This window comes from Hyphomicrobium zavarzinii ATCC 27496 (genome assembly GCF_000383415.1).
In the GTDB taxonomy this organism is placed as follows: Bacteria; Pseudomonadota; Alphaproteobacteria; order Rhizobiales; family Hyphomicrobiaceae; genus Hyphomicrobium_C; species Hyphomicrobium_C zavarzinii.
Window position 1 is genome coordinate 627,689 of the sequence record NZ_KB911255.1, and the last position, 230,686, is coordinate 858,374.

At 62.3% G+C, this 230,686-nt stretch carries 203 protein-coding genes, 1 tRNA gene and 2 pseudogenes (2 of these 206 cut by a window edge); 120 read left to right on the top strand and 86 right to left on the bottom strand.

Going from position 1 to position 230,686, the window contains the following annotated elements; genetic code table 11:
* From cpaB to secA, 5 genes are all read right to left on the bottom strand, one after another.
* A protein-coding gene (gene cpaB, locus F812_RS0102880) for a Flp pilus assembly protein CpaB (RefSeq protein WP_020084452.1) crosses the window boundary here: on the bottom strand, window positions 1-656 show its 5' portion. The gene continues 148 nt to the left of window position 1, outside the view; 656 of the gene's 804 nt are visible here — the first part of the coding sequence; it begins with the start codon at window positions 654-656; its stop codon lies beyond the left edge, outside the window.
* Between the two features lie 109 nt (window positions 657-765).
* Window positions 766-1,266: an A24 family peptidase gene (locus F812_RS0102885; RefSeq protein WP_020084453.1), complete on the bottom strand. Its 501-nt coding sequence runs from the start codon at window positions 1,264-1,266 to the stop codon at window positions 766-768.
* A gap of 33 nt (window positions 1,267-1,299) precedes the next feature.
* Window positions 1,300-1,473, bottom strand: a complete 174-nt coding sequence (locus F812_RS25885; RefSeq protein WP_020084454.1) for a Flp family type IVb pilin — start codon at window positions 1,471-1,473, stop codon at window positions 1,300-1,302.
* 195 nt (window positions 1,474-1,668) lie between these two features.
* On the bottom strand, window positions 1,669-1,839 hold the full coding sequence (locus F812_RS0102895) for a Flp family type IVb pilin (RefSeq protein WP_020084455.1): 171 nt from the start codon (window positions 1,837-1,839) through the stop codon (window positions 1,669-1,671).
* 525 nt (window positions 1,840-2,364) lie between these two features.
* Window positions 2,365-5,319 (bottom strand): preprotein translocase subunit SecA, encoded by a 2,955-nt coding sequence (secA, locus tag F812_RS0102900; RefSeq protein ID WP_020084456.1) that lies wholly within the window; start codon window positions 5,317-5,319, stop codon window positions 2,365-2,367.
* 407 nt (window positions 5,320-5,726) lie between these two features.
* Between secA and F812_RS0102905 the strand changes: the two genes are divergently transcribed.
* The 4 genes from F812_RS0102905 to F812_RS0102920 all read left to right on the top strand — a co-directional run bounded on the left by F812_RS0102905 (window position 5,727) and on the right by F812_RS0102920 (window position 9,220).
* Window positions 5,727-6,698: a peptidylprolyl isomerase gene (locus F812_RS0102905; RefSeq protein ID WP_198011121.1), complete on the top strand. Its 972-nt coding sequence runs from the start codon at window positions 5,727-5,729 to the stop codon at window positions 6,696-6,698.
* A 75-nt stretch (window positions 6,699-6,773) separates the two neighbouring features.
* Window positions 6,774-7,106, top strand: coding sequence for a DMT family transporter (locus tag F812_RS0102910; RefSeq protein ID WP_020084458.1), 333 nt, complete (start codon window positions 6,774-6,776; stop codon window positions 7,104-7,106).
* A 149-nt stretch (window positions 7,107-7,255) separates the two neighbouring features.
* On the top strand, window positions 7,256-8,503 hold the full coding sequence (argJ, locus tag F812_RS0102915; RefSeq protein WP_020084459.1) for a bifunctional glutamate N-acetyltransferase/amino-acid acetyltransferase ArgJ: 1,248 nt from the start codon (window positions 7,256-7,258) through the stop codon (window positions 8,501-8,503).
* 51 nt (window positions 8,504-8,554) lie between these two features.
* Window positions 8,555-9,220, top strand: coding sequence for a thiopurine S-methyltransferase (locus tag F812_RS0102920; protein WP_020084460.1), 666 nt, complete (start codon window positions 8,555-8,557; stop codon window positions 9,218-9,220).
* A 9-nt stretch (window positions 9,221-9,229) separates the two neighbouring features.
* On the opposite strand, the gene F812_RS0102925 is transcribed toward F812_RS0102920, so the two are convergent.
* The 4 genes from F812_RS0102925 to bioB all read right to left on the bottom strand — a co-directional run bounded on the left by F812_RS0102925 (window position 9,230) and on the right by bioB (window position 13,566).
* Window positions 9,230-10,498, bottom strand: coding sequence for an adenosylmethionine--8-amino-7-oxononanoate transaminase (locus F812_RS0102925; protein ID WP_020084461.1), 1,269 nt, complete (start codon window positions 10,496-10,498; stop codon window positions 9,230-9,232).
* Window positions 10,498-11,124 carry a dethiobiotin synthase gene (gene bioD / locus F812_RS0102930; protein WP_026867801.1) on the bottom strand — a complete coding sequence of 209 codons (627 nt, stop codon included), beginning with the start codon at window positions 11,122-11,124 and terminating at the stop codon, window positions 10,498-10,500. Before bioD ends, F812_RS0102925 begins: the two co-directional genes overlap by 1 nt.
* Before the next feature lie 238 nt (window positions 11,125-11,362).
* Window positions 11,363-12,496, bottom strand: coding sequence for an 8-amino-7-oxononanoate synthase (locus F812_RS0102935; protein ID WP_020084463.1), 1,134 nt, complete (start codon window positions 12,494-12,496; stop codon window positions 11,363-11,365).
* The gene (bioB, locus tag F812_RS0102940) at window positions 12,469-13,566 is read right to left on the bottom strand and encodes a biotin synthase BioB (protein WP_020084464.1); all 1,098 of its coding nucleotides are present in this window, start codon (window positions 13,564-13,566) and stop codon (window positions 12,469-12,471) included. Before bioB ends, F812_RS0102935 begins: the two co-directional genes overlap by 28 nt.
* Window positions 13,567-14,035: 469 nt before the next feature.
* Here bioB and F812_RS0102945 point away from each other — a divergent pair, with 469 nt between their 5' ends.
* Window positions 14,036-14,326, top strand: a complete 291-nt coding sequence (locus tag F812_RS0102945) for a hypothetical protein (protein ID WP_020084465.1) — start codon at window positions 14,036-14,038, stop codon at window positions 14,324-14,326.
* Between the two features lie 106 nt (window positions 14,327-14,432).
* Here F812_RS0102945 and F812_RS0102950 read toward each other — a convergent pair whose 3' ends face one another.
* On the bottom strand, window positions 14,433-16,433 hold the full coding sequence (locus F812_RS0102950) for a PhoX family protein (protein WP_020084466.1): 2,001 nt from the start codon (window positions 16,431-16,433) through the stop codon (window positions 14,433-14,435).
* Between the two features lie 280 nt (window positions 16,434-16,713).
* Between F812_RS0102950 and F812_RS0102955 the strand changes: the two genes are divergently transcribed.
* Entirely contained in the window at window positions 16,714-17,220 is a 507-nt protein-coding gene (locus tag F812_RS0102955; protein ID WP_020084467.1) for a phasin family protein, read from the top strand.
* Window positions 17,221-17,317: 97 nt separating this feature from the next.
* On the opposite strand, the gene F812_RS0102960 is transcribed toward F812_RS0102955, so the two are convergent.
* The gene (locus tag F812_RS0102960; RefSeq protein ID WP_245257611.1) at window positions 17,318-17,941 is read right to left on the bottom strand and encodes an invasion associated locus B family protein; all 624 of its coding nucleotides are present in this window, start codon (window positions 17,939-17,941) and stop codon (window positions 17,318-17,320) included.
* Between the two features lie 474 nt (window positions 17,942-18,415).
* Here F812_RS0102960 and coxB point away from each other — a divergent pair, with 474 nt between their 5' ends.
* The 12 genes from coxB (at window position 18,416) to F812_RS22330 (ending at window position 32,836) form a co-directional block, all read left to right on the top strand.
* Window positions 18,416-19,330 carry a cytochrome c oxidase subunit II gene (gene coxB / locus F812_RS0102965; RefSeq protein WP_020084469.1) on the top strand — a complete coding sequence of 305 codons (915 nt, stop codon included), beginning with the start codon at window positions 18,416-18,418 and terminating at the stop codon, window positions 19,328-19,330.
* 85 nt (window positions 19,331-19,415) lie between these two features.
* The gene (gene ctaD / locus F812_RS0102970; protein ID WP_020084470.1) at window positions 19,416-21,035 is read left to right on the top strand and encodes a cytochrome c oxidase subunit I; all 1,620 of its coding nucleotides are present in this window, start codon (window positions 19,416-19,418) and stop codon (window positions 21,033-21,035) included.
* 156 nt (window positions 21,036-21,191) lie between these two features.
* Window positions 21,192-22,124 (top strand): heme o synthase, encoded by a 933-nt coding sequence (cyoE, locus tag F812_RS0102975; RefSeq protein ID WP_020084471.1) that lies wholly within the window; start codon window positions 21,192-21,194, stop codon window positions 22,122-22,124.
* Window positions 22,125-22,129: 5 nt separating this feature from the next.
* Window positions 22,130-22,297 carry a hypothetical protein gene (locus F812_RS26315; RefSeq protein ID WP_020084472.1) on the top strand — a complete coding sequence of 56 codons (168 nt, stop codon included), beginning with the start codon at window positions 22,130-22,132 and terminating at the stop codon, window positions 22,295-22,297.
* 36 nt (window positions 22,298-22,333) lie between these two features.
* Window positions 22,334-22,972 carry a cytochrome c oxidase assembly protein gene (locus F812_RS22320; protein ID WP_020084473.1) on the top strand — a complete coding sequence of 213 codons (639 nt, stop codon included), beginning with the start codon at window positions 22,334-22,336 and terminating at the stop codon, window positions 22,970-22,972.
* A gap of 258 nt (window positions 22,973-23,230) precedes the next feature.
* Window positions 23,231-24,190, top strand: a complete 960-nt coding sequence (locus F812_RS0102990; RefSeq protein WP_020084474.1) for a cytochrome c oxidase subunit 3 — start codon at window positions 23,231-23,233, stop codon at window positions 24,188-24,190.
* A gap of 162 nt (window positions 24,191-24,352) precedes the next feature.
* Window positions 24,353-24,745, top strand: coding sequence for a DUF983 domain-containing protein (locus F812_RS0102995; RefSeq protein ID WP_020084475.1), 393 nt, complete (start codon window positions 24,353-24,355; stop codon window positions 24,743-24,745).
* A gap of 1 nt (window position 24,746) precedes the next feature.
* Complete coding sequence (locus F812_RS0103000; RefSeq protein ID WP_020084476.1) at window positions 24,747-25,502, top strand: SURF1 family protein; 756 nt, start codon at window positions 24,747-24,749, stop codon at window positions 25,500-25,502.
* 164 nt (window positions 25,503-25,666) lie between these two features.
* Entirely contained in the window at window positions 25,667-27,076 is a 1,410-nt protein-coding gene (gene thrC, locus F812_RS22325; protein WP_040497885.1) for a threonine synthase, read from the top strand.
* A complete protein-coding gene (locus F812_RS0103010; RefSeq protein ID WP_020084478.1) occupies window positions 27,073-28,368 on the top strand; it encodes a M16 family metallopeptidase in 1,296 nt (431 codons plus the stop codon). Before thrC ends, F812_RS0103010 begins: the two co-directional genes overlap by 4 nt.
* On the top strand, window positions 28,368-28,967 hold the full coding sequence (locus F812_RS0103015; protein WP_020084479.1) for a GNAT family N-acetyltransferase: 600 nt from the start codon (window positions 28,368-28,370) through the stop codon (window positions 28,965-28,967). Before F812_RS0103010 ends, F812_RS0103015 begins: the two co-directional genes overlap by 1 nt.
* A complete protein-coding gene (locus F812_RS22330) occupies window positions 28,964-32,836 on the top strand; it encodes an EAL domain-containing protein (protein WP_020084480.1) in 3,873 nt (1,290 codons plus the stop codon). The genes F812_RS0103015 and F812_RS22330 overlap by 4 nt, the downstream gene beginning before the upstream one ends.
* Before the next feature lie 82 nt (window positions 32,837-32,918).
* On the opposite strand, the gene F812_RS0103025 is transcribed toward F812_RS22330, so the two are convergent.
* Complete coding sequence (locus F812_RS0103025) at window positions 32,919-33,533, bottom strand: YqgE/AlgH family protein (protein WP_020084481.1); 615 nt, start codon at window positions 33,531-33,533, stop codon at window positions 32,919-32,921.
* Between the two features lie 303 nt (window positions 33,534-33,836).
* Between F812_RS0103025 and F812_RS26765 the strand changes: the two genes are divergently transcribed.
* From F812_RS26765 to F812_RS26920, 3 genes are all read left to right on the top strand, one after another.
* The gene (locus F812_RS26765) at window positions 33,837-34,565 is read left to right on the top strand and encodes a protein-disulfide reductase DsbD domain-containing protein (RefSeq protein WP_020084482.1); all 729 of its coding nucleotides are present in this window, start codon (window positions 33,837-33,839) and stop codon (window positions 34,563-34,565) included.
* Between the two features lie 67 nt (window positions 34,566-34,632).
* Complete coding sequence (locus F812_RS0103035; protein ID WP_020084483.1) at window positions 34,633-35,121, top strand: peroxiredoxin; 489 nt, start codon at window positions 34,633-34,635, stop codon at window positions 35,119-35,121.
* A gap of 163 nt (window positions 35,122-35,284) precedes the next feature.
* Window positions 35,285-35,812, top strand: a complete 528-nt coding sequence (locus F812_RS26920; RefSeq protein ID WP_245257612.1) for a C40 family peptidase — start codon at window positions 35,285-35,287, stop codon at window positions 35,810-35,812.
* Window positions 35,813-35,913: 101 nt separating this feature from the next.
* On the opposite strand, the gene F812_RS0103045 is transcribed toward F812_RS26920, so the two are convergent.
* The 4 genes from F812_RS0103045 to ispH all read right to left on the bottom strand — a co-directional run bounded on the left by F812_RS0103045 (window position 35,914) and on the right by ispH (window position 40,805).
* Window positions 35,914-38,058 carry a methyl-accepting chemotaxis protein gene (locus tag F812_RS0103045; protein WP_020084485.1) on the bottom strand — a complete coding sequence of 715 codons (2,145 nt, stop codon included), beginning with the start codon at window positions 38,056-38,058 and terminating at the stop codon, window positions 35,914-35,916.
* Between the two features lie 277 nt (window positions 38,059-38,335).
* Window positions 38,336-38,788, bottom strand: coding sequence for a ribonuclease HI (rnhA, locus tag F812_RS0103050; protein WP_020084486.1), 453 nt, complete (start codon window positions 38,786-38,788; stop codon window positions 38,336-38,338).
* A complete protein-coding gene (locus F812_RS0103055) occupies window positions 38,785-39,756 on the bottom strand; it encodes a homoserine kinase (protein WP_020084487.1) in 972 nt (323 codons plus the stop codon). The genes rnhA and F812_RS0103055 overlap by 4 nt, the downstream gene beginning before the upstream one ends.
* A 59-nt stretch (window positions 39,757-39,815) precedes the next feature.
* Window positions 39,816-40,805, bottom strand: coding sequence for a 4-hydroxy-3-methylbut-2-enyl diphosphate reductase (ispH, locus tag F812_RS0103060; protein WP_020084488.1), 990 nt, complete (start codon window positions 40,803-40,805; stop codon window positions 39,816-39,818).
* A gap of 185 nt (window positions 40,806-40,990) precedes the next feature.
* Between ispH and F812_RS0103065 the strand changes: the two genes are divergently transcribed.
* A complete protein-coding gene (locus tag F812_RS0103065) occupies window positions 40,991-41,632 on the top strand; it encodes a hypothetical protein (RefSeq protein WP_156827194.1) in 642 nt (213 codons plus the stop codon).
* A gap of 9 nt (window positions 41,633-41,641) precedes the next feature.
* Here the strand turns inward: F812_RS0103065 and F812_RS0103070 are convergent, their stop codons facing one another.
* On the bottom strand, window positions 41,642-42,034 hold the full coding sequence (locus F812_RS0103070) for a hypothetical protein (protein ID WP_020084490.1): 393 nt from the start codon (window positions 42,032-42,034) through the stop codon (window positions 41,642-41,644).
* A gap of 34 nt (window positions 42,035-42,068) precedes the next feature.
* Here F812_RS0103070 and F812_RS0103075 point away from each other — a divergent pair, with 34 nt between their 5' ends.
* Together F812_RS0103075 and F812_RS0103080 are read left to right on the top strand one after the other, a co-directional pair.
* Window positions 42,069-42,641 carry a LysE family translocator gene (locus F812_RS0103075; RefSeq protein WP_020084491.1) on the top strand — a complete coding sequence of 191 codons (573 nt, stop codon included), beginning with the start codon at window positions 42,069-42,071 and terminating at the stop codon, window positions 42,639-42,641.
* Window positions 42,642-42,722: 81 nt separating this feature from the next.
* The gene (locus tag F812_RS0103080; RefSeq protein ID WP_020084492.1) at window positions 42,723-42,968 is read left to right on the top strand and encodes a hypothetical protein; all 246 of its coding nucleotides are present in this window, start codon (window positions 42,723-42,725) and stop codon (window positions 42,966-42,968) included.
* Window positions 42,969-43,075: 107 nt separating this feature from the next.
* Here the strand turns inward: F812_RS0103080 and atpF are convergent, their stop codons facing one another.
* The 9 genes from atpF to F812_RS22340 form a co-directional block, all read right to left on the bottom strand.
* Entirely contained in the window at window positions 43,076-43,567 is a 492-nt protein-coding gene (gene atpF / locus F812_RS0103085; protein ID WP_020084493.1) for a F0F1 ATP synthase subunit B, read from the bottom strand.
* Between the two features lie 7 nt (window positions 43,568-43,574).
* Complete coding sequence (locus F812_RS0103090) at window positions 43,575-44,147, bottom strand: F0F1 ATP synthase subunit B (protein WP_020084494.1); 573 nt, start codon at window positions 44,145-44,147, stop codon at window positions 43,575-43,577.
* A gap of 84 nt (window positions 44,148-44,231) precedes the next feature.
* Window positions 44,232-44,456, bottom strand: a complete 225-nt coding sequence (locus F812_RS0103095; protein WP_026867805.1) for a F0F1 ATP synthase subunit C — start codon at window positions 44,454-44,456, stop codon at window positions 44,232-44,234.
* Between the two features lie 98 nt (window positions 44,457-44,554).
* Window positions 44,555-45,271, bottom strand: a complete 717-nt coding sequence (locus F812_RS0103100) for a F0F1 ATP synthase subunit A (RefSeq protein ID WP_020084496.1) — start codon at window positions 45,269-45,271, stop codon at window positions 44,555-44,557.
* Window positions 45,272-45,333: 62 nt separating this feature from the next.
* Window positions 45,334-45,753: an AtpZ/AtpI family protein gene (locus F812_RS0103105; RefSeq protein ID WP_020084497.1), complete on the bottom strand. Its 420-nt coding sequence runs from the start codon at window positions 45,751-45,753 to the stop codon at window positions 45,334-45,336.
* Between the two features lie 229 nt (window positions 45,754-45,982).
* Complete coding sequence (smc, locus tag F812_RS0103110; RefSeq protein WP_020084498.1) at window positions 45,983-49,441, bottom strand: chromosome segregation protein SMC; 3,459 nt, start codon at window positions 49,439-49,441, stop codon at window positions 45,983-45,985.
* Between the two features lie 73 nt (window positions 49,442-49,514).
* Window positions 49,515-50,369, bottom strand: coding sequence for a DsbA family protein (locus tag F812_RS0103115; RefSeq protein ID WP_020084499.1), 855 nt, complete (start codon window positions 50,367-50,369; stop codon window positions 49,515-49,517).
* 56 nt (window positions 50,370-50,425) lie between these two features.
* Window positions 50,426-51,103: a DsbA family protein gene (locus F812_RS0103120; protein ID WP_020084500.1), complete on the bottom strand. Its 678-nt coding sequence runs from the start codon at window positions 51,101-51,103 to the stop codon at window positions 50,426-50,428.
* A 178-nt stretch (window positions 51,104-51,281) separates the two neighbouring features.
* Complete coding sequence (locus F812_RS22340) at window positions 51,282-51,779, bottom strand: DUF721 domain-containing protein (RefSeq protein ID WP_198011122.1); 498 nt, start codon at window positions 51,777-51,779, stop codon at window positions 51,282-51,284.
* A gap of 218 nt (window positions 51,780-51,997) precedes the next feature.
* Between F812_RS22340 and mutY the strand changes: the two genes are divergently transcribed.
* Window positions 51,998-53,104 carry an A/G-specific adenine glycosylase gene (gene mutY, locus F812_RS0103130; RefSeq protein ID WP_245257613.1) on the top strand — a complete coding sequence of 369 codons (1,107 nt, stop codon included), beginning with the start codon at window positions 51,998-52,000 and terminating at the stop codon, window positions 53,102-53,104.
* Between the two features lie 221 nt (window positions 53,105-53,325).
* Here mutY and F812_RS0103140 read toward each other — a convergent pair whose 3' ends face one another.
* The 5 genes from F812_RS0103140 to F812_RS0103160 form a co-directional block, all read right to left on the bottom strand.
* The gene (locus tag F812_RS0103140; RefSeq protein WP_425337456.1) at window positions 53,326-54,540 is read right to left on the bottom strand and encodes a site-specific DNA-methyltransferase; all 1,215 of its coding nucleotides are present in this window, start codon (window positions 54,538-54,540) and stop codon (window positions 53,326-53,328) included.
* Between the two features lie 247 nt (window positions 54,541-54,787).
* The gene (locus F812_RS0103145) at window positions 54,788-56,470 is read right to left on the bottom strand and encodes a methyl-accepting chemotaxis protein (protein WP_020084505.1); all 1,683 of its coding nucleotides are present in this window, start codon (window positions 56,468-56,470) and stop codon (window positions 54,788-54,790) included.
* A 227-nt stretch (window positions 56,471-56,697) separates the two neighbouring features.
* Window positions 56,698-58,440: a YbaL family putative K(+) efflux transporter gene (gene ybaL, locus F812_RS0103150; RefSeq protein ID WP_020084506.1), complete on the bottom strand. Its 1,743-nt coding sequence runs from the start codon at window positions 58,438-58,440 to the stop codon at window positions 56,698-56,700.
* A gap of 321 nt (window positions 58,441-58,761) precedes the next feature.
* Window positions 58,762-59,430, bottom strand: coding sequence for a ribonuclease HII (locus F812_RS0103155; protein WP_020084507.1), 669 nt, complete (start codon window positions 59,428-59,430; stop codon window positions 58,762-58,764).
* Window positions 59,431-59,540: 110 nt separating this feature from the next.
* A complete protein-coding gene (locus tag F812_RS0103160) occupies window positions 59,541-60,650 on the bottom strand; it encodes a PA0069 family radical SAM protein (RefSeq protein ID WP_020084508.1) in 1,110 nt (369 codons plus the stop codon).
* Window positions 60,651-60,833: 183 nt separating this feature from the next.
* On the opposite strand from F812_RS0103160, the gene F812_RS22345 reads away from it, so the two are divergent.
* On the top strand, window positions 60,834-61,565 hold the full coding sequence (locus F812_RS22345) for a TIGR04283 family arsenosugar biosynthesis glycosyltransferase (protein ID WP_020084509.1): 732 nt from the start codon (window positions 60,834-60,836) through the stop codon (window positions 61,563-61,565).
* Window positions 61,566-61,578: 13 nt separating this feature from the next.
* On the opposite strand, the gene moaB is transcribed toward F812_RS22345, so the two are convergent.
* Together moaB and F812_RS0103175 are read right to left on the bottom strand one after the other, a co-directional pair.
* Window positions 61,579-62,124 (bottom strand): molybdenum cofactor biosynthesis protein B, encoded by a 546-nt coding sequence (gene moaB / locus F812_RS0103170; protein ID WP_020084510.1) that lies wholly within the window; start codon window positions 62,122-62,124, stop codon window positions 61,579-61,581.
* A 10-nt stretch (window positions 62,125-62,134) separates the two neighbouring features.
* On the bottom strand, window positions 62,135-63,094 hold the full coding sequence (locus F812_RS0103175; RefSeq protein ID WP_020084511.1) for a uracil-DNA glycosylase: 960 nt from the start codon (window positions 63,092-63,094) through the stop codon (window positions 62,135-62,137).
* 134 nt (window positions 63,095-63,228) lie between these two features.
* Between F812_RS0103175 and F812_RS0103180 the strand changes: the two genes are divergently transcribed.
* The 3 genes from F812_RS0103180 to F812_RS0103190 all read left to right on the top strand — a co-directional run bounded on the left by F812_RS0103180 (window position 63,229) and on the right by F812_RS0103190 (window position 68,116).
* On the top strand, window positions 63,229-64,908 hold the full coding sequence (locus F812_RS0103180) for an electron transfer flavoprotein-ubiquinone oxidoreductase (RefSeq protein ID WP_026867808.1): 1,680 nt from the start codon (window positions 63,229-63,231) through the stop codon (window positions 64,906-64,908).
* Window positions 64,909-65,044: 136 nt separating this feature from the next.
* A complete protein-coding gene (locus F812_RS26925; RefSeq protein ID WP_020084513.1) occupies window positions 65,045-67,180 on the top strand; it encodes a tetratricopeptide repeat protein in 2,136 nt (711 codons plus the stop codon).
* Window positions 67,181-67,243: 63 nt separating this feature from the next.
* Window positions 67,244-68,116, top strand: a complete 873-nt coding sequence (locus F812_RS0103190; RefSeq protein WP_020084514.1) for a 4-(cytidine 5'-diphospho)-2-C-methyl-D-erythritol kinase — start codon at window positions 67,244-67,246, stop codon at window positions 68,114-68,116.
* Between the two features lie 12 nt (window positions 68,117-68,128).
* On the opposite strand, the gene F812_RS0103195 is transcribed toward F812_RS0103190, so the two are convergent.
* On the bottom strand, window positions 68,129-69,145 hold the full coding sequence (locus F812_RS0103195) for a polyprenyl synthetase family protein (RefSeq protein WP_026867809.1): 1,017 nt from the start codon (window positions 69,143-69,145) through the stop codon (window positions 68,129-68,131).
* Between the two features lie 195 nt (window positions 69,146-69,340).
* Here F812_RS0103195 and F812_RS22355 point away from each other — a divergent pair, with 195 nt between their 5' ends.
* The 7 genes from F812_RS22355 to F812_RS0103230 all read left to right on the top strand — a co-directional run bounded on the left by F812_RS22355 (window position 69,341) and on the right by F812_RS0103230 (window position 75,540).
* Window positions 69,341-70,135: a tRNA1(Val) (adenine(37)-N6)-methyltransferase gene (locus F812_RS22355; protein ID WP_020084516.1), complete on the top strand. Its 795-nt coding sequence runs from the start codon at window positions 69,341-69,343 to the stop codon at window positions 70,133-70,135.
* 48 nt (window positions 70,136-70,183) lie between these two features.
* Window positions 70,184-71,026, top strand: a complete 843-nt coding sequence (locus F812_RS0103205) for a S49 family peptidase (RefSeq protein ID WP_020084517.1) — start codon at window positions 70,184-70,186, stop codon at window positions 71,024-71,026.
* Between the two features lie 49 nt (window positions 71,027-71,075).
* Window positions 71,076-71,297 carry a hypothetical protein gene (locus F812_RS0103210; protein WP_020084518.1) on the top strand — a complete coding sequence of 74 codons (222 nt, stop codon included), beginning with the start codon at window positions 71,076-71,078 and terminating at the stop codon, window positions 71,295-71,297.
* 214 nt (window positions 71,298-71,511) lie between these two features.
* Window positions 71,512-72,465, top strand: a complete 954-nt coding sequence (locus F812_RS0103215; RefSeq protein WP_020084519.1) for a glycine--tRNA ligase subunit alpha — start codon at window positions 71,512-71,514, stop codon at window positions 72,463-72,465.
* Window positions 72,462-72,935 (top strand): hypothetical protein, encoded by a 474-nt coding sequence (locus F812_RS0103220; protein WP_026867810.1) that lies wholly within the window; start codon window positions 72,462-72,464, stop codon window positions 72,933-72,935. The genes F812_RS0103215 and F812_RS0103220 overlap by 4 nt, the downstream gene beginning before the upstream one ends.
* Before the next feature lie 185 nt (window positions 72,936-73,120).
* On the top strand, window positions 73,121-75,229 hold the full coding sequence (glyS, locus tag F812_RS0103225) for a glycine--tRNA ligase subunit beta (protein WP_020084520.1): 2,109 nt from the start codon (window positions 73,121-73,123) through the stop codon (window positions 75,227-75,229).
* Between the two features lie 113 nt (window positions 75,230-75,342).
* Window positions 75,343-75,540 carry a hypothetical protein gene (locus F812_RS0103230; RefSeq protein WP_026867811.1) on the top strand — a complete coding sequence of 66 codons (198 nt, stop codon included), beginning with the start codon at window positions 75,343-75,345 and terminating at the stop codon, window positions 75,538-75,540.
* Between the two features lie 113 nt (window positions 75,541-75,653).
* Here the strand turns inward: F812_RS0103230 and F812_RS22360 are convergent, their stop codons facing one another.
* From F812_RS22360 to F812_RS22365, 4 genes are all read right to left on the bottom strand, one after another.
* Entirely contained in the window at window positions 75,654-76,040 is a 387-nt protein-coding gene (locus tag F812_RS22360; protein WP_156827195.1) for a DUF7282 domain-containing protein, read from the bottom strand.
* Between the two features lie 120 nt (window positions 76,041-76,160).
* Complete coding sequence (locus tag F812_RS0103240; RefSeq protein WP_020084523.1) at window positions 76,161-78,065, bottom strand: ABC-F family ATP-binding cassette domain-containing protein; 1,905 nt, start codon at window positions 78,063-78,065, stop codon at window positions 76,161-76,163.
* Between the two features lie 98 nt (window positions 78,066-78,163).
* Window positions 78,164-78,514, bottom strand: a complete 351-nt coding sequence (locus F812_RS0103245; protein ID WP_020084524.1) for a DUF3147 family protein — start codon at window positions 78,512-78,514, stop codon at window positions 78,164-78,166.
* Between the two features lie 10 nt (window positions 78,515-78,524).
* On the bottom strand, window positions 78,525-80,033 hold the full coding sequence (locus F812_RS22365) for a DUF4339 domain-containing protein (RefSeq protein ID WP_040497754.1): 1,509 nt from the start codon (window positions 80,031-80,033) through the stop codon (window positions 78,525-78,527).
* Between the two features lie 384 nt (window positions 80,034-80,417).
* On the opposite strand from F812_RS22365, the gene ndk reads away from it, so the two are divergent.
* Window positions 80,418-80,840 (top strand): nucleoside-diphosphate kinase, encoded by a 423-nt coding sequence (gene ndk, locus F812_RS0103260; protein WP_020084526.1) that lies wholly within the window; start codon window positions 80,418-80,420, stop codon window positions 80,838-80,840.
* A 212-nt stretch (window positions 80,841-81,052) separates the two neighbouring features.
* On the opposite strand, the gene F812_RS0103265 is transcribed toward ndk, so the two are convergent.
* The 3 genes from F812_RS0103265 to purM all read right to left on the bottom strand — a co-directional run bounded on the left by F812_RS0103265 (window position 81,053) and on the right by purM (window position 84,576).
* Window positions 81,053-82,417 (bottom strand): cytochrome P450, encoded by a 1,365-nt coding sequence (locus F812_RS0103265; protein ID WP_020084527.1) that lies wholly within the window; start codon window positions 82,415-82,417, stop codon window positions 81,053-81,055.
* Window positions 82,418-82,775: 358 nt separating this feature from the next.
* Window positions 82,776-83,441: a phosphoribosylglycinamide formyltransferase gene (gene purN, locus F812_RS0103270; protein WP_020084528.1), complete on the bottom strand. Its 666-nt coding sequence runs from the start codon at window positions 83,439-83,441 to the stop codon at window positions 82,776-82,778.
* Between the two features lie 4 nt (window positions 83,442-83,445).
* Entirely contained in the window at window positions 83,446-84,576 is a 1,131-nt protein-coding gene (gene purM, locus F812_RS0103275) for a phosphoribosylformylglycinamidine cyclo-ligase (RefSeq protein ID WP_020084529.1), read from the bottom strand.
* A 342-nt stretch (window positions 84,577-84,918) separates the two neighbouring features.
* On the opposite strand from purM, the gene F812_RS22370 reads away from it, so the two are divergent.
* The 7 genes from F812_RS22370 to F812_RS0103310 all read left to right on the top strand — a co-directional run bounded on the left by F812_RS22370 (window position 84,919) and on the right by F812_RS0103310 (window position 93,872).
* A complete protein-coding gene (locus tag F812_RS22370; protein ID WP_156827196.1) occupies window positions 84,919-86,034 on the top strand; it encodes a DUF2066 domain-containing protein in 1,116 nt (371 codons plus the stop codon).
* 290 nt (window positions 86,035-86,324) lie between these two features.
* Entirely contained in the window at window positions 86,325-86,855 is a 531-nt protein-coding gene (locus tag F812_RS0103285) for a CDP-alcohol phosphatidyltransferase family protein (protein ID WP_020084531.1), read from the top strand.
* A 53-nt stretch (window positions 86,856-86,908) separates the two neighbouring features.
* The gene (locus F812_RS0103290; RefSeq protein WP_020084532.1) at window positions 86,909-87,994 is read left to right on the top strand and encodes an AI-2E family transporter; all 1,086 of its coding nucleotides are present in this window, start codon (window positions 86,909-86,911) and stop codon (window positions 87,992-87,994) included.
* Window positions 87,991-88,713: a P-loop NTPase family protein gene (locus F812_RS0103295; protein WP_020084533.1), complete on the top strand. Its 723-nt coding sequence runs from the start codon at window positions 87,991-87,993 to the stop codon at window positions 88,711-88,713. The genes F812_RS0103290 and F812_RS0103295 overlap by 4 nt, the downstream gene beginning before the upstream one ends.
* Window positions 88,714-88,918: 205 nt before the next feature.
* Window positions 88,919-91,108, top strand: coding sequence for an RNA degradosome polyphosphate kinase (locus F812_RS0103300; RefSeq protein WP_020084534.1), 2,190 nt, complete (start codon window positions 88,919-88,921; stop codon window positions 91,106-91,108).
* A gap of 124 nt (window positions 91,109-91,232) precedes the next feature.
* A complete protein-coding gene (locus tag F812_RS0103305) occupies window positions 91,233-92,768 on the top strand; it encodes a Ppx/GppA phosphatase family protein (RefSeq protein ID WP_245257614.1) in 1,536 nt (511 codons plus the stop codon).
* 213 nt (window positions 92,769-92,981) lie between these two features.
* Window positions 92,982-93,872, top strand: coding sequence for a DnaJ C-terminal domain-containing protein (locus tag F812_RS0103310; protein WP_020084536.1), 891 nt, complete (start codon window positions 92,982-92,984; stop codon window positions 93,870-93,872).
* 33 nt (window positions 93,873-93,905) lie between these two features.
* Here F812_RS0103310 and rnd read toward each other — a convergent pair whose 3' ends face one another.
* Window positions 93,906-95,066 carry a ribonuclease D gene (gene rnd, locus F812_RS0103315; protein ID WP_020084537.1) on the bottom strand — a complete coding sequence of 387 codons (1,161 nt, stop codon included), beginning with the start codon at window positions 95,064-95,066 and terminating at the stop codon, window positions 93,906-93,908.
* Between the two features lie 488 nt (window positions 95,067-95,554).
* Here rnd and F812_RS0103320 point away from each other — a divergent pair, with 488 nt between their 5' ends.
* Window positions 95,555-96,088 (top strand): hypothetical protein, encoded by a 534-nt coding sequence (locus F812_RS0103320; RefSeq protein ID WP_156827197.1) that lies wholly within the window; start codon window positions 95,555-95,557, stop codon window positions 96,086-96,088.
* Window positions 96,089-96,466: 378 nt separating this feature from the next.
* A complete protein-coding gene (gene aspS / locus F812_RS0103325) occupies window positions 96,467-98,263 on the top strand; it encodes an aspartate--tRNA ligase (RefSeq protein ID WP_026867812.1) in 1,797 nt (598 codons plus the stop codon).
* 236 nt (window positions 98,264-98,499) lie between these two features.
* Here the strand turns inward: aspS and F812_RS0103330 are convergent, their stop codons facing one another.
* A complete protein-coding gene (locus tag F812_RS0103330) occupies window positions 98,500-99,141 on the bottom strand; it encodes a TetR/AcrR family transcriptional regulator (protein ID WP_020084540.1) in 642 nt (213 codons plus the stop codon).
* 105 nt (window positions 99,142-99,246) lie between these two features.
* On the opposite strand from F812_RS0103330, the gene F812_RS0103335 reads away from it, so the two are divergent.
* The gene (locus tag F812_RS0103335; protein WP_020084541.1) at window positions 99,247-99,699 is read left to right on the top strand and encodes a YaiI/YqxD family protein; all 453 of its coding nucleotides are present in this window, start codon (window positions 99,247-99,249) and stop codon (window positions 99,697-99,699) included.
* 119 nt (window positions 99,700-99,818) lie between these two features.
* On the opposite strand, the gene F812_RS0103340 is transcribed toward F812_RS0103335, so the two are convergent.
* Window positions 99,819-101,603, bottom strand: coding sequence for a hypothetical protein (locus tag F812_RS0103340; protein WP_020084542.1), 1,785 nt, complete (start codon window positions 101,601-101,603; stop codon window positions 99,819-99,821).
* Window positions 101,604-101,897: 294 nt separating this feature from the next.
* On the opposite strand from F812_RS0103340, the gene F812_RS0103345 reads away from it, so the two are divergent.
* Window positions 101,898-102,326, top strand: a complete 429-nt coding sequence (locus tag F812_RS0103345; protein ID WP_245257615.1) for a TIGR02301 family protein — start codon at window positions 101,898-101,900, stop codon at window positions 102,324-102,326.
* 205 nt (window positions 102,327-102,531) lie between these two features.
* A complete protein-coding gene (locus tag F812_RS0103350) occupies window positions 102,532-102,780 on the top strand; it encodes a hypothetical protein (RefSeq protein WP_020084544.1) in 249 nt (82 codons plus the stop codon).
* Between the two features lie 82 nt (window positions 102,781-102,862).
* Here F812_RS0103350 and F812_RS0103355 read toward each other — a convergent pair whose 3' ends face one another.
* A complete protein-coding gene (locus F812_RS0103355; RefSeq protein WP_020084545.1) occupies window positions 102,863-103,522 on the bottom strand; it encodes a LysE family translocator in 660 nt (219 codons plus the stop codon).
* A gap of 97 nt (window positions 103,523-103,619) precedes the next feature.
* On the opposite strand from F812_RS0103355, the gene F812_RS25200 reads away from it, so the two are divergent.
* The 11 genes from F812_RS25200 to F812_RS0103410 all read left to right on the top strand — a co-directional run bounded on the left by F812_RS25200 (window position 103,620) and on the right by F812_RS0103410 (window position 114,992).
* Complete coding sequence (locus tag F812_RS25200; RefSeq protein ID WP_020084546.1) at window positions 103,620-104,342, top strand: hypothetical protein; 723 nt, start codon at window positions 103,620-103,622, stop codon at window positions 104,340-104,342.
* Between the two features lie 216 nt (window positions 104,343-104,558).
* On the top strand, window positions 104,559-105,386 hold the full coding sequence (locus F812_RS25890) for a L,D-transpeptidase (RefSeq protein ID WP_020084547.1): 828 nt from the start codon (window positions 104,559-104,561) through the stop codon (window positions 105,384-105,386).
* 263 nt (window positions 105,387-105,649) lie between these two features.
* Window positions 105,650-107,191, top strand: coding sequence for an amidohydrolase family protein (locus F812_RS25205; RefSeq protein ID WP_020084548.1), 1,542 nt, complete (start codon window positions 105,650-105,652; stop codon window positions 107,189-107,191).
* 33 nt (window positions 107,192-107,224) lie between these two features.
* Window positions 107,225-108,124 (top strand): CAF17-like 4Fe-4S cluster assembly/insertion protein YgfZ, encoded by a 900-nt coding sequence (gene ygfZ, locus F812_RS0103375; protein ID WP_020084549.1) that lies wholly within the window; start codon window positions 107,225-107,227, stop codon window positions 108,122-108,124.
* A complete protein-coding gene (locus F812_RS0103380) occupies window positions 108,111-108,728 on the top strand; it encodes a DNA-3-methyladenine glycosylase I (protein WP_040497755.1) in 618 nt (205 codons plus the stop codon). Before ygfZ ends, F812_RS0103380 begins: the two co-directional genes overlap by 14 nt.
* Before the next feature lie 6 nt (window positions 108,729-108,734).
* Window positions 108,735-109,364 (top strand): HD domain-containing protein, encoded by a 630-nt coding sequence (locus F812_RS0103385; protein ID WP_020084551.1) that lies wholly within the window; start codon window positions 108,735-108,737, stop codon window positions 109,362-109,364.
* Window positions 109,365-109,488: 124 nt separating this feature from the next.
* Window positions 109,489-110,550: an NUDIX hydrolase gene (locus tag F812_RS0103390; protein ID WP_020084552.1), complete on the top strand. Its 1,062-nt coding sequence runs from the start codon at window positions 109,489-109,491 to the stop codon at window positions 110,548-110,550.
* Window positions 110,551-110,818: 268 nt separating this feature from the next.
* Window positions 110,819-111,910 carry a quinolinate synthase NadA gene (nadA, locus tag F812_RS0103395; RefSeq protein ID WP_020084553.1) on the top strand — a complete coding sequence of 364 codons (1,092 nt, stop codon included), beginning with the start codon at window positions 110,819-110,821 and terminating at the stop codon, window positions 111,908-111,910.
* Window positions 111,911-112,059: 149 nt separating this feature from the next.
* A complete protein-coding gene (locus F812_RS0103400; protein ID WP_020084554.1) occupies window positions 112,060-113,733 on the top strand; it encodes an L-aspartate oxidase in 1,674 nt (557 codons plus the stop codon).
* Complete coding sequence (gene nadC / locus F812_RS0103405; protein ID WP_245257616.1) at window positions 113,730-114,599, top strand: carboxylating nicotinate-nucleotide diphosphorylase; 870 nt, start codon at window positions 113,730-113,732, stop codon at window positions 114,597-114,599. The genes F812_RS0103400 and nadC overlap by 4 nt, the downstream gene beginning before the upstream one ends.
* Window positions 114,600-114,761: 162 nt before the next feature.
* Window positions 114,762-114,992: a hypothetical protein gene (locus tag F812_RS0103410; protein ID WP_020084556.1), complete on the top strand. Its 231-nt coding sequence runs from the start codon at window positions 114,762-114,764 to the stop codon at window positions 114,990-114,992.
* 39 nt (window positions 114,993-115,031) lie between these two features.
* On the opposite strand, the gene F812_RS0103415 is transcribed toward F812_RS0103410, so the two are convergent.
* Together F812_RS0103415 and ppdK are read right to left on the bottom strand one after the other, a co-directional pair.
* Entirely contained in the window at window positions 115,032-115,430 is a 399-nt protein-coding gene (locus tag F812_RS0103415) for a VOC family protein (RefSeq protein WP_020084557.1), read from the bottom strand.
* A 65-nt stretch (window positions 115,431-115,495) separates the two neighbouring features.
* A complete protein-coding gene (gene ppdK, locus F812_RS22390; protein ID WP_020084558.1) occupies window positions 115,496-118,153 on the bottom strand; it encodes a pyruvate, phosphate dikinase in 2,658 nt (885 codons plus the stop codon).
* 376 nt (window positions 118,154-118,529) lie between these two features.
* On the opposite strand from ppdK, the gene F812_RS0103425 reads away from it, so the two are divergent.
* The 5 genes from F812_RS0103425 to F812_RS0103445 all read left to right on the top strand — a co-directional run bounded on the left by F812_RS0103425 (window position 118,530) and on the right by F812_RS0103445 (window position 122,906).
* The gene (locus tag F812_RS0103425) at window positions 118,530-119,933 is read left to right on the top strand and encodes a M20/M25/M40 family metallo-hydrolase (protein WP_020084559.1); all 1,404 of its coding nucleotides are present in this window, start codon (window positions 118,530-118,532) and stop codon (window positions 119,931-119,933) included.
* A gap of 55 nt (window positions 119,934-119,988) precedes the next feature.
* Entirely contained in the window at window positions 119,989-120,753 is a 765-nt protein-coding gene (locus tag F812_RS22395; RefSeq protein WP_198011123.1) for a ribonuclease T2 family protein, read from the top strand.
* Window positions 120,754-121,032: 279 nt separating this feature from the next.
* Window positions 121,033-121,581: a hypothetical protein gene (locus tag F812_RS0103435; protein ID WP_020084561.1), complete on the top strand. Its 549-nt coding sequence runs from the start codon at window positions 121,033-121,035 to the stop codon at window positions 121,579-121,581.
* Window positions 121,582-121,860: 279 nt separating this feature from the next.
* On the top strand, window positions 121,861-122,247 hold the full coding sequence (locus F812_RS0103440; protein WP_020084562.1) for a hypothetical protein: 387 nt from the start codon (window positions 121,861-121,863) through the stop codon (window positions 122,245-122,247).
* Window positions 122,248-122,411: 164 nt separating this feature from the next.
* Window positions 122,412-122,906, top strand: coding sequence for a hypothetical protein (locus F812_RS0103445; RefSeq protein ID WP_020084563.1), 495 nt, complete (start codon window positions 122,412-122,414; stop codon window positions 122,904-122,906).
* Window positions 122,907-122,933: 27 nt separating this feature from the next.
* Here the strand turns inward: F812_RS0103445 and F812_RS0103450 are convergent, their stop codons facing one another.
* The 4 genes from F812_RS0103450 to F812_RS0103465 form a co-directional block, all read right to left on the bottom strand.
* Window positions 122,934-123,692, bottom strand: a complete 759-nt coding sequence (locus F812_RS0103450) for a hypothetical protein (RefSeq protein ID WP_020084564.1) — start codon at window positions 123,690-123,692, stop codon at window positions 122,934-122,936.
* Between the two features lie 545 nt (window positions 123,693-124,237).
* Window positions 124,238-125,059, bottom strand: coding sequence for a TorF family putative porin (locus F812_RS0103455; protein ID WP_020084565.1), 822 nt, complete (start codon window positions 125,057-125,059; stop codon window positions 124,238-124,240).
* A gap of 240 nt (window positions 125,060-125,299) precedes the next feature.
* The gene (locus F812_RS0103460; RefSeq protein WP_020084566.1) at window positions 125,300-126,097 is read right to left on the bottom strand and encodes a TorF family putative porin; all 798 of its coding nucleotides are present in this window, start codon (window positions 126,095-126,097) and stop codon (window positions 125,300-125,302) included.
* A gap of 488 nt (window positions 126,098-126,585) precedes the next feature.
* Window positions 126,586-127,338 carry a TorF family putative porin gene (locus F812_RS0103465; protein ID WP_020084567.1) on the bottom strand — a complete coding sequence of 251 codons (753 nt, stop codon included), beginning with the start codon at window positions 127,336-127,338 and terminating at the stop codon, window positions 126,586-126,588.
* 421 nt (window positions 127,339-127,759) lie between these two features.
* Here F812_RS0103465 and F812_RS0103470 point away from each other — a divergent pair, with 421 nt between their 5' ends.
* The 3 genes from F812_RS0103470 to F812_RS25210 all read left to right on the top strand — a co-directional run bounded on the left by F812_RS0103470 (window position 127,760) and on the right by F812_RS25210 (window position 131,837).
* A complete protein-coding gene (locus F812_RS0103470) occupies window positions 127,760-128,515 on the top strand; it encodes an SDR family oxidoreductase (protein ID WP_026867817.1) in 756 nt (251 codons plus the stop codon).
* Window positions 128,516-128,907: 392 nt separating this feature from the next.
* The gene (locus tag F812_RS0103475; RefSeq protein ID WP_245257617.1) at window positions 128,908-130,119 is read left to right on the top strand and encodes a glucosaminidase domain-containing protein; all 1,212 of its coding nucleotides are present in this window, start codon (window positions 128,908-128,910) and stop codon (window positions 130,117-130,119) included.
* A gap of 47 nt (window positions 130,120-130,166) precedes the next feature.
* Window positions 130,167-131,837 (top strand): glucosaminidase domain-containing protein, encoded by a 1,671-nt coding sequence (locus F812_RS25210; protein ID WP_083929040.1) that lies wholly within the window; start codon window positions 130,167-130,169, stop codon window positions 131,835-131,837.
* Window positions 131,838-131,879: 42 nt separating this feature from the next.
* Here F812_RS25210 and F812_RS0103485 read toward each other — a convergent pair whose 3' ends face one another.
* On the bottom strand, window positions 131,880-132,842 hold the full coding sequence (locus F812_RS0103485; protein WP_020084571.1) for a hypothetical protein: 963 nt from the start codon (window positions 132,840-132,842) through the stop codon (window positions 131,880-131,882).
* Window positions 132,843-133,025: 183 nt separating this feature from the next.
* On the opposite strand from F812_RS0103485, the gene uvrC reads away from it, so the two are divergent.
* The 6 genes from uvrC to F812_RS0103515 all read left to right on the top strand — a co-directional run bounded on the left by uvrC (window position 133,026) and on the right by F812_RS0103515 (window position 139,691).
* The gene (gene uvrC, locus F812_RS0103490) at window positions 133,026-135,047 is read left to right on the top strand and encodes an excinuclease ABC subunit UvrC (RefSeq protein WP_020084572.1); all 2,022 of its coding nucleotides are present in this window, start codon (window positions 133,026-133,028) and stop codon (window positions 135,045-135,047) included.
* Window positions 135,048-135,390: 343 nt separating this feature from the next.
* A complete protein-coding gene (locus F812_RS0103495) occupies window positions 135,391-136,389 on the top strand; it encodes an NAD(P)-dependent methylenetetrahydromethanopterin dehydrogenase (protein WP_020084573.1) in 999 nt (332 codons plus the stop codon).
* 327 nt (window positions 136,390-136,716) lie between these two features.
* Entirely contained in the window at window positions 136,717-137,307 is a 591-nt protein-coding gene (gene pgsA, locus F812_RS0103500; protein WP_020084574.1) for a CDP-diacylglycerol--glycerol-3-phosphate 3-phosphatidyltransferase, read from the top strand.
* A gap of 4 nt (window positions 137,308-137,311) precedes the next feature.
* Window positions 137,312-137,617 carry a molybdopterin converting factor subunit 1 gene (moaD, locus tag F812_RS0103505; RefSeq protein WP_020084575.1) on the top strand — a complete coding sequence of 102 codons (306 nt, stop codon included), beginning with the start codon at window positions 137,312-137,314 and terminating at the stop codon, window positions 137,615-137,617.
* Between the two features lie 12 nt (window positions 137,618-137,629).
* Window positions 137,630-138,103 carry a molybdenum cofactor biosynthesis protein MoaE gene (locus F812_RS0103510; RefSeq protein WP_020084576.1) on the top strand — a complete coding sequence of 158 codons (474 nt, stop codon included), beginning with the start codon at window positions 137,630-137,632 and terminating at the stop codon, window positions 138,101-138,103.
* A 214-nt stretch (window positions 138,104-138,317) separates the two neighbouring features.
* Complete coding sequence (locus F812_RS0103515; protein ID WP_020084577.1) at window positions 138,318-139,691, top strand: N-acetylmuramoyl-L-alanine amidase; 1,374 nt, start codon at window positions 138,318-138,320, stop codon at window positions 139,689-139,691.
* 694 nt (window positions 139,692-140,385) lie between these two features.
* On the opposite strand, the gene F812_RS0103520 is transcribed toward F812_RS0103515, so the two are convergent.
* Window positions 140,386-141,033, bottom strand: coding sequence for a hypothetical protein (locus F812_RS0103520; protein ID WP_026867820.1), 648 nt, complete (start codon window positions 141,031-141,033; stop codon window positions 140,386-140,388).
* Window positions 141,034-141,227: 194 nt separating this feature from the next.
* On the opposite strand from F812_RS0103520, the gene F812_RS0103525 reads away from it, so the two are divergent.
* Both F812_RS0103525 and F812_RS22405 read left to right on the top strand, forming a co-directional pair.
* A tRNA-Ser gene (locus F812_RS0103525) sits at window positions 141,228-141,320 on the top strand.
* 147 nt (window positions 141,321-141,467) lie between these two features.
* Window positions 141,468-142,958 (top strand): tyrosine-type recombinase/integrase, encoded by a 1,491-nt coding sequence (locus F812_RS22405; RefSeq protein ID WP_083929043.1) that lies wholly within the window; start codon window positions 141,468-141,470, stop codon window positions 142,956-142,958.
* Between the two features lie 373 nt (window positions 142,959-143,331).
* Here F812_RS22405 and F812_RS0103535 read toward each other — a convergent pair whose 3' ends face one another.
* The 5 genes from F812_RS0103535 to F812_RS0103560 form a co-directional block, all read right to left on the bottom strand.
* A complete protein-coding gene (locus F812_RS0103535; RefSeq protein WP_020084579.1) occupies window positions 143,332-143,772 on the bottom strand; it encodes an A1S_2505 family phage non-structural protein in 441 nt (146 codons plus the stop codon).
* Window positions 143,773-143,810: 38 nt separating this feature from the next.
* Window positions 143,811-144,128 carry a hypothetical protein gene (locus F812_RS0103540; protein ID WP_020084580.1) on the bottom strand — a complete coding sequence of 106 codons (318 nt, stop codon included), beginning with the start codon at window positions 144,126-144,128 and terminating at the stop codon, window positions 143,811-143,813.
* Between the two features lie 776 nt (window positions 144,129-144,904).
* On the bottom strand, window positions 144,905-146,134 hold the full coding sequence (locus F812_RS22410) for a replication initiator protein A (RefSeq protein WP_020084581.1): 1,230 nt from the start codon (window positions 146,132-146,134) through the stop codon (window positions 144,905-144,907).
* A complete protein-coding gene (locus F812_RS0103555; RefSeq protein ID WP_156827198.1) occupies window positions 146,121-146,540 on the bottom strand; it encodes a hypothetical protein in 420 nt (139 codons plus the stop codon). The genes F812_RS22410 and F812_RS0103555 overlap by 14 nt, the downstream gene beginning before the upstream one ends.
* On the bottom strand, window positions 146,537-147,253 hold the full coding sequence (locus F812_RS0103560) for a ParA family protein (protein WP_020084583.1): 717 nt from the start codon (window positions 147,251-147,253) through the stop codon (window positions 146,537-146,539). Before F812_RS0103560 ends, F812_RS0103555 begins: the two co-directional genes overlap by 4 nt.
* 766 nt (window positions 147,254-148,019) lie before the next feature.
* Here F812_RS0103560 and F812_RS22415 point away from each other — a divergent pair.
* Window positions 148,020-148,523, top strand: coding sequence for a DNA cytosine methyltransferase (locus tag F812_RS22415; RefSeq protein WP_020084584.1), 504 nt, complete (start codon window positions 148,020-148,022; stop codon window positions 148,521-148,523).
* Window positions 148,524-148,578: 55 nt separating this feature from the next.
* Here the strand turns inward: F812_RS22415 and F812_RS0103570 are convergent, their stop codons facing one another.
* Together F812_RS0103570 and F812_RS0103575 are read right to left on the bottom strand one after the other, a co-directional pair.
* Entirely contained in the window at window positions 148,579-148,923 is a 345-nt protein-coding gene (locus tag F812_RS0103570) for a hypothetical protein (RefSeq protein ID WP_020084585.1), read from the bottom strand.
* A 7-nt stretch (window positions 148,924-148,930) separates the two neighbouring features.
* Window positions 148,931-150,106, bottom strand: coding sequence for a DNA cytosine methyltransferase (locus F812_RS0103575; protein ID WP_020084586.1), 1,176 nt, complete (start codon window positions 150,104-150,106; stop codon window positions 148,931-148,933).
* Window positions 150,107-150,460: 354 nt separating this feature from the next.
* Between F812_RS0103575 and F812_RS0103580 the strand changes: the two genes are divergently transcribed.
* The 6 genes from F812_RS0103580 to F812_RS0103605 all read left to right on the top strand — a co-directional run bounded on the left by F812_RS0103580 (window position 150,461) and on the right by F812_RS0103605 (window position 153,950).
* Window positions 150,461-150,976, top strand: a complete 516-nt coding sequence (locus F812_RS0103580; RefSeq protein ID WP_020084587.1) for a hypothetical protein — start codon at window positions 150,461-150,463, stop codon at window positions 150,974-150,976.
* A gap of 334 nt (window positions 150,977-151,310) precedes the next feature.
* Window positions 151,311-152,465 (top strand): hypothetical protein, encoded by a 1,155-nt coding sequence (locus tag F812_RS0103585; protein WP_020665353.1) that lies wholly within the window; start codon window positions 151,311-151,313, stop codon window positions 152,463-152,465.
* 69 nt (window positions 152,466-152,534) lie between these two features.
* The gene (locus F812_RS0103590; RefSeq protein ID WP_156827199.1) at window positions 152,535-152,912 is read left to right on the top strand and encodes a hypothetical protein; all 378 of its coding nucleotides are present in this window, start codon (window positions 152,535-152,537) and stop codon (window positions 152,910-152,912) included.
* Window positions 152,909-153,289, top strand: coding sequence for a hypothetical protein (locus F812_RS0103595; protein ID WP_020084591.1), 381 nt, complete (start codon window positions 152,909-152,911; stop codon window positions 153,287-153,289). Before F812_RS0103590 ends, F812_RS0103595 begins: the two co-directional genes overlap by 4 nt.
* An 11-nt stretch (window positions 153,290-153,300) precedes the next feature.
* Window positions 153,301-153,678, top strand: a complete 378-nt coding sequence (locus F812_RS0103600) for a hypothetical protein (protein WP_020084592.1) — start codon at window positions 153,301-153,303, stop codon at window positions 153,676-153,678.
* Complete coding sequence (locus F812_RS0103605) at window positions 153,675-153,950, top strand: hypothetical protein (RefSeq protein WP_020084593.1); 276 nt, start codon at window positions 153,675-153,677, stop codon at window positions 153,948-153,950. Before F812_RS0103600 ends, F812_RS0103605 begins: the two co-directional genes overlap by 4 nt.
* A 41-nt stretch (window positions 153,951-153,991) precedes the next feature.
* Here F812_RS0103605 and F812_RS0103610 read toward each other — a convergent pair whose 3' ends face one another.
* The 5 genes from F812_RS0103610 to F812_RS0103630 form a co-directional block, all read right to left on the bottom strand.
* Window positions 153,992-154,594: a hypothetical protein gene (locus F812_RS0103610; protein ID WP_020084594.1), complete on the bottom strand. Its 603-nt coding sequence runs from the start codon at window positions 154,592-154,594 to the stop codon at window positions 153,992-153,994.
* A gap of 120 nt (window positions 154,595-154,714) precedes the next feature.
* Window positions 154,715-155,005, bottom strand: coding sequence for a hypothetical protein (locus F812_RS26320; protein WP_156827200.1), 291 nt, complete (start codon window positions 155,003-155,005; stop codon window positions 154,715-154,717).
* A gap of 1,022 nt (window positions 155,006-156,027) precedes the next feature.
* Window positions 156,028-156,450 carry a hypothetical protein gene (locus tag F812_RS0103620; protein WP_020084596.1) on the bottom strand — a complete coding sequence of 141 codons (423 nt, stop codon included), beginning with the start codon at window positions 156,448-156,450 and terminating at the stop codon, window positions 156,028-156,030.
* Window positions 156,447-156,860 (bottom strand): hypothetical protein, encoded by a 414-nt coding sequence (locus F812_RS26325; RefSeq protein ID WP_156827201.1) that lies wholly within the window; start codon window positions 156,858-156,860, stop codon window positions 156,447-156,449. The genes F812_RS0103620 and F812_RS26325 overlap by 4 nt, the downstream gene beginning before the upstream one ends.
* A 70-nt stretch (window positions 156,861-156,930) precedes the next feature.
* On the bottom strand, window positions 156,931-157,866 hold the full coding sequence (locus tag F812_RS0103630; RefSeq protein WP_020084598.1) for a DUF2493 domain-containing protein: 936 nt from the start codon (window positions 157,864-157,866) through the stop codon (window positions 156,931-156,933).
* A gap of 507 nt (window positions 157,867-158,373) precedes the next feature.
* Between F812_RS0103630 and F812_RS0103635 the strand changes: the two genes are divergently transcribed.
* The 3 genes from F812_RS0103635 (at window position 158,374) to F812_RS0103645 (ending at window position 159,647) form a co-directional block, all read left to right on the top strand.
* A complete protein-coding gene (locus F812_RS0103635; RefSeq protein ID WP_020084599.1) occupies window positions 158,374-158,835 on the top strand; it encodes a PadR family transcriptional regulator in 462 nt (153 codons plus the stop codon).
* Between the two features lie 55 nt (window positions 158,836-158,890).
* Entirely contained in the window at window positions 158,891-159,196 is a 306-nt protein-coding gene (locus F812_RS0103640; RefSeq protein WP_156827203.1) for a hypothetical protein, read from the top strand.
* Window positions 159,197-159,398: 202 nt separating this feature from the next.
* On the top strand, window positions 159,399-159,647 hold the full coding sequence (locus tag F812_RS0103645; protein WP_020084601.1) for a hypothetical protein: 249 nt from the start codon (window positions 159,399-159,401) through the stop codon (window positions 159,645-159,647).
* Between the two features lie 46 nt (window positions 159,648-159,693).
* Here the strand turns inward: F812_RS0103645 and F812_RS0103650 are convergent, their stop codons facing one another.
* From F812_RS0103650 to F812_RS25895, 4 genes are all read right to left on the bottom strand, one after another.
* Window positions 159,694-161,730 carry a ParB/RepB/Spo0J family partition protein gene (locus F812_RS0103650; protein WP_020084602.1) on the bottom strand — a complete coding sequence of 679 codons (2,037 nt, stop codon included), beginning with the start codon at window positions 161,728-161,730 and terminating at the stop codon, window positions 159,694-159,696.
* A 94-nt stretch (window positions 161,731-161,824) separates the two neighbouring features.
* Window positions 161,825-162,046 (bottom strand): hypothetical protein, encoded by a 222-nt coding sequence (locus F812_RS0103655; protein WP_020084603.1) that lies wholly within the window; start codon window positions 162,044-162,046, stop codon window positions 161,825-161,827.
* A 93-nt stretch (window positions 162,047-162,139) separates the two neighbouring features.
* Window positions 162,140-163,243 (bottom strand): hypothetical protein, encoded by a 1,104-nt coding sequence (locus F812_RS0103660; protein ID WP_020084604.1) that lies wholly within the window; start codon window positions 163,241-163,243, stop codon window positions 162,140-162,142.
* A gap of 59 nt (window positions 163,244-163,302) precedes the next feature.
* The gene (locus tag F812_RS25895; protein WP_083929046.1) at window positions 163,303-163,653 is read right to left on the bottom strand and encodes an ATP-dependent DNA ligase; all 351 of its coding nucleotides are present in this window, start codon (window positions 163,651-163,653) and stop codon (window positions 163,303-163,305) included.
* 82 nt (window positions 163,654-163,735) lie between these two features.
* Here F812_RS25895 and F812_RS26930 point away from each other — a divergent pair.
* Window positions 163,736-164,302: pseudogene (locus F812_RS26930) on the top strand (transposase); the annotation flags it as partial.
* A gap of 120 nt (window positions 164,303-164,422) precedes the next feature.
* Here F812_RS26930 and F812_RS26330 read toward each other — a convergent pair.
* Window positions 164,423-164,896 carry a hypothetical protein gene (locus F812_RS26330; protein WP_156827204.1) on the bottom strand — a complete coding sequence of 158 codons (474 nt, stop codon included), beginning with the start codon at window positions 164,894-164,896 and terminating at the stop codon, window positions 164,423-164,425.
* 358 nt (window positions 164,897-165,254) lie between these two features.
* On the opposite strand from F812_RS26330, the gene wecB (F812_RS0103685) reads away from it, so the two are divergent.
* A complete protein-coding gene (gene wecB, locus F812_RS0103685) occupies window positions 165,255-166,316 on the top strand; it encodes a non-hydrolyzing UDP-N-acetylglucosamine 2-epimerase (protein ID WP_020084609.1) in 1,062 nt (353 codons plus the stop codon).
* Between the two features lie 82 nt (window positions 166,317-166,398).
* On the opposite strand, the gene F812_RS0103690 is transcribed toward wecB (F812_RS0103685), so the two are convergent.
* From F812_RS0103690 to F812_RS0103700, 3 genes are all read right to left on the bottom strand, one after another.
* Entirely contained in the window at window positions 166,399-167,622 is a 1,224-nt protein-coding gene (locus F812_RS0103690) for a glycosyltransferase (RefSeq protein ID WP_083929048.1), read from the bottom strand.
* Between the two features lie 233 nt (window positions 167,623-167,855).
* Window positions 167,856-168,935: a transglutaminase-like domain-containing protein gene (locus tag F812_RS0103695; protein ID WP_020084611.1), complete on the bottom strand. Its 1,080-nt coding sequence runs from the start codon at window positions 168,933-168,935 to the stop codon at window positions 167,856-167,858.
* Window positions 168,928-172,113, bottom strand: a complete 3,186-nt coding sequence (locus F812_RS0103700; RefSeq protein ID WP_020084612.1) for a D-glucuronyl C5-epimerase family protein — start codon at window positions 172,111-172,113, stop codon at window positions 168,928-168,930. The genes F812_RS0103695 and F812_RS0103700 overlap by 8 nt, the downstream gene beginning before the upstream one ends.
* Window positions 172,114-172,243: 130 nt before the next feature.
* On the opposite strand from F812_RS0103700, the gene F812_RS0103705 reads away from it, so the two are divergent.
* Entirely contained in the window at window positions 172,244-174,427 is a 2,184-nt protein-coding gene (locus F812_RS0103705) for an NHL repeat-containing protein (protein WP_020084613.1), read from the top strand.
* A 9-nt stretch (window positions 174,428-174,436) separates the two neighbouring features.
* Here F812_RS0103705 and F812_RS25905 read toward each other — a convergent pair whose 3' ends face one another.
* From F812_RS25905 to asnB, 4 genes are all read right to left on the bottom strand, one after another.
* A complete protein-coding gene (locus F812_RS25905) occupies window positions 174,437-177,979 on the bottom strand; it encodes a methyltransferase domain-containing protein (protein WP_083929049.1) in 3,543 nt (1,180 codons plus the stop codon).
* On the bottom strand, window positions 177,963-179,729 hold the full coding sequence (locus F812_RS25215) for an ABC transporter ATP-binding protein (RefSeq protein WP_020084617.1): 1,767 nt from the start codon (window positions 179,727-179,729) through the stop codon (window positions 177,963-177,965). Before F812_RS25215 ends, F812_RS25905 begins: the two co-directional genes overlap by 17 nt.
* Window positions 179,722-180,507, bottom strand: coding sequence for an ABC transporter permease (locus F812_RS0103730; RefSeq protein ID WP_020084618.1), 786 nt, complete (start codon window positions 180,505-180,507; stop codon window positions 179,722-179,724). Before F812_RS0103730 ends, F812_RS25215 begins: the two co-directional genes overlap by 8 nt.
* A 143-nt stretch (window positions 180,508-180,650) precedes the next feature.
* A complete protein-coding gene (gene asnB, locus F812_RS22430; protein ID WP_198011125.1) occupies window positions 180,651-182,639 on the bottom strand; it encodes an asparagine synthase (glutamine-hydrolyzing) in 1,989 nt (662 codons plus the stop codon).
* A gap of 1,337 nt (window positions 182,640-183,976) precedes the next feature.
* Between asnB and F812_RS0103740 the strand changes: the two genes are divergently transcribed.
* The 3 genes from F812_RS0103740 (at window position 183,977) to F812_RS0103755 (ending at window position 187,922) form a co-directional block, all read left to right on the top strand.
* On the top strand, window positions 183,977-184,255 hold the full coding sequence (locus F812_RS0103740) for a hypothetical protein (RefSeq protein ID WP_020084620.1): 279 nt from the start codon (window positions 183,977-183,979) through the stop codon (window positions 184,253-184,255).
* Window positions 184,256-184,614: 359 nt separating this feature from the next.
* A complete protein-coding gene (locus tag F812_RS26335) occupies window positions 184,615-184,803 on the top strand; it encodes a hypothetical protein (RefSeq protein WP_066242610.1) in 189 nt (62 codons plus the stop codon).
* Window positions 184,788-187,922 carry a beta strand repeat-containing protein gene (locus F812_RS0103755; RefSeq protein ID WP_156827206.1) on the top strand — a complete coding sequence of 1,045 codons (3,135 nt, stop codon included), beginning with the start codon at window positions 184,788-184,790 and terminating at the stop codon, window positions 187,920-187,922. The genes F812_RS26335 and F812_RS0103755 overlap by 16 nt, the downstream gene beginning before the upstream one ends.
* 76 nt (window positions 187,923-187,998) lie before the next feature.
* Here F812_RS0103755 and F812_RS22435 read toward each other — a convergent pair whose 3' ends face one another.
* On the bottom strand, window positions 187,999-188,475 hold the full coding sequence (locus F812_RS22435) for a hypothetical protein (RefSeq protein WP_020084624.1): 477 nt from the start codon (window positions 188,473-188,475) through the stop codon (window positions 187,999-188,001).
* A 490-nt stretch (window positions 188,476-188,965) separates the two neighbouring features.
* Between F812_RS22435 and F812_RS22440 the strand changes: the two genes are divergently transcribed.
* The 4 genes from F812_RS22440 (at window position 188,966) to F812_RS0103780 (ending at window position 192,332) form a co-directional block, all read left to right on the top strand.
* Window positions 188,966-189,697 carry a LuxR family transcriptional regulator gene (locus tag F812_RS22440; RefSeq protein ID WP_198011126.1) on the top strand — a complete coding sequence of 244 codons (732 nt, stop codon included), beginning with the start codon at window positions 188,966-188,968 and terminating at the stop codon, window positions 189,695-189,697.
* 108 nt (window positions 189,698-189,805) lie between these two features.
* Window positions 189,806-190,438 (top strand): acyl-homoserine-lactone synthase, encoded by a 633-nt coding sequence (locus tag F812_RS0103770; RefSeq protein ID WP_020084626.1) that lies wholly within the window; start codon window positions 189,806-189,808, stop codon window positions 190,436-190,438.
* Between the two features lie 6 nt (window positions 190,439-190,444).
* The gene (locus F812_RS0103775; RefSeq protein ID WP_020084627.1) at window positions 190,445-192,082 is read left to right on the top strand and encodes an AMP-binding protein; all 1,638 of its coding nucleotides are present in this window, start codon (window positions 190,445-190,447) and stop codon (window positions 192,080-192,082) included.
* Window positions 192,072-192,332, top strand: coding sequence for a hypothetical protein (locus F812_RS0103780; RefSeq protein WP_020084628.1), 261 nt, complete (start codon window positions 192,072-192,074; stop codon window positions 192,330-192,332). Before F812_RS0103775 ends, F812_RS0103780 begins: the two co-directional genes overlap by 11 nt.
* Here F812_RS0103780 and F812_RS0103785 read toward each other — a convergent pair.
* Window positions 192,326-192,760 (bottom strand): helix-turn-helix domain-containing protein, encoded by a 435-nt coding sequence (locus tag F812_RS0103785; RefSeq protein ID WP_020084629.1) that lies wholly within the window; start codon window positions 192,758-192,760, stop codon window positions 192,326-192,328. The two genes, F812_RS0103780 and F812_RS0103785, sit on opposite strands and share 7 nt — an antisense overlap.
* A 1,183-nt stretch (window positions 192,761-193,943) precedes the next feature.
* Here F812_RS0103785 and F812_RS0103805 point away from each other — a divergent pair.
* Both F812_RS0103805 and F812_RS0103810 read left to right on the top strand, forming a co-directional pair.
* A complete protein-coding gene (locus tag F812_RS0103805) occupies window positions 193,944-198,386 on the top strand; it encodes a beta strand repeat-containing protein (RefSeq protein WP_156827207.1) in 4,443 nt (1,480 codons plus the stop codon).
* A 76-nt stretch (window positions 198,387-198,462) separates the two neighbouring features.
* Window positions 198,463-198,774 carry an H-NS histone family protein gene (locus tag F812_RS0103810; protein ID WP_040497910.1) on the top strand — a complete coding sequence of 104 codons (312 nt, stop codon included), beginning with the start codon at window positions 198,463-198,465 and terminating at the stop codon, window positions 198,772-198,774.
* 219 nt (window positions 198,775-198,993) lie between these two features.
* Here F812_RS0103810 and F812_RS0103815 read toward each other — a convergent pair whose 3' ends face one another.
* Window positions 198,994-199,557, bottom strand: a complete 564-nt coding sequence (locus F812_RS0103815; RefSeq protein ID WP_020084634.1) for a hypothetical protein — start codon at window positions 199,555-199,557, stop codon at window positions 198,994-198,996.
* A gap of 532 nt (window positions 199,558-200,089) precedes the next feature.
* On the opposite strand from F812_RS0103815, the gene F812_RS0103820 reads away from it, so the two are divergent.
* Window positions 200,090-201,016 (top strand): hypothetical protein, encoded by a 927-nt coding sequence (locus F812_RS0103820; RefSeq protein ID WP_156827208.1) that lies wholly within the window; start codon window positions 200,090-200,092, stop codon window positions 201,014-201,016.
* A gap of 66 nt (window positions 201,017-201,082) precedes the next feature.
* Here the strand turns inward: F812_RS0103820 and F812_RS27095 are convergent, their stop codons facing one another.
* Window positions 201,083-201,205 carry a hypothetical protein gene (locus F812_RS27095; protein WP_020084636.1) on the bottom strand — a complete coding sequence of 41 codons (123 nt, stop codon included), beginning with the start codon at window positions 201,203-201,205 and terminating at the stop codon, window positions 201,083-201,085.
* Window positions 201,206-201,381: 176 nt separating this feature from the next.
* Here F812_RS27095 and F812_RS0103830 point away from each other — a divergent pair, with 176 nt between their 5' ends.
* The 20 genes and pseudogenes from F812_RS0103830 to F812_RS25915 all read left to right on the top strand — a co-directional run bounded on the left by F812_RS0103830 (window position 201,382) and on the right by F812_RS25915 (window position 224,987).
* The gene (locus F812_RS0103830) at window positions 201,382-202,839 is read left to right on the top strand and encodes an O-antigen ligase family protein (RefSeq protein WP_020084637.1); all 1,458 of its coding nucleotides are present in this window, start codon (window positions 201,382-201,384) and stop codon (window positions 202,837-202,839) included.
* Entirely contained in the window at window positions 202,836-203,597 is a 762-nt protein-coding gene (locus F812_RS0103835; RefSeq protein WP_020084638.1) for a metallophosphoesterase family protein, read from the top strand. The genes F812_RS0103830 and F812_RS0103835 overlap by 4 nt, the downstream gene beginning before the upstream one ends.
* 180 nt (window positions 203,598-203,777) lie before the next feature.
* Window positions 203,778-204,389 (top strand): polysaccharide biosynthesis/export family protein, encoded by a 612-nt coding sequence (locus tag F812_RS0103840; protein WP_020084639.1) that lies wholly within the window; start codon window positions 203,778-203,780, stop codon window positions 204,387-204,389.
* Between the two features lie 259 nt (window positions 204,390-204,648).
* Window positions 204,649-205,914 carry an outer membrane beta-barrel protein gene (locus F812_RS0103845; RefSeq protein ID WP_083929051.1) on the top strand — a complete coding sequence of 422 codons (1,266 nt, stop codon included), beginning with the start codon at window positions 204,649-204,651 and terminating at the stop codon, window positions 205,912-205,914.
* Window positions 205,915-206,069: 155 nt separating this feature from the next.
* Window positions 206,070-208,313, top strand: coding sequence for a GumC family protein (locus tag F812_RS0103850; protein ID WP_020084641.1), 2,244 nt, complete (start codon window positions 206,070-206,072; stop codon window positions 208,311-208,313).
* A 20-nt stretch (window positions 208,314-208,333) separates the two neighbouring features.
* Window positions 208,334-209,062: a hypothetical protein gene (locus F812_RS0103855; protein ID WP_156827209.1), complete on the top strand. Its 729-nt coding sequence runs from the start codon at window positions 208,334-208,336 to the stop codon at window positions 209,060-209,062.
* Between the two features lie 139 nt (window positions 209,063-209,201).
* Window positions 209,202-210,740: a sugar transferase gene (locus F812_RS25220; RefSeq protein WP_020084643.1), complete on the top strand. Its 1,539-nt coding sequence runs from the start codon at window positions 209,202-209,204 to the stop codon at window positions 210,738-210,740.
* A gap of 365 nt (window positions 210,741-211,105) precedes the next feature.
* A complete protein-coding gene (locus tag F812_RS22450) occupies window positions 211,106-212,053 on the top strand; it encodes an FkbM family methyltransferase (protein WP_156827211.1) in 948 nt (315 codons plus the stop codon).
* On the top strand, window positions 212,050-213,168 hold the full coding sequence (gene wecB / locus F812_RS0103870; RefSeq protein ID WP_026867828.1) for a non-hydrolyzing UDP-N-acetylglucosamine 2-epimerase: 1,119 nt from the start codon (window positions 212,050-212,052) through the stop codon (window positions 213,166-213,168). Before F812_RS22450 ends, wecB (F812_RS0103870) begins: the two co-directional genes overlap by 4 nt.
* A gap of 48 nt (window positions 213,169-213,216) precedes the next feature.
* Window positions 213,217-214,440, top strand: a complete 1,224-nt coding sequence (locus F812_RS25910; protein WP_083929053.1) for a glycosyltransferase — start codon at window positions 213,217-213,219, stop codon at window positions 214,438-214,440.
* Between the two features lie 11 nt (window positions 214,441-214,451).
* Window positions 214,452-215,981: a lipopolysaccharide biosynthesis protein gene (locus F812_RS0103880; protein WP_020084647.1), complete on the top strand. Its 1,530-nt coding sequence runs from the start codon at window positions 214,452-214,454 to the stop codon at window positions 215,979-215,981.
* Window positions 215,978-217,165, top strand: coding sequence for a glycosyltransferase (locus F812_RS0103885; RefSeq protein WP_020084648.1), 1,188 nt, complete (start codon window positions 215,978-215,980; stop codon window positions 217,163-217,165). Before F812_RS0103880 ends, F812_RS0103885 begins: the two co-directional genes overlap by 4 nt.
* Window positions 217,162-218,352, top strand: a complete 1,191-nt coding sequence (locus F812_RS25225; RefSeq protein WP_020084649.1) for a glycosyltransferase — start codon at window positions 217,162-217,164, stop codon at window positions 218,350-218,352. Before F812_RS0103885 ends, F812_RS25225 begins: the two co-directional genes overlap by 4 nt.
* Complete coding sequence (locus tag F812_RS0103895; protein WP_020084650.1) at window positions 218,349-219,518, top strand: polysaccharide pyruvyl transferase family protein; 1,170 nt, start codon at window positions 218,349-218,351, stop codon at window positions 219,516-219,518. The genes F812_RS25225 and F812_RS0103895 overlap by 4 nt, the downstream gene beginning before the upstream one ends.
* A 32-nt stretch (window positions 219,519-219,550) precedes the next feature.
* Window positions 219,551-220,813, top strand: coding sequence for a glycosyltransferase (locus tag F812_RS0103900; RefSeq protein ID WP_020084651.1), 1,263 nt, complete (start codon window positions 219,551-219,553; stop codon window positions 220,811-220,813).
* A 17-nt stretch (window positions 220,814-220,830) separates the two neighbouring features.
* A pseudogene (locus tag F812_RS27255) lies at window positions 220,831-220,968 on the top strand (hypothetical protein); the annotation flags it as partial.
* Between the two features lie 182 nt (window positions 220,969-221,150).
* Window positions 221,151-221,885: an SGNH hydrolase domain-containing protein gene (locus F812_RS22465; RefSeq protein ID WP_280647552.1), complete on the top strand. Its 735-nt coding sequence runs from the start codon at window positions 221,151-221,153 to the stop codon at window positions 221,883-221,885.
* A complete protein-coding gene (locus F812_RS0103915; RefSeq protein WP_156827214.1) occupies window positions 221,878-223,023 on the top strand; it encodes a glycosyltransferase family 4 protein in 1,146 nt (381 codons plus the stop codon). The genes F812_RS22465 and F812_RS0103915 overlap by 8 nt, the downstream gene beginning before the upstream one ends.
* Window positions 223,024-223,051: 28 nt before the next feature.
* Window positions 223,052-224,407: an O-antigen ligase family protein gene (locus tag F812_RS0103920; RefSeq protein ID WP_020084655.1), complete on the top strand. Its 1,356-nt coding sequence runs from the start codon at window positions 223,052-223,054 to the stop codon at window positions 224,405-224,407.
* A complete protein-coding gene (locus F812_RS25915; protein WP_083929054.1) occupies window positions 224,394-224,987 on the top strand; it encodes an LbetaH domain-containing protein in 594 nt (197 codons plus the stop codon). Before F812_RS0103920 ends, F812_RS25915 begins: the two co-directional genes overlap by 14 nt.
* Before the next feature lie 223 nt (window positions 224,988-225,210).
* Here the strand turns inward: F812_RS25915 and F812_RS27100 are convergent, their stop codons facing one another.
* Window positions 225,211-225,504 (bottom strand): tyrosine-type recombinase/integrase, encoded by a 294-nt coding sequence (locus tag F812_RS27100; RefSeq protein ID WP_083929055.1) that lies wholly within the window; start codon window positions 225,502-225,504, stop codon window positions 225,211-225,213.
* Between the two features lie 473 nt (window positions 225,505-225,977).
* Here F812_RS27100 and F812_RS22470 point away from each other — a divergent pair, with 473 nt between their 5' ends.
* Window positions 225,978-227,306, top strand: coding sequence for a glycosyltransferase family 4 protein (locus F812_RS22470; RefSeq protein ID WP_245257628.1), 1,329 nt, complete (start codon window positions 225,978-225,980; stop codon window positions 227,304-227,306).
* Here F812_RS22470 and nusG read toward each other — a convergent pair.
* From nusG to fcl, 4 genes are all read right to left on the bottom strand, one after another.
* Window positions 227,284-227,793 (bottom strand): transcription termination/antitermination protein NusG, encoded by a 510-nt coding sequence (gene nusG / locus F812_RS0103940; protein ID WP_198011128.1) that lies wholly within the window; start codon window positions 227,791-227,793, stop codon window positions 227,284-227,286. The genes F812_RS22470 and nusG overlap by 23 nt on opposite strands.
* A 233-nt stretch (window positions 227,794-228,026) precedes the next feature.
* Complete coding sequence (locus tag F812_RS0103945; protein ID WP_156827216.1) at window positions 228,027-228,551, bottom strand: hypothetical protein; 525 nt, start codon at window positions 228,549-228,551, stop codon at window positions 228,027-228,029.
* 304 nt (window positions 228,552-228,855) lie between these two features.
* Entirely contained in the window at window positions 228,856-229,494 is a 639-nt protein-coding gene (locus tag F812_RS25235; protein ID WP_020084661.1) for a hypothetical protein, read from the bottom strand.
* A gap of 314 nt (window positions 229,495-229,808) precedes the next feature.
* On the bottom strand, window positions 229,809-230,686 hold the 3' portion of the coding sequence (gene fcl / locus F812_RS22480; protein ID WP_198011129.1) for a GDP-L-fucose synthase. It continues 85 nt past the right edge of the window; 878 of the gene's 963 nt are visible here — the last part of the coding sequence; its start codon lies beyond the right edge, outside the window; it ends in the stop codon at window positions 229,809-229,811.

Sequence of the window (230,686 nt, forward strand, 5' to 3'; positions counted from 1 at the left end):
ATGGAGTTTCCGAGGGCGAGAAGCTCGGCCTGGCGGGCCGTCAGCTCGAGAGTTGCCGTCGTGGCAGCTCCGTCGGCTGTCTTCTTGCCTTCCTTGGTCTCGATCTGCTGGCCGATGGCGAGTACGCGGACGTTGCCGAACAGGAGGTCGCTCACATACTCCTCTTGGCCAGATCTGCCCCTCAAGCGGCGAATCAGGATGACGTCCACGCGATCGTTGGGGAGGATGAGATTGCCGACGGCCGTCTCCTCCTTGATGCGCGTCGAGATCGCGCGCATGCCCGCGGGCAGGATGGCGGCGAGAACGCCGCCCTGGCCGGCCTTGACGAGCTTCTGCTGCGTGATGGGCTCGCCGGCCATGATGGGCGCGCGGGCAATCGAGCCTGCAAGCTGCGTCATGGCATCCGGCTGCGCGGTGCGGGTGATGAAGCCCGCCGTTACGGTCTCCTCGGGCCAGGATTGCCAGCGGAACAGGCTGTCGTTGGTGATCTGGCCGAGACCGATGTCGGTGCGCGCGACGAGGACGTCGCTCGACTTCACCTTGACCTCAACGGTCTTCTGGACGGGCGGCTTGCTCACGAGGCCGCGCACCATCATGAATGCCATGAGGCCAGCAGTCGCCGCGATGGCAAGTCCAATGAGCTGGGGCCGTTTCATTGCGCGCGTTGTCCCATACGGCCTTATGGCCGAACCTTGTGCCTAGAAGCCAAAGTTTGAAGGACAAACGTCAACGCGGCGTTAATGTCTGTTCCGTTTTGGACGATGATCAGACGGCTGATGCTATAAAAAGGGCCGTCTTCGGGCAGACCAGAAGTGCCGAGCTGGCAATGGCAATTCCGTAAGGGATGCCGCCGCCTTGCTTGTGGAGCTTGATGGCCCATTCCGGAGCATAGACCCCGAGGAGCGGGAGACGCCGATAGAACAGGATGGCGAAGGCGAGAAGGCCACCGAAGAAGGTGACGTAGACCAAGAACGGCAGGAGCTGCTCGAAGCCGATCCACAGTGCTGCCGCGGCCAGGAGCTTGGCGTCGCCGCCGCCGAAGCCGCCGATGGCGAACAGGGCGATACCGGCTGCGAGAACGAGCAGACCGGCCGCGAAGTGAGAGAGAATCTGCTCGATAGAGAGACCCGCGATCATCGCTACAACCAGGAACAAGCCGACGAGCGCCAGCGAGACGCGATTGGGGATCGTCATCGTCAAAAGATCGTAGGCGCCGCCGAACGCGAGAAGCGCCGGAAATACCATGAGCAACGCGTACTCGAACACGGGCGTTTCCTCTATCCGAAAAGCGATTTGACGCTATTGGCCCTGATCGAATGCGTCGCTAATATTCTCGTACTGGGCATTTATCAAGGGAGCCATCTCGTGGAGGCTGGCGACGATGCCGACCGACACTACACCTGCAATCAGCGCGTACTCGATCGCGGTAGCGCCCCGGTCGTCCGTCCAGAATTTCTTGAGAAGAATTTTCATGCCTGCTTCCGACACAACGAGTGCCTCTCGGCTCACTCTTCAATCCTATCTCACGAAGATTAATGGCGTGTGCAGGCGACGCATTTCTCGGGCCTCACGGAGATGCAAAGCTGCGGAAAAGCGAAGGACCATCCGAGGGTTTCCTCAGATGGTCCTTGTGGGATTGAGTGTCTTGAAGCCAATCCCGTTCGCGGCTTAGTTGGAGGGGAGGTCATCCGTGATCTTGCCGAACACGCCGTTGAGTGCGTCGGCAAGCGGGCCAAGGGTCGAGATAATGCCGACGCTGATGATGCCAGCGATCAGGCCGTACTCGATCGCGGTGGCGCCAGACTCATCCTTCAGGAAACGCGAGAAAATGTTGGTCATGACTCAAAACTCCCAATGTCGACTTCAATTCTTATAGTTCGTTGCGCGGTGCTGCCCGGCGCGTCTGAACTAGGGACAAGGTACGCTTGGGTCGTTAAAGCGATGTAAAAGCGATAGATGTCTAGATAAACAAATCCTACTAACTTGCTAATCTAAAGACTAAAACTTGCAATTTTCCAAGTTATGTGAAGTATATCCCTATGTAATTCCTGGTTTACTATTTGTTACCTCGTGATAATTCGCCGAAAACCATGCTTCGATTATAATTAATAATTCGTTTTTCCGCATTTTTGCTTGCGCGACATACCGGGAGTATCCGCCGGTAGCGAACGGATTGTTTTTCGGACCGTCTCCGCTCGAAAATTGGAGCAGGCGCAGTCTTCGGGACGGGCAAGTAAAGCCGAGGCGGCCGCCTTCGCCGCTCGGGGCGCGAAGGGTTTTACGCATCCCCAAAGGACGAGGCCCGCCCTGACGCGTGTCAGGACGGGCCTCGTGTCTTCCCGGAAAGCTCGTGTGGGCCGGCGGCTATTCGTATTTGCCGTGGCAGTGCTTGTACTTCTTGCCGGAGCCGCACGGGCAGGGCGCATTGCGCGAGATCTTGCCCCAGGTTGCGGGCTCGGAGGGATCCACGGCGCCTGCGGCCTTGCGGGTTTGCAGGGGGGCCCGCTTCTCGGGCGTGCGGCTGCCCCGTCCCCGCGCTGCGATGGCTGCGTCGACCATCGCCAACTCTTCGGACATCTCGTCGACGCCAGTGGTGGGGTCGAGGTGGTGTGCGTGCATCTCGGGAAGCTCACGCTCCTCGAGCTCGGGGTTGGCTTCGCCCGGAGGGGCGAGCTCCACGTGCATCAACTGGCCGGTCGTTGCTTCGCGCAGGCGTGCCAGCATGCTCTCGAACAGCACGAAGGCCTCGCTCTTGTACTCGTTCAGCGGATCGCGCTGGCCGTAGGCGCGGAAGCCGATGACCTGACGCAGGTGCTCGAGCGTCACGAGATGCTCGCGCCAGAGGTGATCGAGGGTCTGCAGGAGAACCATCTTCTCGATCTGCCGGTAAGTGGGCGGGCCAATGTCGGCGGCCTTCTTCGCGGCCTTCTCGTCCACGGCCGCGATCAGACGCTCCAGGATCTCCTGGTCGGCGATGCCTTCCTCCGCGCCCCACTCCTGGAGCGGTAGATCGAGACCGAAGATGGCCAGCATGGCCTCCTTCAGCTCCGTCATGTTCCACTGCTCGGCGTAGGCGCGCTCGGGGATGAAGCGGCTGACGAGATCGTTCACCACCTGATGGCGCAGATCCTTCACCGTCTCGGACACGTCGTCCTCGGCCATGATGTCCTTGCGCTGGTCGAAAATGACCTTGCGCTGGTCGTTCATCACGTCGTCGTACTTCAGGATCTGCTTGCGGATGTCGAAGTTGCGGGCCTCGACCTTCTTCTGCGCCATCTCGAGGCTCTTGTTCATCCACGGATGGGTGATCGCCTCACCCTCCTGGAGACCGAGCGTCTTCAGCACGCTGTCCATGCGGTCGGAGCCGAAGATGCGCATCAGGTCGTCGTCGAGCGCGAGATAGAATTTCGAGCGGCCCGGGTCGCCCTGACGGCCAGAGCGGCCGCGAAGCTGGTTGTCGATGCGGCGGCTTTCGTGGCGCTCGGTGCCGATCACGTAGAGGCCGCCGGCTTCGAGGGCCGTCTTCTTGCGCCCCTCGATTGCGGCCAGGATCTCGGCCCGCTTCTTCGCGATCTCGTCCTCGGAGGGCGTGCGTCCCGCAGCCGTTTCCTCGGCGACCCAGTCGCGTACCTGATACTCCGCATTGCCGCCGAGCTGGATGTCCGTGCCGCGGCCGGCCATGTTGGTTGCGATCGTCACGGCGCCCGGGACGCCCGCCTGGGCGATGATGCCGGCTTCCTGCTCGTGGTAGCGAGCGTTCAGAACCTGATGCGCGATGGCGTCGCCCTTGGTCTTCGCCGAGCCAATCTCGATCAGATAGGCGCCGATGTCGTTGAAATACGCCTTGAGATCCGATTCCGCGCTCGATTTGCCGTCCTTCGCCTCCTTGAGCTTCTCGGCCTGCGAGAGCAGCGAGCGGCCCAGGTTCATGATGTAGGTCTTGTCCTTGAGCAGCTCGGACAACTGCTCCGACTTCTCGATCGAGGTGGTGCCGACGAGGATCGGCTGGCCGCGGCGCGCGCAGTCCGCGATGGTCGTGACGATGGCGGCGAGCTTTTCCTTCTGCGTGCGGTAGATCTCGTCGTCCTCGTCGATACGCGAGATCTTGAGGTTGGTCGGAATCTCGACAACCTCCAGCCCGTAGATGTCCATGAACTCGGACGCTTCCGTCAGCGCGGTGCCGGTCATGCCGGCGAGCTTCTTGTAGAGGCGGAAGTAGTTCTGGAAGGTGATCGAGGCCAGCGTCTGGTTCTCGGGCTGGATCTCGACGTTCTCCTTGGCTTCGAGCGCCTGGTGGAGGCCTTCCGAATAGCGGCGGCCGGGCATCATGCGGCCCGTGAACTCGTCGATGATGACCACTTCGCCCGCCTTGACGATGTAGTCCTTGTCGCGCTGGAACAGCTTGTGCGCCTTGAGCGCCTGGTTGACGTGATGGACGAGCGAGACGTTCTCGATGTCGTAGAGCGAGCCCTTGAGCATACCGGCCTCGGCGAGGAATTGCTCCATACGCTCGTTGCCGAGCTCGTTGAGCGAAACCTGGCGCTGCTTCTCGTCGAGCTCGTAGTCCTCGGCGGTGAGCTTGGGGATGAGCTTATCGACGGCCACGTAAAGGTCGGCGCGGTCCTCCAGGGGACCCGAAATGATGAGCGGCGTCCGCGCCTCGTCGATGAGAATGCTGTCCACCTCGTCGACGATGGCGAAGGCATGGCCGCGCTGGGCCATGTCGTCCTTGCGCAACTTCATGTTGTCGCGGAGGTAGTCGAAGCCCAGCTCGTTGTTGGTCGCGTAGGTGACGTCGGCGGCGTAGGCGGCCTTGCGCTGCTCGTCGTCGAGGCCGTGGACGATGGTGTCCACGGTGAGGCCGAGGAAGCGGTAGACTTGGCCCATCCACTCGGCGTCGCGCTTGGCGAGGTAGTCGTTGACGGTGACGACGTGGACGCCTTCGCCGGCAAGTGCGTTGAGATACACAGCGAGGGTGGCGACGAGCGTCTTACCTTCGCCCGTCTTCATCTCGGCGATATTGCCTTCGTGGAGCACCATGCCGCCGATGAGCTGAACGTCGAAGTGGCGCTGGCCGAGGGTGCGCTTCGCTGCCTCGCGCACGGTGGCGAACGCCGGGACCAGAAGATCGTCCAGGGAGGTGCCGCTGCGGTACTGCTCACGGAAAGTTTCGGTGCGGGCGCGCAGCTCGCTGTCCGTCAGTTTGGACACTTCGGGCTCGAGGGCGTTGATGGCCTCCACCCGCGAGCGGAAGGTCTTGATTCTCCGCTCGTTGGATGAGCCGAAGATCTTCGAGGCGATCGTGCCGAGAGAGAGCATCAAGATAATTCCTCAAAATCATGGACTTGGCGGGAACGCACGGCGCGTCCGGATGGTCGAGCGTCACGCTCGCCCGGGTACGTCAGGCGGTCCATAACCAAGAACTGGAGAACCGCGGGAGCGCCAGTCCGGCCAATCGGCCACACGGGGGCAGACATAAGGATTGCCGACCGGAAATGTCAACGCGTGGCAGGTTATTCTCTTAGAAGCGTCGTTCGGGTGTCCCTAAGCCGGATTCTGGGAAAAATGCGGGCAAATATCTGCAATTGTTAACTTGGCATCTCGCCGAGCCCTGGTCTATGGATGCGCCCAATTTGCGATCTCGCATCCCTCCGCCTCGGCTGGAGCGCCGCGCCCATTGTCCCGGCGCGCTTCCCGAGGCCATGAACCTGGCAGGAGCCATTCCCGTGAAACAGCCCCGCGTTGTCCGTCTTGCCGCGCTTGCACTCGCCGGCGCGGCGTTGTTGTCCGGACCGGCTCTTCTGGCGCCGACGGCGGCCCTGGCCGATGACGCCGTCGTCGCGAAGCTCAATGGCAAGGAGATCCGTGAATCGGATCTCGCGCTGGCGGAAGCCGAGGTGGGCCCGGAGGTTGCCAATCTTCCGGCTGCAAACCGCCGCCGCCTGCTGCTCGAATTCCTGATTGAGATGCAACTTTTCGCCGACGCGGCCGAGGGCGAGAAGTTGACGAGCGGGGCGGACTACGAGAAGCGCCTTGCCTATTGGAATACGCGTGCGAAGCGCGACGCCTTCTACGAGAAGTCCATCAAGGGCGCGATCAGCGACGGTCTGGTCAAGGGCATCTACGACGACAAGGTCAAGATGATCCCCGCGGAAGACGAGGTGGAAGCCCGCCACATCCTGGTCGATAGCGAGGACAAGGCCAAGGAAGTGCTCGAGAAGATCGGCAAGGGCGAGGATTTCGCCAAGCTGGCTGAAGAATACTCGAACGATCCCGGCTCCAAGGCCGACGGCGGAAAGCTCGGCTACTTCTCGAAGGGGCAGATGGTGAAGGAGTTCGAGGATGCCGCGTTCGCGCTCCGCAAGGGTGAGGTGTCGAAGCCGGTGCAGACCAAGTTCGGCTGGCACATCATCAAGATCGAGGACCGCCGCACGAAGCCCCTTCCCACCTTCGAGGAGGTGAAGGGCCAGATCGTCAACAGCATGGTGCAGCAGAAGGGCCAGCAGGTGGCCCAGGATCTGCGTGGCAAGGCGAGCATCGAGTACGTGGACAGCGAGATCAAGCTGCAGGTCGAGCAGGAGGCCGCGCTGGCCGCCGCCAAGAAGAAGATGTTCGAGCAGCAGATGGATCAGCAGATCCAGAAGATGGAAGAACAGAAGAAGCCGGACGAAAACAAGACCGAAGACAAGAAGAACTAAGCTGGCTCCGGCCGGGGCCTCAGTGCGCCCCGGCCACCGCCTTTTCAGGGTCTTGCTCGCGCTTGGAAGGCTAGAATGTCGAGCCACGTCGCCTTGGCCCTTGCCATCGTCCTGGAGGTGATCGCGACCTCCGCGCTCAAGGCTTCCGAGGGGTTCAGCAAACCTCTTCCCACACTCGTCGTGGCCATCGGCTATGGGGCGGCGTTCTATTTCCTCTCGCTCGCGCTCCGGACGATCCCTGTGGGAGTTGCCTACGCGGTCTGGTCCGGAATCGGCATCGTGCTGATCTCCGCCATCGGATGGGTCGCGTTCGGACAGAAGCTGGACCTCGCCGCCCTGATCGGCCTTTCCCTCATCATCGCCGGGGTTATCGTCGTTAACGTCTTCTCGGCTTCGAGCGGACACTGATACCTGTCATCTCAAGCGAAAAATTCCGCTTTAGGGTCCTCAGTCTCTATTTTGGACTGCGGATATCCGGCGCGCGTTGATCTATAAGAGCGGCGAACAGGGGGCGGCGCTCCCGCTCCTGCCGCAGATTTCGTTTGGGGTTTCCTTCCATGGCCAAGACTATGCCTCCCTCGCCCTTCGCGCCTGCCACACTGCCCCGGCTCGATCCGATCGCCGGCGTGCACTTCTCCACGGCGGAAGCTGGCATCCGCTATCAGGGCCGCACCGATCTCATGGTCGCCGTCCTGGCGGAGGACACGGCCGTCGCGGGCGTTTTCACCCAATCCAAGACGGCCTCGGCGCCTGTCCTCACCTGCCGCAAGCATCTCAAGAAGGGTGAGGCGCGCGTGCTGGTGGTCAACTCCGGCAACGCGAACGCTTTCACCGGCAAGAAGGGCAAGGAAGCGGTCGAGATCACGGTGGACGCGGCTGCGAAGGCGGGCGACTGCGCGCGCCACGAGGTGTTCGTGGCATCGACAGGCGTGATCGGCGAGCCGCTCGAGGCGGAGAAGTTCGCGCATCTGCTCGAGGGGCTCGTCAAGGACGCGGCTCCCGATGCCTTCGAGGCGGCCGCGCGCGCGATCATGACGACGGACACCTATCCGAAAATGGCGACGCGCAAGGCGTTGATCGGGGATGTCGAGGTGACCCTCAACGGCTTCTGCAAGGGTGCCGGAATGATCGCACCCGACATGGCGACGATGCTGTGCTTCATCTTCACGGACGCCCATATCGCCGCAAAGCCGCTGCAGGCGCTGCTCTCGGAGCATGTCGAGACGACCTTCAACGCGATGACGGTGGACGGCGACACCTCCACCAGCGACACGTGCCTGATCTTCGCAACGGGAGACGCGAGTGCGCGCGGGCAGGAGCCGATCACGAAGGCGGGCTCGAAGAAGCTCAAGGAATTTTCGGCCGCGCTCCACGATCTGATGCAGGATCTCGCGATCCAGGTGGCGAAGGACGGCGAGGGGCTCTCCAAGTTCGTCACCTTCATCGTGGAGGGGGCGGAGAGCGAGAAGGCCGCGCGGAAAATCGCGCTGTCGTGTGCCAACTCCCCGATCCTCAAGACGGCGATCGCGGGCGAAGATCCGAACTGGGGCCGGGTGGTGATGGCGGTCGGCAAGTCCGGCGAGGCGGCCGACCGCGACAAGCTTTCCATCTGGTTCGGCGACCATTGCGTGGCGCGCGACGGGGAGCGGTCGGCGGAGTATGACGAAGCGACTGCGGCGTCCTATATGAAGGGGCGCGAGATCGTCATTCGCATCGATGTGGGCGTGGGCAAGGCTACGTCTCACGTGTGGACGTGCGATCTCACGCACGACTACGTATCGATCAATGCAGATTATCGCAGCTGATCCCCGGTACGAGTTTCCTCGAAGGTGACACTGACAAAAGGAGGAGGGACGGTGCCTCTGACACCCGACTTCTGGCTCGAACGTTGGCAAAAAGGCGATATCGGCTTCCATCAGGCCGAGGGCAACGATCTGTTGCCGCGGAACTGGCCGTCGCTCAACCTCGCACCTGGATCGGCCGTTTTCGTGCCGTTGTGCGGGAAGAGCCAAGACATGGTTTGGCTTGCGGGCAACGGTCACCGCGTGATCGGCGCGGAGCTTTCGCCGCTGGCGGTGGATGATTTCTTCCGCGAGCAGGGGCTCGAAGCGGATACGCGTTCGACGGGGCCGTTCGTTGTGCGCACGGCGGGTCCGTTCACGATCTGGTGCGGGGACGTGTTCGAGATGCCGGCCGATGCGCTCTCCGACGTGGCGGCGGTCTATGACCGTGCCGCGCTGGTGGCCCTGCCGCCGAGCTTGCAGCAGCGCTACGCCAAGAAACTTGCGGAGGCGGTGCCCGCTTCGGCGTCCATTCTTCTCGTGTCGCTCGCCTATCCGGACGGCCAGATCTCGGGCCCGCCGTTCTCGACGCCGTCCGAGCAGGTCTCGGCGCTGTTCGGCGCGACGCACGAGATCCGCGTCACGGACAGCCGGGATCGCCTCGAGCAGAGCCAGAACCTCAAGGACCGCGGCGTGACCTCCCTTGAGGAGACCGCCTACGTGCTGAAGCGGAAGGCTTGATTAGCGGGGTTAAGGTCCTCGGGACAGCGCCTTAGGGGCGTCGCGGATCGCGTCGTAGGCGAGGGCGAGGTCGGCTTCGGTCGTGCAGTACGGCGGCATCACGTAGATGGTGTTGCCGAGCGGGCGGAGCAGGATGCCACGCGCGAGGAAATGCGCGCGGAGCGCTGGGCCGACCGACGCCAGATAGCCGCTGTCATCGACCTCCAGGTCTACCGCCGTGATGGTGCCGAGGCGGCGCGGGTTCTTGAAGCCCGCGCTCTTGGCCGTGAGCGCGCCGAGCGCGCGCTCCTGCAACGCCCCGAGTGCTGCGACGCGTTCGAGGACGGGCTCGGTTTCCCAAATGCGTAGATTTGCGAGCGCTGCCGCGCAGCAGACCGGATTGGCGGTGAAGCTCGACGAGTGGAACAGCGTGCGCGAGCGGTCCTCGGAATAGTGGGCATCGAAAATGCGGGCCGAGGCGAGGGTGGCGGCGAGCGGCAAGCTGCCGCCGGTGAGACCTTTGGCGACGCACATGATGTCCGGTGCGATCGCGGCCTGATCGCAGGCGAACAGCGTGCCGGTGCGGCCCCATCCGGTCATCACCTCGTCGGCGATGAAGAGCGCGTCGTGGCGCTCGCAGATGCGCTTCATCTCGTGGAGAGTCGTCGCGCCGTACATCATCATGCCGCCTGCGCCCAGGATCAGGGGCTCGACGATGAGGGCTGCGAGCGGGGCTTCGCGGCAGGCGGCGTCGAGAGCGTCCAGCGTCTCCTGCTCGCGTCCCGGATAGGGAAAAGGAATACGCACGACATCGAACAACAGCGGCTCGTAGGCGGCATTGAAGACGCCGCGCGCGCCGGCCGACATGGTGCCGATGGTGTCGCCGTGGTAGCCGTGCTCCAGGGCCGCGATGCGCGTGCGCGTCTGTCCGATGTTGCGCCAGTAGCCGAGCGCCATCTTGAGCGCGACTTCGATGGAAGTTGAACCGCTGTCGGAGAAGAAGACGTGGTCGAGACCAGCGGGGGCCAGTCCCACCACCTTTTTTGCAAGCTCCTCGGCAGGGGCGTGGGTGAAGCCCGCGAAGATCACCTGATCGAGCTTGTCGATCTGCTCGTGGATGGCGGCGACGATGGCCGGGTGGCGATGGCCGTGGGTGACGACCCACCACGACGAGATGCCATCGAGGATGCGCCGGCCATCCTCTGTTTCGAGCCAGGCGCCCTCTCCGCGCGCGATCATCGTCGCGTTGGGCTCGGCGCCATGCTGCGTGAACGGATGCCAGACGGTGGAGCGCGCCATCAGCGGAAATCCTCGACGCGGAAGTGGCTCGCGAATGCGTCGCTCAAAGTCGCACGGGTCAGGGTATCGAGGTGAGGCAGGCGCCCGAGGCGGCGCACGTTGCCCATCTCGGCGATCGTCTGCTCGGTGTCGGGCATCTCGTCGCCGACGAAGGCTACGCCCAGGATCGGGATGTTGCGGCCGTTCAACGCCTCGATCGAGAGGAGCGTGTGATTGATGGTGCCGAGGGCGGTGCGCGCCACGAGCACCACGGGCAGGCGCCAGGACGCGAAGACGTCGATCAGCAGCGTCTGGCGGTTGACGGGCACCATGAGGCCGCCCGCGCCTTCGACGACGAGGGGGCCGGGAGCCTCGGGGAGCTTCAGCTTCGCGATACTGATCTCCAGGCCTTCCGCCTCGGCCGCGCGATGGGGGGAGGCGGCCATTTCCAGGCGGTAGATCTCGGGCAGCACGTGATCAGGCGCGAGGCCGGAGAGCGCGCGGATGCGGCTGGTGTCTCCGCCTTCCGCGAGGCCGCACTGAATGGGCTTCCAATAGTATGCGCCGAGCGCGCCCGAGAGGGCGGCTGCGAACACAGTCTTGCCGACGTCGGTGTCGGTTCCGGTGACGATGAGGCATTGTGTCATGTCAAAGCGCTTTCCGCGCTGCATCTGAGCGACCGTACGCGACGCTTCGAAACGTGCCTGGACCCCGACCTCCGTCGGGGTGACGTTCCGGGGAGGCACTCGGCACGATCACCTTCTTCCGTCATCCCGGCGAAGGCCGGGATCCAGATGCGTGTGTCGGAAGCATCGAACCTTCGAGCTGTTTCGCGCTCTACGGAGACGGAGCGCGAAAGCATCGGCTTCCTAATCTGAGGGTTGGTCATGCGGGCACCCGCTGAAGGATGGCGGCGAGCGTATCGATGAGGCGCGTGGTGGCGTCCTCGCCGGCGTTGAGGGTGAGGGAGACGCGAAGGCGCGCGGTGCCTTCGGGAACGGTCGGCGGGCGGACGGCGCGGACGTCGAAGCCTTCCGCGACGAGCGCGCGGGCAATCGCGACGGCCCGCTCGTCGGCGCCGAGGATAACGGGCTGGATGTGCGATCCGGAGGGCGCGATGCCACAGCGCTCGTTCAATGCCCGGCCTGCGAAATCGACGAGCTTGGCGAGGCGTTCCCGCCGCTCCGGCGCATCGCGAACCAGGCGAAGAGAGGCGCGCACGGCGGCCGCCATCAGCGGAGAGGGAGCGGTCGCATAGATGAAGGGGCGGGCGCGGTTGACGAGAAAATCACGCAGGCCGCGCGAGGTGAGCAGCAATGCGCCGCTGACGCCGAGAGCCTTTCCGCAGGTATGCAGAGAGACGACATCGGGTGCGCCTTCGAGCGCGTGGGCAAGGCCGCGTCCATCGGGGCCGAGCACGCCCGTGGCGTGGGCCTCGTCGACGACGAGCATGCCGTCGTGACGGCGTGCGACCTCTATGAGCGCGCCGAGGGGAGCGCGGTCGCCGTCCATCGAGTAGAGGCTTTCGACCGCGAGCCAGGGCTGGCCGGTGCCGCCCGCTGCGCGCCAGGCCGCGATGGCGTCCTCGAAACTCTGCGCATCGTTGTGGCGCGCCGAGGCAATCGCCGCTTTGCTCGCGCGCATCCCGTCGATGACGCTGGCATGGATGAGCTCGTCGTGGACAACGAGATCGCCGCGCTGTGGAAGCGTCGAGAAGAGCGCGTAGTTGGCGACGAAGCCGCCGCCGAAGTAGAGGCAGCTTTCCGCGCCGAAGAAATCCTGCGCGTCGGCCTCCAGCTCCTCATGCTCGGGATCGTTGCCGCGCAGGAGGCGCGAGCCGCCCGCACCGATGGCAACACCGCGCGCGAGCGCGTGCGCGACGGCCTCGGTCAGCTCCGGCGACGTGGCAAGGCCGAGATAATCGTTGGACGAGAAGTCGATGCCGCTGCGGGGGCTGAGCTCGCGCAGGCGGCCGCGACGTTCCAGCGCCTTTAGCGCGCGCTCGTGGCTGTCTGACATGAGGAGGTTCCAGAGCAGCCGCAGCCGGCGTGCTCCGAGGGCGCCGTCTCGATGCCCGCATCGGCGGCCGCGTCGGTGTCGAGCGCCATCGGCTCGATGCCGAGCTTGTTGAACAGCGCCTGATCCTTGTCCTCGCCTGGGTTGTCGGCGGTGAGCAGCGTCTCGCCGCAGAAGATCGAGTTGGCGCCAGCAAAGAAGCAAAGCGCCTGCGTCTCCTCGCTCATCTCGGTGCGGCCGGCGGAAAGGCGCACGAATGAGGTCGGCATCATGATGCGGGCGAGCGCGATGATGCGCACGAAAGCAATGGGGTCGACCTTCTTGCGGTTCTCGAGCGGCGTGCCCGGAATGGGGATCAGCATGTTGATCGGCACGCTCTCGGGGTGCTGCTCGAGGTTGGCGAGCGTCACCAGCATGTCGATGCGATCCTCAATGGTCTCGCCGAGGCCGACGATGCCGCCGGAGCAGACCTTGATACCCGCTTCGCGTACGCGCGACAGCGTGTCGAGGCGGTCTGCGAAAGTGCGCGTCTTGATGATCTCGGAATAGTAGCGCTCGGACGTATCGATGTTGTGATTGTAGTAGTCGAGGCCGGCGTCCTTGAGTTTCACGACGTCGTCGTAGGAGAGCATGCCGAGCGTCATGCAGGTTTCCATGCCGAGCGCCTTGACGCCTTCCACCATGGCGACGACCGAGTCCATGTCGCGGCTCTTCGGCGAGCGCCAGGCTGCGCCCATGCAGTAGCGCGTGGCGCCCTGGGCCTTGGCCTTCCTCGCCTCATTGAGGACGCGCTCGACCTCCATCAGCTTCGAAGCCTTCAGGCCGGTGCCGGAGGCGTGATGGGCGGACTGGCTGCAATAGCCGCAGTCCTCGGCGCAGCCGCCGGTCTTGATGGAGAGCAGGCGGGCGAGCTGGACCTTGTTGGGATCGAAGTGAAGGCGCTGGACGGTGGCGGCGCGGAACAGGAGGTCGTTGAACGGGAGGTCGTGGATGGCCTGCGCCTCGGCTCTCGTCCAGTCGTGGCGAACGGCGTCGATCGGCGCTGCGGTCATCGGAAGGACGTGCACGTTCATCGAGGGGACTCTCCTCATTCCGGTTCGGCGGGCACCCGGGCGTCCGATGCGATCGATCGGAGCCGAAAGGTCCTTTGGTGTCGCATTTTCTACGACGGGCAGGAGCCCATGAGATCGGAAAATGCTTTGAAGGATGTTTGCACCGCGAAGGGACGGGTCTGCAAGGCTCAATTTGCTCCCTGGCTGCTGCTTCGCCGATGACGGCGCGGGGGTGATGCTCATCGCCCGTCCATCGCTGTCCAGGCTATTGATCAGTCAAAGGTATTGCGCCTGCTTCGCGTCTGCGAGATGCGATCCTGGTCTCGCGCCAGTAACGATAGAGCCGGATGCCGCCAATAGGGGCTGGATTGTCAACCATATCAGATCAAAGGCGGCTTGCGTTTGAATGAAACATAGTGAAGGCTGACAATTGCTGTGTCGATCTAGGTTTCAAACAAGTGCCAGATCGATTTTTATTGGGGAGATTTCGATGGATCTTACATCATTACTCATCCAAGCCGTCAGTGGCGCAATCGGCGGCAACGCCGCGGCCGCTGCAACTAAGAACGACGCCCTTGGCACACTCGGCAACACGATCGCCGGCGCCCTGGGCGGAGGACTTGGCGGGCAGTTGCTCGGTCCGCTTCTCGGTCTCGGCGGGGCGGCCGCAGCCTCGGGCCTCGACATCAATGCGATCGTGACCGGATTTGCCACCGGCGGCGTGAGCGGAGCGCTGACCGCGCTCGTGCTCGGTTTCATCAAGGCGAAGCTGGCAGGCTAATTTAGTTCATTGTGTCCGGCGGGCCGGTATTGGGGCGGCCTGCTCTCAAAATTTTTCAGGAGGCGCCCGGTCTTTCACGACCGGGTGCCTTTTTTCAAGCGTCCGTTCATCCCGCGATTTTCCCGCCGCCCTTGCGGGTGATGGCGACGACGGAGGGGCGCGGCGGGATGCCGTCCTTGAAGTCGGGCCAGCGCGTTGAAGGCGTGTCGAAGGTCGAGGGCGGCGCGTCGTCCTCGGTCTCGCCGGGATGCTGAACGGCGACGAAGAACGTCTCGAGGTCCGGGGTGAAGCACGGGCCGCACATCTCCGCGCCCGTCGGTACCTGGAAGAAGCAGCGGGAGGTGGCGCGACGCTCGCCGTCGGTCTCGATCGCCCAAATGCCGTCGGCGCGGCCGGTGCGCTTGGTGCTGTTGCCGTCGGTGGCGACCCAGAGACGCCCTTCCGAATCGATTGCGCAGTTGTCCGGCATGCCGAACCAGCCGTTCTCCGTGGTGGCGGGATTGAAGGTAGCGCCGACCTCAGCGACGGCCGGCGAGCCGCACTTGAGCAGGATCTCCCACGTGAAAGCCGGGGCCGCATGGTCGCCGTTCGCGGGCGTGATCTCGATGATATGGCCGAACAGGTTCTCCGCACGCGGGTTGGCTGCGTCCGTCTGGTCCGCCTTCCGCTTCGCGTTGTTGGTCAGCATCAGGTAGATCTTGCCGGTCTTGGGATCGACCTCGATGTCCTCAGGGCGATCCATGCGGGTGGCGCCCAGCATGTCGGCTGCGAGGCGGGTGTGGATCAGAACGTCGCCCTGATCCTCGAAGCCGTTTTGCGCGCTTAGCCAGATTTGGCCGTCCTTGTTGGGTGCGCCGTGGATCAAGGGAAGCCATTCGCCGGTGCCGTCTGCCTTGAAGCGGGCGACCGAGAGCACGCCCTTGTCGAGCAGATCCTTGTTGGCCGCGCGGTTTGCGAGGTCCACCTTGCCGTCCGTCACGAAGCGATAGACGTAGTCGAAGCGCTCGTCGTCGCCCTGATAGACGACGAAGCGGCCGTCGCCGTTGACGATGTTGCCCGCGCCCTCGTGTTTGAAGCGGCCGAGCGCCGTGCGCTTCACCGGCACAGACGTGGGATCGAGCGGATCGATCTCGACCACCCAGCCGAAGCGGTTCGCCTCGTTGGGCTCTTTCAGCGTGTCGAAGCGGTCGTGATAGCGGCCCCAGGCGTACCACTCGCCGGGTGCGCCGTAGCGGCGGAGAGCACGGGCTTCCTTCGTCACGGGCTCGGCGGCGGCTTTGCCCCAGAAGTAGCCGTTGAAGTTCTCCTCGCAGGTGAGCCACGTGCCCCAGGGCGTCACGCCGCCGGCACAGTTGTTCAACATGCCCTTGATGCGGGTGCCGGTGGGATCTGCCGTTGTTTTCATGCGCGCGTGCCCCGCCGCGGGGCCGGAGACCGCCATCTCGGTTTCGGCGGTGATGCGGCGGGCATAACGTGAGCCGGGCACGACCGACCACTTGCCGCCTTCGCGGCGGATCTCGATCACCGAGCCGCCGTGCGCCATCATCTCGGTATCCACGATCTCGCGCGTGACGCCGCTGAACTGCGAGTCCTTGTCGCTGCGGGGGGCGAGGCCGGGCACCATCAGCTCGCCGTTCGTGTACTCGTGATTGACGACGAGCAGCCCGTGGTCCGAGCGGCCCTCCAGCGGAATGAAGCCCAGGAAGTCGTTGTTGTAGCCGAACTGCTTCTCCTGGGCGGCTGCGTCGGGCTTGCCGGGTGCGAACTCCGGGGCGTCCGGTAGAACGGCGTCACCCCAGCGGATCAGGATGTCGGCGTCGTAGCCCTCGGCGACGTGATGGGTCTTGGAACCGGGGGCGATGGGCAGCTCGACGAAATTGAAACGGGAGGCTGTGCCTTTTTCCTCACCGGAGGCGGGGGCCGCGGCAAGAGCTTTCGGCCAGAGAGCTTCGGCGGCGACGGAAACCGCAGCCAGTCCCTTTACGAGATCACGGCGAGAGAGGCGTGTTGCGATGAGGTCGCCGATGGTCGGGCCGTGGCTGGGGTTCGACCCCTCGTTCTCGGCTGCTTCGAAGGCGACAGACGGCGGGAGCGCGGTGCGCGTCATCAATGGAACCCCCTTGTTCGTGACCGGGTGTCCCATAGCGGGCCGAGGTCACGGACTCATGACGGCTCGTTCGGTAGCAAAACGGAAAATAACATCGGGATCAATGCTGTCGGATCGCGAGTTGAAATGATGCGAATCTTATCAACATTTCGTTATTGTCTTGTCCATGCCCATTTGATCTTGATCATTTGCATTCGAGAACAGTCCTGCCTAGTTTTAAAAACGTCTGATCAAGAGGTTTCGGCCATGTAGCCGGACCCATGTTTAGGGAGTTGAGGCGATGGGTACGCAAGCGGGCTTTGATCCGAACGCCTTCGGTCCGTTCGGTGCGATTTTTCAATCCTATTTTTCCGCAATCGATAGCTTCAGCCCGCGCGCACCGTCGACGGATGGCGTCGCCTCGGGCTTCGATGCTCAGGCGCTGACCGCGCAAGCCACGGCACCGCTCAAGGCTGCCGCGTGCTGCCAGCTCGAGGTGATGGGACTGCTCAATCGGCGGACCCAGGCCTACATGCAAGTTCCAACGCGTTTGGCCCACTGCCGCACGCCGCAGGACGTTATCAACGAGCAACTGGCCTTCTGGCGCACGGCTGCCGAGCAGTATACCGAGAGCTCAAGGAAGATCGGCGAAACGTGGTCGCACGCCTTCCCCTGGGCGAAGGCCTATGCCGTTCGCCCGGCCGTGAGCGCCGAGCGCGATTACATCAGCTTCAACGGCACGGGCAAGGACAACAGCATCACCGTTTCCAAGCCGGATTCGGCGGGCAAGCAGCGCCGCGTGGCTTAGGGCCGGAACCGGGTTTCCCGAGCGGTTTCACAGAACAAAGGCCCCTGCATCACCGCCCTGAACGGGCGAGAGATGCGGGGGCCTTTTCGTTGCGCGTTCAGTTCAGCGCCGAGAGGCCATCTGCGAATCCTGCAAGCGAGATCGGGATGCCGATGCCCGCCTCTTCCGTCTGGAAGATGATGAAAATTGCGGTTTTGCCCGTAGAGAGCTGCTGGATGAGCTTGTCCTCGACGGTGACCTGCGCGTAGCAGGCGAAGGTGTGACAGCGCAGGAAGGGGGCGTGGCCGATGTCCACGCCGTCCACCTTCAACCCCACGCCGGGTGGAAGAAGGATGCCGACAGGCGCGAACACGCGCAGCACCTTCGTGCCGTTCGAGAACTTCTGGAAGTAGATGGTGAGGCCGACGTTCTTGCGGTCCTCGGCGGTGACGCTCTGAACCAGTGCGCACACCTCGTTCTTGGCGCCGGGTGGCGGCGGCTTGCAGACGTACTGCCAATCGCCGTACTGGCCCTTCACGGTTCCATCGGCGAACTGCGGGGAGAGTGCCGCCGCCTTAGGTTGCTCACCCGCGCTACCTCCGGCAAGTGCCGGACGGACGAGGTTAAATCCCGTGTCCGCCAGTCCCGTTAAGAGTGCGAATAGCGCAGCGCACAACACCATGGTTCTGTGCGCGTGAGAGGGGGGTGCGAGGCTGTTCGACCGGCTGGTGCAGGTTGCCATAGAAACGGATATCCCTCGATGAGCCTACGGATCAACGGCGCCCTAGTGCCCGTAAATGGCGCTTGTGCGCCTCTACCGTACTCCGCTCGTCTCGGCGAGGAAAAAGGCCAAAGTGGGACCCGCCTGCGCACGGCCGTCGTCATGGTGCGGTCGCAAAGCGGCACGCTTTCGCTGCGGCGGCCGCATGTCATGCTGCGACGCAATATGACCCAGATCAGCTTCGCCATTTTTTCAACGCGTAGTTATGACGCAGAAAACTTGACTTGAGCCGAGTTTGACGTTTGTGCTGTGTGTGGTCGGGGGACTCTGCCACAGCCGCGTGCACTACTGGCGGTGCAGCATACAAGGTCGGACAGGGCGCACCCCCCAGGGCGCGGCGAGCGACGCCGGGCAGGAACGATCGGAAAGATCGAAACGGCCGACATCAGGGAGATTCCGGCACAGGTGCCGGAGCACGAACCGGGGAGCGGATTAATGCTGAAATGGATTCTCAAGTGTGTGCCTCAGGTGGCACTGGCTGGGCTCATCGCCCTGCTCGTGACGCCAGGCGCTGCGTTGGCCAACAATGGCCTTGGTCAGCCTTATCCCAAACAGATGGGGCTCCAGGAGGCCGCGACGCCGATCGCACGCGAGCTGCACAGCTTCTACGACCTCACGAACACGATCATCATCGCGATCGCGATTTTCGTTCTCATCCTGCTGATCTACGTGATGTTCCGCTTTAGCGAGCGGCGCAACCCGACGCCCAGCCAGACCACGCACCACACGCTGCTCGAAGTGGCCTGGACTGTGATCCCCATCCTCATCCTGGTGGTGATCGCCATTCCTTCGTTCAAGCTGCTGATGAACCAGTACAGCTATCCGAAGCCCGATCTCACGATCAAGGCGGTGGGCAACTCCTGGTTCTGGGAGCATGAGTACCCGGATCACGGCAACTTCACGATTACGTCTAACATGCTGACGGACGACGAGGTCGCGGCTCGCGAGCAGAAGGGCATCCCGACGCCGCGCCTGCTTTCGGTCGACAACGAGATCGTGGTGCCGGTCAACAAGGTCGTCCACGTCCTCGTGACCAGCAACGACGTGATCCACAACTGGACCGTGCAGTCGTTCGGCTCGAAGATCGACGCGGTTCCGGGCCGCCTCACCTCCACCTGGTTCCAGGCTGAGAAGGAAGGCATGTTCTACGGGCAGTGCTCGGAGCTCTGCGGTCTGAACCATGCGTTCATGCCGATCGCTGTGCGCGTCGTGTCCGAAGGTGTTTTCACCGAGTGGGCTGCCGCAATGCAGGCCAAGGACAAGAAGAAGGCACGCGAGATCCTCGATAAGGTCGCTCTCGAGCAGGCCGGCATCAAGGCCGTTGCCGAGAACACCGCCTCGCAGCGCTAAGCGAACAAGGCAACGGCTTTTTGGACAGCCGTTTCCTCTTGCCTGCACAGGATTGGAAACACCCAGGTTAACAAGGGCTTGAACAATGGGTAGCACCACCGCACACGCCGGCCACGATCACGACCACACCCCTACCGGGTGGCGTCGCTGGCTGTTCTCGACGAACCATAAAGACATCGGCACGATGTACCTGATCTTCGGCATGATCTCCGGTATCATCGGTGGCGCGCTGTCGATCGCCATGCGTCTCGAGCTCGCCGAGCCGGGCATGCAGTACTTCTCCAACCCGCACATGTTCAACGTGTTCGTGACCGGCCATGGTCTCATCATGGTGTTCTTCATGGTCATGCCGTCCACCATGGGCGGGTTCGGCAACTGGTTCGTTCCGCTGCAGATCGGCGCGCCGGACATGGCGTTCCCGCGCATGAACAACATCTCGTTCTGGCTTCTGCCGGTGGCGCTCACGCTGCTCCTGATCTCGATGTTCGTCGAAGGTCCGTCGGGCATGCACGGCGTCGGCAGCGGCTGGACGCTCTATGCGCCGCTGTCGGTTTCCGGCCATCCGGGTCCGGCCGTCGACTTCGCGATCCTCGCGCTTCACGTCGCGGGTGCTTCGTCGATCCTCGGCGCCATCAACTTCATCACCACCATCTTCAACATGCGCGCTCCTGGCATGACCATGCACAAGATGCCGCTGTTCGTCTGGTCGGTGCTGATCACGGCGTTCCTGCTGCTCCTCTCGCTCCCGGTTCTCGCCGGCGCGATCACGATGCTGCTCACCGACCGCAACTTCGGCACCACCTTCTTCGCTCCGGCGGGCGGCGGTGACCCGATCCTCTATCAGCATCTGTTCTGGTTCTTCGGTCATCCCGAAGTGTACATTCTGATCCTGCCCGGCTTCGGCATGATCAGCCACATCGTGGCAACCTTCTCGCGCAAGCCGGTGTTCGGCTACCTCGGCATGGCGTACGCCATGCTCGCCATCGGCCTCGTCGGCTTCATCGTGTGGGCGCACCACATGTATGCCGCCGGCATCACGGTCAACACGCAGGCCTACTTCGTGTTCGCAACGATGGTGATCGCGGTTCCCACGGGCGTGAAGATCTTCTCCTGGATTGCAACCATGTGGGGCGGCTCCATCCAGTTCCGCCTGCCGATGATCTGGGCGCTGGGCTTCATCTTCCTGTTCACCGTGGGCGGCGTCACGGGCGTCATGCTGGCGAACGCCGGCGTCGACCGCGCGCTGCACGACACCTATTACGTCGTCGCGCACTTCCACTACGTGCTGTCGCTCGGCGCCGTGTTCTCGATCTTCGCGGGCTGGTACTACTGGTTCCCGAAGATGAGCGGCTACATGTACTCCGAGTTCTGGGGCAAGATGCACTTCTGGATCACCTTCGTCGGTGCCAACGTGCTGTTCTTCCCGCAGCACTTCCTCGGCCTCGCCGGCATGCCCCGCCGCTATGTCGACTATCCGGATGCCTACGCCTTCTGGAACCACGTGTCCTCGATCGGCTCGTACATGACGGCCGTCGGTACGCTGTGCTTCTTCATCGGCGTGTTCGTTGCCCTGGCCCGTAAGGTTCCTGCCGGCAACAATCCGTGGGGCGTCGGTGCGACCACGCTGGAATGGACGCTGTCTTCGCCGCCTCCGTTCCACTGCTTCGAGACGCTGCCGCGTATCTCGGGCAGCTCGCATCACTAAGCGCTCTTCGGGAAAGGTGAGGCCGGGAGCCTTCCCTTTCCCAGCGTTCCGAACGTGCGGTGGGCGTCAGTACGCCCACCGTATCACCTCGAAGCCGCAACAGAGAATTGCGAGCGTTATCGGCGGGGGCAACCCGCGGCGGGAGGATGCAAGACGATGTCAGGATTGACTGCCGAGGGCACGCTCAACGTCTCGGCCACAAGCTCGGAACCCTCAGTCGGGGATTTCCTCGAGCTCATGAAGCCGCGGGTGATGTCGCTCGTGGTGTTCACCTCTCTCGCAGGCCTGGTCGCTGCGCCGGGTAACCTGCACCCTGTTCTGGCGATCATCGCCATTATCTGCATCGCTGTCGGCGCAGGCGCGTCGGGCGCGCTCAACATGTGGTACGACGCCGACATCGACGCGCACATGGCGCGCACGGCTGCGCGCCCCATTCCGCGCGGGCGCGTGACGGCCGACGAGGCGCTCGCGTTCGGCTCCGTGCTCTCCGTCATGTCGGTGGTGACGCTCGGCGTGCTCGTGAACTGGGTGGCGGGCGCGCTGCTGGCGCTCACGATCGCCTACTATGTCTTCTTCTACACGATGTGGCTCAAGCGCCGGACGCCGCAGAACATCGTCATCGGCGGTGCCGCCGGCTCGTTCCCGCCGATGATCGGCTGGGCTGCCGTCACCGGCACGGTGACCATCGAGAGCGTGCTGCTGTTCCTCATCATCTTCATGTGGACGCCTCCGCACTTCTGGGCGCTCGCGCTTTATCGCTGCCGCGACTACGAGCGCGTCGGCGTGCCGATGCTGCCGGTGGTGGCCGGTGCGGACGAGACGCGCCGCCAGATCCTGCTCTACTCGCTCGTGCTCACCCCGCTTGCCGTGATGCCCTATGTGATCGGACTCGGCGGTATCGTCTATGCGGTGGTTTCGGTGGTGCTGGGCCTCATCTTCCTGCACCTGGCGTTCAAGGTCTGGCAGATCCGTGAGGGACGCGAGGCGGATCACGCCGCCAAGCGGCTGTTCACGTTCTCGATCTTTTATCTCTTCATTCTGTTCGCGGTCATCCTCGGCGAGAATCTCGCCCTCAAGCTTTGGGTATAGGATAGATGGGACAGATCGAACTCAACGCGCGCGAGGCCATGGTGAGCGACGGAGCAGACGAAGAGCAGAAGCGCTTGAAGCGCCAGCGCCTGCGTTCCGTGGCGATTGCCTTGGGGCTCGGATTTCTGGTGCTGTTGTTCTATGCCGCCACCATCGTGAGGATGGGAAACTAAGCGTTTAAGCGAAGCGGTCGTTGATCTGGAGCTGATGTGACGACAAACGACGAGAACAGTGCCCCCGCTGCCGGTGCAGCGGAGCCGAAACGGGATCCGGTCCGCCGCGGAAGCAACCGCGGCGTGGTGGTGACGTGCCTCGGCGCGCTCCTGTTCATGGGCGCGGCCACGTATGCCGCCGTCCCGCTCTATCGCATGTTCTGCCAGGTGACAGGTTTCGGCGGCACGCCGATGCGCGCGGAAAAGGCGCCCGAAACCGTTCTCGAGCGCACCATCACTGTGCGGTTCGATGCGAACGTGACGCCGGGCATGCACTGGGAGTTCCAGCCGGCGCAGCGGACGATCACGGTCAAGCTCGGCGAGAATGCGCTTGCCTTCTACAAGGCGCACAATTCCTCCAGCGGCACCGTGAAGGGCACGGCGAGCTTCAACGTCTCGCCCGACATCGCGGGCGCCTACTTCAGCAAGATCGAGTGCTTCTGCTTCACGGAGCAGACGCTGGCGGCCGGCGAAAGCGTCGACATGCCGGTGTCGTTTTTCGTCGATCCTTCGATCCTCGCGGACCGGGACGCGGCGAACATCAAGGAGATCACGCTTTCCTATACGTTCTATCCGGTGGACGGCAGCGGCCCCAAGGCCGAGGTCAAATCCGGGGAGGCACGGCAGGGAGGCTGAGGCATTTTCGGACGGATTGGACACCGGGTCTCGTAGCGATCATCCGGTCCGTCGCGGAAAATGCCGCAAAGGAAGACCTGGGCGTCCGGTTCGCGAAGCGAAGCGTGCCCTGGATCGAGTAAGGAAGACCCCGGAGCCGAAGTTGCTGCGGGTAAATCGATGGGCCGAGACGAGAGATTGGCCGACAACCTCGATGGTGTCGGGCGAGCTTTCGGCAAGGCCGGGGGATACAAACGAACGGGGACTGTGGAGACGAATATGGCCCAAGCGCACGGCAAGCAACACGACTACCACCTGCTCGATCCGAGCCCATGGCCGCTGACGGCATCCCTGTCGGCGTTCGTGACGGCCGTCGGCGCCATCATCTGGATGCGCTCGACGGGTGAAGGCGCAACGGGCCTGTTCGGCATGCACGGTCCCTGGGTGTTCGCGGCTGGTTTCGCGGGCCTCGCCGCCACCGCCTACATGTGGTGGCGTGACGTGATCATCGAAGCGCACCGCGGCGATCACACGCCGGTCGTGCAGCTTCACCTCCGCTACGGCATCATTCTCTTCATCGCTTCGGAAGTGATGTTCTTCGTCGCCTGGTTCTGGGCCTATTTCGATTTCGCCCTGTTCCCGGCTGACATCTACAAGCCGGAGAACGTCTCCGAAGCGCTCGGCATGGTGCAGCGGAACGCGCTGTTCGGCGGGCAGTGGCCGCCGGTGCCTGTCGAGTCGACGGATGCCGTGGTCCCCACGACGGGTGCGCCGGTCAACGGCTACTTCAAGGGCACCTTCGATCCGTGGGGCCTCCCGCTCGTCAACACGCTGATCCTGCTGTCGTCGGGCTGCACGGTCACGTGGGCACACCACGCGTTGCTCAAGAACGACCGCCGCGGTCTGGTTCTCGGCCTGCTCGCCACCGTCGTGCTCGGCGTGCTCTTCACCATCACGCAGGCTTACGAGTACATGCACGCCGCCTTCACCTTCGGCGGCCACGCTTACGGCTCCGCCTTCTTCATGGCCACGGGCTTCCACGGCGCGCACGTGATCATCGGCACCATCTTCCTGCTGGTGTGCCTGCTTCGCGCGATCAAGGGCCATTTCACGCCCCAGCAGCACTTCGGCTTCGAGGCCGCTGCCTGGTACTGGCACTTCGTCGACGTGGTTTGGCTGTTCCTGTTCGCCGCAATCTATGTGTGGGGCGCGGGCGCTCATCCGGGCGCCGGTCACTGACACTCGTCAGGGACAACGCGACGCAAAAGGGGAAGGGGTCGGGTTTTTTGCCCGGCCCCTTGCCCTTTCCGGGGTAGGCACGGGACAGACGAGCCCTCGGACCTTCGCGATCCGGAGCGCACACCGGGGCCACCTAGAGTTACGCAAGCGAGGAGACGGTCGATGAGCGGAAGCGAGAATGCGCACGAGCGGGGCCAGAGCGTGTCGCCAATCGTGGCGGGTCTGCTCGCGCGTTGCCCCCGGTGCGGCCAGGGCTCCCTGTTTCACAACGGCCTGATGCTGAAGCCTGCCTGCAGCAAGTGCGGTCTCGACTACAAGTTCATCGACACCGGAGACGGCCCCGCCGTTTTCGCCATCCTGATCCTCGGCTTCGTGGTGCTGGGGCTCGCGCTCATCGTCGAATTCCGCTTCGGGCCGCCGCTTTGGGTCCATGTGGCACTGTGGGGCGTTGTCACGCCGCTCTTGGCGTTCATTCTGCTGCGGTTCCTCAAGGCGATCCTGATCGCGCTGCAGTGGGTCAACAAAGCGGAAGAGGGCCGGTTGGCCAAGGACTGACATGACATCCGGCGATCTCAATGGCGGCGCGCCGCGCGGCCGTAGCCTCATGGTGCCGGCGCTGATGACGCTCGTGGCGCTGCCAATTCTGCTCGGACTCGGCTTTTGGCAGCTCGAGCGGCTGGCCTGGAAAGAGACGCTGATCGCCTCGATCAACGAGAGCCTCGGCAAGGAGCCCATGCCGCTGGAGCAGCCGGCGGAGGCTTGGAAGCAGCTCGGCCACGAGGAGTACCGGCCGGTTTCTGTGAGCGGGCATTTCCGCCATGGGGACGAGCGACGCCTGTTCGCCGTCGACGCGGAGGGGCCGGGCTGGCACATCTACACGCCGTTCGAGACGGACGGCGGCAAGATCCTGTTCGTCAATCGCGGCTTCGTGCCGGAGGAGTTCAAGGAGCCCGCGGCGCGGGCCGCCGGGCAGATCGAGGGCCGCGTGACCGTCCGCGGGCTCGTGCGCAAGGCCGGCGTCAAAGGGTGGTTCGAGCCGGATGCCGACCGGACGCGAAACGTCTGGTATTGGCGGGATCTCGACGGCATGGCGGCCTCGCTGGGCTCGGACGAGGACCGGGCGCGGGTGCTGCCGTTCTTCGTCGACGCGACAGCTGAGCCTGCCAATCCGGGCGGCTGGCCCAAGGGGGGCGTGACCCGGCTCGACATTCCGAACCGCCATCTCGAATATGCGCTGACCTGGTTCGGTCTCGCTGCCACCTTGCTCGCAGTGTTCGCGGCGTTTGCCTGGACGCGGCGACGGAACGCATAGGGGCGGGAGCCCGCCGTCCGGCCTTGGCTTGATCGCAGGCGGGCCGCCCGGTACAGCGTTAGAGACAAGATCGGATCCCGGCTCGGAAGCCGGTTTCCGCGCGTTTCCGGCCAACACTCGATCGTTTGCGGCCGGCAGCCCGTACAACCCAGGATGCCAAGCTCGTGACCTATATTTCCACCCGGGGCGAAGTGCTTTCCCTCACCTTCGAGGATGTGCTGCTGCAGGGGCTCGCCCGCGACGGAGGGCTCTATGTGCCCGAGACGTGGCCTGCGCTCTCGCGCGAGACCATCGCCTCGTTTGCCGGCCGGCCGTTCGCGGAGGTGGCCGTCGAGGTGATGGCGCCCTTCGTCGGCGGGTCGATCGACAAGTCGACGCTGCTCGGCATGGCGCGTGATGCCTACGGCCAGTTCGGCCATCCGGCGGTGACGCCGCTCGTGCAGATCGACCGCAACCGGTGGGTGCTGGAGCTGTTCCACGGGCCGACGCTCGCGTTCAAGGACGTGGCGATGCAGCTTCTCGCGCGGCTCATGGATCATGCGCTCGCGAAGCGCGGCCAACGCGCGACCATCGTGGGCGCGACGTCCGGCGATACGGGGGGGGCCGCAATCGAGGCGTTCCGCTCTTCGAAGCGCGTCGATGTCGTGATCCTCTTTCCAGATGGGCGCGTTTCGGATGTCCAGCGGCGGATGATGACCACGCCGAAGGAAGCGAACGTACACGCGGTTGCGATCAAGGGCACGTTCGACGACTGCCAGGCGCTGGTCAAAGCGATGTTCAACGACCATGCGTTCCGCGACCGGCTCTCGCTCTCGGGCGTGAACTCCATCAACTGGGCCCGCATCGTGGCGCAGGTCACGTACTATTTCGTCGCTGGCGCGGCGCTCGGTGCGCCGCATCGGCCGATCACCGTCTCCGTGCCGACCGGCAATTTCGGCGATATTCTCGCGGGGTGGGTGGCCAAGCGCATGGGCTTGCCGATCGAGCGGCTCGTCATCGCCTCCAACGAGAACGACATCCTTCCGCGCGCCCACGCGACCGGCGTCTACGAGATGCGGGGCGTGGTGGAGACGACGTCGCCTTCGATGGACATCCAGATCTCCTCGAATTTCGAGCGCTACCTGTTTGAGGCATCTGGGCGCGACGCCGGGTTCATCCGCGGCGCGATGGGCTCGCTCTCGCAGGGCGGGCGTTTCGATCTCGCGGGAACGGCCGCGCAGTTCAAGAGCGATTTCGCGGCTTCGTCGGCCTCTGAAGCAGAGGTGGCGGATGCCATCCGGCGCACGCGCGTGGCGAGCGGCTATCTTCTGGATCCGCATACGGCCTGCGGTCTCGTTGCGCTCGAAAAGACGGTTCCGCAGTCGGCGGTGCCCGGCATCGTGCTCTCGACCGCGCATCCCGCGAAGTTTCCCGACGCGATGGAGCGGATCACGGGCGAGCGGCCCGGCCTGCCGCCGCGTCTCTCGAACCTGCTCACGGATGCCGAGCGCTATCCTGTTCTCGAAAACGACGTCGAGGCGGTAAAACGCTTTGTCGAGGGGACGGTGCAGCCGGCTTCCGCGGGGGCGTCATGACGGAAGAGATCTCGCGGCTCTCCAACGGTCTCACGGTCATCACCCACACGATGCCGCATCTCGAGACCACGTCGCTCGGGATCTGGGTCGGGGTGGGGTCCCGCAGCGAGACGCTGGCCGAGAACGGCATCTCGCATTTTCTCGAACATATGTCGTTCAAGGGAACGGCGAGCCGCTCGGCGCAGGCTATCGCCGAGGAGATCGAAGCGGTTGGCGGAGAGCTGAACGCTGCGACGGGGCTCGAGACCACCGCCTATTTCGCCCGGGTTCTTAAGGGCGACGAAGGGGTTGCGCTGGAGATCCTGGCCGACATTCTGCTCAACTCGAGGTTTTCATCCGACGAACTCGAACGCGAGCGCGAGGTGATCCTGCAGGAGATCGCGGCCACGCGAGACGTGCCTGACGACATCGCCTTCGAGCTGATGAACGAGGCGGCCTACCCCGGCCAGGCGCTCGGGCGAACCATCCTGGGGCCGGCCGCCAACGTGAAGCGATTTTCGCCGGCTGATCTGCAGCAATTCCTGAAAACCCACTACCGGCCCGGCAGCATGGTGCTCGCGGCGGCCGGCGCCGTCCACCACGAGCCTCTGGTCCGCCACGCTGAGGCCCTATTCGGGGGGCTCACTTCCCATGGAATCGAGGGTGAGGAGCAGGCGCGCTACCACGGTGGCATCCGTTGGGATCACAAACGTTTCGAGCAGAGCCATCTCGTGCTTGCGTTCGAAGGTCCTTCCTATCGCGCTCAGGAGTATTTCACGGCCCAGGTTTTCTCGGGTCTCTTTGGCGGAGGGATGTCGTCCCGCCTGTTCCAGGAGGCTCGTGAGAAGCGGGGGCTTTGCTATTCGATCTATTCGTCCGCGTGGGGTCTCTCCGATACGGGGCTTCTCGCGGTGCACGCGGCGACGGGAACGGAAACGATGGCGAGCCTCATCGACGTGACGGGCACCGAGCTCGAGGATGTGGCGCGGCGCGGACCCTCCGAAGCGGAACTGAACCGGGCGAAAGCTCAGCTCAAGGCCGGGCTGCTAATGAGCTTGGAATCATCGTCTGCCCGTGCCGAGCAGATGGCACGGCAAATGTTGGCTTACGGACGGATTGTCGGCAGCGACGAGCTGATCCGAAACGTGGACGCGGTCAGCGTCGAGGATATCGGACGCTTCGCGCAGCAACTCATCGCGCGGAGCCCATCGGTCGCCGTGGTGGGAGCCGGAAAGGTTTCCGAACGGCTCGCGTCGGAAGCCGCGCAACGCATTGGGCGCGGGGCGGCAAGCTCGGAGGCAAGGACAGCCTGATGGCGTTCCTGAGGGCCGGAAACTCGTCGGAGTGGGCGGTCATCCAAGGCCGCGGGGTGTGGCTGCGTCCGCCGCTGATGAGCGACTACGCTCCTTGGGCGGAGCTCAGGACTTTAAGCCGCGCGCATCTCACGCCGTGGGAGCCGGCCTGGCCGCGGGACGACCTCACCAAGAGCGCTTACCGGCGCCGCGTGAAGCACTATCAGCGCGAGGCGCGCGACGACCTCGGCTATGCGTTTCTCATCTTCGAAGCAGAGACAGACCGCCTGATGGGCGGCGTCACGCTGTCCAACGTCCGGCGCGGCGTTACGCAGTCGGCCATGCTCGGCTACTGGCTGGGGCTTCCCTTCGTAGGGCGCGGGCACATGACGGCGGCAGTGAAAGCCGTGCTGCCGCACGCCTTCGAGCAGCTTCGCCTGCATCGCATCGAGGCCGCAGTTCAGCCGACCAACGGGCGCTCCATCGAGGTGCTGACGCGCACGGGCTTTCTCAAGGAAGGGCTCGCCCGGCGCTATCTCAAGATCAACGGCGCCTGGCAGGATCATGTCGTGTTCGCGATCCTCGCCGAGGACTGGATGGCCGGGGAGGTGCAACCGTGAGGGGCTTCGCGCGGCCGATCCTCCGTTGCGTCGCGCCTGGGGGTGTCGCGGGGCGGCTTGCCGCGCTGCTGCTCGCTGTCCTTTGCGGTGTCGTGCTCGCGGCTCGTCCCGCGCTCGCCCTCAAGGCGATCGAGATCAGCCCCGACCAGGGCCGGATCGAGATCACGACGCTCGGCGATCTCTACGAAGCGCGCGGCGACAGCCTTCAGGTGGAAACAGCGGCCGGCGCGGATGGTCTTGCGAGCCGCATGTCGGTTTCCGCAACCACGTCGGGCACGAACCCCAACTGGATCGTGTTCGCGCTCACCAATCCCACGGACCGGCCGGTGGAGCGCTGGCTGTCGGCGGATCGTTACAGCGTGATCGGCTCCGGCGTTGTGTGGCCGGATCTCGACGCGCGCCGCATCGAGGCGGTGACACCGTCGATCGGTTTCGTTCCCGAGCGCATCAAGAGCGACCGGGCGGATCTCTTCCGCATCACGCTCGAGCCCGGGCAGACCATTACCTACGTCGCCGAGATGAGCTCAGAGCGTTTCGTGCGCCTCTATCTCTGGAAGCCGCTCGACTACGAAATCAAGATCTCGGACCGCCAGCTCTTCAATGGCGTGTTGCTCGGCCTCACGGGTCTGATGGCGATCTTCCTGACCGCCATCTTCGCCGCCAACCACAAGCTGATCTTCCCGGCATCGGCGCTCGTCGCTTGGTGCACGCTCGCCTATCTCTGCGTCGACTTCGGCTTCTTTCATAAGCTGTTCCAGATGAAGCCCGAAGCCAATGCGGTCTACCGTGCGGCGGCGGAATCGGCGCTGGCGGCGAGCCTCGTTCTCTTCCTCCACGTGTTCCTGCGGCTTGCCTTGTGGCACGGCCTCATCCGGATGCTGATCAGCGTGTGGCTGCTGGCGCAGTTCTCGCTCATCGCCGTGGCGATCATCGATCCGAGGCTTGCTGCGACGTTCGCGCGTCTTTCCTTCGTGTTCATCGGTTTCACGGGCACTGGGCTCATTCTTTTCCTCGCGCTGCGCGGCCAGGATCGCGCGCTCTCGCTCATTCCCACTTGGATCCTGTTCCTGGTGTGGATCTTCGGCGCGGGCGTGGCTCTCACGGGCCAGCTCTCCGGCGAGGTGGTCGTGTTCGGGCTCGTGTCCGGCCTCGTGCTCATCCTGCTGTCGATCGGTTTCACCGTGACGCAGTACGCGTTCCGCTCAGGGGAGCCCGTCTATGGCGCCGCGCCTTCCGAACTCCAGGCCCGCTCCATTGCGGTGGACGCATCGGGCGCGGCCGTGTGGGAGTGGAATGCACGGCGTGACGAGGTGAAAGTCAGCCCCAGCGTCGATGCGCTGCTCGGGCTTTCTCCGGGCGACCTTTCCTCGCGCACCGACGAGTTCATGCGCCATCTGCATCCCTCCGACCGCGAGCGGTTCAGGCTTGCGCTGTTCACGGTGCAGGAGCGGCGCGACGGCAAGATCTGTTGCGATTTCCGTCTCCGCCAGGCGGACAACAACTATCGCTGGTTCGAGATCGAGGCGGCGGGCGTGCCGGGCACGGATCCGCGCTCGTTCAAATGCGTCGGCCTCATTCGCGACGTGACGGATGCCAAGCGCGCGCACGAGCGGCTTCTGCACGATGCCGTTCACGACAGCCTGACCGGACTTCCGAACCGCGAGCTTCTGCTCGACCGGCTTCAGGTCGCCATGCGGCGTGCGACGGCGGAGCCGCAGGTGCGGCCCACCATGCTCATCATCGACATCGACAAGTTCACGAGCGTCAACTCGTCTCTCGGCCTCGTGCTGGGCGATAGTTTGCTTCTCACGATCGCCCGGCGTCTGCAGCGTCACCTCGGCCCTAACGACACGCTCGCGCGCGTCAGCGGCGATCGGTTTGCGCTGCTGGTGCTTGCCGACCAGTCCGTGGGCGAGCTCGCCCAGCACGCGGAGCGCATTCGCCGCTCGCTCCGGTCGCCGATCAAGATCGCAGGGCAGGAGATCGTGCTCACCGGCTCGATCGGTATCGCGATGTTCGAGAACGAGGAGAAGAGCCACGATCTTCTCAAGAAGGCCGAGATTGCCATGTTCCGCGCCAAGCGCGCGGGCGCGGACCGCATCGAGGTCTTCACGCCCGAGATGCGCGGCGAGCAGGACGACCGCGCCGCGCTCGAAGCCGAGCTGCGCCGGGCGATGGAGAAGAACCAGGTTCGCATCGCCTACCTGCCCATCATCTATCTTCCAACCGAGGAGCTGGCGGGCTTCGAGGCCGTTGCGCGGTGGGATCATCCGCAGCTCGGCACCATAGATCCGTCGGTGTTCGTTCCGTTTGCCGATGAGACGGATCTCGTGGCCAAGCTCGGAGCCTATCTCCTGCAGCGGGCCTCGCGCGATGTCATCGCGTGGCAAAAGGAATTTCCGCGCAGCGAGGCGCCGCTGTTCGTCAGCGTCAATATCTCGTGCCGGCATCTCTTCCGGCAGGACGTGATTCAGGAGATCCGCCACATTCTCGGGCGCACCGTGGTGCCGAAAGGCTCGCTGCGCCTTGAGGTGACGGAGCAGATCGCGCTCGAAAATCCGGAGCAGTCGACGGAAGTGCTCGAGTGGCTGCGCGGGGCGGGCGCGGAGATCGTGCTCGACGAGTTCGGTACCGGCTATTCGTCGCTCGCCTATCTCGACCGTTTGCCGTTCGACACGGTGAAGATCGATCAGTCCCTCATGCAGGGTGGAAATGCGAAGAGCAGCAACGAAGGCCAGCTCGTCCGCTCGATGGTGGCGCTTGCCCACGAGCTCAGCAAGAAGGTCGTGGCCAAGGGCGTCGAGACCGAGAGCGAGGTCGGGTTCCTGCGTTCGATCGGGTGCGAGTATGCGCAGGGCGCTTACTGCGGCGATGCCATCGCCGAGGCCGAGGTGCTGCAGGTGCTCGCGACGGTGCGGACCACCGAGAACAAGCACAAGCCGGTCGGCGTGTTCCGTCCGAAAACGAAGAAGCGGCGTGGCGGCAAAGCGCAGGGCGCTCCCTCGCACAAGCCGGATGAGGCCGTGGTGGCTGCCGCCGGTGCCGCCCAGGCCGCCAATGCGCCGCCGCCGATGGGCGCGAATGGCGCCGCGCGGCCGCCTTCTGCTCCGCCGCCGCGAGCATTGCACGCTCCGCAGGCCGAGCAGCGTCCGCGTGAGGACAGCGCGCAACTGGCCGCACGGCGCGGGCGTCTGCGTCCGGAGCGTGTAAACGGTACATCGCCGGAGCCTCATGCGAACGGCAAGCCCGCCGCCATGCCGCCGCCGGGCGTTCCACCCCAACCGACGGTGCCGCTTGGTGCCGCGCCTCCGGCAGCAGCGTTTGCTCCGCCACCGCCTGCCGCGGGACCAGTGCCGTCTGCCCCACAGCTCATGACGCGCCTTGCCGATGTGTTGCCGGATGTGGTGCCGATGGCTTCGGCTCCGCCTGCCGGGATCGCAAAGCCGCGTGCGCCCGCACCCGGGCCGGATATGCCGCCGCCGCTTCGTGGCGCCGATCTGCCACCTCCGCCGATGCCGCCGCCCTCACCGCCGCCGCTGCCGGGACCAGCTCTCTCAGCGCTCACGCCGCCTGCGCCGCCGCCACACGTCGTGCCCGAGGCGCCGCGGCCTATTCTGGTGCAGCCTGCTCCTCCGCCTGTTCCTGGCGCGGGTCTGCCTGCCGGTCTGCCGCCGAACATCGGGGTGCAGCCGTCACCGTCCGGCCCGCCACAGGTTCAGCCGAGGGTTCAGGCCGCAAAGCCCGCACCAGCCGCCGCCAGCCGCCCTGCTCCCGGGCCCGCGCGGCCCGATCCGGATTTCTCGAACCTGCCGCCCGCGATCGCCGAGAGCCTCGCACGCCTGGCCGGTGTTGCGCGTAAACAGAATTGAGGATGGCAGCGGGCAGCAGGCAACACGTAGCCGAGGGATACATCCGGCTGCGAACTCGCTCGCTGGTTGGATTTAGCCGAGCCTAAGCGTGGCCAGCGTCGCTCACGAGATGGGACGGGTCGACGCCGATCTTGGCGAGGGCGCGTGCATACTTGTCCTCGATGTCGGGATCGAACAGCAGGTCGAGATCCGGCGGGCAGTGCAGCCAGCCGTTGGCCTGGATCTCGCTTTCCAATTGTCCCGCTGACCATCCGGCATAGCCGAGCGCCAGCATGGCGTGCAGCGGGCCTTCTCCGCAGGCGATCGCTTTCAGAATCTCGATCGAAGCCGTGAGACTGACCTCGTGGTCGATTGGCAGCGTGGATTCCGTCGAATAGTAGTCGGACGAGTGAAGCACGAAGCCGCGGCCCGTCTCGACAGGACCGCCGACGTGAACCTGCCGTTCGAGGATGTCGTTCGAAATTCCTTCGTCGGAGCCGCTCGGAATGATGCCGAGGCGCTCAAGCAGATCCGGAAAGCTGATGTGATCGGCGCGGTGATTGATGATGAGACCCATTGCACCATCATCGGAATGGGCACACATGTAGATGACCGAGCGGGCAAATCGCCGGTCCGTCATCAATGGCATCGCGACGAGAAGCTGTCCCTTGAGGAAGGTGTCGCTCCGTCTCTTGCGCTTCGATCTCGGCGTGGTCATGGATCGAGACTAGCCCCCACTGAGGCCGCATGTGAAGCCGTGTTTTGTGCCGCGCAAAATCGCTTTACGCCGTATAGATACGGTCGCGAGGCTGTGCGGAGGAGCCCCGCCGCTGTGCCAAATCCTTGGGCTTTTGTCTGTGCGAAAGAGAGCCGAAACTTCATGCTGCGCCCGAATTCACCTGCTTACGGCTGTATCATCAAAGTAATATTTGCTCTTGTTGTGGCGTCTTCAAGCGGCACCGCGCCCGCTTTCGCTGCAGAGTCGCCCTGGGTTTCGGGACACAAAACGAAGGCGCGGCTGGTGTCCGGAAAGGCGTCTCAAGAGGGCGAAAAGCACCTCGCCTTCGTCGAGATCGTGCTCGAGCCGGGATGGAAAACATACTGGCGCGCGCCTGGAGACGCGGGTGGCTTGCCGCCGTCTTTCGATTGGTCGAAATCTACCAACCTCGCGAGCGCGGATGTGATGTTTCCGGCGCCGCAGCGCTTCATCGACAAGTCGGGCAACACGATCGGCTATCACGACGGGCTGATCCTGCCCGTGGCGATCGCGCCCACGAACGACGGTGAGCCGGTCGCGCTCGCGGTCGATCTTCAGTACGGCATCTGCAAGGACGTGTGTGTGCCGATCGACGTGTCGTTGTCGCTCACGATCGCGCCGGATGAAGCCGATCCGCTGACGCCTGAAGCGGCGCAGGCGCTCGACAGCGTTCCCCGCGCGCAGGACAAGCTCCGCGACGGCGATCCGGCTCTGATCAAGGCCGAGGCCGACCTCGGCGGCGCCCAGCCGAAGATCTCCATCGCGGCGCGTTTCCCCCAGGGTGTCACGGGGGCGGAAGCCTTCCTAGAGGCTCCAAATGGCCTATTTCTGCCGATTCCCGAGCTTGTGGGCCGGCCGTCAGCCGATGGAGTCCTGACGTTCGAAGCCGCACTCGGCAGCGACGTGGACCTCTCGGCGCTCAAGGGAAAGCCGGTGACGGTCACGCTCGTCGGTGAAGCGGGATCCTCGTTTGCGACGTTTGTCGCCAAGTGACGGTCCGCGTCCCAATCGACTACGTAGTTTTACTAAGCCTCAACCCTAAGACTGCAGGAGACCCGAGATGAGCATCAAGGTTGGCGACACACTCCCCGAGGCGAAGTTCACGATCATGGGCGAGGGCGGTCCGAAGCCGGTGTCGTCGAGCGAGGTGTTCAAGGGCAAGACGGTGGTGCTGTTCGCCGTGCCGGGTGCCTTCACGCCGACCTGCAGCGAGCAGCACCTGCCGGGCTTCGTCGGGCGAGCGGACGATCTCAAGGCGAAAGGTGTGGATACAGTTGCGTGTACGGCCGTGAATGATGTGTTTGTACTCACTGCATGGGCCAAGGCGCGGGATGCACAGGACGATGTGGAGATGCTCGCCGACGGGAACGCAGATTTCGCGAAGGCGATCGGTCTCGATATCGATCTTTCGGGCTTTGGATTGGGGACTCGCTCGAAGCGCTACGCGATGATCGTCGAGGACGGCGTTGTAAAATATCTCGGCATCGAAGACAGTCCTCCCGAGCATAACAAGGCGACTGCCGAAAAAGTTCTGGCGGCTCTCAAGTAAAACAACAGAAATAAATACTTCATTTTACTTAGCACATGTCAAGCCAGTCTGGGGTTTCTCAGGGTGGACATATTGACGCGCTTGCGTTCCGTTTCCTTGTTTCTGCCCGGTGCTCGTGCGACTGGCGCCTTGTTCAGTACGCAATAGTATGGGGACCTTTGAGATGAGAAAGAACGTCTTCGCCGTCGCGGCGACTCTGTTGGTACTCGCTGGCGCGACGTCTGCGGACGCGCGTCCGTCTCGCGAAACCGCCCGCGATAGCTGGAATCCTTTCGTCCAGCATTCTGCTTCCGTCGCCGATCAGCGGGTGAGCACGCCGCGCGCCAAGCGTCAGCGCGTCGCCTCGCGCGGCCGCGCCCAGCGGGTGCGCTACGCAACTCAGAGCTACGAGTCACGCTCGTCCTACAGCAGCGGCAGCCATTCCGCCGGTCCGCGTCCGCGCGCCTGGTGCGGCTGGTGGATGCGCACGCAGCGCGGCGGTGGCGCGCATCTCAACGTCGCCTGGAACTGGAGCAAGTGGGGCAGCCCGAGCGGCCCGCAGGTCGGCGCCGTTGTCGTTTGGCGTCACCACGTCGGCGAGATCGTTGGCCGCGCGCCCAATGGGCAGTGGCTGGTTCGCTCCGGCAACGACGGGGGCGCCGTTCGCACGCGCGCCCGCTCCGTGGCCGGTGCCGTCTTCCGCGTAGGCTGATGCAACCTTGGCTCGCCTGGCGTTGTCCGGCGAGCCGGTCCACGCATTCCGCGTGACGCTGGCCTGCGCCCCTCGTGCGCTGGCCAGCCGTCAGGCGGGGCTTATGCCGCGAGCAGCCGCTCGATGAACTGACGCAGGCTGTGGTCGAGGTCCGATGCCTCCTTGCCGAGGCTACGGGCCCGCTCGACGACGTCATTTGCCGCCCGGTCGGTGGTGGTGATCGCCTGCGAGACCTCTTCGATGTTCGTCGAGACGGAGGCCGTTTCGCCGGCGGCGCTCTGCGCGGACTTGGCGATCTCGCCTGTGGCCGCAGTCTGCTCCTCGATGGCCGAGGAGATGGCGACGACGGCGTGGCTGATGTCGGTCACCACGGTGCGGATGCTCGATACCGCGTCGACGGCGTTCTTGACCTCGCTGCCGACCGCGTCGATCTGGGCTGCGATCTCTCCGGTGGCTTTTGTGGTCTGGCTGGCCAAGGCCTTCACCTCGCTCGCCACGACCGAGAAGCCCTTTCCGGCTTCGCCCGCCCGCGCGGCTTCGATGGTGGCGTTGAGAGCCAGCAGGTTGGTCTGTTCGGCGATCGCCTTGATCATGTCGATGACGTTCTGAATGGTCGCCGCTTTCGAGGAGAGCGACGCGACGATCTCGTGTGTCTGCTGGGCATGCCTGTCCGCTTCGGAGGCGATGGAGCCCGAGCGTGAGGTCAGCGATGCGACCTCGCGAATGGAAGCCGAAAGCTGCTCGGAGGCGGCGGCGACGGACTGAACCTCGTGGTTGGCGGAGTCGGTCGCGGTTGCGACCCTGACGGAGCTGGCCTTGGTCTGGTCGGCGATGGCGGCCATCTCGAGCGCCGATTTCTCCAAGTCGCCAGCCGCATGGGCGACCGATCTCACGACCGTGCCGACGCGCTCCTCGAAATCGCGGGCCAGGCTTTCGGTGAGCTGGCGGCGCTGGGCTTCGCGCTCGCGGCGCTCCTCCTCGGCGGCCGCCGCACGGCGCTCGGTCTCGGCGGCGGTGAAGGTACGGATGTCTTCGACGGCGCGGGCGATCTCGCCGATTTCGTCTCGGCGCTCCCTGCCCGCGATCTGGGAGGTGAGCTTGCCGCCGGCAAGGGCCTTGAGGGCTGCCGTCAGTGCGCCGATGGGGCGCACGATGCCGCGAGCGACCAGCCAGCCAACGAGAATCTGGGCACCGACGATCAGAAGTGCTGCCAATCCCATGGTGCGCGAAATGCCGGCTGCGGCGGCGAGGGCCTCGTCGTCCGCCTGCTCGGCGTAAACGTTCCACGCCGCGCCGAGGAACTCGACCTTGTTTCCAGCGGTGAGATAGGCGTTGCCGTTGCGATGGAAGCGGGAAAGCTCGCTCGAAGACTTGCCATCGAAGCCCATCATCGCGGCGGGTTTGCCAGCGGTCGGGGTTGTGGCGAGGGGTGCGTTGGTGCGGATCAGTCCGTCGGTGCCGACGGCGTAGGTCTCGCCGGTTTTGCCGAGGCCGTGGCGATCGCTCAAGACCTGGTCGAGAAGGGCGGGTGCCACGCGGATGACGGCATAGCCGACGCGAATATCCTGCTGGGCACTGTCCATGGCGACGTTCGACTTCTTGAGGATCGGCGTGCCGATGAATGCGAGGGGGCCCGAGGCGGACAGTGTGGACTCGCGGAAATCCTGGAAGGTCACGTCCTTGTCGCCAGCCTTCTGCATCGCATCGAGCAGGGTCTCGAGGCCGGAGCCTTCCGTCGCGGGCGTGCCGATCTTCTGGCCGAACTCTGCGCCTTTTTTTGCCGTGTAAACGATGGTGCCGGTCTCATCGAGCAGCAGGATGTCGTCGTACTTCGCCTGCGTGAGCGCCGTCATCGCGATCGGATGCACCTTGGAATGGCGCAGGCCGTACATGGTGCCGGACATGCTGCCGTCATTCTCGGCGCGCTGCTCGGGCGGGAGGCCAGCGAAGAATTCCAGCGCCTGCGTGCGGGCCTCGGGGGACTTGCTCAGCGTCTCGGTCAGGTCGCCGATGTTGTCGAGCACCAGCTTGTGGCCGGCGATGTTCCTGGTGTCGACGCGCAGGCGGTCTGCGACGAGCTCGAGGCTGGTGCGACGGGATTCGGCTGCGAGGTTAAGCCGGTCGAAGGCGGATGCCTCCAAGGCGCTTCTTGCGCCGGACCATCCGATCCAGCCCATGATCGTTGAGCTCACCAATCCGAGACCGACGATGGCGATCGGAAGACGAAGACGCAGCGTGGACAACATCTATTTATTTCCGCCAGTTAACTTATTTCCTTCACCTATATTCCTAGCAATGGATGTGTAAAATCTTACGAAATCCGGGAATGAATCCCTAAGATTGGTGCGCTTTGACGCACGTCACGCGCAGGGCCGGGGCCGATTGCCTCGTGATTGTGCGCCAATGGTTTTAGGGGGAGGCGGCGTCGGCGGGCGGATCACCGTTCGCCGGATACGGATTACGCACCATGCCGCTCGGAAAGAACTTCCGTCGCGGTGGGGCCGGCTGGATTGGAAACAATAGCTACCGGCGTTTGAACTCGGCCATGCCTTCGCGCGCAAGCTCGTCTGCGCGCTCATTCTCGGGATGTCCGGCGTGGCCCTTCACCCAGTGCCAGGTCACCTTGTGGCGGGAGAGCGCCTGCTCGAGGCGCTGCCACAGCTCCACGTTCTTGACCGGCTTCTTGTCGGCGGTGCGCCAGCCGTTGCGCTTCCAGCCGTGGATCCAGCTCGAGATGCCGTTCCGCACGTAGGCGCTGTCCGTGTAGAGATCCGCCTCGACGCCTGTCTTCAGCGCTTCGAGTGCGGAGATCGCCGCCATCAGCTCCATGCGGTTGTTCGTGGTCTCGGCCTCGCCGCCTTTGATCTCCTTGCGGTGATCGCCCCAGATGAGGATCGCGCCCCAGCCGCCCGGGCCCGGATTTCCGGAGCAGGCGCCGTCGGTGTAGATCTCGATCGATTTCTTCGTCCCGCTCATCGCACCCTCTCCAATCCGTATTCGCCCGGCGAGTTCACCTCCTGATGGAACCTCAGGCGGCGAACGTAAGCGTTCGGATCGTGGGGCTTCACGAGGGCGTTAGGGTCCGTGTGCAGCCAATCGTGGGAGCGGGTGAGCAGGAAGCGAAGCGCCGCGCCACGTGCGAGCGTAGGAAACGCCTCGTACTCGGCCTCGGTGAGGGGGCGCGCGCTCTGATAGGCGGAGAGGAGCGCGCGGGCCTTGGTGGCGTTGAAGGCGAAGTCAGCTTCGAAGCACCATGCGTTGAGGCAGATTGCGAGATCGTAGGCCCAGGCGTCGTTGCAGGCGAAGTAGAAGTCGATGAGGCCGGACAGCTTGTCGCCGATGAAGAACACGTTGTCCGGAAAAAGGTCGGCGTGAATGACGCCGGAGGGAAGGTCTTTTGGCCAGGCGCGATCCAGATAGGCCAGCTCGTAGGCGATGAGATTGCCGAGGCCGCGCGCGATCTCGTCCGCGCGCGGGGCGAAGCGGTCGAACAGCGCGTGCCAGCCTTCGAGGCCCAACGCGTTGCGGCGCGTCAGAGCGAAATCCTTGCCCGCGAGGTGAAGGCCCGCGAGTGCGCGTCCCACTTCCGCGCAGTGCTCGACGCGCGGGCGGCGCGGCCAGACCCCTTCGAGGAAGGTGACGATGGCGGCGGTGCGGCCGGAGATTTCCGTCAGCACCTCGCCGTTGCGATTGCGAACCGGCAACGGGCAGGAGATGCCTCTCCGGTTCAGATGCTCCAGGAGGCCTAGGAAGAACGGCAGGTCCGCCGTGTCGACGCGGCGCTCGTAGAGCGTGAGGATGAAGGTGCCTTCGCTCGTGTGCACCATGTAGTTGGTGTTCTCGACGCCTTCGGCGATGCCCTTGTAGGAGAGCAGCGCGCCGAGATCGTAGCCCGCGATCAGCCGCGCGAGCTCGTCGTCCGTCACTTCCGTATAAACGGCCATAGGTTTTGCTTTTTCGGTGACTGGATGAGGGGCCGAGGTGCGAAGGGTTTCCCCGTGTATCAGGCGTCGGCAGGCTCGCGCAACTCGCGGGGGACGTTGAAGGCGATGCGCTCGTTAGCCGTTCTCACCTGCTCGACGGAGATGGCGAAGCGGGCGTTCAGCGCGTCCAGCACCTCGTCGACAAGGGTCTCCGGGGCGGAGGCGCCGGCCGTAATGCCGACGGCCTCGACGCCGTCGAACAGAGGCCAGGGTATATCGGAAGCGCGCTGGATGAGAATGGCTTTCGGGCAGCCCGACCGTTCGGCGACCTCGACGAGACGCAGCGAGTTCGACGAGTTCGGCGCGCCGACGACGATGGTGAGGCCGACCTTGCCGGCAATGGCCTTCACGGCTGCCTGGCGGTTGGTCGTGGCGTAGCAGATGTCCTCCTTGTGGGGGCCGACGATGGCCGGGAAGCGGCGCTTCAGGATCGCCACGATGTCGGCTGTGTCGTCCACGGAGAGGGTCGTCTGCGTCACGTAGGCGAGGCGGGAGGCGTCCTCAGGCTCGAAGGTCTCTGCGTCGGCGGCCGTCTCGATCAAGGTTACCGAGCCCGGCGGGAGCTGGCCTGTGGTGCCCTCCACCTCCGGGTGGCCCGCATGGCCGATCAGAACGATCTTGCGGCCTTCCGCGTGATGGCGGCTCGCCTCGGTATGCACTTTGAAAACCAGCGGGCAGGTGGCGTCGATCGAGAAAAGATTGCGGGATTTTGCGGCCAGGGGCACGGACTTGGGCACCCCGTGTGCCGAAAAGATCACAGGCTGGTCGGTGTCGGGGATCTCGTCCAGTTCCTCCACAAAAACGGCACCTTTAGCCTTCAGGGATTCCACGACATATCGGTTATGGACAATCTCGTGGCGTACGTAGACCGGCGCGCCGAACTTGGCCAATGCCAGCTCGACGATCTGGATCGCACGGTCGACGCCCGCACAGAAGCCGCGGGGGGCGGCCAGGAGAACGTTCAGGGCCGGACGCTTTGCTTGGTCGTGCTCGGCGCTGGAAGAGGCCATTTGGACTTGTCCTCGGGTCGTGTGGGCCAAAAAGGGAGCGGCCGCTTTATGGTTCAAGATAGGGATGATAGAGCTTGAGTCGTTCGTCCTGGACTAGAAACGATGCGACGAGCTTGGGTCGTTCTCGCGACGCGCGGACGGTTCTGGGGGATTATGCGGATCGGAGCGGGATGGCGCAATCCGTCATGACAAAGGTCAAAGGCGCGGTTTCGACCGCGGCCGCCCTTGCTGCCGCGCTCGCGCTCGGGGGATGCGGCATGTCGTCCGTCACCTCCGGCCTCGGAACCAGCATTTTCGGCGGCGGATCCTCCGGGGCCGAGCCCACGGGCGTCAGCGAGCAGGATCTGATCGCGGCCGCGAAGGCGGGCGGCGACAGTGCGCCTCAGTTCTCGGGTGGCGACGCGCAACCGGGCTGCCCGCGCTTCCTGACCTGGCCGCGTGACAGCCACCTCACGATCTACGAGACGGGCCGGGTGGGCGACGGTCTTGCCATCATGCATCGCGGCGAGATCACCAAGACCGCGCGCGAATGCACGATAAACGGCACGCAGGTGACGGTGAAGTACGGCTTCTCGGGCCGCATCCTGCTGGGGCCTCGCGGTCAGTCGGGGCCGATCTCCATGCCGATCAATGTGTTCGTCACCGACGCGAAGCGCGAGCGGCTCACGACGGACAAGCTGCGCGTGGATGCGACGGTCGCGGTCGAGAATCCGATCGGCTATTTCTCGGCCGTTCGCACAGTGACCTTCGATGTGCCCGAAGGCGCGCGCCCCGGCGAGTTCGAAGTCTACGTCGGCTTCGACCGCAACACGCCAAACGCGGGATAGCCCGCTCTCTCACCGCAAACGAGACAGCTCCGCGTGCAGCGGACGCATGCTGTCGCGGGCCCATTCATCGAGCGACTCGAAGATGGCGGTCGCTGGCCAGCGCGGGTCCGGCTCGGCGCTCTGGCGCCACGTCATATGCACCTCTGCAACGCGTCCGCCTGTGAGGGCGAAGAGGGCGTCATCCGTATCTTCGCGGCGGGCCAGGAGGCGAACGCTCTCGCCTGCCAGCACGTGCCTCTCCGACATCTCGACGCGAAGCTGCCGCTCGAGCCCGGCGTGGACGCCGGGATCCTCGATTGCGTACCACGGCGCCAGCCATTCGATCTCGTGCGGCATCGGATTTTCGTCCAGAAGATAGGTGTGACCTGGCGAGTGCACGCTGTGCGGTCTGATCCAGATCAAGACTCGGCTCGGATGCTGCCATCAGGGTGGCAACATGCATGATCCTATCGCCTTTTCTCTCGCCGTTCTCGCGATCCTCGGCACGCCAGGACCGACGAATACGCTCCTGGCGGCCTCCGGCGCGCTCGTGGGCTGGCGCCGGTCGCTTCCGCTGATCGGCGCCGAGGTGGCGGGGTATCTGATCGCGATCGGATGCCTGCACGCCCTGCTGGGACCGGTGCTCGCGGCTTCTCCGGCGATCACCACGCTGCTGCGCGTTGCGATCGGTGCCTATCTGCTCTATGCGGCGTTCGAGCTGTGGACCCGGCGCGAGGGGCTCCGGGGAGCGCCGGCGGGTGTGCCAGCCGGACGGGTTTTCATCACCACGCTGCTCAATCCGAAAGCCATTGTTTTTGCGTTCGGCGTCATTCCGTTCTCGTCCGCGAATGTGGTGCCTTACCTCCTCGCCTTTGCGGCGTTCGTCGCGGTGGCGGGGTTATCCTGGATCGCGGTTGGCCGCGTGGCCGGGCGGGCGATGGCTTCCGGACAGGCCTCCCGCGCCATCCCGCGTGTGTCGGCGCTGGTGCTGACCTGCTTCGCGGGGCTGATCGTGGCGAGCGGGGGATAGATCGAATCTAGCGGCAGATCTGGATCAGACGTTCGGAACGACCCTCATCTTCAAGCGTTCGAATGGCAAAGGAGATTTGTCATGAGAACGCGTACCGCTATCGCAGCGCTTGTGTTCCTGCCCGTCAACGCGGTCCTGTTCGGTGTGGGCGCGGTGGCTGTGCTCTCGATCCCGGCTCTCCAGGTGAACGCCGCCGTCTTGCTGCCCGCCGTGATCGTCGCGAGCTTCGTGATCTCGCCGTTTGTGAGCTGGTACATTGCACCGCGCTTGCGTTCGCGCTGGCAGCGGGAGCATGCTTCCGTGGAGGGGCACAGTCTCGGCACTTAGTGCGACCCTCATTGCGCTGCTCTGAGGCCAAACAAAAAAGCCGGGCGATGAAGCCCGGCTTTCATGTGTCTTAGAGCGACATATTTCTTAGAGCGACACAGCGGAACTCAGTTCAGCTTGCCCTTGAGGTCGCGGATTGCGGCGTCGGTCAGCGAGTTCGAGGTGTCTCCGGCGATCTTGGTCTTCAAGATGCTTTCCGACGCCTTGACCGCGAGATCGACGGCAGCGGCGCGCACGTCGCTGACGGCCTGAGCTTCGGCGCGGGCGATCTTCTCCTCGGCAGCCTTGGTGCGGCGCTCGACCTGCTCGGCGAGAGCTTTGCGGGTCTCGGCTGCAAGACGCTCTGCCTCACGCTTGGCGGTCTCGACGATCGACTTGGCCTCGTCCTCGGCCTCGCGGCTCTTGCGCTGATAGTCAGCCAGGAGCTGCTGAGCCTCCTCACGCAGGCGGCGTGCCTCATCCAGCTCGGTGCGGATTGCGACCGCACGCTGATCGAGAGCCTTTCCGATCAGGCCGGGCACGCCCTTCCAGACGAGAACGGCGACGAACAGCGTGAACGAGATCAGGACCCAGAATTCGGGATAAGCGGGATTGAACATGGCGTCCTCACTTCTCCGATGCGGCCAGGGCGCTGTTCACCTCATCCTTGGAAACGGAGAGGTTGGTCAGCGCGCTCACGATCGACACAACCGTGTCGCCCGCGATGTCCTTGACGCTCGCCAGCGCCTTGTCCTTGGTGGCGGTGATGCTCGCTTCCGCGTCGCTCAGCTTCTTGGCGAGCTGATCCTCGATCGCCTTACGCTCCTTGTCGACTTCGGCGTTCAGCGAGTCACGCGTCTGCCGGGCGATGGAGGTTGCGTTCGAACGAGCGTCAGCCAGGGCCTTCTCGTAAGCCTGAAGCGCCTTCTCGGTTTCACCCTTGAGACGCTCGGCTGCCGCGAGATCGCGCTGGATACGATCCTTCCGCTCCTCGATCACTTCACCGATGCGCGGGAGCGCAACGCGCTTCATGATCACGTACAGAAGCACGAAGGTGAGGGCGAGCCAGAAGAGCTGCGGCGCGAAATCCGGCTGATTGAGCTGCGGCAGGCCGCCGGACTTGTGCTCGTCGAGTGCCTCGGCCACGTCGGTGGCAATTCCGGGCAACTCCGCGGCGAGCACGGTCATCGCTGCGATCATTGGTCTTCTCCAGGTGGAGTAGTCGACAGCGGGCCTCAGATCACAGGTCTACCCCGGATCTCAGGCCTGCCGCCGAAGATAGGATCAACCGAAGAGGATGATCAGAGCGATCAGAAGGCCGAAGAGGCCCGTCGCTTCAGCAAGAGCGAAGCCGATCAGCAGGTTCGTGAACTGGCCCGGAGCAGCCGACGGATTGCGGAGCGCGCCCGACAGGTAGTTGCCGAAGATGTTGCCGATGCCGATGCCAGCGCCGATGAGGGCGAAGCAGGCGAGGCCGGCGCCGATGAACTTTGCTGCCTGGGGATCCATGGTCGTCTCCATTTAGAGTTTTGAGTGGGTTTCGAACTGTGAACGGCACGCTTTGCTCCAGGCCCGGCAGAAGTGCCAAACCCGGCCTACGGCGCTAATCAGTGGTGCATGTTGACCGCATCGTTGAGGTAGATGCAGGTCAGCACGGTGAAGATGAAGGCTTGAAGGAAGGCCACGAGAAACTCGAGGCCGGTGAATGCCGCGGTGAACAGAACCGGAAACGCCTTGGCGACGAACGGCAGGCTCACGGCGAAGCTCGCGAACACCTTCAGCATGGTGTGGCCGGCCATCATGTTCGCGAACAGACGGACGGACAAGCTGATGGGACGGATCAGGTAGGACACGATCTCGATCGGCACGATCAGCGGCATCAGCCAGATCGGAACGCCGTGCGGGACGAACAGCTTGAGATAGCCGAGGCCGTGGCGAGCGAAGCCGATGCCCGTCGCCACGATCCAGACCATGGCGGCGAGCGCGAAGGTCACGATGATGTGGCTCGTCACGGTGAAGGAGCCCGGGATCATGCCGAGCATGTTCAGCGTGAGAATGAAGATGAAGATCGAGAACACCCAGGGGAAGTAGCGCATGCCTTCCTCGCCCAGGTTCTCGCGGACGATGCCTGCGACGAACTCATAGACGCTTTCGGCGATGGACTGGATGCGGCTCGGGACCAGCGAACGGCCGGTCATCGCGAAGATGAGGAAGCCGGAAATCAGAACGAGCGCCAGCACCATGAACAGCGAGGCGTTCGTAAACGAGATGTCGTAGCCAAAAAGCTCAAGCGGCACGAGGCGCTTGATTTCGAACTGCGCCATGGGCCCATGGTGCTCGGCCGCATGACCCGCCACTTCTGCCGCTTCAGCCAATGTTCCGTCCCCTACTTCCGGTCGTCTTCTTCGTCGTCATCGGGAACCGCCTTCGCGTTGCGCTGAAGCGGTTCTGCCTCGGCCTGCAGGCGCCGGGCGGTACGCACAATGTTCAAGAGGCCGGCAGCAAAACCGAGCATCAGGAACAAAATCAATAACCAAGGTGCCGAGCCGAACTGGTCGTCCAGCACCTTGCCGATGAACCCGCCGACTGCGATGCCGACAACGAGCTCGATGGCGATTTTCATCGCCTGGCCCATGGCCGCGCCTCGCGCCCGGTCACCAGGCTCAGGACCGCGCTTTGCACGGGCCTCCGCCTTGACCTGCTCAAGTCGAGCACCAAGATCGGAAGCGCGCTTCTTGAACGCCTCCCGCTCTTCGGGGGAGATCTCGCCGCGAGCCGGTTTTTCGTCATCACTCGGCGTCGACATAGCTTCCCCTGTCCGTGCCAGACTGTGGGCTGAAACGGCCGGATTACCAACGGCGCGCACCATAGCCGGAGCTTAAGCGGTGTCAAGCAAAGGCCACATTTTTGCAGAGCTAGGCGGGGTATGGCTAAACGGCGCAGGCTGGGACGCTGCTACTTAGGGGGCATGGTCGTGGTCCTCACGAGGCCGGCTTTTGGCCAAACCGCGCAAAAGACCAGAGAAACTCAGGGAATCAGCCCGCCTCGCGGAAGGATTTGGCAGTCTCGAGGTCTACCGAGACGAGCTGGGACACGCCCTTTTCAGCCATGGTCACCCCGAACAGGCGGTTCATGCGCATCATGGTCATGGGATGGTGGGTGATGACGAGGAAGCGGGTGGCCGTTTCCTCCGACATTTTCTCCATCAGCGTGCAGAAGCGGTCCACGTTCGCGTCATCGAGAGGCGCGTCCACCTCGTCCAGCACGCAGATAGGCGAGGGGTTGGTGAGGAACACCGCGAAAATGAGCGAGAGGGCGGTGAGGGTCTGCTCGCCGCCGGAGAGTAGAGACAACGTTGCGGGCTTCTTGCCCGGCGGCTTGGCGATGATTTCGAGGCCGCTCTCCAGCGGGTCCTCGCCCTCGATCATCTCGAGCCGGGCCTCGCCGCCGCCGAAGAGGGTGGTGAACAGGCGCTGGAAGTGGCCGTTGACGGTCTCGAAGGCCTCGTCGAGGCGCTTCTTGCCTTCGCGGTTCAATTGGCCAATGGCTCCGCGGAGCTTGGCAATGGCCTGCTCCACGTCGTTGCGCTCGGTCTCCATCGTGCTCATCTGCTCGAGGAACGCGTTGAGTTCGTCGTCCGCCTGCAGATTGACGCCGCCCAGGCGCTCGCGATCGGCCTTGAGGCGCTGAAGGCTGCGGTCGGCCTCGGCGAGGGCCGGGAGCGCGGTATCGGGGGCGAGCCCGGCAAGGCCGAGGCATTCGTCCGGATTGACGTTCAGAGCCTCGCGGATGCGGCGGGCTTCCTCCTGGCGGCGCGTGCGGGCGCCTTCGAGACGAGTCTCGATACGGGCGCGTCCTTCGCGCGCGGAGGCGACGGCGGCTTGCAGCTCGCGCAGGTTCTGGCTTGCGGCGCGCAGCGCGTTGTCGGCGCGGGCGAGGTCGTCGGCCGCGGCGTTGCGGGCTTCTTCCGCATCAGCGAGTGCGCCGAGCAGGCTCTGGCGGCGATCGTCGAGCGCGGGAATCACTTCCTCCAGCGCAGCGATGTCGCCCTTCGTCTTGGCGAGCCGCTCCTCGAGCGCTGCGATGTGCTCCATGGCGCTCTGGCTGCGGGTGGCCCAGCGGGTCCGCTCGGCGACGATGGTTTCAGCGCGGCGCTTGCGCGTCTCCCGCTCGCGCGCATGGGTGGCGACGCGCGACTGCGCGACGGAGAGGGCCGTGCGGCGATCCTGAGCGGCCTTCTGGACTTCCGGGAGGCGCGCGGCCGGATCGTCCTCGGCGTCGAGCCTTGCGAATTCGTCCTCGATATGATCGAGCGCGGCCTGGGCTTCCCTGCGGTCCGCTTCCGCGCGCTCGCGCGCTTCGGCAACTGCGTGCAGCTTGGCTTCCGTTTCGCGCGCCTGGCGCTCGATGGCGCTCAGGGCCTCGCGCGTGGTGACGAGATTGGTCTGGGTTTCGCGCCAGAGCGCGCGGAGCCGCTTCTCCTCGTTGGCCGCTGCCGCGTGAGCGGTGGCCGCCTCCTGGTCGAGGGCGGTGAGGCGCTGGACGTCGGCGCGGGCGACCTTCTCGCGCTCGAACATCTCGGCGAGGCGGTTGCGCTCGGCGAGACGCTGAGCGGCCGGCGTCATGCCGCCAGCTACTGCGATGAACCCGTCCCACCGCCAGAGATCGCCTTCGCGGCTGACAAGGCGCTGGCCTTGTTTCAGGTGCGGCTGAAGACGCGCGCCGAGCTCGCGGGAGACGACGCCGATCTGGCGGAGGCGGCGTGTCAGCTCGGGCGGCGCGCCGACGTGAAGGCTCAGCGGTTCCGCATCGGCGGGCAGCGCCTCGTCGTCGGGTTTCACCTCGATCAGGCGCCAGCGCACGGGCGCGTCCTCATGCACGGGAGCGTCCAGGTCGTCACCCAAGGCGGCAACGAGAGCGGCCTCGTATCCCGGCGCGACCGTGAGGTGCTCGACCACGGGCGGCATGCCTTCCTCGTAGGCCGGCATCACGAGCTTGTGGAGCGTCTCGCGCTCGGTGACGAGGGTCGACAGCGCCATGCGGGCGTGCTGCAGCTCATTGCTGCGCACGCGCGCGGTTTCGGCAAGATCTCCGAGCTTCTCCTCGGCTTCGAGGGTGGTTGTTTCGATGACCGCGATCTCGCGGGCGAGGCGCTGGCCCTGCTCGGTGATCGCGGCGAGTTTCAGGGAATCGGGTGCTCCCGCCGCGGCGGCTTCCGTATCGCGCTGAAGCGCGGTGAGCTTCGCGTCGAGCTTGGCGATGGTGGCGCGGCGCTCGGCCTCCTGGCCTTCGAGCGACTTGCGGCGCGCCCGGCTTTCGGCCGCGCGCTCGGTGACGACGGCCAGCTCCTTTTCGGCGGCGGCGAGGGCGGCGGTCGCCTCTTCCTCGGCGGCCAGGATGTGATCCTCCGCGGCCTCGGCCTCGATGTCGGCCGCTTCGAGGGCGGAGGTTTCCACGTCGAAGCCAGCAAGGATCTCCTTCGCTTCGGAGATCAGAACGGCCTCGCGTGCGAGATCCTTCTCCAGCTCGCCCGCGAGCTTGCTCAGCTCCTGGCGCCGCTCGTTGCAGCGCTGGGCCTCCTTCGCGAGGCCCTCGGTCTCGATCTTGATGCGGCTCAGGGCGGCGCCGCGCTCGGCTTCCTTGTCGCGCAGGGGCGGGATGGATTCGGCGAGCTCGGCTTCGAGGCGCAGGGCCTTAGCCTCATCCTCGGTGACGCGGCCGAGCAAGGCCAGTCCTTCCGCGAAGTTGTGCTCCTCGGTTTGGACGAGCGTCTGGGCCTCGATCCACGACAGGTGGGCGAGGAGGGCCTCCGCGCGGCGGATCTCCTCGGAAAGGTCCTTGTAGCGGCGCGCCTGGCGCGCCTGGCGTTTCAGGCTTTCGATCTGCGAGCCGAGCTGGCCCATGATGTCGGCGAGGCGGGCGAGGTTGCTTTCGGCGCCCTTGAGGCGCAGCTCCGCCTCGTGGCGGCGGCTGTGGAGACCCGCGATGCCGGCGGCATCCTCCAGCACGCGGCGGCGCTGCTCGGGCTTGGCGTTGACGATCTCGGAGATCTGCCCCTGGCGGACGAGGGCGGGCGACCGCGCGCCGGTAGCGGCGTCCTCGAACAGGATCTTGACGTCGCGGGCGCGTGCTTCCCGCCCGTTGATGCGGTAGGCGGAGCCGGCCTCGCGCTCGATGCGGCGCGTGATCTCGATGAGGTCGCTGTCGTTGAACTCGGCGGGCGCCTTGCGCTCATGGTTGTCGAGGAAGAGCGTCACCTCGGCCACATTGCGCGCGGGCCGCGAGGTGGTGCCGGAGAAGATCACGTCGTCCATCGCGGCGGCGCGCATGGACTTGTGCGAGGTCTCGCCCATGACCCAGCGAAGCGCTTCGAGCAGATTGGATTTGCCGCAGCCGTTCGGCCCCACGACGCCGGTGAGGCCGGACTCGATGATCAGCTCCGTCGGCTCGACGAAGGACTTGAACCCGAGAAGCCTGAGGCGGCTGATCTTCATATCGTGCGTCTAATCCCACTCATCCCGTGCACACCTCCCGTATGTGGCGGGCCGTATGCGGCGGGTGGAACGATCAGGGCGTGCGCACCGCGCCCGCGGCGGACGCCTGCGGCGCGGCCAGCAGCGGCTCGACCAGCTCGCGGATCTCGCTCATGGTGAGCGTCTTCTTCACGAGCTTGCCTTGCACGAAGAACATCGGCGTTCCGATGATGCCGAGTGTCCGCCCGCGCTCCTTGACCCACTTCAATCCATCGATCATGGCCTGATTCTTCAGGCACGCATCGAACTGGCTTTGCGTCATCCCCACCTGCTTGGCGACGGCGAAGATGGGTTCCAGGCGAACTTCCTGGGACACCCAGGCGTTCTGCTGGTCCATGAATTTCCCGTAGAGCTCGAAGTACTTATCGGGCGGGGCGCAGCGCAACGCGATGGTGGCGTTGCCGGACTGCTTGCCGATGGGAAACTCGCGCAGGATGAAGCGCACCTTGCCGGTCTTGATATAGGTGCTTTGCAGCTCCGGGAATGTGGTCTGATGGAAGCTGCGGCAATGTGGACAGGTCAGCGACGCGTACTGGACGATGGTGACCGGCGCGTCCTGCCGGCCGATGGCCATTTCCGGCAAGGGACCGGTGGCCATGATCTCCGCGATGGTCGGGTTCTGAATGACCTGGCGGCCGCCCTGGGATGGATCGGGGATATGCCCGAACGGACTGATGGGCGCGTCCCCGACCGGCTTGGCGCCAGCGGCCGCATCGGGGTATGGGCTCCCCGACGCGGATGTTTCGGCGGATGTGGACGAGGCCCCGTCCGTTGCCGAAAGGCCGGGAAAGCCAGGGCCGTTTCCGGAGCAGGCCGCCAGGATCAGGCTCGCCGCAAGGGCGAGAGCAACTGTTTTCGCTCTCGCCATCTTTGCCGGGGCCTGACCCATCGCGTGTGCGCTCCCGTTTCCCTTCGACCGGCCCCATCAACCGGCCTGCCGCGTGATCAGCCCGCGAGCAGCGGCTCGAGCACCTTGTCGAACTCCTCGATCGACGGCGCAGCCTGGAGGCGCTTGCCGTTGATAAAGAACGAAGGCGTCGCGTTCACGCCGAACACGGTGTTGGCGCGCGTGTGGATGGCGGTGAGCTGATCCAAGAGCTTCTGGTCGGTCAGGCACTTGTCGAAGCTTTCCTGTGTGAAGCCCGCCTGCTTGGCGATCTCGAACAGCTTCGGCGTGGGGTTCTCCTTCACGAAGGCCCAGGTCTCCTGCGTTTCGAACAGCGCGCTGACGAGAGCCAGCGACTTCTCGGTGGAGCCGGCGCAGCGGGCGAGCATGGAGGCTGCGAATGCGCGCGCATCGAGCGGGAACTCGCGGAAAATGAAGCGGATCTTGCCGGTGTCGATGTACTTCTTCTTCAGCTCCGGAAAGACCTTGGTGTGGAAGTGCATGCAGTGGCCGCAGGTCATCGAGGCGTATTCGACGATGGTGACCTTGGCATCCTCGGGTCCGATGGCGAGATCCGGCAGATCACCGGCTTTCATCAGCTCGGCAACGGGCACCTCGGCGGGGCCCTGCGCGCGCTGGGCAAGGGCCGGAAACGCGGTGGTCAAAAAGGCCAGCCCGGCTATGGCGGTTCCGGCTTTCAGGGCCTGGCGGCGATCGAGCCGGCTCATCACGTCCATCGTTCACTCCTCATGGCGTTCGCGTCTGACCAGGCTCGCCTTTGCTGTCGCGGCCGGTCCGGGCGCCTCTTGTTCAGGGTCTGGCTGATAACATGGGCCCGGCCCCCGATTAAGGCAAAACCAGGCTGAATGCTATTTGAATGCGCAGGGATGCCGCGCCTAAACGGGGTGTGCGCCCTTACTTGCGCCGGGTGGCCTGGTCTCTCAGGACGCCCTTTTCCAGCCGTGCCAGGGCAGCGCTCAGCGGGTCGCCGGAAACCTCTGTCACCGACGCGGACCGGAGCTGCGCTTTCGCGGACGGCGGGGCCGCCTTTCGCCCGCTGGTCTCGACGGGGGCCTGGATCAGGCGGATCGTCTCCACGGCGCGATAGCCGAAATAGGCGTTGATGCGATCCATGATCTGGCGTGCTCGGTATTCCACGTCGAGTGCGCGGGCCGGATCGACGCGCAGGATCAGGGTCGCGGCGCGGCGCTCGCCTTGGTCGTCGTCAAGACCGTTCTCGGCGCCCGCCACGCCTCGCGGCCACTTCAGCCGGTCGGGCACCGTGTATTCGGCAAGCTCGGCGCCGGCGATGCGGGGCCAGTCCGTGATCAGGGTGGCTGTCGAAAAGCCAAATTTCTCAAACGCTTTGCGGGTCAGTGACGGCACGAAGCTGCCCACCGCCTTGGCCGGCACGAAGCGGGCTGCCTGCGGAACGGCGAAGCGCGTGTCCGACGGGGCAAGGGAAAGAGACCGGCGCGCAGGATGCGGGAGCGATCTCTTTCGTGGCTTTTCTGTGAGCTTTGCGTTCACGCGACGTCGCCATCATATGCAGAGCTGTTGCAGATCCCTAGCATCATAGAGATCGATTCGCGGCGTCTTCAGCCGGAGACGCGCTCTCAAGGGGGCACTGGGTGAAAGCTGTTGCGCGCAGGCAACTGCCACTTCGACCGGCCGGACCGGATACGGTTGCGGCGTTGCTCGACTGGTATGACCGCGAGCGGCGCGATCTTCCTTGGCGTAGCAAGCGGGGAAAGCGGTCCGATCCCTACCGCGTCTGGCTCAGCGAGATCATGCTGCAGCAAACTACTGTCAAGGCGGTTATCCCCTATTACGAGCGCTTCCTTTCGCGCTGGCCTTCGGTGGATAAACTCGCCGCCGCCGATCTCGACGACGTTCTCGCCGCATGGGCGGGCCTAGGCTACTACTCGCGGGCGCGCAATCTCTACAAGTGCGCGCAGGCCGTCGTCGCGGAGCACGGCGGGCAGTTTCCGCGCACGGAAGAGACGCTGCGTGAGTTGCCAGGGATCGGGCCTTACACGGCAGCCGCAATCGCTGCGATCGCGTTCGGCGAGGCGGCGACTCCGGTGGACGGCAACATCGAGCGCGTCGTCTCGCGTCTGTTCGCCTTCAAGCGTCCGCTGCCTTCCGCCAAGCGCGAGTTGAAACGGCTCGCGGAAAGCCTCACGCCACAGCGGCGCGCCGGCGATTTCGCGCAGGCGATGATGGATCTCGGCGCGACGGTCTGCTCGCCGAAGCGGCCCTCGTGCCTCATGTGCCCGCTGCAGCAGGATTGCCACGCGCACGCGCTCGGTATCGAGCAGCAGCTTCCCGTCAAGCTCGTGAAGCCGGATCGTCCGGTGCGCTATGGCATCGCATTTCTGGCGCTTCGTGAGGATGGGCATGTGCTGCTGCGCAAGAGGCCCGAGGCGGGTCTGCTCGGCGGCATGCTCGAAGTCCCCTCCACCGATTGGGGGGACGACTGGCTGCCGGTCGATCTCGCGCTCGCGGCTCAGCCGATGAAGGCGGACTGGTGGGAGGTGCCGGGCGTCGTCAGCCACACCTTCACGCACTTCAGGCTGGAGCTGATGATCCTGCGCGCCATCGTGCCCGCGGAATCCAGCCTGACGTTCTGGGCCGACCCCGAGCGTTGCCGGTGGGTTGCGCGCCGCGATCTCGGAAGTGCCGCTTTGCCCTCGGTGATGCGCAAGGTGATCGCGCACGCGCTCAAGGAGCATTGAGGGAGAGGCAGCAGGCAGCCGGCAACGGGCAGCCTTTGGGGGTAATTAGGCCGGGACCCGAAGCAAAAACCCGACCGCTGCAGATTTTGCTCCGGGTCCCGTTTGCCGCGCCAAGTGCGCTTGACCATCGCCGCTTTGGATCCCATCGAAGGGCGTGGTCTTTTCGAGATGCGACGTGCGATCAAATTCTATGGCGAACGATCGCACGCTCTCGTTGCGTTCTACTCGGCAGCGATGATGTGAGGCACCTCCGGTTTCGCCTCGGAGAGTCCAAGCTCCACCTTGGCGCGCTCGCGCAGGGTGTCGATGGGGTGCAGAACGCCTTCGCGCTCGTAGTGCCAGAACGTCCAGCCGTTGCACGCGGTCTTGCCCTGCACGACGGCACCGAGACGATGGATCGAGCCGCGGCTGCCGGGCACGGCGAGCGTGCCGTCCGCCTTCACCTCGGCGCGCACGCTGCGGCGCTCGTCGTAGAGCTTCGAGCCCGCGCGCAGAATGCCGAGCTCGACGATGGTGCCGAAGGGCACGCGCGGCTCGCTGCGTTTCGAGGGCTGCGTTTCAAGCGCCGAGGGTGACAGCGGCACGATCTTCGCGATGCGCTCCTCGGCGGCCTTGGCATAGTCCGGATCGCGTTCGATGCCGACCCAGTTGCGGCCGAGGCGCTGGGCCACCGCGCCAGTGGTCCCTGTGCCGAAAAATGGATCGAGCACGGTGTCGCCGGGATTGGTGGTGGCGAGAAGCACGCGATGGAGGAGGGCTTCCGGCTTCTGCGTCGGATGAGCCTTGCGGCCGCCTTCGTCCTTCAGCCGCTCAGGGCCCGAGCAGATCGGGAACAGCCAGTCGGAGCGCATCTGAAGATCGTCGTTCGACGTCTTCAGGCTCTCGTAGTTGAAGGTGTAGCGCGACTTCTGATCGCGAGCCGCCCAGATCAGCGTCTCATGCGCGTTGGTGAATCTCCGGCCGCGGAAGTTCGGCATCGGGTTCACTTTGCGCCAGACGACGTCGTTCAGGATCCAGAAGCCCATGTCCTGGAGCGCGGCGCCCAAACGGAATACGTTGTGATAGGAGCCGATGACCCAGAGTGCGCCATCGGGCTTCAGCACGCGGCGGCATTGCGAGAGCCAGGCGCGGGTGAAGATGTCGTACTCCTCGAACGAGCCGAACTTGTCCCAGGCATCGTCGACGCCGTCGACGCGCGTGTTGTTCGGGCGAAGAAGCTCGGTCGAGAGCTGGAGATTGTAAGGGGGGTCGGCGAAGACGAGATCTACGCTTCCATCCGGTAGTCTACGAAGCTGGTCGAGGCAATCTCCCACCAGGATTCGATTTCGGGCCAAAGACCGATCTCTGGCCATGCCGCCGCGACCCGCTGCAGCCGCACTTGAACGACGACGCACACCCATTCGACGCAACTCACTAAGAAGAACCACAAATGCCAGGGATCCATGAAGCGAACCCAACGCGACCAGAAAGCAGTCCCACGGTTAATGGAATGTAAATGGCGGGAGTTAATTTTCGGTTAATGCGTAAGGATGTTTTCACGTTTCGGCAGGGCCAGGACTCGCATCGGTTTGCGGCGAACGGAAGGCGAACAAAGCAATCGCGCCGGTCGTGGGACCGGCGCGATTGGGATCTGGATTCAAGATCAGCGGCTTAGGGCGCGCGCGTTATTTTTTTGTCCGGGGCTCACGCCGCGCGGACGGTCGAGAGGAAGCGCTCCACCTCGACTTTCAGTGTACGGCTATCGCCCGACAGAGACTTGGCGGAGGCGAGAACCTGGCTCGACGCCGAGCCCGTCTCGGATGCGCCCTGGCTCACGGCCGTGATGCTGGATGCGACCTCGCTGGTGCCCTTGGCGGCTTCCATCACGTTGCGGCTGATCTCCTGCGTGGTGGCGCCCTGCTGCTCGACGGCGGCTGCGATGTTGCTGCTGACGGCCGAGATGCGGTTGATGGTGGAGGCGATCTCATTGATCGCGTCGACCGCCTCACGCGTGGACGCCTGCATGCTCTGGATCTGGCTTCCGATCTCGCTGGTGGCCTTTGCGGTCTGCGCGGCGAGTGCCTTCACTTCCTGCGCCACGACCGCGAAGCCCTTTCCGGCATCGCCGGCGCGTGCGGCCTCGATGGTGGCGTTCAAGGCCAGAAGGTTGGTCTGTCCCGCGATCTGATTGATCAGCTCGACAACAGCGCCGATGCGCTCTGCCGACTGCGAAAGCTCGATCACGTTCTCATTGGTCTTGGCGGCCTGGCGCACGGCGTCGTTGGCGATCGACGAGCTTTCGTGCACCTGGCGGCTGATTTCCTGGACCGTGGAAGAGAGTTGCTCCGATGCGGCGGCGACGCCCTGCACATTGACCGACGTCTGCTCGGAGGCGCTGGCTACTGTGCCGGAAAGCTCCTGGGTGGAAGCGGCGTTCATGGTGAGCTGACCCGCTGCCGCTTCAAGCTGGGACGAGGCGGCAGAGACCGTATCGACCACGCGTCCGACGCTCTCCTGGAACCGATTGGCGAGGTCCATCATGTCGGCGCGACGCTGGGCTGCGATGCGCTTCTCGCTCTCGGCCTGCTCGGCGCGGAGGCGCTCCGCCTCGATGATGTTCTGCTTGAAGACGAGCACGGCGCCCGCGATCTCGCCGATCTCGTCCTTGCGATCGGTGCCGTAGATCTCGCGATCGGTATGGCCCGCGGCGAGGTCGAGGATCGAGAGCTTCATGCCTTCGATCGGGCGCGTGAGGTGCTGGATCACGAGCCAGATGCCCGCGAGCAGGGTGAGAATGGAGATGGCGCTGGTCCATGCAAGTGTGCGCAACGTGGCCTGGCGTGCGGCTTCGGAGGCGACGCTCGTCGTCTCGACGTAGGTCTCGTAGTGCGCGGAGAGGCCGCGCAGCTTGTCGTTCAGGGATTTGCGATTTGCGCGGTTGGCGTCGTTGTCGCCGAATGCCCGCGCTGCGGAAAGCGTCTCCTCGCGGGCGAGGCGAACGAGCTCAGTGCGGAATTTGATGAACTCGGCGATGGTGGCTTTCGTATCGGCGAGGCCTTCGCGGTTTTCGCCCACGACCGTCTCATCCCACAACTGAGTCGTCTTCTCCAGCTCTGCGGCGCCTTTGAGCAGGCCGTTGCCGTAGCTCTCGGCCGAGGCCCAGTCGCTCGACATATAGATACCGCGCGAGTCCATGACGATCGCGTAGACGAGACCGTTGATCCGTTCGAGGTACATCTGTCCGGTCTTGGCGCGCATGGCGAGATCCTGCGCCTCGCTCTGGGCGGAGAGGCTGCGATAGGAGAGCGCGGCACCGGCGACGGGCAGAAGGGCAAGGAAGGCGATAAGCGCGACGACCTTGTGTTTCAGTTTCAAGTTGCGAAGCATTGCTTATCCAAATGAACAGGGGAACCCACGCGGGAAATCATCTGATTGTTCCTGCGAAATTACGTAAAACTTTATCCGTCCACTGTTACTAATTGAATAACAACAATAAATATTCGTCGTTTATTGGGATGCCGCAGCGCTGCGGGGCAAGGCATTGCGCGGCGCGCGCCAACGCTCTTGCCCGGCGCTGCAGCCGGAACGATGCGGCGAGAGGACCGTTCGTCCGCTCAGGTTTTTGGTTCGGGGGGCGGCTCAGGGCTTGCGGGTGGCGGTGGCTGCTCGCTCGCGGTCGCGCGGTATGTCGCGAGGAGCGCATCGGCCAGCGTGTCGGCGCCGATGATGACGTGGGTCGCACCGTAGCTGCGCAGATAATCCGCCTCCGCTTCGGTCTGCGCGCGGCCGATGATCGGCATCGCGGCATTGGCGGCGCGGCCCTGCTCGATGGCCTGTCCCGCTTCGAAGTTGCTCGGGATGGCGACGATCATGGCCGATGCCTTCGCGGGGTTGGCTGCGTGCAGTAACGTCGTCGCGCTGCCGGCGATGCCTTCGATGCTGCGGGCGTGGAGGCGTTTGATCTCCTCCTCGTTCTCGTCGATCACGTAGAGGGGCTTCGCGCTGGGCGCGAGATTATCGATGATCCGCTTGCCGATGCGGCCGATGCCCACAACGATCACGTGGCCTTCGAGATCGGTAACGGAAACCGGCTCTTCCTCTTCCTCGGGCTCGGCATTGTTCGCGGGATGCGTCTCGTCCTTCTTCTCGAGCCAGGGCTTCAGGTGATCGAGGCCGACGAAGAAGAGAGGGTTCAGGACGATCGAGAGCAGTGCGCCTGCGAGGATGAGGTCGCGTCCGGCGGCGGGCAGCAGATCGAGGCTCATGCCGAGGGCCGCGAGGATGAAGGAGAACTCGCCGATCTGCGCGAGGCTTGCCGAAATGGTGAAGGCGGTGCCGAGCGGATGGCCGAAGGCGCGGACGATGGCGAGCGCCGCCAGAGATTTGCCGATGACGATGATCAGAAGCGTCGCGGCGACGGCAAGCGGCTGCTCGATGACGATCTTCGGATCGAACAGCATGCCGACCGAGACGAAGAAGAGAACGGCGAACGCGTCACGCAACGGAAGGCTTTCGTTGGCCGCCTGCTGGGAAAGCTGGGACTCGCTCAGGATGAGACCTGCGAAGAAGGCGCCGAGTGCGAAAGAGACGCCGAACAGGTTGGCGGCGATGAAGGCGACGCCGAGGGCGATCGAAAGCACGGCGAGGCGGAACAACTCGCGCGAGCCGGTGTGGGCCGTGTAGTGGAGGATCCACGGAATGACGCGCCTGCCGACCAGCATCATGATGGCGACGAAAGCGGAGACCTTTCCAATGGTCAGCGCCACCGTTTTCATGAGCTGGCTCACGTCGACGGAGGATGACCCGGCCGATTGTCCGTCCGGATGACCGCCGAGAAGGGGTGCTATGGCGGGCAGGAGAACGAGGGTGAGGACCATCACGAGATCCTCGACGATCAGCCAGCCGACCGCGATCTGGCCGCGCTCGGTCGTGATCAGGCGGCGCTCCTGAAGCGCGCGCAGGAGGACGACGGTGCTGGCGCACGAGAGTGCCAATCCGAAGACGAGGCCCGCGCCCGGCGACCATCCGATGGTGTGCGCGAGGGCCGCGCCGAGGAGTGTCGCAACCGCGATCTGCACCACGGCGCCCGGTACGGCGATGTTCCGTACCGCCCATAATTCCTTCATGGAGAAATGGAGGCCGACGCCGAACATCAGGAGGATCACGCCGATTTCGGCAAGCTCGTTCGCGAGGCCCTGATCCGCAATGAAGCCAGGTGTGTAGGGGCCGATCGCGATGCCGGCAACCAGATATCCGACTAGGGGCGAGATGCGCAGGCGATGGGCCAATGCGCCGAAGACAAAGGCAAGAGCCAGACCGGTGACAATCGTCGCTATGAGCGGCGTGTGATGCGGCATCGGGCGGGTCGTTTCCCCATTTGCTGGAGGTTGAACAAGAGCGTGACCGAACGATCTCAGGCGAGGCGCAAAAACGCAAGGTATGATGCGCGCCGTGTTGTTGCCTTTTGAGGCACAACTGCCCGTAGGTTCGCTGCATGTGCACGTTTGTTTCCGTGCAAGCGCTGCGTGTCAGGCACTTATGTTTCCAATCGGGAAACGATTTGGTTCCGCCGCGCCGGAGGGCGTGGCCCGACCGGATGCGTCGCCGGGGTGTTTGGCGCCACTCAACCGGGAAAGATGCTCAGGGAGCGGAGCTGTTCGCCGTGCCAGCTCGATGGCTCAGACGACTTCCTCCGCCTCGCCCTCCTCCGCTCCGACAAGTCCGAGGGCGAGTTGAACGGGTCTGAACGAGCGGCGGTGATGGGGCGTGATGCCGAGGCGGACCAGGGCGGCGCGATGCTCGGGGGTTCCGTAGCCCTTGTGGCGCTCGAAGCCGTACCCTGGGATCTCCCGGGCGAGTGCTATCATCATCCGGTCGCGCGTCACCTTGGCGACGATGGAGGCCGCGGCAATCGAGAGACACTTGGCGTCGCCCTTGACGATGGTGCGGGTCTGACAGAAGAGGCGCGGCGCGCGATTGCCGTCGACGATGGCGAGGCGCGGGCGGCAGGAGAGCCGTTTCACCGCGTCCGTCATCGCCCACATGGTGGCGGCCAGGATGTTGTCGCGATCAATGCGCTCCACGTCGCCAATACCGACGCCGATGGCGAGGGCGGTTGCGCTGATGCGCTCGAACAGACGCTCGCGGTCCTCCGCCTCCAGAGCCTTGGAGTCGTCGATACCTTGGGGAATGCGATCGGGGTCGAGAACGACGGCGGCGGCCACGACCGGGCCGGCCCAGGGGCCCCTGCCCGCTTCATCGATGCCCACGATCGGACCGCCGGCCAAGGACAGCTCGGCCGCTTCCAGCTCGAAGGTCGGTACAATTCTCGAATCATCCACCCGCATGCCCTTAGGGTTGCGGGGAATTAATGGCGTGTCAAAGGCGGGTGTGGATAGAGGTGGGCAGTGGGTGGAAGTTCCCCGACTGCCTTACTGCCTGCTCCCCGCTGCCTGATTTATAACAGCCGCATCTGCTGGCCTTTTGGTACGGGCGGTTGAAAGAGGTCGAGACGCAGGGCGTGGTGGCGCTGATTGAGCCCCAGCCGCTTCAGCGCCAACCTGAAGCGCAGCGCGATCTGGTCGGCATAAGGGCCGCGGCCTTTCTGGCGGACCTTGAACTCCGCCACATAGTCCTCTCCGCCGTGCATGGAGCGCAGAAGGTTGATCACCCGGTCTGCGCGATCCGGGAACTCGCTCGCCAGCCATTCGCGGAACACGTCCTTGAGTTCCAGCGGCAGGCGCAGGAGCACGTAGCCCGCCTCTCGAGCGCCTGCGTCGCGGGCGGCTTCGAGAATGCGCTCGATCTCGCTGTCGGTCAGGCCTGGGATGATCGGGGCCACCATGACGGACACCGGGACGCCCGCTTCGGAGAGGCCCCGGACCGCCTCCAAGCGCTTCGCAGGGGTGACCGCGCGAGGCTCCATGGCGCGTGCGATGGTTCTGTCCAGCGTGGTGACGGAGAGCGCGACCTTGGCGAGGCCGCGCGCCGCCATCCGCGAAAGGATATCGACATCGCGGAGCACGAGCGCGGACTTGGTGACGATGCCAACGGGATGGCCGGTGCGCTCCAGCACCTCGAGGATCCGCCGCGTGATGCGCTGCTCGCGCTCGATGGGCTGATAGGGATCGGTATTGGTGCCGAGCGCGATGACCTTCGGCTTGTAGGCCTTGCTCGCCAGCTCCTTCTCCAGAAGCTCGGCGGCGTTGGTCTTCGCATAAAGCTTGGTCTCGAAATCGAGCCCCGCGGAGTGGCCGAGATAGCAATGCGTCGGGCGGGCGTAGCAGTAAATGCAGCCGTGCTCACAACCGCGATAGGGATTGATCGACTGGTCGAAGGAGATGTCAGGGCTCTGGTTGCGGGTGATGATGGAGCGAGCAGGCTCCTGGTAGACTTCCGTGCGGAGCGCTTCCAGCTCCCCCATGCTTTCCCAGCCGTCGTCGAAGACGGTACGCCGCTCGCTCTCGAAGCGGCCGGAATGGTTGGAGCGTGCACCACGCCCGCGCCTGCGCTCTGCCTCCACGAGGCTTTCCGGCGCTGTCTCGGAGCGGGGGATGGGTTTGCTCATAGGGTGGCGCGGCCGGATTTCATGATCGAAGACAGTATCCGCAGATCGGGAACAAATAAAGAACAAAATTTCCAGACTGCCCGTAACGCCCATTAATTTGAACGTGGGCGGATGGTCCCGCACCCCGGGCTGTGGCGCCGCTGGCGCTTGTTGAGCTGCAAGACTTGGTGCAAGACAGGGCCCATGATTTCGGTCGTCATCCCTACCCTCAACGATCAGGCTCATTTGGCCGAGACGATGTCCTCGCTCGTGCCGGCGGCGGTCGACGGGCTGGTGCGCGAGGTGATCGTGGCCGATGGCGGCTCGACGGACCGTACCCTCGAAATTGCTGACAGCGCGGGAGCCGAGATCCTCAAGGCGCCGTCCGGACGCGGCGCTCAGCTCAAGGCAGGTGCCGAGCGGGCGCGGTTTCCGTGGCTTCTGTTTCTCAACCCGGACTCGTTTCTCGATCCAGGGTGGGAGCGCGAGGCAGGGCTTCACATCGAGCGTGTCGAAAAGGGGCGCCGGCGGCCATCGGCGGCTGCGTTTCGTTTCGCGCTCGACGACGAAGGGATGATGCCGCGCCTGTTCGAGCAGTTGTCGTCTTGGCGCGGCAGCCTGCTCAAGCTTCCTTACGGCGATCAGGGACTGCTGGTTTCTCGCGCGCTCTACGAGGAGGCGGGCGGGTTTGCGACCTTGCCGCTGATGGAGGACGTCGATCTCGTGCGGCGCATCGGCCGCGGACGGGTCACGCTGCTCAACGCGCGGATCGTCACGAGCGCGGCGCGCTATCGCCGGGACGGGTATGGTTCGAGGCTCGTGCGCAGCCAGGCCCGGCTCGGGCTCTACCTGCTCGGTATGCCGGTCAGCAGGATCGCCAATCTGTTCGGGCCGGACGCCGGGCCCGTGGGCGAGCCGCTCGCAGAACGCAGATAAGGCGGCTCCGCGCTCACGCCTTGGGGCGATGCTCCTCGAAGCGCGGCATGATCTCTACGAAATTGCAGGGACGATGGCGGTTGTCGAGCTGGAGCTTGAGGATGCCGTTCCAGGCGTCCTTGCAGGCTCCCGTCGACCCCGGCAGGCAGAAGATCAGCGTTCCATGCGCGATGCCGCCGCAGGCGCGCGACTGGATGGTCGAGGTGCCGACGGACTGAAAAGATAGCTGATGGAAGAGGATCGCGAAGCCTTCGATCTCCTTCTCGAACAGCGGCTTCACGGCTTCGGGCGTCACATCGCGGCCGGTGAAGCCGGTGCCGCCCGTGGTGAGGATCACGTCGATCCCGGGGGCCGCGATCCAGGCCGAGACCTGCGCGCGAATGGCTTCCGCGTCGTCCCGCACGAGCGCGCGGGCGACCACCGTATGACCTGATGCGGCGGCCAGCTCGGCGAGCGTGTTGCCGGACCTGTCCTCGGCGGCGGAGCGCGTGTCGGACATGGTGAGGATGGCGATGCGCACAGGAATGAATGGGCGCGTTTCGTCGATGCGGCTCGTCAAGGGACTGTCCTCAGGCGTTGGATTGGGGGCGTCTCGCCGTGCCCGTCTCTCCATCGAGAGCGGCTCTCACCGCGAGCAGATCGCGCCAGGCGTGGCGCTTGGCTGCTGGCGTGCGCAGGAGGTAGGCGGGGTGCAGCGTCGCCATGGTCTTGATGGCGCGCGGGCCGCTTTGGATCTCACGCCATTTGCCGCGAATGCGCATGATGCCTTCTGCCACGTCGAGCACCTGTTTGGCCGCGGCACCGCCGAGCAGCAGCACGATGTCCGGTTCCACCAGCTCCATCTGCCTTTCGAGGAACGGACGGCACACCTGGCTCTCCTGCGGTGTCGGCGTGCGGTTGCCGGGCGGACGCCAGTAGACGACGTTGGTGATGTGGACGTCCTCCTCCTTGAGGGAGATGGCCGCCAGCATCTTGTCGAGGAGCTGACCGGCGCGTCCTACGAATGGCTTTCCTTCCAGATCCTCCTCGCGGCCGGGCGCCTCGCCCACGATCATGAGGCGCGCGCGGGGCGCGCCCCTGTAGAAACACAGGTTCTTGGCGGTGGCCTTGAGGCCGCAGCCGTCGAAGGCGCGCAGCGCGCTTTCCAGCTCATCGAGCGTTGCCGCCTTGCGCGCGGCCGCGCGGGCGGCGGTCTCGGCGGCGTCGGGCGGGGTTGCGGAGAAGCCGGGTCTCGGCTCGAAGCCCGGCGCGGGAGCCCGCGAGGCCGGTGGCGGGGTTTGCGGAGCCGGACGTAGCTGCGGACGCGCCATGCCGTCTTCGCGGGCGCGGGGGGGCGCATTGGCGGCCGGGGGTGCAGCCCTGCCGGTTTCTCCCCGTGTGATTTCCGGCCACTGGAAGGTGTGGCCTGGTGCCGCGTCTCCACGCGACAGCCAGTCGACGGGTTCGTCCGCCACGGAGGCGTCCGCTCCCATCTCCCGGTACCAATCGAGAAGCGCCACGAGCGCGCGGGTGTCGGTTTCGGTTTGCATTGAAGCGCACTTTACCGGCGCGGCGATCCAAATGCACGCTCCGGGCGTTGTGTCGGGACTGTTTACAATGCTTGACGCATTCTTCAATTGGGACCAAATCGACACGACAGCAGCGGTGATGGGATAAGAAAACGATGGCGCGCGATGGTGCTGACCTCCCTGAGCGGGAGGCCATGGAGTTCGATGTTGTGATTGTCGGAGCGGGGCCGTCCGGTCTTGCAGCCGCGATCCGCATCAAGCAACTCGCGAGCGAGCGGGGAGAGGATATCTCCGTCGTCGTCATCGAGAAGGGCAGCGAGGTCGGCGCGCACATCCTGTCGGGCGCGGTGATCGATCCCATCGGCCTCAACCGTCTGATCCCGGATTGGCGCGAGCGTGGCGCGCCGCTTTCCACGCAAGTGGAGGAGGATCATTTTCTGGTGCTCGGACCGGCGGGTGATATCCGTCTGCCGAACATCCTGATGCCGCCGCTCATGAGCAACCATGGCAACTACATCGGCAGCCTCGGCCTGCTGGTGCGGTGGCTTGGCGAGCAGGCTGCGGAGCTGGGTGTCGAAATCTATCCGGGCTTCGCTGCGGCCGAGGTGCTCTACGACGAGACCGGTGTGGTGCAGGGTGTGGCGACAGGCGACATGGGCGTCGGCCGCGATGGGGAGCCCAAGGACAGCTTCACGCGCGGCATGGAGCTTCGCGGCAAGTATACGCTCTTCGCCGAGGGTGCACGCGGGTCGCTCACCAAGACGCTGATCAAGAAGTTCGATCTCGCGCGCGACAGCCAGCCGCAAAAGTACGGTATCGGACTCAAGGAGCTGTGGGAGGTCGCGCCGGAGAAGCATCGCCCCGGTCTCGTTCAGCACAGCTTCGGCTGGCCGCTCGACCGCAAGACGGGCGGCGGATCGTTCCTCTATCACTACGGCAAGAACCTCGTGTCCGTGGGCTTCGTCGTCCACCTCAACTACGAGAACCCCTATCTTTCGCCCTACGACGAGTTCCAGCGCTTCAAGACGCACCCCAAGATCCGCTCGGTGTTCGAGGGCGGGCGGCGCATCGCCTACGGGGCGCGCGCGTTGACCGAAGGCGGCTGGCAATCGATCCCGAAGCTCGTGTTCCCGGGTGGCATGCTGATCGGTTGCGCGGCCGGTTTCATGAACGTGCCGCGCATCAAGGGCAGCCACAACGCGATCCTCTCCGGCATCCACGCGGCGGAAGCCACGGTGGCGGCGCTCGCTGAGGGCCGTACGCACGATACGATCGTGGGTTACGAGGAAGCGGTGCGCAGCGGCGACATCGCGCGCGATCTCAAGCGCGTGCGCAACGTCAAGCCGTTCTGGTCTCGGCTGGGCTTCGCCGGCATCGCGTTCGGCGGGCTCGACATGTGGCTCAGGACGCTGCTCGGCGGCTGGTCGCCCTTCGGCACGCTGAGGCACGGGAAGGCCGATTATGCGACACTCGTTCGTGCCAAGAGGGCCGAGCCGATCGTCTATCCGAAGCCGGATGGCGTGCTGACCTTCGACAAGCTGACCAACGTGTCCTTCTCGGCCACGAATCACGAGGAGGATCAGCCGGTCCACCTCAAGCTCACCGACCCCTCCATTCCGATCGAGGTCAACCTTCCGGACTATGCGGAGCCCGCCCAGCGGTATTGCCCGGCGGGGGTCTACGAGGTGGTGCGGAGCGACGTGGGCGAGCCGATCTTCCAGATCAACGCACAAAACTGCGTTCACTGCAAAACGTGCGACATCAAGGATCCCAGCCAAAATATTACCTGGGTTTGCCCCGAAGGTGGCGGCGGACCGAATTACGCCGAGATGTAGGGCTCTTCTCGGTCCCGCACGGGTGGATTCCGGTTAATTACCGTTTGGATCACCGTTTAAGCAGAGTCGCCAACCGCCCGTAAGGTTTGCTACTCTCTTCCGAAATCGTGCTGGGTTTCCCAGAGAGGATCACAGAATGAGCGCTCGCCGTGGCCGGTTAACCGTCCTCGTTCCTCTTTTGGCCTTGGGTCTCGCCGGAGCTCCCGGGCTCTCGCGAGGCGAGACGGTCGAGGCGACCGAGACGTTCGAGGGCACGCACTCGCTGGTGGGCAGCTATCTGGCCGGGCGCATCGCCAAGTCGCAGAACGACGCGGCGGAAGCGGCGGAGTTCTACCGGAACGCTCTCATCCACGACCCCGAGAACGAGCTTCTGCTTGAGCAGGCGTTCCAGATCGAAGCTACCCGTGGAGACTGGCCGCGCGCCTTCAAGCTGGCCGAGGATCTGGTCGGCGTGCAGAAGCAGCATCGCATGGCGCAACTCGCGCTCGCGCTGCGGGACTTCAAGGCGGGCGCCTGGCGGAAGTCGGAAGAGCATTTCAAGTCCGCTGGCTCGGGCCCCATCGGCGAGCTGACGAGCGCGATGGCCGTCGCCTGGGTCGAGCTTGCACAGAACGACATATCGGGCGCGCTGGCGCGTCTCGACCTGCCCAAGCAGGCGGAGTGGGCGCAGTTCTTCCTTCGCTATCATCGTGCGCTGATCGCGGACATTGCGGGGCGGCGCGCCGAGGCGCGGGCTTCTTACGAGAAGGTCTACGGGCAGGATGCGCGCACGCTGCGCATAGCGCTGGCCTTTGCACGCCATGAGGCCTACACGGGCGATCGCAAGCGTGCGCTCTCCATCATCAACGAACACATCGAGAAGTCTCAGGGTGACGGCCATCCGTTGCTGCGGAGTCTGCGCGCCGCCGTGCAGTCGGGCAAGAAGATCGATCCCATTGTCACGACGCCGTCGGACGGCATGGCGGAGGTGTTCTACGGTCTCGGCGAAGCCTTGATCGGTGAGGGCGCCGTGGGTGTCGGCGTGCTCTACATGCAGATGGCTCTGTTCGTGGAGCCCGACCATCAGTTCGCGCTGGCCGCGCTCGCGAGTGCCTATGAAGGCAACAAGCAATACGCGGACGCCATCAACACCTACAACCGCATTCCGAAGACCAGCCCGCTGGCGACGGCGGTTGAGATCCGCAAGGCGTTCAACCTCAACTCGCTCGACCGGGTGGACGAGGCGCGTGCCACGCTTTCGGCGCTGCTCGACGAGACGTCGAAGACGCAGGCGACTGAGACCAAGACCGAAGCTGCTGCGCCTGCCGAGCCTGCGAAGCCGGAGCTTGCCTCTCTTGCTGACGACGAAGTGCTCCGCCGTGGCGATCGCGGAGACAGCGTGCAGAAGCTTCAAGAGGCGCTGCAGGCACTCGGCTACGACATCGGCACGGCGGACGGCAAGTTCGGCGACGGGACGCGCCGGGCCGTGATGGCCTTCCAGAAGAAGAACGATCTCAAGGCGGACGGCGTGGTGGGACCCGAGACGTTCCGCGCGATCCTCAGCGGTGGCGCGGCTGCCTCCGGTACCAAGACGGCGAAGGCTGATCCCGCGCTGGACGAACCTCTGCCGCTCACCGTCTCTGACAGGCTCGAGATCCTGGATGCGCTCGGCAACATCCTGCGTGCGCGCAAGATGTATGCGGAGGCCATTCCCTACTACGATCAGGCGCTGGCGCTGGTGCCGAAGCCAGAGCGGCGCCATTGGGTCTATTTCTATGCGCGCGGCACGAGCTACGAGCGCCTCAAGAACTGGTCTGCGGCCGAAGCAGATCTCGAGAAGGCGCTGTCGCTCTATCCGGACCAGCCGCTGATCCTCAACTATCTCGGCTATTCGTGGATCGACCAGGGGCGCAAGCTCAAAGAAGGCATGGCGCACATCGAGAAGGCCGTCGCACTGAAGCCGGATGACGGCTACATCGTCGACAGCCTCGGCTGGGCGCACTACATGCAGGGCAATTTCGCCGATGCCGTGCGTTACCTAGAGCGGGCTGTGGAGCTGAAGCCGGACGATCCGGTGCTCAACGACCATCTCGGCGATGCGCTGTGGCGCGTGGGCCGCGAGCGCGAGGCGCGCTACCAGTGGGATCAGGCGCTTTCGCTCAAGCCCGAGCCCGAGGACGAGGCGAAGATCAAGAAGAAGCTGGAAAGCGGGCTGACGGGTGTCGATGCGCCCGCAGCGATCAGCGGCTCCGGCAAGCAGGCTGCGAAATCGGGTGAGAACGAGCAGAAGTAACGCTCGTTACTCTGCCGGTCTTTCCTCCTGCTCTCATGCCGGCGCGGCGCGGATGCTTGCTCGATGACGTCTTTCCGCGAATTCGCGCCGGCAAAAATCAATCTGACGCTCGAAGTGGCGGGCCGTCGCGATGACGGCTTCCACGAGATCCGGAGCCTGGTCGCGTTCGCGCGCGCGGGCGACGTGGTTACGCTCGAACCGGGCGCGGCGCGAGCGCTCACGGTGAGCGGTCCTTTCGCGGACAAGCTTTCAGGTCCGAACATACTTTCGCGTGCGCTGGAGTTGCTCGCCTCGACGGAGGCCGGACTCCCGACCGGCTCTGTCCATCTCGAGAAAAATCTGCCGGTGGCGGCGGGCATCGGCGGCGGTTCGGCCGATGCGGGAGCGCTGCTGAGGGTGCTACGGCGCGCGAGCGGTGAGGCCGGGAATGCTGTCGACTGGCATCGTTTCGCGCTCACACTCGGAGCCGACGTTCCGGTATGCCTCGAAAGCCGGGCGCTGTGGATGACGGGCGTCGGCGAGCAACTGGCGGACATTCCGGACGGTCTTCCGGTTCTTCACACCGTGCTGGTCAATCCGCTGGCCGATGTGCCGGCTGACAAGACGGCGCGTGTGTTTCGCGCTCTCGCCGCTCCGCGTCTCGCGGCTCACTATGGCGCGCCGCCTGCGCCGCGTTTTGCGGATCGCGACGGGTTGCTCGCGTTCATGCGGGTGTGCGGAAACGATCTCGCGCCAGCCGCGGAAGCCGTGGTGCCGGAGATCGGAGCCGTGCTCGCCGCACTCACGTCGTTGCCGCAGATCGAGTATGCGGCCCTCTCGGGGGCTGGCCCGACTTGCTTCGGCGTGTTTCCGAGCGCCGAAGCCGCGGCCGCCGCAGAAGCCGCGCTCGCAGCGGCTTGGCCCACGTGGTGGGTTGCGGCCTCGGACATCGGTTGAAGCTTTTTCCGGTCAGTGCGCGCGGGCGATGCAGAAGTCGATGACGTCCTGCATGGCGCTCTTCTCGGTGCTGTCCGGGAAGATGGCGAGCGCGTCGCGGGCGATGCTGCCGTAGGAACGCGCGCGCTCCAGCGTGGCGTCGATGGCGTTGTGCTTTTTCATGAGCTGGATGGCGTGCTCGAGATCGCCGTTCTGAATGTCACCCGAGACGATGGTGCGATTCCAGAACTCGCGATCCTTGTCGTTACCGCGCCGGAAGGAGAGGATCACAGGCAGCGTGATCTTGCCTTCGCGGAAATCGTCGCCCACGGATTTGCCGAGGCGCGCGCTGTCGCCCGAGTAGTCGAGTGCGTCGTCCACGAGCTGGAACGCGAGGCCCAGGTTGCGGCCGTAGGAGCGGAGCGCGGCCTGCTCGTCCGCCGGGCGGTTGGTGATGGCGCCGCCGACCTCGGCAGCCGCAGCAAAGAGGGCCGCAGTCTTGGCGTCGATAATCGAGAGGTAGGCGTCCTCGGTGGTCGCGGTGTTCTTGGCGGCGGCGAGCTGCATCACCTCGCCTTCCGCGATGGTGGCGGCAGCGTTGGAGAGAATGCGCAGGACCGGCAGCGAGCCTACGTCCACGAGCATGCGGAACGCCTGTCCGAGCAGGAAGTCGCCGACGAGCACGGTGGCCTGGTTGCCCCAGATGAGGCGGGCCGTCTTGCGGCCGCGGCGGGTGTCGCTCTCGTCCACCACGTCGTCGTGCAGAAGCGTCGCGGTGTGCATGAACTCGATGGCGGCTGCGGTGCGCACATGCCCGTCTCCGCGATAGGCGCAGAGCTTGGAGGCGGCGATGGCGAGCATCGGGCGGAGGCGCTTGCCGCCGGAATTCACCAGATGGTGTGTCAGCTTCGGAATGAGCTCGACGTGGGAGACGGCTTTGTCGAGGATGATCCGATTGATCGCGTTCATGTCCTCGTTGACGAGCTCGAGCAACGGCGCGAGGCTTTGCGACGGTTCACGGGCTTCATTGAGGGGGACGACAACTCCCACGGGCGAATTCCTTAGTTTGTTGCGAACGTTTCTTGCAGTCTGGATCAGAAGCTCAGGTCGAACGGCTGAACAAGGCGCGCGGCAGACCGGTGGAATCTCCCCGCGCCGGCCCTTATACCCCACACATCGTCCGGGCACCTTAGCCAGAGTCAGGCGGGGACGCACCGGAAAAACGAGGTGCAGCGAGGCTCGTGCATGTCCGTCAGCGATGACGCATTCCTGGGGGGACGGCTCAATATTCTCCAGCCGTTGAAAGGCTATAGGGCCGGTCTCGATGCGGTGATGCTGGCCGCTGCCGTGCGGGGGCGGGGCGGGGCGCCGTTCCGGGTTCTCGACGTGGGGGCCGGGGTCGGAACCGCCGGACTTTCGGTCGCATGGCGGTGTCCGGAGGCGACCGTCGTTCTGCTCGAGCGGGAGCCCGATCTGGTGGCGCTCGCCCGGGAGAATATCGCGAGGAACGGCCTCGGAGAGCGGGTCTCCGTGGTAGAAGCGGACATTCGGCGCGTGGCGAGTGCAGATCTCGCGGCACTCGGGGCTGACGAAGGTCAGTTTGATCAGGTCATCGCCAATCCGCCCTACCACACCGAAGGAGCGGGCACCTCTGCGCGCAACGCGCTCAAGGCGGCGGCGCACGCCATGCCGGAAGCTGGTCTCGAGGACTGGTGCCGGTTTCTCGCCCGCATGGCGCGTCCGGGGGGAGATGCTCTCATCGTCCACAAGACGGAGGCGCTGCCGGATCTGCTAGAGGCACTGAAGGGGCGGTTCGGGGCGCTTTCGGCGCTGCCGCTCCATTCCCACGAGGGGGAGGCGGCCAGCCGCATCCTGCTCAGGGGATGCAAGGGATCGAAGGCGCCGTTCCGGCTCGAGCCGGGGCTTGTGCTCCACGAGGCCAACGAGCGTTTCACCCGGGGCGCGGAAGGCGTGCTCCGGCTTGGCCAGGCGCTTTCGGTAGCCTATGGGAAAGACTGGGAGGCGGCGGAGAACCGGTGATGGCCGCCGCTTCATCAATAACGAAGCTCAGCGAAAGGACGTGATCGAATGGGGCTGTTCAACCGCGGCGTCGTGGTTCCTGTCCTGAGGTTTTCCGGGGCTATCGGCATGGCCGCGCCGCTACGGCCGGGGCTCAGCCTCGCCGCGCTCGCCGGGCCGATCGAGAAGGCGTTCTCGATGTCGCGTGCCAAATCGGTGGCGGTGATCATCAACTCGCCCGGCGGCAGCCCGGTGCAGTCGAGCCTGTTGTTCCGGCGCCTGCGTCAGCTCGCGGACGAGAAAGGCAAGAAGATCTATGTCTTCTGTGAGGATGTGGCGGCGTCGGGCGGCTACTATCTGGCGGTGGCGGGCGATGAGATCTATGCGGACGCCTCGTCGATCGTCGGTTCCATCGGCGTGATCTCGGCGAGCTTCGGCCTCGACCGCGCGATCGAGAAGCTCGGCATCTCGCGGCGAGTCTACACCGCGGGCACGAGCAAGGGCGCGCTCGATCCGTTCCAGCCCGAGAAGGAGGACGACATCGAGCGGCTCAAGGCCATCCAGCGCACCGTGCACGACGTGTTCATCGGCGTCGTCAAGGACCGGCGCGTGGGGCGGCTCAAGGGTCCGGATTCGGAGCTGTTCTCGGGTGCGTTCTGGTCGGCGCCGGAAGCGCTGGAGCTGGGTCTCATCGACGGCATCTCGGACGTGCGCACGAAGATGCGTGAGGTGCACGGCGAGAACGTGCGGCTGCGCGTGGTGCCCGTGGAGCGGGGATGGCTGTCGTCGCGCCTGCGTAAACTGCCGTCGGTGCTGGGAGGCGGGTCGGATCTTCCTCAAGGTCTTGCTTTCGCTGACGATCTGGTGTCCGCTGTGGAACTGAGAGCCCTGTGGTCGCGCTTCGGTCTTTGAGCCGCGCGGAGGGCCTTTTACGAACCTCCCGCGTGGAGAAGGTGGTGTCATGCCCCAAGTGTTCGCTCTGATGCTCGCCGGAGCTGGCCTCTATGCCGGCTACAAATGGGTGTCGCGCCTGCTGGCGGAGGCCGAGGAGGGTGCGCGCAAGCGAGAGGCCGATCTGCGGGAGGCCGTTGCCCGGCGCGGCCGCGACGCTCCGAAGGATCTCGGCACGCTGGAGCGTGATCCGCAGACGGGCGTTTACCGGCCGCGCACCAAATCGTCCTGAACTTCCACCGTCACCCGAAGCGCGCCAGCTCCTCGGCAAGGTTCTCGAACAGCTCCCGGGTGCCGCCTCGCGCTAGGGCAGGTTGTCAGCGCCGTCCGGCGGAACGGTTGTCCGCTCCGGGGGACTTATCCGCGCGGCGTGACATGGGGGCGCGAATGCGTATAGTGCGCCCCTCGCATCCCCCCCTTCAGAACCACTCGGGCGAACGCGCGTCATGTCGAAATCGTCACCACGGGCCGCCGAAGCCAAGAGCGCCGCTGCGCCGGCTCTCCGGCCCAAGGAAAGCTTCCAGGATCTGATCCTCACGCTCCAGCAGTTCTGGGGCGCCCAGGGTTGCGTGGTGCTTCAGCCCTACGACATGGAGGTGGGCGCGGGCACGTTCCACCCGGCCACCACGCTGCGCTCGCTCGGCCCGCGTCCGTGGAGCGCCTGCTACGTGCAGCCCTCGCGCCGCCCGAAGGATGGGCGCTACGGCGAGAACCCGAACCGGCTGCAGCACTACTATCAGTTCCAGGTGATCATGAAGCCGTCGCCTGAGAACATACTCGACCTCTACCTCGCCAGCCTCGATGCCATCGGCATCGATACGCGCGTCAACGACATCCGCTTCGTCGAGGACGACTGGGAGAGCCCGACGCTGGGCGCCTGGGGGCTCGGCTGGGAGGTGTGGTGCAACGGCATGGAGGTGACGCAGTTCACCTACTTCCAGCAGGTGGGCGGCTTCGACTGCAATCCCGTCGCGGGCGAGATTACCTACGGTCTCGAACGTCTGGCGATGTACGTCCAGGGTGTGGACCGGGTGTTCGATCTCAATTTCAACGGGCGCACCGACGAGCGGAAGCTCACCTACGGCGACGTTTTTCTGCAGGCGGAGCAAGAGTATTCGCGCTTCAACTTCGAGCACGCGGATACGGCGCTTCTGCTCCAGCATTTCCGCGATGCCGAAAAGGAATGCAAGGCGCTGCTCGATAAGGGCGCAAACGAGGAAAAGCACCTGATGGCCTTGCCGGCCTATGACCAGTGCATAAAAGCCTCACACGTCTTCAATCTTCTCGATGCACGGGGCGTCATATCGGTTACGGAGCGCCAGGGGTATATCCTGCGCGTCCGCGAGCTCGCCAAGGCGTGCTGCGCTGCGTGGCTCGAGACTGAAGGAGGCCGTTCGTGACCGAGACCCATATTGGTTTGCTTGTTATCGCCATCCCCGCGCTTCTGATCGGCGGCATCCTGCTCGGCCGGTATCGCCCGGTGCTCTGGATGTACATCGCGGCGCTGATCGTCGGGCTCGGCTATCTCACCACGACCGGCACGGTGGAAGACGTCGGCAAGCAGGCGATCCAGTACATTCCGCGCTCGCAGCCGACACCGGCAGCGACGCCGACGCCTGCGGCTGCTCCTGAGCCTGCTGCGGCACCCGCCGCCGCGCCGGAGCCTGCTCCTGCTCCTGCACCGGCTCCCGAGCCTGAGCCGGCGCCGGCCCCCGAGGCGGCTCCTGCTCCGGAAGCAGCTCCTGCGGCACCGGAGGCTCAACCTTCGGCCGCTCCCGAGGCTCAGCCCGAGGCTGCACCGGAAGCAACGCCTGAAGCCGCTCCCGCGCCTGAGGCTGCTCCGGCTCCCGAGTCCGCTCCGGCGCCGTAAGGCCGCCCGGATCGACCGACTGTCGCGATTTCTGACCGAGGGCATGCCTGCCGCGTGCCCTCGGTTCTCTCTGTTTGGCGGGTGGCTTTTCCTTTCGAGTTGCCCGCTCCCGAGCGTCCCCGTATGTCTGTGACGACGACGCGCGGGCGTCCCGCATTCGAATATCTTCCACGAGGCACTTGCCGATGGCCGAACTGTTGCTCGAGCTTTTTTCCGAGGAGATCCCTTCGCGCATGCAGGCGCGGGCGGCGGACGATCTCAAGCGGCTGGTGACGGACGGCTTGCGCGCGGCGGGCCTTGCGGTCGGTGACGCGCACAGCTTCGCGACGCCGCGCCGTCTCGCGCTCGCCATTGAGGACGTGCCCGCGCATTCGCCTGCCATCTCGGAGGAGAAGAAGGGGCCGCGCGTGGGCGCGCCGGAGCAGGCGGTGCAGGGCTTCCTGAAGTCGGCGGGGCTCGCCTCGCTGGGCGATGCGGAGATCGTGAAGGACGAGAAGAAGGGCGACTACTACGTCGCGCGGATCGAGAAGCCGGGCCGTCCGGCGGCGGCGATCACGGCGGAGGTCGTGTCGTCGGTGCTCGCGAAGTTTCCGTGGCCGAAGTCCATGCGCTGGGGCTCCGGCACGTTCCAGTGGATCCGGCCGCTCAAGTCGATCATCTGCATGATCGACGGAACCATCGTGCCGCTCGAGATCGCGGGGCTCACGGCGTCGAATGCGACGCGCGGCCATCGCTTCCACGGCAACGAGCTGTTCGAGGTTACGGGCTTCGAGGACTATGCGGAGAAGCTCGCGGGCCATGCGGTGATGCTGAACGCTGCCGAGCGCGCGGAGGAGATCCGCGAGCAGGCGGAAGGGCTCGCGGCGAAAGGGAAGCTCGAGCTGATCGCGGACGAGGCGCTGCTGGCCGAGAACGCGGGTCTCACCGAATGGCCCGTCGTGCTGATGGGCGAGTTCGAGAAGAGCTTTCTCGAGGTGCCGGCCGAGTGCCTGATAACCTCGATGAAGACGCATCAGAAGTGTTTCTCGGTGCGCGATCCCAAGACGGGCAAGCTCGCGAACCGGTTCATTCTCGTCTCGAACCTCACCGCAACGGATGGCGGCACGCAGATCGTCTCGGGCAACGAGAAGGTGATCCGCGCGCGCCTTTCGGACGCGAAGTTCTTCTGGGAGCAGGATCTCAAGCGTCCGCTCGACGAGATGGCGATCTCGCTCGAAGGCATCACGTTCCATGAGAAGCTCGGCACGCAGAAGGAGCGCGTGGAGCGCATCAAGGAGCTGGCGTTCCAGATCGCGGGCGCGGTGGATGCCGATCCGCAGGATGCGCGGCGGGCAGCCGAGCTGTGCAAGGCGGATCTTGTCTCCGGCATGGTGGGCGAGTTCCCGGAGCTGCAGGGCCTGATGGGGCGCTACTATGCGGAGCACGCGGGCGCGAAACCTGAGATCGCGCGCGCCATCGAGCTGCACTACAAGCCCAAAGGTCCGACGGACGTCGTGCCCAAGGAGGAGGAGGGCGACGCGGTTGCGATCGCCGTCGCGCTCGCCGACAAGCTCGACACGCTGGTCGGCTTCTGGGCCATCGACGAGAAGCCGACGGGTTCGGGTGATCCCTATCAGCTTCGCCGCGCGGCGCTCGGCGTGATCCGCATCGTGATCGAGAATGATCTACGGGTGCCGCTGATCCACGCTTTCGAGCAGGCCATTGGCCACTACAAGCTCGGGGCAGCCGGCAAGGTTACGTGGGCGGGGCAGTCCGTTCGCTCGACCTCTGTCGATCTCCTGTCCTTCTTTGCCGACCGGCTCAAGGTCTATCTCAAGGACAAGGGTGCGCGGCACGATCTCATCGACGCGGTGTTCTCGCTCGGAGGGCAGGATGATCTCGCGCTGATCGTGCGCCGCGTGGAAGCACTCGGCGAGTTCCTGAAGACCGATGACGGCGCGAACCTGCTGGCGGGCGTGAAGCGTGCGTCCAACATCCTCTCCATCGAGGAGAAGAAGGACAAGGCGAGCTATACGGGCGGCTACGATCTCAAGCTGCTCAAGGAGAAGGAAGAGCTCGCTCTGGCCGCGGCGATCGAGAGCGTGAAGCAGGATACGGTGGCGGCGATCAACGTCGAGAACTTCAAGGGCGCGATGAATGCGCTCGCGGAGTTGCGCGCGCCCGTGGACCACTTCTTCGACAAGGTTACGGTTAACGACGCCGACCCCACGCTGCGCGCCAACCGCCTCAAGCTGCTCTCTGAGATCCGCGCTGCAACTCTGACGGTTGCGGACTTCTCGAAGATCGCGGGTTAACTGCGCGAGCCAGTGCGGCGAGGCATCTAGGTAATCGCACGTACGTGCCAAATGGCCGATTCACGGTATCTTTCCGCGCATCGTCGAAGGTGCTTTTGCAGGAGGGGCCGAAGATGGAGACGAGCTATCCGCCCACTGCGTTCAGTATCGCGAAGGACGGAAAACATCACGATGCGACCTTCGTCGTGGAAGACGACGTGGTGACTGTTTTCTATTGGGCGACCGAGGGCGTTACGCGGCGCACCGCGCGCGCGGAAAGCTCGGCGGAGCCAGAGGCGATTGCGCGCATGCTGCTCGATCAGATGATCTGACCGGCGCGGTCTTTTTTCTAAGCTTCCATACGACAAGTTGCCGGCGGCCTTGAGGGGACCGCCGGCTGCTCATGATCCGTGTCGGGTCTCGAGCCGCCTTGGGGTTGGCCCGCTTACTCCACGGTCACGATCTGCTGAACCGGCCCGCGGCCACTTGTGGCGGGCTTGTCGGCCGAATCGAAGGTTGTGTCGTTGTTGCCTTCCTCGTGCAGCATCACGATGAGCTTGCTGCCGGCCTTCGCCTTGCGTTCGAGCGTGATCGCAACGCTGGTGTTCTCACCCGCCTTCACGGGAGCGTGGCCGATGACTGTGCCGGGGATCGTGCCCGTGAAGTCCGTGGCGTGCACGACGAGGTAGCCATCCTTTTCCGCCGTGACCGCGCCGACCGTCACAGCGCTTTCCGATGCCTTGAGGCCGTCGGGTGAAATCATGCTCGCAGCGTGCGCGGTGAGTGCGCCAAGCGTCAGCGCCGCCGCAAGTGCCGCTCCATGCCTGATCATGATTTTCTCCTCCATGTTTGTTGCGGAGACGGCGCCACGCGCTCGCGGCGCCTCGATGTGCGCCGCACGCCTCCTGTGCTGGAAAAACGCGGAGGATGGAGATGGGTTCCCTGCGGGTCCTCAGGCGCTCGCAGACTGTTCAGCGTCCTCATAGGCGCTGGTTGCCATCAGCCAGGCTTCCTCTGCCTCCGCGAGACGCTTCGCCGTCTGGCCACGCTCGAGCGAGATGCGGCTCGCCTTGGCGGCATCGGCGTAAAGATCGGGAGAGGCGAGCGCCTCGTCGAGCTTCGCCAGCTCCGCCGTCAAACGCTCGACGGATTTCTCCGCGGCCTGCATGGCTTTCTTGAGCGGCGCCAGCTCGGCCCGCCGGTCGGCAGCAGCTTTGCGTTGATCGGCGCGGCTGGCGCGGGTGTCGAGCGAGGCCGTATCGGCCGCTCCCTTCCGGTCGCCACGGGGCGCGCGGGCTTGCAGCAACTCGGCACGGTACGAGTCCATGTCGCCGTCGTAGGATTTCACCGTGCCGTTCGCGACCAGCCAGAGGCGATCGGCGGTGGCTTCCACCAGATGGCGATCGTGGCTGATGAGGATGACGGCGCCTTCGAACTCGGAGATGGCGTGGATCAGCGCCTCGCGGCTGTCGACGTCGAGGTGGTTGGTCGGCTCGTCGAGGATGAGCAGGTGCGGAGCGTGAAAAGCGGTGAGCGCGAGCAGCAGGCGCGCCTTCTCGCCGCCCGAGAGGTTGCCGCATTTCGTATCGGCCTTGTCGGCGCCGAAGCCCCAGGTGCCGAGGCGCGTTCGCCGCTGGGCCTCCGTCGCCTCCGGCATCAGCTTCACGACGTAGTCGAAGGGCGTCGAGAGCGGGTTCAATTCGTCGAGCTGGTGCTGGGCGAAGTAGCCGACCGAAACGCGGTTCGTGCCGAACACGTTGCCCGAGAGTGGTGCCAGCTTGCCCGCCACGAGCTTGGCGAAGGTGGATTTGCCGTTGCCGTTGGCACCGAGCAACGCGATGCGATCGTCCTGGTCGATGCGCAGGTCGAGCCCGGCCAGAATGGGATGAGCTGGATCATAGCCGGCGGTCGCCTTCTCGATGCGAATGAGCGGGCTCGCGAGCGGCTTCTCGGGGCTCGGCAGCGCGAACGGCGCCACGCGGTCCTCCACCTGTGATGCGATGGGCTGCATCTTGGCGAGGGCCTTCACGCGGCTCTGGGCCTGCTTGGCCTTGGTGGCCTTGGCCTTGAAGCGGTCGATGAACGCCTGGATGCGGCGGCGCTCGTCGTCCTGCTTCTTCTTGAGCTTCAGCACGAGGCTCTGCTTGGCGCGGCGCGTCTCCTCGAAATCATCGTAGCCGCCGGTGTAGAGCGTAAGCTTGCCGCGATCGAGATGAAGGATGGCGCCTGCCGCGCGATTGAGAAGATCGCGGTCGTGGCTCACGATCAGAACGGTGTGCGGATAGCTCTTGAGATAGCTTTCGAGCCAGAGCGTGCCTTCGAGATCGAGGTAGTTGGTCGGCTCGTCGAGCAGCAGGATGTCGGGCTCGAGGAACAGCACGGAGCCGAGCGCGACGCGCATGCGCCATCCGCCCGAGAAGGCGCGGCAGGGGCGCCGCTGGGCTTCCTCGTCGAAGCCGAGGCCCGCGAGGATGCTCGCGGCGCGGGCCGGGGCGGCATGGGCGCGCATGTCGGCGAGGCGGATCTGGATCTCGGCGATGCGGTGCGGGTCGGTCGCCGTTTCGGCTTCGGCAAGCAGGCTCGCGCGCTCGATGTCGGTCGAGAGCACCCAATCGACGAGGCTTTCATCACCGCCGGGCGCCTCCTGCGCGATGCGGCCGATGCGGGCGCCGCGCGGAATGGTGACGGTGCCCTGATCGGCGTGGAGATCGCCTGCGATCAGCTTCAGAAGCGTGGATTTGCCCGCGCCGTTGCGTCCGACGAGGCCGACCTTGTGGCCCTCGGGAATGGCGGCGGTCGCCTCCTCCAGGATCGGCTTGCCTTCGATGCGGTAGGTGAGGTCGTTGATGTGCAGCATGGTGTGCGAGCGAATAGCCGCTCGCGGCGGAATTGTCACGGGTTGCTGCGGACGTGGTGTCGCGAGTGGCGCGCTCCCCGTGTGTCACCCTGGCTGGCTCATATCGCGATGCCGAACCATTTCAGGAGCCGGAGCATGACCAGATAGCTGGCCGTGGTCGCCGCCACCGAGACGGCAAGGCTCGGCGCGAACGCGAAGCCTTTGCGCAGCAGCAGGGGGAGGACGATGAGCATGACGAGGGACGGTAAGACGAGCCAGAAGATGCCGGTCGCAAAGGCCGCCAGCCGTTGCGGGTCGCGAGTGTCGGCATAGAGCCAGATCATCGCCAGGATCGACGTCAGGGGCAGCGAGGCGATCAGCGCCCCAAGCACGACACTGCGCTTGGCGGCTTCCGAAGCCGTGACCACCAGCACGCTCGTCAGCAGAACCTTGATGAGTTGGTCGAGCATCGGGAGTGCCTTAGCCCGAGACCACCGGTTTCAGCGTCTCGAAAAGCAGGCGCTCCTGGGTGCTGGGGTCCTGGATGGAGAGATGCGCGGTGAACCAGTCCTTCAGCATGTTGCAGACGCGCTCGCGGGGCGCTTTCGCAAGCTCGCGCGGGTTGGCGAAGAGCTGCATGTCGGCCTGGGTCCAGCCGAGGCGGCCGAGCTCTCCGGCGAGAACGTCATAATCAGTCTTCACAGGCGCAGCGTGGTCGCTCGGCTGCTTACGGCCCTCGGCGATGGCGGCGACGACCGCAACCATCTGCGCCTCGATCTCGGAGTTCTTGGCCGGGTCGTCGATGCGCTCGACGATTGCCGTGCTCGTCTCGCCCTTCGAGATGAAGTCGTAGCAGCCGTCTCCGCTCTCGGCCGAAAGCTGCTTCAGGTTGGCGAGAAACGCGGACGCCACCTCCTTGTGGCGCGTGGTACTGGCGGCGAGCGCGAATTTCGCGTTCTCACGCCGGAGCTGGACGAACTCCGTGACCAGATAGCGCGTGATCTCGGCCTGGTCCTTGTGCTCGGAGGAGAGGCGCGCGACCTCGGCGACGCGGGTCTGATACCAGTCCGGGAACTCCTGCTTGATGGAGACCCACGTGGTGCGGCCCTGCAGCTTACGGTCCACGTCGTCGGGCGAGAGCATCGCAGGTGTTACGGGGGCCGCCTCGGCAGCGCCCGACGCGGGTGGGGCCGCCGCGGGCTCGGCCACAGCGGTTGGCGGCGGCGAGGGCGGAATGGCGTTCGCGGTCTTCACCTCGCCGGTGGCGCTGCCGCCGCTCTGGCTTTGGATGAAGGCGAGGATCTGGTCCTTGTACTGGCTGCTGAGCCAAGCCCCGGCTCCGGTCATGGCAAGCAGGCCGGTTGCCACCAGAGCGAGCCTGCGCCCGCGTCCGCGAGCCGGCTGCTTGGGCATCTCGGACGGCTTGCGGCTGTCGGTGGTGGTGCGTGGCATAACCGCGGGCGACGGGTACGCGCCATCGGGGCGCGGGCCGGTGCCGGCAGCGGGGCGGCCGGTGACGGGGTTGCCGGCTGCCGCTCCCGGAGCAGCGCCTGTCGTCAGGGGGTTGGCGCGCGCGGGCTCGCCGGGGGTTCGCCAGCTCTCTGCCCCTGCGGCGGGCTGCGAGGAGGACGGTGTCGTTGCAGAGAGGGGCGCGCGCTGCTGAGCGGTGGCGGCGGTTTGCGGAGCGGACGCGGCTTGCGGCTGAGACGGGGCCGTAGAAGCGCTGGCAGCGGGTGCAGCGGACGGCGAAACGGCGGCCGGGGCGGCGGGTGACGCGGGGGCTGCCTGGGTTGCGGGAGCCGGATCTGCAATGGACGGGAACACGGAGACGGCAGTTCGCCAGTCGGTGAAACCCTGGCGCCAGACGAGGTCGTTCGCCTTCAAATGAGCAAGCTCGACGAGCTTCTTAAGCTCGACGTCCGATACCGGCCCGTGCTGCTTGCCGTCCCGGGCAATAAACCACTGAATGTCCGTCTCTGATCCGCTCATGCCTGCTCATACCATGAAGAGGGAAAACTGGTCCAAGCCCCCCGTCCCTCACTTTAGAACCGCCTGACGCCGGCAAGCTCCGCCCCGAAAGTCACCCCGCCCATGAGCATCCGTTGGTGTCCGCTACACTCCACAAGATGCCGCTGCATCTCATGTTGTTTCAAACGTTCGTCATGGACACCAGGGATAGTCTATGCAATCTCCGCACATCAACGTCTGATCAGACATTGAATCCGGGCTTTTACAGGGCATTTTTGCCCGGCTGGCACCCGAGACTTGCTGCCTGCGTTAAGGCGCCGCCTTTCTTGGGGGAAGACGCCGGTCCTATAAGCCGCCCCAATGTCATAAAATTCAAGATGCAACACAGAACTCGAGAGATTTACGATGGCCATTGAGCGCACCTTCTCCATCATCAAGCCCGACGCGACGAAGCGTAATCTGACCGGCGCCGTGAACGCCGTGATCGAAAAGTCGGGGCTGCGCATCGTCGCTCAGAAGCGCGTGAAGCTCAGCACTGCCCAGGCGCAGGAATTCTATGCCGAGCACAAGGAGCGTCCCTTCTTCGGCGAACTCGTCACGTTCATGACCTCGGAGCCGATCGTGCTTCAGGTGCTCGAAGGCGAGAACGCCATCGCCAAGTATCGCGAAGTTATGGGCGCGACCGATCCGGCGCAGGCTGCAGAGGGCACCATCCGCAAGCTGTTCGCGCTCTCGAAGGGCGAGAACTCGGTGCACGGCTCGGACAGCGCGGCATCGGCTCAGCGCGAGATCGGCCTCTTCTTCAAGGCTGACGAGATCGTCGGCTAAAACGGCCGGACCGATCTGAAACGAAAACGGGCCTCGTTCGAGGCCCGTTTTTTATTGCGTGGTCCAAACAGCGGCCGTGTTTTTCGGAGACGTGTCTGGATCCCGGCCTGTGGCCGCGGTTGTGGGACGCGTCGCCTTACGTTCCGTCACCCCGACGAAGGCGGGGAGATACGCCTGCAAGAGATGAGCTGGCTGTTATTCGCTTTCTCAGCTCAGCTCAGCTCGCGAACGCGGAACAGCAATCCGCCGCGCGGCGTGAGCGTCACCGTCGCGTTGATGCCCGGCGGCTCGAGGCCGACATACTCGGGACGGAAGCGGCGCAGCAGGATCGAAAGCGCCAGCGTGTTCTCGACCTGGCTCATGGCGCCGCCGATGCACGAGCGCTTGCCCGCGCCGAACGGAATGTAGCTGTACTTCACCTGCTTCTGGGTCTTGTCCATCCAGCGCTCGGGGATGAACGCCTCGGGGTCCTTCCAGAACTTCGGATTGTGGTGCGCGCCGTAGCCGAACAGCACGATGCGGTCGCCGGGCTTGATCTCCTTGCCTGCGATCACGTCCGGCTGGGTGGCGACGCGGATGAGGCTCCAAACCGGCGGATAGATGCGCATGGTCTCCTGGATGACCGAGCGCGTGTACTGGAGCGCGGAGTAGTCGGCGGCCGTGGGCTCGCGATCGCCGCAGACGGCCTCGCCCTCGCGGCGGATGCGCTCGGCGGCCTCGGGATGCTTCGAGGTGAGGTACATCGCCCAGGCGAGCGTCAGCGCGGTCGTCTCCGTGCCGGCCCACAGATACTGCTTGATCTCGTCGATAGCCTGCTGCCTGTCGAACTCGGGAATGCTCGGGTCGGCAACGGCCGCCTCGATCATCTTGAGCAGGGTCTTCTCGCGCTCCTCGCGCGGGTCGGCCGCGAAGACGGCAGGCGGAACGCTCCACCACGCCTCGACGGCCTTCGCCGTATCCTCCTCGCCGACCTCGAACAGGGCGTCGGACTGACGCTTCAGGCGGATGTCCTTGTGGTTGGACACGTCGGTGTAGGTCTTCACGCACTTGAAGACGAAGTGCGGATTGAAGGGCATGTCGCGGTCGAACAGCGCCTTGCAGATCATGTCGGCGGCCAGCGTCCACGTCTGCTCGACCATCTCGAAGGTCTCGCCGGTCTTGGCGAGGCGGCCCCACTGGGCCATCTTCGATTTGATGGCATCGATGAAGTAGGGGATGTAGTCGGCGAACGCGTCGGGGTGGAATGCGGGCTGCTGGGGCATACGGATCTTCTGCCAGAGCGCGCCGTCGTGGGTGATCATCGACTTGCCGAAGATCGGCTTCAGACCGTCGAAATACTTGATGTAGTTGTCGACCTTGGTCACCAGCACGTGCTTGAAGTACTCGGGCTCGGTGACGAGCACGACGCGCTGGTTGGCCATGTTCACGGGAATGACGGGACCATAGCGCTCAGCCATCTGCATCAGGAGGCGCATCGGATTCTCCGGGTCCTTGAGGAGCGGAGAAAGATTGAACCAGATGCTGCTCTCGTCGCCGAGGCCGAAGCCCGACTGCTGCTCAGTGCTTTGTGCGGTCATGCGAAGTTGTCTCCGGGTGATCCGGTGGGGCCTTGCCGGTCCCGATCAGTTACATGTGCTTTTCACGCGAATGCACCGACGGACCATATCATCCGGTTCGAGGTTGCCTTCGCTCGTCTTCGGGTCTTCTTAACGCCTAACCCATTGATCGATGTGCCGGTCTGGGAATGCGGACCCTTGCTTTCCCAATTACTCTAGCACACGAAACCCAACTGCTTGGTGTTCCGGGGGTTACTGTTGGAGAGGTTCGAGTTTGGGAGTCTAGTGCCCCGGATTTCGACCTGTCCATGCGGCAGCGTTGCTCGGCGACGATTGTGGCGAAACGATTGACGCAGGGCAGGGTTTCAGTATCTGCCGTTCAGAGAGATGGCGAGCCCAGGACCAGCTCTTGGTTAATCCCAGTGTTAACAACATCTTGCCAGTATACCCGCTCATCTTTGAGTTGGGTTTGACCGCGCGCAACAAGCTCAAGGGCGCGGGGGTAGAGCCGGTGCTCCGCCGCGAGAACGCGGGCCGCCAGCGAATCGGGCGTATCCGAGGAAAGAACCGGAACGGCGGCCTGGCCGATGATGGGACCGTCGTCCATCTCCGCGCGTACAAAATGCACGGTGCAACCGGATATCTTGACGCCGGCTGCCAGTGCCTGCTCGTGCGTTTGCAGCCCCTTGAAGGACGGCAACAGCGAGGGATGGATGTTGATCATGCGGTCGCGCCAGCGCTCGACGAACGGCGCTGTCATGAGGCGCATGAAGCCCGCGAGCGCGACGATCTCGATGTGCGACATCTCGAGGACGCTCTGGAGCTGCCCTTCGAAATGCTCTCGGCTTTCGTAGCGCTTGTGGTCGAGGCCGAGTGTGGGGATGCCTTGCGCCTTTGCCCAGGCGAGACCCGCGGCGTCGGGGCGGTTCGAGATGACGAGCGAGATCTCGGCCGGATAGTCGGCGGCACGCGCGGCTTCGACCAGCGCCTGCATGTTGGAGCCCCGGCCGGAAATCAGCACTGCAACGCGCTTTTTGGCTGTCATGCGATCATCCGAACTTGAGCGTGCCTTCATAGGTGACGGCCCAGGCGTCGCCCTTGCCCTTGGCCGAGCTCTTCTCGCCGCGGGGCGGCGTGATCTCGCCGATCACGACCGGGCGCTCGCCGGCCGCCGCGAGGCTTGCCAGCACGGCGTCCGCTCCGCTCTTGGCGACCACGGCGATCATGCCGATGCCGCAGTTGAAGGTGCGCAGCATCTCGTCGTCGGGAAGGCGGCCGGCGCGGGCGAGCCACTGGAAGACGGCAGGCGTCTGCCAGCTCGTGAGGTCCACGGTCGCGGCCACTGTCGGCGGCAGCACGCGCGGCAGGTTTTCGGACAAGCCGCCGCCGGTGATGTGAGCGAGCGCCTTGATGGGGCCGTCGAGCGCGCCGCCGCTCGCCTCGATCGCGGCGAGCACGGGCTTGACGTAAATGCGCGTGGGCTCAAGCAGGGCATCGGCGAGCGATTTCTCGCGCGCGAAGGGGGCCGGATCGTCCCAGCCGAGCTTCTCCTCGGCGGCAAGGCGGCGGACGAGTGAATAGCCGTTGGAGTGGACGCCGGACGAGGGCAGGCCGATGACGATGTCGCCCACGGCCACGTCGGGACGCGGCAGGATCTCGCCGCGCTCCACGGCTCCAACGGCAAAGCCTGCGAGATCGTAGTCGGCGCCCTTGTAGTGGCCCGGCATTTCCGCGGTCTCGCCGCCGATCAGGGCGCATCCCGCCTGGCGGCAGCCCTCTCCGATGCCGGACACCACGGCGGTGGCGGTCACCACATCAAGTTTTCCGACGGCGAAATAATCCAAGAAGAACAGGGGCTCGGCACCTTGCACGACGAGGTCGTTCACGCACATGGCGACGAGGTCGATGCCGATGGTTGCGTGACGGCCGGTGTCGATGGCGATGCGCAGCTTGGTGCCGACGCCATCGTTCGCGGCGACGAGCACGGGATCGCGGAAGCCCGCGCCCTTGAGGTCGAACAGGCCGCCGAAACCGCCGAGATCCGCATCCGCCCCGGTGCGGCGGGTCGATTTCGCAATGCCTTTGATCGCCTCGACGAGCGCGTTTCCGGCGTCTATGTCTACCCCGGACTCACGGTAGGTGATGCTCTTGCCTGGCGAACCGTCCGCTGGTTGGCTCATGAGTCCTCGGAGCTCGCTCGGGTCGGGGTCGGTGTTGCCGAAAAGCCGGTTTCCGTTTCGGATCAAGCCCGGGACCGGTTATCCGCCAGCACTCTAAACCCTACTTTCGCCCGAATGTGAAAGGGAGATGGGGCCTCCTACCAGCTCAGGGGCATAACGGCAACGGACAACGGGCGCGCCATGTCCTAAGAGTCGTTCGGATTTCGTGCTTCCTGTTCGGAAATCCGGCTCCAGACTTCGGGAAGCACTCTATGCCGCAGGCTGGCCACGGTTCGCGGCAGTCTTAAGATCCATGGAAGCCCGCCCGGGACAAGACCGGTTTGACTACGCTGGAGGGATGATTTGACGACTCGACCCAAGACTTCCCGGCTCATGCTCGGCTTTGGGCTCGCGATGGTCGTGGGGGCGCTGCCCGCCTGGGCGGCACCGGCGGACAAGGTTTTTACGATCGCAAACTATCCGGTGGATGCGACGGCCAAGGACGCGGTTGCGGCCAAGGAGAAGGCGCACGCCGAGGGCCAGCAGGCTGCGCTGGGCGCGCTGCTGAAGCGGCTCGTTCCCGTCACTGCCTACAACCGCATAGACCGGCTCAAGGGCGTGCGGGCAGCGAACTATATCGACGGCGTTGCCGTGCGCTCGGAAAGCAATTCGAATACGCGCTACATCGCGAGCCTCGACTTCTCGTTCCAGGCCGACAGCGTGCGCGAGCTCCTGCGGCGCGAGGGCGTGCCGTTCGTGGAGGAGCAGGCTCCGCGCATGGTGCTCGTGCCGGTGACGGCAGAGCCCGGCGAGAAAGGGGCCATGCGCTATCGTCCGGCGGGCGGAACGTGGAGCCAGGTGTGGAAGGGGCTCGATCTCGACAACACGCTGACGCCGCTCAAGATCGAAACGCTTCTGCCGGTGGTTCATGACGACACGATCGCGGCAGCCATCAACGGCGACGACAGCGTCGAGCGCATCCTGACGAACGAGTACAAAGCGGATTACGTGCTGTTCGCGGTTGCCGAGGTGGACACCGCCGGCAAGCAGCTCAACGTGACGCTGGCCGGCATCGATCCGGCCGGACTGCTCTCCTGGCGGCGGAGCTATCGGCTCACGGACGGTGATGTCGCCTACGCCATGGAGTTCGCGTCCGTGGTGACGCAAGGCGTGCTCGAAGGGCGCTGGAAAGTCGCCAAGACCGAGGAGGGCGGCCAGGGCGGCGGTTTCTCCGGTGGCGGTGGCGAGGTTCACATGGCGGTCGAGTTCACGAGCCTCGGCGAGTGGAACGATCTCAGGGGGCGTCTTCTGGATCTCCCGGGCGTGGACGACGTGCGCATCGGGGCTGTCTCGGCGCGCAGCGCGGAAGTTTCTCTCCGCTATCCCGGGGGAGGCGCGGGCCTCGCACCCGTATTGGCCCGACAGGGCCTGACATTGACCGCCGGCGGAGGATTGTGGACGCTCCGGTCCGGCTATTAGGCAAAATTACGGATTTTGCTCGCGATCAACATCTCTTATCGTGCTCGAATTCAAATTCTTAAGTGACCGGTTGCGCGCCAGATTGACGAGATCGGGTGCAAAATTTGGCCGGTTGGCGTAAGACGCCCGAAAGGTGCGTCTTACGCCTTTTTGGGATCGACTGGTTTTCAGGTCTTGTGCATCGCTCGGGCCATCGAGCCGGTCGGATCCAGCCGTACAGAGGGGCCGGTTGGATTTGATGTCGGATAACGTGACGTATGGTCGTATTTCGAGAGACAGGTACCAGCCAGTTGAACATTCCGAACCTGATCACGTTAGGGCGTGTGATCCTGGTGCCCGTGGTGTTCTGGCTTCTGGTGTCGGGACAGACGCAGCTCGCGTTCTTCGCGTTCGTGCTCGCGGGTGTCTCTGACGCGGTCGACGGTTTCATCGCCAAGCGCTTCGGCCTTTCGACAGAACTCGGCGCCTATCTCGATCCGTTGGCCGACAAGCTGTTGATCGTTTCCATCTTCGTAGCCCTCGGCGTGCGCGGCGCGTTGCCGTCGTGGCTCGTGATCGCGGTGGTCTCGCGCGATATTCTCATCGTCGTCGGCGTCATGCTCTCCTGGCTGCTCGATCATCCGGTGCGCATAAGCCCCCTCATCGTCAGCAAGGCCAATACCGCGGCGCAGATCGTGCTGGCGGCCACCGTGCTCGCCGACGACGGCTTCGGCCTCGGGCTCGAAACATTGCGGGTCGGGCTGGTGTGGATTGCGGGGGCGCTTACGATCGCGTCGCTCTGGGCGTATCTGCGGGCTTGGCTTCGACACATGTCTGGGTAAAAGTCCCCGCAGTGGAGCGGCGCGCGGCGTGCGCGCCCGGCACGGGGGAAGGCATGCGCGCGGAGCGGCAGGTTCTGTTTTGGGTCACGGCGGCGGGATTGCTCATCCTCACGATCGCGGTCCTGAAGGACATCCTGCTGCCGTTCATCGCCGGTATCGCGATCGCCTATTTCCTGAGCCCGCTCGCGGATCGTCTGGTTTCGCTCGGATTGAACAGGGTCGTCGCCTCTCTCCTGATCGTCGCGACGCTCGCCGTCGTGATGATCGCGGCGCTGGTGCTGATCGTGCCCATCATCCTCACGCAGGCGCAGGAGCTGGCGGCGGCGCTTCCGGGTGAGATCACGCGGCTGAGGGGCGCGTTGGAAACATGGGCCCGGGAGCGGCTCGGCCCTGGTTTCGCCGGTTTGGATGCGCAGATCGGACGCGCGTCGGACCAGTTGGCGGAGAACTGGGCGAGCCTCGCGGGCTGGGCGGCGACTTCGATCTGGAGCGGCAGCTTAACGATCGTGAACTTCCTGGCCTTGATGCTCGTGACGCCGCTCGTCGTTTTCTATCTGCTCGTGGACTGGCACCCGATGCTCGAAAAGATCGATGGCTGGCTGCCGCGAAATCACGCGGCCTCGCTCAGGGGCCTCGCCTCCGACATGAACGACGCGGTGGCGGCGTTCGTGCGCGGGCAGGGAACAGTGTGCATCATTCTCGGCATCATCTACGCGGTCGCTCTCTCGGCGATCGGGCTCAACTACGGACTTCTGATCGGTCTCATGACAGGGTTGCTTGCTTTCATTCCGTTCGTCGGCTGGGCTTTGGGCTTCATGACGGCGACGACCGTCGCCATCGTTCAGTTCTGGCCGGAGATGCTGCCGATCCTGGTCGTGGTGGGGGTGTTCCTGGCCGCGCAGGGGCTCGACGCAGGCTTCCTGAGCCCCACCATCGTCGGTTCCAAGATCGGTCTGCATCCGGTGTGGCTGATCTTCGCGCTGTTCGTGTTCAGCTATCTGTTCGGCATCGTCGGCACGCTGGTCGCGGTTCCGCTGGCTGCGGCGCTGGGCGTGCTGATCCGCTTTGCGCTCGATGTCTATCTGAAGAGCCCCGTCTACCGGGGCACGGCTCCCGCTACGATCGAGACGCTGCCATGACCGCACGCGCCACCAAAGCAGCGGAGCCCCAGCAGCTCGTGCTCGCGCTTCCTCATCGCCAAGCGCAGGAGGCCGAGGATTTTCTCGTCAGCCGGTCGAATACGACGGCTGTCGATCTCGTGGATAGCTGGCCGGGCTGGCCGCTTCATGCGGCGACTGTCGTCGGACCGGCAGGCGCCGGCAAAAGCCACCTCGCCAACGTGTGGCGCGCGCGCTCGCATGCCTCGGTGGTGGCTGCGCGTACGCTCGACGAGACGGCCGTTGCCGCTTTCGAGCAGCAGCGCACGCTCGTGGTGGAGGACATCGATCGCGGTATCGGGAGCGAGCAGGTTCTCTTCCATCTGCTCAATCTCGCGCGCGAGAAGTCCGGCTCGCTGCTGATGACCTCCCGCATCGCGCCGGGAGAGATGACGATCGCTCTGCCGGATCTCAGGTCGCGGCTGCGGGCCATCCCGCCGGTGCTGATCGAGCCGCCTGACGAAGCGCTTATCCGCTCCGTTCTGGTGAAGCTCTTTTCCGACCGGCAACTCGCCGTCGAGCCGCATGTCGTGAGCTATCTTGCGCTGCACATGGATCGCTCGATGGATGCGGCCACGCGGGTGGTCGCGGTGTGCGACAGGCTTTCGCTCGCCATGCAACGGAAGGTGACGCGAGCCGTTGCCGCGGCTGCCCTTGCGGCGGAGCGCGAAGATGCGGAAGATGGCGGCGGCGAAGGCTAGGATCTTTTCGTCACGATGGCGTTGCGCCTCATCGGGTGCGAAAGTGATTCGATCTCCCGTTCTGGCGCGCCATTTCCACCAGGGGGCCAGCCACCGCGGCTTTTTTGCGTGATGAAACAGGCGCTAAGGCCGTCATCATACTGTTGCACGTTGTACGCCTCATTCGGGCCTACCGATTGGCCGGAATGATTGCAGGAAAGACGACATGGCTTCAGCAAAAGGTAAGCAGAAAGTGGAAGCACGCGCGCCGGTTCCCGCAACTCCCGTGCCCGAAGGTCCTGCCCGGTTCTACAATCGCGAGCTTTCGTGGCTGCAGTTCAACAGGCGCGTGCTCGAAGAGGCCCAGAACAAGCAGCATCCGGTGCTGGAGCGGCTGCGCTTCCTATCGATCTCCGCCTCCAACCTCGACGAATTCTACATGGTGCGCGCGGCGGGCATCTACGGCCAGATCGCGGCCGGGGTCGCGACGCTGACCCAGGACGGCCTGACGCCGAAGCAGCAGCTCATGGAGATCAATCGCTTCGCCGCTAAGCTCGTCGCGGACAAACAGGCGTGCTGGAACGAGATCAAGAAGGACATGGCCACGGCGGGTATCGAGATCGTCGAGCCCGCCGGTCTCTCGCCTGCCGAGAAGACGTGGCTGCAGCGCCTGTTCCTCTCGCACATCTTTCCGATCCTCACGCCGATCGCCGTCGATCCCGCCCATCCGTTCCCGTTCATTCCGAACCTCGGGCTCACGATGGTCGTCTGGATGCAGCGCAAAAGCGATGCGAAGGCCATGAGCGGGCTCATCCCGATCCCGAGCCAGCTCGAGCGCTTCATCCGGCTGCGCGTGGAGGAGACGGCGAAGTCGACGCAGCTTCGCTTCATTCAGCTCGAGGAGCTGATCGGCATGTTCATCTCGGAGCTGTTCCCCGGCTTCGACGTGAAGAGCCAGGGCGCGTTTCGCGTGCTGCGCGACAGCGACGTGGAGCTGCAGGAGGAAGCGGAAGACCTGGTGCGCTCGTTCGAGACGCTCCTGAAGCGGCGGCGCCGTGGCCATGTGATCCGGCTGGAGCTCGATGCGCGCATGCCGGACAGGCTCAAGAAGTTCGTGATCGACGAGCTGGAGGTGGGGGAGGAATCCGTGTTCCTCAAGGAAGGGCTGCTCGGGCTTTCCGATACGTCGCAGCTCATCGTGCCGGACCGGCCCGACCTCGTGTTCAGCGTGTTCAATCCGCGCTTCCCCGAGCGCATTCGCGAGTTCAACGGCGATTGTTTTGCCGCCATCAGCAAGAAGGATCTCGTCGTCCACCATCCTTACGAGAGCTTCGACGTGGTGGTGCAGTTCCTGCGGCAAGCGGTGGCCGATCCCAACGTCATGGCGATCAAGTGGACGCTCTACCGGACGTCGCGCGACAGTCCGATCGTGCAGGCGCTGAAAGAGGCCGTCGAGGCGGGCAAGTCCGTCACGGCGGTGGTGGAGCTCAAGGCGCGCTTCGACGAGGCCGCCAATATCCGCTGGGCACGCGATCTCGAAAAGGCGGGCGTGCACGTGGTGTACGGCTTCATCGAGCTCAAGACGCACGCCAAGCTCGGACAGATCGTGCGCCGGGAAAACTCGGAGCTGGTCACCTACTGCCACATCGGCACCGGCAACTATCATGTGCAGACGGCCCGTATTTATACGGATCTTTCGCTCTTCACGACGGACGCGGGTATCGCGCGCGACGTCACCCGCATCTTGAACTTCGTCACCGGTTACGGTGAGCCTGCGGAGCTCGAGTACGTGGCAGCGAGCCCGCGCGGCATCCGCAACCGCATTCTCGATCACATCGAGCGCGAGATCGCGCATGTGAAGGCGGGGCGTCCCGGCGCGATCTGGATGAAGATGAACTCGCTCGTCGATGCGCAGATCATCGATGCGCTCTACGAGGCGAGCCAGGCGGGCGTCGAAATCGATCTCGTGGTGCGCGGCGTGTGCTGCCTGAGGCCGGGCATTCCGGGGCTCTCGGAGAACATTCGCGTCAAGAGCATTATCGGGCGTTTCCTCGAGCACGCGCGCATCTACTGCTTCGGAGAGGGCGAAGGGCTGCCGTCGCCTGCCGCTGCGGTCTACATCAGCTCGGCGGACATGATGCCGCGGAACCTCGACCGGCGCGTCGAGGCCATGGTGCCGATCAAGAACGCCACCGTGCACGAGCAGATTCTCGACCAGATCATGGTTGCCAATCTCAAGGACAACCAGCAGAGCTGGGAAATCAAGGCAGACGGGTCGTCCTCCCGCATCGAGCCTGCCCCGGGCGAAATGCCCTTCAACGCGCACAAGTACTTCATGACAAATCCTTCGCTCTCGGGGCGCGGACAGGCGCTCAAGAAGCATTTTCCCCCGCGCTTCGATTTGCAAAAAGACTAGACCGGCGCCGCTTGAGCCCCTATCAAGCAGACGCGTATTTCACGGCCTAAACTCATGATGTAGAGCGGGTTTCGCGTTTTTGGCGTGGTTTGGCAAAAACAGTCGCTCCGGGCAGGACTCATCGGTGAGCTTGACGCAGGTGTTCGGCGGGCGCGGAAAAGCAACGGAGCTCGAGCCTCTCGGCGTGATCGACATCGGGTCGAACTCGGTGCGTCTCGTGGTGTACGAGGGCGCCGTGCGGGCGGCCATGCCGATCTTCAACGAGAAGGTCCTGTGCGGGCTCGGCAAGTCGATCGCCTCCACCGGGCATCTCGGCGCTGAGAGCGTGGAGCGGGCGCTCGAGGCGTTGCGGCGGTTCCGCGCAATCGCGCATATCCTCAAGGTAAAGAACCTCCGTGTGCTGGCCACCGCGGCAGTGCGCGAAGCCGAGGACGGGCACGACTTCATCGTGCGCGCGGAGAAGGCGGCCGGCACGCGTATCGAAGTTCTTTCCGGCGAGATGGAAGCGCAATTCGCCGCCTACGGTATCCGCATGGGCTTCATGAATGCGGACGGACTCGCGGCCGACCTCGGTGGCGGCAGCCTCGAAGTGATCGACATCTACAAGGACCGCCTCAACGACGCGGCGACCCTGCCGCTCGGCGGCCTGCGTCTCATCGACCAGACGGCGAACCGCATCGAGCGCGCGCTGCCGGTGGTGGATGAATCGGTTGCGCGCATCAACTGGCTGGTCAACGGGCGAGGGCGTCCGTTCTACGCGGTCGGCGGCACGTGGCGCGCGCTTGCCAAGCTGCACATGGAGCACACGAACTACCCCCTGCGCGTGATGCACGGCTATTCCATTCCGACGCGCGAGGCGATCGAGTTCTGCCAGTTTGTGCGCCGGACGAAGAAGGTTTCGACTCTCAGGGGTATGGAAGAGGTGGCGCGCGCGCGGCGCGACGTGGTGCCCTACGGCGCGCTGGTGCTCGAACGTCTGCTCGAGGCGCTGGCGCCCTCGGAGGTGATCTTCTCCGTCTTCGGCATCCGCGAAGGGCTGCTGTTCAGCCTCATGACGCCGCACGAGCAGGCCAAGGATCCGTTGCTCTGTTTCTGCGAGGACTATGCGCGCCTCAGGTCCCGTTCGGTCGCACATGCGCACGAGCTCTGCTCATGGACAGACGCGCTGTTCGAGGGGGATGGCCTCAAGGAAACGGAGGAGGACCGGCGGCTGAGACATGCCGCGTGCCTTCTCTCCGACATCGGCTGGCGGGCGCATCCCGACTACCGGGGTGAGCAAAGCCTCAACGTGGTGGCTCACTCGGGGATGTCGGGTATCGATCATCCCGGCCGCATCTTCCTCGCGCTCGCCGTCTACTACCGGCACGTGGGATCGGACGAGGCGAAGGGGGACGATCTTTCGGCCCGGCTCCGGCTCGCGGTCAGCAAGCGGGCGCAGAAACGCGCTCGCATCATCGGCGCGGCCATTCGCGCGGCCCATATGCTCTCGATCGGCATGCCGGGCGTCATCGACGAGACCAAGCTCTCCTACGAGGGACCGAAGCTCGTTCTCACCATTCCCAGGACTTACGAGGCGCTCGACGGCGAACGGCTGAGGCGGCGCTTCGGAATGCTCGCAGAGCTTGTGCAACGGGAGCCGGAGATCCGCATTCTGGGCTGAGCACAGACGCAAATTTGCGCTGGTCTCGGGCGCTTCTGATCCCGTATCTATCGTAGCCAGTGGCCGACCGGCCTTCATATCCTCGCGCTGAGTGTTTTCTTTGCACTTGACCCGCCCCTGTCCAGGATCTTGCTTCTTGCCGGAAAGCCGGATCGCGCGGTGGGGCTCGAAGCGATTGTGGGATGAAAAGCACACTAAGGATGCACGCCGCTCATGGCCGATGATCCCTACGAAATTCTGGGCGTGCCCCGTGGCGCGACCGACGATCAGATTCGGCGTGCCTACCTCAAGCTCGTCAAAGAGCTGCATCCCGACGTCAATCCATCGAAGACGGCCGAGGAGCGTTTCAAGAAGGTGACGGCGGCGCATGACATCGTCGGCGACCCCGATCGGCGCCGGCAGTTCGATGCTGGCGAGATCGATGCCTCGGGCGAGCCGCGCAGGCCTGCCTATCGGCCGCAGGGCGCGGGGGCGCGGTCGCGTGGCGGCGGGCCGATCTTCGAGGATTTCGGCGACGTCTTCTCCGACCTGTTCTCCGGCATGGGACGCGGCGGTGGAGGCCGCGCCGGGTTCTCCACGAAGGGGCGGGATGTCCGCTACACGCTGGACGTGGATTTTCTGGAGGCCGTGCAGGGCGCGAAGAAGCGGGTGACGCTGCCGGACAACGGTGTGCTCGATCTCGCCGTGCCGGAAGGTGTGTCGGACGGGCAGATCCTCCGTCTTCGCGGGCGCGGAGAGCCTGGCGTGGCGGGCGGCGAATCCGGCGACGCGCTGGTCGAGATCCGCGTGCGTCCGCATCGCGATTTCCGGCGCGAGGGCGACGACATCCTGATCGAAGTGCCGATCACCATCGACGAGGCGGTTCTTGGCGGCAAGGTGGAGGTTCCGACCGCGTCGGGCCGGGTGCAGCTCACCATCCCCAAGGGCACCAGCTCCGGGCAGGTGCTGCGGCTCAAGGGCAAGGGCATCCGCAATGCGGCGACGGGAGCGACCGGCGATGAGCTGGTCACGGTGCGCATCGTGCTACCGGATACCATCGACGACAGCCTCTCGTACTTTCTGACGGAATGGCGCCAGAAGCATAAGTACGATCCGAGGAAGTAGGGCAACAGGCAGCGGAGTGTCGTGCCGCCGCGCTCAGCTCTCCTCGGGAAGGCCGATGGCGAGCACCTCGCCTTTGGCGAGCGTCAGAGCCAACTCGCCACGCTTCAGCTTGAGCGCGTCCTCGCCGAAGAGCTGCCGGCGCCAGCCCTTGAGGGCGGGGACATCGGGATCCTTTTCGCTCGCGATGCGCTCCAGATCGTCGGCGTCTGCGATGAGGCGTGGGGCCACGCGGTGACGTGCGGCGGAGGCCTTGAGCAGCACCTTCAGCAACTCGATGGTGGCGGTGGCTTCCGCGGACATGGGCTGGCTGTGCGGAAGCGCTGGCACAGTCTTCGGATCGCGCTCGAGGCCGCGCTTCACCGCGTCCACGATCTCCTTGGCGCGCTGTGAGCGCGAGAAGCCGTCGCTCAGCGTGCGAAGCTCGGAGAGTTTCTCCGGGCTCGTGGGCTGCTGGTTGGCGATGTCGTAGAGAGCTTCGTCGCGCAGGATGCGTCCGCGCGGCACGTCCTGCGCCTGCGCAAGGCGCTCGCGCCAGGCCGCCAGCTCGATCAGAACGGCGAGGGCTTTGCGGTTCTTGACGCGCATCTTGAGGCGCTGCCAAGCGTTCTCCGGGTGGCTCTCGTAGGTCGAGGGCGCGGTCAGTTCCGCCATCTCCTCGTCCAGCCACGATTCCCGGTTGGTCACCTCGAGCTCGGTCTTGAGGTGGGTATAGATGTCCCGCAGGTGAGTGACGTCGCCAATGGCGTAGACGAGCTGTTTTTCCGTCAACGGACGGCGGCTCCAGTCGGTAAAGCGCGAGCTTTTGTCGAGGTCGCGGCCGGTGATCTTCTTCACCAGATTGACGTAGCTCACGCTTTCGCCGAAGCCGCAAACCATGGCGGCGATCTGCGTGTCGAAGACCGGCGCCGGGATGAGGCCTGCCTCGGAGAAGACGATCTCGATGTCCTGGCGCGCGGCGTGGAAGACCTTCACGACCTTCTCGTCCGCCATGAGGTCGTAGAAGGGCTTTAGATCGAGGCCCTCCGCCAGCGGGTCCACGATCACCTCGTCGCCGGGGCCGGCGAGCTGGATCAGGCAGAGGTCAGGCCAGAACGTCTGCTCACGCATGAACTCGGTGTCGACGGCGACGAAGTCGCCGGCGGCGAGCCTGGAGCAGGTTTCGGAAAGGGCAGAAGTCGAGGTAATGACGCGCATTGCGCGACGGTTATAGACACGGGAAGCGCGGATGTCGCTAGTTCCGTGCGCGCCGGGCGCATTTTCTCCCCGATGAGCGTCGGGGAGACACGACGCTGCGGCGCGGCCGTCCGGTGCCATTCGGCCGGTCCGGCGTGCTCGCTTGCGGTTCTCGCCGCTTGAAGGCGTGCCCTTTCGCGCGCGCCAAGTCCGGCCAAAATAAAATCCGGCGGAAAAGTAAAATGGCAGGGTGCGACATCTAGTCAAGTAAACGCCTGTGATGTATAAAATTCCGCAGGCGCGGGTCACGAGCAGTCACGGATTTCTAGAGGGCGAAGGTTTCGGATTAGGCCAAACTATTGTTGGCCGGTTTCCGATTTTGCTCGCCTTGTTCAAATCCTGAAAACGAAACTCCAAAATATTGATTTGCGCTGCCATTCCGCGTGCGGTTGCCCCGCATGACGTGTCGCGGGCGTTGCGGCCGCTAAGGTGTCGCGTAGGAGTGTGGCGTGCAAGAGCTTGGCAGGAAGAGCCCGATCGGTGTCCGAAGCTCCGCGCTTCAGCCTTATATGATCGCAGAAAATCCATTCAAGCGTGTGGCGACCGGACCCGCAGTGCAGCTTATCGCGCGGGATGCGTTCGTCTCCGATACGGCCATCAAGCTCGATCAGGTTATTCTGGAGATCCGCTCGCTCGGCCGGGAAATCCAGATTTTGAAAGGCGACATTGCAGAGGTGCGCGAGGACGCATCGCGGAGCTACCGGTTTTCCGAATTTCAGGAACGGGAGTATAAGGCTCGCGCTGCAAAGATCGACGATCTCTCGCGCCGATTTGATTTCTTGAAAACGCGGCTCGATGCGGTCGATGGAAATTCGAAAGGGGATTATCAAGCTTTTCGGACTTTCGAGGCCGTTAGCCGCCGTTTGACGGAATTGGGGACGCTTGAGCGTGAATTCCGGGAGGTTTCCGGAAAGTTGAAGCTCAGCGCGGGGCTGTTTTCGGCGTCCGTGGCGATGTGGCTGGTGGTGCTGGTCCTGCTCTGAACCCGCCGATCGACCGAAGCCAGACAACTTGGACAAGGCGGCTTTGGGCAGCTTCCCCAGGCTCGTCCTGACTGCCTCGCTGCGGGGGGTGATGCCGACGGGCTCTTTTCACCTAAGAGACTGATTCAAAATCGGCTTTCTCGAACTTGCAAGCGTGGCTCCCGGGTTGCCCGCTCCGGTCTGCCGGAACGGTCCCCAAAGCCTTGACTTTGCGGGGGCATCATGCGCTTTTCCGCCAACTTCAATCAGGGGTATAGCCACGGGCACGCCGGATTCGTTCGATCCGGCGTTTGGATCGGGGCCTCAAGGTATTGGCAGATGGCAGACGGGAAGAAGGCGGAAGCGGGCGTGGGCAAGGCAGGGGCGGCTCAGGGGACGCTGCATCGATACCGGTCTCATACGTGCGGGGCGCTGAGGTCTGGCGACATCGGGACCACGGCGCGTCTTTCCGGCTGGGTCCATCGCGTGCGCGACCATGGCGGCGTTCTGTTCATCGATCTGCGCGACCACTATGGCGTGACGCAGGTGGTTGCCGACCCGGACAGCCCGGCCTTCAAGATGGCCGAGACCGTGCGTTCGGAGTGGGTGATCCGCGTTGATGGCAGCGTGCGCAAGCGCCCCGACGGCACGACGAATGCGGAATTGCCCACTGGCGAGATCGAGGTTTACGCGACCGAGATCGAGGTGCTGTCCGAAGCCAAGGAATTGCCGGTCCCCGTGTTCGGAGAGCCGGACTATCCGGAAGACCTGCGCCTCACCTACCGCTTCCTCGATCTGCGCCGCGAGACGCTGCACGGCATCATCATGAAGCGGCTTCAGATCACGAAGTCGCTGCGCGCGCGGATGCATGACGCTGGCTTCAACGAATTTCCGACGCCGATCCTGACTGCGTCCTCGCCCGAGGGTGCGCGCGACTTCCTCGTGCCGTCGCGTATTCACGCGGGCAAGTTCTACGCGCTGCCGCAGGCTCCGCAGCAGTACAAGCAGCTGCTCATGGTCTCGGGCTTCGACCGCTACTTCCAGATCGCGCCGTGCTTCCGCGACGAGGACCCGCGTGCCGATCGTCTGCCGGGCGAATTCTATCAGCTCGACCTCGAGATGAGCTTCGTCGAGCAGGAGGACATTTTCCAGACGATGGAGCCGATCCTGACCTCCGTGTTCGAGGAGTTCGCGGACGGCAAGCGCGTGGATCGCGGCTGGCAGCGCATTCCCTATGACACGGCCATCGCAAAGTATGGCTCCGACAAGCCGGACCTGCGCAACCCGATCGAGATGCAGGATGTGACCGAGCATTTCCGCGGCTCGGGCTTCAAGGTGTTCGCGCAGATGATTGAGCGCGATCCCAAGGTGCGCGTGTGGGCTATCCCGGCTCCGGGCGGCGGTTCGCGCGCGTTCTGCGATCGCATGAACGCGTGGGCACAGAAGGAAGGCCAGCCGGGTCTCGGCTACATCTTCTGGCGCGAGGAGGAAGGCGCTGCCGGTGCCGGCCCGATCGCGAAGAACGTGGGCGCAGAGCGGGCTTCCGCCATTCAGGCGCAGATGGGCCTCAAGACGGGCGATGCCTGCTTCTTCACGGCTGGCGATCCAGCCAAGTTCTACAAGTTCGCGGGGCTGGCGCGTGATGAGGTGGGCCGCGAGCTCAAGCTCGTCGACGAAGGGCGCTTCGCGTTCGCGTGGATCGTCGACTTCCCGTTCTACGAGTGGAACGAGGACGAGAAGAAGATCGACTTCTCGCACAACCCGTTCTCGATGCCCCAGGGCGGTCTGGAAACGCTCCAGGCGGCGACGAGCCCGGAGGACTATCTTAAGATTAAGGCCTACCAGTACGACATCGTCTGCAACGGCTATGAGATCGCATCGGGCGGCGTGCGCAACCATCGCCCCGATGCGATGATCGCCGCGTTCGGCGTCGCAGGGCTCGGGCCTGAGGTCGTCGAGGAGCGCTTCGGCGGCATGCTGCGCGCGTTCCAGTACGGCGCACCTCCGCACGGCGGCATGGCAGCCGGCATCGAGCGCATGGTGATGCTGCTCACGGGCACCAAGACGGTGCGCGACGTAGCCCTGTTCCCGATGAACCAGCAGGCCAACGATCTCTTGATGGGTGCGCCGAGTGAGGTCTCGCCGAAGCAGCTTCGCGAGCTTTCGATCCGTGTGGTGACACCCGAGAAGAAGTAGGCCTTCGTTTCAGCGTGTCTGGACCCCGACCTACGTCGGGGTGACGCCATTTGCGCGGATAGCGGCTCTCCTCCCAGGGCCGTCATCCCGGCGCCATGCTTGGCACGAGCGGCCGGGATCAAGGCTCTGTGAGCAAGAACGCGGATGCGCGCCGATCATCGATATGCATCGCAATTGCGCTCATGCCCGGCAAGTGCTGGGCGAGGAGCGGGTGTTGTCGTTCGTGCGGTCTGGTTTCAGCGCCCGCCGATGCCGAGGCCGTCGAGGTAGATCAGCACGGCGGCTTCGAGCAGCTCCTCGGGGCGCATGGGGATCGGGCGGCGGGCCTGATCGCCGCGAGCGAACAGCGCGGCGATGCCGTGCGACAGCGACCAGATGTGAAGTGCCATCATCAATGGCGGCGGGCGGCGCTCCTTCGGCAGCGTGGCAATCAGCGCCTCGCAGGCTTCGCGCAGCACGGCGAAGGCGCGGTCTCCCTCCGCGCGGACTTCCGGATATTCCGAAAGCGAAAGGCCGGATTCGAACATGGCCGAGAAGTAGGCGGGCTCGCTGCTGGCGAAGGCCAGATAGGCCGCGCCGAGGCGGTTGAAAGCGTCCCGTGCGTTGGGGCGCCCTTCGTTCCAGGCGACGGTCAGCGCGCGGGTGAAGGCCTCGAAGCCGCGCTTGGCTATGTCAGCGATGAGGGCGTCCCGGTCGCGGAAATGGCGATAAGGTGCGGCGGGAGAGACGCCGGCCGCCCGCGCGGCTTCGGCAAAGGTGAAGCCTGCCGGACCCTTCTCGCGGATCAGGTTCAGCGCGGCCTCGATCAGCGCCTCGCGCAAGTTTCCATGGTGATAGCCGCGGCGCTCGCCGGGCCCGCGGTCTTTGTGCCAGCTCATGAAAATGAGTGTAGCTTATTTGGCGGCAGCGGGCAGCAGGTAACGGGCAGTAGGCAGTAGGCAGTAGGCAGTGGGGCGACGGCGAGTGAGGGTTGGGGAAGACGGGTGACAATCATTTACGTTGATGCGGATGCCTGCCCGGTGAAAGAGGAGGCCCTGCGGGTTGCGGACCGGCACGATCTTGCGATCGTCTACGTGTCCAACACCTGGATGCGGCTGCCGGAAGGCAGCAAAGTCGAGCGTGTGGTGGTGCAGGAGGGGCCGGATGCGGCCGACGACTGGATCGCGAGCCGTATCGTGGCGGGCGATATCGCGGTGACGGCCGATATTCCTCTGGCCTCGCGTTGCCTCAAGACTGGCGCTCAGGCCCTCGGCCCCACGGGTAAGCCGTTCACCGACGCGAGTATCGGCATGGCGCTCGCGATGCGCGATCTCTCGCGGCATCTGCGTGAGACCGGTGAAGGCGGCAGCTTCAATGCGTCGTTCACGCGGCAGGACAGATCGCGCTTCCTCGAAGCGCTCGAGCTCGCTGTGCAGCGGGCGAAGCGGGGCAAATGAAGTCGGGGCAGCAGGCAGCGGGCAACAGGTAGCCCGTGGGTAGTAGGCAGTAGGCAGTAGGCAGTAGGCAGTAGGGTTCCACGGCGGGTGAGGACGAGGGGGAAACTCGTCTCCTCGCGCTAGTTCTTGATCGAGCGCAGCTCCTCGGCGATGCGCGCGGACTGGGACGGCCAGCTCGCGGCAAGCCAATCGTCGGTGCCGAACAGCCAGTACCAGAAGCGGTTCCGGCGGAAGTACCGCTCGACCGTGACCTTGTGCATCTTCTCGACGGTGGTGGAGAGGGAGTGCAGCATTTCCACAGGCCTCGCCGCGGCCTGCTCCAGGCTTTGGATGCGGGCGACGAGGGTGGCGACGGCGACCGCCGCGTCCTGCCCCTGGCTGTCGAGCGTGGTCGCCAGGGTGTGCTGGTTGGTGTTGATCTTGGCCAGGCTGTCGTGCAGCTCGGAGAGATCCTGCGTGAAGCCTTCGGAGAGACGCGTGAAGGCCGCGTGTCCGTTCGTCACTTCCTGGGCGATGGTCTCGCTCAGGCGGGCGAGCGCGTCGCGCAGGCTGACGCGATCCTGCGCGGCGAGGCTTTCGGCGTTCTCGGCCCGCGCGGCGTGCGCGTTGAGCGCCTCCTCCAAGAGGCCGAGACGGCGATGGGCTTCCGCCAGGCTGTCGGTTGCGGCCGTGTGCTGGGCGTCGCGCGCCGCGGCGGCGGCGTTCAATTGCTCGACGATGGGGGGCGAGACGAGGTTTGCGATCTCTCCCGGCTGACGCTCGAGCCCGGCGGTGAGGGCCTGGATGCTGGCGTTCAAGGCCTGCTCGTTCGTGCGCGCGTGCTCGCGTTCCTCAAGGGCGGCTTCCTCGATGGCTTCGAGGCGATCGAGAAGCGGTGCCAGATCCACGGTCTGCTTCGCGGCGAGGGATTCGACCGCGGCGCGTGTCACCGAGATCTCGGCCTGCAGTGCGCGCTCCAGCAACCCCAGGCGGTCCTGAAGCGGTCCGAAGTCCGCCGACACAGGGTTGCGTGCCGATAGAAATGCCTGCTCGAGGCTCTGCAAGCGGTCTCCGAAGACGGTCTGGATCTTCTCGTGCGTGAGGCCGCCGAGGCGGGTCGCTTCTTCGCGTTGAGCCATGAGTTCCCGCTGCAGATCTTGCAGCACTCCCGATAAGATTTTTCTCTCGTTTGCCAAGTCGCTGGTGAGGGCACGCACCGATTGCTCGAGGGTGTCGATGCGCGATTGCTGGGTCTGCGCCTGAGCGGCCGCGAGGCTCGCCAAGTCAGATGAAATGGTGCGAGAGGGCTGAGGCGGCACGGCGGCGGCGCTGCGAACGCGCTCGCGCACGGCTTCGACGTCGAGCGTAGCCTCCGGCATGGGGGCGGCCAGAGTGCGCGGGAAGACGCCAGGCAAGAGCCGCCCCAGGCTCGCGAACTCGACGCCGCTGTCGAACAGCGCGTAGACAACGTCGGCGACGCTGACGGGGGATTGCTTGCGGTAGGCGTGAGCGGCGGCGAGCCTCAGCACCTCCTCGAGCGCTTCGGCGCGCCTCGGCACGGTCTTGCCGTTGCCGGGTGCGGCCGGGATCTCGGTTGCGATGACGGTCGCGGCCTCGCGGCGCAAGGCAGCGACGCGCACGCCGCGGATTTCGAACGGCTCGGCGGCGTCCTCGGTGCGGGTGAGGGCGTAGATGAGATGCTCGATGCGCACCTCGTTGGCGCGGTGGGCGGCCGCCACGTCGAAGGCGTGGTTGCAGCAGTCGAGTACGGTTTCGTCGACCCAGATCGGGGCGCCGCGCGGTGCGCCGGCGGAGGGACGCGTTCTTTGGCTTACGAAAAACGGGTCGGCCTGTTGCGGCTGGGCATGGTCTCCTGGCGCGGCCTGGGGCGTCCTCAGATCCAGATCTTCGCCTCGGTAACCCATACTCTACTCCCGTCACGCAACGCGAAACGCGGAGTACACAATCTCCGGATTTCGCCCCCACACAAATGCGCGCGATCCGATCGAACGTTCTGTCGTTCGACCCCACCCGTGCGGCTCGCCGCAATCGCGCGCCGGCAGACAATATCCTCTAATTCCGCACGGGGCGAGAGGTGTGGCGGACATGGTAAATCGCGCCAGCACAAGGGTTAGTGCCGCCCGCGCTTTCCCAGATTCCCGCCATGCTGGGGTCAGAATCGGTGATAAACTCTCTTGCACAACCGAGAGAGCCGATACGTGACTGGGTTCGAACCGCAATTTCCGCGCCTGAGGCGGCCCTCCATCAAAGGGATGCTGCTGGCGCTCGGCGCTGCTCTCTCGCTCGTGGGCGGCGGAGCGAGCGGCGCAGTCGCGGCGCCGGGGGATACCAAGCCCTACGACGACAAGCTGATGCGGCTCGCCGAAATTCTGGGTGCTGTCCATTACTTGCGCGAACTTTGCAGTGCGAACGATGGGCAGGTATGGCGTGACCGGATGAAAGAGCTGCTCGACACGGAAGGGGGCACCGCGTTGCGGCGGGCGCGCCTCACACGCAGCTTCAATCAAGGCTATCGCAGCTATCGGCGCACCTATGTGACGTGCACGCCGACGGCGCAGTCGTCCATCGAGCGTTTCCTCGCCGAGGGCATTCAAATTGGCGACGGACTGGTGAAGAATACGCCTTAACTTCAGTGCACTCGGTAGGACGAGCGCCATGCGGCGGCGGCGTTCTCACGAAACAGAGGGTAGCGGGTAGTTTACTGTGAATTACCGCGGGGTCTGGTCGCCAAGGTTCACCGTGTTAGGTGTACGAATTGCAAGGGTCGAGAGTCGTGAGGCGAGGGGTGGCTTGGCTTGGCTCTCGAATTAGCTTCCTGGGGGAAGGACTGTGATGGCTACTCATATCGAACTCAATTCGTCCGAAGACCTGAGCTTCCGCGCGCTTAGCCTTATTCTCGCGGCTTGGGACGAAGGGACGGAAAGTGGGGTCGCACCGGAGCAGATGGCCTATGCCGCTCTGTTCACGGCGCTGACCGATCTTGTCTCTCTCTATGGAGAGGATGCCGTCAAGAAGCTCGCAGTCGGGCTCGAGCGGCGGATCGAAATGGGCGAATTCACGCTCGATCGCAACGTGCAGTAAGCTCGTTTTCTTTGCTTTCCGTCGTCTAGGATCTTGAAACTCGGCCGCCATGCGGCCGGGTTTTTCCGTTTGTGACCCTGTCTCAGGTCAACATCTTCAGCACCATCTCGCCTATCAGCAGGGCGCCGAAGCCGATCAGCAGCACGCCCGAAATGCGGTTCGTGTAAGCCAAATGCGCCGGGCTGAAGCGGTGGCGCAGGCGGCCGATCAGGCGCGAGAGGCCGAGCCACCACATGAAACTTCCGCCCATGATGGACGCGACCATGGTCAGGGCGTCCACGTAGCTGTGGACCTCCACGAAGGTGCTGATGCCGCCGAAGATGGCGAACAAGCCGAGCACGGCGCCGGGATTGGTGATGGTGAGGAAGAACGTTTTCGGGATGTCCCAGGCATAGTCGCGCAGGGACGCTGCTCCTTCGCCCTCGGCCTGAACGCTCATCAAGCGTGGCGGCGCGACGTAGAGCTTGAGGCCGAACAGGATCAGCGCGAGGCCGCCTACGATCTGGATTGTCTGGCGGTGATATTCGATGGCGCCCGAGATGGCGCCGACGCCGAGGCTGGCGAAGAGAGCGATGAGGCCGTCGCCCAGCATGGCGCCGATGCCGGCGGCGAGGCCGCCCCAAAAGCCGCGTTCGATGGCGCGCTGTATGCAGAGTACGTTGACGGGACCGACTGGAGCCGCGACAAGCACACCGATCACTATTCCAACGGGGATGATCAGCAGGTTGGGGACTAGCTGCATGCGCGCCACCTTGGCGACAGCGCTATATCGACTTCCGGCATTGCACCTCGAATGGGACCTGGCTGACCCAGGTCGATGGAAGGGAAATCAGAGCCTCATGGGTTACGAACCGAAGGTGCTCGCATTCGCTGTGGATGGGATCGCACGCGCTCCCGACGCGCAAAGGGCGGTCTCGAAGCAAAACACCACGATGCACACCCGGCGGCGAGCCGCAAACGGCAGTCTTGGCGCGCTTTCATTGGTAGCGGCGGCGCTGTGCCTTGTCCATGCCAATACCTCAAGTTTTCAGGCGCTTGCGGGGGAAAAAGCGGCTGTCGCGGAAAAAAGCGGCGCTGCCGAAAAGGTGGTGCCCGAGGAGCGGGCGTTCCATGGCGCGCTGCCTCCGAACGTGGCGGATATGCGCGAGCAGATCCTTGCAGCCGTGCACGCCGGAGATGTGGCGGAGCTGAAGGGCGCCATCGAGTGGAACGAGATCAAGCCGGATTTCGGCGAGGACGCGAACAAGGATCCGATCGCGTATTGGAAGAAGATCTCGGCCGACGGAGAGGGGCGGGAGGTGCTCGCGACCATCGCGAACCTGCTGGCGCTGCCTCCAGCGCGTCTCGCCATCGGGAAAGACCCCGAAAACACGATGGTCTACGTCTGGCCGTACCTGGCCGAGCTGCCGCTCGACAGCCTGAAGCCTCAGGAGGAGGTGGATCTCTATCGCCTCGTGCCCCCCGCGGCTGCCAAGTCCATGCGGGATGCGAAAAAATGGGCGTGGTGGCGTATTGCTATCGGAGCGGATGGAACCTGGCACACGTTCCGGAAGTACCAGTAGAGGTATTTCGCGGCACACGGGGCAAGGGGCGGACATTCTTCCCGTGAGGCGAGCTGCGGCATGACGCGCCTTGCGTTGCAGTCCTCTATTCTTAAACGGTATCAACCAATTCCGCTGTGGGGATGCAGGTATCTGGAAGGTTCGATATAGTGCCCCCATGTAAGTGACCGCGCCCTTATTGGTCGGTGCGGTCGGGTCAGCGTACTTCGAGGTTGAATGATGTTTGGGTTCAGGATTTCCGCGCTTGTTCTCGGCGCCGGGCTTGTTGCTTTCGGAGCCGCTGCTCCGGCAGCCGCGCAGGGCCTCAGCCAGTATGGAATGTGGGGTGGCCCGCCCGCCAGCTCCAAGCCGTCCTATCTCGGTGCGGGGCCGGCTATGATGAAGCCGGTCGATCTGATGCAGGGCGGCGGGCGGCCGTCCATCTCGGCGAAGGCACCTCAAACGGCGAGCTTCTCGAACGGGTTCGCACCGGGCTCCATCGTCATCGATACCGCAGGACGCAAGCTCTACTACACGCTCTCGCAGAGCGCGGCCTATGTGTATCCCATCGCCGTCGGCAAGCAGGGCTTCGCCTGGACCGGCGTCGAGCGGGTGTCGCGCATCGAGGACTGGCCGGATTGGATCCCGCCCGCGGAGATGCGCCAACGCAAGCCCGGCCTGCCGGTCCGCATGACGGGCGGCCTCAACAACCCGCTGGGCGCCAAGGCGATCTATCTCGGCAATACGCTCTACCGCATTCACGGCACCAACGATTCCAAGTCGATCGGGTCGGCTTCCTCGTCGGGCTGCTTCCGGATGCACAACGAGCACGTCGTGCATCTCGCGCAGCACGTCAACGCCTCGACGGTCGTATACGTGATGAAGCGCCTGCCGAAGTCGGGTACCGTGATGCCGCCGGGCTATACGCCTGCCGCAAAGGCTCAGCCGCAGCAGGCTAGCGAGCCTGCGCCGGAGGCGCCGCCTGCCGCCGCTCAGCCGGATGCGGCTGCTCCGCCGGCCAACGGAGCCGCGCCCGAGGCGAAGCCTGCCGATCAAGGCATCTGAATTCCAGCGTTCCGCGGGGGTGCGACGACTTAAACCTCCGCGGACGTTGTAGGCCCGCGCCGCTTCGCGTACAGGACGCGGGCGGATGTCCGATGGCGACGTCGGCGAGCTTCTGTCTGCCGGGCGACCGTGGATGGCCCACGCAATCCGGTGGTGCTGGCGCGGCAACTACAATAAGGTGCGATTCTGACCACCACGCGGCGACGTTCCGCGGGGTTAAGACGCGCGAGCCAGCGCTTATCGCAACAAACGAGGTCAGGAAAATGAGCAACGCAATCTCACTCGAGCTTCTGGCCTTCAACCTGAAGCTCCTCGGACGCCAGCGCCGCAAAAGCCTTCTGATCAGCGCCGGACGCCCCGAGGACAAGAAGCGCATGCTTCCCGCCATCCGGCGCATTCTCACACTCGATGTCGAGCTTTACGCGACCCCCGGCACGCACCGCTTCTTCGTTGCCAACGGCATCAAGAGCACCGAGATCCACAAGATCACCGACGGGCGCTCGCCGAACATTCTCTCGTTCCTCAAGGCCAACCGGTTCGATCTCGTCATCAACGTGCTCACGGGCGACGAGGACTACGACGAGAGCTCGGATGCGAAGCTCATCCGCAAGCTCTCCATCGAGAACGGAATTCCGCTCATCACGGATGCCGACGTGGGCATCGCGACGCTCGAGCAGATCATCATCGATGCCGAGCGCGGCACCTATCGCTACCGCCTCGCCGACGACAGCGAACCCTGGAACCTTAGGCTCCGGTTCCTTCAGGCGGCAGAGCGTCTCGGCGGTCTCGCCAATCATCACGCGCATTTCGACAAGGCGTATCTGATCACGCACGAGAACCTGCGGCTCAGCCAGGTCGACATGCAGAAGAAGTGGGAGCTCTACCGCTACCTCAAGGAGAACTACACGCACGACGATCTCGTGGAGCGCATCAGCCGCGGCGTCGAGACCATGATCCATCAGGGCGCAACCTACTGCCGAACGATGGTGGACGCGGACAGCACCGTCGGCCTTCTTCCGATCAAGGCGGCGCTCGAGGTCAAGCAGCGGTATGCGGGGCGCATCCAGTTCGAGGTGGGCGTGCAGCCGCTGCAGGGCGTGCTCGATCCGGCCTCGTTCGAGCAGTATGCGGAAGCCTGCGAGCTCGCGGATTATTGCGGCGGCTTGCCCTCGCGTGACCGGCCCAAGCCCGAGAAGCATCTCGACGTGGTGCTGTCGCTCGCCAAGAAGCTCGGCAAGCCGGTGGACGTGCACATCGACCAGGAGAACAATCCGCTCGAGAACGAGACCGAGCTTCTCGCGGAGAAGACCATTGAGCACGGCATGCAGGGCCGCGTGTTCGGCGTGCACGCGATCTCGCTCTCGGCCAAGGAAGATCGCGAGCAGGACCGCATCATCGAGAAGGTGAAGGAAGCGGATATGGGCATCATCATCTGCCCGTCTGCGGCCCTCAGCATGAAGCAGCTGCCGATGACGGCGCCGCTGCACAACTCGATCGCGCCGTTCGTGAAGCTCAGGGAAGCGGGTGTGCGCTGCTATCTCGGCGTGGACAATGTCCACGATCTCTTCATGCCGATGGTGGACGGCGACATGTGGACGGAAGCCCGCATGCTGATGGAAGCCTGCCGCTTCTACGACATCGACGAAGTGGCGGCGTGGGCCTGCCAGAAGCCGATCACGGCGAAGGCCCAGGGTGGCGCTTCGGCTGCGAAGCCCGCTGCCAAACCGGCGCCGGTGTCGCAGGAGGCTGGGGCTGAGAAGGAGCTTCTCAAGAAGCGCGCGGCCAGCGGCCGCCGCGACCGCTGAGCCGAGCTATAGTCGCGTATTCGAGAGACGCCCATGACGACCGCCACAACGAGGCCCCATGTGACGGTGTTGGCGGATCGCGGTGTCGTTTCCGTCACGGGAGCCGATGCGGAAAAGCTGCTCGGCGGACTGATCACAAACGACATCGCGCTGATCGCTGAAGCGCACGCGCTTTATGCGGCGCTGCTTGCACCGCAAGGCAAGATGCTGTTCGACTTCCTGGTGGTGAAGAGAGGGGACGGCTTTCTCCTCGATACGCTGCGGGAGAAGACGGGAGATCTCGTCAAGCGGCTCTCGATGTACAAGCTCAGGGCGCAGGCAGAGATCCGCGACGTGTCGGCTGACTTCGCCGTCGGCGCTGCTTGGGGCGGGGAGACCGTGCCGTCCGACGTTCCGGCTGGAGCGCTGGTCTATGCGGATCCGCGTCTTCCGGCGCTCGGGAGCCGTTTCATCGCGGATGTGACCGCGGTGCGTGATGCCGGGGATGCAGTGAACGCGTCACCGGAGGCTTATGAGGCTCATCGCATCGGGCTCGGCGTTCCCGAAGGCGGGCGGGATTTCGTGTTCGGCGATACGTTTCCGCACGAGGCGCTGCTGGACCAGTTGAACGGCGTGTCGTTCGACAAGGGCTGTTACGTGGGCCAGGAGGTGGTGTCGCGCATGCAGCATCGCACCACGGTTCGCAAGCGGGTGGTGCCTGTGGAGGCCGACCACGAGCTGCCACAGGGGCCGCTCCCTGTTCTGGTTGGGGAGGCTGAAATCGGCCGTCTCGGATCTGTTGCGGGCCAGCGCGGGCTTGCTCTCCTGAGGCTCGACCGCGTGGCAGAAGCGCAGCGCGGCGGCACGCTGGTGACCGTGAACGGTCTTCCGCTTCGCGTCGTGCTTCCGTCGTTCGCCACCTTTCAGCTCGGGGCTCCGAATGAAATTGCCTGACGCCGACGTACTGGCGCGTTGCCCCTGGGCCGGCATCGACGATCCGCTCTACGCGCGTTATCACGATGAGGAATGGGGCGTGCCCCATGCGGACGATCAGCGCCTCTTCGAAAAGCTGCTGCTCGAAGGTTTTCAGGCTGGGCTCTCGTGGATCACGATCCTGCGAAAGCGCGAGTCATTCCGGCGCGCGTTTCATGATTTCGATCCGGCTCGCATCGCGCGCTACACCGAGAGGGACATCGCGCGGTTGATGGCGGACGAGGGAATCGTGCGCAACCGCCTCAAGGTGCTGGCTGCGATCGACAACGCGAAAGCCTATCTCGTGCTCAGAAAGCGGCAGTCGCTCGCGTCGTTCCTGTGGCATCACGCGGGCGGGAAGCCCGCCATCAACGCCTATGCCAAGGTGGGCGAGGTTCCGGCTTCGACGGATGTGTCCGTGCGGCTTTCCAAGGCGCTCAAGAAAGAGGGGTTCCGGTTCGTAGGTCCCACCACGCTCTACGCGTTCATGCAGTCGACGGGCATGGTGAACGATCATCTAACCGGATGCCCGCGCCACAAAGCGTGCGCCAAGCTGCAGCGCGCTTTCGTTCCACCAACGGCTTGAATTGCGATGAGCGAGCCTGGATCCGAGCCCGAGACCCGCGTTCCGCGCGCCTGGCAGAGAATGCTCTCCGGGCGGCGGCTGGACCTGCTTAATCCCTCGCCCGCCGATATCGAGATCGAGGATATCGCGCATGGCCTCGCGCGCGTTGCCCGGTGGAACGGGCAGACGCAGGGGGCGCATGCGTTCTCAGTCGCGCAGCATGTGCTGCTGGTGGAGGAGATCGCGGAGGATCTCAATCCGGATTGGCCGCAGGCGTGGCGGCTCGCGGCTCTGCTTCACGATTCCGCGGAGTACGTGATCGGTGATTTGATTAGCCCGTTCAAAACGGCAATCGGTCTCGACTACAAATCGTTCGAATTGAAGCTGCTCGAGGCCATTCACCGGCGTTTTTCACTGCCGCCGCGGCTTCCGGAGGCGATCACGGCGAAGATCAAGCGTGCCGACAGCATCGCCGCATTTTACGAAGCGACAGGGCTCGCCGGTTTCGCACGCGATGAAGCGCTGCTCTACTTTGGTGAGCCTACCAGGTTGGGAGAGTCGATTCAGCGGAAGCTGATCGCTCTCGAACCGCTGCCTGCGGCAGATGCGCAGCATCTTTTTCTTCGGAGATTTTCCGACCTCAGCCAAGCGCAATAACGCGTGTTTTGGGGCTTTGCGGAAGCTTTCGATTTTATTCCCTGTTTCGCAAAGAAAATCCCGCTTCCGTTGGTTCCGAAAATCGCCACGATCGGCGTTTAGCGGGCAATCAGGAGCGGATGCCATGGTCACAGATGCAAACATCAAGCGGCGGTTTCACGATGGAGAAACCGGCGCAGAAAAAGCACTCCACGCCGCGGTGCGCCCTGAGGCCGCGAACGTGGAAATCGGGCTCAATGCCGCGATCGTTGCTGTGATCGACGACGAGCCCGTCGTGCTCGTGATCCGCAACGAGACGGATAGTGCGAGCGCGACGGACGGGCTTCCGTTCGGTCCCTTCTCGCCCGTGGCGCATCGCACGCTGGAAAGCGGCTTGCGTGCCTGGGTGGAGGAGCAGACGGGCCTCGGTCTCGGCTATGTCGAACAGCTCTACACGTTCGGCGATCGCGGGCGGCACGCAGAGCCCGCCGATCATTCTCCGCACGTGGTTTCCATCGGCTATCTCGCGCTGACCGAAACGGGACATGCGCGCGATCTGCAGCATGGCTCCTGGCGCAGCTGGTATCAGTTCTTCCCGTGGGAAGACTGGCGCAAAGGCAAACCCGAAATTCTCTCCGCCGAGATCGAGCCCAGGCTCAAGGAGTGGGCGCAGCGGCCTGTTCTGCGCTCGGCACCTGCGCGGCCCGTGCAGCGCGAGGATCGCGTGCGGATCTGCTTCGGCCTCGATGGCGGAGCGTGGGACGAGGAGAAGGTGCTCGATCGTTTCGAGCTGCTTTACGAAGCGGGGCTCGTCGAGGAGGCCCGGCGCGATGGGCGCGAATCTGCGTCCTCCTGGGGCGTCACCGCGCCCCGGCTTGGCGCTGCCATGCGCTTCGATCATCGGCGCATCCTCGCGACGGCGATCGGCCGCGTGCGCGCGAAAATCAAATACCGCCCCGTCATCTTCGAGCTGATGCCGGACGATTTCACTCTGTTCGAGCTGCAGAAGACGGTGGAGGCCATCCTCGGCCCGCATCTGCACAAACAGAACTTCCGCCGGCTCGTCGAGAGCGCCGGTCTCGTGGAGCCGACGGGCGAGGTCAAGACGCAAACCGGCGGGCGTCCGGCCAAGCTGTTCCGCTTCCGGCGCGAGGTGCTGCTGGAGCGGCCCGCTCCGGGCGTGCGTGTGAAACCCGTGCGTAGCTAGACTCGCCGCGCTGCGCATTGCTGCGGCGGGTCTGCAAATATTTTCAGCAACGGCCTGGAAAATCGCCGGCGTCTCAACTAGATTCTTTTTGTACGCTCAATGCTCTGATCGAGCATAACCGATGGAACCTTTCGACGGGGCGGGCGTAGGTTACACATGGCGCGTTGATCGACGTGACGTGGTCGTGGAGGTGGCTGGCCTGAGATGGCCGGTGTTTTTCAGGTCCTTCATATACTCAAGTGGAGTATATGATAGAACGGAGGTCAAAATGGCGCTTGGCTCGGCCCATTCGGCTTTGGAGCTTCCCCGGACGGAGGACGCAGCGAGCTGCGCACCGCGCTCGCGGGCGAAGGAGACGGTCGTTCCGCCGTTTGCGTTCACGCCGGCTCTCAAGCGTGAGCTCGAGCCTCTCTACGAGCGGGTGAAGCACGTCGTCACGCCGATGGAGTGGGTGCACTACGCGCCGATCGTGAAGGCGATCAACGAGCTCAAGGCGAAGCGCAATGCCGTTATCCTGGCGCACAACTACATGACGCCGGAGATCTTCCACTGCGTAGGCGATTTCCGTGGCGACAGCTTGCAGCTCGCGAAGGAAGCCGCGCGCGCGGAAGCAGACGTGATCGTGCAGGCCGGCGTGCACTTCATGGCCGAGACGTCTAAGCTGCTCAGCCCGGACAAGACTGTGCTTATTCCCGATCCGCTGGCGGGCTGCTCGCTCGCGGCTTCGATCACGCCTGAGGACGTCCGTGCGTTGCGGGCAGCCTATCCCGGCGTGCCGATCGTCACCTACGTCAACACGAGCGCCGCCGTTAAGGCCGAGTGCGATATCACCTGCACGTCGTCGAATGCGGTCAAGATCGTCGAGAGCCTTGGCGCGCCGCGCGTGCTGCTGATCCCCGACGAGTATCTCGCGAAGTACGTGCAGACCAAGACCAAGGTCGAGATCATCGCCTGGAAGGGCCACTGCGAGGTGCACGAGCGCTTCACCGGCGAAGAGATGAACGCCATGCGCGAAGCGGAGCCGGGCCTGCGCATCATCGCGCATCCCGAGTGCCCGCCGGACGTCATCAACGCGGCGGACTTCACGGGCTCGACGGCGGCCATGATCGACTGGGTGAAGACCAAGCGCCCGGCGAAGGTGGTGCTCGTCACCGAGTGCTCGATGGCGTCCAACGTGGCGGCGGAAGCTCCGGATGTCGAGTTCGTGCGTCCGTGCAACCTGTGCCCGCACATGAAGCGCATCAGCCTCGAGAACATCTACGAGGCGCTGCTCTACAACCGTTACGAAGTGACGGTCGATCCCGCTGTCGCCGAGAAGGCGCGCCGCGCGGTCGAGCGCATGGTGGAGGCTTCGGCCTAAGCTTTTCCTGCGCGGGCCCTCGTGGCCCGCGTCCTCTCCCTGCGGCGTGTGCTTGCTGCGGGCCTACTCCAGCAGTCCGCGATTGATCGTGCTTCTTGCCGGGAAATCGGGTTCCGCTTTCGTCCGGACGCACTTCAGGAGGTCCGCCCATGGACTCCGATCGCAGCCTTCCTCCAAGCCATGGCTTCGCCGATCCTTCCGGCGCGCTTGGGGCGGGCGATATCGTCATCATCGGTGCTGGATTGGCGGGGCTCTTCACGGCGCTTCGCCTCGCGCCTCTGCCGGTTACCGTCGTCGCGGCTGCCCCACTCGGCCAGGGCGCGTCGAGCGTGTGGGCGCAGGGCGGGATCGCGGCGGCTGTGGGTGAGGGCGATACGCCGGCCCAGCATGCGGCCGATACGATCGCGGCAGGTGGCGGTATCGTTGATACGCATGTGGCGGACGTGATCGCCGCGGAGGCGCCAGCCCGCATCGCCGATCTGCTGCGCTATGGCGTTCCCTTCGATCGCGATCTCGCGGGGCACTACGTGCTCTCGCGGGAGGCTGCTCACTCGCAGAAGCGCGTGGTGCGCGTCTCGGGTGATCGGGCAGGCGCGGCCATCATGCAGGCGTTGATCGCGGCGGTGCAAGCCACGCCTTCGATCCGCGTTCTCGAAAACTACGAGGCGCAGGATCTCATCCTCGAAGGCGGCTCGGGAAGCGCTGGGCGCGTGGCCGGTGTGCGGCTCGTGCGGACGGAGGCGAAAGGCACGGGCACTTTCGATTTCATGCCGGCGAGTGCCGTCGTGCTCGCAACGGGCGGGGCGGGTGCGCTCTATTCCGTTACTACCAATCCGATCTATGCGCGCGGCGAGGCCGTGGCCTTTGCGGCGCGGGCGGGCGCGGTGATCGCGGATGCGGAGTTCGTGCAATTCCATCCGACCGCCATCGACGCGCACATGGATCCAGCGCCGCTTGCGTCCGAAGCGTTGCGGGGCGAAGGCGCGACGCTCATCAACGGCAAGGGCGAGCGGTTCATGCTCAGCCTCAATCCGGCAGGCGAGCTTGCGCCGCGCGATATCGTGGCACGCGGCGTATTTTCGGAGATCGTGGCGGCTCGTGGCGCGTTCCTCGATTGCCGCGAGGCGATCGGAGCTGCGTTTCCAACAGCGTTTCCGACCGTTTACAGCCATTGCATCGCGGCGGGCATCGATCCCGTCACGCAGCCCATTCCGGTGGCGCCGGCAGCGCACTATCACATGGGCGGCGTCGCGACGGACCTGTCGGGCCGCACGTCGCTCGAAGGTCTCTGGGCTGTCGGCGAAGTGGCATCCACGGGGCTGCACGGCGCCAACCGGCTCGCGTCGAACTCGCTCCTCGAAGCGGTGGTGCTGGGCGCGCGCGTGGCCGACGATATCGGAAGCCTCGTCACGCCGTCCATGGCCTATCCGATCGCGCGGACCTACCGCACCTCGGCGGAGCGTCCGTTCGACGCGGCGTACCGGGCTCACCTCGTCGCTCTTCTGCGCCGGACCATGAGCGAGCACGTGGGTGTCGTTCGCACCGGGCGCGGTCTCGAGCAGGCGCTCGCGATCCTGCGCGGGATCGGGGAAGAAGCGGGAGAGGACGGTCTCGTCGCCAACATGGCGCTCGCAGCGGAGATCATCGCTGCTTCCGCGCTGTTGCGCACGGAGAGCCGCGGGGCGCATTTCCGTTCGGACTTTCCGGAGCCTTCGGCGGAGTTTCAGCATCGCAGCGCCGTTACGCTTTCCCAGATCAGAGCGATCGGCGCGCGTCCGCGCCGCGCGGCGAGCTTGCAGCTCGCGGAGGAGATGCCGCTGTGAGCCTACGCCCTGTGGATGGCACCCTGTCGCGCCTCATCATCGAGCGCGCCGTCGAGCAGGCCTTGCTCGAGGATCTCGGCACGCGCGGCGACCTGACGACGGATTCCACCGTCTCCGCGACGACGCAGGCGCGGGCGACTTTCGGCGCGCGCCGTCAGGGCGTGATCTCCGGGCTCGATGTCGCGAAGGCGGCCTTTCATGCGCTCGATTTGCAGGTGGTGTTTGAGCCACTCGCGGCGGACGGTGATCGCGTTGCAGACGGCGCGGTGGTGGCGCGCGTTTCGGGCTCGGCGCGTTCGCTGCTCACGGCGGAGCGCGTGGCGCTGAACTTCCTCTGTCACATGAGCGGCATCGCCACGCTCACGCGCCGGTTTGCGGACGCGGTGTCGGGCACGCATGCGCGCATCGTGGACACGCGCAAGACCACGCCTGGGCTGCGGGCCTTCGAGAAATACGCGGTGCGCTGCGGCGGCGGGCACAATCACCGCTCCGGCCTCTACGACGCGATCCTCATCAAGGACAATCACATCGTTGCGGCGGGCAGCGTGGAGCGTGCGATCATCTCCGCGCGGATGCATGCCGGGCACATGGTCAAGATCGAGGTGGAGGTCGGGACGCTCGACGAGCTCGCGGCGGCGTTGAAACATCCGATCGACGCGGTGCTGCTCGACAACATGAGCACGGAGACGTTGCGCGCCGCCGTCGAGATGGTGGATGGGCGCGTTCTGACGGAAGCGTCGGGCGGCGTCACGCTCGATACGGTGCGGGCCATCGCGGAGACAGGCGTGGATTTGATTTCCGTAGGCGGGCTCACGCATTCGGCGCCGATTCTCGACCTCGGGCTCGACTTCGCGCCTGCCGCGTGAAGCGTGGAACGCATTCGGCTGCATTGGCTTTTCGGCGATTAACCTCAATCGCGAGAGGGGGCGGGTGAAGCTGCGCCTCCAGCACTGGGAGCTTGATTTCGCCTCAGTTCTTTCTCATGTGTCTCCTGGCTCTCACGCACGCACTATGAAGGGAACGCCGCCATGATGGCTGGTATCGTAATCTGGGGCTTGTCGGCGATCACGGCCGCCGCGCTGGCCGGATTCATCGCCGGCTGGAAGAACCGGGACTACTCATTCTGGATGGCGTGGTGCTTCATCGTTCCGCCGCTGGTGCTGTGGCTCCTGCTCATGCCGCGCCGGCAGGGCCCGCGACCGCGCCGCCCGAGCCTCGACGAGATCGATCGCATCGAGAACCGCGATCTGCTCCACTAGCGTGAACGTCGGGAGGCTCGCTGCTTCCGGCGCGCGTCGTCATCGCTCACCATTGAAAACCGCTTCGAGTTTGTGTCCGTCGGGGTCCACGACGAACGCCGCGAAGTAGCGGGGGCCGTAGTGCGCACGGAGACCGGGGGCGCCGTTGTCCTTCGCTCCATGCCGGAGTGCTGCACGATAGAACTCCTCGACAGCGTGCGGATCGGGAGCGGCAAACGCGAGGTGGAAGCCAGGGCCTGGCGGCTGATGTCGTTCGGGACGATGCTTGAGAGCCAGCGTGTCGCCACCGCCAGGAACGCCGTATCCGGCTGCCTGATTGGGCTCTCCAGGGCGAAGGTCCGACCACACGCGGACATATCCCAGCGGCGCAAGGGCCGCATCGTAGAATGCGGCTGCGCGTTCGATGTCGGTCACTCCGAGAGACAGGTGATGGATCATGCGTAATCTGCTCTCATGGGTGTGACGACCTGCTGGCCGGTAGCCTTCGAGGCTCAGAACGCTTCTCAGAACGCCGGGCGGGTCTCGGATTTTTCCGGGGTCTCGAGCTTGGCGCGGATGGCTGCTTGGGCGGCGGCGAGGCGGGCGATGGGCACGCGGAACGGGGAGCACGAGACGTAGTCGAACCCGAGCTTATGGAAGAACGCCACGGAGTCCGGGTCTCCGCCGTGCTCGCCGCAGATGCCCATCTTGAGGCCCGGCTTTTCCGCCCGCCCGCGTTCGACGCCAATCTTCACCAGCTCGCCGACGCCCTGCTGGTCGATGGAGACGAAGGGATCGGTCTCGTAAACACCCTGCGTCGCGTAGGTCGATAGAATGGGGGAGGCGTCGTCGCGGCTCAGGCCAAGGATGGTCTGCGTGAGGTCGTTGGTGCCGAACGAGAAGAACTCGGCGCCGTCCTCTCCCTCGGCCAGCTTGTCTGCTTTGATACAGGCGCGCGGCAGCTCGATCATGGTGCCGAGCTTGTAGTCGAGACGCGCGCCCGCTTCCTTCTCCACGGTTTCGGCTGTGGCACGGATGACGCCCGCCAGGATGTCGAACTCGCGCCGGTAGGCGACGAGCGGGATCATGATCTCAGGAACGATGGCGGCGCCGAGACGCTTCTCCGCTTCGATGGCGGCCTCGAAGATGGCGCGCGCCTGCATCTCGGTGATTTCGGGATAGCGGATGGCAAGGCGTGAGCCGCGCAGGCCTAGCATGGGATTAAATTCGGAGAGCTCCGCCACGCGGGCCTTGAGTTTCTCCACCGGCATCTTGAGCTCAGCCGCGACGGCTTCGAGTTCGCGCTCGTGGCGCGGCAGAAACTCGTGCAGAGGCGGGTCGAGCAGGCGGATGGTGACCGGAAGCTCGCCCATGATCTCGAACAGCTCGATGAAATCGCTTCGCTGGAAGGGCAGGATCTTCGCCAGTGCGGTGCGGCGCCCGGCCTCGTTCGTGGCGCAGATCATCTCGCGCATGGCCAGAATACGGGCTGCATCGAAGAACATGTGCTCCGTGCGGCAGAGGCCGATGCCCTGCGCGCCGAAGGACCGGGCCTGGCGGGCATCCTTCGGCGTATCGGCGTTGGCGCGCACGGCGAGGCCGCGTGCGTCGTCGGCCCATCCGATGAGGCGGGCGAAGTCGCCGGAGAGCTGCGGCTGGCGCATGGGGACGGAACCCGCGTAGACGCGCCCCGTCGCGCCGTCGATGGTGATGACGTCTCCGGCCTTCAACGCGCGCGGGCCGATGCTCAGCGTTTCCGCCTTCTCGTTAATGCGAAGCGCGCCGGCGCCGGAGACGCAGGGCACGCCCATGCCGCGGGCTACCACGGCGGCGTGGCTCGTCATTCCGCCGCGCGCGGTGAGGATGCCGGCCGAGGCGTGCATGCCGTGGATGTCCTCCGGGCTCGTCTCCGTGCGCACCAGGATCACGTCGCGGCCTTGCTGCTTCTGGCGTTCGGCCTCGTCGGAGTTGAAGACGATGGCGCCCGCCGCGGCGCCGGGTGAGGCGGGAAGCCCCGTCGTCAGCAGCTCCTTCTCACCGGCGGGATCGATGGTCGGGTGAAGAAGCTGGGTGAAGCCCGAAGGGTCCACGCGCAGAACGGCTTCCGCACGCGTAATGATGCCCTCGTCCGCCATGTCGACGGCGATCTTCACAGCGGCTTCCGCCGTGCGCTTGCCGGAGCGTGTCTGCAGCATCCAGACTTTGCCGTTCTGGATGGTGAACTCGATGTCCTGCATGTCGCGGTAGCGGCTTTCGAGGGCCGAGAAGATGAGCTTTAGCTCGCTGAAGGCCTGAGGCATCTCCTCCTCGAGCGAGAGGTTTGGGTCCTCCGCCTCGAGGCGGGCCTTGAGGGTGAGCGGCTGCGGGGTGCGTATGCCCGCCACGACGTCCTCGCCCTGGGCGTTGACCAGGTATTCGCCGTAGATCTCGTTGGCGCCGGTGGAGGGATTGCGGGTGAAGGCGACGCCGGTTGCCGATGTGTCGCCCATGTTGCCGAACACCATGGCCTGTACGTTGACTGCGGTGCCCCATTCGTCCGGGATCGCGTGGAGGCGGCGATAGGTGACGGCGCGGGCGTTGAGCCAGGAGCCGAATACGGCGCCGATGGCACCCCAGAGCTGCTCGTTCGTATCCTGTGGGAACGGTGCGCCGAGTGCGTCCTCGATGGCGGTCTTGTAGAGCGCGATGACGGCGCGCCATTCGTCGGCGCCGAGCTCGGTGTCGAAGGAGTAGCCGTTGAGGTTCTTGAAGTTGTCGAGAATGTCCTCGAACACCCCGTGATCGACGCCGAGAACCACGTCGCCGTACATCTGGATGAAGCGGCGATAACTGTCGTAGGCGAAGCGCTCATCGCCCGAGCGGCGTGCGAGGCCCAGAACGGTGCGATCGTTGAGGCCGAGGTTCAGAATGGTGTCCATCATGCCCGGCATGGAGGCACGCGAGCCGGATCTCACCGCGACGAGCAGCGGGTTCTCCTCGTCGCCGAAGCGCGCGCCGGTTTCCTGGCCGACCTTGACGAGGGCGCGCTCGACCTGCGGGGCAAGTCCTTCCGGCAGGGCGCGGCCGTTCCTGTAGTAAAGGCCGCAGACTTCGGTGGTGATGGTGAAGCCGGGCGGGACAGGCAGGCCGAGGCTCGCCATCTCGGCCAGGTTCGCGCCCTTGCCGCCGAGCAGGTTCTTCATCGCGGCGCCGCCTTCCGCTTCTCCGGCGGCGAAGTAGTAGACCCATTTCGGAGCCGCGTCGGAAGATGGCCGGGCAACTGACACGTGTGCCTCTCTTTGAAACGATCGCCTGTTCTAGGCTGCGTTTGGTTTCTATCCCGCTTCCTCAGCGTACGAAGATCTTGAGGTGGGAAGGTGCTCCAATATTTTGATTAAGAGACTGTTTCACAACCTCGCCACCCATTGGGGCCACACTCGGCGGACCGGGCCTCCAGAGTGCCGGATTGATGCCCGGTGCGAGACTGTGGCATAGCCGCCGGGATGCGCCAACACTCCCTTTGACTGCACCGGACCGATCGCGCACTCTCGCGAACGTCTTGCTCAAGATAGGACTCCCATGACGGATCACGTTGCCAAGGTTCTCGAGCGGCTCGACCGCAATTTCGACGCCGGCCTCGAGCGGCTGTTCGAGCTGCTCCGGATAGAGAGCATCTCGGCGGACCCGGCCTACAAGGACTCCTGCCGCAAGGCAGCCGATTGGTGCGCGGCGCAATTGACGGAGGCCGGCATCCCGGCCAGCGTGCGCCAGACGACGGGGCATCCGATCGTGGTGGGGCACGATCGCGCGAAGGTCGCGAAGGGCACGCCGCACGTTCTCTTCTACGGCCACTATGACGTGCAGCCGCCGGACCCGCTCGAGCTGTGGACCAAGCCGCCATTCGAGCCGCGCATCGCGAGCGACAAGGCCAACGGCAAGGTCATCGTTGCGCGCGGCGCCGAGGACAACAAGGGCCAGCTCATGACCTTCCTGGAGGCGGCGCGCGCCTGGAAAGAGGTCGTGGGCGAGCTGCCGCTCGCCGTTTCGGCGATGATCGAAGGCGAGGAAGAGTGCGGGTCCCCGTCGCTTCCCGGCTTTCTCAAGAAAAGCGGCAAGGAGATCAAGGCGGATCTCGTGCTGGTGTGCGACACGGGGCAGTGGGACAAGGACACGCCCGCCATCACCACCATGCTGCGCGGGCTCGCGGGTATCGAGGTGATCGTCAAGGGACCGTCGCGCGATCTGCATTCGGGCATGTACGGCGGGCCAGCGATGAACCCGATCCGCGCGCTCGTCGGCCTGCTCGGCAAGATCCACGACGACAAGGGCCGCATCAAGATTCCGGGCTTCTATGATGGGATCGTCGCGCCCACCAAGGTGCAGCTCAAGCAATGGCAGGCGCTCGGTCTCGACGCGAAGCAATTGCTGGGGCCGATCGGGCTGTCGACGCCCGCCGGCGAGAGGTCCGCTTCGCTCATCGAGCAGCTCTGGTCGCGCCCGACGCTCGAGTTCAACGGCATCACGGGCGGTTATCAGGGAGTAGGCTCGAAGACGGTCATTCCGGCGCAGGCCTCGGTCAAGATCACGTGCCGCCTGGTGCCCGGGCAAGATCCCGAGCACGTGCTGGCCGCCGTGCGCAAGTTCGTGACCGACAATCTGCCAGACGACTGCGAGGCCGAGTTCCTCGGCGGGCATGGCAGCGCGGCGATCGGGTTCGACACGTCCGCGCCCGCGATGCAGGCCGCTGCCGCTGCGCTCGAGGAGGAGTGGGGCACCAAGACCGTGCTGATGGGGTGCGGCGCCTCGATCCCGATCGTGACCTCGTTCAAGGCCGCGCTCGGGATGGATAGCCTGCTCGTCGGCTTCGGCGTAGAGGACGACCGTATCCACTCGCCCAATGAGAAATACAACTTGAAGAGCTTCAAGAAGGGCGCGCGGAGCTGGGTCAGAATACTCGATGCGCTTTCGCGCCGCGTGGCGTGATACAGCGCATCTCTCCTTCCCTCTCCGCAGCAGAACCCGGACCCGATCGACCTTCATGGCCTCCCGTCCTCAGCTCACTCTCCCTGGCCTTCTGGCGCTGATCGCAATTGCCCTGGTGCTCGCCTATTTCGAGCGCAAGGGCGACGAGGGCGGAAACCGGTCCGGGGAGGCACCGCCCGCGACGACGGCTCGCAACACCAGTGGCGGCGCCCGGAATGAGGCGAATGCGGCGGGCGCGTTCGACTATTACTCGCTGGTGCTCTCCTGGAGCCCGACGCACTGCGACAGCCCCGAGGGGCAGGATGACGATACGCAATGCGCGCGCCGGGACGGGCGGCGCTATGCGTTCATCCTGCATGGGCTCTGGCCGCAGTACGAGCGCGGGTATCCCGAGGACTGCCCCACACGGGTGAAGCCTTACGTGCCGCAATCCATCATCGACGACATGATGGACATCATGCCGAGCAAGCGGCTGATCATTCATGAGTACCGCAAGCATGGGACCTGCTCGGGCCTCACGCCAGAGGGGTACTTCCAAACCGCGCGGCGGCTGTTCGCGAGCCTCAAGGTGCCGGAGCGTTTCCGCAAACCCACGCAAGCGCAGTTTCTCGATCCGCGCGACGTCATTCGGGAGTTCGCGGCGGTGAACCCGCAGCTCAAGCCCGACATGATGGCGGTGGCCTGCCGCGGCCCGGGAAGCCGTTTCCGCGAGATCCGCATCTGCTTCTCGAAGACCGGCGAGCCGCGTTCCTGCGGCGACAACGAGGATCAAGGCGCGCTTTGCCGGAGCTCCCGGATGCACGTGCCGCCGGTTCGCTGAGCGGCGCGGCTTTCAGCGCGCGTGCTCAGGCAGCTCGACGCTTCTTCGCTTGTGGATAAGTCTGCGGCTGCTGCGCAGTCTCCGCTAGCCTCCTGTCTTTATGGGATGCGGGAAAGCCGCGTTGGATCATGCGCTTGATTGGTCATGTCTCTGTGAGACTCATGCGGGCCTGTGGGATCGCGGTCTTTTGATTGCCGCATTTCGGCTTGCCGCCACCGCCGCCTCGTCTCAAGCTTCGAGTCGTTCTGCGTTTGGTTTTCGCTATTGCAGGCTCGAGGCATGCAGGGAATTGCGAACGAACGCAGTCTGGCTTCCGCGTTGGGCGGAGAGTTCCGCGCGGAGGGGCATGATGGCGCTGCGGCCATCGAGGCCGGTGCTCCGCCGGTTTTCACGGCTCGCGAGCGGCTCGATGCCGCCAAGCGGCTGCTCGATGGTTTGAGCGGTCTCGGCTGGAGCATCATCGGATTTCTGGGAGGCGCGGTGTTCTGGCACTTCGTCGGGTTCTGGAGCTTCGTTTCCAACGTGGTGCTGGCAGGCGGCCCCGCGGTCGAGGCTGTGCCGAGCGCGTCACGTCACGCGCTCAGGGCGGAGCAGCCCTCCGGCTGGATCCGAATGGCGGAAGCGTCTGTGGCGCCCGCGTCGTGCACGTCGCTTTTTCTGGACCGGCGCACGGGGGTGACCACTGCGCGCGCCTGCGAGGCGGATCACGCGCCGCTGCCGGCGGATACCTTCCAGGGGCGGGAAGATCGCATTATCGCATCGGACGCAGTTGACGACGGCGCGGCTGGGCAGGGCGCTGCGGGCGGCCTCGGCGCCCGGGATCCGTAGCGGCGTGCCCGGCGAGATCGGCTCGCCTAGAGCCGGCCGGTAGTCTAAGCTCCGGGCACGAGCCCGGCCGTTTCGCCATATTTTGCGAGACTGCAAATTTTTGAGCCGGGTGTGGCAAGGCCTTCAACGTCGTTTTTTTACAAGGTCATCCGGCGGGTGGCGCATAGTTCCTTTTAAGTTTCGGCGGGGTGGCGCCCGAAAGCTGCCCCGATGCACGGCTACCAGCCCTGTTGTTGCTCAAAGCTTTGAGCCGTCAGTAGTTTTTGTGGAGTCGTAGATATGGATCTCGCCGCCGGACAAAGCTGGACCTATCGAGCGCCCGCCGGGTTCGAAACGTCCCGGCTGCTGATCGGCGCGATTGCATCTTTCGACGGTCAGAGGACTATCGTGCTGGCGGCAGCCGTGCATGCTCCCCGCCGCCATGCCGACGGCCACTTGGACATGGTGACCATTCCTTTTCTGCCGATGACCGAAGCGGCGTTCCGGGCAAGCGTCGTGGATCTCGACGAGACGGCGGCGGAATTGCCGGAGCAGTTCGCCGAAAAGCTTCAGGAATGGAGCAACGACCCAAGGGGGCTCTCGACGTTCACCGTGCGCTTCGAGGGCTTCCTGGATCAGATGATTGCCCATCAGATGGCGGAGATCGCCGGGCTATCGGCAGCTTAGGTCCGTGGGCGCGCAAGACGGGCTGAATCTTCATAGCTGTCATTTTGTGTAAGCATTTTTCTCCAACATATTATTTTGGAACGATAAATTATATTTGCTTTAACCAAACGATGTAATCTTCCTCTTTAGAACAAGTCCGTCCGCGGACTTCTGGGAGGTGGGTTATGCCGGCCGCGGCTGCAGGAAACGGGATTGTCGGAAGGTTTTTCGGCTGGATTCTCCGGGCGCTCGCCGGGTCCAAGGCGGTGCGTGGTGCGGCTCCCGATTTTTCGCATTTCCTGCCTGCCCTGTTCCTGGTGCGCCAGGCTCCCAAGGTGGAGCGGGTTTTCGGCTTCTTCGCTTCCGATTTCTCCATTTCGAGCGCGCGGCGCTGGGCGCTTGCCGCGCGTCTGAGGTCCATCGCCCGCCAGAATGTCCCCAAGGGGCTCAAGGGCGCTCGGCGGCGGACGACGCCGCCCGCGGGGAAACCCATTCCGAAAAAGGCGCCGCGCCTGCTCAAGCGTTACAAGCAGACGACAGGCACTCTCGTGCTCGGGCGCCAAAAGAGCATCGTCGCTGAGAGCCCGATGCGCCGGTCCGCGACGATCTTCACGCTCCCGGACATGCCGCAGCGTGCCCTGCGTTCGGCCGTCATGTCCGAGAAGCGCCAAGCTGCTTGAACGGGCTTTGAGGCCCTGAGCTTTGGGTTAGCCTGCCTTGCGCAGACGCTCGGGACGCCAGGAGGCGGGGGCGAGCGCGATGTAGCCGAGGCCGGGCGTGGGCGTGTCCATATTGTCCAGCTCGGTCGGGTCGATGCTCCAACGCTGGGCGAGCCGCAGCACGTGCTCTTCGGTGGGATAGAGAATGATCTCTCCGCCGGCATCCCCCTTACGGCCGCGCACGCCGCGGAAATCGAACAGTTTGAGGCCGAGCGCGCGCTCCTCCTTGGTGGCGCGACCCCGGTTCCAGACGACACCGGAATCGGTGATGGCGAAGGCACGGATGATGCGGCCTTCCAGGAGGCGTGCCCAGGCGAAGCAATCGATGGCCGGGTAGGCGAAGAAGAACTGCACCTCGACGAAGCGCCGGCCGAGCTGCTCGAGAAGCGGGGAGCATTTGTTGGTGAAGTTGCGGCCGACGGGATGGGGTAGAGCCAGGCCGACGACGAACGTCCAGCCGTTCACCGGCGGGGATACGAAGACGTGGTCGTTGCCGAGGTGGTCGTCGTAGACGGTGCCGATCCCGGATTTCCAGTTGCAGGGCTCGGCCGCGAGCAAGCCCAGCTCCTCCACCACGGCGCGGGTATCGCGGCTTCGCACGGCGAGCCAGGCCATCCTGTAACCGAAGCCAGCCGGCCGGTCCGGGCTTTGCTCGAAGATCACGCGTCCGTCGGCCATGCGCGGCGCAAGCGTGTGTGCCGCGACCGCGATCGTGAGAGCGACCATGATGGCAATCGTCAGAATCACGGCATCTGCTCAATTTTCCGCCTCTCAATCTCATAGATTGCGCGCAGCCGGATGATCAAGCTCCAGGCGGCGAGAGCTGGGGAAAATCGGGGATTGCGGGTCCGCTCAAGCAAACGAGGCCAGCCTGCTTTCCTTCGCCGGCCGCGGGGACGCCGGGGAGTTCTGCCAGGCTGGCCTCTTTCTCCGCCGCGTACCCGCAGGCGGGGCGTGGCGGTCGTAGACGGACGCGCGATGACGAGGGCGATGCGCGCGTCCCCCTCCTGTTCCTCTCAAGCGAACGCCGAGGCCGGCGGCTCGCGCCCCACTGCGGAATTCGGGGCGAGAGGATCAGTCTCAAGAGGCGACTTGCGGCAGACGCTAGCGGGGGCGGGTGACAGCACGATGAAGGGCTTGCAACGGCCGTATGGCAGCATGTCAGTGGTCTGGGCATCTCCGCGCCGGGCGCGCGGACAGGCGAGCGCGCAAAGAAAAACCGAGGCCGGTAGGCCTCGGTTTTCAGCATCGCCCATGCAGGAGGTCGGGCTTCAAAGAAAGAGTTCAGGACATCAAGGCAACGTGACCTTGGCGGTGAACACGAAACGCTCGTCGCAGAGGCCTTCGCTGACGCAAACGGCCGGACCGACGACATTGCCGATGTCCGTATCCCAATAGCGGAAGTCGAACGTAAACTTCTCGACCGCGAGGGCGAGGCCGACGTTCCAGTAGGTGTATTCGTCCTCTCGCGTGCCATCCACGCTGAAGCCTTCCTTCCAGTCGCCGTAGACGGTGCCATAGGCGCCAGTGATGGAGGGGCTGAAGATGCCGAACTGCGGCAGCTCATAGGCGGCTGCGCTTTCCAGCGTGAAGACCTCGCCGACGTCGCCGCCGTATTCAGAGGACCAGTAGAGCGTGGTGCCGCTGGTGAGGCCCTTGATCCACGGCGAGGCCATGCTGTAGCCGGCCTTCAGTTCCACATAATCGAGCTCTGCGGCGGAATCCTTCGCGCTGGGGTAGGCGTAGTAGAGCACGCCGAGGTCGAAGGTGACCGGACCCCAGGTGGGCTTGAGGCCCGCGTACAGGTCGATTTCCGCGTTGGCCTTCGGATTGTCGTCGAAGTCGACGTTGGAGGCCCAGATACCGGCATAGAAGATGCCGTAGGTGAGGTCGACGGATCCTTGGGCGGCCGGGTTCTCGAATGTCTGCGAGATGCCGCGGAAGACGTAGTCGCTGGTGCCGCCAAGCGTGACCGAGAGATCGAGCTTGCGACCCTCGGCGATGGGGGCGTCCTTGACGCTACCGCCGTAGCCGTCTGCCAGGGCAGTGCCCGACAGGCTCACGAGCGAAACGCCCGCGAGAAGTGTCAGCGCCGAATTTCTGAAACCCCACATGAATACCGTCCCTCAACGCAGAATCGTTGTCTCGCGCTTTGTGCCACGCGCGATACGCGTACCCCTTGTGCCGGACAGGAAAGCGCAGAGGTCGTTAGGAAACAAGAACAAAGGGCGAGACGACGATTCGTCTCCCCAGGTTTGTGTCTTGCGCGCAACGCTTTAGCCGCTGGGCCCTTCCACAAACGAAAACGGGACCCGCGAGGGTCCCGTTCCGTTGTGAATTCTGGCGCGTACCGACTAGGGCAGCGTGACCTTTGCCGAGAACACGAAGCGGTCGTCGGAGAGGCCGTAGGCGCCGGGAAGAGCGTCAGCCTTGCTGATGTCCGTATCCCAGTAGCGGAAGTCGAAGGTGAACTTCTCGACGGCGAGCGCAAGACCAACGTTCCAGTAGGTGTAGTCGTCGCCATTGACGAGAACACCAACTTCCTCGGTGCCTTGCCAGCCATACGTGCCGCCAATCGTCGGCGTGAAGATGCCGACTGCAGGAAGCGCGTAAGCTGCGGTGCCTTCGACCGCGTAGGTCTCGCCCCAGCCCTGCTGCTCCGGCGAGTAGAAGCCCATTACGCCGATGGTCAGGTTCTTGGCGATCTCGCCGCTGGCACCAGCCTTGAGCTCGACATAGTCAAGCTCGTGGTTGGCGCGCGGACCCGAGATGTCGTCGCCACCCGGATAGGTGTAGTAGACAACGCCGAAGTCGAACGTGACCGGGCCGAGAACCGGCTTGATGCCGACGTACCAGTCGATTTCAGCAGGCGCTCCGAGGCCGCCAACGTTGGACGCCCATGCGCCAGCGTACAGAATTCCGTACGAGAAATCGATCGAGCCCTGAGCTGCCGGATCTTCGTTGCGCAGCGAGAGGCCACGGAAGATATAGTCGGACGTGCCGCCGAGAGTGACCGACCAGCTGAACTCGCGACCAGCCGGAGCCGGCGCGTCCTTCACGCTTTCACCGTAGCCGTCTGCAAGAGCGGCGCCCGAAAGGGTCAAAAGCGCGATGCTCGCGGCTCCGACCGACTTGGCGAATGATGCTTTCATAGTACCTGTAACCCCCAAAGTCCCACACCTGAGTTCGTGTGCCCCCTACCGAACAGGTCTCCTGATCATGCGTCAGAAACAGAATGATCGGGCGACCCGCTTCCACTCGGCGAGTGCGTCTTGCCCATCAGAAGACCGAAACTCCCCACCAAGCACAAGCTTTAAGACACACGGGTCCACCGCTGCCGTTACAGGTGTCTCATCAATGCCACTCTGGCCGGAAACTGGCCACTTCTTGCCTTCAAAAAGCGCAAACTGGAGGCATCTGTTGACGGATTGTGAACGGGATTTGGGAGGCTGCTGCCTATTTTTTAGGCATGTCGCAATGCGTAATGGGGAAAAGAAAGTAATCTCACGTCGGATGTTCCGGGGAATCAGAATCAAAAACGGTGCTGTCGAAAGCCGGAACAGTGTTTTGATTCCCCGTTTGGCAAAAAAAACGGGGCCAGAAACGGCCCCGTTCAGGTGCAGATGGGAAAAGGAGAGACCTACGGGAAGGCAACCTTCGCGGTGAAGACGAAGCGCTCGTCCGAGAGGTTGGTCAGGCTGACGGCGTTGAAGGTGTCGAAGTCGCTGTCCCAGTAGCGGAAATCGAAGGAGAACTTGTCGTAGCCAAGCGTCAGGCCGACATTCCACCACGCGGTTTCCACGTCCGTGTCCACGTTCTCGGAGTAGCCGTAGGTGCCGCTGATGGTGGGATCGAAGACGAAGACCTTCGGAAGGGCGTAGGCAAGGCTGGTTTCCGAGACCCAATATTCGCCATTGTCACCCGCGGCTTCCGGGCTCCAGTAAAAGTAGGTCGATCCGGTCAGCTTGGGGAGAATTTCGCCGCTCACGCCGATCTTGAGCTCGACCACCTCCGCGTCGCCCTTGGCGGGCTCGGTCACACCGGGATAGGTGTAGTAGAGGATCCCGAGGTCGAAGGTCGCGGGGCCGAGCACCGGCTTGATGCCCGCGTAGTAATCGATCTCTAGGTTGCCGCCGAGGAAGGTCTCGTCGATGGAGGAGCCCCAGGCGCCCGCGTAGAGAATGCCGTATGCGAAGTCGATGCCGGCCTGCAGGGCCGGGTCGTTGTCGGACTGAGACACGCCGCGGAAGACGTAGTCGCTGGTGATCGCCGCGTTGACGGACCAGGAGAACTCGCGTCCGGCCGGGGGCGGGGTCATGTCGCTGGCGAGAGCCGGTGCCGCGCACGTAAGAAGCGCGATGCCGGCCGCGCCAACCGATTTCGTGAATGACATTGTCATCGTACCTAAACCCCCAAAAGATAGTTCCCACACTCGATGCGCCCTACGCCGGATGCGTGCTCCCCGGTCGTCTCGGCGTGCCGCAAGACTAGGAGAGAGCGCCGCTTTATTGGCGTAACGTGGGTGTCATAAAGGGCGGAAACTTCTGATGGAGCCAAGCCTTAAACGCGGCGGGTGAGGGGCTCGCTCAAACGGTGTCGCGCAGCAGCAACTCGGGCTCGAAATTGGCTGCTCATTGCGCAACTGGCGCTCGCTAAAGAGGCACAAAACCAAGGAATTTCGGACGATTTGACGCGCTTGTGCACCACGCGCGAGCAATGCCCAAGTGATGCGCACGTTGGCGTGATGCGATTGGACGGCTATCTCTCGTCGGTCAGCGCGCCGAAGTGCAGTCGTCAGCAGGACCCTTACGAAGATGTCTCATCCAAACGAGCTTGCGCCTACTGTGCTCATCACCGGGAGCGCCCGGCGTATCGGACGCGCGATCGCGCTCGATCTGGCGCGCAATGGCTGGCAGGTGTGCGTGCATTATCGCCGCTCGTCGCGGGAGGCGGAGGCCTTGGTCACCGAGATCCGCAATGCGGGGGGAACCGGGGCCGCGATCGCGGGGGATCTCGCGTCTGAGGCCGACATCGAAGGGCTCATTCCGAAGTGCCGGGAGCTGTTCGGCCCGCCGGTCTGCCTGATCAACAATGCGTCGGAGTTCCTCGTCGATACGGTTGCGACGGTGACGCCCGGCACCTGGGACACGCACCTCGACATCAACCTCAAGGCACCTGTGTTCCTCGCCAAGGCGCTGTTCCTCAATCTGCCGGAGGGTGTGGCGGGCAACGTGATCAACATCATCGACCAGCGGGTGTGGAAGCTCACGCCCGACTTCTTCTCCTACACCATCTCCAAGGCGGGGCTGTGGACGGCGACGCGGACGCTGGCGCAGGCGCTCGCGCCCAGGGTCCGCGTCAACGCGATCGGGCCGGGGCCGGTGCTCAAGAGCGTCCATCAGACGGATGCCGATTTCGCGCGGGAGGCCCAGTCGACCCTGCTCAAGCGTGGGCCGACCCCGGAAGAGATCGCGGCCGCCGTCCGCTTCATCCTGGCCTCCCCGTCATTGACCGGGCAGATGATTGCGCTCGACGGCGGGCAGCATCTGACCTGGGCGGAGGGGCAGTAGGCAGTAGGCAGTAGGCAGTAGGCAGTTGGGTTAAGCGCGGGTGGCTGCGCGCTTGTGCCCGTCCACGCCACAATTCCTCCCTCTCATCCCCCCACTCGCGCCCCAAACATGGGTCACGGGTAAGCCTCATCTGTCGTCCGTCGATTCGCGCGTAAACCGGCTCTTAAGCTTAAGGGCTTACGAACCATTGTTCGGATTGTTGGGCGCGCTCTGCGCCGCGTAGAAAATTGGGGTGTCCCATGACCTGCCGATCTAGGTCTTCACGTTCCGGCGTGGCGCTGCTTCTGGCGTCCGTAACAGCTCTTCCCGCCGCTGCCAGCGCGGCCGATCTGCCCCCGATTAAAGTCAGCGAAACCAATCAAGTCGCCGAATGCGCGACGCCGGGCCGCTTGATGAGCTACGTCAGGCAGCGCAACCCCAAGCTCGAACCCAAATTCGACGTGGTCGCCAGCGAATACATGCGCCACGGCGAGGCGCTGCACGTGCGCTGGGACTATGCGTTTTTCCAGATGCTGCTCGAGACGGGCTATCTCGCTTATGGCGGCGACGTGAAGCCGGACCAGAATAATTTCGCGGGCCTGGGCGCGACCGGAAAGGGCGCGCGGGGCGAGCGCTTCAAGGACGTTTCGACCGGCGCACGGGCGCACATCGAGCATCTTCTGATGTACTCGGGTGAGCACGTGGAAAACCCGGTCGCCGAGCGCACGCGCAATATTCAGGAGTGGAACGTTCTCACGTCCTGGCAAAAGAGCATCGACGGGCCGATCACGTTCACCCAGCTCGCCAAGAAGTGGGCCCCGACCAGCCGTCGGTATGCCGTCGACATCGAGACCATCGCCACGCGCTTTTTCGACGGCGTCTGCAAGGAGGCCGATCCGCAGCCGGAGCTGGTCGCGGAGATCCGCGGAACGCCCGTGAAAACGGCGTCGGCAGAGGCCCCGGCGAAGACGCGTGGCCTCGACGCGCAGAAGCGCGCCATTGAGGCGGCCAAGGCCGAGGGCACGACGGGCCGCTCGTCACTCGGCGCTCCGCCTGCCGCAGAGGATCAGGGTGCCGCGAAGCTTCCGGTGAAGGCCGCTTCCGCGGAGGCGGCCGCCGTCGCACCGGATGCGAAGGCGAAGACGCAGACCGCGTCGATGAGCCCGCCGCTCACGCTTCTCAACGCCGAACCCACGCCTCCTGCCGAGACGCAGGTTTCCATGGAGGCCGAGCAGGCCGCCGTGGCGGCTCCGGCAGCCGGCAAATCCAAGGGTGCAAAGGCCATCGAGGTGGCCGCGCTGCCCGGCGCGATCAAGGATGCCGGCAAGGTGGAGAAAAAGACCGAGAAAGCCGACAAGCCGGACAAGAAGGCGGCTCCGAGCGCGGCAGCCTCCGGCAAGTGCCGTGTGTGGACCGCGAGCTACGGCGGATCCAAGGCCATCATCATCAAGGCCACGCAGGACAAGACGACCAACTACACGGTGCTCGACGTCAACGACGGGTCCGAAAAGCGCGAGGCCGACGCCTACATCAACGCCTATGCGAAGGGCGGTCAGTCGGTCGGCGAGTTCCAGAGTCAGTCTCAGGCCCTGGAAAAAGCCTTCGAGCTCTGCCCCGAGGGCTGAGGGAAGCTCGGATCGTTGCGTTCGTTGGTGTTGTCCGTGAGCGTTTCATGACCGCAAGTTTTTCGAGTCTTTCCTTTGTGAGCCGATCGGCGTGCGTGGTGCTGGCCGCGGGGCTCGCAGCGCTTGCTGCCCCGCTCGCGGCTGTGGCCGCCCCCAAGCTGCCCGAGATCCGCACCTCGCGGCAGAACATGGTTCCCGCCTGCGTGACGCCCGAGCGGCTGATGGCGTTTCTCACGCGGCGCAACGGCAATCTCTCGCCGCGCTTTCGCGACATCGCCTCTTTCTATCGCCACCACGGCGAGACCTGGCACGTGCGCTGGGACTACGCGTTCTTCCAGATGGCGATCGAGACCAACTTTCTCACCTATCGCGCGCCGAACGGGCGCATGGGGGACGTCGATCCCAAGCAGAACAATTTTGCAGGCATCGGTACGACCGGCGGCGGCGTTCCCGGTGACAGCTTTCCGGATGTGAACACGGGCGTGCTGGCGCAGATCCAGCACCTCGTCGTGTACTCCGGTGAAATGATCAACAATCCCGTCGCGCCGCGCACGCAGCTCAAGCAGGAGCACATTCTCGCCAAGTCGCGGGAGCTGAACCGTCCGGTGCGCTTCTCGGATCTCGCACGGCGCTGGGCGGCCGATCCCAAGTATGCCGGCTCCATCGAGTGGGTGGCGGGGCAGTTCCGCTCCGAATACTGCGCGGGCGGACAGCGCGCCGCGCCTCAGGACATCGAAGTGCTGCCCTGGCAGCAAGCTCCGGCTCAGCCGCGGGCTACCGGCGGAGGACGTGCGGCGGCGCCCCCTTCCCAGCCGCCGGAGCGTCGTGGAGGAATGACAACGGGGGCGACGTCGTCGGCTTCGTCCGCGGTTCGCACGGTCTGGTCGCGCGGGGACGCGACAGCGCCCGCCGCGGCTCCGATGCGTGAACGCGCGCCTGCCTCTTCGACGGCCTCGGCGGCAACGGCGCCCTCAGCGAAGGCGGCTGTGAAGGCTGCGGCTTCGCCTTCCAAAGCTCCGGCTGCGCGCACTGCCGCCGACGCGGTCGCGGAATTGCTTGCCGAGCCCGATGGGTTCACCACGCCGGCTGCGCCTGCTTCTCCGGCATCACCGGCCGATACCGCCGAGAGCGGCGAGCCCGTGCCTGGATTCGCGCTGTTCACACCGCCGTCCGCGCTTGCAGACGTGAAAGTACCAGCCCTAAAGCCTGCATCTCATGTGGCTCAAGCTGGCAATGCGGCTCCTGCATCTGATGTGAAACAGGCCGCTGCACCTGCGGACGCTCTCGCGGGACCGCCGCCTCCACCACCTACGACCGCTGTCGTTCCGCCGATCGTGGAGAGCGTTCCGCCGCCGCCGAGCACGCCTTACGTCGCCGCAGCCGGACCCGAAGCGGGTGGACTGGCTGCGCTCGTGACGGGTCTTGGAGGCGGAGGAGATGCGACCGCCAAGCCCCAATTCGATCCTCCTTCAGGCCTCGGCGTCAAGCCGGGGCGTTGTCTTGTCGAAACCGCGCGGTATGGCGGCGAGACGACCGTGCTGGTGAAATCTCCGGTGGGCGCGGATGTGCACTACATTGCGCTTTCGGTGATCGACGGTTTCGAGGACAGCATGACGAAGAGCTTTCTCTCGTCGCGTCCGGCGGGCGGTGAAGCGATCGGCACGTTCCCGTCGCGAAACGAGGCGCTCGCCAAAGCTCATTCGCTCTGCGCGAGCTGAGCCCGGCCGCGTTTCTATCTCAGATCTCCGTCTTTCTTGCTGCTATTGCGCGGGCGCGAAGTATTTGAGCGCGGCCGTGGAGACGGCCCCGCCAACCACACACGGAATGCCGAGCGCGACCTGGCCCATCGCGCCGGCGGCCACGCAGCCGAGGGCGAGCGCCGTTTGACCCGCCTGTCCCCACCAGGCGAAGTCACGCGCCTTCTGTGGGCCTTTGAGCTTCAACTCGTCGATGGCGGCGAGGGCGTCCTTGCGGATCTTGCCGATCTCGAAGGTCTCGGCGGCCTCGATCACCTCGCGGAGCGGCTTTCTCACCTCGGGCGGCTGACGGTTCATCTCCTCGGCGAGGATGTCGAGAAGATCGCGCTCGCGCGAGGCGTTGCTGGCGAGCGTCCATTTTGCCATGGAGCCGATGGTCAGCTTTTCCAGGTCGTCCTTGTTGGTGGAGAGTTTGAGCGCGCTCACGATGCGCTCGATAGGTTCGCGATAGCCGGTTGCGAAGTAATAGCCCCAGAGCGCGTCGAGAACGTAAGAGCCTTCGTCGATGGGCAGCTCCTGGAGCGTCTTGCCGTCGCCGTAGAGATATTTGCGGATGAGCACCATGCGGGCGGGCATGCGCTCGATGAACTTCTGCAGCAGCTGCTTCCAGTCCGGAAGGCCCGAGTAGGCGATGGCTCGGATCAGCACCACCTGATCCTCGGGCGGCATCGGGAACATGCGGGAGACCAGCCGTTCCGCGCCTTCCGGATTGGCGCCGATGACGCCGCCGATGAAGCCGACATAGACGCCGGCCGAATCCAGATCGCGGAACAGGCCGAGGTCGCCCATCGCGTGCACGACTTCCGGCAGGCGGTCCGGCTCCGGCGCCCGGCGATAGTCGTTGATCCATTTCAGGACCTGCTCCGACTTCTTGAACTCGAGCGGCGGCGGCTTCGGCTTGTCCTTCGCCAGCGCGGGGGACAAGGCCACCACGAGCGCGACAGCAAGGGTTGTGAAAACTCGCATGGGCCGTCACCTCCGGACGCGCCGGGCTCAGCGGGATCAATTGCGCGTAGATTGCCTTTCGGTCCGCCCAAGGACTGCGACCTCCGAGGCGAATTTGTGGCATTTCGGCCCGGTGCGGCGGTGTTGCCGCCGATTTCATGCTGCCTGCTTGACGGGCGGGGCCATCCCGCCAATGTTCCGGACATGCCCAACACCGAAGACAAGACCGGCGCGCCCCCCGCCAATATCGGGCCGGAAGAACGCCGCGAGAGCGCGGGCGCGCCGGTGCCCACGGGGGCGGACGTGATCGCGTCCTATCTCAAGACCCTGACCACGGGGCCTGGCGTCTACCGTATGCTCGATGCGGGCGGCGAGGTGGTCTACGTGGGCAAGGCGCGCAATCTCAAAGCGCGCGTTCAGAATTATACGCGGCTCGCCGGGCTCCCGAACCGCACGCTGCGGATGATCCAGGCTACGGCCTCCATGGAGTTCGTGACGGTCAGGACCGAGGCCGAGGCGCTGCTGCTCGAGGCGAACCTGATCAAGCGGTTTCGTCCGCGCTTCAACGTCACGCTGCGGGACGACAAGTCGTTTCCGTACATTCTGATCCGCCGCGATCAAGGCGCGCCCCAGATCCTGAAACATCGCGGCGCGCGCACCATCAAGGGCGAATACTTCGGGCCGTTCGCGTCGGCGGGGGCGGTGAACCGCACCATCAACATGCTGGAGCGCGCGTTCCTTCTGCGCTCCTGCTCCGACAGCGTCTACGAGAGCCGCACGCGGCCATGCCTGCTCTATCAGATCAAGCGTTGCTCGGCGCCGTGCACGGGCGAGATCAGCCTTGAAGACTATGGGGCGCTTGTGGACGAGGCGCTGCGGTTTCTCAAGGGCGAGAGCCAGTCGGTGCGCGAAATGTACCAGCGGCTGATGGAGGAGGCGGCGGAGAAGCTCGAGTTCGAGCGGGCGGCGAAGCTGCGCAACCGCCTTTGGGCGCTGGCGCATGTGACGGCCGAGCAGGCGATCAACCCCGACGGCGTCGAGGAAGCGGACGTGTTTGCGGCCTTCCAGGAGGGCGGGCAGACCTGCATCCAGGTGTTCTTTTTCCGCGTTGGCCAGAACTGGGGCAACCGCGCCTACTATCCGAAGGCCGATCGGTCTCTTCCGGTGGAAGAGGTGCTCGATAGCTTCGTTGCGCAGTTCTATGACGACAAGCCCGTGCCGCGGCTGATCCTTCTCTCGCACGAGATCGCCAACCATGCGCTTCTCGCGGAAGCGCTCTCGATAAAGGCCGACCGGCGTGTGGAGATCCGCGTTCCGCAGCGGGGCGTGAAGTCGGGGCTGGTCGAGCACGCACTCTCCAATGCCCGCGAAGCGCTCGGCCGCAAGCTCGCCGAGGGCTCGTCGCAGCGTACGCTGCTCGCGGCGCTGGGCGAGCGGTTCGGGCTTCCGCGGCCGCCGCGCCGCGTGGAGGTGTTCGACAACAGCCACATCATGGGCACCAATGCCGTGGGCGGCATGATCGTTGCCGGGCCGGAGGGGTTCGCGAAGGGGGCCTATCGCAAGTTCAACATCCGATCGGATGCGCTCGTGCCGGGTGACGACTACGGCATGATGCGGGAGGTGCTGGAGCGCCGTTTCCGCCGGCTTGCCGAGAACGAGGCCGAAGCTCCGGCCGAGACGCCCGCGGAAGCGCTGTGGGAGCATGTGCCGGGGCAGGGCGAGGCGGCCGAGGAGGAAGCGGAAGCCGCTTCTTTTCCGGATACGCTGCCGGACCGGCCGGACCTGGTTCTGGTGGATGGCGGCCTGGGGCAGCTCACGGTCGCGCTTGAGGTGCTGGCGGAGCTCGGGATCAGCGACATCAAGGTGGTCGGTGTCGCCAAGGGGCCGGACCGGGATGCGGGTCGCGAACATTTTCATATGCCGGGCCGGGCGCCCTTCATGCTGGAGCCGCGCGATCCCGTGCTCTACTTCGTGCAGCGGCTGCGCGATGAGGCTCATCGCTTCGCCATCGGCACGCACCGGGCCAAACGGGCGAAGTCGCTCGGGGCCAACCCGCTCGATGAGATCGCGGGGATCGGCCCGACGCGCAAGCGCGCGCTGCTGAAGCACTTCGGCTCTGCCAAGGCCGTGTCGCGCGCCGGCGTGGACGATCTGCAGGCCGTCGACGGGATTTCAGCGGAAATGGCGAAGAAGATTTACGATTTCTTTCACGAGCGCAGGGTTTGAGACGTTGGCCTTTGGCCCGTTAATGTTTTGTCGAGCGAATACCGTTTCCTTGCGATACCTTTTTGAGTTTTTGCCGCAGGCTGATTGATCAACGCCTGCCATTCCCAGCTATTTTTAAAATCCTTTCTCAACCATCGGCTGTCATAGTCACCGTTCAAGGGTGTGGCAGACCGGCGTCGCGTGAGGCCGTGCCGGCGCCCGCAGAGTGTCGTGCGTGTGCCCGTCGAGGGCGTGGGGGAAGTCAGTCATGCGTGTGAGTGAGGATGTGCTGGGCCGTCGCCCTTCGGGCGACGCTCGTTCGAAGCGTGCGCGTTCGTCGGAAAAGCGGGCACCTCAGGCGGCTTTGAAATCCAGCTCCGCGAAAACCCCGCAAACCGCAAAAACACCCAAGCGCACGAAAACGAAAGCAAAGGATGCGGCGCCGGGATCGCTGCCGATCCTCTACATGCTTTCTCCGCAGAAATTCATGAGCCCGTTCGACTGCAACATGGCGGTCGATTCCGGATACAAAGTCGTCCTGCCCTACGACAACGTTGGGCTCGGCGACGTGGGGGCGCTGGTGCAGGACGCGATCTTCTCGCGGCCGCCGAAAGCCATGACGGGCCTGTTCATCGGCGGCAAGGACATCACGCTCGCGCTCGACATGATGAAGGCGGCGCGCCGCGCGATGGTGCCGCCGTTCGAGGTTTCCGTTTTCGCCGATCCGGGCGGGTCATTCACGACCGCGGCGGCGATGGTGGCGTGCGTCGAGCGCGTGCTGCGGCGCAGCTACGGACGTGGCTGGCAGGGCCTTCGGGTTTCCGTGTTCGGCGCGATGGGCGTCGTCGGATTTTCGTCCGCCGTCATCGCCGCGAACGAGGGTGCGGAGGTGCGCATCGTGGCGCACGATGCAATAGAGCCGCTGGAGGCTTCCGCCGGGTTTGCGGCCGAGCGTTTCAACGTTGCGCTCCATCCCGTCGCCGGGCAGACGGATGCGCTCAAGAGCAAGCTTCTCAAGACTTCCGACGTGATCTTCACGGCGGGTCCGGCTGGGGTGAACATCATCTCGCGGATGCAACTCGCCAAGGCGCCGGGGCTTCTCGTCGCTGCGGACGTCAATGCGGTGAAGCCCTACGGTATCGAGGGTCTGGATCTCTTCATGGATGGCGTTCCGCTTCCGGGATGCAGCACGCTCGGCGTCGGCGCGCTCGCCATCGGCGATATCAAGTACAAGACGCAGGCGGGGCTGTTCCGCCGTATGCTGACGGCTTCGCAGCCGCTCGACCTCGATTTCCGCGATGCGTTCGAGCTCGCGCGCCAGATCGTGTCGGACGCCGGGCGGGACACCAAGGCCAAGATTTAACCAAGCCTCTCCGCCATAAAAAATGAGCAGAGCAGGAGCTTTCACTCCTGCTCTGCCCACAATGGCGCCTGATTCCAAATACGCGGCTACACTCTAGGCGCTGACGACCAGCGGTCGACGACGAGATACTTACGTCGGCAGCTTGACGTTTCTGTTACGAGAACGAGTGGTCGGGCGGTTTGTTCCTGGGTTCCGGGATTTGCCTGTGGATAAGGCCTATTGCGGCGCCCCGGCTGGGGACTTCGCTGTTTCTCCTTCAAGCCGTGTTGAGCCGCCGGTCGGTACCCCATTGACTGGCGTGCGCCCGGATGGTGTTAGCTAGGCGCCATGGACCCGCCCATCTCAACCCGGCCTCATGCGACCAGCCTGCCGAACGTGCTCACCTACGCACGGATCGCGGCTGTTCCTGCGCTCGTGGCCTGCCTGATGTTCGTCGAAGGGGAAGCCGGGCGGTGGGCCGCGTTCTGGCTGTTCGTCGCCGCGGCCATCACCGACTGGCTCGATGGGTACCTCGCGCGCCGGCTCGAGCAGCAGTCGACGCTGGGACGCATGCTGGACCCGATCGCGGACAAGCTGATCGTGGGGGCGGCGCTGATCATGCTGGTGCATGACCGGACCATCGACGGGCTGTCGATCTGGGCCGCCATCGTGATCATGTGCCGTGAAATCCTCGTTTCCGGGCTGCGCGAGTTCCTGGCGGAGCTGAACGTCAAGGTGCACGTGACGGCCCTCGCCAAATGGAAGACGGCCGTGCAGATGGTCGCGCTGGCATTTCTGATCGCGGGACCGGCCGGAGACCGGATCGTTCCGGGCACTTCGGTTGCGGGAATTGTGCTTCTCTGGGTCGCGGCAGTGCTTACGCTCTGGACCGGCTATGACTATCTCAAGGCTGGTGTCCGCCACGCGATGGAAGGGTAGTTCGGTGTCGATCGGAACGATAAGCGAGGCTCGGGCCTCTGCCGCGGCGGGGCAGCGCCTCACCGTGCGCTATTTCGCCTGGGTGCGCGAGAAAGTGGGACGCGCGGAGGAGGTCGTCGACGTGCCTCAGGGCGTCGCGACCGTCGGCGATCTCGTGGCTTGGCTCAGCACGCGCGGCCCCGAGTACGAGAACGCGTTCGCGCGGGCAGGCGTGGTGCGCGCTGCGCTGGATCAGGTTCATGTGAAGCCGGCGCATGCGCTTGCGGGTGCGCGGGAGATCGCCTTCTTTCCGCCGGTGACTGGCGGCTGAGGAGAAACGGCCGTGGCGGTGCGTGTTCAGCGCGAGGCGTTCGATGTGGCGGAGGAAATCCGCCTCTTGACCGATAGGCGTACCGACGTCGGCGGTATCGTGACCTTCACGGGGCTCGTGCGCGGCGAAGCCGGCGGGCGGGCGCTCCAGACGCTCACCCTCGAGCACTATCCTGGCATGACCGAACTCGAGCTCGGCCGTATCGACGATGAGGCCCGCGAGCGGTTCGGCCTCACCGGATCTCTCGTCGTTCACCGGTTCGGCGAGTTGAAGCCCGGCGACCCGATCGTTCTGGTCATCACGCTCTCGGCCCACCGCAGGGCGGCCTTCGAGGCGGCGGAGTTCCTGATGGACTATCTCAAGTCCCGGGCGCCGTTCTGGAAAAAGGAGTCCTTCGCCGACGGGACTGAGACGTGGGTCGACGAGCGGGCCAGCGATGGGGCCGCCCTCGCGCGCTGGACGGGCGCATCGTTAACCGAAAAGTAACCAAATACGTTTTCCTAAATAAAATCTTCACAACATTGATTTTGCTTGGTTATTCCCGTGCGCCCGCGCTCGGCATGGTGGACGATTAGTAAATCGTTAACCTTTATCGTTCCATAACAATGCCTGATGGCGTCCCGCAAAACGCCATTATCTACGGTTACTTAATGACTGTCCCGCCAATGGACCGTGTTGCGTAGACGGGGGTCACACAACGATGATGAATGAATACCGGCAGCGCTTTGCGCTGCAGAGCTTCTGCGCGCTTTTTGCGCTTGCGTTTCCGCTCGCGGCGATCGCGGCGGACCAGCGCGCCGTGTCAGACAAGATCCCTGCCGCTTCCCCGCAAAAATCCAAGAAATCCGTCGAGACCGGCTCTCTCGGTGCCGCTGCCAAAGCCAAGGTGCAGGCCGCTGCCGCGCCGGAAGCGACGCTCGGCGGCGACGCCAGCCATACGCGCTTTCTGATTGGCCTCCCCAAGGAGGTCGAGTTCCAGGTTTTCTCGCTTTCGAACCCCAATCGCGTGATCGTGGACATCGCGGAGACCGCGCTGCGTCTTCCTGCGCAGCCCGAGGAGAACATCGCGGTCGGTCTCGTGAAGTCGTTCCAGGCCGGCCGATCGGCGCCCGGCAAGTCCCGCGTGGTGATCGAGGTCACGCGCCCGGTCGTCGTTGAGAGCGCCAGCATCGAAGGTGCGAAGGACGGCAAGGGCCATCGCCTGGCGCTCGACATCGTGCCGGTCAACTCGGCCACCAAGGCGGCGAAGAAGCCGCTCAAGGTCGCGCCGTTCGCGCTCGGTGCCGTCGACGTGCAACCCCCGCTGCCGATGCCCGCCCAGCGTCCGGATGAGATCGCCGCGCGCTCGTTCAAGCCGATCATCGTGATTGATCCTGGCCACGGCGGACACGACTCGGGTGCCATGAAAAACGGCACCGTCGAGAAGGATGTCGTCCTCGCGTTCAGTCTCATGCTCAAGGACAAGCTCGAGAAGACCGGCCGTTACAAAGTGCTGATGACGCGCGATACCGACGTGTTCGTCGAGCTCGGCAAGCGCGTCGATTTCGCCGAGGAGCACAAGGCGAACCTGTTCATCGCCGTGCACGCCGACTATGCGGGCGGCAACTCCAAGGCGCGCGGTGCCACCATCTATTCGCTGCGCGAGAACGTTGCCAACGCACTTCAGCGCTCCGCCAAGGGCGAGGTGTCGAGCGCCGTCCTGACGAAGGATGAAGTCGATACGATGAAGAAGGCGAGCATCGACAACGATCTCTCGGCGGTTAAGAGCATTCTCGCCGATCTCGCGGGGCGCGAGGTCGACGCCACGCAGGAGCGCACCAGCGTCTTCACCCGCTCGGTGATCGAATACATGGGCGCAAGCACTGAGCTTCGTGCCAAGCCGGACCAGCAGGCCGCGTTCCGGGTGCTGAAGACGGCGCAGTTCCCCTCGGTGCTGATCGAGCTCGCCTACGTCACCAACAAGCAGGACGCGGAGCTGCTCAGATCCGACACGTGGCGCGATAAGGTTTCGGATTCCATTATGACCGCGGTCGAGAACTACTTCGGAAATCAGATCGCGCGCCTGCCGATGTAGCGGCCGTCTCGCGCACGCTTCAAAAACTAGAAGGCCGGCCCTGGGGGGACCGGCCTTTAGTTTTTCTAGCCGGCGCCGGGTCGCACGCCCTGCCGGCAAAGCTCATTCAAGTTCTACTTGGAGGATGCGGAGGTTTAAGTCGCCACAGGAGTACAAAGTCCCAGTCGGTATCGTGCCGAAGCTCATGGGTATGAGCGGCGCTCCTTGGTCGGGACGCGTCGGTGGACCACTGACGAAGGTGCTTCAGCATAGTGCACTCCATCTTCTAGCTGGTGCCGTGACCGAGCTCCGATCGAATAAGCCTGCGACAGCCGCGACACACCTCTCCCTCTGCCAGGGCTGGCGGAGCGAGACGACGACGATGCTGGCGGGGCCGGAGCGGACACGGCGGTCCTGGACGGACTTATGGGATGGTGCGATGCGCGCCTTTGGAACGCTCCCTCTGGCAGCGCCGTCCTGGGCTGCCACACGTTCCACTGGGCTCTTTGACCAGCTGATCGGTCGTTTCGGTTCAGAGATCTCAAGGACACCTGTCCAAAAAGGCTCTGACGCATGCACCGGTAGCAGACGCAAGGCGGCCGAGACCGCAGTCGCGTCAGGCGAGGTAATTCTCCCCCACGGCTTGGAACGTATGTGATTCGAATGAAGCCAAGCTAACGGTTCGCAATATTATTTGCGGCGTGGCTGGCTTGACTCACTGATGAGGCGGCTCGTCCGGCGGGGCGGGTTTTTCGGCCGGTTCGGCTTGCTGGCCGCAGTCACTGAAGAGCGACGTCAGGCAGTTCCACGTCTTGGTTGCGGCATTGCCAATGGCGCTTCCGGCGTTGCCGATCTGCTCGCCCGCTTTTTTCGCAGTGCCGCCGATGGCTTCGCCGGCCTGCTCCAGGCCCTTCTTGGAGGATCTCACCGTTTCGCCGGCCAGCTCCTCGACCGTGCGCGGCACCTTTGCCGGCTTTTCGGCTTCCGGCGGCGGCGCGGTCTCGGGTGCGGGAGGCTCACTTGCGAGCGGGGTGCGGTTGTCAGGTGCCGGCGCCCCGATCTGAGGTGCCGCCATGCCCGGGAGCTTCGGCGGCGGCTTCACCATGGTGGTGAGGCCGGGACAGGGGAAGGGCGCGCCGCGGGAGACCGCGCAGGCCTCGTGGCGGCCCTTCGAGGCCATTTCCGAGATGCAGTAGAGGGAGGCGCTGGGGTCCTTGCCGGGGCCGTCCGGCGTTCCGTCGACGACGCACCGGTACATGGCGGGCGGGCCTTCGCACGTCACGCAGTATTCGAGCGCCCACGCACTTCCTGACGCGGCCAGGACAAGTGCGGCGCCCGCGCCTGCGTATGCGATACGAACCATCCCCTTACTCCACTGGCCGGCACTGTTTTTTGCTTCGGCGACGAGTTTGTGCGGCTCACGCCCCTTATCATATGACTTGGGACAAACCAATGAAGGGGCCGTGCCCGCCTGGGTGTGAAAACGTCGGTCAGAAAGGGTGGCGGCGCGCTTGCAAAGCGGCGACCCCACATCTATACGGGTGCTTCGCGCGATCCGGAGACGTGGCCGAGAGGCTGAAGGCGGCGGTTTGCTAAATCGTTATACCCTCTAAAGGGGTATCAGGGGTTCGAATCCCCTCGTCTCCGCCATAACTTGTCAGTCTAATCCATTGAAATTGCATTATAAAGCCTGACCCTCGGCGGAGCTAAGAGGGGCAACGGGGGCTTTGTAATCCAACCTGGAGGGCAACCGTCCCATGTGAAATATGGGTTGCCGTCCACAATGGAGGTCGGCCCATGACACGTTCAAATGCTCCGGTTCCCCACAAACGATTTGGCTTCTGGTACTTGGTGCGGAAAGTGCCCCGTGCGTTCTCGATGCTTGACCGAAGAGGTGTGGTCAGGGTGACGACGGGAATTCGGATTACCGACGACCCAAGGGCGGTTGCGGCCAAGCATGTGGTGGCAAAGCTGGATGCTGACCTGCAACGATACTGGCGCGACCTCGCTTCGGGCATCGACCCTCACGCGGTGAAGCGTGCAAATGCAGCTGTGGAGTTGGCAGGGAGGTTCGGGTTCCCATATCTCGAACTGGAGGCTCTTAGCGCCTCTCCCATCGACGAGCTGACGAAGCGGCTGGATGCTTTGGAAGCGCTGTCTGGAAAAAAAGAGCTTCCCGTTGCCGGATCGGCATTGTTTGGTCTGCTGCCCTCGCCACGCAGCTCTAGGCGGCTATCTCAGTTGGTGGATGACTATGAGGTCATTCAGGCTGTGGAATTGAAGGGGAAGTCGGCAGAGCAATGTCGCCGTTGGCGCAATCAGCGCGATCAGATGCTGGGGCGGTTCTTAAAATTCGTCGGAGGTGACAAACTTGTTGAGGTGCTCACGGTCTCTGATGTGCGCACGTATCGTGATGCGCTGAAGGAAGAGGTGTTGAAGGACCGTATGGACGTGAACACGGCCAATAAGAATATCGGCACTGTTGCTGCGATGTTCCGGGCGGTGGTGGATGAAGAAAAAATCAATATCAGCGACCCGTTTGTGGGCATGCGTCTCAAGGGCGGGGAGAAGAAACAGCGTACGGGGTTCACGCGCGAGTTTGTTCAAGACGTGCTCTTAAAGGACGGGGTCATGGACGGGCTTAATCCGGAGGCCCGCGCGATTTTCTACGTGGTTGCTGAAACGGGCATGCGCCCGTCTGAAGTTGTCGGGCTTCAGCCGGAGGATATCATCCTCGATGGAGACATTCCGCGCGTCGTCTTGCGTGAAAACCAGCGAAAGTTGAAGACCAAGCACTCGCGGCGGACCATACCTCTTGCAGGTATCGCCTTAGAGGTGATGCGCCGTTATCCGGATGGGTTCCCGACGTACCGGGGGAAGCCGACCAACTTGTCCAATACGGTGACCAAGTATTTGCGCGAGAACAATCTGCTGCCGTTGGAAGGGCAGTCGTTTTATTCGTTGCGGCATACGTTCCGGGACAGGCTTGGCGAGGCAAAGCCCAGCGACCAAAGATTGATTGATGTCTTGATGGGGCATTCGCCCAAAGGTGAGAAATACGGGTCGGGGCCCAAGCTGCTTCTGGCACGTGATTTAATGCAGGAGATGGCGTTCAAACCGCCGTCTGCGTCCTTTGCAGAAGGGCTCGGGCGCGGGACAGAGGATCATCTTTCCGCGCGTGCTCAACGGCAGCCTCGATGCGGAGGAAGATGGGCAGGAAAGCGGCGTCTTGAGCCAGCAATTCAGCAGCAATCAGGAGATTGCGCTCAAGATGTTCCAGGGGAATGAGGTGATGTTCATGGTTTTGCATGCGTTACAAAAAGCAATGGATAAAGCCCTTAGCAAGGGGTCCAAGAAGAGCGTTCGTACTTAGGAGGTCGTAGGGGTAGCTAAGGGTACGGAGGCGGGCATCACAATTTGTTGCAAGGATGATCAGGTTGGTATTGCTGCAACAGGGGGTGGCGGATTGAGTGAGTTCCTGTCGTTGATTGATCAGGTTTGGTGCACATCGTGTTCGTGCGGACCGCAGGTGTGTGCATCGTGTACGCACGGTACAGCGGCGACGCCAAGGCCCAGACGGTGAGCAATCACATACCTACGCGTTTCATGAAAGCTTTCACGAAGAACGGATTGGCCTCGCGTATGCGCCCAATCCGTTTTTTTATGTGCGGTCGCTGTCTCGATGGCGCGCACTGTCCCTTCCCCATTCCGGCGGCCGCAGCACGTTGGCTGGGGCGTTGAGGAACAGCGGCGCAATCTGCCGGTCAGAAAATCCGGCTGAACCACATCCTACGCGGGTGAGGAAGAACAGCAGTTCCGGGTGTTGAGCCGCGAAAGCTTTGAACACGTCAGCGTGGTTGGTAATCGCGCCAAGCGGCAGCGGCCGGACTTGGGCGGGGCGCGGCGGGGGATTGGCGGACATGGTCGACAACGCATAAGAGCGGCCCCGCAACCCGATTCCCTGTCCGTAGATTGCGCCGTAGTGCTTCAGCGCCGTATATGCGGCGCCCGCGCCATGCCGTCCGGCGAGGTTTGACCCAAACACAAAGATCCCATTCGGGGCGAGCGTAAGGGGGGCCGTCCAGGTGGGGATGACGCTCATCGTAAGAGTCTAACGCGAACGTTCAGAGGTCGCCAAGCCTACCGGCGGCGAAGCGAACTGTGATGGGGCTTGCGGGGCCTTGGCGGGAGCGGTGCTGCGTCGAGGAACGTTGCTACTGTGTCTGCGTCCATGTGGAAGGAGTGCGGTGCCATCTTCTTCAGGGCAGCTTCCAACGCGGTTAGGAGGGCTTTTGCCACCTCTTGCTCAAGCGTACCCACCGCGTGCTCGAAAAACGATTGCAACGGGCCTGCAAGAGGCCAGTAGCGCTCAAAACCTCTTTGCCGTGGGTCTTGCCAGCTGAATGTTTCGACCAGCTTGCGGGCAAGCTTCTGGATGTCGGCATCGGTGATGTGCATGGATGGTTATGGATGTGCCTGCGACGGAGACTGACCCCCCTTCCCTTTTCAAGATGAAAAATCCCGCCGTAGGCGGTTTGAAGGATTTTGATAGTTATAGAGAAGGAGGTTTTAGAAAGGTTTCAGGTTCACGAACACGAATGCCCATATGGCCTTGCCGGTGCTTTTGGGCAGTGATGCACGGGCCGGACGGAATGTTGCACGGGTTCGGACGGAATGATGCACGGCCTGGACGGAATGATGCACGCCGGAGGGGAAGGGATGCACGGGCTTGGCCAAAAATCGCTTCTTTGATTTTTTGTCCGAGGGGTTGGTGGTGATGCACGGTGGTTTTGTCCAAACTCTCGGAAGCGATGCACGCGAGGTTGCTCCAAGGGCCCCTTCCCTGACGGGGTGTGAATCCTTGTGCATCAGTGGGGTCAGCATTTTTGTCCAAGCATGCGGCATCAATGCACGGTGGTTTTGTCCAAGCGGTTGGGCATGGTCAGGATGTGATGCACGGATATTTCGGGAAGCCGTCGATGGATATGAATGATGTCAGTGGTTTGCAGGAAGATTTGAGGGGCTGAGTGCGTGGGAGCGATGCACGGGTTTTTTGGACAGAATGATGCACGGCATTTTTGTCCAAGGCGTGTGGTGCTCAGCTAGGTGCCTGAAAAGGCATCACTTGCGTTCCCGAAAAGTTTGGACGGAATGATGCACGGCGTTTTTGTCCAACGCGGCATGGGGCCATTTTTGTCCAAGCCGGAGGAAGCGATGCACGGGCTTTTTGTCCATCAGGCGGCTTGCTGATCTCCTTCGGTGATTTGCGCGTGGCGCTTGGTCATGCGCAGCTTCTCGCCGTTCTTGGCGGGCAGGATTTCAAGATTGTACTCGGGCAACGGGCAGAGTTTGGAATCCTCGACGATTTCTTGCAGGGCCCTTCTGAACTTGGCGAAGGGTAAGCTTGAACCCGAACGCAGGTGGACGGTCTCAAGGCCGTAGTCGGAGATGCCCGTCGTTCCTGCGGACTTGCGGGCGAGGCGGTAAATGAAGCGGGCAAGGGGTTTGGCAATGAGGAAGTAGTCGGCGTGAAGCGTGAGCACGCTGGGTTTGTCGCTGGGGTTGACCACGCCCTGATACACCCAATCCGGAATGTCGATTTCAACAGTGTCGATCTTGTTGCCCTTGGTGCGCGAGATGACCTTGTAGCGTCCGATGAGGGGGAATGATTCCGAGGCGCGGCGCTTGGCTGCGTGGTTGAGGTTGGTGATTTTGATGCGGGTTGCCTGCAAGCGGTCCAGCGCTCCTTCGATGCGCTCGTACTGGCGACCCCCGTGGCCTCTTCGCGCGAAGGAGAGGATTTCGCCCATCGAGGGGCGGTAGCAGCGCGCGGGGAGGCTGGGGCGCAATCCCTTCTTCTCGGCGATGCGGTACTCTTTCATGGTGGAGGTGAGGGATGTCACCATGTGCAGGAAGATGTCGTAGTCGAAGGCGTTGGCCAGGCCTGTTTCGGCGCCGCCTTCGATGGTGATGATGGCGTCGGGGAGCTCGTAGCGTATGACGCCTTCCTCGCGTTTGTTCTTGGAAAGCGAGAATGGCGCCACGTCCATCAGGTTGACGTCGTCCTTGAGGGGGGCGTCGTAGGTGGGTGGCGAGAAGAAGGATAGTTGGTTTTCTTCGGTCGGCGCATCGCGGAGCGTGAGGATGTTGGACGTCAGCTTGAGGGGCGCTTCGTGTTTGATGAGTTGGCCAACCTCGTCAAGGTGGACGGCTTCGCTAAGACGTTTAAGGGTGTCGCGCAACAAAGGGTTGGTGGTGGTGTCCAAGGCGAGGTCGGAAAGCCGTCGGCGCATGTAGAACCGCCGGAGCCTGGCGAGCGCTTCCTTGTTGAGGGGCTGGGGGTCTTCGTCGCCTTCGATGACAGATATTCGCGCGGCGACCTCCTGCAGGTACCTGTTCTTTTGCTCGAGCGAAAGATCGCTGAATTCGGCTTGGGATTTGAGGTTCAGCTTAGTTGGCTTCACGGCGGCCGTCCTCCACGAGGTCGCGGGCCTCGACGTGGAAGCCATCTTTTTTCAGCGCGCGGCAGATTAGGTATTTGATGGTGTTCTCGCCATCACCGGCGCGTTTGCGCAATTCGGCGCGCAGATAGTCGGGGATGTCGACGGACAGGCGTTTGGTGGGGGACTGGGCTTGTTCCGAAGTACGGGCCCCCTTCCCTTTCTTGGCGTTTGAGATCTTGACCACCGATGCCGACGGCAAAGTGCTTTGTTCCTGGTCTTGCTGGGCGGAAGGGCTTGGTGTTGGGACGACGGTTGGGATGCCGCGTTCGGCCGCGTGTTCGTTCACGGCTTTCGAGACGTCGGCGAACGAGCCGCGGTCATCGGAGAGCGACGGGCGCATGAAGGGTCTATTGGCGGGGCTGCTCATGCGGCAATCCTTTCTTCTTGGGGTTGGAATACGGCCAGCAACTCTTCGGTTATGGCGTCGATCTCTTCGACGGCCCTTTTGACCGGTAAGCGCTTTTGGTCGGCGTAATGCGGTGTCGTTCCAGTCTTCCACGTTTCCGAGAGGATGGGGCGCAGGTGCAGAATGTTCTTGAACCTAACCATGTCGCTGGCATCGACCTCATCCAGTGTGAGGGCCTGGTGGGCGGGGAGAATTCCGAAGGGAACCTTGTTGACAAGGAGGCGGTGGGTCAGCGGCTTCGTCATTTTCGAAGCCATGCCTTTGAGTTCGCGGTTGAGCTTTTGGGCTTCCCGCGCGTCGGGCTCATCGAGGCCCATCGGGGTGATGGTGATGTCGGCGGCGGCGGCCAGGAGCAAGGCAACGCGATTCATGTGGCCGGCGAGATCGACGAAGACAAAATCGTGGCCGCTGTAATTCCACAGGCCGTTGACCAAGGCGTCGATGTCGATGTCGGCGGTAGGCCCCTTCTCCACCTCAAGACCTTTAATAAGGTCGATGCAGGGGTTGCTCTTGTACCAGCGGTAAAGGGTTTCGGTTTGGTCGAAGTCGATGACGCGGGCCGTATAACCCTGATTGGTGAGGCTCGCTGCCAGCGTAAGGCAGGTGAGTGATTTGCCAACACCGCCCTTGGGGGAGATGAAGGCGATAATGGCGGCGCGTTGTTGAGTGCTCATGGGTGGATGCTGCGTCGTTATCTAAGGACTGTCCAGCGACCGCGCTCATGACATGGGCAATCGTATGCAGGGGGTGTGATATTTTTTACAGATGGGGGTCTGTGGGGATGGGGGTATGGGGTTATGGGTATGTCCCCATGCCCACACGTGGGGGCAACCACAGATACACAGATGGGGTTATGGGGACGCCCACAAGTCCCCAGATGGGGAGGCCCACAGGTGGGGATACCCACAGGCCCACAAGTAGGAAATGAGAACGGGCGGAAACGCGGGCATAAATCATGGAGCTAAAACCCCCAAGCCCACAGATGGGGGTATGGGGACATGGGGGTGCCCACAGATACCCAAGTGGGGAGGCCCACAGTTGGAGAGGCCCACAGGCCCACGCATGGGGGTATGGGGAGGCCCCCACCACCACAACCCCACAGATGGGGTGGCCATCAAGCCCACATGTGTATCCCCACATGTGGAGGCCCCCAGATGGGGAGATGGGGAGGTTGAGATTTTGGTTGGGTCGGGCGGGGGTTGTAATTGTCACGTTCCGGGAACGTGACACCCGCGCTTCAACACCACCTGCCGCATCGTTCCGTGGGAAAGCGCATCCCCCGCTGTTGCCGGACCCGGCGGACCGGCCGGAGGTCTCTCCGTTGCCGACCCACGTCACCACAACTGGCACCCCGGCGCCTCGAGCGCGAAGGAACGCGTCACCCATTGGGAGCAGCATTCCTACACCGTCACCGGCGCCCAGCAGGTTGCACCCGGCGCATTGTCGGTTGCCGACCCGCGCCCGGTCGCCTTCCGCAACGGCAAGGAGAACTATCAGACCGGCGGGCATTACGGCGTTGTTCCATGGAACACGCCCTCTTATGGCATCACCGCCCACGGCCAGCGTGACAATGGGTTCTGGTCACTGGCCGACCCGCGCGTTGATCAGCTTCCAGCGCCTGACCATAAACTCACCACCGTCATCCGCGCGCTGGATGGAACCTGGCACCGGCCCTTTACAACGCTGGAGCTCGCTGCGCTTCAATCCTTGCTGGACCCCGAAGAACATCTCGAACTGGAGGGGTTGTCGGATGCTGATTGGCGCGAGCGCATTGGAAACGCCGTTCCCCCTAAAGCCGCCGAAGCAATCGCCGGCGTTATGGGAACAACCCTGTTGCTCGCGTGGTCGGGGGCGACGTTCACGCTTGGCTCGACGCCCATTTGGGTCCGTCCCGTCGCCATCGGGCTAACGCTCCACCAACAAGGATTCGATCCCACCCATTGACCTTGGACCCGAAACCTCCACCCATATCGCGCCAGCCGCTACAGCGTAGCGTCTGCTAATCAGCAAGGTCTTGGCTGCTAACGTCCGTCTTACTCAACCCTGCACTAAGGCCGTAAACTGCGCTTTCCAGAGGGAAAAGCTCGTTCGATAAGCAGGGATGCAAAAACTCGGCATCGACCCTCAGCACGCCACTCATTATTTCTGATACAATTTCCCTAGCATGTATCGTTTTCCCCTGTTCTAAAAACTCGGCCAGCTTTGCTGCACGTTCAAATGTTTCGGGGCGCAAATGCGCCCGCACAAATTGGGAACCGCCCAACACAGGCGTACTATTCAGAAGGGTTTGCAGCGCAGCCATACGGCTAGTGACAGTCTGAGCAAGAATAAACAGGTCGTTCATGAAGCCGTTATGGGTTTGACGGGTGTTTTGTGTTATTTGACAGCGGGGCACCCTGCAGGCGCGGGTCAGCGACGGAGTGGGGGCCACCACCCACCATCATCTTGCCGGTGACGACGGGTGCGGTCTCCGACCACGGCCGCACGCCCATCTGCACCGAACGCGGGTGGCCATCAATGCGCGGGTTGGCAACTGAGAACTTTCCGTTGGCGGGGTGGCTGCGCGCGGCGATCGTGCCTGACGCATCGTTCCACCGTTTCACGCCGTACTGAAGGGAGTTGTCCCAACGGCTTTCCGGCATCAGCAGGTATTCGGAAAGATACCCGTTCTCCACAGCGAGCTTGTTGAGGCTGCGCCAATCGGAACCCGCTTCGACGAATGCAAGGCGCACCCACGTTTTCCATTGCAGCGCGGGGACGCGGTGCATGGGGCCGGCCGCTTCGATATCGCCGGGCAGGGGGAACCGCGAAAGGAGAGATCCAATGGATTTGAGGGAACGTTTCTCCGGCTCGTAGAGGACGGGCGGCACCTTCTCCATGTGGCGCGCGACAAGAAGGAAACGCTTGCGGCTTTGGGAAAGACCGCCAAGCTCGCCGCAATCATGGGTGGTTTCTGCCACCGCATACCCATACTGGCGCAAAAGCTCTCCAATGCGGTCAAGCAGGTGACGGCCGCGCGTCATGATGCGCGGCACGTTTTCAAAGACGAACAGTTCCGTGGGGTCGTGCTTCCAGGCTTCGAGCGCCAGCCAGATGCCCCGAAGCGTGAGGGCGTTCAAGCTTTGGTAGCGGTCGGTTTTGCTGAGGCCTTCGGCGAGCAGCCCCGAAAACCCCTTGCAGGGCGCGGACAGGAAGATGATGTGCGGGCGTTCGTGACCGGCGGCCGTGTGAAGGTCTTGCGGTGTTGCCTCCCGCCAATCAGGCGGCGGCTCGTGGCCATGGAAGGCGATGTACTGCTCACGGGAAAAGAGATCGAGGCAGGTTCCTTCAACGCCGGCCAGCCGCGAGAAATCCTTGATCGCCGAAGCGTTGTTGTCGATTCCCCCGATGCAGCGGAAGCGTGCGGTTGTTTTTCCGACGCGGGCTTGGCCGCGGTTGAAGCCTTTTGCGCCGCCGCCCAGTCCGCAGAACAAGTGGAAGTGGCGGATTTCGCGTTCAAGGGCACGGATGTTGATGGGTGCGTTCATGGTTGTCCTCCGGGTTGCCCGGCCGGAACACCTCTCGGTGCCCGTACCGGCTTGCCCGGCGGAACCCGCCTCTCCCTCTCCCTTTACCGGCGCGACCTCGCGTGACGGATTTGGAAGGAGGTGCAAAGCGTAGGGAAGGGGGGACTGGCGCAGCTAGGAAAAAAAGCTTCGGGATGGCGTGCGAGACGTTTCATGCTGTGCGCAGTTTCGGTGCTCAGCGCGTAGGCAGGTTTGTGCCTCCGTCACCATGCGTTCCTGCACGATGGGGTAGTCTGGGTTATGGAGGGCATTTTGGAATTTTCACGGTTGTTATCTCCTGCTCAACTCAAACGGCTTGCTGCAACACGAGTGGAGATGGAACGGATCTACCGACTTTCGGACAGGTGGCTTGCGGAAGAGTTGTTACGGCTCGCGCGGCGGGCGCGAGAAGAGCACCCGGATAAACTCGCTTGTCCTGACGTCATGACCTATGAGGCATCGTTCGTTTGGGATTTGGTACCGGAAGTGGCGAAGCGGCTTGGTGCCTCTACCTTTCGGCGCGAAGAGGCTCGCGATTGGCAGATGAGGGATGCGGATGTCGTCGAGTTGCGGGAAATTGCGGGGGTCTTTCTTTTGAATTCTTCGTTGGGACGATGGATTGATCATAAGGCCGAGAAGCCTTCTGCTGTAGAGCTGCTTGGCCATGAGGTGGCGAATGGGAATCCCGTGGCGATGGCGTTAGACCGCATGTGTCAAGCACCCGCACGGGGAAATGACCGCGACGACTATGTGGCGCGGCAAGTGAGGGAGGTGTCAAGAAGGCGGGGGTTTGAGGAAACGGCGGAATGGTCGCCTGTGCTGCAGAATTGGGGGAAGGAACGGGAGAGGTAGGGCGGGGTATGGCGTAGCTAGCAGTAGCTAGGGAATTTCTCTTTATTCGCCTTTCCCCTTTATGGGAGAATCTGCCCTTCGCAACAGCAAGGGTGATGGATGGCGGATAGCCGCAACATTTTGCGGGAACGGTTTGCGCGTACTCAAAGGGTAAGGACAACCCGGCGTGCGGATTTCAAAGGGTACCGGATGCGCCTGAACCTTCGCGTCCCAGAATCCATGTCCATTAGTCTTCAGATTATCAAGCTCGTCACCGGGGAAGCCAAAAACGGCTTTTGCGAACGGGTGCTTGCGGAGGCAGTCAATCAATCCATTGAGGAGCTGAAGACCAAGCATGGTGAAGAGGCGTGGGCTGCGATCCAAACGTGCGCGAGAGCTTCAAAACCAACGGAGCCTTCTGGTTGATGCGGTGGTCGTCTTTGGCATTGTGGTGTCGCTGGGGCTTATCGCTGTATCTGTTGCGCTTAATTTTCGCATGGGGTTGCGCAGCGCGGATACCGAGCTTGATGGAAAACTCTACGGTGCCGGCGCCGCCTGCGGCGATTGCCTGAAGGCGATTGCGCCTTTCATGATGTCGTGGGGATTGCGCCATGGCGATGTGCTTTCAGCTGCGGCAGCGGTCGCCCTGTTTGGTATTTGCACAAGTTTCTCGTTCGTATCGTCGCTGGGGTTTGCGGCCGAGCACAGGTCAAGCAAGGCGGGGACGGCCCAAGCCCAAGTGGATGGTTATGGCGATGTGAGAAAGGAGAGAAAGCGCATCGAGGATGCGCTTGCATTCCAAGGGCCCCAGCGGAGCGTGCGTGAGGTGCAGGATGAGATTGCATTTAGGCTGAAGCAACGTGTGTGGGCGGGAGGGCAGGCGGTCGGCGTTCTGTCCGATAATTGCGCCGTTGACCGCAAATCCACGCGCGCTGCGTGTGAGGAGGTTGCGAAGCTGAAGGTTGAGCTAGCGGCGTCTAACGAGGTGCAGCGGCTGACGGCTGCACTGCAACACCCATCCCTTCAATCGCCGGAACACGTGACGCCCCTGACATCTGACGCGCAGGTGGATGCTTTGGCAGGGGTTATTGGTCTGGTGACGGATGCCGTGAAGAAGGAGCACATTGGTCTCGCGCTTTCCATCCTCTTGGCGTGCTTCATCGAGGTCGGCTCGGGTGTCGGGTTGTTCATGGTGACGACGCCGTGGCGGGCGAAGGAGGTTGAGGCAGCGAAAACCCTATCCGTACCTAAGAAGGTTTTGGGCCATGTAGACACTTACATGTTGGCGCGCATTGAACCTGGCGAGGACCTGCTGTCGGTAAAGGTATTGCATGAGGATTATGCGCGCTGGTGTTTGTCCATCAATGCGGTTGCTTACACGGAGGCCGAGTTTTCAAAGAGGTTGGATGTTCTGGCGGCCGAAGCGGGTATCGCCACGACGACCCGCGCGCAAAGGCCATACCTCGTGGATGTGCGGCTTGCGGGCGTAGCAAAGGGGGATATGGCGTAGCGAGGAGCAGCTAGGAAATTTGGTTTGCAGGTCGATAGGCACGTCCGTACGTTGAAGGCGGAGGTGACCATGAACGAGTTGAAGCGGTATTACCTCAATAACGAGCCGTGGCTAACGGATGACGCGATGAAGGTGTTTCAGCACGAGATGGAGCGGTCGAAGAGGCTGCGGGCAGAGGAACTGTCTGTTCGGGGTGTGCACCTGGCGAGCCTGAAAGTCGTGCTGATCAAGGGTTACCCCTATTATCACGACGAGCGGCTGAAGGAGTTCCGGCGCGTTGGCGGCCCGCACATGGTTTTGACCTATCAGCAGTTTGAGTTGCTTGATGAGAAGGATCAACGTTTGATCATTCCCACGGGTGATGCCTTCAAGAAGGCGATGGCGAAGGAGAGGGCGTTCTGGAGGCGGGAAAAGGAGAGGCATGCGGATAGCGACAGGGGGGAATGATGAAGGACGCGCACCGGTATTGCGACATCTACCTCAACAACCAACGCTACCGTTTCGATGCTGCGCGCAAGGTCTTCATGTCGTCGTCGGGGCTGGAGCCCCGCGTGGTGACAATGGATGAAGTGGAACGTGGGCACGTGCATGCCGCGTTGTGGCGGGCTTATGTGGTTGGCGGGGTTCCTTACTATTACGATGAAGTGGGGGATGAACTGATGCGGGCATCAAATCCTTCGAAGAGATTGGGGGTGAATGATTATACGGCCTTGATTGAAGTTGGTGCTGTCAGCGCTCCACGGGGTGATGTGTTTAAGGCGATTATGGACAAGGACAGAGCCCTTCATGAGCGGGTGCGTAGAAGTGAGGAACGCGACCGTTGAGGAGAGGTCTCATGAAGGAGCTACCTACGTTTTTTCTCGATAACATCCAGTTCCGCTATGACCCCGAGCGGGGCTTGTTTTCTTGCCTGTCGATTGGCAGCCGGGACATGACCCTTGAGGAGGTGCGGAGGAAGGGGGTTACGGTGTCGTTCTACGAGGTGACTGTGGTGAGGGGCATTCCGTATCTGTTCGATGAAAAGGCGGATACGTTCTACCGTCTGGGCAATTCAAACGTGCGGATAAGTGGCGACGAGTTTTATCTGGAGGATTTGCGGGGGATGGTGAGTTACCCGGATGGGGAGGAATTTCGCAAAGTGGTGGCGCGGGAGAGGGATTACATGGCGGGGCTTAGCGCGCTGCGGCAAGAGGACAGGAGTAGTGACCGGTGAACGTGCTTTCGGTGGAGTATCTGCTGCTGGTGATATGCGCCGTTTGCGGGCTCGGCGCGGTTTCGGGCCTTGTGGTTGTGCCGGTTGGGATGGCGGGCCTGTGTGTCACGTCGCTTCCGAAGTATCAGGCGTTCTGGCAACGGGCCAATGACGTGAACAGGCTCGGCGCCGTGAAGGCTTCGATGACGCTCTCGGCGCTGAATGCCTTGATTGCGGTATCCGCATCTTACGGGCTGGGGTTGGTTCTGCGGGGTCTGGTGATGGACACGTAAACAAAAATGCCCCCTGAGCGGGGGCTTTTTTGTTGGTGCCGTTAGCGGGCTATGTCGGCGTCTTCGGTGCGGGCGCGGCTCTTCCGGCCGGAACGCTGCGGCTCGGCGTCGGCCGCGTGTTCGGCGCTTTGCAGCTGTTCCTTGGTCATGTGGTGCTGCGTGTTTCCGCTGGCCCACGGTCCGTAGCGGTTGGGTTCGCGTTCCCAAGCGGAGCAGTCCAGTACGGGAAGCTCGGGAGTGCGGGTCCACTTGCCCCAGAAGGCGGGCTTCATGTCTTCCTTTTTCTGGTCCTCAGCGCTCAAGGCTTCATAGTCAGGGTTGGGGCTTCCGTCTTCCAGGGTTTGAAAGATCTTGAACTGGTTGGGGCGGATGGCGATGAAGTGCGTGTTGTTCTCCTTGGTTTGGGCGAGTGCGCTACGCATGCTGGTCGCGGTGCTGACCGGGCCGATGTAGTAGGTTTTGACCTCGCCTGTCTCCTTGTCGGTCTCCTGCTGGGCGAAAGCGGAGAAGTCGAATTTCCGATCCGGGTGTTCAGGCGTGGAGATGCTTCCGGTGATGGCGGGCGCGTTGGGATTTTTCGCGCGCCGGAAGTTGAGGTTCATCGTGAAGTTACCCTGCGGGCGCGTGGTCGTGGTTTGGTCCATGTGTCTTCCTTTCGTCGTGGTTGGTGACGGAAGGAAGCGTCGGACTGTTTGGATACATTGGCAATACGCTCAGCATACAAAGTAATCAAAATTGTATTCCCTTGTTGGTCATAGAAGTGGCTAGCGGTCTCGTTCCTTTTGAGAGGAAGGGACGGCGTTCGGCGTTGCGGCTTTGCGCATCGCTTCTTCTTGGTCGTAGAAGCGTTGGCGTAGAACCGGGTCGGCTTTGATGAGCTCGACGAGCTGACGGCGCTCGCGTGTGAGGTCATTGAAACGTGCGTCGATACGCTTCTGCATGCGGCGTTCGGTTTCGGGGGCCAGGGGGCGTGTCAATCTAATGCGGCGGCTATAGGTGGCCAGCATGATCCGGCGGCGGTCTATTGTTTTGAGGCGGGCGAGGGGATCAGACATGAGAACTCGAGCTGAGAACGTGACAAGGAAGACGAATTCCGTCCCCGTGGGGATGGAAATGAAGTTTGGCGTCGGTAAATTTGGATTGCCAACCATTACTTGTCGTTGGCTGTAGCGCGCATAGTGGCTTTTGTTGATGTGGTTTGTCTTCCGAGGTCGTGGTTTCTGGAAGGGGCCGTGAAATGGGATCGCGAAACGATAGTGGCGAGCGGGAGGATGGCAGGCGGGTTGCTTGTGACTGCGCCCCGCCTGCCATCGTACCGTCCATGCACAGCGGGGTGTGTGGCATGAACGAATGCACCGAAAGGGTAATGTGTCGCCGAAACCGGGAATTTTGCATCATTCTGTTGACCTCGGAGTCCCCGGTGATAATGAAAAGGGACCCACTGTATTTTTCGCTGCGGCGAAGAGGTGGCAGGTGAAGCGCTTGCTTTCCTAGGAGCGTGCTTCACCTGCCACTACCCGTCATCTGACATAGACCGAGGTCGCGTACGGAAAGGCTTACCAGGCCGTGCGCACGGACGAGGTTGGACAGGGACGGGAATGGGGATAGGTTTCAGCTTAAAGGCAAGGACAGACCAGCGGCCGGCGAAACAATTGTCGCTGACGGTATGGATATCCGTGCGTGCGTGACGTTGCGATCACCGCATGGTCCACGCAGCTGATACGGGTTGAACCGTTTTTCTTATTCGTAGAATGGGGCGCAAATTGAAGTAGGCCAAGACCATGAAAGTCTCCAGCAAAAGAAACGACGCGATACGGAATATGGCTGGTGAATTTGAAGGATATTGGTTTGGTAAGGCGCTCCCTATATTCAAGGTTGATTGATCTAAATGATACGCGTTTGCGGGCGGAGGCAAAGACATATTCTGGGGAAATGTTTTTACGGACCCCCCGTGTTGCCTTCGCGCAACTCTTTTGGAATCCTCCTAGGAAATTGCTTATTTTAACATGGTTAAGGCGCAAAGATTTATTTGGTGTGAGCATTGTTTCCTGCGGGTGTCAGCTGCTTCGGTTTGCCCCTAGGTAGGTTTGCGTGTTCGGTAAAATCGAGAGCTGCCCGGGTTTCGCTTTTGATTTTGGACTTTGTTATTTGTTTGCAGGGGGCTTTCCATTGTTGGCGGGAGGTTGGCGATGGCGGATCTTATTGAAGGCGGTGCGGTGCCTTCTTCCTGTCCGTCGATGAGGATGGTGCCGTCAGCGCGCATGACGGCTTCAATGACGGAGAAGCCGCTGTTGAGGGCATCATTGATGCCGTCGTAGCTTTCCGGGCTTTTTATGAAGAGGCAGAGCCGTTCACTGATAATGTCGGCCAGTTCTTGCTCGGCCTCGATACGTGTGAGGTAGACGTCCGTGTATGAGACTTCGTCCTCATGGATTGTGGCGGGTGCCCATCCTTCGCAGACTGTGTCTGCGGCTACTGTCCAGACGGTGTGCGATGTCATTGGACTAGGCTTTTGCTGAACTCTTGCACAGGGCGGTACTCTCGCCAGTGCTGAGCGTCATTGTTGTGGGTGATGCGAAGGCTTCCCTCGGTGAACGTGCATGCGCTGGCTTTGGGGAACCAGAGCCATGACCCATTGCGGTGGGGGTTTTGCTTTCCGGCGGCGATGGCAGTCTTAGAGACGCCGATTGAGAACGCCACGGCGTTGGACTGGGCGTGGATGACTTCCTTTTCTTCCCAGATGGAGATGAGCTGGTCGTTTGGCGCGCGATGGGAGGACCGTGTTTCCCAACGTGTGCCGGGTTTGAGGGCGCGTTTGAAGGCTGCGAGTGTTGTGATGGGGAGCACGGTGTTGCTTTCCTTTTTTGACGGGTGGCCGATCTCTCTCTTCGGGGCGGTTTCCGGCCGCAAGTCCCTTGCCCTTCTCCCTCTCTGATGCCGGCCATGAAGAAGCCCCGGGTAAGCCGGGGCCGTAGGCGGCCTAAGCCGCCGGTTTGCGGCAATCCACAACACGGATGCGTTGTTCCTTGGCCTTGTCGGCGAGGTTATCGGTGATGCCGTTGCCAGGGAACACGATGACTTCGGCGGGCGTGGCCTCGAGCATCTTGTCGTTGCGCTTGAAGGGAGCTGCACGGTTGTGGCGGTTCCATTCAGGCTCGAACCCGATGGCCTTCACGCCCTTGTTGCGAGCCCAGGTAAGGGCGAGGTGGTCGACGCCGGTCTTGGCGGCGCCGTGCAGGAGGACCATGTCGGGGTACCGGACCAAAGCGGCGTCCAGCGCGGCGTAGATCGCGTTGTGGTCCTGGAACTGCAACCCACCGGCGATGGCAATCTTTGTGCCGGCCGGCATCATGACGTTGGTCTCCGCGTAACGCTTGGCGTTGAGGTAGTCGCGGGAGTCGACCATGGCCGCGGTCTGCGCCTTGCGGTTGACCACCGAGCCTGAGCGCGGGCGCCACACGGAGCCGGTCTCGTTCTCGTAGGCTTCTGCGGCGGCGTCGCGCATGTGCTCGAAGGCATTGCGGCGATCCATCAGGGCGCGCCCCTTGTCGGTGAGACGTTCGAGCTCGACCGACCGCACCTCGGAACCGTCCTGCTCCTCGAGGGAGGCGCGCTGCTGGGCTTCGTTGTCGTCCAGCAGTCGCTGCATGCGTTCGGTCTTGTGGTGCAGCGTGTTGGCCAATGACCACAGCATGTCGTCAATGTCGGGTTCCAGCGCGGTGTCAGTGAACGGGCCTGTGATCGCCGAAAAGAGGCAGCTGACCGCGCCGGTGAGCTGCTCGGGCTCCGGCATGGGGCGGTATTCCGGCTCGTCTGCAGAGGGGCGGTGCCCATAGAGCGCCAGGTTGTCGGCAACGCGCGCGGTGGCGGTGACGGAGGGATAGCCGGAACGGCGGTACGAGGAGTTGTAGGCCATGGGTGTAATTCCCGTTGGTTTCTCGGAGACCGGTGACATCCACCGGCCTTTCCGGCGGACCCTCAGCCGGAGGCGCGGACGGGCAGCACCGCGCGCCACCCCGCGCGCGGCCGTAGCGAAGCGAAGGACGGCAAGGCGGGGTCTATTTTGTTCGCGATGCAAAGGGGCCGTAGGCCCCGGCGGAAAATAGTCTCCCGCCGCCGTTGCGCCCGGCCCCGACTCTGGCCTGCTCCGCCTCTCAGAAAGGCCGAGGGAGTCCGCGCGACCGAGGCCAAGGTGAACACCCTGCCGCAACCTCTCGCCTTCCCGGCCGATCCGGACCTTATCCGCGTCAGAGCGGTGCATTCGGCGTCGGCAGACCTTGGAGGCTGAACGCGGAAGGTGAGAATGGACGGCAACCTGCGACAGAGGAATAGCTCTCTGATAGCGGTGACGTCCCACGTTAGCTTGACCGCGTTAGCTTATGCGTGTTAGCTAATTCAAATGAAGCAAGCTGAGGACAACTCGATGAAGACGCTGAAACTGCGCGCCTCAACCGCGCTTACTGGGCCTGCTGCACCCAAAGGCAAAGACCCAAAGATGGGCGATTTCACTTTCAGAATATGTCGAACGGTTCAATATCTCGGAGCTAATGCGAGCGGCTTGGCAATTTATGAATTCCTAGAAAGTGAAAACTACGAGGTCAACACGGCCCAGATGTACGGCACAATCCAGAGATTGCTTGAGCAGGAAATCATCGCCCGGACCGGAACTTCACCTTCCAAGTCTGGGCCACCGTTAAAGCTCTATGAATTGACAAAAAAGGGGGTGGAGATGCTTCAAGAAAAATCATCGCACCTTCATGAGCTGGTTGGGTTCGATAACCGTTTGACGTCCTATGAGAAGGCTAAGTCCATCAAAGGGGCAAGGCATGGAACGAAAGGCAAGGGGCCGCGCGCGCCTCGTGATTATACCGGGCGGTCTGACTGAGGGTCCTCGTCCCCGCTCGGGCTTTGGTGGCGAGCCGCCCGGCGACGATGGGTTTGTGGCCTCAACCGCGGTTAAGAAAAAGCGTCGATATCTCGTTCCTGGAAATCGCGCTCAGTTGAGGAAAGCCATGGCGCGCAAGTGCCCTGGCATGGTCGGTGAGCTTGTCGCCGTGTGCGCGAAGCAATCGATTGACGCTTATTTGGTCGACGAGCAGATCGATCTTGTTCTCTATGTTTGCTATCGCACAGCTTGTGAGCAAGGGTTAGATGCAGGACGAGAGGCCCTGCAACAAAAGATGACCCTGATCAAAGACTACGTCGAAAGCGCGAAGCGTGACCCGTACGGTTGGGACGTTGTTTGAGCTCTGTGTCCTAGATTTCGGCTTTTGATGGATCCATGGGGCGGACACACCTCCAAGTGCCGGTGATAGAGTTGTAGGCCGCGGCAATGCAACCCTGCCTGCCGTAACCTCTCCACTTTCGGGATACCGATCGGCCGACCGTCAGTGCCTTTGCAGACAGCAAGCCATTGGACGCCTCGATTCCGAGGTGTGAGGATGTGCCATGGCAAAAAAATCACCGACCCTTGCGCAGCTGGTCTCAAAGAAGATCGGTCAGATTGACAGGGAAATGTGGACGCTGGCTCTGGAGCGACGAGATCTGGCCGAGGCGTTGGACGGGCTCAACAGGGGGAGGCTTCCAGCGAGGTCCAACACGGGCTTTGAGAAATATGATCTCGAGTTCAAGGCCGCGGTTATGAAGCATGTTCGCTTCCCGACTGCATTGAAATCGCACTCTAAGAAGACGGCATAATAAATGGCCACACCCTTGCGGATGTGGCCAATGACACTTGGCTTACTTAAGCGGCCTCTTGCGTGTCTTGCGCTCCTTCGGTGAGGAAGGTGGGAAGGCTATCTTCGACGCCATCATCGCTGCGGTCGTCTTCGTGGTCCGCAGCCTTGGAAGTCGCTTGTATGCGTAGAGCTTCAGGCAACCACCCTTTACCCTCGATGAGGCGTTCGGCTTCTTTGGCCATCGGCTCTTTCTTCATGTGGGAGATGAGCAACTTGGTGTCCTCGCCGCGGGCCTGCTCCACAGCTTCAAGGATGCGGTCCTTGGAGACGCGGTTGAGGTAGTTGTCAGCGGTGGTGACCCATCCCAGCTTCACCATATCGGTGTCGAGGGCGCGGAAGAGGTCGTTGGCGTGTGCGACGCTTTCGGCGCTTCTCACATGGGGCGTGATGGCTGCGTTGACTGAGAGGCTGGCAAGGTGGGCGAACAAGCTGTGCAGGTCGGTGAGGTCCATGGCGAGCAACGCCTGCCAGAGATCGGCGCTGTTCTTGGGCAGCAGCTTCTTCCATGCAAGATCACGGTCGGAAACGGCCTTTGTGGGCGCCCATTCGTCGAGGCCCGGGGCCTTGGCGGGGAAAGACGCATCCAGCTTCAGCTGCAGGCAGGTCTTGCCGTGACTGAAGGTGTAGAAGCGCGAGAGTGCGAAAGCGTGCACCACCGCAATGAAGGCGACCTTGAAATCCTGAGCCATGGCATTGCGCAGCGCCACGGTGCGGTAGGATGTGAGGTCTTCGAGGAGCGCGGCGGAAAGCGGTCGTGAGCCCTCGGCGTTGTCGTCCCCTTTGGATGGGGTGGGCTCATTCGCATTGCTGTTGGGCTCCGGATGGTCGTCATCATCACCCGCGTCTTGTGAGTGTGTGTCATCCTGTTTGATGAAGCCTGCATCCACGACCAGGTTTCCGTTGTGGTCGATAGAGAGGAAAACGCCGGCGCGTGCCATGTCTTCGTTGGAGAACACGGCGGGCTTGTCTTCAAGCGCGGTGATCTCGGTTTGAAGCTCGTCTCGGCGTGCATCCTGCTCGTCGGAGAGCTCATCCAGCTTGTCGAGCTCCTCAATTTCAACATTCAGCTTGTCGAGGCGCTTTTGTTCCTTGGCAGACAGCAACGCTTCTTCGCCAATCACGCGGTCAAGACCCCACTTGACGCTGTGGGGGATGGAAACAGCAGCCTCGACCCATTTCCAGCCCTTGTTTTGCAGCTTTTTCGCGGCGGCGTTGAGCTTGTCGGCCACGAGGCGGTTCAGTAACTCAACGTCCTTGAGATATCCTTGGTCGGTCGAGCTGAAGAGGTCGCGTTCCACATGCCCACCAGCTTTTTCATAGGTGTCGAGGCCGATGAAACGCACGCGGGGGTCGTTGGATGAGACCGTGTCTCCCGTCAGGGCGCGCCGGATGGCGTGGGCGTGGTGCTCGTAGGAGTCCCTGAGGCGTTCGAACACGGAGTCCTGGCGTGCGTGGTCGTTGGTGACGCAATAAGCCATCAGTTGATCAAGGTCGATTTCCTCGTCGCGGTATGCCTGCAGGATCAACGGGCTTGCGGATGCCAAGCGCAAGCGTTGCCGAACGAAGGCGATGCTGACGCGGTGGGCGGTGGAGATTTGGGTTTCTGTCTTTCCAGCGTCCTGCATGGCTTTGAACGCGCGGAACTCGTCAATGGGATGCAAGGCTTCGCGCTGGGCGTTTTCGACGTAGCTGTCATCCTCGGCAAGGCCGGTGGTTTTGAGGACGCAAGGTGTGAGCTGGTCGATAGCGCGGCGCTTGCTCCTTGTGAGGAGCTCAAGGGCGCGGAACCGGCGTCCACCCGCTTGCACCTCGTAGTCGCCGGTTTCGTTTCCATCAGTATCGAGGACGGGTCTGACGCTGAGGGCTTGGATGAGGCCGTTTTCCGCGATGCTTTCGGAAAGCTGCTTGATGGCGTCCTTGTCGTAGATGGTGCGGACGTTCTTCTCGCTCAAGCGCAAGCGGTTGAACGGGATGTCGATGGAGGTGGTTTCGGGAATGGCGGCGGACGTGGCTTTGCTGCGGCGGCTTGTGGACTTTGACATGGGAACGGTCTCCTTCAGGTTTCGGGCGGTCGGGGGAAGCCTCTCTTCCTGCCCGATGCGCCGTCACCCTTTCCCTGCCCCACTCTTTCCCTCTTCAGTTCATGACCGGCGACGTATCCGAGATGGCCAACATGGCGTTGGTGTTCGCGCGTACCCATACGAGGAAGGTATTGGGATAGGTGGAGACGGGGAGATCCGGAAACCTCCTTTCGAAGGTGATGATGAGTGTCCGTATCCACGCCTGATAGGGAAGACCCTGGCTGATCGCTGCATGGTGGAAGCGCAGTTCGCAGTGTGTGGCTTTGTCGAAAGGCATAGGAGTTTTATGGGGCGGGCTGTGCGTCTTTCAAGGGCTTCACGGACGGTGCTGTGTTGGCAGCAGAATGGAAGGAGGGTGTCAGGGTGTTGGTTACGGGTGGAGCCGGCTGCGTCGAAGAAGAGGAGCTGCGTCCTCATTGGCGAGTGTGAGGAGGTTCATGATGCTTCGTGGCCCCAATCCGAGTTCTGCCAGCCGCAGACGTTCGTGAAGCCGCCTCGGTGCGTAGGTGAAGGCAAGAGGACATTCTCGGAGTGTTTCGGCGGGCGTATAGTCGAAGCCAAGGGTTCGGCAGAATTTGAGGACAAGCGGAAGCTTGCTTTCATAGGCTTCGATGGAAATGCAGAGGAGGGAAGGGAAGCGGGATGCAATCGCTATGACGTCTGGGGCTGACATCTTAAACAAGCTTGCGATTTGGGAGACGGTGGAAAGGAGTGTGCCAGCGCGGTAGCTGGCGAGGCTTGGTTTCTTAATGACGGTCTGGCTCCAGTTGTGGACCGGTATGTTGAGGGCGGTCGCCGAACGGTGCAGGTTATTGCGGATCGTGTCGGAGGCCATGGCCAAGAGGGGTGGCGAGCGACGAAGCGCTTTCAGCGCTGTTGCGGGATGGATGGAGAATATGTCGGCGAAGGCTTTGACTTTTGTTTCTAGGGTATCTGTGGGAGTGGCGAGCAGGCCGGGCGCGCGGCGGACGAAGGTGGCATAGTCTGATTTTGATAGGTTAAGGCGATTGATTGTCGTGCGGATGTTGGACACAAGCGTATTGGCGTTGCTTCCCAAGAGGATGGTGTGCCTTTTCAGGATGGCTTTTACCGCAGCCGGTGATAGCTCCAGCTCTGTGGCAAGGGCGTCTATGAGGATGTTGACGCTTTCCGGTGTCGCGTTGGCGATGCGGTGAGCTTTGAGAACTTTTTTGACGTAGGAACGCCATGGCATGCCGAGCAACGCGGCGATATCCGTGAACTGCGTCTGGACTGAGAACGGGGAGCGCCTGAAGAAGGTAGGCGACGAAAGAAGGAAGGGCTGCAGTGATTTGGCTGGGATCTTGAGGAGACGCATCAATCCGGCGACGTTGCTCACAAGTGTCTCGGTGGCGGCATCGCCGAGACGGTCGTAATTCATATTGGCGTTGACGAAGTCAGCCAGCGTGAACGAGAATCCAAGTCGTTTGTTTATTTCCTCGGTATGGTGCTGCAAGCGCTCGAGGTGGGTGCGTGGAAGGGATGTCACTGGAACAAGGTACGCCGCGTCTCATGCTACGCCAAGCGGCGTGCCTTCAATTCAGGCTTTGATCCATTGTGGTGGCTGAACAAAGCCTTCCTGTTCGCGTTGGCGTGACGCCAGGCATGGCACTTGACCTTTACCCACCCTCGGTTGCGGCCGGAGACGTATTTCTGTTCCTTGCGTTTGAAAACCACGCCTTCCATGCCGATCTTATCCAGCCTCTGCAGAAGTTGCTCACCGTCAGTATGGCTTTCTGAAAACGTTAGCTGGGGGATGTCCGTCTTTTCCAAGAGTTTGCGCAATGACGTTCGCCGCTTCTCCAGAGGTTCCTGCCGGAGATCCTTGCCGTTTAGCTCAAGGAGGTCGAAACAGAAGCAGGCGATGCTGTGGTGTTAGTGATGACCTTGCCCCCGCAGGGGTACCCGATGTGAGCTAGAGTCCGTCGATCCGAGAAGGAGACGGACGATGCGTAAGGGTAGGTTTTCGGAGGAACAGATCATCTCCATCCTGCGCGAGCAGGAAGCGGGCATGGCCACGGCCGAGGTATGCCGCCGGCACGGGATCTCGTCGGCAACGTTCTATGCCAGGAAGTCAAAGTATGGCGGGCTTGAGGTGTCGGAGGCGAAGCGCCTGAGGACGCTCGAGGATGAGAACCGCAAGCTGAAGAAGCTGCTGGCCGAGCAGATGCTCGACAACGCCACCCTCAAAGAGCTGCTGAAAAAAAACTTCTGACGCCCGCCGCGAGGAAGTCCGCCGTGTGCTGGGCGATCGAAGAAAAGGCGCTATTCGCAGCGCCATGCGTGCGCCCTCGTTGGGTTTGCGCCGAAGGTTTACGGTTATGAGCGGCGCAGTGAAGACGGTGTGCTGCGCACGCGCTTAAAAGCTTTGGAAGCTCATCGCTGCCGGTTCGGCTACCGTCGTCTGCACTTGTTGCTGCGTCGGGAGGGCTTCGCTGTGAATCACAAAAAACTCTTCCGCATCTACCGGGAGGAACGGCTCGTCGTCCGCAAGCGCGGTGGCCGCAAGCGTGCGACCGCACACGAGCCCTGACGGGCTCACGCCGAACGAGTTTGCAAGAAGGTCCCCGTTAGCCCATAACCAGAACGGACTCCAATTATGAGCGAGTACCTTCCGGGGGGCAAGGTCAAAGAGTTAAGGGATAGGGGGATGTAGGTTTGTAAGTGCGTCTAGTAGGGCGCCGCAATACAAAGCGCGCGCTGCATCAAGATCCTCGTACACAGCAACAAATTCTGCGAGCTGTGCGAAAGTTTCTATTGTAGCTTTGTTGGGATGATATTTATTGGTGGTGAGAGCACCGTAGGAATTTCCGCCTTCATCCACAATTATGGGAGGTGATGACGAGTATTTGCTCCACGGGCTACCCTTTGAATATTTTGAACCGAAGTAGCCGAAACTGTTCCAAATAGATAGATTACCGTATTTCGACCCAAATCTGCCGTATGTATTACAGACAGAATCTGCGTTACGCTTGTCGCAACTCAAGCAACCCAAGAATTTTTTTTGGTCGGCATCACCATACAAATAAAGTGCACCATCCGGAGCGGCTGCGCTCGTTGTTGATGCAATCGCAAAAAGGAACGCAAATATATTGAATGTGCGGATCATGATCTGCTCGTTGCGGTCGGCTGATTGAGTGACTTTGACGATAGTGCGGTAAGTTGAAGCTGCGAAATCACATGTGTATGTCTGCCCTCGAGGAATTTCGCAGCGTGCAGACCAGTCCAGTTACTCTCGATCGGAAACGATAGGAAAAAAGCCGTCGCCAGGCAACGTGGTAGCTAGCCTCTTGGAAGCAGTGGGTTCCGCTGCCTCACCTTTGCTAAGGTGAAGGGTGCAGGACATCGACCTTCTATTGCTCCACTCGCTTGAGATCTTTAATTGTGGCTAGTTTCAAAAAATTCCGAATGATCGCGACGCCTTCGATTGGAATTGAAGCCGGTGAAAACTTAAGAAAAGCGAAGATATGATCATTTCTATTCTTGGGGCGCGCCCCCAGTTCGTAAAAGCCGCAGCCGTCTCCCGAGCCTTTGCTCAAGCCGGAATCTCGGAAACGATCGTCCACACTGGGCAGCACTATGATGACAATATGTCGAAGCTCTTCTTTGATGAGCTCGATATCGCGCCCCCAGCGGTCAATCTCGGCATCGGCGGTGGATCTCATGGCCAGAACACGGGCCGCATGCTTGAAGCATTGGAGCGAGTGTTTGTCGATTTGAAGCCGCGCACCGTTTTGGTGTACGGGGATACCGATTCAACCCTGGCCGGCGCACTCGCCGCGTCGAAGCTCGGCGTGAGGGTGGCTCACGTCGAAGCCGGTCTGCGGTCTTTCAACCGGCTGATGCCGGAGGAGATCAATCGGGTTCTCGTAGATCACCTGTCGGATTTATTGTTTGTTCCAACAAAAAATGCGGTCGCCAATCTCGCTAGAGAAGGTATCGAGGGTGCTTCCCTGGTGGGTGACGTCATGTTTGATGCCGCAATTCATTTTGGAGCGCGCGTAGCCAATCGAAGGCCCCCTGCGGATAATTTGCCGAGCGAGTATGCACTTGCAACGGTGCATCGTGCGTCTAATACCGACCATCGCGAGACGCTTTCAGTAATTCTGGATGGCTTTGCCAAGTGTCCCCTCCCTATCATCCTCCCGCTCCATCCACGCACGAAGGCTCGGCTAGACGGCTTCGATCTGGTGGTTCCACCAACAGTCCGTGTCCTGCCTCCAGTTGGATTTTTAGACATGATCTGGCTCGAGCGTCACGCGAGCGTGATTTTGACGGATTCTGGTGGCGTTCAAAAGGAAGCCTACTTCCATGGAACCCCGTGTGTCACGCTACGTGAAGAGACGGAGTGGAGCGAGCTGGTTGATGCCGGCTGGAATAGGCTCTGTCCGCCTCGGAGCGGCGATGCAATTCGGGCGGCCGTTGTTGAAAGTCTTTCGTCCAAGCCGGAACCAGCTTCGCTTTATGGCGATGGAGCAGCTGCGAGGAGGATTGCGCAGATCTTAGTTCAAGAAGCAGCTACGGGTTAGCTGGAGAACGTTAGCCATGCGCTGCTAGAATTTTCCGCGCTACGGCCAGTTGAGCATCTACGCAATATCGGGGGGGGGGACGTCATGTGCCCCTCCCCACGTGGGGACCGATGTCATTTGCAAGTTTCCGGACCACGGCTAGATACTTCATTCCCTCGCGCTCCCAGCACTGTTCGCACGCCGCGCGCTGCAAGTTTTTTTGCCACATCTCGGCCTTTTCAACTCTGGCTTCGAGTGCTGCATCAATGAGCGCCGCGAAATCGGCTGGCGTTCCGGTACTTCCAAGAACACCAATGTCGTAGCCGCTAACGATCCGGCGGATCTCAGGTAAGTCGCTTGCGACTATTGGTAGCCGCGCCATGATGAATTCAAAAAGCTTGTTTGGCGTGCATAACTCGTTGTTGAGGCAGTTCGCCTGATACGGTATGACGCCAAGATCGGCCCAGCGCGCAAACTCGATTAGCTGTTTCTGCGGGACCGTTGGAATGAAATGAACGCGGTCGGAAATGGAGAGCTGCCGAGCTTTCTTGCGCAGCATTGTCTTTGCTCCTCCGTCTCCTAGAAGTACAAGTTGTGCGTCGGTGTGGCGCATAACGGAGAACGCCGCTACAAGCGTATCGAGATTTCTGCCCGACGATAGACCGCCTTGATAGAGCACCGTCGGTGCGGAGCGCTGGTTCCCAAATAGCGATCTGAACGGGTTGTCGGTGTTACGAGGAGTGTCGGGCACAAAGCGATCCGCATTGCTCACGACATGGACTTCGGGCAGTCCATGATTTTGCCTTAGCTCGCGTGCGATGGAAGGGTTCACTGTAATGACGGCGTCCGCTTGGCCAATGTAGCGCGCCTCCACACTTCGCCAAAGCTGGCGCTCCGCTTTGGAAAACGCCTGTTCTGAATACAGCTCATGGCAGTCGAGAATGACCTTGCCGCCATGCAAACGCTGCGCTGCCAGCGCTACCGGAAGCATTGGCAAGTCATGCGCCACGTATACCTTCCCCTTAGCGCGCGAGATTGCGGTGTCGAAGAGTGATAGAAAGACTTGCTCAGGCGCCTTTACGGCTTGCCAAGTTAACCGCCGCATTGTGCCTCTCAAGAATGGAAAGCGGTCACGCATGAAGCGATGCAAGCGCAGGCCCTTGCCATACATTCCCAATCCGCTAGTAGACACACGCTCCACCCATATCGGCTCATCGATCACTGATCGGTCAGCAGGGGCCAGAAGGCATGTTGAAAAACCGTTCGCCTGAAGTGTCTCAGCGGCAAGAACGATACGCCGATCAAGTCGACGATCCATTGCGAACATTATGACGTCAGCACAAACACTAGATTTATCGATCACAATTTTAGACGCCGCGCTATTTGAGTTTGATTCTTTCTGTGGAGTTTAGCGAATTGGGTCAACAAGCCTTTTGTTTGAGGGAGACCCGCTAATTGGTCGTTGGCGGCAAGATATTCGCTGCAGTTCAATTTCAGTGCGACCCCCATTTAGAGCTGCAACACACTCGTCCCTTTAGAATTTTTCCTCCGTGGCCGGGCTTAATTCGACGAAAGTGTGTAACCCTTCATCGTCATATATCTATAATCGGGACCTCTATAGTCATGGCTAAGCTTGAGAACCGCTTTGTTGCTCGACGGCGTGAAAATGATCTTCCATGGTTCCGCCTTTCCATGGAGTTCTGTGAAGTCGAACTGATGCTCTTTTTTGCCGTGAAGCGTTCCGAGCTCGAGAGAGACCAGTAACTTAAAGGTTTGATTGTTCCCTTTAAGATCCCCCCCCAGCCAATCAGGCTCGATAGTGAAGGCATAGGGTTTTCCAGGTACAAGGTTCAGTAGCGTCCAGTTCTGGTTCTGGTTGGTACTGGCCGCGCCGATAAAGTCGGCGCCTTGAAAGGACCGTATGTTTTCTTTCGAGATGCTCGTCGTTCCCATCATATCCAGCTTCAATGGGAATACGAGTTCGTGCTCAGGCCCGATGAAGCCGATGGGGTCGGACTTGAGGAACAGATCGCGCCCCGTGTACTGCTCCACTCCTAGCCGAGGCATCGCGATCTCTGCCGTAATATCGGCTCCCTCTAGATAGCCAGTTCGTATGCGCTCGAGTGATAGGGCCGTCCTGGCTCTATCTGAGGCTAGATAGTAATAAGCGTCATAGGTCGGATCGTAGAGACGCCATTGCCCGTCGATTAACGCCTCTACTAAAACGTGGCCAGAAGAATCAGGCCAATTGTACAGAGCGACCAGGCGCGTTGATATTCCATGCGTGGCGGCCATAGCTGACACAACGTTGCTAAAGCTGCCGCATGAGCCGACTTTTTCTGCCAGGACCGCCTCCGGTGTAGACTTGCTCGGATACCCAACCTTCGATGTTTTGAGTACTGCCATAAACCGCAACATCTTCTCATGATCTGACGTTGTGTCTTTCGCCAGAGCGTCCGCCACTCGCTTTATCTCGCTGGTGATAGGGAGGCGATAAACATGCAACGGGTTGGCGGGATCTCGTGGGCCCATCACGATGCCGTCATCGGACGAGTGCACGTCATCGCTCAAGATAAGCAGCAGACAGAAAAGCGCCGCCCCGGCAAGGAGCTTGGCATGGAAACGGCGAGGATTAGTCATCGCACGTGTCCTGTGCGGGTTTGACCGCGGGTTTATCCGACGACCAAAGACTCAACTGACGCAGTAGAACGCGAGGCTGCCCGGAGAAGTCGCTGAATTCGATGCGTAGGTCCCTGAGGGCAGGGGCGTTCTTGATATCTAGGCGGCTTTGAATGCCGGCGAGCGATGACGATTCGGCAAGCACCCGTCCGCAATGTAAGATGCGCACGCGGCGTGCGAAATTATCCGCGTTCTCCCATATGAGCTGCAGCTTGCCGGGTGTCACAGTCCTATCGAAGTGCAGCTTCACAAACGCCATCTCCTCACCTTCGATACCGGCAACATAGTCATCGTTGGTATCCCCATCGAGCGCATTCTCGAAGCCGTGGTCCTTGTAGGTGGCTGACGCATCAACGATGACCGGCGCCAACTGCGTCACCTTGGTGGCAGTCGATCCTGCAAAAAGTGGCTTACGCTCCTTATGCAGAGCCAGGAAATGACGGTGCCGCGTCGCATACTGGGAGAGGAGCCAATCTTCGGTGTCGTACGCGAGTTTCTCCAACTGCTCGACTTCATACGCCTGGTAGTCAATCCCTTTGTACCAGCCCATATCCTGCGGGCGCATGAGAAATGTTGCTTCTTTCCATTTGTCGTCGCCGATCGTGCGCAGCGCTCCTAGGCGCAATGGCACGAAGGATAAGTAATTGCCCTCATTTATTGCCTGAATGGAAATACCGAAGAGACCAGGGGCCATGTCCCTATACCGTATGCGCAGCACATGCGTCTGAACCGCGTCACCGACCCGGGGCTGATCTGGCAAGGCGAGCGACAGGTAGACGTTTTGACGGGTGCCGCCCTTGAGGGGCTCGCTATGGCGTTCGTAACCATTTAAGAAACCGCGCACGGTGGTTTCGTCAACGGTCTGCGACTGTCCCCAATCGGTGCCGGAAATATGGGCTGCTATGGCGGTATTGTCCCCTTGCGCGCCGACATCAGCCTCCACGTAGTTGCCGGTTTCGGGATTGGTAAGCGTCACGCGGTCCACTAGCGGCGAGGTTGTCCCCTCATGCCAGTCAAGTTGTATCAAGAGCTCCTTCTTGGGATTGAGGTCATATCGCAACCAATAGCCAGTGTCGAAGTCTGCGAGGCGCGCATGAAGAGCTGCTACGCCTTCGCGGGAAAGCCGCTCGGCTTCGTCGCTGCTTTTCAAGTACTTCGCCACCTTGTGCAGCGCCGCCGAGCTAATCAGGTGCGCATTAAGCACGTGGGTCCCGTTGGGCACCTCCTCGTAGTAATGCAAGCCATCAAGCCCAGTGGTGCGGATGCCTCCCTCTCTCACATCGATCGTGTAGCTCTTAATGACCGCCTCGGTGAGCGGACGGAGGTCTCGCTCAGTCAATCTGTTCTCGATGGCATAGATCAGGCCTTCGAGTACGTAGGCCTGACCGAATGCAGATACCCAGGGAGATTTGGTCACAACGTCGTTGTACGTATTGTCGAACGGGTAGCTGTAGAGAACCGCATTGCCAGCGCGCACTTGGTTTTTTTCATCAAGAAACCAGCTAAGCGCGGGGCTACGATCGATTTTCAGCTTTTCGGGCGTGTAGGTTGCGCCGCCTATGTTCTGACCATGGATCAGTTGTTCTGCTATGACAAATGGAGAGTAAGTTGGGATACCGCTGCCTCGGCTTGTATCGGGATCGTACATACCATTGGAAAAAAATCGCGAGCCGTCATCTGGCAAATGCTGGCGAAGTACACCGCTTTCGTCCAACGAGTAGATAGGCAGCATCGGCGTCTGTTTGGGTATGACGACGGGCTCAGGCGTTACTTTTTTTCCGGTATTGGTGTTAGCGATATAATGCCTGTATGCCGCCGCGATCTTCGCCCACGGCGCGAAGCGCGCGTCGACGGATGCGATCGCGGCGAGATACTCCTGATGTTTCTCGGCGTAGAGTTCGCCTACGGGGTAGCCGAGGTCGACCGTTCGCAGCGGGATCTTCCAGTTGCGCCAGACGCCTTCGCCGCTCAAGAACAAGTCGCCGTCGCGCATGTCTCGGAACGTCCGGCCTGGCGCAATGCTGCGATGTTGGACGGAGATGTACCCAGGAGTCTCGTCGAAGTATGAGATCTCGAGCTCATACTCGCGGGTCCGCAGGTTGTCGGTCCACTCGCCGGGAAGCTTGAAATAGAAATAGGTATGCGGACTGCCCATAGCATCCGGATCTTCGATGCTCGCAGGCACGAGGCGACGGGCGAGTCTATCGCCGATCGTTTCCGGAACCGTCCAGTGTGTCCCCGCTATGCGGTTGTCACCCTGGAACGCGCCGTCCGACCCCATGTCGATCGCATGACGTTTACCGGAAGCGGGATCAACCAACGCAAGGGAGCCGACGGCGAGCGGCAGCCCCTCGAAACCGTATGGGTTGGCAAGACGGAACAGAAGATCTTTCTTGCGCGGATTGAGGTCGTATCGGAGTGCATATCCGGTGTCGTAACGCGGCAGCCAGCGAAGCAGCGTATCCGTCCCCTTCTCGAGCCAAGCCTTGACCTTCGTGTCGCCGCTCGCGTCTGCGAGGCGTTGCAGCGCGATGAGCGCGCGCATGTGGCCATTGAGAATATGGCTTGGCTCGCCGGATCGGGATGGCACTTCCTCGAACCAGACATCATCTCCCTTCCCGAACAAAAGACCTCCGGCAGAAAGCGGCTCGAAAAGTATCCGAGCGGCCTTGAGCGCCGTTTCAAGATGGCGCTTTTCATTCGTTTTATGGTAGGCGAGGACGAGAGCCTCTATTCCTGTCGCCTGTCCGAAAGCACTCGCCCATGGCGCCGCAACCTCCACATTGTTGTAGGTTGAGTTGAAGTCATACTCCCACACCCACTGCCCCTGCACATTCTGCTTGAGGTTCGCTTCCAGCCATTCGATTGCTGCGAAAAAACGCCGTGGATCAGGCTCAACCGTGTGATCCACCGAATAGGAGGGCTGACCGCCGAAGGCGAGCGCATACAACGCGATCCATGCGGGATGATGGACAGCGCCGACGTTTTCGATGTCGAGTGTCACAACGCCCATGTCGTCGAATCCGTGCCGAGCACCTTGAACATTGGTTTGTGCCTGCGACCAAGCCTCGGAAATACTGACATCTACAGAATAGGCGAGCGAAACGATCAGTAAAAACCCTGCAATGGCACGTCGCATGTTCTTTCCGTGACTGATCGCTGATCGGAAGCACCCAGGCCGCCGCTGAAAGTGGGCTTGGCTCGACCTTGCCCGGGCGTTCAGCTGCGCCTAAAGAGAATGATAGCCTTAATTTGGAACCACTACCCTCATGCGTCAACTCAATCTGCTGACCGCTGGAATATATCTTCTCGTGATGGCGATGTTCTTGCCACTGCCTGCGTTTGCAGGTTCTGAGACTCAGGAGTTCGTTCCCCTTCTCGAAATGAAGATCTACCCCCGCCTTGAGACCTATTCTTCAGGACCGATGGCGCAGGAGGAGGGGCGCTCGGGCATGAAGGGGAACTGTGCGCACACGGTACTCTGGACCAGCATGGAGCTTGAGGCGAAAGGGGTTCCCTTTAGAGCGCTAGATATCCATTCGCGTCACAGAGACGGGACCACAATCCATCATGCAATGCCCGAGGCGTACATAGACGGCCATTGGTCAGCTGCAGATCCCTTCAGCGGTTGTCTCCATCCCAAGGACATCATGGCGCTACGCGATGAGCCAGTGCCGCCGGTCAACCACACGTGGCCAGGTCGTGCCGGGTTTGCCGAAGCAACCGGCAGCGCGTCTTTCTTTCGCAATATGACATTCGTAGAAGCTTATACGGACCTCGCATATACGGGATTGTTCGCACCTAGAACCACGGGGTGGCGATCTATTCTCCGCAATTCAGAAATGGAGACGAGGAAACTTAGCGGCAATATCAACCTCCCGGTCAGCCTCGTCCGCATAGATGCCAGGACTCTGGCTGTCGCGAGTTATTTGAATGCCTGGCTGGTCGACACGGAAACCGGTTTGCTCACCGAAATCACCAAGCCGCACGAGATCGAAAAATGGTTTCCCACGGGACTCGCATACGACCGGGAGACTAGGGAGCTGTTCATTGCGAACTACCTCGGAAAAGACGTTCTTGTTCTAGCGCACAACGACGATGGCACATTTCTTCTCAAAGACCGCGTTGTGGACCTCGAACTAGTAGGCCCGGAAAACATAGTACTTTCGCCGGACGGCAAGACGTTCGCCGTGGCTGATTTTGACAACAATGGAGTTCTGCTTTTTGACCGCGCGACTAGGAAGAAGCGATGGTATGCGCGCCTTGGCCGTGCCCATGGAGTCGCCTACGATGCTACCGGCGGCAGTATTGTCGCCTCGGGGCTGGCGCCCCCGCAGCTTGTAAAATTTGGCCTTGATGGCAAGCACCTACAGAACAGTGGGCACGAGGGGTGGGACGACGACGGTTATCTCTGGCCTACCAGCGTGAGCCTCGATCCAAAAAAGGGGCAGTTGTGGATCTCCGATGCTCACAATGGTGGCCTGCGCCAAATTGATGACACGCTACGCACCCAGCGAAGATCCGGAGGTAACGGCCTCGGTAGTGCGTGGTTCAATATGCCATACGGCACCCTGTTCGATACCGATGGCAGTATGTGGGTGGCCGATACGTTCAAATCTCGGCTCGTGTATTTCGATGCCGAAGGGCGAGTGCGCCGTCAGTATATTTCGACGGCGCCAACGTCTCACCTGGCAGCTCTCTGCACTACAGCGGAAATCTGTCCATTCCGCGCCTTGTCTGCGGATGCGCCGATGGGGCACGGCTACGTGAGGCGCATCAACAAGGATACTGTTGTTCAGTTCAACTTCGGACTGCGCAATGAAGTTGCCTGGAACCCCGGCTTCAATTATACTGCGTTCGTTTCTCTCGACCAGGATCGCACCGCATCCTTGGCCTCCGCTGCGCCAGCCTTTGCATCAAGCATCTACTATTGGGTCCAGGCCCGCACGTTCGAGAATTCCAAAGCTGCCCTCTACGGTTCTCCGCAGGTTCGTGAGTGGATCTACCAAGACGGCGAGTTCATTTGTCCGATAACGCTCGGCCTCAACTTCTGGCAAACCGATGACGGGCTTGCTACCGACGCAGGGCCCATGATCCCTTATGACAGGATTAGATCGTACTGTGACGGTCTTCGCCATGGCTTCGAGAGCGCGATGAAAGTGAGCTCGGACGCAGTAGCCAATTACGCGACCTACGTGCGAAGTATTCCGAAAGAGGTGTTTGCCAAACTGATCCCTCAGAGCTTTACAACAGCGGCGGGCGTCGCCTATCGCGATGCGATTTGTGCCGCAACTGCCGCAGAGCAACGCTACACCTTATCCAGAGACTTTGTTGCTAGCATGCAAGAGAGCGCCCTTATATCCCTTCCGGAGTTGTGGATCGCCTACCTTATGGGGCACACGAGACCGGCCGCGGGTGAGGTGACGACGCCCCTCGACTGCACTCGGCCTTAGTCGAGGACGTCAGCTGGCGTCGGGATGAACTGCCCCTGAGCGCTGCGGCAGCCGATATTTCAGGTGTGGCCAGATCGCCTTGAGATAGCGCTCCTCCTGTTGGTTCCATGTGAACCGATCGCGACCGGCCACGAGATTGTTGCGCCAGCGTGCATAGTCTGAATGCGAGAACGCCGCATCGATGGCCTCCGCAATTGCCTCCGCCGAGGTCATGGGCGCGACATGGCCAAAGCCGTTTCCTTTGACGAACCGTATGAGCTCCGGTGAGCTGTTGGCAAGGATTGGCAGACCGGCCTGGATGAACTCGAAGAGCTTGTTCGGCGTGCAGAAGTAGGAATTCATGTCCACATGCGGATAGGGGATGATCCCCAGATCGGCCGACGCTGAATGCTGCAGCAGCTCGTTCTGGTCCACTGCCTTCAGAAAATGGACACGCTTGCCGAGCAAGCCGAGGCGCTCGGCGTGTTGTCGCAGAACGCGCTCGAACCCGCCGAACCCGAGCAGAACCAGATCGACATCGCCCGTCTTCACATGCGCCATGGCGTCCACCAAGCGTTCGAGATTACGGTTCGGCGAATAGCCGCCCTGGAACAGCAGGATGCGCCGGCTCTGGGCTAGGCCGAGCTTCTGCCGGAGCCGGTCGTGTCGCGCTGTGATGTCAAAGGACGCGTCCGGAGTCAGTGCATTCCACAGCGTCACGGGCTTGCGAATGTGATAACGCCGCGCCATCTCCTCGCCGATCGAATCGTTGACCGCGATAACGAGCTGTGCCCGTGTGATCAATCGTGCCTCGGTCTCGCTGCATATGCGCCGTTGCTCTCGCGAAAACGACGCCTGCTCCGGATAGAGCTCGTGCGCATCGTAGACGAGCGGCACGTTGTGCTCCTCGGCGAGTTGCACTCCGGCTTCCAGCGCCGGCAGGTCATGCACCTGCAGCAAGTCGAACGAGAGCCCCTTCGCCGCATTGTAGAACGCGCTGCGGAATGGCAGCGGATCATGCATGAAGCGGTTGCGATAGCGGATATAGAGACCCGTGAGGTAACGATAGCGGTTGATGTTGGAACTTGTGCGAAAGCCGAGGTTCCACAGCTTGAGCAGCTTCTGGTTCTTGTTGGCTCTGCGGTTCAGCGCATCGTTATAGGAGTTCTGCCGCGCCATGTAGCGCACATACGTCGGGTTTTCCGGAATGATGCCCGCCAGCCCGATCCGCACGATCTCGAGCCCGGCCGCATCGGTTTCGGAAGACCCCTCCGGACCGAACGCGAGCATCATGAGCGTGACATGACAACCACTTGCGATGAGACTGTGTGCTTGGGCAGAAACGCGCCTGTCCAGGTGCTGGTCGTGACAAAGCATGAGTACGCGGGGTGCATTCGTTTCCTGCGGGCGAAGGGTAAGAAGCTCCCTCAGCGAGGCGTTCTCGGCAGATAAACTTTCTGACATTGAGGCGAGCCGATCAGCTTCGCCCGCGCGATCCTTAAAATGATCTCGCTCTTCGAGCAAATACTGAACGTCGGCAGCAAGTCTTTCGGCCTCAGCCGCACGCGCGGCGAGTGCATCTCGCTCGGCTCGGAGGTTCTGCGTCTCCACAGCAAGCTTTTCAGCTTCATTTGATCGTTTGGCGAGGGCGTCTCGGTCTGCGGCGAGGTTTTGGACTTTCACAGATAGCTGCTCGGCCTCAGCTGCACGCGCGGCGAGTGCATCTCGCTCGGCTCGGAGGTTCTGCGTCTCCACAGCAAGCTTTTCAGCTTCATTTGATCGTTTGGCGAGGGCGTCTCGGTCTGCGGCCAGGTTTTGGACTTTCACAGATAGCTGCTCGGCCTCAGCTGCACGCGCGGCGAGTGCATCTCGCTCGGTTCGGAGGTTCTGCGTCTCCACATCTAGCTTTTCAGCCTCAGCTGCGCGCGCTGAAAGAGCGTCGCGCTCAGCACGTAAATTCTGTACGTCTACTGCGAGCCGGTCGGCGTCAGAGGCACGTTTCAGAAGGAAGTTGCGCTCGGCATCAAGATTTTGCACCTCGACGGCGAGCCTATCCGCTTCGGATGCCCGCACCAGTAGTGCGTCCCGCTCCGCACTGACATTTTGCAGGTCGACGGCCAAGTGTTCTGCTCGTTCCGCACCCGCGCGCATAACCTCCAGATCTGCCGTCAGCGTGTTGATCGCGTTACTTTGCACTTCGTCAGTCTCGTTCTGAAGGACAAAGAGTTCGGCAGGCGACGGATAGTTGATCGGTGCCTCAACTGGAAAAATGCTTTCATCAAGCCAATCGCTGTCGCGGATCTGCACGTGGACAGCGAGCGCTCCTGTGTTGATTGTGTGGTACGCAAAGGCACCATCGGCTTTGGGTGAGACCCAAGTAATCGTCGGCCCATCCCCTAATTTGAGGCGTGCAATTGGAGGGGCTCCCTTTGCTTCGACAATAATGCCAAAGGTACCCGCGATGAGCGGCCGGTTAAAGGTAACTTCCGCTTCAATCTCGCCGGGCGAAAGAGCGAGACCGTTGAATGCCTGGCCTACACCGTCTGTAACGGTTAGTGCCACGGCATCCGAGCTACCCTCTGTTCGCCGCACGATGAGCGGCGAGGTTCGGTCGTAGAGGGGAAACTGAGCGACAAAGTCACCGCCGGATCGTACTACGCGACGCGCCACCTGTGGAAACGATACGAGATCGGCGCTTTCGGGGGCTTCAGGAACATAAACCTCTGTCGCAGCCCGAATCTGCGTAACGGCAGTCTCCAATGACGGTGTTGCAGCAGGAGTTCCCGTCCGGCAAAAAGCTACCACGACTTCGCTGTGGCTTCTCGCAATCCTGTGTGTCCTTAGTGCGTTGTACGTGTAGCACCCAAGCGCATTAGCCAGGGAGGGGGGCAACGCAGGCGCAGGAGATGGCGTTTGGCCGCGTGCGCCGCAATTTGGACAGACCGATTTATCCCAGCCATTGTATTGATTGAAAATCCTTCTGCGGACATGAGTTTCGTAGGGAAGTGTGGGGCTCCACGCTTCACCGCTCAGGACCGCGAATGCGGGTTCCCATCCCTCAGGGGCTCGCAGCGCCAGATCGTCAATGTCGTAACGGCGCTGATGCCAGTTGACATGATATTCGCACTTGCAGGTATGACAAGACGAGAGCCCATCTAGTAGTTCTTCTCGGAACGGCACGGCAACGATCACCCACTGCCTTGCGGTCCGGAAAATTTCCTGCCAGGCGCCCCGCTCGACTTCGTCGGGGAGGTGCTCGAGGCTGTCGGTGGTCATGACGAGGTCGAAGGTGCCATCAGCGAACGGGAGTGCGTCGGCGCTCGCTTCGAGCCCCCGAAACGGCAGGCGCGCGAGAGCTTCCCCCGCGATGTCGACTCCCGTAAAATCAGCACCCGTATAGCCTGAAAGAGGGCCACTGATCTTTCCGTCTCCGCACCCCACATCAAGAACGGTCTTGCAACCCGAAGGCCAGATATCGAGCAGCGCCCGTAGCAGATTGCGCTGGCCAGGCTGCATCTCCTGTTCCCAAATCTCAACGCTATCGTAGAGCCCTTTGTTATTCATTTCGATCATTCAGCACATCCCAGGACGCGGGCTGGTTGACTGTCCCGATTTCGACGGCAATACCCGCAGGAGGCAAGACCTTAAGCGCGTAACAGCGATCGTGTAAATCGTATGCGGGCGGCTCGATGCCACTGCTCAGCGGGAGAGCTTTAAAGAGCGCAACCGACACAATATAGTCACCGGGCCCAAGCAGCAGCGGAGTGAAACGCACACGCAGCAACCCATTAGTTTGAAGAACCCCGAGTTCGTCTCCGAGACGGTTCGAAAAGACCTGCATTGCGCACGTTCCGTCTGGACGATAGATAGCGACCACGCCAACGGGGTTGGTGACTGGTCGTTCTACCTCAAATCGCAGCACTGCTGCTGCAGCCTCGCCACTCACTAAGGTATGCCGTCGCCGCATTTCGATATCGAAGAAAGCAAATCCGACGATACGAGTGTCCCCATCACCATAGCGATCGATTGAAGCGAGCGGTTCAAGTTCGAAACTCGCAGTTTCGCGGATGGACTGCCGCGAAGATTGGGATGCCGGCACATCGAACACGCGCGTGCTCCAGTTTGCGTCCTTTGCAATTGTGCCTAGGCGTTCGTAGCGTCCGAGATCCGCATCGAAGCGCTCGAAAGCGATATCTGAGCTTGGACTCCCTCGTGTCGTGAGTTCGATTTTTCGATCATGGCTCGGTAGCCCTCGCCAATCGATCTGAAATGGAGCATGCTTGAAGCGGCCACCCTGCTGGGAAAATGCTCGGCTTAACTTTCCGCCTTGCACTGCAAGCCGAGACCAGTCGGTCGAGCCGGGCTCGTCGATGATTCGTGAAGTGTCGTCGAGATTTGAGAGTGACATCGTCTGCCAGGGCGTCGCGCCCGCTCTGAACCGCACGCCGCTCAGCAGAAATGGCTTCTTCGGCACGTGAAGATCCTCGCCAACGAAGCGATAGATCTCACAAGCCTCTCCTTTCATAACTTCACGCACCGTCGAACGGCTCAGCGTCATGCTCCGCATACGCAATCGAACCTCTTCTTCCTCTCGGATAAAGGCATTGTATGCCTTGCTCACCGAAAGAACGTCACTGTCTTCGCGTACGCGTCCGCCGTCGATCCATACCCCTCGATCACACAGCATTTGTACAGCAGACATGTCGTGCGAGACGAATAGAACAGTCGCACCTTGTGAGGTGAGCTCCTTCATGCGTTGGATTGATTTGCCAACGAAGTAGGCATCTCCCGCCCCAAGAATCTCATCGATAATTAGGATGTCCGGTTCGATAGAGGTGGCGACTGCGAAGGCAAGGCGAGCATACATACCCGTTGAATACTCGCGCACGGGGCGCATGATGAAGTCATCGAGCTCAGCGAAATCGATGATCTGAGCCTCGAGCTGTGCGACTTTCGCGCCACTCACTCCCTGATAGGCGAGTGCCGAGCGAATGTTCTGCAGTGCGTTAAAATCGGGATGAAATCCCGTTCCCAGCTCCATCAAGGCTTCCAGGTTTCCGGCGACTCTAATGCGCCCGGAATCGGGCTGGATCTGCTTTGAGATCAGCCGCAGTAGTGTTGTCTTGCCAGCGCCATTACGGCCAATCAGCGCAACTTTTTCGCCTCGACGAACTGTCAGGGAGATGGATTCGAGTGCGGTAAATGTATCGAAACTTCCCGCCGGAACAGGAATGCCTAGCGCGTTGAGCGCGCGCAACCCAGGGCTGCGGAAGCGCCGGAAGTGCTTTGTTATACCGTCAAGTTGGATCGCGATATCAGACATAGTCGACGAAAACCGGCTTCAATCGGGTGATAACACGCAGTCCGAGAGAAAAGATCGCGGCGCTGAACACCATGAGCAAAAAAAGTTTGTCCCAAGGTACTTCCCCGAAAATAAGACAGCCTCGGTAGACGTCCATCAGCCATGCCAAAGGATTGACTACGGTCAGAAACTTTAGACCAGCAGGTACCATTTCAGGTGTGTACGCAATAGGTGATACCATCATGAGCATAAGTACAATAATGGGGATGGTCTGTTGAAGGTCGCGAAAAAAAACGTTGAGCGTTGCCGTCAGCCAGACGAGGCCAAGAGCCATTACAATTTGCAACCCATAAACCAGCGGCAGAAGGAGCTGTGTTCCGTGAAGATGTCCATTATACCAAGCGGCTACACACACAAGTAACATCCCGATACCCATGGTCACATGCCCCACGAGGACATCCCGCATGACCACCAGTTCGATGGGAAACAGCGTATTGCGTAGCAAGGAACGGTTGGCGACAATTGCAGCAGTCCCGACGCCCAGCGATTCAGAAAAGGCCAAAAATGGCACTAGTCCGGAAAAGATGACGAGAACGTAGTTCGACGTCGATAGACCGGGCGTGCGAACGCCTAGGATCTGTATCATCACCGTCGCATAAAGTGCGAGGAAGATCCCTGGGTAGAGAATGACCCAGGCGGCGCCGAGCGCGTTACCCACGAAACGCGCCTTTAGGGCCAACAACACCGTCTCAAAGAGTAGCCGGCGCTTTCCGAAGATCAAGCGTATGGCGTTCCACATATTGTTCCTTCTGTCCTGATCGCGCCGACGCTTGCAAGTCAACGACAGAGCGCTAAATGCTCGATAACGGGAAATGAACACCGATGGGACAAGCAGCTCTCGAAAAGGATTGGAGCTTTGCGACTTAATCTGCATCGCCGTCGCTATGCTTGAAGTACTCCGAGGTCCATTCGCGATGCTTCTTTGTCCAACAACGTCCGATATTCTGCAGCACGATCATGAAATGTTTGATGCCAAAGCTCTAGACTTAACAAGCCCCACGTTTTCCGGGAAAAGGGTTGGGCGTGGTCAAAATTTTTCAGCACGGCATCGGCATTAAAGTGTGGGCGATGTTTAACCCTCATTGTCAAAAATATGTCTCCGGCCATTTCTTTTAGTGGCCCCCCGAACCATTCCTTGAGTGGCACTGGAAACCCCATCTTGTCTCTGCGATCGAGGATGTCTTTGGGAATTCGATCCTCAAAAACGTCTCTAACCATCTGCTTTAATCTTCCGCCGGAGAATTTAAGAGTGGGGGGGACGCTCGCAACAAACTCTACGAGCGACTGATCTAGAAATGGCACGCGGCTTTCAAGTCCGTGCGCCATGCTCATCCTGTCTTCAACCGTAAGCAGTGCAGGAAGTAGGCACTTGAAATCGAAATGCGTCATGGCATCGAAATAGGCCTGCTTCTTGACGTTGCGTGTGCTATTGAAGATAGAACGGAACGCCTCGCCAACCGGGGCCAAATCGATGTCGTTCCAATCGATCTCCTCATTCATGTCAGTTGCGCGATTTATCAGGCGGAAATAGCGTTCGTCCATTTTACCAAAAAGACCATCTCTCCAGAATTCGCGAATTAATGGCTGGTACTCGCGGAGGACGCCAAGATTCGGAACGATGGATTCGAGGGTAACTAGGAACTGTCCATTCTGATACGTGCCATCAATTGCGGCTCTTATGCACTGCTCAAAATACGCAACAAGATACCGGGCATATCCGCCAAAAATCTCGTCCCCACCTTGTCCACCCAAAACTACCCGCACGTGCTGAGCAGCTAGCGCGGAAACCATGTACTGCGGAAACGATCCGGGTCCGCAAACGGGGAAGTCAAGGTGATAAATTACATCTCCGATATGACGCTGGAAATCGTTGTGGGTGATGTCGATTACGTGAAGTGTGGTCTCGCTTGCTCCTGCAGCCGCATAAGCATACTTGCATTCATCATAGCCAGGGTAATCCGTGAAACGGCCATGGAAGCCCACTTTTTGAGAGCTGTCATGTTGAGTAGCTAGAATGCTGATGAGACTCGAATCTACGCCTCCAGATACATACGCTCCAATCGGCACATCGCTGCGCATATGCATGCGCACCGAATCCTCTAGAATCTCTCGCATTCGACGCATAAACCAGGCCGGACTGTGATCCTGGTCGATCTCATAGACCACATCCCAATACCGCCGTGTCGATATTGAGCCGTTTTCAACAATAAGCATGTGCCCCGGCGGGAGCTCCTTCACTCCTTTGAAAAGCGTATTCTCGCCTATGCAGTACTGAAAAGTTAGATACTCTGCAAACGCTTGCTCGTCCGTTTGTATCTCAGGAAGGAAGGGAAGTAACGCCTTTGCTTCCGAAGCAAAATAAAAAATTCGGTCAACGACAGTGTAATAGAATGGCTTTATGCCAAACCGATCCCGTGCGCAGAACAATCGACGGGAAGGTTCATCCCAAACAGCGAACGCAAACATTCCTTGAAGACGGGAAAGGCAATCTGTTCCCCAGTGATCATATGCTGCGAGGATAACTTCTGTATCGGTTTGACTGCGAAATCCCCACGCCGATGACATCTGCTGTCGCAGTTCGATGAAATTATACACTTCGCCATTGTGCACAACATGGTGGTTCGCCGGTCCACTCATTGGCTGAGCGCCTGCGGATGACAAGTCGAGGATGCTCAGCCGTCGATGAGCTAGCCCGCCACTGCGATCCGGCGCGATCCAAGTCCCTTGCCCGTTTGGACCTCGGTGGGCGATGAGCTGACTCATTACATTGAGCCGCTGTGCAATGTCTCCCAGCGGATGGCCATCTAGGTGGATTAATCCCGAAATACCACACATTCCCACCACCTTCTGATGTGCAACAACAAAAGCCAATCAACGGATCGGCTCCCGAAGCAAAAGATCTTAGATTCTGGCCTCGCCGACGTTCGGCGCATCGATGCGCGCAAACAAGGCATCTTGCCGACGATAAGTCAATGAGGACAAGAGCCCGCGCCGACTGTCCTCCGAGTTGGCTTCTTCAGGCGTCGCGCGATGGGCTCAGAACTCTAGCTGATGCTCGTAGGGACTGTCCGATGGAATCAAGGTCGATTTTGCAGGCTAGGCGAGAGTGTGTGCTTCGAGGGGACTATCCAAAAACAATCAGTGCGCGATATAAAGGTTCTGAGGGGTTAATCGACCTTGCTCTCGAAAGGCTGTAATTGGTTGCCTGCTCGAATGTAGTTCACATGTTTGCGCGCTAGATAATGTGTGTTGAAGACCCTTCCCAGCGTCCGAAGCCTGCCCTTCGCTTGACTAGGCAGGAAATACGGATTCTCTGTAATGCGTGTGTGTTCCTGCTTGGGCTAGTTCTATTTTCGGTTTGGGTTCTCGTTTCCCATGTCGCCGGTGCTCCGAGAGAACCGCAAATGCTAGATTGCTCTGATTGCATGCTAGTGGAGTTTGGGGGCGTTGAGCTGTGGATCGAGCGTCCGACACCTTAGTATGGCGCGCGCGTAGCCGATACGAGGTGTCTCTGATTGGTTGCGGAAACGCTGCTCATTTGTTCGGTATCCGGGTCGACTTTTCGTGGGACGGGTAGCTCCTCGCGGCGGGTGTCAGACAGTATTGCCCTAGCTTGGCGGGATATGCGCCGTGCGTGCGCCTTGGCGCGCTGCATTTGCCAGGGATGGCGCGGCGCTTCGGGTGATCTTGCCCCCGCAACGTACTCGCTCATATCTAGAGTCCGTTCTGGTTATGGTCCGGTGTGGACCTCCTTGCAAACTCGTTCGGCGTGAGCCCGTTGAGGCTCGTATGCGGTCGCTCTCCGTTGTAGTCCGCCTGCAAGATCAGCTGGGCTTGATGAAACGGAAGCTGGCCATATGGGCAGCATCTTCGTCAAGCGAATGGGGGGCCGGCTGCCATCGTTCCTCAAACAGGGGCAGCAGCCGGCCTAGACAGGAGCAGGAACGTGGCGCGGGTCCGCACACATAGCTTCGGCGGAGGCTTACCTCATTGAGAACATCGCCGTTACCCGTGCCACGCAATGAACGATGGGCAGCGGGTGAGGGGTTGGCAAGCGCGTGACGCAAATACCGCTGTAATAGATACGGAAAGGGCAGGAGATGACATGGCCCTTCGCTCGGCCGTGTGGCGTGCGGTCGGGTGATTGCGTTGCATACGGCTTGGGCACGCGTGCTTTCCGTGTGTGTGGTCATATGGGAGCATCAAGTATGATTGCCGATGTTCCTCCCTTCTATGTCAAGTTTGTCAGATCGCTCTTGGAGCGCAGGCGCATGGCGCGTCTCCAAACCGCGATGCCGAGGACGGTTGAGGCGGTCTCGGTGAAGTTGCTGCCGATGCCGGACGTGAAGAGGCTTCCAGAACCGGCGACGGCGTTAAAGGCGCTACCGGTGCCGGAACGGTCTGTTCAAGATGTGCTGTCGTTGCCTGACCGTGATTGCCTGAGACGGGTGGTGCCGGATTTCGATCATCTGGAGTACGGCGATTAGGAAGGGGTGCTTGGTGTTTTGATGAGTGCGTGAACCGTTGGAGCGGGGGCACGGGTGCGCGGACGGGTAATCCGAAGAGGTAACAATTGAGGGCAAGCCTAGGTGGACTTCCTCTACCGGAGAGGCTGAACTGGTGTTGCGGGGGCTTGAAGGCCGATGTGATCGTGGAGGCCATGGCATGGGTGGTTGGGAACGAACAGATCCCGGAGGCCATGTGCGAGAAGGCGCGGGTTGCGCTTGCGTAATACGGGTCAGGAAAATCATTGTAGTGGCGGAACAGATGCGGCGAAGCCACAGGAGGTGCTTACATCGGCGGCGCCCTTGCTGATGTATACGGAAACTGCAGGCAAAGTGCGCCTGTGAGCAGCGCCTTTTGCCGTATCGTTATGACCGTCATTTGCCTTGGCAGCATCGCTGCTGCGGGTTGGACGGTGTACGAAGGCGTATCCAAAAGGGTGACGGCGATCGACAAGGGCTGTGATGGTGTACCCGTCGGCTCGGTGCGCATCGACAAGAACGGGAACCCGCAGATTTGCCTCAAGCGCTAGTCCGCATCGCTACGACGGCGCTACTTGCGCTGGCCGCGGCATGGGGGAACGCGCAATCGGGTGACTGGGGTGATGTCACCATCATTTCCAGCACGGCGGGCAATAACTCGAACCGCCTTTGTATGGGGGTTCCCGATCATATGCGTCCTGCCGACATCGGGTGCCCAAGCTATGCCCCGAGCCTTTCAACAGCCGGGCACGTGAGCATCACGGGCAACGTATCGGCCAACAAGTTCATCGGCGATGGCAATGGTTTGACGAATTTGAATGTTCAGGGTGACCGCATCATCAGCAATACCCATGCGGTGATCATCAACGAGAATACGGGCTACATAAGCCTGACGACCTCAGGCGGCACCTGGGGGTACTTCAGTGCCGGTTGGAGTTTGCTCGCCAATCTTTTGGCCAATACGGTATCGAGCTCGTTGGTGAGCGCGACGAGCGTAAGCGCAACCTACGTTGATGCCACGCGTAACGGCACGGTCAGCGGGACGTTTGGATACTTTCGCTATGTCAGCGGTACTGACATGTACGGGCGTTTCACGGGCGATGGTTCTGGTCTCACCGGCGTGATCGCGGGCGCAACCGACCGCATCGTCAGCGGTACGAATGCAGCCACGCGGATGGTGGCCATCAGCGACACCGGCTACATCTCCATCACGCAGGCAGGGGCTAACAGCGGTTGGTTTGATCCATACCGGGGACTGGTGACGCTCGGGGTAAGCGCAACGGGCCCTGTCAGCGGCACCTCTGGTTACTTTGGTGAAGGTGTCGCGATTGGGAAGGCGGGTAGGCTCGCTACGCTTGACGTGGGAGGGACGATTTCGGCAAGCGACGCTATTCAGGTTGGCGCAAGTAGCCTAGCCTGCAGTACAGGGATATCGGGAGCAATCCGCTTCAATAGCGGGGACATTCAATACTGCAATGGCGTAAGCTGGGTAACACTGTCGGGCGGAGGCGTTGCCGATTGGTACAGCATTTCCAACATTCCTGCGCAAGTGATTGCGATAAGTGACAGTACGTCTATTTCGATGCAGATGGTATCTGCATCGGCGTTGAACGCCTACTACGTCAGTGGCACACAGGGGTATTTTCCGGCAGCAACCATTTTGGCGTTGAGTGCCGTAACCATCGGTTCCAACAGTGTCAGCAGTTCGCTGGTGAGTGCCACCAATGTCAGCGCGTCTTTTGTGGACACGACGCGCAACGGTGCGGTAAGCGGAACCTATGGCTATTTCCGCTACATCTCCGGCACGCAGGTGTATGGCACCTTTTTGGGTGACGGTAGCGGCCTTACCGGCGTGACTGCGGGCAGTTCCGACCGCATCGTGTCCGGGTCCACCGCCCAGACCCGCATGGTGGCTATCTCCGACACCGGCTACATTAGTGTTACGCAGGGCGGTTACAACACCGCGTATTTCCACCCCAACCTCGGCCTTGTCGCCGTGGGCGTGAGCAGCACCGGTGCCATCAGCGGGACCGATGGGTACTTCAGCGGTCGAGTTGGCGTTGGTACCGCAAGCACGGTGAGCGGCGGGGTTGTCATCAACTCTGAGGGCTCACAAACCTCGGGCGTTTATGCCTATGGCAATACCGCGGACTATTCCACCGGCTTCACCGCTGCCAACCTGAACGCTACAGGATTGGGCGGCCAGCCCGGAATGGTGTCGTTGCTTCAGCTTGGCAGCAATGGCGGCTCCTTCAGCAACTGGCGCAACAACGCAGCCGTGCTGGAAACTTACAACGCCGGCGGGTTGATAATTGGTGCTTACAGTGGGGGAGACCTTGTTTTTCAAACCGCGATCCGCCAACCTCGGATGGTGATTACCCATGCCGGGGACATCGGCGTCGGTACGGTTTCCCCCACAGCGACGTTGCAGGTCTCCGGCAGTTTCATCGTCAGCACGAGCGCGCAGACAACCACGCCGAGCCTGTATGTGGATACCAGCGGAAAGGTTGGCATAGGGACAAGCAGCGGGTCTGCCATGCTGGAGATTTCTCCGACGACCTCGAGCGTTGTACCGTTGGTTCTTTATCAGGCGCAGAATGCTTCCGAAGCATTGGGCTTCAGTTATGGCCCTGGCTTGAAGGGGGGCAACATCCGTCTCGTTTCAGGCGGAGGCCCGGTGATTGGAGGCAACCCGTACGTTAATATTGGGCACGTTAACTCGGGCCATACCTCTATCGCGCGGTTCTCGACGGCCTACACTGGTGTTGCCGGGCTGACCTTGTACCCGTCGAACACGCAGGCGGGGCTGAACGTGAAGTCCGGCGGCAAGTTCAGTGCGAACTTCGCCCAGTCTGTCGGAATCGGGCTGAACATGCCTGAAGGTGGAATTACGCCGTGGGCGCCTTCCACGTCGCTCCACGTCTCCGGCACAATCCGCATCGCCGATGGCGGCGAAGCCTGTGATAGCAACCGCGCCGGTGCCATCCGCTACACCAGCCAAAGCACCTTCGAGTTCTGTAAGGGTTCCGGCTGGCAGAGTATGGCGGCGGCGGGCGGAGCGTCTTCCGATCGCATTGTAAGCGGTACGTCGCAGGTTCTGGTGAACGAAGACCGCAGCATCACTATTTCGACGGCGGGGAGCGAGAGGGTAGTCATTGGTGAAAACGGAAAGATTGGTATAGGCACGACTGCACCCGCTAACGCGTCCGGGTGGGGTTTGGCTCAGAGTGTGGTCCACCTGAACGACACGGTAGGAAACCTGCCGCATTACCGCGCAACGTCAACAAACGTGAGTGCCGTGTTCGGGGCAGATATGGGTTCAGCGTATTATGGTACGACTAACAATACTTCGGCCAAAATCGTCACCAACAACGCTGAACGGCTGAGGGTGACGTCGGCTGGTCATGTCGGTATTGGCATGGCTGAACCTGCCGCCACGTTGCAGGTCTCCGGCAGTTTCATCGTGTCCGCCAGTGGGCAGACCACCACGCCAAGCCTTTATGTGGGGACCAGCGGTATTGTCGGCATCGGCACAACAGCGCCTTCTGCCACCCTTCACGTCTCCGGCACCATCAAAGTGGCGGGTACAGGCGCGGAGGCATGCGATGCCAACATGAGGGGTGGAATGCGCCGCAACCCGTCGACCGGGTTGATGGAGTTGTGCCAGTAGAGGCGCGCACCACTCGTCCAACTCAGTGTCTTGGCGTAGTTTGGGCAGCGGGCCCCGATGATTTGGTTTTGCAGGATTAGCGCCTGGCTTTGTTGGAGCCTGACTTGCCGGTGAAGGGGTTCTTGTTGCCCCGGGTGCTCCAGTTGTCGGTTTCGGTGCGGTTCGCGGCCGACCTCTTGTGTGGGGCGATGTAGGTCCCGTCGCGCCGGTAATAGCCCTGCACGCTGATATAGTCCTTGCTCGGCTCTGTTGCTCGGAGGCTTGTGCCGGGCGGAACGGCCGCACGGTTGGACAGGTCCGAATGGGTCACCGGCCCAGAGGAAGCGGGCGAGCTGGCGAGGATTCCTTCTTCGGAGGTGCGGCGTTTGGATTCCCATTCAAGGGTGTCCAGGCGTTCCTGCTCGGCAAAGTAGGCGCGCGCCACCACCTCGGTGATGGGCTGGCCCCGCTCATCCACATAGTGGTACGTTATGTCCTGCGGAGCTGGCGGGAACAGCTTTGCGGCGCCGACGAAGGCGATCCCGGCGACCATGCAATAAGCGAAAAAGCGCATCAGACCAGCCCCGTAAATGCTTGAGCATGCCGCGGAGAGGTTCATTTGTGATTGGCTGGATTGTTAAAATTCTAGGCAGTGCCTGAGATGACGCACGTGTGCAAGCCTGCTGAAGAGGGGAGCGCCCGGTTACCACGGCGCGAAGCTGCTTTTCTGCTTGTGCGCCGGCGGGAAGGTCGTTCACGCTCAAGTTCCTGCGCACGCCGGCCACCTGTTCCAATGCCGGTGTCCGTGCCATCCCAGCCATGTTCATCGCCACGCCTCGCCGGACCGCTCTGATGCGCCCGTGGATCTGGGACCCGCACGCGAGACTGTCCGGTTCCGGAAAACAGCCCGTCTGATGCGGGAAGGCGAGACGTTGTCGCGCCAAGGTTTTGGGATCGATGTTCATGCCTTACCCGTTTGGGACTATGTGCTGAGGACCGTTAAGTCGGCTTGTCGTCCGGCTGAGCCCAAGGTACCAATATTACCTGGAGTACTGGGGCTCGCGATGTCGGGTATCGAGCGGCGCACTTTTGACATTGTTGACCAGTTGCAGGCAGCCAGTGACTGTGACGAGGTTTATTCGCTTCTTGGCGTTGCGCTTAGCGAATTCGGCTTCACAAATTTTCTTATCACCGAGATGCCGCCGCCCGGCTCCGGCCTGCAGGCCTCGTTGATCCTCAATGGCTGGTCAAAAACCTGGTTTGATCGCTATATGGATCAGAATTTTTTTCTTCATGATCCCATGGCCGCCCATACAAGGTCTTCCACCCAGGCATTCTTCTGGGACGAAGTGCGCTGCCCTCATCCGAGCAAGGAAGCGAGACGCGTTATGAATGAGGCTGCAGAGTGCGGTCTTCGACGTGGCTTTTCCGTTCCCATCCTTGGCAGCACTGGGGAGCAAAGCTGCGTGACCATGGGCGGCGCGAAGCTCGACATCCCGCATCGCGGTAGGGAGGCGCTCCAGCTACTGTCGATCTTTGCGCATGGGAAAGCCCAATCGCTTCGGCCTCCGCCTGCGCCGGCTGCTGCGGGCAGGTATGAGGCCTTGACCGAGCGCGAGCGTGAAGTGCTCCTTTGGGTCGCGCGCGGCAAAACTGATTGGGAGATAGGTGAAATCCTCGCCATTTCCGAGCAAACGGCGAAGGCGCATCTTCGCAACAGCTTGAGGAAGCTAAACGCTGTAAGCCGTGCCCACGCGGTGGCCAACGCCATAAGCTGGCGGGCGATCTCCCTGTGACGGTTGGTTAGACAGAAAATCTGATCTTCGTCAACTCCTCGACCGAGGGATTCAAGACCCTACCCCTGACGTGGCGATCTTTCTCCGACGCAACTCGGAGAAGGATTCATGCTCCACGTGGTAACTGCGGACAACCGCCAGCGCTATCGAGAACAGGTCGAAGAAAGCTACCGCATACGACACCGGATCTATGTCCACGAGCGCGGGTGGCATGATCTGGCCCGCTTGGATGAGCGCGAAGTCGATCAGTTCGACAACGAAAATGCCATCTACCTGCTCGCGCTTGACGAGAAAATGCGCGTGCAGGGCGGATCAAGGCTGATCTCGTCACTCAAACCCCATCTCCTTGCCGACGTGTTTCCAGAGCTTGCCGGCGTCCGTCCCATTCCTCGAGCTCCGGACATCTACGAGTGGACGCGCTTCTATGTGGTGCCGGAGGCGCGTGAACCCCACGCCATCAGCAACGTCTCCTGCCAGATCATGTGCGGTGTTCAAGAGCTTTGCCTTGAATGCGGCATTTCTCAGCTTTCGATCGTGACGGAACCCCCTTGGATCACGCGCTTCTTGCGCCTCGGCTGGAACCCCCAGCCGCTTGGTCTTCCCATCGTGTGGAAGGGCATGGATGTCGTGGGCATCACGGTCGACATCTCAGAACACGCTCTGCGCCAAACGCGCAGGCTGCGGGACATTCGGGGAACCGTGCTCGCGACGAGTGTGGCCAATCAGAAACTCGCTGGGTGAGCAGCCATGTCAAAGCGTATTGATACGTTTGTCCGTGATCACATGCCAGATCAGTTTTCTTTGCCGGAGCGCCTTGAGGTGCCGGGGCATGCCTATCCGGCTCGCTTCAACGTCACCGAAATCCTGGTGGATGATTGGGTGGCGGCCGGGGAAGGGCATCGCCTCGCCTTGCGCTCACTCACGACGATGTGGACCTATGAGGAGCTACAATCGCGTGTTTCGCGCTACGCCACTGCCCTCGTGAAGCGGCTCGGTCTGGTTCCGGGAAACCGTGTTCTCCTGAGGGGGCGAAACAGTCCGGCGCTGGCCGCGCTGCATCTCGCGGTCATCCGGGCCGGCGGCATTGTCGTATCGACGATGCCGATGCTGCGGGCTGGCGAGCTGCAATCAATCATAAAGAAGGCGCAAATCTCGCATGCTGTCTGTGAGCGAGAGATGCTGCGTGAGCTTGATCGCTGCCGTCGCCCGTGTCCAACGTTGCGAAGTATTGCGACTTATTCTGTTCGCCCGGAGCAAGTCGCGCACGATGCATCTGACATCGATTTCCTCGCTCGCCTCGATAGCACTCCGGTTGTTCCGTTCCGGGCTTCTGCGGATAGCCCTTGCTTGATAGCGTTCACGTCCGGAACAACGGGCGTCCCCAAAGGTGCAGTCCACAGTCACCGCGATCTTCTCGCCATTTGCGATACCTTCTCCGCCAAAATTTTGAACCCAACACCGTTCGACACCTTCTGCGGCTCGCCACCGCTGGCCTTTACTTATGGACTTGGTGGGCTCCTCCTCTTTCCCTTGCGTGTCGGGGCGTCTGCCCTGCTCCTCGAGGATGGGCGGCCGGAGCAGCTTCTGGCGGCGATCGAGAAGTGCCGCCCGACGATTTGCTTCACGTCGGCCACTGCCTATCGGATGATGTTGCCAATTGTCGAACAATTCGACATCGGCGCGCTTCGCGCCTGTGTTTCCGCGGGCGAAACGCTTCCGAAGTCCACGTTTGACGCGTTCCGCAACGCGACGGGACAGCGGATCATCGACGGAATCGGCTCCACGGAGATGCTGCATATCTTTATCTCGGCAGCCGGCGATGACATCCGCCCGGGAGCGACAGGGAAGGTTGTTCCCGGGTTCGAGGCGACCGTGCTCGATGAAGCGGGAAACGAACTGCCCGATAACACCGTTGGATGGCTCGCCGTGCGTGGTCCCACCGGCTGCCGCTATCTCGATGATGCGCGACAGAGTGAGTATGTCCGCAACGGCTGGAACGTGACCGGAGACGCCTACTATCGCGATCCAGACGGATACTTCTGGTATCAAGGGAGGATGGACGATCTCATTGTGTCGTCCGGCTACAAGGTCGTTCCGACCGAGGTGGAAGCGGCATTGCTTTCTCATGCCGCGGTCGCGGAATGCGCGGTCATCGGCGTGCCGTGCGCAAGGCGGGGATATTCCGTCAAGGCCTTTGTTGTTCTCGCCGAAAGCGCCCAAGGATCAGTCGGGCTGGAAAGTGAACTCTGCAAGCATGCGAAGGCTGTGATCGCGCCCTACAAGGCGCCGCGAGAGATCACTTTCGTTCCGAGCTTGCCGAAGACCCCCACCGGAAAAGTGAAGCGCTTCGCGTTGCGCCAAATGGAGCCGTCTTATGCCCTATAAAGACAAGGATTTTGCTGAGCGGAACATGGCGGGCATGATGGACGAGGAAGCGTCCGGGTCCTCTCATGTGTCCCTAGAGAAGGATGCTAGCGCCCTCGCGCGGCTCTTGATCTATGCGACAGAAGAGTCGAGAGTTCTTGGCAGTGAAGACGCCGCGATGCTGATCGAGGAAGCTCTTGAGAGCCTAAAGGGACAGTTTGCGCTGAAGGACATGGACGTCCTTCCCTCGGAGACAAACCTCAGTCATTGATCTGCTTTTCGCGGCTCCGTGCAACACGCCGCGAGGGAGCGGATATGATCGACAATTGCACGTCGAATGCCTGCGTCAGTAATCTGTCCGAATGCGTTTACCATTGCTGCGACGTCGCGGTCGAAGATGAGATCAAGGGGAAGCGCGTTTTGTGAGCCGTGAGTGCCAGGATCCTGATCCGCATCGAAAAAGAACTGTGGCTTGACGTTGAGCGTGTCCGCGAACTGCTGGAGGCGGGAGGCGCTAATGCGGTTGACCCCCTTCTCGTATTTCTGGATCTGTTGGAACGTCAATCCGATCCTTTCCGCCAGGGCCTCCTGGCTTAACTCCCGTAAAAGGCGAAGGGCGCGCAGTCTTCTCCCGACGTGAAGATCGATGTTCGCAGGCTTTCGTGTGGGTGCTGTTGGCAGGTTCATGGGTGCAGACATAAAGAAATGATCCCAAAAGAAGGAAGTTATCCCCGTGTCTCAAAGGGCGACGATTATTGACGGGTCGCTTTGTGGGAGAGAACCATGCCTTTGGCTACGATATGGAAAGTGATTTATAGAGCCTTGGAAGGTCGAGCAGAGAGCGTAACAGCGCGGGAAGTTGACTTGCTTACGCTGTTCGCCCTGTCGCTCTTGGATGCTGATCGTATAGACTTGGACGCTTGGCTGCAATCGCGACCCGTCCTGCATGATGTCTTGTCCAGAAACGGCCTTATATTTCACGCGGTGAGGGGAGAGCAGTCGGAGGCCAACCAGGCCTGTGGATATTCCGCCTTCGCCAAGGCTTACCATTGACCGGTGTTCCGGGGCAGGTCGGCCCTTTCACGCAGCGCGAGCAATGGTGTGGGGTATGCGGACCATCCATCCCCGCCCATTGATAGGGTGTCCGATGTCCATGTTCGACAAATGGCATGACCGCGGTATGGTTGCGAGAGGGGTGGTAGGCGGCTCGAAGGCAATGATGTTCCCGTTGTCTCGACAGTGGTGGAACCGCCGTCAGGAGATGCGGCGTCTCTGGCGGGCAGACGCGCTTGCGTTGATCCAAAGTGACGAGCGAAACGCCTACTATTCGGCGCAGCGACTTGCCGCCCGCTCACGGGCTCTGGGGGATCGGCAGGAGTTCTATCACTGGGCGAAGGTGGCTGCGGAAGTTGCACGGCGCTCCAGTGTCGCCGAGATGGACCTTGCAGTTGTGGAGGCGGTAGCAGCGGAGGAACTGTCACGCAGACGGTAGACCGCCGCTTTCCCACGACTGGCCACCGCGAGCTCGTGAGCTGAACCCGTCTTCGAACCCACGGCCTCAGGCTGAAGCCGACGCGTTAAACTCCCCCCTGCGTCCCCTCACCAGGAAAGCCAAGGTTTCTTAGCGATTGCCGTGATCAATGCACCTATTGTTTCACGGTATCCGGCGATCCTCAACGCGGTCCGCTTATTGTGCTTCAGGTTTAGGTTTTCGGTTTCCTGACTTAAATCTAAAGGTCACTCCCTATGCGTAGGTTGTGTGCCGGACACATTCCCTGCCTAATAAATAGCGCGTCGTGCTGATGTATACGTGAACTGCGTGCACAGTGCGGCTGTGAACCGCCTTCTTCGCCGTGCTGTTGCCTGCGCCGTTTTGGCCTGCGTGAGCATTGGGGCCGAGGCCCAGGTCTGGGCGCCGGTTTCGCGCATTTCCAACACCCTCGGCAATGATGCCCGCCGTGTCTGCATCGGCGGCGGAGCGGACTTCGTGGGCTGCCCGTCAAACTCCCTCTACCTATCAACCGGCGGTCTAGTCGGCATCGGCACAACAAATCCCAATGCGGAGCTTGATGTCTACGGCACGATCAGCGCCACAAATATCCTCGTCAACGGCTCCCCGATCACCGGAACAGCCGACCGCATCACCTCGGGAACCACGCAAATCACCGCAAATCTCAACGGCCCAATCAGCTTCACCACCGCCGGCACCGAACGCATGGTCATTAATGCTTCCGGCAATGTTGGGATCGGGACGACAGCCCCCAGCACCACGCTGCATGTGTTTGGAGGTGGCGAGTTTGGTAGCCTGTCGTCTTCTGCGGATCGACAAATACGACTGACAACGGCAAGCTCCTATAAGGGGGCGGTGAAATTTCGTGAGGCAAGCGATTCCTATGGGTTCACCATTCAATATGATGGCACGAACGATCGGTTTGATGTTCTCAGGAATGACAACGACGCAACTGGTGTTGAGGCCCTTTCTATAAAGAGAACTTCCGGCAACGTCGGCATCGGGACGAAAGCCCCCAGCACCACGCTCACGGTTAGCGGCAGTCAGATCAATACCAGCTGGACTGCCATCAACATGAACCGCACTGCGGCTGCGCCCCTGGAAGTCAGCGGTACCATTTCCGCCACAGCATTTGTTGGCGATGGTTCGGGGCTGACGGGAGTGGTTGCCAGCAGCGGAGACCGTATTGTGTCTGGCACCAACAATGCCACCAGCATGGTGGCGGTCAGCCAATCCGGTTACATCAGCGTGACCCAGGCCGGTGCCAACAGCGCCTGGTTTGACCCGTACCGTGGTCTTGTGACGCTTGGTGTGAGTGCTACAGGGGCTGTCAGTGCGACGGCCGGGTATTTCAGTGGGAAAGTTGGGGCTGGAACTTCGGTTCCGACAGCGACCTTACAGGTCAGCGGCACGTTTGTGGTGTCGGTGACCGGGCAAACGACGACACCGAGTTTGGTGGTGAATGCGGATGGCAGCATCGGGATAGGGAACACCGGCAACGCGAGCTCTCGGGTTCAGATCAGCGAAGAGGTGACGGACGCAACCAGATTTACGCTGAACGTGGAGCCATCCTACAGGGCATCGGCCGACGGCATCTATTACAACATCGGCATTGCTTCCACACCGGCTGTTTTCATTGACCCAGGTGTGAGCAACAGCGGCTATGTCTATGGGAGCCGCAGCAATGTCCTCAGACGTCATGCCGGGGATGAAGGGCGGTTGGCGGCGCTTACCGGCCAGGTGATCCAGTTTGGCCACTATAACGGAACGGCAACCGGACGTATCACCGATGATGTCCGCGGCCTTTCCATCATCCCGTATGCCATGAACGGAACCATCGGAAACATGTACGGCATCTATATCAACAACCGCGCCACTGGGGGCACCATCACCGGCAATTACTTCGGCTTCTACCAGCAGGACGTGAATGCGAAGAACTATTTTGGCGGACGGGTCGGGTTGGGTGTCGGCAGCCCATTGGCGATGCTGGATGTTGCCGGAACCATTTCAGCATCAAACGCCATCCAGGTGGGTAGCAGCAGCCTGACCTGCGGCGCCCCGATAGCGGGGGCCATTCGCTACAACAGCGGCAGTCTGCAATACTGCAACGGTACTACGTGGACGACCCTGGGGGCTTCCGGTGGCGGCCAGGAAGACCGCATCATCTCCGGCACGACAACCATCATTGCCAGCGAGAACACCAGCTTGACCTTCACAGCCGCAGGCACACAGCGCCTTGTCATCGGCGCGGACGGCATTCCCGTTTTTGATGTTCCCGGTATGAATTCCACCGCGTCCGGCGGCGGGCTCACAATTCGACAGGCCGACGCAGCAAGATATGGTTCGGGGTTGTCGCTCAATGCGACGGCCGATAATGGCGGCATCTATTCGCTCATGTCGACGGGGGCCGGTGCTGGCGGCGGCGCAGGCAACTTCGGGATCTACCACAGCGGCTTTGGCTATCGCCTCTACATCACGTCGCCGACCGGTAATGTGGGGATTGGCCACAACATGCTCACTCCGAATGCCACGCTGCAAGTGAGCGGAAGTTTCATCGTATCTTCCACCCAGCAGGCTAGTGATGCGCCCGGTCTGTTTGTCGGCACCAACGGCAAGGTCGGGATTGGCACCGTTGGTGGGTCGGGTGCGCTTGAGGTTTCCGGCGGGGCCGTCGTTCTTGAGGGACCCTTTGATGGCAACAATCGGATCATCTTTAAGCCTTCGGGCAGCAGCGGGAACACGTGGGAGCTTTATCCTTCAACAGACAATATCGGTCTCTATGATCGAACAAACTCCGTCTACCGATGGCGCATGAGCAACGGCGGCAATCTTGGAATCGGTACCAACAACCCTCTCGCCAAGCTGGATGTGGCCGGAACGATTTCGGCGACTGATGCCATCCAAGTCGGCCCCAGCACCCTCAGCTGCGGCGCGGGCATTTTGGGCGCGCTCCGCTACAGCAGCACCAGCAACACCCTTCAGGTCTGCAACAGTTTGGGCTGGGTAAGCTTGGCCAGCGGCACTGTCTCGGCGGGCGGTACCAATGCGGCCTCAAGCACGGGTGCTATCCAGTTTAACGCTGCAAATACTCTCGCTGGGGATACCAGCAACTTCTTCTGGGACAATGCCAACAAGCGGCTTGGAATTGGGACATCCGCCCCAAGCTCTTCGCTGCACGTGAACGGTTCGGTGGAGGTTCCGGCAAATGGCGTGTTGCAGGCCTTCACTTCAAACCGCAGCACCTATGGTCGGATTGAACTTTACAACGGCAGCACCGGCAATATGACGATCTCGACGACGTTCACGGGTTCCGATCTTCTGCTGCTACCCCAAGACAAAGTTGGCGTTGGCACCAGCACCCCCGGTGCCAAGCTGGACGTTGCAGGAAACATCTCGGCGAGTGGCAGCGTTGATGTCGGCACGCAGGTCTTCGGGAACAGCAGTGACAGCGTGAGTGCACCGACCTACACCTGGACGGGCAATACCAATACCGGGATGTTTATGCCTGCGGCCAACACCATCGGCTTTACGGCGGGCGGCCAGGAGAGGATGCGCGTGTGGGGGGCCAACATCGGTATCGGCACGACGGCACCTTCAACCTCGCTCTACGTCAACGGCCAGATTGGGGGTGGCTTCGGAGCGGTGGTGACGAGCGGCGTAAAAGACTGGAACGACATCTCTAACGCTCGTTCGGGTAGCGGCTACACGCTCTTGCGGGGGACTGACGCGACGAATGCGCCTACGTCCGACAGCTACTACTTTCACCCATTTTCATTTGAGTATGGGACCAAGGACGGTAGCGGGCAGCTGACGCAGTTTGCCATTCCGTATGCTGTGGCCGGCTCTTTGGCGCAAGGCATGTACGTACGCGGCCGCTACAGTGGAACATGGACGGGATGGTATCAATTCCCCGTCATCGATCCAACGGGCAAGATGGGCATCAATACCAATGCACCAAAAGCGTCGCTGGATGTGGTGGGCACCATATCGGCGAGCGATGCGATCCAAGTTGGCACAAGCAGCCTTACGTGCGGCAGCGGCATCACCGGCGCCATACGTTACACCAGCGCGACGATGCAGGTATGTGATGGGTCAAGCTGGACGAACATCGGAGTTGGTATGCCTGCCGGAACGATTGCGGCGTTCGAGGCAACGTCCTGTCCTTCGGGCTGGTCCGAATACACGACTGCTCGTGGCCGCTTCCTGCGTGGCCGCGACAACGGGGCGGGCAACGACCCGGATGGCACGCGTGCCCCCGGCAACGTGCAGGCCGATGATCTGAAGAGCCACACCCACGAAGTGTATACGGATAACTCAACCGCTTATGTGGCCGGTGCGGGTGCTTACCGCGCGACGTCGGCAGGTGCGGCTGCTCCCGATGCGTCGGGTGCCACGGGCGGCACTGAAACACGTCCGAAGAACGTCACCGTCACCTTCTGCCGCTACAACGGCTATGCGAGCAGCGACATGACGGGTTGCCCGGCGGGGTTCACGCAGATTGCCGCACAGGGGCGCAGTCTCGGGTGCATGCAAACCGCTGAGGAGGCCTCCACCGTGGCATCCTGGAACGTCGCAGCCGACACTTGCTTCACGAAGTACGGCGGCCGCCTGCCACGCAGCCAGGAATGGTACATCGCCATGAACAACTACGCGCTCACCGGCGAGACAGGGAATTGGGAGTGGCTGGACGACTATGCGACAGTCACGTCGCCCTTTGATGGGCATGCCACCGTTGGCAGCACGTCAATTAGCGACTTCAGCTACGAACGGGACAACAACACGACAGTCGCCTACCGCTGCTTCATTCAGAATTAGCTCTCATTCGGCGTGCTCATTTGCTTTATGGCAGCGGGGCATATAAAAAAACGCCCTTTCATGCATGGAGTTTCAGATGGCCCGACTGACCGGACTCGAGAAGATGAGCTACGCCGAGCTTCTGGAGGCGAGGGAGCTGATTGAGGCGGCGCTTACCGAGAGAAAGGCATCGGAGGCCCGTGAAACCAAGGCCAAGATGCGCGAATTGGCGGAGCAGGCAGGCTTCTCGCTGGAAGAGCTGTTCGGCGGCCGAGGCAAGAAGCCGGTTGTCGTCAAGTTCCGGAACCCTAAGAATGCTGAGGAGACCTGGACGGGGCGCGGCCGCAAGCCGAACTGGCTGGTGATGGCGATCAAGAAGGGTGCGAAGCTGGAATCCTTTGGGGTGTGATGGCAAGCGGCGGAGTTGCAATCATCCCGCCCGGTTTCACGGCATGGCCTGCAGCATTTTTGCGAGACCGCACCATCCTGTCATTCCTGACACGATCAATGCCAGGTCCAGTGCCCCTGGGATTAGAAACGCATTGGGACTCACGGTGAAGCTTGCGGCGATGAAGCCCGATGCTCATGACAACGAATGGCCCCGAAGGGCCATGTCGTGTGAGGCTTCTTAGTAGGTTTCCAGTTCGCAGCAGTGGAAGGTGCCGCTCCAGGATTTGGAGCTGGTTGCGATGACGCCTCCGGTGACGCCCACGAGCACCCTGTTGCTCGGGCACATGCGTTGGGAACCTCGTACTACGCTGATGTCGCTACAGCTACTGCTCTTGACGCGTATACGGATTGCGGCTGGGGTTTGATTTTCCAGCGCAGCGAGGCGGTTGTCCTGCGCGTTGTTCTTTGTGGTCGCGGTGTTGATGGCATTGGTCTGGGCCGCGTTGGTGCTCTCGATCCCCAGCAGGCGGTTTTCGAGCGGGGTATTCCAGTCCGCGGGTTGTTTGGTGGTGACGGCCGCCATTTTGGTTTCGAGTACGCCAAGGCGTGCAAGAATGTCGTCTATAGTGTCCTTGAGGTTGTTAAAGGCGGCGGTGAGCGCGGCCGAGGTTGACTCGAGGCGCTGGTCAAGCCCGCTGTTGAGTTTGCGGATATCGTTGTGTGAGGTAACCTCCAATGCCGTGGCACTGGTGGCTGTACACAGCAGCGCCCCGGTTAAAACGAAAACAGTCATGATACGCATGGGTTTCTCTCCTTTGTGGACTCTTATGGAGAGGGTCAACAGCTGTCCTGACAGGTGTCTGGAATGGAAGGGTGGCGCGATAATTGTTCAGTGATAAGAAGAAGTCCGCAAACTGGTCTAGGGGATGGGATCCAAGGTGAGCGGATATGAGAAGGAGCCTGACTATGGTGGGCCTGATCCATCGTGGCGGGAGGGTGTGATTCTGGCGCTGGTCGTATTTGGGGTGACCGGTGCTCTGGTGTGGCTGACTGTGTAAACGATCACGCGATGTCTTGCGGCGCGGAACAACAGCAGGATTTGGCCTGGTTGTGAGCAATAGCTTCCGGTCGGCACGGAGGGAGCGGAGTAGCGCTCAAGCCCGACGGTGACGAAGCTTTAAGCATCAGAATGAAATTCCCAAAATGAGCCACGCGTAACGTCTTCTGAAAGGCGCTGATTAAGCGGAAATGCGCGCCTTTCACCTAGTCTCGTTGGCAATAAGTGGCGCCAAAATCAAAAACCGGCGCCCGTTCAACAGAGACGGCGTAAAACAATGTCAAACACGGGAATGGCCGGGGGGGCTCTCCGGCTGCGTGGTCGTGCGCTGCGTACGACGATGCTTGCGCTTGGCGTCCTTTCGCTTCCGATGGAAGCCCTGGCGCAATCGGGCGATATCAGTTTCAACGGCGAGCTCAACTACGCGGCATTCCGCTCGGCGGCGTCGCGGGGACAGACCGTGACGATCCGCTATTCGCCGGGCGGGACGGGCGCGGCGGCCCTGGCCTTGGCGCGGGTCTCCAAAGTCGTGGTCGATGGGCCTTGCAACTCCGCCTGCGCTTGGTCGTTTGTGCGCAACGCAAACGCCTGCTTCACGCCCCGGGCGAGGTTCGGCTTTCACGCGGCGCACGACCCGGGGACAGGCCGACGGCTCAACGCCGCAACCTCCTATTGGCTGCAGGGCGTCCGGCCGAGCCTCAAGGGAAAGCTTGGCGCGCTCTTGTCAACGAGCAGCTTGATCAAGGTCAGCGCTTCCGAAATGCGCCGACACTATGGGGACCGTGTTTGCGGTTCGGAGCCGAGAACGGAGATCGCCTCGTTGGAGGTCAAGAAGTCAGCCTCGAAAGCCGGCTTGTTGCGGACGGCCAAAGCCAGATCCAACGTCGGCAAGACAGACTCCGTCGTTGCGGAAGCGGCCGTTACGAGCACACTCCTTCCAACACAGACAGAACTGGTCGCTGCTATCGATCTCCTCTCCGCAAGAGAGGAGACGAGAGGCTTGATGGTGGACGGGGAGGGAGCGCTGTCGACGCTTCTGTCGGCTACGCAGCTTGTGGAGACGGGCTTGATGGGTCGAGAGCTGCTTGTGTTCGCGAAGGCTCCGTCATCCGTCATGACGACGGCGCAAAGCGCTACGTCTGAGGGCGAAGCTGCTCCCAAATCCCTGTCACTGCTTTATCGTCGCGAAGTTACGTTCGCGTAGAAATCTGGAAACCCATTGGAAAGTGGCGTCCAGCGGGTTTCCGAGACGATAGAAGGGATGATCGAGTTAATTGACCGCCTGCGGCGAGGGCTGCGGGCGGTCATCCATTTCGGAGGTCCAGCGGCCGAGCGTAAAGCCCATGGCGAGACCGAGGCCCAGGCCAATCCATCCAATAGCGATCATCGTCATGGCAACACCTTAGATTTGCGAGTGTCTCCAGGGTGGGGCTGGCTGGCTAATTTTCCGTGAATTCTTGGCAATTCTGGGCGCACAGGTCTTCAGGCCACTTATTTCCTCCTCATTGCCGGGCTTCCTGCGGCAGCGTAAACAATCGTTGAGCTGAAGGACGTGCGGTTGCCGCGATCATGGGCAAGAACGCGCGTCCAACGACGTATTTCGGGGATGAGCCGGTCTTGGTTGCGGTGCTGCAGCGGTCAGTGGGGTGGGCGTTTCTGGTCGCGCTGGGTTTCGTGCCCTTGATTTTTGGCGCCAACGTTCCCCTGGCCTGGGGGATCAACGCGACTGCCTTTGGCGGTCTGCTCGTTCTGTTTTCCCTGATCGAGGTCGTCGCCAGAACCGGTCCCCTCATCACTGCGCGGCGGATTGCCGTTCCGCTTGTGACGTTCGGTCTGGTCATGGCGTGGATCTATGTGCAGGGCCAAACGTGGACGCCCGCCTGGACGCACGCGCCCGAATGGGCCAAGGCGTCGGAGCTCTTGGGCGAGACCTTACCGGGTAGGATCAGCGTCAACCCGGGCGAGACTTATCTCGGCCTGCTGCGTCTCGCGACGGCGACGTCCGTCTTTTTGCTGGCTCTGCAACTCGGCCGGGATCCGGTCTGGGCGACGCGCATTGTCGGGGCGATGGCCATCGCGGCTGCGATCCAGGCGATTTACGCGCTGGCCCTCGCTGCCATCGGGCCGGAGACAACATCCCGCCTTCTGCCTGCTTCGCTCTTCAAGTTTGAACAGCGGGAGGGCCTCACTGGCACATTCTACAACCGCAGCCATTTTGCGATCTACATGGCGCTGGGATTGGTGTGCACCTGGGGGCTGCTCAGCCGGGATCTACGGATGAGCCTGGTCGACCATGGCTTTCGGGACCGTCGCGAGATACTGGCCAGGATCGTTGGAATCGGACGCGGATTGGCCCTATACAGCGTATTGTTGATGCCGCTGCTTCTCGGGATGTTGCTCTCCAATTCGCGAGGTGGAGTGTTGTTCGGATTTTCGGCCGTGCTGCTGATGGTCTTTCTCGACAAGACGGAAAGCAAGCATGGCAAGGCACTGAGGCGCACAGCGCTCGCAATTGCCGTCCTGGGAGCAATTCTCGCGCTATCCGCCCGCGGGGAGCTTATCGGAACCCGTCTTGCAGGAACGACCTCAGAGAACACCGTCGACGACCGGGTGGCGACAGCCGTCATTACCTTAAAGGCCATCCAGGCGCGTCCGCTGCTCGGATACGGCTACGGAAGCTTCGCCAGTGTATTTCCGATGTTCCGGGACGACACCCTTCCGCTTCTTGGACGTTGGAAAGAAGCCCACAACAGCTATCTCGAGGCTATTCTTGGCCTTGGTGCGCCGATGGCGGCCGTCCTCTTCGGGGGCTTTGCGTGGATTGTGGGGGTCTGCGTGCGCGGCGTTCTGAAGCGGCGCCGCAATCGCCTTGCCCCGGCTGTCGCGGTGGCTGCGGCTCTCATCATTGCGCTGCACGCCGCGGTGGATTTTTCGATCCAGATCCAAGGCGTAGCGCTTGGGTTTGCAGCTTTGCTCGGTGCGGGGTATGCCCAATCCTGGAGCAGTCGCGAGCGGATAACGTCATGATTTCCAGATTTTTTGGCAAGAAACCTGAAGTGCGCTCCCTGCACCAGGCCCAACTGCCGGAAGGGCTTCGCGTCTATGCGATTGGGGATATCCACGGATGCGCCCATCTGCTCGATCGCCTGCATGATCAGATCGAGATGGATCTTCAATCCCGCCCGCCGGCAGACGTCCGGCTCATCTACCTCGGGGACTATATTGACCGCGGGCCGGATTCGGCGGGTGTGCTGGAACGGCTGTCGCTACCCTCTCCGGAGGGCATTGGCCGTGTTCTTCTGAAGGGCAACCATGAGGACATGCTGGGCAGCTTCTTGGCCGACCCAAACGTCGGCTCGTCGTGGCGGCAGCTCGGGGGCCTTGAAACGCTCCTCTCTTATCGTATTGACGTCAATGAAGTCCTTGGCCGCGTTGGTTTTGGGGGACTTGCTGACGAGCTCAGGAAACGGATGCCACCCTCCCATGTCCGGATGCTGTCTGAGCTCCAGACGTCGGTCAGTTTCGGCGATTATTTCTTCTGCCATGCCGGTGTGCGTCCTGGAGTTTCGCTAGAGCGGCAGGATCCGCGCGATCTGATGTGGATCCGGCACGAATTCCTTGGAAGCACGCAGGACTTCGGCAAGACCGTCGTACACGGCCATTCTCCGGTCGAACGTCCCGACGTACGTCCGAATCGGATTGACATCGACACGGGAGCCTATGCAACGGGCCATCTGACGGCCCTGGTGCTCGAGGGTGCGGAGCGGCGCTTCCTCACCACATAGGTGGCCATATTCTCCCGCTCCGCTGCGCCTCCCTCTTCCGTCGTCCCCCTTTCCGGACTATCCACATGGTAGGGAATGTTCGCGCGGGGATCATTATTGCTTCGCTGACTGCAATCGCCCAGTGTCTGCCACAAGAGGCCGGTATTGGACGAACGGCACATACTGGGTAGCGAAATTCGAATGCACATCCGGAGCTCTTCCGACTTCTCCTCCCGCCTGTGGCTACCGGTCATCCTGCTGGTGGCCTTCCTTTGCGCAGGCTGCAGCGGGCAGGCGCAGTTGGCTCCGAGTGCCATGGGAACCGTCGGCTCGACGAGCAGCACGGCTCCCCCACCTGCGCCCAAGCTCGAGAACGGCGACAAGGTCAAAGTCACGGTTTTCAATGAGCAGCAGCTGTCGGGCGAGTTCGTCGTTGACGGCACTGGGAATATTGCGTTTCCGCTGATCGGCCAGGTGCCGGTTGCCGGCCTGTCCGGCAACGAGGTGGAGCAGAGGCTTACGGAACGTCTTTCGGGCCGATATCTCATCAACCCCAAGGTCTCGGTCGAGGTCATGAGCCAGAGACCGATTTACCTGCTTGGGGAGGTTGGGAAGGCGGGGGAATATCCCTATCGGCCAGGGCTCAATGTGGTGAGTGCAATTGCCCTTGCTGGCGGCTTCAGTCCGCGGGCGTCCACCAACTATGTCACGATCCGTCGGGCGAGTGGTGGCGAGCTCAAGGATCACCCTGTCGATCCGAGTGTCATCGTGTATCCGGGCGATATGATCACGGTGCAGGAGCGGCTGTTCTAGCCGAATTCCGATGTCGCAAAGTATGCTCGGCCGCTGTGCAACTTGTCTGGGCGCAAGTCACAGGCGTGATTCAGTTGCGGGAGAGGCACAGCCTCGCCTTCGAGTTCGCTACTTAAGGGAGGACAACCTCCATTTGGTATTGCCAGTTCGTCTGCCAGCGTGCTTTAACGAACATTGAATGCACAGTGCTGAGCACAATTGAAGCCTCTGTTTTTGATTCACTTATTGGTAAGGCGTTGGCGGGTTTCAGGGGGGTAGTATGATGCGGGGGTATAAGTCTGGGAGGGCCGGGGGGCTCGCTCTGACGGCTGTATTTCTGACGGTCCCGGCGGCCGCCCAAGAGACGCCGGTGGGCGCCTCAAACTACCTGCCTACAAACGTCTCCGGCCTGCTTGCGCCTGGGTCCCGCCGCTATTCTCCCGGCATCCGCGCGGGCTCGTTCATCGTCGTCCCGGAAGCAAGCGCAACTCTGGTGTTCGACGACAACGTGTTCGCGACACCGACAAACACCAAGAGCGACTTCTACACGAACGTGGATGCGCGGGTTGGCGTGATCTCCAACTGGTCCCGCCATGCGCTAGAGCTCTACGCTGGTGGTGGCGGTAACTTCTACAACGACTACGACAGCGAGAATACGGGCTACGCGAACGTTGGAATTGCGGGTCGCCTTGATATCCAGCGCAACTTCTATGTGAAGGCCTTCGGCGGCTACGAGTACGGGTACGAGGCGCGCGGTTCAGGCGAGTCGTTCCAGAACTTCCTGGAGCCTATCAAGACTCAGACGCTCGGCGGTGGCGTTCTCGTCCATAAGGGCTTCAACCGCCTGTGGGGTGAGGTCAGCGGCACGGTGCGCGACGAGGAATTCTTTGACGCAAAGGTCCTCATGGGAGAGATCGATCAGTCTTTCCGCAACGGCACCGCCTACGAGGCGACCGCCCGACTGGGTTATGAGATCAGCCCAAAGACCTCGGTGTTTGCGGAAACCTCCTACGACACCCGCGAATATGAAGACGCACGGATGGATGGCGAGGGCTATAAGGTTGGCGCCGGTGTCCGCTATGAGCTGACGCGCATCACGTCCGCCGAAGCTGCGATTGGCTTCCGCTCCTATGAGCCGGATCTGGCCACTCTCAAATCGATCGATGACTGGTATTACCGCGCTCAATTGCGCTGGGACGTCTCTCCGCTGCTGACCGTTGCTCTTGTCGGCTCTCGTGACGTCGGCTCACCGAGCCAGTACGCGACCGGTTCGAACCGCATCAACACCGAAGTCGGTGTTCGTGCGGACTATGCGTGGCGGCGCGACGTTGCTTTCAATGCAGGCCTTGCCTACGGCAACGCCGAATACGTGGACGGCAGCCGGGACGACGATTACTTCCGGGCCACCGCGGGAGTGGATTATCTCTTCCGTCCGTGGCTGACGGTTTGGGCCAACTATTCGTATCTCGATTACGAGAGCAACATCGTTCCGACGATCGACTACGACAAGAGCGTCTTTAGCGTGGGTCTTAAGACGCAGTACTAGCGCCTGAGCGCTTATAGCCAATCGTATGCATTGGAGCCGTTGTCCGTTGCGACCATTCGTAGACTGAAACCTGCTGACACTCTTTGGGCTGGTTTATTGATTAGTCCCTGACCGGTCAGGTTTCTGTTGGTTGATTCAGACAGCGTAGGTTTTTGATGAACAGCCAGTTCAAGACCAGTCAGGTCGAGGCGTTGTCGGTTCCCTATGAGGACGAAGGCCCATCATTTGCCGCGCAGCTCCGCGGCATTTACGCAATGGTCTTACGGCGCTGGCTGGTCATAGTCAGTGCAATTGCAACTGTGCTGGCTCTTGCTGTCGTCTGGCTGCTTCAGGCCACACCAATTTACACGGCCACAACCCAGCTCCTGATTGATCCCCGCAAGGAGCGTGTCCTCCGTGAGGAAGCTGTCGTCGGAGACATAACGTTAGATACAAGCAGCATTGCCACTGAAGTGTCGCTGGTCCAGTCCTTCTCGGTGGCGCGCCGGGCGGCCGAGAAGCTCAACCTCGAAAAGGATTCCAGGTTTTCTGGCTCGGCTCCTTCCTTCAGTCTCAAAGCGTGGCTTGTGAGTTTTCTTCCTAAGGGCGCCCCGGAGGACGATGCGCCGAAGACCGAACAAGACGCGGCAGGTTCGCTGCCACACCGTCAGCTGGACATTATCAAGGAAGTGCAAGAAGGCGTTTCCGTAAAGCGTGTCGGACCGACATATTTTATCGAAGTCTCCTACTCGCATCCGAATTCGAAACTCTCCGCCGACCTCGCCAATGCAGTCGCAGAATCTTACCTGCTGGAACAATTAGAGGCTCGCTATCAAGGTGCACGACGAGCCGCAACTTGGCTCAGTGAGCGCGTTGCAGCGCTTCGTGGACAACTTGAGACGTCAGAGCGCGTCCTCGCCGAGCATCGGGCTAAGCACAATCTGGTCACAGCACAGGCCGGGACATTAGCGGAGCAGCAGGCAAGCTCCATCAACACACAACTCGTTGCCGCGAGGGCGCAGACGGTTGAGAAAAGGGCACAGTACGATCAGGCGCAGCGTACGCTGGAAGGCGGAGCTGGGATTGAAAGCGTTGCTGCCGTCGTCAATTCGCCGGCAATTGTCGGGCTTCGTACCCAGGCTGCGGAGCTTGGACGCCAGGAAGCAGATCTCCTGACGCGTTATGGACCGGAACATCCCTCGGTGGTCAAACTCCGTGCAGAGAGGGGGGATATCCGGCGGCAGATCTCTCAGGAAGTGGCGCGCGTCGTCCAGACGCTCAAGACTGACTATGAGTTTGCGCTGAAGAAGGAGCAGTCACTCGAGACCAGCCTGCGGGAGCTGACCGGCGCCAACAGCAATGATCAGGCCGTCATCCGCCTTCGTGAGCTCGAGCGCGACGCCCAAGCGAACCGTGTGCTGTACGAATCTCTCCTCACCCGCTTCAAAGAAGCAGAACAGCAGACCAGCCTCCAGTCGGCCGAGTCGCGTGTAATCGCACCGGCATTTGAGCCGACGGTGCCGAGCTATCCCCGGAAAGGGCGTACTCTTCTCCTCGCCTTGCTCGCGGGCCTTGCGCTTGGGCTTGGCGCCGGCTTCCTCCTCGAGCAAGTCGAGAGCGGATTTACGACGGTCGAGCAGCTCGAGCAGGCCACGCAGTTCCCAGTATTGGCGATCGTGCCGAAGCTGGATTCCAAGGAACAAATGGTTGAGGGACGCAAGCTCTCCATCCCTGAGTATGTCGCGGTGAAGCCTCTTTCTCGGTTTGGTGAAAGCATCCGCAGCGTTCGCGTTAGCGCGCTGATGTCGAACATAGACCAGCCACCGAAGTTGATCCTAGTAACCTCGTCAGTCCCGTCTGAGGGAAAATCGACGATTACGCAATCGCTTGCTCACTCTGCGGCGGCCTCAAATCAGAGGGTGCTGCTGATCGACTGCGATCTCCGGCATCCTTCGACATCGAAATATTTCAAACTGCACGAAGGTCCAGGGTTGACGGATCTCTTAATGGGGCAAGCACCACCTGACAAAGTATTCCTGCGTGGCCCGTTCCCCAATTTCACGATCGTGCCGGCTGGAACGACGACACGACATCCGCCGGATATCCTTGCGTCGGAACGGCTCCGTGCCCTACTTGCTTCCGTGAAGGAAAGCTATGATGTTGTTTTTATCGATGCGCCTCCTGTTTCTCCTGTCATCGATAGTGCCATCCTGTCCAGGATTGTCGACAAGGTTATTTATGTCGTGCATTGGCGCGAAACACCGCGTGACCTTGTTCAGAGAAGCCTACAGGCCCTCGATAATCCGAGACAGAAGATTGCAGGCTTGGTGCTGAACAACGCGCAGCTTCGCCACATGTCCAGCTATTCCTCTTACTATACGTACTATCATAAGAAATATCAGAACTATTACTCTTCTTAGCTGGCCTAGTGGTTCTCGCCATGCTTCGTTTCCTTTTCACGATGATCGGCTTGTTGCTGTTTATTTCCGGAACCAGCCTTTGGCAGCAGGAAGCCGAAGTGACCAATGCGCGTTTCGTGGCGCGAGATTTGGGGCAGCGGTCTTTCAAAGCCGAAAGCAACGAAATTGAGAGGGCGTACGTCGCCCTAGCTTCGCGCGAGCCATCGCGGTCGGATTGGGCAGACCCAGAGCTCGGCCTAGCGTTGGAACTCGATCGAATGGGGTTTCCGCCAGGCTTTGTTCCCACGCCAGTGCGGGAACATCGCGTACGCAATTCTGCAGAACATCTAGCCAGCTCTTCTCCGTCTGCTGCTGCTGCGTGGTGTGTCTTGGCGTTGTCCGAGGTCAAGGCAGAGGTTCCAACGGCAGGAGTGTTTGAAGAACGACTTCGCTCCTGTTTCGTCTTTGGACCGCGTGAGATCTCCGTTGTCGAAATGCGCGTTCACTTGGCTCTTGCCACGTGGAGCAAGCTTCCAAAAGATCTAAAAACGGCCGCGTTGATTGACGTCGCGTCGGCCCTGCAAGAGCGGCACACGCGCGACTGGATGCTTGACCGACTGGCTTATGGTGTTGCGGTTATTGCGCCTGCCCAGGAAGCAACCGTTCTATCCTTGCTAGACCCATATGGCGCTGACCTGGAGCAGCCCTTCCAAAAGCAAGTGCTTTCCTATCGCCAAGCGCAAGCGGGGCGGATTGATCGGTTTCAATAAGGGAAGATCCCGGGCGAGAATTGTTATAATTTCAATGTTCCGCCGAAGTTGCATTAAAGATGCTTTTCTGCTTCCAGTTTTGTGCAATGTGCTGATATAGGTACACTGATTGATGGGGGTATATTGCCGCGAGGGGGTAATGCGTGCGCTTGTGATGTTACTGCTGGACCTCGGCGCGATCGCAATTGCCGCGGTTGGTTCGCTCCTGCTGAGGGATAATCTAGAATTTTCGCCTGAGCGCATGGTGGCGCTCACACCATATTTGTTGTTTTCCGTTGGCGCCGGCGCACTCCTGCTGCCGGTTGTCGGAACGAACCGCGGCTTTTGGCGTTACAGCACATTCAGCGATTTCTTGCGTGTATCCATCGGTGCACCACTAACGGTTCTAGCCGCCACCAGCGCGACTTTTGCTTACGATAGGCTTGAGGGGTTGGCACGCGCCATACCCGTTCTCCATGTGATCTTGGCGGTGGCATTGATGTGCGCACTGCGTGCTGCCATGCGCCTACGCCACGGTCTGCGATCGCGTGCGAAAATAGCGCCGGCGCTTGACGCTCCTGTGCGCTCCGAAACGGTTCTGATTCTTGGGTTGAATACTGTCGCTGAACTCTTCATACGTGCTGCAAAGCAGTTTGCAGCCGACGCAATCCACATTGCGGGCGTGCTTGGCCGGAACGATCGACATAGGGGTCGTTTTTTGCACGGCGTATCCATACTTGGACTTCCGGATGAGCTGTTAGAAGTCCTGCGACGGCTGGAAGTTCACGGTGTTGAGATCAATCGAATTGTTGTGACCGTTGCGCCGTCGGAGCTTTCACCGCAAGTTCGCGACGCTCTTGGCTCGATAGAAGACAGCACAGGAATCACAATTGACTACTTCTCAGAGCGGTTGAGGCTCGAGGCCGACAATTCAATCCAGCATCCGCCTCCGCCGTTATCCGAGGATGGTCCAGGAGGTTCGCGAGGAGGCTCATTGCCCACCCTTCGGGCCATTGTAGATGGTGGGGTGATCGTGCGACCATATTGGCGCATCAAGCGTGCAACTGATTTCGCCCTATCTCTCGTGATGATTGTAGCGACTGCGCCTTTGATGGTGATTATAGCTGCGGCGGTGGCCCTGGACGTCGGTGTGCCGGTTCTGTTTTGGCAGGAACGCCCAGGTGTTTTTGGAAGGCGGATGAAGCTCTATAAATTCCGTACCATGCGTTCTGCACACGATGAGCTTGGTCGGCGCATTTCCGAAGAACACCGATCCTCGCTTGTGGGACGCTTTCTGCGCCGCACGCGGCTCGACGAGCTTCCGCAGCTCTTTAATATCTTGATTGGGGAGATGTCCTTCATTGGGCCGCGGCCGCTTCTGCCTGTGGATCAGTCTCCTGCGCACTCGGGGCGCCTCGCTGTTCGCCCTGGACTTACTGGATGGGCACAGGTTCACGGAGGACGAGAGGTGGGTGCTTCAGACAAAGCCGCGATGGATGTTTGGTATATCTTCAATGCCAGCTTCCAAAATGACCTTGCGATCTCATTAAAAACAGTGCGTATGGTGATCCTCGGCGAAAAGGTCGATGCCAAAAGAATTGAGCAGGCTTGGCAGGAGGTGGGGTTTTGGGAGGGAAACAATCTATCGTTGCCCCGGTCGGTGGGGCCTGCGGCTATTTCGGTGCGAATTGTTGCCTGACATCATTTATTTTATCCCCGCAAGCATTTGTATTTTGGACGGTCTGATTTAGTTTGGTCGGGATTGTCGTTGGAGCTTCTGGTCATTCTCACCTGGCGCGGAGTCGGGCGGAGTGCGGTAGCTATATGTTGTGTCACTGCATGTCGCTTCTTGAGGATTTAGAGACAAGCGGGTGTTTCGCTTGTCTGGTGTTGGATGGGCGCCAATGCGTGAAAGCACATGGGATAATCGGCATCCTCGGGCGTGCCTTTACCACGCGCTGTTAAAGTTGGTTGGACGTTCCGACGCCGCGCAGACACGAAGTGTCGAAGGGCAGGCGGGATTATCGGGCATGCCCAATAATCCTTAAGCGTAATTAGAACCAAGTGGCGTCAATTCTTCCAACACTCCAGTTCATTGCCCGCCATCCGCTGAGTTCCAGGCGGCCCTTCAGCGCCTATTGGCGCTATGCGCGCTGGCAGGTCGAAAGTCGGTTGCGAGATGAGGTCGAATTCCACTGGATCGAAGGATCTAAGCTAATCGTTCGTAACGGCATGACCGGAGCGACGGGCAACATCTATTGTGGGCTCCACGAATTCGTGGACATGGCTTTCCTCCTTCACCTGCTGCGACCCGGCGACCTGTTCGTCGACGTGGGTGCCAACATCGGGAGCTATACGGTGCTCGCGTCGGCCGTATGCGGCGCCCGTTCTATCGCGATAGAGCCTGATCCCGGCACGGTTCAGTCGCTCAAGAGAAACGTTGAGATAAACCGGATCGGTGATCGCGTGACAGTCATTGAGGCAGCTATTGGCGCTGCGGCGGGAATGGTGCGCTTCACGGTCGGCAAGGACACGACCAATCGGGTTGCTGCGGCTTCCGACGAAGCAACGCGCGAGGTCAAGGTTCGTACGCTCGACGACATTCTGGCGAACACAGACCCGGTGCTGATCAAGATGGACGTCGAGGGTTACGAGCCACAGGTCATAGCTGGCGCTTTGGCTACCCTTGCGAAGCAGTCACTTGCGGCTGTGATCACAGAGACCACCGATCCAATGATTGAATCTGTGATGAAAAACTGTGGCTTTGTTCGCGCGACCTATTCGCCCATTGAACGATCGATCGTAGCAGGCGGGGGGCGAGTCGCACAATACGCTGTTCGTCAAGCTCGATCAGGTCAGGGAACGGCTAAAGACGGCCCTTCGCCGAGATGTCGTGGGCATCGCCTTATGAACTATCACCAAAAATACGCGACGGCTTACGTGAACGATCATACAGAGTGGTTGAGGCGGTGCCCCCTTTGTGCGCGGGGCCTCGGATCAGCAACGCCGTGAAAGTCGCCGTGGTTCTCGGCACGCGTCCGGAGGCGATCAAGCTTGCGCCCGTGATCCTGTCGCTGCGCAAAATGCACAATCTCGCGACGCTCGTGGTGAACAGCGGCCAGCACCGCGAACTCAGCGTAAAGGCGCTCAGCGCGTTCGGCATCGTGCCAGATATCGATCTGACCATCATGCAGCCAGGTCAGACCATTGCGGAGTTGACCAGCCGCCTCTTCGCATCACTTGATCGAATGCTCGATACCGAACGGCCAGACTGGGTTATTGTGCAGGGCGATACGTCAACAGCAATGGTGGCTGCTGTTACGGCATTCTATCGACGTATCAAAGTCGCACACGTCGAGGCGGGACTTCGAAGTTTCGACATCTGGGCACCGTTTCCGGAGGAAGCCAACCGCGTCTTTGTAAGCCATGTCGCAACGCACAGTTTTGCTCCCACAGCATTGTCACGCGACAATCTCTTGAGGCTGGGGGTGGACGAGAGCGCCATCACCGTGACTGGCAACACGGTCGTGGATGCACTGAGGCTCTTGCGCCCGGGGCTCAATGGGATTGAGCTCGATGCGGCTCTGGGCCCGGCGGTAATGGCGGATCTCGAAGTTTACACGCCGATTCTGGTCACTAGCCATCGGCGCGAATCGTTCGGCGCCGGCCTCGATGGCATATGCACGGCGCTGAGTGAGATTGCTGCGCGCTTCGAGGACCATGCGATCATCTATCCGGTGCATCCCAATCCGAACGTGCGGGAGTTCGTGGTCCAACGTCTGGGCGGCAGACCGCGCATACACCTCGTCGAGCCGTTGGGCTACCTAGAGTTGCTCGCCGTCATGAACCGATCGACGCTGATTTTGACAGATTCTGGCGGTATACAGGAGGAGGCCCCTTCCTTCGGCAAGCCGGTGCTCATCCTGCGCGACGTGACTGAGCGACCCGAGGTCGTTGAAGTAGGGGCGGGGCGGCTCGTCGGAACAGATGCTCAGCGGATCGTTGCAGGCACTGTCGAGCTTCTGAGCGATGCCGTCGCATACGCGAGGATGGCCCGTGCGGGTAATCCCTTCGGGGACGGTTTCGCCGCAGAGCGGATCGTCGATGCGATCACTGCATCGGCTTAGAGGCGTCCAGACTATCCAGTTTATGCACACGGTTAAGTAGTTGATATTATGCGCATTGCGGTTATCACTCCGTGGTTCCCGAATAAGCGCGATGGATGGCCTGCGCGATTTATATCTGATTCAGCTATCGCTTTAGCTAGGGCTGGAACTCGGGTCTCCGTCAATGTCTTGAGAGGGTGGGCTCCGATTGGACTAGAAAGGTACGCTTCGCGCGAGCATCGCGGCCACATTGATCGGTCTGATTTCCACGAAATCGAACGGCTCCAGACAACACGTTACCTAACCTTACCAAGTGAACTGACGCGCCTCTTAACAAATATTTCGCTGGACAGAACAGTTGAAGCCGTTCTTACGCAAGAGATCTCTACTTTCCGACCGGACGCAGTTCACGTGCACACCGAATTGCTGGCACCAGCAGCGGTCAAGGTGGCAACAAGATATAAGTTGCCCGTGATCATAACGATCCACGGAGAAAATACTAACAAGCAATATACTGAAGCACCACAGCAAGCGCTCCGATTTAGGACCGCCCTGTCAAGAGCAGATCGGATTGTGGTCGTAGGCGAGCCGCTAAGAGCCTACGCCGCCCGCCTCGCCGGCCGCGAGGACCATATCGTCAGCGTCTGGAACGGCGTCGAGCCGCCGGCAGGCCAGCGCCAGGCGCCGACGCCGGACGCCGAACCGATCGAGTTGATCTGCGTGGCGAATCTGCAAGAGGGCAAGGGCGTCGATCTGCTGATTGACGCGCTCGCTCGGCTCGAGCCGACGCCGGGCTCGGACCTCGCGGAATGGCGGCTCACATTGATCGGCGACGGTCCGCTGCGCAAGGAACTCCAACGCCAAGCGGAAGCGGCCGGACTGAAGGCGCGGGTTGCCTTCGCAGGAACAATGACGAATGCCGAGGTTTTCGACCGCCTATTGCGCGCCGACATTTTCGCCCTGCCCTCCTATCGCGAGGCGTTCGGCGTCGCCTACATCGAAGCGATGGCCTCCGGCCTGTTGACCATCGGCGTCGAAGGACAAGGTCCATCGCAGTTCATCGAGCACGGCCGCACCGGCTTGCTGGTGAAGCCGCGCGACGTCGCCTCCCTCGAGACAGCGCTGCGCAGCGCGTTGACGGATAGGCAGCGTTCCTGGCGGGCGATCGCCCAGTCCGGCGCCACCTTCGCACGCAGCGCCTGCGTTTGGTCCGCGCATGCGGAAAAGCTGCTTGAGACGTACCGGGCGGTGGCGTCGTCGTCGAGCAGCGACGTCGACCAATACCGCGTCTGAGCCGACTTCGCATGGCCGCCGCCTCGCATTCGATAGCCTTCAATACGCTGGTTCTTTGGGCGCGTATTGCGGCGACAATGGCGGCCACGATCTTTGCCACGCGTTTCGCCCTGCTGGCGCTGGGCGTCGACGCCTTCGGCGTTTACGCGGCGATCGCCAGCTTGCCACTGATGCTGGGCTTCCTTACCGGCGCCATGGGTGCGGTCACGCAGCGGATGCTGGCGTCCGGCCTCGCCAAGGAGCCGTCGGGCATGCGGCGCATCTTCAACGCAAGCCTGGGGCCACATCTTGCGATCGCGCTGCTAATCGTGGCCGCCGGCGAGACGCTCGGCGTGTGGTTGCTCGAAAACGCGCTTAGCATGCCGGACGAATTGCGCGGCTCCGCCCGCATTGCGTTGCGGATCTCGGTCGCCGCCGCGGCGCTTGGGGCGTTTCTAGCTCCTTACGAAACCCTGCTGCAGACGAGAGAACGCTTCGCGCCGTTTGCCGTACTCGATATTTTTAGGTCATTGATCGTGCTCATTGGAAGCTGGATGTTGCTCGACTATTCGGGCGATCGCTTACTCGGATATGCGACGGTGCAGGCTGCCGCCGCCGCCAGCGCCATGCTGATCGGTTCGCTGATCGCCGCGTGGCAATATCCTGAGAGCCGGTTGCGTCCACTGCAGATGATCGACCGCTCCGAGCTTCGTCAGCGATTGGGCCTATTTTCGTGGACAATCTTCGGCTCGCTGGCGACGATCGCGCGAATTCAAGGTTTCGTAGTCCTCGCCAACGTTTTATTTGGACCAGCCGCCAGCGCCGCGCTCGGGGTAGGCAACCAGTTGATCGGCGTACTTAGGCAGCTCTCGACGGCGGTGAGTCAGGCAGTCACTCCAAAGATTTACATGATCGAAGCGGCGGGTGAGCGTAGTCAAATGATCGGCGCCGCGCTGCTCGCCTGTAAATATGCCGGTCTGATCGGCGCTATCCTCGCCGCGCCGCTGATGATCGAACTACCGACGGTGCTCGGGCTATGGCTCGGCTCGCCTCCGCCAGGGGCCTCGGAGGCAATCGCTTTACTGACGATCGCGTTCCTTCTGGATCAGCTCTCATACTCGATAGGCGTTGCGCATCTAGCGATTGGCCGCATCGCCTTGTACCAGCTCGTATGCGGGCTTGTGACCATTGCCGCGCTTCCTTTGGGCTATGTCGCGGCCAAGCTGGGCGGTGGCTTGCCGGACGCATTGACAGCGTTGATAACGACCTCCGGCCTGGTGGCGGTGCTGCGGCTGTTCTTACTTGAGACGCATTCGCCGGGTGCAGTTCGATCCTGGCTACGGACTACTACGGCGCCGGTCACCTTCGCCTTTGGCGCTGGTTTACTCGCCGGCCTAGCTGTCGCCTCCCTGCTGGAGCCGAGCTTCGCGCGCGTGATCGCCACAACCATCGCCAGTTCTGCCGCCCTTCTGGCTGTGACCTATGTCAGTCTCGACACGCTGGAGAAGACAACCTTGGAAACGCTGATTTTGCGGCGGTTGTTTCGCGGCACGGCCCGATGACGACACCTTCCGTCGCCAAGCCGAAAGCCGTCGTAGCGCATCCGCTCTGGGGGCGGGGCGGCGCCGAGTGTGCGGCGATGTGGATCATCGAAGCGTTGCTTCGCGATTTCGATGTGACAGTTTACACTCGCGGCGGCTTTGATCTCAACGCGCTGAACAGATTGGCCAATCTAAAGATCGCCCCCTCGCAGGTGCGAATTCGCATCGCCGAGCGCACCAACGCTTGGCCGCTCGGCACCTTAGCACATGGGGATTATCTCCGCTCGCTTAGAGCGGTTGGCGCTGAGTACGATTTGCGCGTGACTGCCTCAGGGGTCGTCCATTGGGGCCTTCCAGCAATGCATTTCATCTCGAGCGCGGTCTGGAACGATACATTGGCGGATAAATTTGACGCGCCCAATGCGCCGCGTAATCGCTCGATGGCTCGGGCGATGGCTTGGCGCCTCGCCTCAGTCATTTCCGGGGAGCGCGTTAGATCCCTGCATAACGATCTATTCATTGCGAATTCGCATTGGACTGCGCGTCAATCCGCGCCGTTTTGCCCTGGCCCAATCGAAATGATCTACCCGGCGGTGCCGCTCTCTGGGCCCGGACCGGACTGGGACCGGCGCGAGGACGGCGTTCTCGTTTTCGGGCGAGTCTCGCCGGAGAAGCGCATTGAGACCTGCATCAACATCATTGAACGCCTGCGCAAGTCTGGATCGTCGCTGCGGCTTTGCATCGCCGGGCCAAACGGTGACGTAGGGTATGGCGCGAGGATCGACGCGCTTTGCCGCGAACGCTCGGGATGGATCGAACGCGTCCCATTCGTCAACGGCATCGCCAAGCAGCACCTGCTCGGTCGATTCCGATATGGATTGAGCGCCTGCGAGATCGAGGCCTTCGGCATCGCGACCGCAGAAATGACTGCGGCTGGTATCGTCGTGTTCGCTCCGCAGGCCGGAGCGCAACGCGAGATCCTGAACGATCCGCGTCAGCTTTACAGTTCGGTTGACGAGGCAATTTCGCACTTCGGCGGGCTCTTGGATGATCAGCTGTTGCAGCGCAACCTGCACGTAAAAGCGAGCACAGCAAGTCAGCAGTTCGCGCCGGAACATTTCATCAGCAAGGTGCAGGATCTCGCCGGGCGCTTTGTCGTTGGCTCGGGGCTGGACGAAGTCGCTGCCCCGGAGCAGACCGCATGAGCAATCTGATGGTGCTGCACGCCGTGCCGGATCTTCGCCGCGCGGCCGGAGGGATCGCGGCCGTCTTGCCGGCGCTGTGCGAGGCTTTACGGGAGGAGGGCGTCGAGTCGCGCATCCTCACTTTCTCGCAGGATGAGAGCGACGCCCTGGCCGACCGAACGACATTGCTCCCGGAGCGCTTCCCTTGGGCGCTGGCCAGACGTATGCGCGCTGAGACAGCGCGCTGGCGCGAGGAGGCGCATCGCGGCGGACGCGACTTCATATGCCACAGTCACGGCATCTGGAGCTTCCTCAATCACGGGCTGGCCACGGCGGCACGAGCCGAACGGGCGCCGCTGGCGATCAGCATGCACGGCATGCTGCTGCCCTGGGCGCGGCGACACAAGGCGATGCGCAAAGCGGTGGCTTGGCGGCTGTATCAAGAGCGCGACCTGGCGCGTGCCGATGCGACCCATGTGACGTCGGAGGCCGAGCGCGCCGCCGCCGAGGCGGCCGGCGTGCACGGTCCCTTTGCCGTTATCCCGTTCGGTGTCGATCTTCCACAAGCGGAAGCTGCAATCCCAGCCGCACCTGCCGCACCAGCCGCGGCCTCCCGGGCATCGGTGCAGGAGCGCACGCTGCTGTTCTTGGGCCGCGTGCATCCGATCAAGAACATTGACGGCCTGCTCGTGGCCTTCGCCCGAGCGAAGCTCGATGGCTGGCGGCTGCGCATCGTCGGTCCGGACGACGGCGGCCACCGCGAAGCTCTGTGGCGGCTGGCACAGGAACTCGGCGTCGCCGACCGCCTCAACTTTGAGGAGCCGGCTTTCGGCGAGGCCAAGGCGCGGCTGCTCGAACAAACCGATTTGCTGATCCTGCCCAGCCATTCTGAGAATTTCGGCGTGGTGGTGGCCGAAGCCCTAGCCTATGGCACGCCGGCGATTGCCTCGACCGGCACGCCCTGGTCCGCGCTCGAGAGCCAAAGTTGCGGTTGGTGGGTTTCACCCGAGCCGGACGAACTGGCCGCAACCCTCCGCTTCGCCTCGCTCATGGCTCCAGAGGCGCTGCGCGCGATGGGCGCCCGCGGCCGCGCCTACGTGCAAACCCATCTCACCTGGCCGACCTGCGCTCGGCGGATGACGGACCTCTATCGCAGCCTGGCCGCGCAAGGGGGGCGGGGGCAACCGCTATCGGTGTCCATGTCATGAGCGCCGCCGCGACCGCCCCTCGAACCGGATCTGCCCGAACCATCCTGCTGCGCGGGAACTACGCCGAAGGCAATTTCGGCGACGACGCCTTGGCGATCGCGGCGCAGCGGCTGCTCGCACCTCATGCGGTGCAGATCGCGACGGATGTCGAACTCGCCTACCGCGACCGGCGGCTCGACGGATTGCGACGCCGCGGCGCGCATGAGGAACGATTCGACACCATCGTCTATGGCGGCGGCACGCAGTTCTTCTCGTTCAAACATGATCCGCCGGCGGCACTGGCCCCGCTAGCGCAACGCGTACTCCGGAAGTTGACGCGGCCGTTGAGCTTGATCGACAGCTACCGCGCGCGGCGGCGACATTGGATCGAGTTCCGCACGCCGCGGTTGGGGATCGGCATCGGCGTCGGTCCGTTTCCGGTTGGTAGCCCGGCCGAAGCGGCCGCGGCGAGCCTTCTGAAAGGTATGGCACTCGTTTGGGTGCGCGACGACGCCTCCATGGCATTCTGCGAGCGACATGGGGTCGAAACGGCGTTGCGAAGCGCTGACTTGTGCTTCAGCTCGGCCTTCGCCGAGGCGACGCACAAGCTGCCGAGCGCGCCGGAGCGAACCGACGGCCGCAAGCAGGTCGGTGTCATTCTGCGCGACTGGAAGGCTTGGGACGACGCCTATTTCGAGGCGGCGATCGAAGCTGCGCGACGGCTGCGCGACCAAGGCGTCGAGCCAACGTTCTTCTCTCTGGCTTCGTCGGATACGCGTTTTCTTGCTGCGCTATCGCGCAGCGGCGAGCCCGTGACCGCTTGGCGTTGCGAGGCTGGCGCTTTCGAGACGTTTTGGCACGCTCTCGCGCAAATGGACCTTGTCGTCACTGCGCGTTTTCACGGCGCCGTCTTTGCTGTATTGGGCGAAACGCCCTTCCTCGCGATCGGCATCGAGCCGAAGCTGGAATTGGTTCGGGATTGGGCTCCGGCCAGCGAAGCGCCGGAGGTGACTATGCCAGCGACAACCGATCCCGAGTTGATTGCACGGCGCGTTCTCGCAGCCCTCGGCGAGATCGAGCACCGGCGCGAGGCGGCGCGAGCTATGCTGCGGGAGCAGCGCCGCCTGGCCGCGAGCGGCGAGCAGCGCTTGGCAGCTTATTTCGATGGTGGACGCGCGCGGCCATGAGCTTTCCGGTAGATCGTCCACCACGCGTGCTGATGTTCGCACCGGCTTTCGCGCCGAGCTTTTTCTCGGAGGCACTGGTCAACAGCAAGCTTGCCCTCGCCATGCTTGACGCCGGCTGGGAGGTCGTCGTATTCGCGGCCCCCGGCGGCGGTAAAGTCTATTCGTCAGGCTGGGGCGAGCCGTGGTCACGTCTCGAGGCGGTGCGGCGGGACCCACCCGACCATCAGCGCAGCGGCTTGGCTGGCAATGCGGCGCGCTTGCTCGGCGCGATCCGAACCGGCCACCCGATCGGCTCCGCTTCATGGGCCGACCGGGCCGCACGCGCCGCGCTCGAGCTGCATCGCGAACAGCCGTTCGACTTGGCGCTGTCGCGCTCGACTTCCTGCATTGCGCATCTTCCGGCAATGTTGTTTCGCCGCAGGCTCGGCGACGCCGCACCGGTCTGGATCGCCAATTGGAACGACCCTCCTAGCCATCGCTTCCCACCGCCCTATTGTTATCCGGTGCCGCCACTGCAGCGGCTCTTGAAGGATCGCTATCTGCGCGCCGCCGCCACGACGGCCGACGTCAACACCTTTCCGTCGGAGCAGCTTCGCGATTACCTGGCCGAGCCGCTCGGCCTGGACACAGCGGATACGCCGATGCTGCGGCGCGGTTTGATCATCCCGCATATCGGCATGGGCTGGCGGCCAGGCTCGGCAGCTGCGCCGGCGGATCCATCGCGCTTTCGGATCTGCCACGCTGGAAATCTGTCGAGGGAGCGAGACCCGACCTTGCTCTTCAAAGCCTTTGCCAAAGTCGCCAAACGATGTCCGGAGATCCGCTGTGAGATCGAGATTATCGGGCAGTTGGATCCGGCCTTCGAGGCTGTAGCCGCCGAATTCGGACTGACCGGTGTCATCCGCAAGATCACCGGGATGCCCTTTCTGGATTGCCTGGAGCGCCTCGCCGAAGCCGATCTGCTAGTCCTCATCGAGGCGCCGTGCGAGCGCGGCGTGTTTCTTCCGAGCAAGCTGATCGACTATGTGGAGGTCGGCCGGCCGCTACTGGCGCTGTCGCCTTCAGTCGGCGCGGTGCGCGACCTGATCGAATGTCATGAGTTCGGCTTGTTCGCGGCGAACGACTCGGAGGATGAGATCGAGGCGGCGCTCGAGCGCAGCTTGGATGAGCGCTACCGGCAGGAGGCCGCGCGCGCGCGCCAAGACGCGCGTGAGCGCATGGCCGACCGCGTGCGGCCGGATCGCATCATTCAAGACATTTGGCAAGCCGCCGAGCAGGCGAGCGAGCGCGTGTGACCGAGCTATTGCGCCGAATGGAGTTCATTTGGGTCAGGGATCCGGCCTCGGCGGAGTTTTGCCGTGCGCGCAGCCTAGCTGAGCATGACGCGATCCTAACCTCTCGCTTTCACGCAGGCGTCTTCAGCGTGATCAACCAAACACCGTTCGCAGTAATCGGCGTCAATCACAAGCTGAGGTCGCTGGCACAGCGCTATCAGGACGCCAACGTGCCGCTCCTCGCAACCGCGGACGATGCGGATCGGTTTGCCGGAGCAGCCCGTGCGCTGCTTGAGCGACCTAGCGACCGGCGCATTGCTCTCAGGCGGGCCTTTGAGGCAGAAACCAAGGTCGCGGCTTGCGGGGTGGCGGCCTTTGGCAGGCAACAAAGTCTTTGTGCGGCCCGATCGTGGACGTGGCGCCGGCTTGGCCCACCATTCCGTATCCGCGTGACTGGAGCATTGGCTGCATCGCTTTCAATCAGAGCGTATTGAGTTTCCTCTCTGAGCATCCGAATATCAACCGCGTGGTGCTGGGCTCCGTTTACGCGCAGTACACACGGAACAACGCCGCCGCGCTTATAAAAACCGAACGAGACGGCTACGTGGAGCAGATAGACAAACGGTCCGCAATTATTGGCCAGTTTCGGGAGACGATCGAGCGCATTCAGGCGCTCGGCAAAGAAGTCGTCATCGTCGGGCCGACGCCGGCGACTGGCTTCGACATCGGACTGTGCTACGAGCGGAAAGCGACCGGCGCGCCAATATTCGGCCCTAACCGTGATTGCCAGCTCTCCGCCTCAGCCGCCCGCGATTTTCGCGCCCATGTAGACAGCGTGCTAAAGGAGGTCGCCGCGAAGACCGGGGTCCGGCTTGTCAATCTCGCTGACTATCTCTGCGACGACGCTATCTGCCGCACTGAAATCGACGGTGTGCCGCTTTATAGGGACGCTGGCCATTTGTCGGAGCTCGGCTCTCGCAAAGTCATGGCAAAAACCGGTGTCGGCGCGGCGATCCTTGGAGGCGCCTCTAGCGACGCGGATAGCAAAACCGATAGCCTTGTCGGCTCGCGAATTGGCGTGCGCCGTGAGTAAGAAGGCACCTCGAGTCTTGCTCTTCCGCATCGAGCCGGCGGGCTACATGCTCGATCTCGCGAGGGCGTTACGCGCAATCTGGCCGGGCGAAATTGATGTGGTGTTCATGAACCGCGCGCTCACCCAGAAATGGGAACTCGACGCGCGAAGCTTTCCACATGAAGTGTTGCCCAAGGGTCGGCTCAATGCTATGCGCGCCATACATCGCCGCATTCGGGAGACGCGGCCAGACCTACTGCATGTGGCGGGCTGGAGCGCACCGCCCTCGCTCGCCGCGATCCTGATCGGCGATGCGTGCGGCTTGCCGGTGGTTGTCGATCTTGATACCTGGCGCGGAACGCCGTCGTGCTGGCGTGGCGCGGTCAAAAGCATCGCCTATCCGCATCTATTCAAAATGGTCACTCACTTCGCCCCTGGCGGAAACAGGCAGGCAGCTTATTTGCGCGGCTTCGGCGTGCCGGATAACAAGATGACTGCGGTTCAGATGACCGTCGACGTTACCAGTATCCGTCAGTTCCTTGCGAGCGAGCCCACTGCTGGCGCGACCTTCCGCGAACGCTTCGGCATCGCGCGCGACGCGACGGTGGCCCTGTTCATCGGGCGGCTGGTTTCGTTGAAGGGCATCGAGGATTTGCTTGTGGCTTGGCCGAGAGTGACCTCGCAGGTGCGCGGTATGCAACTTGTGATCGCTGGAGACGGGGAGTTGCGCGACAGGATCGCCTCGGCGGCGGCAGTGGATCCAAGTATCCATCAGGTCGGGCGCCTCAGCGGCGACGACGTCTGGCGTGCCTATGCCGCGGCGGACTTTGTCGTGGCACCCTCGCGTTTCGACAATTGGGGCCTAGTGGTCAATGAGGCGATGGCGGTTGGTGCGCCAGTCATCGCCACAGATATTTTTGGCTGCGCCGGCGACCTCCTCCGCGACGACACGGCACTGGTGGTCCCAGCCTGTGCTCCCGACCGACTGGCTGAATCTATAACACGTTTCGCTCTTGATCCAAGCGCACGGCGCCGTTTGGTGGCGGCTGCCAGCGAGCTGATCTCTGAGTGGACCATCGAGAATCAAGCTGGGAAGATTGCAGATATTTGGCGGCGTGCGTTCGCCGCGCCGGGACCCGGGACGTCGCCGCGGACGTAGCGAACCCTTCAAGATAGCAAGGCAACGTATGATAAATTTAGCCACAAAGCCGCGCCGTCTGCACAACGCGAAGAAAGGGAGCAAGCTCGATTGGTTGTTTCTGTTGTTGTTTGCGCTAACACTGATAGCTTTTGCTGCTGTCGATATTCGCTATTTGGGCACTGCATTTAACAGTACGATGCGGTTTGTTTGGCTTCTTATATTTCTATTTTTCCTATCGACACGCGGTTATCTTGGGCGGGGGCTGACTGGCGCATTTGGCCTTGCGACTCTAGTCTATCTGGGCTGGATTTTCGCAACTGTTCTATGGTCGCAGGTGCCGGCTCTGTCAGCGCCGAAGGCAATACTCCAGGTCTTTGTAACGGTGACCTTTATCTCTGCTGGTTACGCTTGGGCACATAAGGCGTTGGCGGAACACGCATTCAGCGTCTTCGCAGGCATGACGCTTCTTGTAGTGGTGACGGGCGTTTTGGGCGCTGGCCTCGCAGAGGCGGCTCTCGATACTGGCAGTATGGTTCTGTATCGTGGCTTAGCCTACAACCCAAATCTTCTTGGTATACTGGTGCTTATGTCGGTGCCTTGGACGGTTTGGTATTTCCACTGCAACTACCTAGGTAAGATGCGGCGGCGCATGATCGCTTACCTTACGCTGGGCTCAGTACTGGCCGTGTTGCTGCTTACCGGAGCCCGCAGCAGTATCCTCGCCGTTGGCGTCGCCGGGGCCACATACCTTTACTACACGGGCCTTGGTCGATATGCGGCCGTCTTGGGTCTCGTCTTACTGACCGGCGCCGTGGTAGTTTTGAATGTTCCTGACTTGGGAAGCAGAGTATGGGGAATAGTCGCGAAGGGCACCGAAGAAAGCGGCGATGTTTTTTATTCCCGGCGCGGTGTTTGGGAGGAATCTCTAGCGGGCGCTGAAGAAGGCGATTTGATGGGTGTTGGCTATGGCGTGTCGGCCGGCATTACAGAATATATTGGCGGATTTTCTGCTGCCGACTATGGTCGCGAGAAAGGGAATACGGTTCTCGCCATCTTGGAGGAACTCGGCCAAATCGGCTTGGTGCTCTACGTGTTGATGATTGCCAGTTTTTTCATCCGCCTTATGCGTGCGGCAGCGCGGTTACCAAACGGCACGCTTCGCGCGCAAATTGGTCTGGTGATTGGAACGTCTTTGGGCTTGATCGTCAACTCGCAATTCGAAGCTTGGTTTGTCGCGCCCGCTGCCCCAGCGTCACCCTTTTTCTGGTCGCTGGTAGGCTGCGGTATGGCCCTAGCCCGAATGGCGGAACAACATTCACGCGTGCACCGAGCAATCCGCCGCCAACAAGTTACTACAGGTCAAGCCATGGGGGCTCACGGCGTACGTCATGCAACAAGATAAAGAGTCCTCATCGGCGATTCCCCATACTCCCCTGCATCGTATGGCGCGGCCTTCCCGTGCAAATAAATTCGCGCGCTTGACTTGGCACCTGGTCCACTTTGTATTTTTCCGTTTCACGCCGACGCCGCTGCATGCCTGGCGAAGACAGGTGTTGCGGTTGTTCGGTGCCAAGATTGGTTCGGGTGCGGTCATCTATCCGTCAGTGCGGGTTTGGGCGCCATGGAATCTCGAAGTAGAGATTGACGCCACCATCGGTTGGGATTGCAAGCTTTACAATGTCGCGGCTATCCGCATTGCCCGGGAAGCGATCGTTAGCCAGCATGCGCATCTATGCACCGCCACACATGATCTGCAGGGTGAATTCGAGCTAATGGTCGCGCCAATAGAGATCGGCGCGCACGCCTGGATCGCCGCCGACGCGTTTGTCGGTCCGGGCGTGAGGATTGGCGAAGGTGCTGTGGTCGGAGCGCGATGCGTGGCAACCCGATCAGTTGACCCTTGGCTAATTGTCGTTGGCAATCCGGCGCGGACGGTTGGAAACAGAGCAACTGCGGCGCGCAACGCATTGCATGCGCGTTGACCCATTCTGTTTGCGTCTTTGAACACAGAGTACTCGTTTCGATATCAGTGCGAGTGCTATCGGTCGGTTTACTGCGACGCAAGTCTGAGGCGCTGAATATCAGAACCCACGCGATGCATTGACTTCACGGCGTCTGCCGGTTGGGCCCACGGGTTCTGTAAGAGTGCAAGCAGTCGCTGGCCTGCTAGAGGGGCAGGCAGTCATTTTATGGACAACGCCCATGTCAAGTGCATGTGCGCAAGCGTCCTGAAATCAGTTCCCACCTCCTCTCATGCAACTCCTTCGTCGACGCATTCTCCACATACCTCAGCACCACGTTCGCTGATTTCCACCCACCCGCCTGCATGATCGCGAACGAGTCAAAGCCGGCGACCAGCATGTCCTGGGCAGCGCCGATGCGCATTGAGTGGCCGGAGAGTTTGGATCGCCTACCAGCAGCACAGAATGCACGATACCCAGCTGAGCGAGCACTGTCCTGATCAGGACAACCGCGGCGTTTTCGTCGACTCTCGGGCAGATGGCGAGCGTTACGAGTATCGCCTTTGTGGCCGCGCGCTTGAAGCTATGCTGTCTCGAGGTGATCTGCTCACTAAGTTGGCCCGTCACGAGGCGCATCTCGCGAGGCAGATCAGGCAGGCCTTGGAGGATCTAAGGCAGTCAAAAAAGGATCGGGACAAGAAATCAATCTGTGGCGAGGGTGCGAACCGTGGGCGTGGTGATCCCGTGAGCCGGTTGTTGAGTATGTAAGGCGCTTGGCAGCATGGCTTCGTGCGTATTTCTGCAAAACGAACCCAATGTGGTTAATCTGATCCTCTGCATCTGAAGAGGCGTTAGGAGCAAGCTCAGCGGCTTGGGCGGAAAGGCCGTCCGGCGCTCGTGCGCCGGTACCGCGGAGGGCCAGCAGGCCACTCGGCCGGCGAACGGGCCCGTGAGCGACATCACGCCCAATAGCCCCTCTTGCTGAGCGTTTTTCCTGAGAAACCAACATTAGTGTCTAGCTCACCCCCTATCACTATTTTTCTTAATCGCTTCTTCCATCCCGACCACTCGGCGACGTCGCAGATTCTATCGGATCTCGCGTTCGAACTTGCGAGGGGCGGCCGACGCATCGTCGTGATTACGTCTAGGCAGCGTTACGAGGATACCAACGAGCGCCTACCTCCCCGCGAGGTCATAAATGGCGTCGAAGTCCACCGTGTGTGGACGTCCCGCTTCGGGCGCTCCAACTTGGTCGGCCGTGCCGTCGACTATGCGACCTTCTACCTTTCGGCGACGTGGCGTCTGTGGCGACTGGCCCGCAAAGGCGATGTCATTGTCGCTAAAACTGATCCACCGATGCTTTCGATCCTGGTCGCCCCAATTGCGAAACTGCGCCGGGCCAAGCTCGTCAACTGGCTGCAAGATGTCTTCCCCGAGGTGGCCTCGGCTCTTGGCCTGGGGCGGGGGCGACTATCCAGGATCGGGTATGGGCTGCTTGCACGGCTGCGCAACCGATCGCTTCAATCCTCGACCTACACCATCGCGATCGGCGAACTCATGGCGCAGCGGCTTGCCAACCTCGGTGTTCCAAGAGAGCAAATTTCCGTCATCCCAAACTGGGCAGATGGATCACTCATCCGCCCGCTGGAGGTGGCCGATAACCCGCTGAGACGGGATTGGAAGCTCGAGAATACTTTCGTTGTTGGCTACTCCGGCAATCTCGGCCGCGCCCACGAGTATCAAACCTTTATCGATGCGACCACGCTAATCGAGGAAAAGGCACTTCCTCCGCTAGCGGAAAGCCATGTCTGGGGGCAGCAGCGACCCATCATCTGGCTCTTTATCGGGGGGGGAGCTCAGTTCGAGAGGTTTCGGCGCGAGGTGACTGCCCGCGGTCTCAAATCGGTTCGCTTCGAGCCCTATCAGCCACGCGAGCGCTTGTCGGAAAGCCTTTCGGCGGCGGACGTTCATCTCGTGACGCTGCGCCCGGAGCTCGAGGGGCTGATCGTGCCCAGCAAGTTCTATGGCGTGGCCGCTGCGGGCCGGCCGACAGTTTTCATTGGCGACGTCGACGGTGAAATCGCGCGCGTGCTGCGCAGACACGATTGTGGGACATCGATCCCGGAAGGTGACGGCGCCGCTCTGGCGCGTACCCTGCTTGATCTCAGCGCCAATCCGAGACGCGGGTCTGAGATGGGCGCCCGGGCGCGGGCGGCCTTCGAGGCACACTATGACAAGACGATCGCCGTCGCGCGTTGGAACGCGGTGCTGCAGGAGCTGGAAGGCCCGGCGCGCCAAGGAGCCGATACGAACCTCGTCAGTTCGCCCCCAGCGGACTGACCTGGTCGGCGTGAATGCGCCCGCGCACGGACTGGCCTAGGAGGTCCATCAGGATCACGAGCCGGTCGTTTTCCCGGACGTCGATGATCTTCGCAATCAATCCGTCGAACGGTCCGGAAACGATGCGGATGTCCTGGCCCGGGGCGTAGGGCTCGCGCGGCTTGACGATGGCGCCGTCGATCTCGCGCGCCTGCAGCGTCTCGACGAAGCGCGCATCGAGATAGGGCACATCATCGCCGAAGCGGACGACCTTCCGAACACCATAGGTCGAAAGCACGGGGCGCCATTGCGACTTGTCCGGAGTGACACGCACGAAAAGGTAGCTCGGGAACAACGGGCGTAGAACCTCTCGCGGCCCCGTTCTCCCGCGCAGCCGCTTCCGCATCAGGGGACAGTAGCTCTGGAAGTTCTGGCGCTGGAGGTTCTCGATCGCCAACTTCTCGCGATGAGCGTGGGTGTTGACGACAAGCCAATGGGATTTCGGCATGCTTTCCCCCGTCTTCATCCCCGCGCTTCTCCCCGTCTGAATGCACCGCCCAATCATGTTGCGCTACATTGATCAATGACCAGCCCTCTGACAAGGCAGCATAATTTGCACTAAACCCAGTATTCTCCCGGGCGATATTTTACCTCGGTAGCTATCAAGTAAAAAACTTGAGGCCAACCGATGGCGGCTAGCCTCGCATAGATCTGCGACACGATGATGTCGAGCCCAGAGGGCTAGGGAGCCGAGGGGCTGACGACGCCACCACCGCCACCGATACCGCCGCCGCCGGGAAGGCCGCCACCGTAGCCCACACCTGAGGTCCCGCTTCCGCCGTCTGTCCCAGCCGACGAGGCAATGACCTGCGTGCCGCCGCTGTCGGCAAGGGAGACCGCGCACACCGCCTGGAAGGCGGCTGGACCGGAGACGAGGATGTCGGACACGGTCTTGGCCGCTTCCGGGTCGTTCTTCTTCAGCGATTTCTGGATGACCGCGCAGCACTCGCCCAAAGGCTCGAGCAGCTCGGGATAGGTCTGCGAAGCGCTGATGACCTCGCCGAACGAGCCCGGCGAGCTTGCGACCACCGGGGCCACGGACTTGCAGATGGCTTTCGGCTTGTCGAGGTTGGCCACGATCAGGTTGGTGACCGTACCGGGGGCTGCGGATTGGGCAAAGGCCACTCCGCCGGCCAGAGACAGACTCAGCGCAATTGCCAAGCCAACAGGGCGGAACATGCCGCCGCTACGCACTACACGGTCCATTAAACGACCTCACTCTGTACGCCGCATAAACTTACTAAGTGCAATCAGAATGCTGGTTGCGACGTTCCCATCGCCCCACACGTCCTGGTAGCCATTGCAAACAGATGTTGTGGATGGGGTCAAGTTCTCAGGGGACAAACGAATGCGATGGGATTGCATTGCGGCCGTGAGGCCACACCATCTCATTTGATTCTAGCAATCCCGGCGGAAAACCGTCTTCTTTCGCGGCTGCAGCGAACCGGCCTGGGCAAAAAAATGCCCGCCTTTAAGGGCGGGCACAAGGGGGGTCGTCAGGACAATCCTATTACGGCGAAGCAGGGCTTACGGTTCCACCGCCGCCGCCGATGCTTCCGCCGCCGCTGAGGCCGCCACCGTAGCCGACACCTGCAGCTCCTGCACCACCGCCGCCGTCACCGCCGCCGGTTGCCGCACCGGCTCCGCCGCCAGCAGTACTTCCAGCATCGGCCGTCTGTGTTCCTCCGGTATCGCCGGGGCTCTGGGCCACGGCATAGGCGGCCTGGAAGGCGGGAGGGGCAGACGCGATGATGGTTGCAATCTGCTTGGCCTTCTCGGGATCGAGCTCCTTGAGGCCCTTCTGGATACGGGCCAGAACTTCCGCCAGTGTTTCGGCGAGCTCCGGCTTGCTCTTGGCGATGTCAACGAGCGTCGCGGCCAGCGCAGGGTTCTCGATGATCAGAGGCGACAGGGCCTTGGTCAAAGCCTCGACGCCGCCGGCTTTGTTGGCCTCGACGATCTGGCCGATGGTGAGCGCCTGATCTTCCGCAGAGAGAGCGGCCGTTTGCGCGCCGGTCTGCTGTTGGGGTTGGGCCGCCGTCTGCTCATTGGACTGAGCAGTTACCACCGTCGCGCTGCCGATCACCGCAATGGCGGCAACCGCAATGCGAACTCCCCCCGTGAGGGAGATCATCTTCGATGCTGTCATAGTTACCCCGCGTTGAGCCGTTCGAGCCCGGAATCAAATTCTCTCGAGACGTCCGTTTCCGCCATTTGCCCTCTGGCGATCCCGAACCATAGCTCAGTTGGCGCACAATCCGGCGTTGCGGTCAAGGCGAACGGCACGCGGACGCGTGGTTATCCTGTGAAAGGTGCCGAGGCAGCACACTTTTGGAAAGAGCCAACCTTTTCTGCTGCTTTTTAAGGGGCCTAACCGTCAAAACTACCGACGGTTCCGCAGAGGGTCGCGTGTCGCTGTGCCTCCTACCGGAGTAAGGCCATCAGCGATTCCCGATGCTGGGTCTAAGCGCTCATTGCACAGAAATCGCGGTAGGTCCTGCGGATCCCGTCCTCAAGCGAAATGGAGGGCGTCCATCCGAGCGCGCGCAACCGGTCGGTGCTCATGAGCTTGCGCGGCGTTCCGTCGGGTTTCGAGAGGTCGTGGGTGATGTCGCCGGTAAAGCCAATGACCGCACAGACGAGGCGGGTGAGCTCCAGGATCGAGAGATCCGTCCCCGATCCGACATTGATGTGGCTCTCGCCGCTGTAGACTTTTATGAGGTGCACGCAGGCGTCTGCGCAGTCATCGACGTGCAGGAACTCGCGCAGTGGGGTTCCGGTCCCCCAGAGCACGATCTCGCGGTCGCCGTTCACTTTCGCCGTATGGGCCTTACGAATGAGAGCCGGCAAGACGTGGCTGCTTGCGAGATCGAAGTTGTCGCCGGGGCCGTAGAGATTGGTCGGCATGGCGGAGATGAAGTCCGCGCCGTGCTGGCGGCGATAAGCCTGGCAGAGTTTGAGGCCCGCAATCTTGGCGATGGCGTACCATTCGTTGGTGGGCTCGAGCGCGCCCGTCAGCAGGGCCTCCTCAACGATAGGTTGGGTCGCGAACTTCGGATAGATGCAGGAGGATCCCAGAAAGAGGAGCTTCTCGACGCCGTTCTCATGCGCGGCATGGATGATGTTCGTCTCGATCGCCAGATTGTCGTAGAGGAACTCGGCTGGAAACGTGTCGTTGGCGAGAATGCCGCCGACCTTGGCGGCCGCCAGGAAGATTATTTCGGGGCGCGCGGCCTTCATCCACGCGTCCACGTCGGTCTGGCGGCGAAGGTCCACATCTGCACGGTTCACGGTGAGGACTTCACAGTTTTCACGGGCGAGGCGGCGGACGATCGCCGACC

Bases quoted from the DNA above. Each gene is read 5' to 3' on its own strand.
- F812_RS22360 (WP_156827195.1), bottom strand. From the start codon at position 76,040: ATGATCAGGCATGGAGCGGCACTTGCGGCGGCGCTGACGCTTGGCGCA.
- F812_RS22440 (WP_198011126.1), top strand. From the start codon at position 188,966: ATGTCGGGTATCGAGCGGCGCACTTTTGACATTGTTGACCAGTTGCAG.
- F812_RS22395 (WP_198011123.1), top strand. From the start codon at position 119,989: ATGGCCTCCCGTCCTCAGCTCACTCTCCCTGGCCTTCTGGCGCTGATC.
- F812_RS26315 (WP_020084472.1), top strand. From the start codon at position 22,130: ATGGGACAGATCGAACTCAACGCGCGCGAGGCCATGGTGAGCGACGGA.
- F812_RS0103610 (WP_020084594.1), bottom strand. From the start codon at position 154,594: ATGGACCAAACCACGACCACGCGCCCGCAGGGTAACTTCACGATGAAC.
- smc (WP_020084498.1), bottom strand. From the start codon at position 49,441: ATGAAGATCAGCCGCCTCAGGCTTCTCGGGTTCAAGTCCTTCGTCGAG.
- F812_RS0103080 (WP_020084492.1), top strand. From the start codon at position 42,723: ATGAGAACGCGTACCGCTATCGCAGCGCTTGTGTTCCTGCCCGTCAAC.
- F812_RS0102925 (WP_020084461.1), bottom strand. From the start codon at position 10,498: ATGGCGCGCTCCACCGTCTGGCATCCGTTCACGCAGCATGGCGCCGAG.
- F812_RS0102935 (WP_020084463.1), bottom strand. From the start codon at position 12,496: ATGTCAGACAGCCACGAGCGCGCGCTAAAGGCGCTGGAACGTCGCGGC.
- coxB (WP_020084469.1), top strand. From the start codon at position 18,416: ATGCTGAAATGGATTCTCAAGTGTGTGCCTCAGGTGGCACTGGCTGGG.
- F812_RS0102895 (WP_020084455.1), bottom strand. From the start codon at position 1,839: ATGACCAACATTTTCTCGCGTTTCCTGAAGGATGAGTCTGGCGCCACC.
- F812_RS0102910 (WP_020084458.1), top strand. From the start codon at position 6,774: ATGTCGAGCCACGTCGCCTTGGCCCTTGCCATCGTCCTGGAGGTGATC.
- F812_RS22355 (WP_020084516.1), top strand. From the start codon at position 69,341: ATGTCCGTCAGCGATGACGCATTCCTGGGGGGACGGCTCAATATTCTC.
- F812_RS0103655 (WP_020084603.1), bottom strand. From the start codon at position 162,046: ATGCCTTTCGACAAAGCCACACACTGCGAACTGCGCTTCCACCATGCA.
- F812_RS0103400 (WP_020084554.1), top strand. From the start codon at position 112,060: ATGGACTCCGATCGCAGCCTTCCTCCAAGCCATGGCTTCGCCGATCCT.
- F812_RS0103695 (WP_020084611.1), bottom strand. From the start codon at position 168,935: ATGACTAATCCTCGCCGTTTCCATGCCAAGCTCCTTGCCGGGGCGGCG.
- F812_RS0102950 (WP_020084466.1), bottom strand. From the start codon at position 16,433: ATGACGCGCACCGCGCTCCCGCCGTCTGTCGCCTTCGAAGCAGCCGAG.
- F812_RS22405 (WP_083929043.1), top strand. From the start codon at position 141,468: ATGACACGTTCAAATGCTCCGGTTCCCCACAAACGATTTGGCTTCTGG.
- F812_RS0103590 (WP_156827199.1), top strand. From the start codon at position 152,535: ATGAACGAGTTGAAGCGGTATTACCTCAATAACGAGCCGTGGCTAACG.
- F812_RS0103775 (WP_020084627.1), top strand. From the start codon at position 190,445: ATGTCAAAGCGTATTGATACGTTTGTCCGTGATCACATGCCAGATCAG.
- F812_RS25210 (WP_083929040.1), top strand. From the start codon at position 130,167: ATGACCGCAAGTTTTTCGAGTCTTTCCTTTGTGAGCCGATCGGCGTGC.
- F812_RS26330 (WP_156827204.1), bottom strand. From the start codon at position 164,896: ATGATCCGCACATTCAATATATTTGCGTTCCTTTTTGCGATTGCATCA.
- F812_RS0103815 (WP_020084634.1), bottom strand. From the start codon at position 199,557: ATGCGTATCATGACTGTTTTCGTTTTAACCGGGGCGCTGCTGTGTACA.
- pgsA (WP_020084574.1), top strand. From the start codon at position 136,717: ATGGACCCGCCCATCTCAACCCGGCCTCATGCGACCAGCCTGCCGAAC.
- F812_RS0103415 (WP_020084557.1), bottom strand. From the start codon at position 115,430: ATGATCCATCACCTGTCTCTCGGAGTGACCGACATCGAACGCGCAGCC.
- F812_RS0103380 (WP_040497755.1), top strand. From the start codon at position 108,111: ATGAAATTGCCTGACGCCGACGTACTGGCGCGTTGCCCCTGGGCCGGC.
- F812_RS0103245 (WP_020084524.1), bottom strand. From the start codon at position 78,514: ATGCTCGACCAACTCATCAAGGTTCTGCTGACGAGCGTGCTGGTGGTC.
- cyoE (WP_020084471.1), top strand. From the start codon at position 21,192: ATGTCAGGATTGACTGCCGAGGGCACGCTCAACGTCTCGGCCACAAGC.
- F812_RS0103570 (WP_020084585.1), bottom strand. From the start codon at position 148,923: ATGAACGACCTGTTTATTCTTGCTCAGACTGTCACTAGCCGTATGGCT.
- F812_RS0103585 (WP_020665353.1), top strand. From the start codon at position 151,311: ATGGTGAAGAGGCGTGGGCTGCGATCCAAACGTGCGCGAGAGCTTCAA.
- F812_RS0103010 (WP_020084478.1), top strand. From the start codon at position 27,073: ATGACGGAAGAGATCTCGCGGCTCTCCAACGGTCTCACGGTCATCACC.
- ygfZ (WP_020084549.1), top strand. From the start codon at position 107,225: ATGACGACCGCCACAACGAGGCCCCATGTGACGGTGTTGGCGGATCGC.
- rnhA (WP_020084486.1), bottom strand. From the start codon at position 38,788: ATGAGCGGGACGAAGAAATCGATCGAGATCTACACCGACGGCGCCTGC.
- F812_RS0103290 (WP_020084532.1), top strand. From the start codon at position 86,909: ATGCGCGCGGAGCGGCAGGTTCTGTTTTGGGTCACGGCGGCGGGATTG.
- nusG (WP_198011128.1), bottom strand. From the start codon at position 227,793: ATGCCGAAATCCCATTGGCTTGTCGTCAACACCCACGCTCATCGCGAG.
- F812_RS26320 (WP_156827200.1), bottom strand. From the start codon at position 155,005: ATGTCTGATCCCCTCGCCCGCCTCAAAACAATAGACCGCCGCCGGATC.
- F812_RS0103780 (WP_020084628.1), top strand. From the start codon at position 192,072: ATGCCCTATAAAGACAAGGATTTTGCTGAGCGGAACATGGCGGGCATG.
- F812_RS0103120 (WP_020084500.1), bottom strand. From the start codon at position 51,103: ATGGACGTGATGAGCCGGCTCGATCGCCGCCAGGCCCTGAAAGCCGGA.
- F812_RS0103385 (WP_020084551.1), top strand. From the start codon at position 108,735: ATGAGCGAGCCTGGATCCGAGCCCGAGACCCGCGTTCCGCGCGCCTGG.
- F812_RS0103230 (WP_026867811.1), top strand. From the start codon at position 75,343: ATGGAGACGAGCTATCCGCCCACTGCGTTCAGTATCGCGAAGGACGGA.
- F812_RS0103190 (WP_020084514.1), top strand. From the start codon at position 67,244: ATGACGTCTTTCCGCGAATTCGCGCCGGCAAAAATCAATCTGACGCTC.
- bioD (WP_026867801.1), bottom strand. From the start codon at position 11,124: ATGACACAATGCCTCATCGTCACCGGAACCGACACCGACGTCGGCAAG.
- F812_RS0103520 (WP_026867820.1), bottom strand. From the start codon at position 141,033: ATGGTTCGTATCGCATACGCAGGCGCGGGCGCCGCACTTGTCCTGGCC.
- F812_RS0102960 (WP_245257611.1), bottom strand. From the start codon at position 17,941: ATGGCAACCTGCACCAGCCGGTCGAACAGCCTCGCACCCCCCTCTCAC.
- F812_RS0102990 (WP_020084474.1), top strand. From the start codon at position 23,231: ATGGCCCAAGCGCACGGCAAGCAACACGACTACCACCTGCTCGATCCG.
- F812_RS0103015 (WP_020084479.1), top strand. From the start codon at position 28,368: ATGGCGTTCCTGAGGGCCGGAAACTCGTCGGAGTGGGCGGTCATCCAA.
- nadA (WP_020084553.1), top strand. From the start codon at position 110,819: ATGGCGCTTGGCTCGGCCCATTCGGCTTTGGAGCTTCCCCGGACGGAG.
- F812_RS0103600 (WP_020084592.1), top strand. From the start codon at position 153,301: ATGAAGGAGCTACCTACGTTTTTTCTCGATAACATCCAGTTCCGCTAT.
- F812_RS0103855 (WP_156827209.1), top strand. From the start codon at position 208,334: ATGCTTCGTTTCCTTTTCACGATGATCGGCTTGTTGCTGTTTATTTCC.
- F812_RS0103595 (WP_020084591.1), top strand. From the start codon at position 152,909: ATGATGAAGGACGCGCACCGGTATTGCGACATCTACCTCAACAACCAA.
- F812_RS0102945 (WP_020084465.1), top strand. From the start codon at position 14,036: ATGGATCTTACATCATTACTCATCCAAGCCGTCAGTGGCGCAATCGGC.
- F812_RS0103620 (WP_020084596.1), bottom strand. From the start codon at position 156,450: ATGACATCGCACACCGTCTGGACAGTAGCCGCAGACACAGTCTGCGAA.
- F812_RS0103575 (WP_020084586.1), bottom strand. From the start codon at position 150,106: ATGAACGCACCCATCAACATCCGTGCCCTTGAACGCGAAATCCGCCAC.
- F812_RS0103475 (WP_245257617.1), top strand. From the start codon at position 128,908: ATGAGCTACGTCAGGCAGCGCAACCCCAAGCTCGAACCCAAATTCGAC.
- F812_RS27095 (WP_020084636.1), bottom strand. From the start codon at position 201,205: ATGACGATGATCGCTATTGGATGGATTGGCCTGGGCCTCGGTCTCGCC.
- F812_RS0102995 (WP_020084475.1), top strand. From the start codon at position 24,353: ATGAGCGGAAGCGAGAATGCGCACGAGCGGGGCCAGAGCGTGTCGCCA.
- F812_RS0103535 (WP_020084579.1), bottom strand. From the start codon at position 143,772: ATGAGCGTCATCCCCACCTGGACGGCCCCCCTTACGCTCGCCCCGAAT.
- secA (WP_020084456.1), bottom strand. From the start codon at position 5,319: ATGCTCTCTCTCGGCACGATCGCCTCGAAGATCTTCGGCTCATCCAAC.
- F812_RS0103810 (WP_040497910.1), top strand. From the start codon at position 198,463: ATGGCCCGACTGACCGGACTCGAGAAGATGAGCTACGCCGAGCTTCTG.
- F812_RS0103240 (WP_020084523.1), bottom strand. From the start codon at position 78,065: ATGCTGCACATCAACGACCTCACCTACCGCATCGAAGGCAAGCCGATC.
- F812_RS0103175 (WP_020084511.1), bottom strand. From the start codon at position 63,094: ATGCAAACCGAAACCGACACCCGCGCGCTCGTGGCGCTTCTCGATTGG.
- purM (WP_020084529.1), bottom strand. From the start codon at position 84,576: ATGAGCCAACCAGCGGACGGTTCGCCAGGCAAGAGCATCACCTACCGT.
- F812_RS0103265 (WP_020084527.1), bottom strand. From the start codon at position 82,417: ATGACCGCACAAAGCACTGAGCAGCAGTCGGGCTTCGGCCTCGGCGAC.
- atpF (WP_020084493.1), bottom strand. From the start codon at position 43,567: ATGTTCAATCCCGCTTATCCCGAATTCTGGGTCCTGATCTCGTTCACG.
- F812_RS0103900 (WP_020084651.1), top strand. From the start codon at position 219,551: ATGTTCGCACCGGCTTTCGCGCCGAGCTTTTTCTCGGAGGCACTGGTC.
- F812_RS0103840 (WP_020084639.1), top strand. From the start codon at position 203,778: ATGCACATCCGGAGCTCTTCCGACTTCTCCTCCCGCCTGTGGCTACCG.
- glyS (WP_020084520.1), top strand. From the start codon at position 73,121: ATGGCCGAACTGTTGCTCGAGCTTTTTTCCGAGGAGATCCCTTCGCGC.
- F812_RS0103460 (WP_020084566.1), bottom strand. From the start codon at position 126,097: ATGAAAGCATCATTCGCCAAGTCGGTCGGAGCCGCGAGCATCGCGCTT.
- wecB (WP_020084609.1), top strand. From the start codon at position 165,255: ATGATCATTTCTATTCTTGGGGCGCGCCCCCAGTTCGTAAAAGCCGCA.
- F812_RS25885 (WP_020084454.1), bottom strand. From the start codon at position 1,473: ATGAAAATTCTTCTCAAGAAATTCTGGACGGACGACCGGGGCGCTACC.
- uvrC (WP_020084572.1), top strand. From the start codon at position 133,026: ATGCCCAACACCGAAGACAAGACCGGCGCGCCCCCCGCCAATATCGGG.
- F812_RS0103770 (WP_020084626.1), top strand. From the start codon at position 189,806: ATGCTCCACGTGGTAACTGCGGACAACCGCCAGCGCTATCGAGAACAG.
- F812_RS0103215 (WP_020084519.1), top strand. From the start codon at position 71,512: ATGTCGAAATCGTCACCACGGGCCGCCGAAGCCAAGAGCGCCGCTGCG.
- F812_RS0103340 (WP_020084542.1), bottom strand. From the start codon at position 101,603: ATGGGTTACCGAGGCGAAGATCTGGATCTGAGGACGCCCCAGGCCGCG.
- F812_RS0103845 (WP_083929051.1), top strand. From the start codon at position 204,649: ATGATGCGGGGGTATAAGTCTGGGAGGGCCGGGGGGCTCGCTCTGACG.
- F812_RS25910 (WP_083929053.1), top strand. From the start codon at position 213,217: ATGCGCATTGCGGTTATCACTCCGTGGTTCCCGAATAAGCGCGATGGA.
- F812_RS0103515 (WP_020084577.1), top strand. From the start codon at position 138,318: ATGATGAATGAATACCGGCAGCGCTTTGCGCTGCAGAGCTTCTGCGCG.
- F812_RS0103880 (WP_020084647.1), top strand. From the start codon at position 214,452: ATGGCCGCCGCCTCGCATTCGATAGCCTTCAATACGCTGGTTCTTTGG.
- F812_RS0103180 (WP_026867808.1), top strand. From the start codon at position 63,229: ATGGCGCGCGATGGTGCTGACCTCCCTGAGCGGGAGGCCATGGAGTTC.
- F812_RS0103155 (WP_020084507.1), bottom strand. From the start codon at position 59,430: ATGCGGGTGGATGATTCGAGAATTGTACCGACCTTCGAGCTGGAAGCG.
- F812_RS25225 (WP_020084649.1), top strand. From the start codon at position 217,162: ATGAGCAATCTGATGGTGCTGCACGCCGTGCCGGATCTTCGCCGCGCG.
- F812_RS0103835 (WP_020084638.1), top strand. From the start codon at position 202,836: ATGATTTCCAGATTTTTTGGCAAGAAACCTGAAGTGCGCTCCCTGCAC.
- F812_RS0103485 (WP_020084571.1), bottom strand. From the start codon at position 132,842: ATGCGAGTTTTCACAACCCTTGCTGTCGCGCTCGTGGTGGCCTTGTCC.
- F812_RS0103470 (WP_026867817.1), top strand. From the start codon at position 127,760: ATGTCTCATCCAAACGAGCTTGCGCCTACTGTGCTCATCACCGGGAGC.
- F812_RS0103920 (WP_020084655.1), top strand. From the start codon at position 223,052: ATGATAAATTTAGCCACAAAGCCGCGCCGTCTGCACAACGCGAAGAAA.
- F812_RS0103630 (WP_020084598.1), bottom strand. From the start codon at position 157,866: ATGGCCTACAACTCCTCGTACCGCCGTTCCGGCTATCCCTCCGTCACC.
- F812_RS0103455 (WP_020084565.1), bottom strand. From the start codon at position 125,059: ATGTGGGGTTTCAGAAATTCGGCGCTGACACTTCTCGCGGGCGTTTCG.
- F812_RS26920 (WP_245257612.1), top strand. From the start codon at position 35,285: ATGAGAAAGAACGTCTTCGCCGTCGCGGCGACTCTGTTGGTACTCGCT.
- F812_RS0103705 (WP_020084613.1), top strand. From the start codon at position 172,244: ATGCGTCAACTCAATCTGCTGACCGCTGGAATATATCTTCTCGTGATG.
- argJ (WP_020084459.1), top strand. From the start codon at position 7,256: ATGGCCAAGACTATGCCTCCCTCGCCCTTCGCGCCTGCCACACTGCCC.
- bioB (WP_020084464.1), bottom strand. From the start codon at position 13,566: ATGAACGTGCACGTCCTTCCGATGACCGCAGCGCCGATCGACGCCGTT.
- F812_RS0103055 (WP_020084487.1), bottom strand. From the start codon at position 39,756: ATGGCCGTTTATACGGAAGTGACGGACGACGAGCTCGCGCGGCTGATC.
- F812_RS25200 (WP_020084546.1), top strand. From the start codon at position 103,620: ATGGGTTACGAACCGAAGGTGCTCGCATTCGCTGTGGATGGGATCGCA.
- F812_RS0103115 (WP_020084499.1), bottom strand. From the start codon at position 50,369: ATGGGTCAGGCCCCGGCAAAGATGGCGAGAGCGAAAACAGTTGCTCTC.
- F812_RS25235 (WP_020084661.1), bottom strand. From the start codon at position 229,494: ATGACAGCATCGAAGATGATCTCCCTCACGGGGGGAGTTCGCATTGCG.
- F812_RS0103740 (WP_020084620.1), top strand. From the start codon at position 183,977: ATGATTGCCGATGTTCCTCCCTTCTATGTCAAGTTTGTCAGATCGCTC.
- F812_RS0103300 (WP_020084534.1), top strand. From the start codon at position 88,919: ATGGCTTCAGCAAAAGGTAAGCAGAAAGTGGAAGCACGCGCGCCGGTT.
- F812_RS0103560 (WP_020084583.1), bottom strand. From the start codon at position 147,253: ATGAGCACTCAACAACGCGCCGCCATTATCGCCTTCATCTCCCCCAAG.
- F812_RS0103095 (WP_026867805.1), bottom strand. From the start codon at position 44,456: ATGGATCCCCAGGCAGCAAAGTTCATCGGCGCCGGCCTCGCCTGCTTC.
- F812_RS0103635 (WP_020084599.1), top strand. From the start codon at position 158,374: ATGAAGACGCTGAAACTGCGCGCCTCAACCGCGCTTACTGGGCCTGCT.
- F812_RS0103210 (WP_020084518.1), top strand. From the start codon at position 71,076: ATGCCCCAAGTGTTCGCTCTGATGCTCGCCGGAGCTGGCCTCTATGCC.
- F812_RS0102955 (WP_020084467.1), top strand. From the start codon at position 16,714: ATGGGTACGCAAGCGGGCTTTGATCCGAACGCCTTCGGTCCGTTCGGT.
- F812_RS22345 (WP_020084509.1), top strand. From the start codon at position 60,834: ATGATTTCGGTCGTCATCCCTACCCTCAACGATCAGGCTCATTTGGCC.
- F812_RS0103650 (WP_020084602.1), bottom strand. From the start codon at position 161,730: ATGTCAAAGTCCACAAGCCGCCGCAGCAAAGCCACGTCCGCCGCCATT.
- F812_RS0103065 (WP_156827194.1), top strand. From the start codon at position 40,991: ATGACAAAGGTCAAAGGCGCGGTTTCGACCGCGGCCGCCCTTGCTGCC.
- F812_RS0103850 (WP_020084641.1), top strand. From the start codon at position 206,070: ATGAACAGCCAGTTCAAGACCAGTCAGGTCGAGGCGTTGTCGGTTCCC.
- F812_RS25890 (WP_020084547.1), top strand. From the start codon at position 104,559: ATGATGTTTGGGTTCAGGATTTCCGCGCTTGTTCTCGGCGCCGGGCTT.
- F812_RS0103045 (WP_020084485.1), bottom strand. From the start codon at position 38,058: ATGTTGTCCACGCTGCGTCTTCGTCTTCCGATCGCCATCGTCGGTCTC.
- F812_RS0103145 (WP_020084505.1), bottom strand. From the start codon at position 56,470: ATGCTTCGCAACTTGAAACTGAAACACAAGGTCGTCGCGCTTATCGCC.
- F812_RS0103205 (WP_020084517.1), top strand. From the start codon at position 70,184: ATGGGGCTGTTCAACCGCGGCGTCGTGGTTCCTGTCCTGAGGTTTTCC.
- ybaL (WP_020084506.1), bottom strand. From the start codon at position 58,440: ATGCCGCATCACACGCCGCTCATAGCGACGATTGTCACCGGTCTGGCT.
- F812_RS26925 (WP_020084513.1), top strand. From the start codon at position 65,045: ATGAGCGCTCGCCGTGGCCGGTTAACCGTCCTCGTTCCTCTTTTGGCC.
- F812_RS0103645 (WP_020084601.1), top strand. From the start codon at position 159,399: ATGGCAAAAAAATCACCGACCCTTGCGCAGCTGGTCTCAAAGAAGATC.
- F812_RS0103440 (WP_020084562.1), top strand. From the start codon at position 121,861: ATGGATCTCGCCGCCGGACAAAGCTGGACCTATCGAGCGCCCGCCGGG.
- F812_RS0103090 (WP_020084494.1), bottom strand. From the start codon at position 44,147: ATGATCGCAGCGATGACCGTGCTCGCCGCGGAGTTGCCCGGAATTGCC.
- F812_RS0103820 (WP_156827208.1), top strand. From the start codon at position 200,090: ATGTCAAACACGGGAATGGCCGGGGGGGCTCTCCGGCTGCGTGGTCGT.
- F812_RS0103000 (WP_020084476.1), top strand. From the start codon at position 24,747: ATGACATCCGGCGATCTCAATGGCGGCGCGCCGCGCGGCCGTAGCCTC.
- F812_RS22435 (WP_020084624.1), bottom strand. From the start codon at position 188,475: ATGCGCTTTTTCGCTTATTGCATGGTCGCCGGGATCGCCTTCGTCGGC.
- F812_RS0103100 (WP_020084496.1), bottom strand. From the start codon at position 45,271: ATGGCGCAGTTCGAAATCAAGCGCCTCGTGCCGCTTGAGCTTTTTGGC.
- F812_RS25905 (WP_083929049.1), bottom strand. From the start codon at position 177,979: ATGATCGAAATGAATAACAAAGGGCTCTACGATAGCGTTGAGATTTGG.
- F812_RS25215 (WP_020084617.1), bottom strand. From the start codon at position 179,729: ATGTCTGATATCGCGATCCAACTTGACGGTATAACAAAGCACTTCCGG.
- F812_RS0103295 (WP_020084533.1), top strand. From the start codon at position 87,991: ATGACCGCACGCGCCACCAAAGCAGCGGAGCCCCAGCAGCTCGTGCTC.
- F812_RS25220 (WP_020084643.1), top strand. From the start codon at position 209,202: ATGCGTGCGCTTGTGATGTTACTGCTGGACCTCGGCGCGATCGCAATT.
- F812_RS0103435 (WP_020084561.1), top strand. From the start codon at position 121,033: ATGCAGGGAATTGCGAACGAACGCAGTCTGGCTTCCGCGTTGGGCGGA.
- F812_RS22365 (WP_040497754.1), bottom strand. From the start codon at position 80,033: ATGAGCGGATCAGAGACGGACATTCAGTGGTTTATTGCCCGGGACGGC.
- F812_RS0103580 (WP_020084587.1), top strand. From the start codon at position 150,461: ATGGAACGGATCTACCGACTTTCGGACAGGTGGCTTGCGGAAGAGTTG.
- ppdK (WP_020084558.1), bottom strand. From the start codon at position 118,153: ATGAAGAACCTGCTCGGCGGCAAGGGCGCGAACCTGGCCGAGATGGCG.
- F812_RS0103785 (WP_020084629.1), bottom strand. From the start codon at position 192,760: ATGTCTGCACCCATGAACCTGCCAACAGCACCCACACGAAAGCCTGCG.
- F812_RS0103350 (WP_020084544.1), top strand. From the start codon at position 102,532: ATGGCTACTCATATCGAACTCAATTCGTCCGAAGACCTGAGCTTCCGC.
- F812_RS0103160 (WP_020084508.1), bottom strand. From the start codon at position 60,650: ATGAGCAAACCCATCCCCCGCTCCGAGACAGCGCCGGAAAGCCTCGTG.
- ndk (WP_020084526.1), top strand. From the start codon at position 80,418: ATGGCCATTGAGCGCACCTTCTCCATCATCAAGCCCGACGCGACGAAG.
- F812_RS0103945 (WP_156827216.1), bottom strand. From the start codon at position 228,551: ATGGACCGTGTAGTGCGTAGCGGCGGCATGTTCCGCCCTGTTGGCTTG.
- F812_RS0103310 (WP_020084536.1), top strand. From the start codon at position 92,982: ATGGCCGATGATCCCTACGAAATTCTGGGCGTGCCCCGTGGCGCGACC.
- F812_RS0103035 (WP_020084483.1), top strand. From the start codon at position 34,633: ATGAGCATCAAGGTTGGCGACACACTCCCCGAGGCGAAGTTCACGATC.
- F812_RS0103885 (WP_020084648.1), top strand. From the start codon at position 215,978: ATGACGACACCTTCCGTCGCCAAGCCGAAAGCCGTCGTAGCGCATCCG.
- F812_RS0103445 (WP_020084563.1), top strand. From the start codon at position 122,412: ATGCCGGCCGCGGCTGCAGGAAACGGGATTGTCGGAAGGTTTTTCGGC.
- F812_RS0103355 (WP_020084545.1), bottom strand. From the start codon at position 103,522: ATGCAGCTAGTCCCCAACCTGCTGATCATCCCCGTTGGAATAGTGATC.
- F812_RS0103025 (WP_020084481.1), bottom strand. From the start codon at position 33,533: ATGACCACGCCGAGATCGAAGCGCAAGAGACGGAGCGACACCTTCCTC.
- F812_RS0103690 (WP_083929048.1), bottom strand. From the start codon at position 167,622: ATGTTCGCAATGGATCGTCGACTTGATCGGCGTATCGTTCTTGCCGCT.
- F812_RS0103410 (WP_020084556.1), top strand. From the start codon at position 114,762: ATGATGGCTGGTATCGTAATCTGGGGCTTGTCGGCGATCACGGCCGCC.
- F812_RS0103830 (WP_020084637.1), top strand. From the start codon at position 201,382: ATGGGCAAGAACGCGCGTCCAACGACGTATTTCGGGGATGAGCCGGTC.
- purN (WP_020084528.1), bottom strand. From the start codon at position 83,441: ATGACAGCCAAAAAGCGCGTTGCAGTGCTGATTTCCGGCCGGGGCTCC.
- F812_RS0103895 (WP_020084650.1), top strand. From the start codon at position 218,349: ATGAGCGCCGCCGCGACCGCCCCTCGAACCGGATCTGCCCGAACCATC.
- F812_RS0103465 (WP_020084567.1), bottom strand. From the start codon at position 127,338: ATGTCATTCACGAAATCGGTTGGCGCGGCCGGCATCGCGCTTCTTACG.
- F812_RS0103075 (WP_020084491.1), top strand. From the start codon at position 42,069: ATGCATGATCCTATCGCCTTTTCTCTCGCCGTTCTCGCGATCCTCGGC.
- F812_RS0103700 (WP_020084612.1), bottom strand. From the start codon at position 172,113: ATGCGACGTGCCATTGCAGGGTTTTTACTGATCGTTTCGCTCGCCTAT.
- F812_RS0103555 (WP_156827198.1), bottom strand. From the start codon at position 146,540: ATGAGCAGCCCCGCCAATAGACCCTTCATGCGCCCGTCGCTCTCCGAT.
- F812_RS0103105 (WP_020084497.1), bottom strand. From the start codon at position 45,753: ATGTCGACGCCGAGTGATGACGAAAAACCGGCTCGCGGCGAGATCTCC.
- F812_RS0103330 (WP_020084540.1), bottom strand. From the start codon at position 99,141: ATGAGCTGGCACAAAGACCGCGGGCCCGGCGAGCGCCGCGGCTATCAC.
- F812_RS25205 (WP_020084548.1), top strand. From the start codon at position 105,650: ATGAGCAACGCAATCTCACTCGAGCTTCTGGCCTTCAACCTGAAGCTC.
- F812_RS25915 (WP_083929054.1), top strand. From the start codon at position 224,394: ATGCAACAAGATAAAGAGTCCTCATCGGCGATTCCCCATACTCCCCTG.
- F812_RS0103390 (WP_020084552.1), top strand. From the start codon at position 109,489: ATGGTCACAGATGCAAACATCAAGCGGCGGTTTCACGATGGAGAAACC.
- ispH (WP_020084488.1), bottom strand. From the start codon at position 40,805: ATGGCCTCTTCCAGCGCCGAGCACGACCAAGCAAAGCGTCCGGCCCTG.
- F812_RS0103540 (WP_020084580.1), bottom strand. From the start codon at position 144,128: ATGCACATCACCGATGCCGACATCCAGAAGCTTGCCCGCAAGCTGGTC.
- rnd (WP_020084537.1), bottom strand. From the start codon at position 95,066: ATGCGCGTCATTACCTCGACTTCTGCCCTTTCCGAAACCTGCTCCAGG.
- F812_RS0103730 (WP_020084618.1), bottom strand. From the start codon at position 180,507: ATGTGGAACGCCATACGCTTGATCTTCGGAAAGCGCCGGCTACTCTTT.
- F812_RS0103425 (WP_020084559.1), top strand. From the start codon at position 118,530: ATGACGGATCACGTTGCCAAGGTTCTCGAGCGGCTCGACCGCAATTTC.
- ctaD (WP_020084470.1), top strand. From the start codon at position 19,416: ATGGGTAGCACCACCGCACACGCCGGCCACGATCACGACCACACCCCT.